We start from the raw sequence: 229627 nt of genomic DNA on the forward strand, positions 1-229627 counted from the left end.
CGGCGAGCTGGTTGACCGAGGTCGGGTTGATGCGCGTGTCGATCGGTCCGCCCATCAGCGTCATCGAGGACGGCGACAGCGGATCGTCATTCGCTTCCATCAACGCCACGGCGGCGAGCACAGGAACGGCCGGCTGACAGACGGCGATCACATGGGTGTCGGGCCCGAGGAAATGCAGCATCTGGATGACGTAATCGATGTAGTCATCGAGATCGAAGGTGCCTTCGGCCAGCGGCACCACGCGAGCATCGATCCAGTCGGTGATATAGACATCCGATTGCGGCAACAGCGCTTCGACGGTGCCCCGCAGCAGCGTCGCATAGTGTCCGGACATCGGCGCGACGATCAGCACCCTGGGATCGGCCGTCCTGGTTTTCGGCACTGCGCGTTCGAAATGGATGAGGTTGCAGAAGGGCTCGCGCCAGACGATGCGCTCATTGACGGCAACGGACGTGCCGTCAACGATCGTTTCGGGCAGGCCGAATTCCGGCTTGCCGTAGCGACGGGTCGTTCGCTCGAAAACCTCGAGGCCAGCGGCGGCCATGCGGCCGAAATAGGTGTGGGCGATGGGATTGAGTGGATTGGCGTAGGCCAGCCGCATGGCATCCGCCGCGGCGCGCCAGGGGGCCATCATCGCATGATTGAACTCGTAAAGCTGGTAAAACATCGGAAGCGTTCTCCTTGTTACCGTAGACGACAACGCCGCTCCCAATCGGACGCAACCTTGCATTCTGTTCTTCGTGTCCGCGTGTCCGCAAGCGAGGCAAACAGTAACACTTTTCTTGTGCGACGCAATAAATATGCCTCGCTCCTTGCAGGTCAAGCCCATCACAACCGTGCGTGGAGGGCTTGATATTAGTTAAAGCCGCTTGCCCGACGCTGCCCTTCAGCATCAATCCCGTAGAAGCGCGCCGCGCTCGTGCAGAAAACAGCCTGGCGCGCGCTTTCGTCGAGGTCCCGCAGCAGTTCGTTTGCCGCCAGCCACCATTGTTCATAGTTTGCATCGAGATTAACAACCGGCCAGTCGCTACCGAACATGACGCGCTGCGGTCCGAAAACCTCGACCAGATAGCCGGCATAAGGTTTCAGCTTGTCGACGGTCCAACCACTGCCCGCTTCGGTCACCAGTCCGGAGAGCTTGACGCAGACATTCGGCCGCCGGGCGAGCGCTGCCATGTCAGCGCGCCAGGGCTCGAGGATTCCCTTGCCAATGAAAGGTTTTGCTCCGTGATCAATGACGATCCGCAGAGAGGGCAAGCGGTCAGCGAGTGCCGATATCACCGGCAGATGGCGCGGTTGGATAAGCGCCTCGAAGCGCAGGCCAAGGTCCGGCAGCATCTCGAGCGTGCGGATCGCCTCGGGCTGAAGGATACAAAACGTATCCTCGATGCCCTGCAGCATCGGACGGATTCCCCGGAACTTCGGATGGCGCTTGAACCGCTCCAAATCGGAACGCGCTGTCGGCGACCACACGTCCACCCAGCCAACGACGGCGGCGACGGTTTCTTCACGCTCCGCCAGTTCAAGCAGGAACTCGGTCTCCGCCAGATTGGGTGCGGCCTGGACGAGCACGGTCTTCGTCACACCTGCGGCCGCCAGATGCGGCCTCAGATCATCCGGCGTGAAATCCCGATAAATCGCCGCAAGTTCCGGCGGCGGCCAGTCGTTGTGGCCAAGGCCCAGCGTCCAATAGTGCTGATGCGCGTCGATGCGCGTCATGGCGACACCTTCACCACGGCCTTAATCAATCCGGCCTTCTCATGTGCCCAGCGCGGCAGGTCCTTCACCACATCATCCAGCGTCGTGCGATGCGTGATCAGCGCTTCGACCGGCACGCGGCCGGCGCGGATCGAGGCGGCGACATGCTCGAAATCCTGTCGCGTCGCGTTGCGGCTGCCGACCAGCGTCATTTCACGCTTGTGGAACTCAGGATCCGAGAACCGGATGTCGTCTTTGACGACGCTGACGAAGACCAGGCAGCCACCATGGGCGACGAAGGTGAAGGATTTTTCCATTGAACCACCAAAACCGGTGGCATCAAAGACGACATCGAAGCCATCGCCGCCGGTCGCCGCAAGCACCGCATCCAATGCCCCGTCACCGGCAAGAATGCCGTGCGCAAATCCAAGCCGATCCGCCGCCATGTCCAGCCGTTCGGCACTGGCATCGAGAAGCGCCACTTCGTGGCCGGCGATACGCGAAAACAGCGCCGTGCCAAGGCCGATGGGGCCGGCTCCGATGACCAGCGCCCGCGACCCGGCCGGAGCAAGCGAACGGCGCACGGCATGGGCGCCGATCGCCAGAAACTCGACGGTTGCCGCTGCCTCTAGCGAAAGGTCGCCAGCCGGATAAAGATTTTCCTCCGGCGCCAGGATTTCCTCGCAGAAAGCGCCGTCGGTATGAACGCCCAGCACCTTGATCGCCGTGCAGCAATTCGGCTTGTCCTTGCGGCAGGCGACACAGGTCCCGCAGGAAAGATAGGGATTGACGATAACCTGCGTTCCCGGTGCCAGCGAAACTCCTTCGCCGGACTCGATGACTGTCGCCGAGATCTCGTGGCCCATGACGCGCGGATATTCGAGGTAGGGATGTTTGCCTTCGAAGATATGATAATCGGTTCCGCAGATGCCGACATGGCTGACCGCAAGCCGTGCCCAGCCCTTCGGCGGCACCGGCAATACCGGTCTGTCAATGATGTCGAGGCGCCCGGGCTCCAGGCAGATCGCCGCTTTCATGGCAGGCAGTTCCTTGCAATCTTTCACAACAGGTGCGGTTTTGAGGGCATCCGGCCGACTGGAGCAGCCGGCCGGATGTGGGAGGACCGTCAACGCGAGCCGCGGCGGCGCAACTGGTCGAAATAGACGATGACGATGATCAGCACGCCGGTGATGATGCGCTGCCAGAACGAATTGACGTTCAGGAGATTGGCGCCGTTGTTGATCGTCGCCAGGATGAAGGCGCCAAGCAGCGGTCCCTGCACCGAACCGACCGCGCCGAACAGGCTGGTGCCGCCGATAACCGAGGAGGCGATCGCCTGCAGTTCCCAGCCTTCTGCCTGGGTTGCGTTGCCGATGCCGATGCGCGAGGCAAGCAAGAGGCCAACGAAGGCGGCGCAGGTGGAGGACAGGATGTAGGCGAGATAGATCGTCCGGTTGACATTGACGCCGGACAGGCGCGCCGCTTCGCTGTTGGAACCGACGGCGAAGAGATAACGGCCCCAGCGGCTCAACTGAAGGAAGACATAGGCCGGGATTGCGACGACGAGAACCATCCAGAACAGGCTGGGAATACCGAGGAAATCGGCCCGCGAAAAATTCGTGAAAGCCTCGTTGCTGATCGAGATCGTCGAACCGTTGGTGATCAAAAGGCCAATGCCACGCAGCGACGTCAAGGTCGCCAGCGTGATGATGAACGCCGGAAGTCCCATACGGACAATGCCGAAAGCATGGAACGAGCCGATCAGCACGCCGATCAGCAGCGTGATGATCATGGCCAGCCACAGCGGCACACCGGCGGCGAGCAGCCAGGCAACCGCGACACTGGCGAAGCCGACCACAGCGCCGACGGAAAGATCGATACCGGCGGTGATGATGACGAAGGTCTGCCCCACCGCCAGGATCGCCGTCATCGCACCCTGGCGCAAGAGGTTGCTGATGTTGTTTGATGTCCAGAAACTGTTGGTCGAAAGACCGAGAAGCAGCCAGAGGAACAGCAGAAGCCCGAGCAGGGTGAGCCCGAAAAGAATGTTCATTCCCCGTTTCGGCACCGGTGCCGCTTCTGTCGTCGCTTCAACGCTCATGATTTTCCTCCACGCATATTTTCTTCTGGTCTTTTCACGATTTCACACGCCAATCGCCTGGGTCAGCACGTCCTCGTGCGAGCCGCCGCGATAGCTGTGACTGGCCACGAGTTTCCCCTGTCTGAACACATGCAACCGGTCGGCAAGCTCGTAGACCTCCGGCAGATAGGACGAGATCAGGATGATGCCTGCCCCCTGCTCCAGTAGCCGGGCAAACAATCGGTAGATTTCCGCCTTGGTGCCGACATCGACGCCAACCGTCGGCTCATCGAAAATGAAAAGCTTGGCGCCGTGACTGAGCCACTTGCCGATGACGATCTTCTGCTGATTGCCGCCGGACATGGCGGACGCCAGCACCCGGCGCGTCGGCGTCTTGATCTTCAGGTCCCTGATCTGGCGGTCGGCATTTTCGACCTCGCGGCGGCGGTTGATGGTGAAACCGCTGGTCAGCCGGTCGAACACCGGCAGATTGATGTTGAGGCCGATCGGCAGGTTGAGGCAGAGCCCCTGGTCGCGGCGGCTTTCCGGCGCCAGCGCAATGCCAAGGTCCATCGCCTGGCGTTCATTCCTGATCTCGACCTTCTTGCCCTGCCAGTAGATTTCGCCCGATGTGACCGGCTGGCGGCCATAGAGCCCGAGCGCGAATTCGCTTCGGCCTGCGCCGATCAGGCCGTAAAGGCCGACGATTTCGCCGGCGCGCACGGACAGCGAGACATCCTCGAAACCCGGACCGGTGAGACCGCGCGTTTCGACGATGGTGGCGCCGATTGGCAGGGTTTCCTTGTGATAGATCTGCTCGATGGTGCGATTGATCATCAACGCGATCAGCTCGGCATCGTTGGTCTCGCTGATCTTGCGGGTGCCGACATGGGTGCCGTCGCGCAGGACCGAAACGCGGTCGGCGAGTTCGAAGACTTCCTCCATGCGATGGCTGATATAGACGATGGTCACGCCTTCAGCCTGAAGCCGGCGAATGAGCCGAAACAGCTGCGCCGATTCCTGGCGGGTCAGATAGGCGGTCGGCTCGTCGAAAATGAGGAACTGCGTGCCGCGCATCGCCGCGCGTGCCGTTGCAACAAGCTGCTGCTGGCCAATCGTCAGGCTCGAAAGAGTGGCCGCCGCCGGAAGGTTGAAGCCGAGATCGTTGAGCACGGCCTGCGCCGCAGCGGTCATGGCGCGCTTGCGCATAAGCCCGTTCTTGTCCATCTCGTCACCGAGGAACATATTGGCGGCGACGCTCAGATGCGGGCAAAGCACGACTTCCTGATGCACGGCATTGATGCCGCGCGAAATCGCCTCCGTCGGATTTGAGAGCTGAACGGGTTCGCCGCACCAGAACACCTCGCCGGAAGTTCTCCGGATAACGCCGGTCAAAAGCTTGATCAGCGTCGACTTGCCGGCGCCGTTTTCGCCGACGATGGCGTGGATTTCGCCGCACAGGAACGTCAAGTTGGCCGGCTTCAAGGCCTCGACGGCACCGTATTTCTTCTGCAGGCCGCGCAGTTCCAGGATCGGCTGCCCCTTCGGAACGGGATGCCTGGCAACCGTCGCCGCACCCTCCTCGTGCCGGTGGCTGACGTCGTAAAGTCCTGTCATGGCGGCTTTCCTCCCTATCCGGAAACCTGCCTCAAACCGATGTTTCGGCCTGAAGCAGGTCAAGATCGCATTGTGCAGCAGGCGGCAGGACAGTTGGCCTAAACGGGTATTGTCCTGCCGCTCTGTCTTGGATCAGTTGACCTTCGGGTTCAGAAGGGCGTCGATCTTCGGATCGGCCATGTTGGCCTTGGTCACCAGGTTGGCGCCGGTATCGACGTTGGCCTCGACCTTTTCCTTCTTGGAAGCGGCGAGAGCGGTTTTGACGCCGTCATAGCCCATGCGGTAGGGATCCTGGACGACGAGGCCGGCGAGCACGCCTTCCTTGAGGAAGCCGACCGTCTTTTCGTCGCTGTCGAAGCCGATAACCTTGATCTTGTCGCCGAGCTTATTTTCAGCAATGGCCTGGCCAACACCCTGCGCCATGATCAGGTTGGAGGCAAAGACACCGACGAGGTTCGGGTTGGCGGTGATCAGGTCGGTCATCATGTTGAGGCCGGTGGTTGCCTGGCCGTCGGCGTACTTGTCGGCCACGACCTTCAGACCCGGATATTTCGCGGCGATGACTTCGACGAAACCTTCATGGCGCTGATCGAGCGAGCCGACGCCCGGCAGGCTGGTGATGATGGCGATTTCGCCCTCTTCCTTGCCGGTTGCTTCCTTGATCGCGGCGGCAAGACCATCAGCGGCGATACGGCCGCCCTGGGTGTTGTCGGTGGTCAGGAACGAGGTGAAAGCCGTGGAGTCTGCGCCGGAATCGATGCCGATGATCGGCACGGACTTCGCGGCTTCGTCAATCGGCTTGCCGAGTGCCTTGAATTCGGTCGGGGAGATGACGACAGCAGCGGGGGCGCCGGCTACGGCGTTTTCAAGAATGCTGATCTGGCCGTTGATGTCGGACTCGGACTGCGCGCCGAGTTCCGGCACATTGACGCCAAGATCCTTGCCGGCGGCGCGCGCGCCAGCCAGAACGATCTGCCAGTAGAAGGACGTCGTGTCCTTGACGATGATCGGGATGGTGACGTCCTGGGCAAACGTGGTCATCGGCATCATGGTGGCGAACACGGCAGCACCAGCAAGACTGGTGAAGGCGCGGCGCGACAGGATATGCTTCATAAGGGTCATGGTGTTGTTCTCCTCCAACAGCGTCTTGTTGAGTTCTCCTCGGATCGAGCCGCAAGACGCGAACAGTTCGACCTTTTATCGATAAAAAACATTTCACGCTGGCAAGCTATCTCAGCAATTTCGAAATTGCAAGCGGCGGGCTCTGTCCTTGCGCATTGATTTCCTCCCAACGCCAAGCCACTGTTTTTCATCACGAAGATGATCCGGCCCATCTCCCTTCGGCCGGGCATTCCGGGCTCCTATACCCGGTAAAGTTCCTGCGGATGCACGACACCCTTTTTCAGGATGATATTTCCATAAAGCCGAAACTCCGTGGTCGCGACGATATAGGCGGCCTTGCGCGAGCGTTCGTAGAAAGCGAAGCGCTCGATCGGCACGACCTTGAAATCACCGGCGAGTTTATGGACCAGCTTCTGGAATTCGACGCAGATTTCCGGTTCGGCCGCCGGATCGCCGACGACTTCCATGCGCCAGGCGGATTCGGCGGCGAAGGTGTCGAGCGGCATGTGCGCAAGGATCGCCTCCGTGATGCTCAAGGCGTCGACCCCATCGGCGCGCACAACCTTCGGCCCCATGGTGCTGGCAGGAAAATTGGCGTCGCCGATGACGATCTCATCGCCATGGCCCATGATGCGGATTGCATGTAGCAGATCCGGCCCGAGCAATGGATGTATTCCCTTCAGCATTCCGCTTTCCTTTTCGTGATCCGGCTAAACGCGGACGGCTTCCGGTCCCAATTCCGGCGCCACCAGCGTATGCGCGTCGTAGGCCGTGAAATCTTGTCGCTGCAAACGCCGCTCCGTCAGTTCCATGTTGCGCATCAGGCTCGACGGTTTTGCAGTCCCGAGCAGCACAGAGGCAACCATCGGGTTGTGCAACGGAAACTGGATCGCGGGCGCCGCAAGCGGCAGCCCTTGCGACCCTGCGATCCTCTCCATCGAACCCACCTTGTCCAGAACCTCCCGATTTGCCGGCATATAGTCGAAATGCGATCCCTCCACCGGACCCGTCGCCAGAATACCCGAATTGAAAACGCCGCCAACCACCAGCGAGGTTTTCTTTTTTTCGCACAGCGGCAGCAGTTCGGCGGTGGCGGTGCGGTCAAGAAGCGTATAGCGCCCGGCAAGCAGGATGCAGTCGAGATCCGCCTGTCGCATCACATCCAGGCAGACGGGTACTTCATTGACACCAAGACCATAGGCGGAAATGGCGCCGCTCGATTTCAATTGCTCCAGCGCCTTGAGGCCGCCGTCGAGCAGTTGGCGCAGATAGACACGGTTGCGCTCGGCGCCATGCGTGTAGACCCCGATATCGTGAACGAAGAGGATATCGATGCGGTTAAGACCGAGGCGGGCATAGCTGAACTCGACCGATCGCATGATCCCGTCATAGGAATAATCGTAGTCTGTATCGAAAGGCAGCGGATCGACGAAACCGTAGCTCGGCACCTTGTCGTCCGCGACCGGGCGCTGCAATCGGCCGACCTTGGTCGACAGCACATAGCTGCCCTTGGGCTTGTCGCGCAGGAAATCCCCGACCCGTCTTTCGGCCAGGCCGAAACCGTACCAGGGTGCCGTATCGAAAAACCGCAGGCCCGCATCCCAGGCGGCACCAAGCGTTTCCATTGCCGCGTCCCGCGGGCAGGCGCGATACATGCCGCCTAAAGGCGCGGTGCCGAAACTGTATTCGGTAACGGACAGCTCGGTCCGCCCGATCTTCCTTGTCTGCATCAACCCTCTCCTCCCTCAGACGGCTGCTTTCCGTCAGAGCGTCGCGCCCAGGTGCCAGGGCACGAATTCGTTGTCGCCGTAGCCGAAAAGCTCGCTCTTGGTCTTCTTTCCGGATGCGGTATCGATGATCAGGTCGAAGATCTCGCGGCCCTTGCCGGCGATCGTCGCATCGCCCGTGGCGATGGTGCCGCAATCGATGTCCATGTCCTCTTCCATGGCACGATAGAGCGCCGTGTTGCTCGTCAGCTTGATGGAAGGACAGGGGCGGGAGCCGAAACAGCTGCCGCGGCCCGTCGTGAAGGCTATCACATTGGCGCCGCCGGCGACCTGCCCCGTGGCCGACACGGGGTCGTAGCCGGGCGTATCCATAAAGACGAGACCGTGTTCGGTCACCCGCTCGGCATAATGATAGACCGCCGTCAGCGGCGAGCGGCCGCCCTTGGCGACGGCGCCAAGCGACTTTTCGAGGATCGTGGTCAAGCCGCCGCGCTTGTTGCCCGGCGAAGGATTGTTGTCGAGCGAGGCACCATGCATGTCGACATAGCTCTCCCACCAGGAAATCAGTCCGTCGAGCTTCTGCGCCACACCCTCGCTTACCGCGCGGCTGCGCAGCAGATGCTCTGCGCCATAGATTTCCGAGGTTTCCGACAGGATCGCCGTACCGCCGGCACCGGCCAGGATATCGACCGCCGCGCCGAGAGCCGGATTGGCGGTAATGCCGGACAGCCCGTCCGAACCACCGCATTGCAGGCCGACGATGATTTCGCCGACCGGGATCGGAGTACGTCTAGCCGTGCCGACCTCCTGGGCGATCTCCTCGAGTACGCCGATCGCCCGGGCGACGGCGCGGCGCGAACCGCCGGCGTCCTGAATGTTGAAATGGCGTTTTCCGGCCCCGGAACCGCTCTGGCCGTACAGCGTCAGCTGGTTGACCTCGCAGCCGAGGCCGACCATCAGCACGCCGCCGAAATTCACATGGCGGGTGTAGCCGGCGAGCGTGCGGTGCAGGTTCTTCATCCCGTCGCCGGTCGAACTCATGCCGCAGCCCTGATCGTGGACGATCGGCACGAAACCGTCGATGCCGTCATAGCGCGGCAGGATGGTGTTGTTAGCCTCCTCGGCAATGGCGCGACAGACCGTGGTGGAACAGTTGACACTGGCGATGATGCCGATGAAATTGCGGGTCGCGGCGCGCCCGTCAGCGCGGCGATAGCCCATGAAGGTGCGCGCCTTGTCGGCAGCACTTGCCGCTTCCGGCGGCACTGGCGCGCCGATCGACAGGCGGTCCTGGTCGAAGGCCAGATTGTGCGAATGGACGTGGTCGCCTGGCGCGATATCGACCGTCGCGCGGCCGATCGCCTGACCGTACTTCACCACCGGCTCACCGGCATGAACCGGATGAATCGCCACCTTATGGCCTGGATCGATCCTCGCAGCGGCGCGCACGCCATCCGGCAATTCACCGCCCGGCTCGATGGCGAGCGACGCGACGGCCACATTGTCTTCTGGCGACAAAACGATGAAGGAAGGTGCGGTCACCCTTGGTATCTCCCTTGACGGCTTTTTTGCTGAACGAGCGTACTCATTCACTTTTGTCTTTTATCTACAATAGACAGTTTGTCGTCAATGGGTATTATGCATCCGCCAGAACCACAGCAGAATGGTCGCAGCATAAAGGCAACGACCGCATCAAAAACAAAATCAGGGACCGAAACAACCATGAAACTTCGGATTTCAAGCCGAGACAGGACCAGGCGGACCGGATAGAGCAACCCTTAGAAACCGAACCGGCAACCCACGGTTCGATAACCAGAAACCCCTATCCGGCCGGCAAAATCATGGCGAAACAGAACACCGTCTTCAAGGACGCCTTCAACCGCTGTCTCAAGCTGCTTGCGGAAACCTCCGCCCTGCCATCCGAGCCGGAGCTTGGCGCGACGCTCGGTGTCAGCCGCACGACCATTCGGGCGATCCTCACGCGCATGGAAGAACTGCAGCTGATCGCGTGGGACAAGCGGGCAAAGATGGTTCTGCGACAACCGAAGGCCGATGATTATTACCCGGCCGAGGAAACCGATTCGCTGTCCGAAATCATCGAGCGCAGTTTCATGCGCCGGATTCTGGCAGGCGGCGCCGAGCCGGGCATGCAGATCAACGAGCTGGAGCTCGCCCGCGATATCGGCACCGGCACGACCAGCGTGCGCGAGTTCCTCATCCGCTTCAGCCGCTTCGGGCTGATCGAAAAACGGCCGAACAGCCACTGGATATTGAAAGGCTTTACGCGCGAATTCGCGCTGGAGCTGACGGAGGTGCGCGAAATGTTCGAGCTGCGCTCCGCCGCGAGTTTTGCGGCGCTCGCACCCGATCATCCGGCATGGCTGGAACTCGAACGGATCGAGGCGCTGCACCACGAAATCCTCGCCGACATCGACAACCGCTATCGCGAATTCTCCGAGCTGGACGAACGCTTCCACCTGCTCGTGCACAAGTCCTCGAGCAACCGCTTCATCGTCGATTTCTACGACATCATCGCCATCGTCTTTCACTATCACTACCAGTGGAACAAGGCGAATGCGCGTCAGCGCAACGCCCGGGCGCTGGAAGAACATCTCGCCTATATCGCGGCGCTGAAGACGCGCGATCTGGCGCAGGTCGAAGCGGCCTGCCGGCGGCATCTCAAGTCGGCGCGCGAGACACTGCTGCAATCCATTCAATAGCCGGATTCACGAGACATCATGACAACGCCGATCATCCAGTTTGGAACCAGCCGCTTTCTGCAGGCCCATGTCGATCTCTTCGTCAGCGAAGCGCTTGAGACAGGCGATGCGATCGGGAAAATCACGGTCGTTCAGACGACCGGATCCGCGGAACGTGTAGGCCGGCTGAATGCACTGGCGGCGCCGGAGGGATTTCCGGTGATTGTACGGGGGCTCGCCGATGGCGCCGAAATCGACCGGACGCAGCAGGTGACCAGCGTCGCGCGCGCCCTGTCGACGGCAGGCGATTGGCACGAGGTGAAACGGCTCATTGCGGAAGAGGCGGAGATCCTGGTCTCGAACACCGGCGATACGGGCTACAGTGTCCGAGACGACGATCTCGATGAGGAGGTTCCCGCTTCCTTTCCGGGAAAATTGCTCCGCCTGCTTCACACCCGCTTCCTCGCGGGCGGCAAACCGCTCACCGTCCTGCCGTGCGAGCTGATCAGCCGTAATGGCGACAGGCTCAAGGAGATAATTCTTCGCCTTCAGGCCGAGCGGATCAAAAACACCGATTTCGCGAGCTGGCTTTCGACGACCCTCGTCTGGGGCAATACGCTCGTCGACCGCATCGTCTCCGAGCCGCTGGAACCGGCCGGCGCCGTGGCAGAACCCTATGCGCTCTGGGCCATCGAAAACCAACCGGGACTGAAGGCGCCTTGTCGTCACCCGTGCGTGCTTCTGGTCGACGACCTGACGCCCTATGAGAAGCTCAAGCTGCATATTCTCAATCTCGGCCACACAGTGCTTGCCGATATCTGGCTGAAAACCGGCCGGCCTCAAGACGAGACGGTGAAGAACATACTGCGCGACGCGCATGTCGGCGCGGCATTGATGGAAATCTATGAGACCGAGGTCATCCCCGGCTTTGCCGCCAAGGGTCTCGGCCAGGAAGCGGCCGATTATGTGGTCCTGACGCTGGATCGCTTCCGCAATCCGTTTCTCGAACACCGGCTGAGCGACATCGCCAATCACCACGCCGAAAAGATCGTCCGACGGATCACCGATTTCCGGGCCTGGAGCCCGGATGTCCCCATGCCACGGCTGGCGGCGATCGCCGACAACCGGTGATCAGTAGCCGGCGACCGGCTTCGCGCCGCTTGTACCACCGGTCAGGAAATCCTCGCGCAGCTTCGTCGTGGCGCTGACAAGAAGCGTCACATCGGTTCCGATCGCCATGAAGTCCGCGCCCATGTCGCGATAGAGGCGCGCCTGATCAAGGTTGAGGGTCATGATGCCGCGGGCCTTGCCGGCTTTCCTGATCCGCTCGAACGCATCCTTGATGGCGGCGGTCACCTCCGGGTGGCCGGGCTGGCCGAGATACCCCATATCGGCGGCGAGATCGGATGGACCGATGAACAGCCCGTCGATCCCGTCGAGCGCGGCAATATCGTCAAGCGCGGCTAGGCCTGCCCGGCTCTCAATTTGGACGATGAGGCAAATTTCCTCATTCGCCGTCTCGAGATAATCGCCGATCCGGCTGAACTGCGATGCCCGGCCAAGAGCAGCGCCGACGCCGCGTACGCCATGCGGTGGATAACGCACCGCCCGCACCAGCGCCCGTGCCTGTTCAATACTCTCGACCATCGGGATCAGTAGCGTCTGCGCTCCGGTGTCGAGGATCTGCTTGATCATCCAGGTTTCGCCGACCGGTAGGCGCACGATCGGATGGCTGCCCGAGCGCGCCACCGCCTGCACCTGCGCCGACAGGAGCGGAACATCGTTCGGCCCATGTTCGCCATCGATCAGCAGCCAGTCATAGCCGCTGCCGGAGACCACTTCGGCCGCGTAGGGACTTGCGAGCGCAACCCACAAACCCAACTGGAAACGATCCTCACTTATCGCGGCTTTGAACGTGTTTTTTTGGGCGGGCATCGATGTCTCTCCTTGCGGCTTTGCACGCGTACTTAAAACGGTGACACACCAACTGTGAAGCGGTTTCCGTTCAGGCGCCCCCCCGAACTATGGACATGCGCGGAGAATCGAAAAAGGCCGGCAGGATGTCCCCTGCCGGCCTTTTGATTTCAGAGGTTTTCAGTTCACGCGATGCCGCCGAGGCAGACATATTTGATTTCGGTGAATTCCTCGATGCCGTATTTCGAGCCTTCGCGGCCGAGACCCGACAGCTTGACGCCGCCGAACGGCGCTTCCGCCGTCGAGATCAGGCCGGTATTTACGCCGACCATGCCGTATTCCAGCGCTTCGGCGACCCGGAACACGCGGGCGAGGTCCTTGGCGTAGAAATAGGAGGCGAGACCGAACTCGGTGTCGTTGGCCTGCTCGATCACATCCGCCTCATCCTTGAAGCGGAACAGCGGCGCCAGCGGTCCGAAGGTTTCTTCCTTGGCGACGGCCATGTCCTTGGTGACGTCGGCGAGGATCGTCGCCTCGAAGAAGGTGCCGCCGAGCGCATGTTTCTTGCCGCCCTGCAGGATGCGCGCGCCCTTGGCGGTGGCATCGGCGATATGTTCCTCGACCTTGGCAAGCGCCGCCTTGTCGATCAGCGGTCCCAAGATGACGCCTTCATCGAAGCCGTTGCCGGTCTTCAGCTTGCCGACGGCGGTCGCCAGCTTCTCAGCAAAGGCGTCGTAGACGCCGTCCTGCACATAGATGCGGTTGGCGCAGACGCAGGTCTGGCCATTGTTGCGGTATTTGGCGATCAGCGCGCCCTCGACCGCCGCGTCGAGATCGGCGTCGTCGAAGACGATGAACGGCGCATTGCCGCCGAGTTCCAGGCCGAGCTTCTTGATCGTCGGGGCGCTCTGCTTGTAGAGCTCGGTGCCGATTTCGGTCGAGCCGGTGAAGGTCAGCTTGCGCACCACCGGATTGGAGGTCATCTCGCCGCCGATCGCCACGGCCGAGCCGGTGATGACGCTGAACAGGCCCTTCGGCAGGCCGGCGCGTTCGGCGAGAACCGCGATGGCGATCGCCGAGAACGGTGTCTGCGACGCGGGCTTGAGGACCATGGCGCAGCCGGCGGCAAAGGCGGGACCCGCCTTGCGGGTGATCATCGCATTCGGAAAATTCCACGGCGTGATCGCGGCGACGACGCCGATCGGCTGTTTCATCACCAGGATGCGCTTGTCCGGCTGGTGGCCGGGGATCATGTCGCCATAAATGCGGCGGCCTTCCTCGGCAAACCACTCGATGAAGCTCGCGCCATAGACGATTTCACCGGTCGCCTCGGCCAGCGGCTTGCCCTGTTCCAGCGTCAGGATACGGCCGAGATCGTCCTTGTTGTCGATCATCAGATCGTACCATTTGCGAAGGATGGCGCAGCGCTCCTTGGCAGTCTTCGCCGCCCAGCCCTTCTGCGCGATCCGCGCCGCTTCGATCGCAGCCTTCGTCTCGGCCGCGCCCAGCTTCGGCACGCGGCCGATGATCTCGCCGGTCGCTGGATTGTTCACCTCGATCGCGTTGTTCGGGTCGGCATCGATCCAAGTCTCGCCGACAAGAGCGGCCTGACGAAACAGAGAAGGGTCTTTCAAGGTCACGGTCATCAGCGGCATTCCTTTGCTTCGGAAAAAATCTACAGAACTTATACAACTTTTTTCTGCCATTCGACAATGACCCTGAACGCCGTTTCTGCGTCCTCTTCCGTCATTTCGCTCAGCGCTTCATCGGCGCAGTTTGGCCCTTTGTCGTCACATTGGAAACGGTCCATCTCCAAACCGCTGCCTAGTGAGGATGCACTCAATCGCCATATACGGACTGCGTCCGTTTTTTATCGAACGCCGGCACCTCCAACTTCCGACCTCCCAAGACAGGAATTTGCAATGACAACCTCCAGCAACTACCGCCAGGCCGACTATCCGATCGAGCCGAGCTTTCTCAACCGTTGGTCGCCGCGTGCCTTCACCGGCGAGATCATCTCCGAAACCGAGCTCCTGACTATCCTCGAAGCTGGCCGCTGGGCGCCTTCCGCCTACAATTCGCAGCCGTGGCGTTTCGTATATGCCCTGCGGGAGACTGCGGAGTGGGACAAGCTTTTCCCGATCCTCAACGAATTCAATCAGGGTTGGGCCAGATCCGCTTCGGCTCTCGTTATCTTCATTTCGAAAACGCATTTTGTCGCGCCGGGCGCGACCGAAGCCGCGCTCTCGTATAGCCACAGCTTCGACACCGGTGCCGCCTGGGGTGCGATCGCCCATCAGGCGCAGCTGCTTGGTTTCCAGGCACACGGCATGACCGGGCTGCATTTCGACAAGGCCGTCGAAATTCTCGGCATTCCGGAGGGCTACCGGGTGGAGGCCGCCGCCGCCATCGGCAAGCTGGGCGACAAGTCGCAGCTGCCAGATTTCCTGCAGGCGCGCGAAACCCCAAGCCCCCGCCGCCCTCTCTCGGAAATCGCCTTCAACGGCTCCTTCGTCGCCGAGTAAGCTGTAAAAAGAAAACCACGCCTTCTTGCGGAGGCGTGGTTTTGACGTTCTCGAGCATTTCCGTTTTTCTTCGAGTCACGGAAACGCTCTATCTCTTTATTTTAAACGCAGTTCCGGACGGAAAACCGCTTCGCACTTTTCCTGGAATTGCTCTGGCAATGTGCCGCCCGGATCAGATATCCAGGTTGGCGACGCTCAGCGCGTTTTCCTGGATGAAATCACGGCGCGGCTCGACTTCGTCGCCCATCAAGCGCGAGAACAGGCCATCGGCATCTGTCGCGTCATTGACCCTGACCTGCAGCAGCGAGCGGACGTTCGGATCGAGCGTCGTTTCCCAGAGCTGCTCGGCATTCATCTCGCCCAGACCCTTGTAGCGCTGCATCGACAGGCCCTTGCGGCCGCTGGCGAAGATCGCATCGAGCAGCGCGCGCGGGCCGCTGATTTCCAGCGCACCGTCCTTGCGGCGCAGGATCGGCGGATGGCCATAAATCTCCTTCAGGCGCGGGGTCAGCTGGTCAATGTGGCGCGCGTCGGATGAACCGATCAGCGCCATGTCGAGCGAGGCCACTTCCTTAACGCCGCGCACCATGCGCTCGAAGCGCAGCCCGCCGTCGCCGCCGACCACGGCCGTCCAGCCGCGTTCCGTTTCTTCGGCGATCAGGTCGAGGCGCTTCGCGACCTCGGCTGCTGTTACTTCCGACTGCTCGGTATGTTGGTTCAGTTCCGGATTGAGCGCCCCGGCAATCGCCGCCTGCTCGACGACGGAACGGCTGTAGCGCGAATGCAGGCCTTCGACGAGAGAACGCAGGCGCAGCGCGTCGAGGATCACTTCGCGCAGATCCTGCCCAACCCGCACTTCGCCGGAGCCGAGCTCAAGTGCGGCGTCCTCGAGACCCATGGAGATCAGATATTCCTCCAGTGCCTTTTCGTCCTTCAGATATTGCGCCGACTTGCCGCGCGCCACCTTGTAGAGCGGCGGCTGGGCAATATAGAGATGGCCGCGCTCGATCAGTTCCGGCATCTGCCGGAAGAAGAAGGTGAGTAGCAGGGTGCGGATGTGGGCGCCGTCGACATCAGCATCGGTCATGATGATGATCTTGTGGTAGCGCAGCTTTTCCGGATTGAATTCGTCCTTGCCGATCGACGTCCCGAGCGCCGTGATCAGAGTGCCGATTTCCTGGCTCGACAGCATCTTGTCGAAGCGGGCGCGCTCGACGTTGAGGATCTTGCCGCGCAGCGGCAGGATCGCCTGGTTTTCGCGCGACCGGCCCTGCTTGGCCGAACCCCCTGCCGAGTCCCCTTCCACCAGGAAGAGTTCCGACTTGGCGGGATCCCGTTCTGAACAGTCGGCCAGTTTTCCCGGCAGCGAAGAAATATCCAGCGCGCCCTTACGACGCGTCAGCTCGCGCGCCTTGCGCGCCGCTTCGCGGGCCGCGGCCGCCTCGACCACCTTGCCGACGAGGATTTTCGCGTCGCCCGGATGTTCTTCCAGCCAGACGCTGAGCGCCTCGTTGACGAGGCTTTCGACGACCGGGCGGACTTCCGAGGAGACCAGCTTGTCCTTGGTCTGCGAAGAGAATTTCGGATCCGGCACCTTGACCGAGAGAACCGCCGTCAACCCTTCGCGGCAGTCGTCACCGGTCAGCGTGACCTTTTCCTTCTTCATGATGCCGGAACTGTCGGCGTAGGAGACGATCTGGCGGGTCAGCGCGCCGCGGAAACCGGCCATATGCGTGCCGCCGTCGCGCTGTGGAATGTTGTTGGTGAAGCAGAGCATGTTCTCGTGGTAGCTGTCGTTCCACCACATGGCGACTTCAACGGTGATGCCATCCTTTTCGCCGCGAATAGCAACAGGCTTCGAGACCAGCGGCTTCTTGGCGCGGTCGAGATAGGCGACGAAGGCTTCGAGACCGCCGTCATAGCTCATCTCGTCCTGGCGGATGTCGGAATGGCGCTTGTCGGTGAGCAGGATGTGGACGCCGGAATTCAGGAAGGCGAGTTCGCGCAGGCGGTGTTCGAGCGTGCCGTAGTCGAAGTCGATCATCGTGAAGGTTTCGGTGCTCGGCAGGAAGGTTACTTCCGTACCGGTCTCGCCATTGCTGTCGCCGACGACCGCCAGCGGCGCATCGGCGACGCCGTGCGTAAAGGACATCTCATGGATCTTGCCCTGGCGCTTGATCCGAAGCTTCAGCTTGACCGAAAGCGCATTGACCACCGAGACGCCGACGCCGTGCAGACCACCGGAGACCTTGTAGGAATTCTGGTCGAATTTGCCGCCGGCATGCAACTGCGTCATGATCACTTCGGCGGCAGAAATGCCTTCGCCGGTATGGATGTCCGTCGGGATGCCGCGGCCGTTGTCGGTGACGGTCACCGAGCCATCGGCATTCAGCGTCACCGTGACGATGTCCGCGTGACCGGCCAGCGCCTCGTCGATGGCATTGTCCACGACCTCATAGACCATGTGGTGCAGCCCCGAGCCGTCGTCGGTATCGCCGATATACATGCCCGGCCGCTTGCGGACAGCATCGAGACCCTTCAGGACCTTGATGGAATCGGCACCATATTCGGCGCTTGCGCCGGCTTCGGTTTCAGGCAAATCGGTCATTCGGCTATAAGTCTTTCCAGGTTTTGATGCCATGTCTTCGGAGATCGGATTCCGTGCGAATCACCCCTCGATGGCGCTCCCCGAATATAGGGATTTTGTCCAGAGTTCCAAATCCCGTGCAGCCTGAAAGCGGCAGAATTCAGGGGATCATCAGAGTTCCTTATCAGGAAACCGGCCTTTTTCCAAAACATCTTCCAGCATGTGGATGGTTTCGCCGGATAACCCACGAATACGGCCCGCGAGCCGGTTGGCAAAGGCTGTATGGGCGGGCGACAGGCCGGAGGTATCGAGCACGACTTTCGGATCGGAAAGTGCTGCCAGACCGAAAAGCTCGTCGGCATCATCCCAGATGACATTGAAATATCCGGCAACCCTCTGCAGGAATTCAAAGCTCGGCGCGCCACGCTTTCCGTGTTCCAGCGCCGAGAGATAGGCAGGCGAGACGCCGATCGCGGCTGCCATCTGTTTCTGCGAGACACCTTTCAGCCGCCGCAGCCGGTGCATCGCTTCGCCAAACGGCGTCACGGCGTCGAACCCCTCGGCTTCGACAGGCGGACATAGAGCGCGCCCTCGCCGCCGTGAGTGCGTGCTGCCGGCTCGTAGGAGGAAATCAGCATCCGGAATTCCGGCAGCGAAAACCACATCGGCACCGCCCGTTTCAACGCGCCGTCGCTGCCAAGCGACGTGCCCTTGCCGGTGATGACGAGCACGTGCCTCAGGCCCCGGTCATGGGCGCGCAGGAGAAAATGCAACAGGAACCCATGCGCCTCACTCTGGACCATGCCGTGCAGATCGACCCGCGCCTCGATCGGCAGATGGCCCTTCGCCAGTTTGCGCTTGACGGGTTTTTCGAGAGGGTGATGGACACGCGGGCGCTTTACAGCGTCCGCAGCGCCACCGAACGACTCCGCCAACGACTTGCCTTCCCTGATAACAGGTGCCGGCGGCTTTTCAGGTTCCGGCACCGGCTCGTCGAATTCATCGAGCTCATCCATGCGGCCGGGCAGCGGACGGGTCGTGCGGGCGACCTTGCCCCACAGTATCCGATCCTCGCTGGTGAGCTTCTTATCCCTGGCCATGGTCGTATCTTGCCGCCGCGGCCTTCGGAATGAAAATGAAAAAGTCTGCGTCGTTGCGCACGGCGCCAGCCAGGCGCCCGGCTTCATCACCGGATCCGGTGAAGATATCGCCGCGTGCGGGACCAACGATCGCCGATCCCGTATCCAGCGCCAGCATCAGCCGGCGAAACGGCCGGCCGCCATCGATCGACGTCAGGCTGTCGCTCGCGATGAAGAAGGGAACGCCGAAGGTATGAATGAGCCGGTCGACCGCAAGCGAGCGGCCGGGTTCCAGCGCCACCTTGGCCGCCGCCACCGGCCCGAGACCGGTATCATCGACCGCCGCCTCACGGAAAAAGATGAAGGATCGATTGTGCCAGAGCACCTCGTCTGCCTCATCCGGATGATCATCCAGCCATTGCCGGATCGACTGCATCGAGACGGTCGCCGCATCGATCTTGCCGCGCTCGATCAGCAGCTTCCCGGTCGCGGAGAAATAATGCCCGGTCTTCGCCGCATAAGTGACGCGCTTCATCGATCCGTCGGGAAAGACCAGCCGGGCCGCCCCTTGCACGTGAGCGAAGAAGACATCGACCCTGGATTTCGCATAGGCGATCTCCAGTCCGCGCCCGGCAAGAAAGCCCTGCTCGATCGCCTTGCGATCCGGATATTCGCCGATGGCGCCATCCTTAATCCGGCCGAAGGCAAAATACGGATCCAAACCATCCGGCCGATTGCTATCGTCGATCTCGATGAGATCATCCGGACGGCGGTAGAAGGGAAAGCGAAAAGTCTTGTCCGGCGCCGCGCTGACCAGGACCTCCGGTTCATAGAATGCCGTCACGAAACCCGGCTTGCCGTCCCTGCGGACGATCTTGAACGGGACAAACTGCTCTTCGAAGAAACGTCGCGCGCTGCTTTCATCGAGCGGCTCAGTTCTCAAAGCCGCCTCATAGGCTGGCATCAGGTCTGCGGAAGAGACACCGAGCGAACCCGTCTTGTGCGGTTTGACCGTCGCGACATGATAGCGACAGCGCTCGAAGGCGCCAAGCAACGGCAGCGGATTGTCACCGCGCCAACCGGGGAGGCCGGAAAAATCGACCCGCTGCAAATCGAAATCCATCTAGCGGTCCCGATCAGTTTTCGGATTCGGTGGCGATCAGCTTCCAGTTCGGATCGCGCGAGCGGATGTCGCGGGCAAAGGTCCAGAGGTCGTTGACTTCCGAGACGGCCTCAGAGTCTCCATCGATGATGGCACCGGATTTGTCGTAGGTCGCGGAAATCAGTTGGCTGATGATGCGAAGCGTGATGTTGGCTTCACTATCCTTGATCTCGGCATGCACCATGTCGGCCTTCTCGATGCCAACGAAGGTGGATTTGACCACTTCGCCCTTGCTTTCGCGCTCGGAAATCGCGGCATCGAAACCTTCATAGACCTCGCGGGACAGAAGACCCTTGAGCGTCTTGCGGTCGCCATCGGCAAACGCCATGACGATCATTTCGTAGGCCATCTTGGCGCCGTTGACGAACTCCAGCGGGTCGAAATTCGTATCGGCATCGTTCATGCGCCGTAGCGCATCGTTGAGCGGCGTTCCGGCCTTGGTGAAGGCATCGATATCGGCATAGCGTGAAATGTCGTCGCCGGTGCCGTCGCGGCGGGGAAGCTGCACGACCTTGCCGGATGCTTCCGGGCCCTGGGCGGCCTCGCGGGGCGAATAGGGATCAACGGGCGGACGTTCGTTACCGGTCCTCTTGCCCAGCACGTTGCGCAACTGGAGGAAGATGATCACCGCGGCGACCAGGAAAAACAATGTGATGAAGTCGAAAGAGCCCATTTCCACCCAGAACCGCTGTTAACATGCCGTGCAATCATCCCATATAGTCTGCATGGCACGATCATTCAAACGACTATATCACGTCTTTGCAATTGCCGGTCCAACGGGGACGGGCTGCTTTCACATTAAGTGGACACCATGCGCTCTCTGATCCTTCCGCTGCTTTTTCTTTTGATGCCGCTTGCGGAGATCGCGGCCTTCATTTTCGTCGGCCGCGAAGTCGGTGTCGGCATGACGTTGCTGCTGGTGCTGGCGAGTGCGATCGCCGGCGCCGTTCTCTTGCGCATCCAGGGCTTCGGCGTGTTGCGGAAAATTCATGAGGCCTCGCAGACCGGCACCGATCCTGGACGGCAGCTCGTGCATGGCGTGATGATCGTGATCGCCGCATTCCTGCTGATCATTCCCGGCTTCATCAGCGATATCATCGGGCTGCTCCTTTTCATTCCGGCTGTCAGGGATCTCGGCTGGTCGCTGATCAAGAACCGCCTGACGATCGTGACGACAGGTAGCATGGGCGGATTTTCGCGCGGACCGGACCCGGACCGCGGGTCGCCACCCCGATCCGGCCCGCAGGTCATCGACCTCGACGAAGACGAATTTTCGCGCACCAATGGCCGCGGCCGCACCGATCCGAACGAGCGCGACCGCCTGAAGTGAGAGGCGCTCCGGGTTGTAAGCCCTGGTGCGAAGTGCTAGATGGCCTCACCAAATTCATGTCCGAAGGAAAAGGCCTTATGACCGATACCGCATCCACCCCCAACGGCGGCGCCGCAGAGAGCCCGTCCCTGAACATTCTGGCGCAGTACATCAAGGACCTTTCGTTTGAAAATCCGGGTGCGCCGCGTTCGCTCCAGGCCCGTGACAAGGCCCCGTCGATCAACATCAATGTCAACGTCAACGCCAATCCGCTGTCGGATGCCGAGTTCGACGTCGTGCTGACGCTGAATGCCGAAGCCAAGGACGGCGACAAGATGCTGTTCAACGTCGAGCTCGCCTATGGCGGCGTGTTCCGCGTCACCGGCTTCCCGCAGGAGCACATGCTGCCCCTGCTCTTCATCGAATGCCCGCGCCTGCTCTTCCCGTTTGCCCGCCAGATCGTTTCCGATGCAACGCGCAACGGCGGCTTCCCGCCGCTGATGATCGACCCGATCGATTTCGCCCAGATGTTCACCCAGCGCATGGCTGAAGAAAAAGTCCGGGCACAGGTCTCCGCCAACACAAACTGATCCGGTTCTCGTAGAATATGATTTAAATGATGCCCGGTCTTCGACCGGGCATTTTCATGTGGCGGGTTCGTATTTTACCCAGATGGCCTTCGCACCCATTTTGGCGACGAGCGCGGCATGCGCTTCTATTTCCTCAATGCTCAAACGGGAGCCGAGCGGACGCGGCCTTTGCCCGGCGACGACAACGATATCGTCGATTTCGACGGCCTGGCCGCCGCGGCTCTCGCCGGAGAGCAGGCCAAGCGCCGCCTGCCGGCCGCCGATCATTTCGATATAGACTTCCGCCAGTAGCTCGGAGTCGAGCAGCGCACCGTGTTTGGTCCGGTGCGAATTGTCTATCCCATAACGCCGGCAGAGCGCATCGAGCGAGTTCGGGCCCATCGGGTGTTTGCGGCGGGCAAGCGCCAGCGTATCAGTCACCAGATCATTGGCAATCGCCGGCAGGCCGAGCCGGGCAAACTCGGCGTTCATGAAGCCCATGTCAAAGGTCGCGTTGTGGGCTACCCAGCGGGCGTCGCCGAAAAATTGCAGCAGTTCGGTTACGACGCCGGCAAAGTCCGGCTTGTCCTTGAGGAACTCGTCAGAGATACCATGGACCGCCAGAGCGTCGGGATGCACCTTCCGGTCGCCGGGATTGACATAGACGTGGAATGTTCGCCCTGTCGGAAAATGATTGTCGAGTTCGATGCCGCCGATTTCGATGACGCGGTCCTGCCTGTTGTCGAGACCCGTCGTTTCCGTATCGAAAATGATTTCGCGCATCATGGCCTCTTCTGGCTGGTCACCTGCCGGACGATGTCCGCGACTTGGGCGCGGGTCGAATCAAGCTCACCACTGGTATCGATGATGTAATCCGCTTTCGCACGTTTTTCTGCGTCGGGAACCTGGCGGGAGAGAATGAGGGCGAATTTTTCCTCCGTCATCCCCGGCCTTTTCATCACGCGGTCCTTCTGGATCGCCGGATCGCAGGTCACGACCACCACCGCATCGACCCGGTTTTCCGCCTTGGTCTCGAACAGCAGCGGGATGTCGAGCAGGACGAGCGAAGATTTTTCTGCACGGTGACGCGCGAGGAACGCCCGTTCCGCCTTGCGCACGAGCGGATGAACGATGGCTTCGAGCGTCTTGAACAGTGCCGGATTTTCAGACAGCTGCCGGGACAGCTCCTTCCTGTCAACCGCGCCCGCCACCGTCGCTCCTGGAAACGCCGCCTCGATCGGCGCGACCGCCTCGCCCTGATAGAGCGCATGCACCGCGGCGTCGGCGTCGTTCACGGGCACACCGAGATCCGCAAACATTTGCGCGGCGGTCGATTTGCCCATGCCGATCGATCCTGTCAGCCCGAGAATGATCATGCGCGTCGTGCCATATCGTCGATGATGATCTGCCGCAGCGTCGCATCGACCTGCGGTCTCTTGCCAAACCATTTTTCAAATCCGGGGGCCGCCTGGTGCAGGAGCATGCCGAGGCCATCGACGATCGCGAAACCCTGCACCTCCGCCTGGCGCAAGATCGGCGTCTTCAGCGGGACATAGACAATATCCGTTACGACGCTGCCAGGTCGCATCACCGTGAAGTCAATTTCGGGGGCGGCCGATCCGTCCATGCCGAGAGACGTGGTGTTGATGAAAAGGCCGGCGTCTTTCATCACCTCCGCCAGAGCCTCCATCGGCTGCGCATGAACCGCCGGGCCGAACCGGTCGGCCAGCTCCTGTGCCCGGGCTTGCGTGCGGTTGACCACATGGATGGTCTTGACGCCGCGATCGCGCACCGCCTGGATGACCGCCCGGCTGGCGCCGCCGGCGCCGAGGACGATCGCGGCGTCGCATCGATCCCAGCCCGCAGCGCGTTCATCGAGATTCGCCATGAAACCATGCCCGTCCGTATTGGTCGCATGCACCAGCCCATCCTCGACCCATAGGGTATTGGAAGCGCCGAGTTCGCTGCTCAATGCGTCCGGCCGATCGGCAAGGGCGAAGGCCATTTCCTTGTGCGGGATGGTGACATTGCCGCCGATGAAGCCGGACTGGCCGTCCCTTAGTGACGCGATGAAGGCAGGAAAATCTTCCGAGGCGACTTCATACGCCCGGTAGCTTCCTTCCAGGCCGAGCTGTTTCAGCCAATAGCTATGGATCAAGGGCGAGCGGGAATGCTTCACGGGATAGCCCGTGACGAAGGCATGGTTAACAAATGTTTCACGTGAATCACGCATCGATCACTCGCAAATCCCTGAGTTTCGCCAGAAGCGGCAGCATGGGCAGACCGAGGATCGTGAAATAGTCACCTTCGATTTTCTCGAAGAGTTGAATACCTTCGCCCTCGAGCTGGTAGGCGCCGACACTCGACAGGGCCTTTGCCCCGACGCGTTCGAGATACCGCTCGATGAAGCCAGTCTCCAGTTTCCGAACAGTCATCCGGGCGGAGGACACATGTTTCCAAAGGATGTCCCTGCCCAGCATTAGCACAATCGCGCTGTTCAGCTGGTGGGTCTGGCCGGACAGCGAAGCAAGGTGGTCGCGTGCCTCATCCATATCTCGCGGTTTGTGATAGACGCGCCGGCCGAGCGACATGGTCTGGTCCGAGCCTATTATAATGTCTTCAGGAAAAACCTCGCCGACATTTCTTGCTTTCGCCTCGGCAAGAATGAGCGCGACCTCCTCCGGTGAGGAATGCTGCTCCTCTACCTGATCTTCGATCGCGCGCTCGTCGATCTCGGCCGCCCTCGCCTGAAAGCGGATGCCGGCATTTTCCAAAAGCATGCGCCGAAAGGGGCTCGCCGAAGCGAGGACAAGAGAGCCTGCCATTGTCTTCATATCCTGATTGTCCGGGTTCGCCTTAGCGCAGCCGCGGTCTCAGGGCAACAATTGCCGCCGCCGTTTCCTCGATGGACCGGCGGGTCACGTCGATCATCGGCCAGTTGTTGCGGGTGCAGAGCGATCGCGCATACTTCAACTCCTCCGCGATGGACGCCCGGTCAACATATTCATCCGCCCGAAAATTGTGGGACGCGGTTCCAAGCACCCGGTTTTCCCGTACCTGAGAAATCCGGTCGACGGTGGCGATCAGTCCGACCACCAGTGGCTTGGTCGCCTCCATCAACCGATCCGGCAGCGGAACGCCGGGCACGATCGGGATATTGGCGGTCTTGATGCCACGATTGGCGAGGTAGATGCTGGTCGGCGTTTTCGAGGTCCGGCTGATGCCGACCAGCACGACATCGGCATCGTTGTAGTCTGCCGGCAGCTGGCCGTCATCATGATCCATCGTAAAATTCAGCGCGTCGATGCGGGCGAAATAGTCAGCATCCATCACATGCTGCGCGCCGGACCGCTGCCGCGATGTCGCGCCGAGATAGGACTGGAAGAGATCTATGATCGGGTCGAGCACCGAGACACACGGCAGCCCCATCTCCTTGCAGGTCGCATCGATGATGTCGGCCAATTCCCGATCGACGATCGTATAGAGCACGATCCCCGGCGCGCCATCGACCGCCGCCATCACCTGCATCAACTGCTTGCGGTTCCTGATCAGCGGATAGACATGCTCGAGCGCATGCGAGGACTGAAACTGCGCTGCCGCTGCCCTGCCCGCCGCGATCAGCGTCTCGCCGGTCGAATCGGAGATCAGATGCAGGTGGAAATAATTTTTATGGTTCTCCACGCTATTCTCCGGAGGTTGTTGATAAACCGGGACAGCGACAGCTAAGGGCCGCCGCGTTTCAAAGGCAAGGGGAAAACCGGCGAGTTATTCACAATCCGGATTCGTGGGAAGCCGATTTTCGGCCCTTGTGGACAAGACTCGTGGTTGGACAAAGTGTCACGTTCGTCCACCCTTTATCCACACCGAACCGCGCGCGGTGATCAAGGCCCAAGGAATTGAATCCTTGGCTGTTTTCTGGATCATCCCCATTTGCGAGGAAATGATCGTGAAAGCAATTCAGCCATCCCTTTGAACGAAACCAAATGTGGAAAGAGACCGGATGGCTTTTAATCCTTGATAGTCACCGACTCTAAGAAATAGAAACCTTAGATATATGATTTCTTTTATATTGGGAGAATGTCTCGGTGACTGCGAAAAGCCGCAAGGTGCTACAGGTGTTGAATGGTGAAACCCTGTCACCTCCCCCCGTCTGGTTGATGCGGCAAGCGGGCCGTTATCTTCCCGAATATCGCGTGACGCGTGCAACAGCCGGAAGCTTCCTTGATCTCTGTTATTCACCGGAGCTTGCCGTCGAAGTGACATTGCAGCCGATACGGCGGTATGCTTTTGACGCCGCCATTCTATTTTCCGACATCCTCGTCATCCCCGATGCGCTGAAGCGTAATGTGCGCTTCGAAGAAGGGCATGGACCGCGCATGGATCCGATCGACGCCGCGGATATTGCAAAGCTCGATGTCCAGCCCGTTTCGGATCATTTGAAACCGGTCATCGAAACGGTCCGGCGGCTGCGCGCTGAACTGCCGGAAGAAACGACACTGCTCGGCTTCTGCGGTGCGCCATGGACGGTGGCGACCTATATGATCGCCGGCCACGGAACGCCGGACCAGGCGCCGGCGCGTTTGTTTGCCTATCGCTATCCCGAAGCCTTCGACCAGTTGCTTGCAACGCTTGCCGATGTCTCGGCCGATTATCTTGTCGCGCAGATCGATGCCGGCGCCGACGCGGTGCAGATTTTCGATTCCTGGGCAGGCGTTCTCGGTGAGGATGAATTTCGTCGGTACGCCGTTAAACCTGTTCGCCGGATGATCGACAGTGTTCGCGCCCGCCGGCCGGATGCAAAGATCATCGCCTTTGCGAAAGGTGCGGGCATTCTTCTCAAGGATTACCGGCAAGGAACGGATGCGGATGCGATCGGTCTCGACTGGTCGGTTCCGCTTTCCTTTGCGGCCGAGCTTCAGAAGGATGGTCCGGTACAGGGCAATCTCGACCCGATGCGGGTCGTTGCCGGCGGCCGGGCCTTGGATGAAGGCATCGACGCTATACTTCAGGTCCTTGGCAATGGCCCGCTGATCTTCAATCTCGGACATGGCATTACGCCGCAGGCTGATCCGGAAAACGTCTCCCGTCTCGTCTCCCGGGTACGCGGAGCAAGGCAATGACCGAACGGCAAACCGACGCGCGCCCGGGGAACAAGGCCCGGGCGCGCGCCTTCGTCGCCATCGCCCTGTTCCTGGCACTGCTCGCCGTGTTGTTCCTCTGGCAGCCCGACAATCTCTATCTCTGGATCAAGGCCCTGCACCTCATTGCCGTAATCTCCTGGATGGCCGCCTTGCTCTATATGCCGCGGCTGTTCATCTATCACACCGATGCAACTCCGGGTTCGCAACAATCCGAGACTTTCAAGATGATGGAACAGCGGCTGTTGAAGGTCATCATGAACCCGGCGATGATGATCACGTGGGTGCTCGGCCTCTATCTCGCCTGGAGCGTCTATGGATTTCAGGGCAGGTGGCTGCACGTGAAGCTCTTGCTTGTCGTTATGCTGACTGGCCTCCATGTCCTGTTTGCCCGCGCGGTGCGCGCTTTTGCGCGGGACGAAAATACCCGCAGCGCCCGGTACTGGCGGCTGATGAACGAAGCGCCGACCGTTTTGATGATCCTCATCGTCATCATGGCGGTGGTGAAACCTTTTTGATTCATGAGCGTTGAAGAGGAAACTTCCGGTAATTTCTCCAGACCCCTTGCGGCGCATCGAGTGAATCGCTATTTTCCCGCCACCTCCTCTTTCGTGGCATATGTAAACGTTACGAGTCTGCCCCTTCCCGCTGCAGCTCCCCTTACATCAGACACGCCGATTTTCCTTTCGAATTCCAAGTGTGGTCCCCTTCATGGCTGAAATGAAGCTACAAGAACTAAAAAACAAAACTGCGACGGACCTTCTGGCCTTTGCTGAATCGCTCGAAGTCGAGAACGCCAGCGTCATGCGCAAGCAGGAACTGATGTTCGCGATCCTGAAAATGCTTGCGAGCCAAGACATCGAGATCATCGGTGAAGGGGTCGTCGAAGTGTTGCAGGATGGCTTCGGCTTCCTGCGTTCCGCCAATGCCAACTATCTGCCGGGTCCGGACGACATCTACATCTCCCCCTCGCAGATCCGCCGTTTCTCGCTGAAGACCGGCGATACCGTCGAGGGCCCGATCCGAGGGCCGAAGGAAGGCGAACGGTATTTCGCCCTGCTCAAGGTCAATACGATCAACTTCGAGGATCCGGAAAAAATCCGGCACAAGGTCCATTTCGACAACCTGACGCCGCTCTATCCGAATGAGCGCTTCAAGATGGAACTTGAGGTCCCGACCTCGAAGGACCTTTCCGCCCGCGTCATCGACCTGATCGCGCCGCTCGGCAAGGGCCAGCGTGGCCTGATCGTCGCGCCACCGCGCACGGGTAAAACGGTTCTTTTGCAGAACATCGCCCATTCGATCACCGCCAATCATCCGGAATGCTACCTCATCGTTCTCCTGATCGACGAGCGGCCGGAAGAAGTGACGGACATGCAGCGTTCGGTAAAGGGCGAAGTCGTGTCTTCGACCTTCGACGAGCCGGCAACGCGCCACGTCCAGGTGGCCGAGATGGTCATCGAAAAGGCCAAGCGGCTTGTCGAACACAGCCGCGACGTTGTCATCCTGCTCGATTCGATCACCCGTCTCGGCCGCGCCTACAACACCGTCGTGCCGTCATCGGGCAAGGTGCTGACCGGCGGTGTCGATGCCAACGCGCTGCAGCGGCCGAAGCGCTTCTTCGGTGCTGCCCGTAACATCGAGGAAGGCGGCTCGCTGACCATTATCGCGACGGCCCTGATTGATACCGGCAGCCGTATGGACGAAGTCATTTTCGAAGAATTCAAGGGTACCGGTAACTCGGAAATCGTGCTGGATCGCAAGGTGGCCGACAAGCGCATCTTTCCCGCGATGGATATCCTCAAGTCCGGTACGCGCAAGGAAGACCTTCTCGTGCCGCGCCAGGACCTGCAGAAGATTTTCGTGCTTCGCCGTATCCTTGCACCGATGGGAACCACGGACGCGATCGAGTTCCTGATCGACAAGCTGAAGCAGACGAAGACCAATGGCGATTTCTTCGATTCGATGAATACCTGATCGAATCGATGGATGTCGGGACAAAGCCCAGGTTCAGCCTGGGCTTTCGTGTTTTCAGCCCAGCTATACTTAGCCGGATTCCCTCATCGGAGTCACAGCTGTGAGACGCGCGGTGAAACGCTATATGGCATATAATCACGTTGGGTATCGGGTCCGAACGAGGATGTTTAGGCGGTGAACCATCAACACGATGAGATAGTGGCAGGCACGATCTATGCCTTGTCATCCGGCGGGCTTCCGTCTGGCGTTGCTGTGATCCGTATCAGTGGTCCGCAAACGCGGTCGGCGCTCGAACGGCTGTGTGGATCGGCGCCTAGTCCAAGACAGGCGACGCTGCGGTCGATTCGCAATCGAAACAATGACGTCCTGGACCAGGGCTTGGTGCTCTATTTCCCCGCGCCCGCTTCTTTCACAGGAGAGGACTGTGCGGAGCTCCAGGTTCATGGCGGGCGTGCCGTGGTCGATGCCATCCTGACCGAACTTTCCGTTGTTCCAGGATTGAAACATGCGGAGCCGGGAGAATTTTCGCGGCGCGCCTTTCACAATGGCAAGCTCGACCTTGTGGAGATTGAGGGCCTGGCTGATCTGATTGCCGCGGAAACCGAGATGCAGCGGCGCCTAGCACAGGAGCATTCGAGCGGACATCTCTCGGCGCTTTATCAGGGCTGGGCGCGCCGGCTCATCCATGCAAGGGCAATGATCGAAGCCGAGCTTGATTTCGCCGATGAGGATGACGTTCCGGGCTCGGTGGCGGAGTCCATCTGGGTCGATATGCAGGCCCTGCGCAAGGCGATCGATGAGCATTTGGCTGGCGCCGGTACGGCGGAAATCATCCGCGACGGGCTGAAAATCGTCATTGCTGGCGAACCGAACGCGGGAAAATCGAGCCTGCTCAACTACCTCGCCCGCCGGGATGTTGCGATCGTCACCGATATAGCCGGGACCACCAGAGACGTGCTGTCAATTGATCTTTCCTTAGCCGGATTCTCCGTTCGCCTCTTTGACACCGCCGGGCTTCGGCCCACCGTCGACGTGGTCGAGAAAGAGGGTGTCCGGCGTGCCTATATGACGCTCGAGCAGGCAGACGTAATCCTGTTGCTGGCTGACACCCCGGGTGGATTTCCGGAAATGGGGGGGCCTAACGCGTCCAAGCCGGTTATTCGCATCGGCACCAAGATTGATCGCAATGCCGTTTTGTGGGATAAGGCTGACTTCGATGTCCTGATATCGACGACGACGGGCGCCGGGATTGACCGGCTTATCGAACAACTGAAAAGCCACCTACCCGACGTGTCGGGCAACACGGCGTTGTCATTGCCGTCCCGGAAGAGGCACGTCAATTGTCTTGAACAGGCCCGCGACGCAATCGATATGAGTTTGGCGCAATCTAATCGCGGCCTCGATATTCAGGCGGAATATCTCCGGCAGGCGGGCGATGCGCTTGGCCGAATTACCGGACGGGTGGATGTGGAAGATCTCCTGGATGTGATTTTCTCCGAGTTCTGTATCGGCAAATGAGTTGCAGCCGACAATACAACGTGCGCGAGTCTCTCTGGATGTTTCACGTGAAACGATTCGGGCCCGATTTGATACCGTGATGGAGACGGTTGGTATGATTGATTACGATGTCATTGTCATTGGCGGCGGCCATGCGGGCTGCGAAGCCGCAAGTGCTGCTGTTCGTTTGGGCGCGCGAACCGCACTTGTCACCCACAAGCGGGACACGATCGGGGTGATGTCGTGCAATCCCGCGATTGGTGGCCTGGGCAAGGGCCACCTTGTCCGCGAGATCGATGCGATGGATGGGCTAATGGGCCGGGTCGCTGACGCTGCTGGCATACAGTTCCGTCTACTCAATCGCCGTAAAGGCCCTGCCGTTCGTGGCCCGCGCACGCAAGCTGATCGAAAACTCTACCGGCTCGCAATGCAGGCTGAGATCCGATCCATCAACCTAGATGTCATCGAGGGCGACGCCTTTGATCTCCGGCTCCAGGACGGCCGGGTAAGCGGCGTTGTTCTCGCCGTCGGACGTTTGCTGAGTTGTGGCGCGGCGGTTTTGACGACAGGAACGTTCCTGCGGGGCCTCATCCATATCGGCAACCGGAAAATTCCCGCCGGTCGCGTTGGAGAGGCGCCTTCTGTGGGCCTGTCCGCCACGCTTGAAGGCTTCGGTCTGCGACTCGGCCGCTTGAAGACTGGTACGCCGGCACGGTTGGACGGAAAGACGATTGATTGGCAGTCCATCGGTAGTCAAAGCGCGGACGAGGACCCCGTGCCGTTCTCGTTTATGACCGACCGGATTGCCAATCGACAGATCGATTGCGGCGTCACGCGAACCACGGCGGCAACGCATCAGATCATCGCCGATAACCTCAATAAATCCGCGATGTATTCCGGCCAGATTGAAGGCGTCGGACCGCGCTATTGCCCATCGATCGAAGACAAGATCGTCAAGTTCGGCGAACGCGACGGCCATCAGATTTTCCTGGAGCCCGAAGGCCTGGATGACGATACCGTTTATCCCAATGGCATTTCGACTTCGCTGCCCGAAGATGTTCAGGACGCTTTCATTCGCACCATTCCCGGTTTGGAGCGGGTCTCAATCCTGCAGGCGGGCTATGCGATCGAATATGACCACGTCGATCCCCGTGAGCTCTCGGCTTCGCTGGAAGTGAGGAAGATCCCCGGCCTGTTCCTGGCGGGCCAGATCAATGGCACGACCGGCTATGAAGAAGCCGGTGCTCAAGGGCTGGTGGCCGGACTTAACGCCGCGCTCCTCTGCGGCGGAAGCGCCGCCTATCAATTCAGCCGGACGAACTCCTATATTGGCGTGATGATCGACGACCTCACGTCGCGGGGTGTCGCCGAGCCCTATCGTATGTTTACGTCTCGCGCGGAGTACAGGTTGTCCTTGCGAGCCGACAACGCCGATGTCCGACTGACACCCGAAGCGATATCCCTTGGCTGCGTTTCGACGGAACGCGCGGCGAAGTTCGAAGCCTGGCTTGCGGCGTTCGAGTCCAGCCGTCAGATGCTGCAGTCTCTGACTGTGACGCCGACCGAAGGTCGCGCTCACGGTCTCAAGCTCAATCTCGACGGTCAGCGCCGTTCCGCGTTTGAACTCCTGTCCTATGCTGAACATAGCGTCCAGTCACTCAGCGCGGTATGGCCGGAACTTGCCGAGCTCGATCCCAAGCTGGCTGAAGCGCTTGAGATCGACGCGACCTACGCGGTTTATATGGATCGTCAAGCCGCGGATATCGCCGGTGTTCAACGGGAAGAAAGCCGGGTTATTCCGGAGGAATTTGATTTTCAGTCGCTATCGGGTCTTTCCAACGAGTTGAAGCAGAAACTCATCGCGGCAATGCCGCGCAATCTTGCCCAAGCGATGAAGGTCGACGGCATCACACCATCTGCCATCTCCCTGATTCTTGCGCATATTCGCAAGAGTGAACCGGCGTCAGTTGCATATTCCAGGCAGGCGATTCAATGACTGCGAGTCCTTCCCGTGACCTGAACGGATTGCGTGTTTCACGTGAAACGTCCGAGAAACTTGAGAATTTTTCGGTGCTTTTCCAGAAATGGGCAAAGTCAATTAACCTGGTCGCACCGTCGACCCTGTCCGATTTCTGGCAACGCCACATCGCGGACAGCGCGCAAATCTTTCAGCTATTTCCGGGTCCGAAACGATGGGTAGACCTCGGTAGCGGCGGTGGATTCCCCGGCATCATCACGGCGATCTTTCTCGCGGAACTGGGAGACGGATGGGTTCACTTGGTTGAAAGCAACAATAAGAAGGCGGCTTTTCTTCGTGTTGCGTTGCATGAGACCGGTGCGCGCGGTTCCGTGCATCCGATTCGCATCGCGGACGCCGCCAAGGTTATCCCGGAATGCGATGCTATCTCTGCCAGGGCGCTCGCGGATCTGCCTCAGTTGCTGGATTATTGTACGCCATGGATGATGACCGACAGAAAACCGCATGCATTCTTCCACAAAGGCCGGGATTATCAGCAGGAAGTCGACAAAGCCGTTGGCCGCTTTCAATTTGATCTGGTAAAACACAGAAGCGTTGTCGAACCGGATTCTGTGGTACTCGAAATCGCAAATCTTTCGCGGAAAAATCAATAACGGCGGACTGTGGGCATGACAGGCGAAAAGAACCGGATCATCACCATCGCCAATCAGAAGGGCGGTGTTGGCAAAACCACAACTGCCATCAATCTCGCGACGGCTTTGGCAGCGATTGGCGAAAAGGTTCTGATTGTCGATCTCGACCCGCAAGGCAATGCCAGCACAGGCTTGGGTATTCAGCGACGCGACCGCAAGCTTTCATCCTACGAACTGATGATCGGTTCGCATGGGATCGATGAGATCGTGCAGGAGACCGTCGTTCCCAACCTGTTTATCATCCCTTCCACGATGGACTTGCTTGGCGTCGAGATGGAGATTTCGCGCGAGAGCGACCGGGTCTTCCGGCTCCGCAAGGCGCTCGCATCGCCCGAAGCGCTTGCATATTCCTATGTTCTCGTCGACTGCCCCCCGTCGTTCAACCTTCTGACGATGAATGCAATGGCGGCAGCTCATTCGGTGCTGGTGCCGCTCCAATGCGAGTTTTTCGCGCTCGAGGGATTGAGCCAGCTCCTGGAAACCGTCGATCAGGTTCGCCGGTCCGTCAATCCGGCGCTCGACATCCAGGGCATCGTGTTGACGATGTTTGATTCCCGCAACAATTTGGCCCAGCAGGTCGTCAACGATGTGCGCACCCATTTGGGTGAGAAGGTCTATCATACGCTGATCCCGCGCAATGTTCGGGTTTCCGAGGCTCCGTCCTATGGTAAACCGGCGATCCTTTACGACCTGAAATGCGCCGGCAGCCAAGCTTACCTCCAATTGGCATCCGAAGTGATTCAGCGCGAAAGGCAGCGGAAGGCCGCCTGACAGCGATCGATTCGACATCGTAACGATAAGTGTGAGTGCAAACGATGAATGACGACAGTTCGAGAAGAAGACTTGGCCGCGGTCTTGCGGCCTTGATTGGCGAAATGGACCAGCCTCTGCAGGTCACTGGTCCAGCTGCACCCGTCAATGCCGACCGGCGTATTCCGATCGAATTTGTCGCCCGTAACCCGCGCAACCCGCGCCGCTCCTTCGATGAGGCGGAACTGCAGGATCTGGCGAGCTCGATCCGCCAGCATGGCATCGTCCAGCCGGTCGTCGTGCGCACGATTGCCGATGAACGCTATGAAATTATTGCTGGCGAACGCCGCTGGCGCGCGGCCCAGCTTGCCGGCTTTACCGATATCCCGGTGATCGTCCGCGACGTGGATGACCGGACGGCGCTCGAGATCGCGATTGTCGAAAACGTTCAGCGATCGGATCTCAATCCTCTGGAAGAGGCGCTCGGCTACGACCAGCTGATCGCCGAGCACGGTTATACCCAGAATGATCTTGGCGAAATCATCGGCAAGAGCCGTAGCCATGTCGCCAACAGTCTTCGTTTGCTGAAGCTGCCGGAACCTGTCCGCGATATGCTGTCTTCCGGCACCCTTTCGGCCGGCCACGCTCGGGCCCTCATCCCGACGTCCGACCCGGTCGGCTTGGCGCGTTCGATTGTAGCGAAAGGCATGTCCGTGCGCGATGCGGAACGCCTGGCGCAGAACGATATCCGCGCCCAGAACGACCCCAACTATGGCAAGCCTTCGCATAAGGAGGAAAAGGACGCCGACACCCTGGCGCTGGAGAGAACGCTCTCCGATAGCCTTGGGCTCGACGTGACCGTCAATCACAAAGCAACCGGCGGCCAGTTGCGCATTTCCTATAAAACGCTCGATCAGCTTGAAGAAATCTGCCGGCTGCTCGAGCGGCGGTAGTATCATTTCGGATACGAAACGCTTAGAAATTCAGATTATATATCAACCTGATAAGAAAACTATCGCCGCGCCGACTGCAAGGTGATGGCCAACAGTGTCTGCATGGCGATGCTTTCTTCCAGGCTTTGCCGGGCGCGGCTCTGGAAAATCGCCGTTTGCAGGCGGCCGAGTTCCCGCCGGATCGCGGGTAAAGTCCAGGTCTTCAGCGCTTCCTCGATGAGCGGCTTGCGGCGGAAATGGATGTGACGGCCCAGCGTCGCGACAACCTGGGCGGGCTGCTGGCGCTTGTCGTCCATCTCCGCCCGCATCAGGTCGAGAAGCTGAAACTGCCTCAGGCAGGCCTGCAGGACGAGGAAGATTGCTGTCCTGGAGGCCGTTATCTTGCGAATGGCATGCTGGAGACCGTCGACGTCGCCCTTGAGGACCGCATCGATCGCATCATCGACCGAAATGCCGCTGGCGTCGCCCACGATCTCGGACACGTGGTCCTCCTCGATCGTGCCCAAGCCGCGGCAGTAGAGTGCCAGCTTGCGGATCTCGTTGCGGGAGGCAATGCGATCGCCGCCCAGCGCCTCGTTCAGCCGCTCCCGCGCGGCGGGCGTAATCCGCAGGCCTTCCTGGCCAAGTTCCTGGTCGATCAGGCTATTCAATGCGCGCGCGTCATCGCTGTAACAGGCAACGGAGATGACCGAACGAGCGGTTTCGCCGATCTTTCGGACGCCAGTCCCCTTTTTGAGGTCGCCAGCCTCGATGATCACATAACTGCCGCCGGGGGGCTGCTGCGCCAATGCGGAGAAACTGTCGACAAGCGTTTTTTCAGTGCCCGACGCACGGATCCAGACGAGTTTTTCGCCGCCGAAAAGACCGATCGTATTGACCTCGTCCAGCAAGCGGCCAGGGCTTTGCTGCAGGTCGGAGCCGTCGAGCTTGATCAGGGAGAACGGGTCGTCGAGCGCCACGCCGCTCTTTGCTGCGATCTGGCCGGCACGTTCGGAAACAAGGCCGCGATCCGGTCCGTAGACGAGATAGAGCCTGTTGTCCTTGAGCGGCCGCTGGAGAAACCCATCGAACTCATGCGACTTGATTTCGGTCATGCCGCCACCCTGCTCAGCGGCCGAGCGCCGCCGCTATGTCCGCCCGGATGATTTCGGCCAGTTCCTTGGCCGCGCGCTTTTCCGCGTCGCGCGTGGCGCGAACCTTGGCGAATTCCTGTTCGGGGAAGTCGACGGGTGCGACGGCACTGCGATTTCCGGAACGGACAGTTTCGCCGCTATCTGCGCGCGTCAGGTTGTAGTCGGCCCTGACGACGACACGGCCCGCGCCGGCGGTGTCGGATTCCTGGTCGTACAGCACACCCATAACCTCACTGGTGACGTTGAGCGCCATCCTGTACTCCGGATTGGCCGGCTCACCGGCACCACCCGATGTCAGAAACACAAGCGCGTTGCGGACTTCCTGCTCGACGCGGTCGTCGGCATCGGAAATCTCGATCGAGGCGAGCGCCTTTGCCGGCTTTCCCTGCGGTCCCTCCGAATAGAGCGGCTTCACCTGGCAGCCCGCGAGGGCTACGATGGTGCCAATTGCCAGAAGTTGCGTGTATCTTTGAGCTTTTTCAGACAACGACATTCACAATCCTCTGGGGCACGACGATGATTTTCTTCGGGCTTTGGCCATTCAGCGCGGCCTTGACGGGATCGAGGGCGAGCACGGCGCTCTCGATCGCAGTCTGATCTGCGTCGCGCGCAATTGTCAAATCGCCGCGCTTCTTGCCGTTGATCTGGACCGGCATCGTCACATCGTTCTCGGCAACCAGCGCCTCGCTGTAGGCCGGCCACGCTGTCTGCGCCACCAGACCCGTACCACTGATTTCCTGCCAGCACTGCTCGGCAAGATGCGGCGTCATCGGCGCGACCAGACTGATCAGGATCGCGGTCGCGTCCTTGACGGCAGCGATCGTCTCAGCGTCGGCGGTCCCTTCGGCTACCTGCGTCAGCGGATTTGCGAGGGTATTGACGAGTTCATAAAGCCGCGCCACGGCCTTGTTGAAGGCCAGCTTGTCATAGTCCGCCTGGACAGCCTTGAGCGTCTTGTGGGCGAACTGTGAGATCGCCAATGCAGGACCGCTGGAAGCGGGCTTTGCCTCGATGGCCTTCAGCGCGCCGGATGCTTCCGAGACCAGCCGCCACAGGCGCTGCACGAAGCGGTGCGCGCCTTCGACGCCGGCTTCCGACCAGATGACGTCGCGATCCGGCGGAGAATCGGAGAGAACGAAGAAGCGCGCTGTGTCGGCGCCGTAGGAGGCGATGATGTCGTCGGGATCGACGACATTCTTCTTCGATTTCGACATCTTCTCGATCGAGCCGATGGTGATCGGTTCGCCGGTTTCGATCAACGTTGCCTGGCGTTTGCCGTCGACTTCCTCGATCTGGATTTCGGCCGGTGTGATCCACTCGCGCTGAGCGCCCTCGCCGCGGCTATAGGTCTCGTGCACGACCATACCTTGGGTAAAGAGGCCCTTGAACGGCTCGTCGAGGCCGGCATGGCCGGTCGCCTTCATCGCCCGGGTAAAGAACCGCGAATAAAGCAGATGCAAAATCGCGTGCTCGATGCCGCCGATATACTGGTCGACCGGCAGCCAGCGGTCGACGACGGCCGGATTAGTCGGATTGTCCTCCCACGGCGCGGTAAAGCGGGCGAAATACCAGGAGGAATCGACGAAGGTATCCATCGTGTCGGTTTCGCGCCGCGCATCCTTGCCGCATTGCGGGCAAGCCACATGGCGCCATGTCGGATGGCGGTCGAGCGGATTGCCCGGCTTGTCGAAGGTCACATCGTCAGGCAGTTTCACCGGCAGATCGGCCTTCGGCACGGGCAGCACGCCGCAGTCGTCGCAATGGATGACCGGGATCGGGCAGCCCCAGTAGCGCTGGCGCGAGATACCCCAGTCGCGCAGACGGAAATTGACCTTGCGCTCGGCCTGCGGTTCGCCAGCGAACTTCGTGTTCTCCAGCGTCGAGGTGACCTTCTCGAAGGCTTCCTCGATCGACAGGCCATCGAGGAAGCGCGAATTGATCATCACGCCGTCGCCGCCATACGCCTCGTCTTCAATCGTGAAACTCGCCGCGTCGCCATCCTTCGGCATCACCACGGCAACGACCGGCAGGCCGTATTTGCGGGCGAAGTCGAGGTCGCGCTGGTCGCCGGAGGGGCAGCCGAAGATGGCGCCGGTGCCGTAGTCCATCAGGACGAAATTGGCAACGTAGACCGGCAGCTCCCAGCTCGGATCAAGCGGATGCTTGACCCGGATGCCGGTGTCCATGCCCTTCTTCTCAGCCGTTTCAAGCGCGGCCAGCGACGTGCCCGCGCGGCGGCATTCGTCGCAGAAAGCCGCGATCTCGGCGTTCGCGGCAGCGGCCTGCTGGGCCAGCGGGTGATCGGCGGCAATTGCCAGGAAGGAGGCGCCAAACAGCGTGTCCGGCCGCGTCGTGTAGACCGTCACCTCAGATGCGTCAGCGCCTGTACCTGGAACAATTTCCCAGCGGATCGTCAAGCCTTCGGAACGGCCGATCCAGTTCTTCTGCATCAGCCGAACCTTCTCCGGCCACTGGTCGAGCGTGTCCAGCGAATCAAGCAGATCCTGGCTGAAATCGGTGATGCGGAAGAACCACTGCGTCAGTTCGCGTTGCTCCACCAGCGCGCCGGAGCGCCAGCCGCGGCCGTCGATGACCTGCTCGTTGGCGAGAACAGTGTTGTCGACCGGATCCCAATTGACCTTCGATTGCTTGCGGTAGACGAGACCTTTTTCCAGGAAATCCAGGAACAGGTGTTGTTGTCGCTGGTAATAATCGACATCGCAGGTGGCGAACTCACGCGACCAGTCGAGCGACAGGCCCATGACCTTCAGCTGCGCCTTCATCGAAGCGATGTTCTGATAGGTCCAGGACGCCGGGTGCACGCCGCGTTCCATCGCCGCGTTTTCGGCCGGCATGCCGAAGGCGTCCCAGCCCATCGGATGCAGCACGTTGTACCCACGGGCGCGCTTGTAGCGGGCAACGACGTCGCCCATCGCATAGTTGCGCACATGGCCCATATGGATGCGGCCCGACGGATAGGGAAACATCTCGAGCACGTAATATTTTTCGCGCGGATCGTCGTTGTTGGTGGTGAAGACGTCTTTCTGGTCCCATTCCTGTTGCCAGCGGGGTTCAGCATCGCGCGGATTGTAACGTTCGGTAGCCATATGATCGATGTTCCGGAAATTGGGCGAGGGGAAATCATCCCCTCCGATATTTGGCGTGACCTTCACCATGAAACAAGCGTAGCGTCAAGTTTTGGAAGGCTTTGCGGGCAAAACTTTGGGCCATTCGGCCATGCGCCGGCGATAACGGCTTGGCATCTGCGCCATGTTTGACTATTGCGCCAAAAGACTGTCTTCCCGAAGCACGGAAGACCGGCGCGTTAGAAGAATTTTGGTGGAGACGGTGGTGATGAGCGTGGAAGAACGGTTGAACGATGTCCTGAGCCGGATTCGCGACGCAGAGCTTAGCGCCAATCGGCTTGCCGGCTCCGTCTCCCTGGTTGCCGTTTCGAAGACGTTCGACGCTGAGGCGATCCGCCCGGTGATTGAGGCCGGACAGCGGGTCTTTGGCGAAAACCGGGTGCAGGAAGCGCAGGGCAAATGGCCGGAGCTTCGCGCGGAGACCCCCGGCATCCAACTCCATCTGATCGGCCCGCTGCAGTCCAACAAGGCCGCGGACGCCGTTGCCCTCTTCGACGTCATCGAAACCATTGACCGCGAGAAGATCGCAAGAGCCGTCGCGGCCGAGATCGCCCGCCAAAGCAAGCCGGTTCGTCTCTATGTCCAGGTCAACACCGGCTTGGAGCCGCAAAAAGCCGGCATTGCGCCGGATGATACCGTTGCCTTCGTCACGCTTTGCCGTGAAACGATCGGCATTCCGATCGACGGCCTGATGTGCATTCCGCCGGCGGATGAGAATCCCGGGCCGCATTTCGCGCTGCTGGCCAAACTTGCCGCGCGCTGTGGGCTCAAAAAGCTGTCCATGGGCATGTCCGGCGATTTCGATGTGGCCGTCCAGTTCGGCGCGACCAGCGTGCGCGTCGGCTCCGCGATCTTCGGCACCCGTTGATCTAGCGCTTTCGTCTGGCTTCTCGCCGCTTCCGCAATCTCTTAATGTTTCATCCTGGAGGCCGGTTGATCCCGGTTTGGGAGTGGAGGAGACGGATATGGCGAGCAGCTATTCCGACGTGTACGACGCATGGAAGCAGGATCCGGAATCATTCTGGGCCAGGGCAGCAGAGGATATCGACTGGCTCCGGTGGCCGGAGCGCGGTTTCGATCCCGACCGGGGCGTTTACGGCCATTGGTTTACCGGCGGCGAAACGAATACCTGCTTCAACTGTCTGGATCGCCAGGTCGCATCGGGCCGCGCTGATCAGCCGGCCTTGATCTACGATAGTCCCGTTACCGGTACGGTCGAACATTGGACCTATGGAGCCATACTCGAGGAGGTCGTTGCGCTTGCGGCTGTCTATCGTGACCTCGGCGTAGAAAAGGGTGACCGGATCATCATTTATATGCCGATGATTCCGCAGGCGGCGTTTGCCATGTTGGCAGCCGCGCGCATTGGTGCCGTGCACTCCGTCGTCTTCGGCGGTTTCGCGGCAAACGAGCTTGCCACGCGCATTAGCGATAGTGCGGCAAAGCTGATTGTTTCCGCCAGTTGCGGCATCGAAGGCGGCCGCGCCATTGCCTACAAACCTCTCCTCGACGCCGCGATCGATATCAGCGCGCACAAACCGGATCGCTGCCTCGTCTACCAGCGGAAGGAACTCCAGGCAGAGCTCAATCCGGATCGGGATATCGATTTCGCATCCGCGGTCGGCGAGGCGAAGCGGAGTGGAAACGATGTGGCCTGCACGCCGGTTCTCGCGACCGATCCGCTCTATATTCTCTACACCTCCGGAACGACCGGGCAGCCCAAGGGCGTGGTGCGCGACAATGGCGGCCATATGGTCGCGCTCCGCTGGTCGATGCAGTATTTCTTCGGCCTGAAGCCGGGCGAAGTTTTCTGGGCTGCGTCCGATATCGGCTGGGTCGTCGGCCATTCCTATATCGTCTATGGACCGCTCCTCAACGGCAGCACGTCCGTGCTCTACGAAGGCAAGCCCGTGGGCACGCCCGATGCGGGCGCTTACTGGCGGGTCATCGAACGGCACGGTGTCACCAGGCTGTTCACCGCGCCGACGGCTTTCCGTGCCATCCGCAAGGAGGACCCGCAGGGAGAACTGATCCGCCGGCATGATATTTCATCCCTGCAAGCCCTCTTTCTTGCCGGCGAGCGCGCCGATCCGGATACCGTTGCCTGGGCGGAGGCGAAGCTCAGGGTCCCCGTCATCGACAATTGGTGGCAGACGGAAACCGGTTGGCCGGTGGCCGGAAATCCGATCGGCCTCGGTCTCCTGCCGGTCAAATATGGGTCCGCGGCGGTGCCCCTGCCCGGTTATCACGTCCAGATCCTGGACGACGCCGGACATTCGGTCAGCGTCGGAACCCTCGGCAATGTCGTGATCAAGCTGCCGTTGCCTCCTGGCTGCCTGTCGACGTTCTGGAATGCGGACGAGCGTTTTCGCGAGAACTGCCTATCCGAATTCCCGGGGTACTACCGCACGGCGGATGCCGGCTATATCGATGACGACGGCTACATCTTCATCATGTCGCGCACCGACGATATCATCAATGTGGCCGGCCACCGCCTGTCCACGGGGTCGATGGAAGAGATCTGCGCCAGCCACACGGATGTCGCCGAATGCGCGGTGATCGGCGTCGCCGATGCGATCAAGGGCCAGATCCCGGCCGGCTTCCTCGTCATCAACGCCAATGTTTCCCGTGAAACAGCCGAAATCGAGAGGGAAGTCGTTGCCCTCGTGCGGGAACGTCTCGGCCCCGTCGCTGCGTTCAAGACGGCAATCTGCGTCAAACGCCTTCCGAAAACCCGCTCGGGAAAAATCCTGCGTGGCACGATGCAGAAGATCGCCGATAGCGAAAGCTGGAAGATGCCGGCGACGATCGACGACCCGGCCGTGCTGGAAGAGATTTCGGCGGCGCTGAAGTCACGCGGCTACTGCATAATTCCTTAAATCGTAATCGATTTAAGGACAAAATTATGCAGCAGATCAAAGTGTTACAGCGCCCTTAGCGCGTCTTAAAAAGACGCGCGGCGCTGTAGGTGGTTAGCCGGATTCGCGGAAACGTCCGGCAAGACCGCAAAACCAGTCCCGGAATTTGACGGCGGCGGCGCTGGCCGGCCTCGCGGTGACCAGAAAATAGCTTTCGTCCGTCAAGGTCTCGATATCGGAGAGAATGACGAGATCGCCATTGTCGAGTTCACGGCGAAATACCTCCGTCGGGCAGAGCGCAATGCCGTGTCCGGCGATCACGGCTGTGGCCAGCAGATTGAAGTCCTGGAACACCGGGCCGCGCAACGGACCGTCCGGATGCAATCCTGCCGTCCTGCACCAGTTCAGCCAGCGATCCGGCGTCTCGTCATGCAGGAGATCGGCGGCGGCGATCGCCTCGGCAGTGTCGGGCATGCCCCGCTGCGCGAGATAGGCCGGGCTGACAACGGGCCGGTTGGCGCGGGAGAACAGCCAGGTGCTTTCTCGCGTCTCGCTCCGGTCTTCGCCCAGCGTGATCAGGACGTCGCAATCCCCTTCACGAAACCGTTGCTCGCCCATTGCATAGACGACGCGCAGGTTGATGTCTGGATTGGCGCTGAGGAATTCCGGAAGCGCCGGGATGAGCCAGCGCGTGGCGATCGAGGCGATGCAGGCGACGGTAAGCTCGCCCGTCGCCTTCATGCGGAAGGCGCGTGTTTCCGCTTCTATTCGCGCCAGTGATACCGAGAGCGTCTGTGCCAGAACTGTCGCGTCGGGCACGAGCCGGACGGTGCGCTTTTCCCGTAGGAAAAGCGGCCGGCCGAACCAGTCTTCCAGCAGGCGGATCTGATGGCTGACCGCAGCATGGGTGACATGCAGCTCGTCGGCGGCGCGGGAAAAGCTGTTGAGCCGCGCGGCGGCCTCGAAGACGCGCAGTGCGCTGAGCGAAGGCATCATAGTCAAGTTTTCCTCACAGAAACGACGAGAAAGCATCATTTGTCGTGAGAGAAAATGCAAGCGATACAGGACATCAGAGAAGGATATCGAACCCCCATCAGGTCTCATCGTCAAATTTTGTTTAGGAAGGCAGAAGCATGTTCGTCCGCAATCTGAAGCAGATCGAGAAAACTCCGCATTTCGTCGAATGGGGAAGCGGCACCAGTCACCGCCTTTTGACCGAGCGCGACGGCATGGGCTTCACGGTCTGTCACACGGTGGTCCGCGCCAACACCACCTCGTTGCTCGAATATCGAAACCATCTCGAGGCCTGCTATTGCATTGCCGGCACCGGAGAGGTCGAGGACATGGCCGGCAATATCTTTCCGATCGCGCCGGGGGATATCTACGTGCTCGACAAGAACGACAAACATTATCTGCGCGGCGGCCGCGACGAAGACCTGATCCTCGTCAGCATCTTCAATCCGCCGCTCAAGGGCACGGAGCGACACCGCCTGGATGGGAGCGAAGGTTCGGCCTACTGATTGTCTTCCAAAGCCACGCAATAAAAAACCCGGATCAGGCGATCCGGGTTTTTCGTTCGGAACGATGCGTTCCAATCAATAGTGGTCGTCGTCTTCGTCCTTGCGGTCGGATTTGAGCGACTTGAGCTTGGCGAAAACGGCGTCGGCGTCCATTTCCTTCTCTTCTTCGCGCTCATAGGAGAACGGCAGCTTTTCCGTTTCCTTCGATGCTTCCAGCGTTGCGCCAAGTTCGGCGGCGGTTGGCAGCGGGCGGCCCTTCGAGGCGCGTTCGACTTCGAGGTCGAGATCGATCTGGGTGCAGAGGCCGAGCGTGACTGGGTCCATTGCCGTCAGGTTGGTCGAGTTCCAGTGGGTGCGGTCGCGAATCTGCTCGATCGTCGACTTGGTCGTGCCGACGAGGCGCGAGATCTGGGCGTCCTTCAGTTCCGGATGGTTGCGCACCAGCCAGAGAATGGCGTTCGGGCGGTCCTGGCGCTTGGAAACCGGGGTGTAGCGCGGGCCCTTGCGCTTGCTGTCCGGTACACGCACCTTCGGTTCGGAAAGTTTCAGCTTGTGGTTCGGGTTGCCTTCGGCGCGGGCGATTTCGTCGCGCGACAGCTGGCCGGTCGAAATCGGGTCGAGGCCCTTGATGCCCTGCGCCGATTCACCGTCCGCGATCGCCTTCACTTCCAGCGGGTGCAGCTTGCAGAACTGGGCGATCTGTTCGAACGACAGGGCAGTGTTGTCAACAAGCCATACGGCCGTCGCTTTGGGCATAAGCAGTTGTTGAGCCATGGGTATAGTCCTTCTGTCCGTCCGCGCCGGTGTCGCGGGCCGTGGGGTGTAACCACTTAATTTCCGGGAAATTAGCGCCTCTATACCCTCGTCGTCGCATAAATGCAATTCTTCTCGCAGAAATGACCTTTTGTCTAATTGCCGCCGTGTCTTGACCTGATATGAATGGCGGCCGGAGAGGACGCGCACGAGGAGATGTGCCGTCCAGAAATGCCTGCGCAGGGAGGAAAATCTGCATGTCCGTCAAAACCTATCCAGTCCTCAAACCGGCAAAGCAACGCGCGCTGATCGATGACGCGACCTATCTTAAATGGTACAAGCAGAGCGTCGCCGATCCGGATGGATTCTGGGGCGAACATGGCAAGCGCATCGATTGGTTCAAGCCCTATACCAAGGTCAAGAACACGAGCTTCGAAGGCAAGGTGTCGATCAAGTGGTTCGAGGATGGCCTCACCAACGTCTCGTACAACTGCATCGACCGGCATCTGGAAAAGCGCGGCGATCAGGTGGCGATCATCTGGGAGGGCGACAATCCCTATGACGACAAGAAGATCACCTATCGCGAGCTTTACGACCATGTCTGCCGCCTCGCCAATGTGCTGAAGGCAAACGGCGTCAGACAAGGCGACCGCGTCACCATCTACATGCCGATGATCCCGGAAGCGGCCTATGCGATGCTCGCCTGCGCGCGTATCGGTGCCATTCATTCCATCGTCTTCGGCGGTTTCTCCCCGGATGCGTTGGCCGGTCGCATCGTCGACTGCGAATCCACCTTCGTCATTACCGCCGACGAAGGCCTGCGCGGCGGCAGGCCGATCCCGCTGAAAACCAACACCGACCACGCGATCGAGATCGCCAGCCGGAACGGCGTCGAGGTCAAGTCCGTCGTCGTCGTCCGCCGCACCGGCGGCAAGATCAGCTGGTTTTCCGAACGCGATATCTGGTATCACAATGCCATCGCGGCCGTGAAAGCCGATTGTCCGCCGGCGAAGATGAAGGCCGAGGACCCGCTCTTCATCCTCTATACCTCTGGCTCGACCGGCAAGCCGAAGGGCGTATTGCACACGACGGGTGGCTACCTCGTCTACGCCGCGCTGACCCATCAATATGTCTTCGATTATCATGACGGCGATATCTACTGGTGCACGGCGGATGTCGGCTGGGTCACCGGCCATTCCTACATCGTCTACGGCCCGCTCGCCAATGGCGCGACGACGCTGATGTTCGAGGGCGTGCCGACCTATCCGGATGCCGGCCGTCTCTGGGATGTCGTCGACAAGCACAAGGTCAACATCGTCTACACCGCGCCGACGGCGATCCGTGCGCTGATGGGCCAGGGCGATGCGTTTGTCACGCGCTCCTCGCGCAAATCGCTGCGCACGCTGGGCACTGTCGGCGAGCCGATCAACCCGGAGGCCTGGGAATGGTACTATCATGTGGTCGGCGAAGACCGCTGCCCGGTCGTCGATACCTGGTGGCAGACCGAAACCGGCGGCATCCTGATCACCCCGCTGCCCGGCGCGACGGCATTGAAGCCCGGATCGGCCACGCGTCCCTTCTTCGGCGTGCAGCCGCAACTCGTCGATGGCGAAGGCAAGGTGATCGACGGCGCGGCAGACGGCAACCTCTGCATCACCGACAGCTGGCCAGGGCAGATGCGCACCGTCTATGGCGACCACGAGCGCTTCATCCAGACCTATTTCTCCACCTACAAGGGCAAATATTTCACCGGCGACGGCTGCCGCCGCGACGAGGACGGCTATTACTGGATCACCGGCCGCGTCGACGACGTCTTGAACGTCTCCGGCCACCGCATGGGCACGGCCGAGGTCGAATCGGCTCTTGTCAGCCATGATGCGGTCTCGGAAGCGGCCGTCGTCGGTTATCCGCACGACATCAAGGGCCAGGGTATCTATAGCTATGTCACCCTGATGATCGGCCAGCAAGGCTCGGAAGAGCTGCGCAAGGAGCTGATCTCCCATGTCCGCAAGGAGATCGGCGCGATCGCCTCGCCGGACAAGATTCAGTTCGCTCCCGGCCTGCCGAAGACCCGCTCCGGCAAGATCATGCGCCGCATCCTGCGCAAGATCGCCGAGGACGATTTCGGTTCACTCGGCGATACCTCGACGCTCGCCGATCCCGCAGTGGTCGATGATCTCATCGCTAACCGGCAGAACAGGAAGGCGTGATTTCCTGCCTGAGCCATTCCTTGACCCGGGATGGCTCAGGACCGATGCCTTTACCAAAGGGACGAACAGCTTTCCTTCTTGTGCCCACCGTCATAGGGTGCCACGTAACCGGCCGATAGCATTTCCTGAGCCGGATTCCGCCCATCGGAAAAACTGATATCGGCGACCACCCGGCCAAAATATTTGTCGCCGGAAATGCGCATCAGCTGGATGTCGTGTTGATCTCGGGTCAGGTCAGTCAAGGCGGCACGCGCCTGCCGGCCGGCATCGCGGGTCGCCGCACAGGATGATTTCAGCTCCGGCGCGTCGATGCCGCGCAATCGCACATAGACTTCCATGGTTTGCTGCGGCCAGGGCTTGGCCGCGACCAGGATCGTGTCTCCATCGATGACGCGGATGATCTGCGCGCTCACCGGTCCGGCTATCTCGATTCGTTTGCCGGATTCGAACGCATAAGCGTTAATGGCCAAGAGTGGCGCGATCGAAGCGGCGAGAAAGGAGGAGCGGGTGCGAAACATCATGATAGGAAAATATACCGATCACGAACGCTTCGCAACAGGAATTATTTCCTCAAAAATCGATCGCCCGGCCGTTAATCTCCCAATCGCCGAAACGGGCCGGTTCAGCCCCGCCGCGGCCGCCCAGTTCCTCCGGCAGATCCAGGGGCTTTTGCTGCTTCCTGCGTTCTTCCGCCTCCGCCAAGGCGCGTTGCGCCGCAGGAGAGAGCGGTCTGCGGGTTTCCACGGGTGAATTGTCATTGTCGTTTTGCATGCAAGACCCAAATTTCGGCGAAAATGTTGAAGAATGCGGCTGATGTCACCATCATATAGGAACCCTTCGTGCAAACGGAACCGTGATTCACGTGAAACGTTGCTGAACCTTGGAGATGGACCGATGAACCTCGTGCGCACCGCAATGCTTCTGGCCTTCATGACCGCATTGTTCATGGCGGTCGGTTTCCTGATCGGCGGCAAGGGCGGCATGATGATCGCGCTCCTGATCGCCGCCGGCATGAATTTCTTTTCCTATTGGAATTCAGACCGCATGGTGCTGCGCATGTACCGCGCGCAGGAGGTCGATGAGCGCACGGCGCCTGAATATTACCGCATCGTGCGTGATCTGGCGAAAAACGCCGGCCTGCCGATGCCGAAGGTCTATGTCATCGACAATCCGCAGCCGAATGCGTTTGCCACCGGCCGCAACCCGGAAAATGCGGCCGTTGCCGCCTCCACCGGGCTTCTGAACGCGCTGAGCTATGACGAGGTCGCAGGCGTCATGGCGCATGAACTCGCCCATGTGCAAAACCGCGACACGCTGACCATGACGCTGACGGCGACGCTTGCCGGTGCCATCTCGATGCTCGGCAATTTCGCCTTCTTCTTCGGCGGCAATCGCGAAAACAACAATCCGCTCGGCTTCATCGGCGTTCTCGTGGCGATGATCGTCGCGCCGCTCGCAGCCATGATCGTGCAGATGGCGATCAGCCGGACGCGCGAATATTCCGCCGACCGGCGCGGCGCCGAGATCTGCGGCAAGCCGCTGTCGCTCGCCTCGGCGCTCGCCAAGATCTCGAATTTTGTCCATCAGGTGCCGAATGATGAGGCCGAGCGCAATCCGGCGACGGCCCATATGTTCATCATCAATCCGCTGTCCGGCGAGCGCATGGACAACCTGTTTTCGACCCATCCGGCGACGGAAAACCGCATCGCTGCGCTTCAGCGGATGGCGCAGGAGATGTCTGCGGTCTCGACGCCGCCGGTCAGGGCTGATACTCCGGTGCGCAAATCGCGCTCCGTGCCGCCGACAGGCTGGGGTCGCGGTGGTTCCGAACCACCGAAAGGTCCCTGGTCTTGACGTCAGACGAAAATAAAACCGCTCCGCATCCGAAACGAAATAACCGCAAGCCGGGCTCCGTTCAGAAAGGCCAGGTAAATCCGGTCTTTGCGCACAGCGACAAGCCCGGTCTCAAGGCCCGGCAGGCGGCGGCAAAGATGCTGGCGGCCGTCGTCGATCGCAAGACCTCGCTGGATGGTATGCTCGATGCGGTCAACGGCAACCCCGTCTATCGCGAGCTCAATGAAGCCGATCGCGCCCTGGTGCGGGCTATCCTGAACTCGGCTTTGCGCCAGTTGCCCCGCATCGAGGCAATGATCGGCTCCCTGCTGCAGACGCCCCTGCCAGAGGGCGCCCGGGCGCTGGACCACGTCCTTGCTGTCGCGGCCGCACAAATCCTCTATCTCGATATTCCCGATCATTCCGCCGTCGACCTCGCCGTTGAACAGGCCAGGACCGACCCGCGCAACAAGCGCTTCGCCAGTCTGGTCAACGCCGTTCTGCGCCGCCTTTCGCGCGAAAAACAGGATCTGCTTGAGGCGATCGGTGAAAAGACCCCGGCAATTCCGGCCTGGTTCCATAAAAGGCTGGTCAGCTACTACGGCACTGATGAAGCCGCACGCATCGCGGATGCCCTGCTTACCCCTGCAGCCATCGATCTGACCGTCAAGTCGGACGCGGAAGGGTGGGCGGAGCGCCTGAACGGACGCGTCCTGCCGACCGGTTCCGTGCGTCTTGCCGGTTTTTCCGGTGCGGTGCCGGCGCTTGCTGGCTTCGATGATGGCGAATGGTGGGTGCAGGATGCCGCCGCAGCCCTTCCCGCAAAGCTGTTCGGCGCGCTTGCCGGCAAGCGTGTGGTCGATCTCTGTGCGGCACCCGGTGGAAAAACCGCGCAACTGGTTCTGGCCGGAGCGAACGTCACCGCACTCGACCAGTCGGCAAGCCGCCTGAAGCGTCTTCAAGGCAATCTCGCCCGTCTCGGGCTTGAGGCTGCGACGCAGGAAATCAACATGGCGGATTTCCAGGCAGTAGAGCTGTTCGATGCCGCCTTGCTCGATGCGCCCTGCTCCTCGACCGGCACGATCCGCCGCCATCCGGATGTTTTGTGGACCAAGGGGCCGGAAGACATCGAGAACCTGGCCCTGCTGCAGGAGAAGCTGCTGCGCCACGCATTGACCCTGGTAAAACCCGGCGGTCTTGTCGTCTTTTCCAACTGCTCGCTCGACAAGCGCGAAGGCGAGGACGTTGCTGAACGGATACTTGCCGAGGGCGGTTGCGACCGCGTCGCCATCGATCCGGCGGACTGGCCCGGATTGGAAGATGCGATTACGCCGCTCGGCGAATTCCGCACCACGCCTGCGATGATTCCGCCTCAGGATGGCTTTTCCGGCGGCCTTGACGGGTTTTATGCAGTGATCTTGCGTCGAAAAACATAATTTTGGCTGTCAACAGCCCGTTTTCGCGCGTCAATTGACGCATTGGGCGCGTTTGCCTAACAATGCCGGCACGATCCATAAAAGTTTAATGACTTTTTAGGCATGATCGTGGTCCTGGTAGTATCTGGTGCGGACAGCAATCATTCCGATTAGCGATGCGGTTTGAAGCCTGGTCCGGGAGTGGGGAGGCACGCGGACTCAACGATGCGGATTTCGGACCGGCAAAGGCTTCTCTATCTGTATCTGCGTGAAGGCTGGCGCCGCTTCTCGCGCCGCCTTGCCTTGGGCCGCAACTCCGCGTTTCGTTTCACCGGCACCACGCCGGATCGCCTGATCGTTGCGCCGACGGATCTGCGGGCTGTCGATCCCTTTGTCGCCGAAGAAATCCTGCAGGGGCGTTTTCCCCTGGCGGGCCGCGTGCTCGATACGGAAGGCGAATCGCCCTTCGAGATCGACCTGCCCTCGCGTGAATTTGCCGTCCGGCTGCATTCCTTCGGCTGGGTTCGCCATATGCGCGCAGTGAAGGAAGAGGAGGCTTTTGCCCAATTGCGCCATGTCGTCAATGACTGGATGACCACGCATGGCCGCTTTATCGACGGTATCGCCTGGGAACCGGATATCATTGCTCAGCGCCTGATCGCCTGGCTGTCGCATTCGCCGATCATCCTGCGCAATGCCGAACATGCCTTCTATCGCCGTTTCCTGAAAAATCTTGCCTTCCAGGTCCGCTATTTGCGCCATGTCGCTAACACCACCTGCGACGGTGAAGCGCGGCTGCGGGCGCGCATCGCCCTTGCCATGGCCTCCGTCGCCATGCCGGCGTCGGAATCGACGATCCGCAAAGCCGCCCGCAATCTCGATCTTGAGCTTGATCGGCAGATCCTGCCGGATGGCGGCCACAGTTCGCGCAACCCGCGCACCGGGCTCGAGTTGCTTCTTGATCTGCTGCCGCTGCGCCAGACCTATGTCAATCTCGGCCATGACGTCCCGGCCAAGCTGATCCCCTGCGTCGACCGCATGTATCCGGCTCTGCGCTTCTTTCGCCATCAGGGCGGCGAACTGGCGTTGTTCAACGGCGCTACGTCGACGCTTGCGAATGAGCTGATGGCTGTCCTGCGGTATGACGAGACGGCCGGCGCGCCATTCAAGGCCCTGCCGCATATCAATTATCAGCGTCTGGCTGCGAACAATGTCGTTGTCATCGTCGATACCGGATTGCCCCATTCGCCGGAATTGTCACGCACAGCCCATGCCGGCTGCCTGTCGTTCGAAATGTCGTCCGGCCGCCATCGGTTCATCATCAACTCGGGATCGCCAAAGTTTGCCGGCGAACGATACCGCCAATTGGCGCGGCTGACGGCGGCGCATTCGACCGTTACCGTCAACGATCGCTCGTCATCGCGCCTATCGGAATCGCGTTTCCTCGGTCCCATCGTCACCGGCGGCGTCTCCAAGGTTGTCCTGCGCCGGCAAGAGGGGGATGGCCAGCCGGATGCCGTCATCGCCAGCCATGATGGGTACGTCCAGGCTTTCGGCCTGATGCATGAGCGCGATATCAGCGTGAACAGTCTGGGAAATGTCGTGCGCGGCCGCGATCGGCTGTTCCAGCCGGATGGCACGGATCCGGCGGAAATCAATACGGCCATCGCCGTTGCCCGCTTTCATATTCATCCGGCGATCAGCCTGCGCCAGCATAGCCCGCACGAGGTCTATCTCACCGCCCCCGATGGAGAAACCTGGCTGTTCACCTGCCGCGACAGCGAGGTCGCGATCGAAGAGGATATTTTCTTCGCCGACCCTTCCGGCGTGCGCAAGTCGTCGCAGGTCACGGTGACCTTCGCTGCCGCCTCGCTGCCTGAAATCCAATGGATTCTGTCGCGCGAGGTGTGACGACCGGTGAAGCCGGCGCCTAAGCGAATCAAACGGTTTCTTCACGGGGAAAGCTGTGCTAACGGCAGGCGGACATTTGCCGGAGGATTTCCCCGATATCCGGCGCCCTAGAAGGAGCTTGATGATGGCTGTCGCCTCCAAGAAAATTCCCGCCCCCGATCAGGTGACCATCCGCACCGCTCTGCTCTCTGTTTCCGACAAGTCTGGCATTGTCGAGCTTGCCCGTTCGCTGCACCAGAAGGGCATCCATCTGGTCTCGACCGGCGGTACGCACAAGACGCTGACCGAAGCGGGCCTGCCGGTCACCGATGTATCCGACCTCACCGGCTTTCCGGAAGTCATGGATGGCCGGGTCAAGACGCTGCATCCGGGCGTTCACGGCGGCCTTCTGGCGATCCGCGACGACGAAGACCATGTCCAGGCGATGACGACGCATGGCATCACCGGCATCGATCTGGCGGTCATCAATCTCTATCCGTTCGAGGAAGTTCGCGCCAAGGGTGGCGACTACCCGACGACGGTCGAGAATATCGATATCGGCGGCCCGGCGATGATCCGCGCCTCGGCCAAGAACCACGCCTACGTCACCGTCATCACCGACGCTGCCGACTACGGGGCGCTCATCGCCGAGCTGGGTAACGATGCCGCGACGTCCTTCGCCTTCCGGCGTCAGATGGCTGCCAAGGCCTATGCCCGAACGGCAGCCTACGACACCGCCATTTCCGGATGGTTCGCCGAGGTCCTCGACACACCGATGCCGCTCCACCGCACCATCGGCGGCGTCTTGAAGGAGGAGATGCGCTACGGCGAGAATCCGCATCAGAAAGCCGGATTCTATCTGACCGGCGAAAACCGCCCGGGCGTCGCGACCGCAACCCTGCTGCAGGGCAAGCAGCTTTCCTACAACAATATCAACGATACCGACGCCGCCTTCGAGCTCGTCGCCGAGTTCCTGCCGGAAAAGGCGCCGGCCTGCGCCATCATCAAGCACGCCAACCCCTGCGGCGTCGCAACCGGCGCGACCCTGCTCGAAGCCTATGAGCGGGCGCTCGCCTGCGATTCCACCTCGGCCTTTGGCGGCATCATCGCGCTCAATCAGGAGCTCGACGGCGTCACCGCTGAAGAGATCGTCAAGCTGTTCACCGAAGTCATCATCGCTCCGTCCGTCAGCGATGTTGCCAAGGTCGTCATCGCCAGCAAGCCGAACCTGCGCCTTCTCGTCACCGGCGCCCTGCCCGATCCGCGCGTACCGGGCCTTGCCGCGAAAACCGTCGCCGGCGGTCTGCTCGTGCAGACCCGCGACAACGGCATGGTCGAGGACCTGGAACTGAAGGTCGTCACCAGGCGCGCACCGACCGCGCAGGAACTGGAAGACATGAAGTTCGCCTTCAAGGTGGCGAAGCACGTGAAGTCCAATGCCGTCGTCTATGCCAAGGACGGCCAGACCGTCGGCATCGGCGCCGGCCAGATGAGCCGCGTCGATTCGGCCCGCATCGCCGGCCTCAAAGCCGAGGAAGCGGCCAAGGCGCTTGGCCTACCCGCGCCCCTGACGCGCGGCTCGGCCGTTGCATCGGAAGCCTTCCTGCCCTTCGCTGACGGCCTGCTGTCAATGATCGCCGCCGGCGCCACCGCCGTTATCCAGCCGGGCGGGTCGATGCGCGATCCCGAAGTCATCGCCGCCGCCGACGAAGCCGGCGTCGCCATGGTCTTCACCGGAATGCGCCATTTCCGGCATTGAGACTGAACTGTTCGCCTGAGCCTTGTGGGTTCACTATGAGACTGCTGGCGAGGAGGGTTATGGTGTCTGGTGCCAAGCTCTCCCCCATCGTCATGGTCGGGCTCGACCCGACCATCCATGGGCGCCCCGGAAATGGATCCTCGGGTCAAGCCCGAGGATGACGCAGGAGACTAAAACCCTGGTTATCGCTGCTCAACAGCCGCTTTCCGCGCCACCCTGTTCGCCGGATAAGGAGTGCGCAGCAGGATCAGCAGCCCGACCGCCAGAAACGCCACCAGAGCCATCATGCCGATGCGAGCCGACCCTGTTGCAAGCGTGATGGTCGCGACGGAGGCCGGTGCGAGAAACGAGGTTGCACGTCCCGAGAGCGCATAGAGGCCGAAATAGCGCCCCGCCTCATCGGCACTGACGCTGCGGGCCAGATAGGAGCGCGACGAGGCCTGCACCGGGCCAAAGGCGATGCCGACCAGCAGGCCGAAGACGATATAGGCCTTTTCCGCGGCGGTGCCGAAAAGGCCGCCGGCGTCGGTGGTCGGCAGTTGCAGAAGCCCGAACAGCGTAAAACCGGGGCCGGTCGAGACGATGCCGAGCGTCGCAATCGTCAGGCAGATGAGGCTTGCAGTGACGATCACCTTCGAGCCCACCTTGGCGTCAAGACGGCTGGCATAGAGGCATCCACCGATCGCCACGACATTGAGAATGATGCCGTAAACGCCGAGTTCGACCGTCTGCCAGGCAAACATGCCGGCTGCGAACGTGCCGCCAAGTGCCAGCAGCCCATTGACGCCGTCCTGAAAGATCATTCGGGCAACCAGAAACCGCAGGATGCCCGAGCGTTCCCGCAATTCTCCGATCGTGTGCCGCAGCTCGGCAAGGCCGGTGCGCACCGCAACGGCCGCAGGCACCGACACCCTCTGCGCGTCCGGCGTGAACAGGAACATCGGCAGGATAAAGATCAGGTACCAGACGGCCGATATCGGTCCGGTAACGCGCGCATCGGCGCCGGTCGCCGGATCAAGCCCGAACAGCGGCTCCATTCCAAGAATTGTTTTGCCGGATTCAGGGCTTCCGGCCAGAAGCGCGACCACGGCAATCAGCACGATCATGCCGCCGAGATAACCCAATCCCCAGGCCATGTTGGAAACGCGGCCGATCTGGCTTTCGCTCACCAGCCGCGGCATCATCGAATCGTTGAAGACGATCGAAAATTCCGCAGCGATCGAGGCGAGAATGATAAAGACGAACGGATAGACTAGCGGCGATCCCGGCACCGCGAACCAGAGAAGCGCCAGCGACGCGATCTTGATCACGGCGAAGAAGGCGATCCAGGGTTTGCGCGTGCCGGTCGCATCGGCGATCGAGCCGAGCACCGGCGACAAGATGGCGATGATGAAGCCGGAGATGGTGATCGTGTACCCCCATATCGCCTGGCCATACACCGGATCGTCCGTAAGCCGCGAGACGAAATAGGGACCGAAGATGAAGGTGATGACCACGGTGAAGAAGGGCTGGGCCGCCCAGTCGAACAGCATCCAGCCCGCAAGGCCGGCGCGCGATACCCTTGGCTCGTCGCCAGCCCCTGCGGTGATGCTGCTCACTTGATTCTCCACTGTCTGCTCCGCCTGTTCGGCGCAGACAGTGTCACCTCACCCTGTTCTGCGCAAGATCGCTCAGCAGACCGGCGGCAACGGTGATCTTGGCCAGCGTCGTTTCACCCTTCTCCGTCAGTTGCGCCAACTGATCGGTGATGCGGTTGACCCTGCCGCGATCGCTGTCCTGCCAGGCGAGCACCGGGTTCTTCTCCGATTTCCGGTCGGCAAGGGCCGCGATAGTGATGTCGCGCCGGGCATTGGCGATATCGCTAATGCTGCGCGACAGGGCCATCGCCTCATATTGCTCCGTCGCCGAAACGCGTTCGGCTGCGGCCAGAAGCCGGGCTATGCGCAGGTTCTGGGTGACGCCGAAATAGCTCTGTGCGGTGCGCGCGAGCGTGACGCCGGTCTCGGCGGAAATCTGCATGATCTCCGGCACCAGCGTCAGCAGGAACAGCCCGGCCACCTCGTCGGCCAAGGCTTGCGGCACGCCGCGCTCGGCGAAATAGGCCGCCTTCTGGCGTGCCTCCTCGGCGGCATCCTCCGGAATGGAGGAATGCAGGCTGGGTTTCAGCTTTATGAGCGCCTGGCGCAGCTTGTCCACCGCCTCGCCGAGCGGCCCGGTGATTGCCCGTGTCCTCAGCGCCCGTTCGGTAACGATGGCGAAGATGCGCCCGGCTTCCTGGTAAAGCTCGTTCTGGACCCGGCCGCTGACAATGTTGTCGAGTCCATCGATCTCACCTTGAATGCGTGTCAGATCATAGCCGTCGCGCGCCAGCACCGCGGCTTTCACCACGTCGGCCGGCATGAAGCCCGTCTGGTCGATGAGGGTTGAGACGAAGGCCGGGCCGCCGCGATTGATCGTGTCATTGGCAAGCACCGTGGCGATGATTTCGCGGCGCAGCCGGTGTTCGTTGATGTCGCTGGCATGCGCCTTGTGCATCTTCGCCGGGAAGTAGTCCCGCAGCGTCGCCAGCAGATAGGGATCGTCCGGCAGATCGCTGGCGACGATCTCGTCGAACAGGACGATCTTGGCATAGGACAAGAGCACACCGATCTCGGCGCGGGTCAGCGCCTTGCCGCTCTGGTAGCGTTCGCTCAGCGCCACGTCGTTCGGCAGCACTTCCACCTTGCGGTTCAGATGCCCGTCGGCTTCCAGCCGCGTCATCAGCCGGGCAAGGGCCGTCCGGTTGCCGGCGCCGAGCATCTCGGTCAGCGAGATGGACAGCGACTGTTCGTAGTTGTTGCGCAGAACCAGCGTCGCGACTTCGTCGGTCATCGAGGCGAGCAGCGTATTGCGCTTGGCGCGCGTCAGGCGCCCGTCGCGCATGGCGGAAGCCAGCGCGATCTTGATGTTGACCTCGAAGTCGGAGGAGTTGACGCCGGCCGAATTGTCGATGGCGTCCGAATTGCAGCGTCCGCCCTTGAGACCGAAGGCGATGCGGCCGCGCTGGGTGACGCCGAGATTGGCGCCTTCGCCGATTACCTTGGCGCCCACCTCGTCGGCCGTGATGCGGATCGGATCGTTGGCGCGGTCGCCGACCTCGGCATCCGTTTCGCTTGGGCCGCGCACATAGGTGCCGATGCCGCCGAACCAGAGCAGATCGACCGGGCTCTTCAGGATCGCCGTCAAGATCTCGAACGGTGTTGCCTGTTGCTTGTCGATGCCGATCGCCGCCATCGCCTGCGGCGTCAGCGTCACGGATTTCTCCGTGCGCGGAATGATCATGCCGCCGGCCGAAAGCGTCGCGCGGTCGTAGTCCTGCCAGCTCGAACGCGGCAGGTTGAACATGCGCTTGCGCTCGGCAAAGGAGCGGTCGGTATCCGGGTCAGGATCGATGAAGATGTCGCGATGATCGAAGGCGGCGATCAGCCGGATTTTCTCTGACAGCAGCATGCCGTTGCCGAAAACGTCGCCTGACATGTCGCCGACGCCGGCGACGGTAAAGGGCGTCGTCTGAATGTCGATGTCCATTTCGCGGAAATGCCGCTTGACGGTTTCCCAGGCGCCGCGCGCGGTGATGCCCATCTTCTTGTGGTCGTAACCGGCCGAGCCGCCGGAAGCAAAGGCGTCGTCCAGCCAGAAGCCGGCTTCCTGGGCAAGCCCGTTGGCGGTGTCGGAGAAGGTCGCGGTGCCCTTGTCGGCGGCGACGACGAAATAGGGGTCGTCGCCATCGAGCCTCAGCGTGTCGGCCGGGGGCACGACGTCCTGCCCGGCAATGTTGTCGGTGATCGACAAAAGCGTGCGGATATAGGTCTTGTAGGCCTCGGTGCCGGCCTTGAAGATCTCGTCGCGGCTGCCGCCCACCGGCAGCTGCTTCGGAAAGAAGCCGCCCTTGGCGCCGACGGGCACGATCACGGCGTTCTTCACCTGCTGCGCCTTGACCAGGCCAAGCACCTCGGTGCGATAGTCCTGCGAGCGATCCGACCAGCGCAGGCCGCCTCGCGCCACCTTGCCGAAGCGCAGGTGTACGCCTTCGACCTCGGTGCCGTAGACGAAGATTTCGCGGAACGGGCGCGGCTCGGGCAGGCCGTCGAGGATCTTCGGATCGAGCTTGAAGGCGAGCATCGCCCTCGGATTGCCGTTTGTATCCCGCTGGAAATAGTTGGTGCGCAACGTCGCCTGCACGGCATTGACGTAGCGGCGCAGGATCTGGTCTTCGTCGAGGCTCGGGACCGCGTTCAGCGCCTGCTCGATGGCTGCCGAGAGCGCCGCCGTGCGCTTCGTCCGCGGCTTGTCCTCAAGCGTGGGGTCCATGCGGGTGACGAAGAGCTTGAAGATGTCGGCGGCGATAGTCGGATACTTGTTCAGCGTCTCGGCGAGATAGCCTTGAGAATAGGTGATGCCGGTCTGGCGCAGATAGCGCGCATAGGCGCGCAGCACGGTCACTTCGCGGGCCGTCAGGCCGGCAAGCAGGATCAGCCGGTTGAAGTTGTCATCCTCGATCAGGCCGTGCCAGGCCGCGAGGTAAGCCTCTTCCAGCATTGCGCCGCACTTGTCGAGATTGAGTATGTGCCCGTCGCGATGGATCAGCTCCATGTCGTGCAACACGACGAGGCGCTGCCCGCCGGCTGCGTCGGTTACACCGATATCATGCGTCTGTTCGCTGATCACGCGGAAGCCCAGGTTTTCGAGCAGCGGCACGCGATGGGAGAGCGACACCGGCTCGCCGGCGTGGAAGATCTTCAGCTCAAGAGCTCCCGGCCCCTTGTCGCGCTTCTGATAGAAGGCGATGCGGATTGGATCGGTCGGCAGGCAGGCGGCGATATCGTCGAGATCGGCATAGGCTTCGGCCGGCGTGAACGCCACCTGATAGGCTTCGTTGACGTTGATCGCGACACCCTCGTGGCGGGCCAGCAGATCGAACCGGTCGATCCAGCGCGTGACGATGTCGCGCACCGCCTCTTCCAGCTTCGCCTGCGGTACACGCGGTGTCTTGCCGGCGTAGCGCCCGATGATGAAATGGACGCGCGCCAGGCCGCCCTCCGGAAAGGCCGGATAGTAGGCGGAAACGCGGCCGTCATAGGTGGTTTTCAGGTAGTTGCCGATCTTTTCGCGGACATCGGAATCATATTGTTCGCGCGGCACATAGACGATCACGGAAACGAAACGATCGAAATGATCGATGCGCGGTAGAACCCGGATTCGCGGCCGGTCGGCGAGTTCGTTGATCTGTTCGCAGAAGCTTGCGAGCAGGCCGACATCGATCTGGAACAGGTCGTCGCGCGGATAGGATTCCAGCGTATTGGCCAGCATCTTGCCGGAATGGCTCTGCGGATCGTAGCCGAAATGATCGACGATTTTCTCCACCTTGAAGCGCAGCAAGGGAATGTCGGCTGCCGGCCGCGTATAGGCGCTGGAGGTGAAGAGGCCGACAATGCGCAATTCGCCGGTGACGTTGCCCGCCTCGTCGAAGCGCTTGACGCCGATATAGTCCATATAGGCACGGCGGTGGACGACCGATTTCACATTCGCCTTGGTGACGATCAGGAAATCAGGGCCGTTGAGGAAAGCGAGGATTTCCGGCGTCGTCAGCACCGCGTCCTTGCCCTGGCGCAGGACACGAACATCTGGATTGGAGAGAATGCCGAGCCCCCGGCCCTTGCCGCGCTCGACCACGGCGTTGTCACCCTTGCCGGAATAGGTGTATTCGCGCATGCCAAGGAAGGTGAAATTATTGTCGCGCAGCCAGCGCAGGAAGGCCAGCGTTTCTTCACGGTCGTTCTTCTTGCGCGACGGAGCGTGGTTTTCGAGCTCGTTCATTGCCTGGTCGAGCAGGGCCGTCATTTGCGTCCAGTCGCCAACTGCGTGATGCACTTGCGAAAGAACATTGCCGACCCGTGCTTTGAGGTCTTCCGCCTCCGTATCGCTGAGTTTGGAGAGATGAATCTGGATATGGCTGACCCGCGATGCCGGATCGCTCTTTTCTTCGGGATCGAAGATCTTAGCCGGCTTTCCAGCTTCGAGTACCAGGATGGGATGCACGGCAAGGTGAATGTCGCGGTGGGTGGCGGTGACCTCGCCCATGATCGAATCATAAAGGAACGGCATGTTGCGATCGGTGACGGACAGGATCGACACGTCTGTTCCGTCGGGCGTGACGCCATCGACGGATTCAACGGTGATGATCGGCCGGTCGTTTTCGCTCCGGCTCACTTCCTTCAGAGCATGCGCCGCGGTCAGCGCCAGCATCTCCGGCGTATATTCATCGAGATCGTCATGGCTTGCCCGGCGGAAAAGGATCCCCGGCGACAGAATTGTGCGCCCGAGCGCCTTGCCGGCTTCCCTCACAACGTCAAAATGCCGGTCTCGTTTTGGATTGTATTTGGCGCCCATGGCAGTCTCTCCCCCGCAATCACCATTTTGGCCGAACCTAACAGAAGAATGGCCGTTGGCGACTGTTTTTGTGGATGGTTTTCGCGCATTTCGAGCAAATTCGGAATGGATTCATGAAAATTTCAGAGAAAATACGCCGATTTTGAAATTAAATCGGTTGTATCCACTCTTCGATCCTGCTCATCCGTCGGACGGCGAAACGTGCTTTTTCATCTTTTCGTGGTCACAGTTGACAGCGGCATGACTGTCGGGCGATCTGAGGGGGTCGAAACAGCGGAAAATCATGAATGTCCGAGCCTGCACCCGGCGCCGTCATCGTCATTTCAAGCCACGTGATTCGGGGTTCCGTCGGCAATCGCGCCGCGGTCTTTGCGCTTGAGACGCTGGGTTATCCGGTCTGGGCCCTGCCGACGGTCATCCTGCCCTGGCATCCGGGCCATGGCCCCTCGACACGGGTGGCAGTGAGCGAGGACGATTTCAACAGCCTGATCGATGACCTCATCCGCGCGCCGTGGACGGGCGAAGTCCGCGCCGTTCTCTCCGGCTATCTCGGCGCCGCCTATCAAGCGGAAGGCGTCGCGCGACTCGTCGAGGCGCTGAGGGAGAAAAATCCCGACCTTTTCTATGCCTGCGACCCGGTCATGGGCGATGCCGGTGGCCTTTACGTGCCCGAGGCGACGGCGATCGCGATGCGCGACAGGCTTTTGCCGCTGGCTTCGCTTGCCACGCCCAACCGGTTCGAACTGTCCTGGCTCTGCGGTGTTCCGCTTGAAACCAACGCCGCCATTCTTGAGGCTGCCCTGTCACTCGGGCCGCCGCGCATGCTGGTTACCTCGGCAATCCCGATGATGCATGGCAGCACCGGCAATCTCTATCTCTCCGGCAATCATGCGCTGCTTGCCGAACATCGCCTGATCGACAATCCCCCCAGTGGCACGGGTGACCTGCTGGCGGCGCTGTTTGTCGCCCGGCTTCTGGAAGGGCTGAAGGAGGAACGGGCGCTGCAACTGGCGACGGCCAGCGTCTTCGAAATCATTGCCCGCACCGGCAAACGGGGCGCAGACGAACTGACGCTCGAGCGCGATGCCTCCAGCCTCGCGACCCCGATGGCGATGGTCCAGATGCGCCGGTTGATACATCCAAGCCAGAAGCGGCGCTCTTAATGCGGCGGCGCACATCGCTCTTGCCTCCCCCTGCCCTGACCGAATAAACCGGTTGGGCCTTACGCGAAACGATACGGAGATTTCACGGATGTCACCGGCGGCATGGGCTACCGGAAATTTGCATGTGCGCGGCGCACAAAGGCTGTGTCCCTCAGGCGGCAAGCGTGCAATGTACATCCTAATTGTCTTAAATAGTCGGAGTGATCGAGCACCATGCAGCGTTTTCCGGACCATTTGCTGAACGGCTACAACAATTTCATGAGCAGGCGCTTCAACGAGCAGCAGCAGCGCTACAAGGCCCTCGCCGAAACCGGGCAGCAGCCGCAAACCCTCGTCATTGCCTGTTGTGATAGCCGCGCAGCACCTGAGACCGTCTTCGACAGCGGCCCGGGAGAGCTTTTCGTCGTCCGCAACGTCGCCAACATGATGCCTCCCTATGAGCCAGACGGGCACTATCATTCGACCTCCGCCGCTCTGGAATTTGCCGTCCAGGTGCTGCGGGTCCGCGATATCGTCGTCATGGGTCACGGCCGTTGCGGCGGCATCAAGGCGGCGCTCGATCTCGATGCCGAACCGCTGTCGCCCGGCGATTTCATCGGCCGCTGGATGCACCTCCTGAAACCCGCCGCCGAGCAGATCCAGAGCAACGACATCATGACCGCTGCCGAGCGCCAGCGGGCTCTCGAGCGTGTCTCGATCCGCAATTCCATCGCCAACCTGCGCACTTTCCCTTGCGTCCAGATTCTCGAGCAGCGCGGCAAGCTGCATCTGCACGGCGCCTGGTTCGACATCTCGACCGGCGAGCTTTGGGTCATGGACGCCAAGACCGGCGACTTCGCCCGGCCGGGGATGTGACGGCGTCCGCACTTTTTCATTAGGTTTTTTTGGGCGGCACCCTCTTCCTCAGTCATCCTCGGCCTTGTGCCGGGGATACAGTCACGCGACGTCCGTCGCGTGGAAGACTTTTTTGCTCGCGTTGAAGGAGTTTTCTCGCCGCGCAGACGCGCGGCGGCTGGATCCCCGCCACAAGGGCGAGGATGACGGAGAATATGCTGCCCGTTTCCGGCTGTCGCGAAGCCCCCACGCACAAACAAAAAATCCGCAGTCTGATCTCCCAGACTGCGGATTTTCTCATTCCGGCAAAACAGATGTTTATCAGCCGCCGTCGATTTCCGCGCCGATGATGGCGATCGCCTGCTGGTAGACGCTGGCGGCGTTCCAGCCCTGGATCGCGCCGAAATTGCCTTCGCCCGGCTGGTAGCCGCCGCCGGCGCTCCAGCCGTGGCCGCGCAGGAAGTTGGCGGTCGAGAAAAGTGCGTCCGCCTTGGAGCGAACCATGTCGATATGGCCGTTGCCGTCGCCATCGACACCGAACTTCAGCACGTTGGCCGGCAAGAACTGCGTCTGGCCGATTTCACCGTGGGCGGCGCCGTGCGCATCCGGGCTCAAATCGCCCCGCTGCACGAGGTTGAGCGCCGCATAAAGCTGGTCGGTGAAATAGTCGGAGCGCCGGCAGTCATAAGCGAGCGTCGAGACGGCCGACAGCGTGTGTTCCTTGCCCATGAAGCCGCCGAAGCCGGTTTCCATGCCCCAGATGGCGATGATCGGGCCGGCCGGCACGCCGTAGCGGCTTTCGATCGAATCGAAGAGGGCAGCGTTCTGCGCCTTCATCTTCTTGCCGCGCGAAATGATCGCCTGGCCGCCGCGCTTCTGCATGAACTGGTTCAGCGACAGCTTGAAGCTCTTTTGGCCGCGGTCGGCGCGGATCGTCGCCTTGTTGTAGTTGACATTGGCGAAAGCCTTGTCGAGTACGGACCCGCTGATGCCCTGGCCTGCAGCCTCGCTCTTGAAATCCTGCACCCAGGCCTCGAAGCCGCCGGCATTGTTGCCGCATTGCGCGGCCGATGCCGTGGCAGGCAGGATTGCTGCCGCCATGATTGCCGTGAAACCTGCCAGTACGCACTTTGCCTTGTGCATGTAAAAACCCCGTGAGCGTCCGAATTCAAATTTGGTGTCCGCAAAATGTCAGTCTTTGCGGGCTCTGTCACGATCCTGGCGCAGTATAGAGGGGCCGTGTTTCACGTGAATCCTCTCAAAATAAAGCGCAATATCGTCGCAGACTGTCTTATCAAAGAAACCCCGCATCCCGTTAAACGGATCATGCGGGGCTTTTATTGGTTAAAACTTTATATTTCCTGATCAGGCAGCCTGCTTCTTCGCCTTGATCAGACCGCGATTGACGAGAAGCTCGGCGATCTGGATGGCGTTGAGGGCCGCACCCTTGCGCAGGTTGTCGGAAACCACCCAGATGTTGAGGCCGTTCTCGACGGTCGCGTCCTCGCGGATGCGCGAGATGTACGTCGCGTCTTCACCGGCGCTCTCGTAAGGCGTGATGTAGCCGCCGTTCTCGTGCTTGTCGATGACGAGGCAACCGGGCGCCTCGCGCAGGATGTCGCGGGCCTGGTCGGCGCTGATCTCGTTCTCGAATTCGATGTTGACCGATTCCGAATGGCCGATGAAGACCGGAACGCGCACGGCCGTGCAGGTTACCTTGATCTTCGGGTCGAGCATCTTCTTGGTCTCGGCCAGAACCTTCCATTCTTCCTTCGTGTAGCCGTCTTCCATGAAGCTATCGATGTGCGGAATGACGTTGAAGGCGATGCGCTTGGTAAACTTCTTGCTCTCGATCGGATCGGCGACGAAGACGGCGCGGGTCTGGTTGAAGAGTTCGTCCATGCCTTCCTTGCCGGCGCCGGAAACCGACTGATAGGTCGAGACGACGACGCGCTTGATCTTGGCGAAATCATGCAGCGGCTTCAGCGCGACGACGAGCTGGGCGGTCGAGCAATTCGGGTTGGCGATGATGTTGCGCTTGGAAAACTGGGTGATGGCGTCGGGGTTCACTTCCGGCACGATCAGCGGCACGTCCTGGTCGTAGCGCCAGGCGGACGAGTTATCGATGACAACGCAGCCCTGAGCGCCGATCTTCGGCGACCACTTGAGCGACACGGCGCCGCCGGCCGACATCAGGCAAATGTCGGTATCGGAGAAATCGTAGTTTTCGAGGTTCTTCACCTTCAGCGTCTTGTCGCCGAAGGAGACTTCCGTGCCTTGGCTGCGGGCGGAGGCCAGCGCCACGACTTCATCGACCGGGAAGCCGCGTTCGGAAAGGATGTTCAGCATTTCGCGGCCGACACTTCCGGTCGCGCCTGCTACGGCAATCTTGAAACCCATTGTCTTTGCTCTCTTTTCTGTCTCTCCGCGGGGCTTTGGGGGAGAAACCCGTCGGCCAAGGGCGCGGGCTTCGGGTCCCCGGCCTAACCGGGGAGAGAGCGGTGGGCCAGAGACGTCAGACGGTTTTCGTCGTCGTTTTGGCCGTTGTTTTGGAAAAAATCGAGAAGGAGCGAACCCGCCCGGCATAAAATGCCGGGGCGATCAGCGCAGCGATGGAAGTACCAAAACGGTGCATGGTGCGGTCCCTTTTCCGCTGTTGCTCATACTGGGTTTTGCCGCGGAGTCAACAGAAAGCTGAAAGTTCCGCGCATCTGCGCCCGCCCGCGTCATGCCGTCTCATTCGACTAAAGTCATAATCCCAAAGCCTCTCTGCCGCCTTCAGGGGTTTTCTGCCATTTTGTCCCCATGGCGCAATCCGCTTCGGATCAGGGAGGATCCGGACGCGACTGAGGATGCGCACCAGCCGTTTTTGAGTGGAGGACAAACGAAATGGCAGATATCGTAGCAGTGGGCAGAGCAAAGGCCGCCCCCATGACAGGCGAGCAGAAGAAGGTGATTTTCGCCTCTTCGCTCGGCACGATCTTCGAGTGGTACGACTTCTATCTCTACGGTTCGCTGGCTATCTACATCGGCGCAACCTTCTTTTCGCAGTATCCCGAAACCACCCGCAACATCTTCGCCCTGCTCGCCTTTGCGGCGGGCTTCCTGGTGCGTCCGTTCGGCGCGCTGGTGTTCGGCCGCCTCGGCGATCTCGTCGGCCGTAAATATACGTTTCTCGTCACCATCCTGATCATGGGTCTATCGACCTTCCTCGTCGGCGTCCTGCCCGGTGCCGCGTCCATCGGCATCGCCGCTCCGATCCTTCTGGTCGCGCTGCGCATGCTGCAGGGCCTGGCGCTCGGCGGCGAATATGGCGGTGCTGCGACCTATGTCGCCGAACACGCGCCGCAGGGCAAACGTGGTTATTTCACCTCGTGGATCCAGACGACGGCGACGCTCGGCCTGTTTCTGTCGCTGGTGGTCATCGTCACCGTGCAGATGATCCTCGGCAAGGAAGCCTTCGCAGCCTGGGGCTGGCGCATTCCGTTCCTGCTCTCCTGCATCCTGCTCGGCGTCTCCGTCTGGATTCGTCTGAAGATGAACGAATCGCCGGCCTTCAAGAAGATGAAGGAAGAAGGCAAGGGCTCCAAGGCGCCGCTGACCGAAGCCTTCGGCCAGTGGAGAAATGCCAAGATTGCGCTGCTTGCCCTGTTCGGCGCCGTCGTCGGCCAGGCCGTCGTCTGGTATTCCGGCCAGTTCTATGCGCTGTTCTTCCTGCAGAACATCCTGAAGGTCGACGGACAGTCGGCCAACCTGATGGTTGCGGCTTCGCTGCTCATCGGCACCGGCTTCTTTGTCTTCTTCGGCTGGCTGTCGGACAAGATCGGCCGCAAGCCGATCATCATGGCTGGCCTGCTGCTCGCCATGGTCACCTACTTCCCATTGTTCAAAACGCTGACGTGGGCCGGCAATCCGGCGCTGGCAGAGGCGCAGCAGAGCATCCGTGCAACTGTCACCGCCGCTCCGGGCGACTGCAAATTCCAGTTCAATCCCACGGGCACGGCGAAGTTCACGACATCCTGCGATATCGCGACCTCGTTCCTGACGCGCAATTCCGTGCCCTATGACGTCGTTGCCGGTCCGGCCGGCTCGGCTGCCACGGTCAAGATCGGCGACGCAACCATCAACAGCTACGATGCGGTTGCCGCAGGCGACAAGGCCAAGGCCATGGGCGGCGCTTTCGAAAAGCAGGTCAACATGGCGCTCCAGGCCAGCGGCTATCCGTTGGTTCGTGCCGCTGCCAAGGTTCCGGAAAGCAAGCTTGACGGCTTCGTTGCAGCCAATCCGGAGCTGGCGCTCGATGCCGCAGCCGTTCGCGGCGGCGAGAAGGCAATGATGACGGCTGAGCAGGTGGTCGCCGCCAAGCTTTTGACGGCGGAAGAAGCCGCCGGCGTCACCGAAATGCCGGTCTACACGGTCGCCAAGGGCGGCACCTTCGCCATGGTCGCCGATCCGGCACGTGTCAACTGGGTCACGATCATCGCGGTGCTCACCGTGCTCGTCATCTATGTGACGATGGTCTACGGCCCGATCGCAGCGCTTCTGGTCGAACTCTTCCCGACCCGCATCCGCTATACCGGCATGTCCCTGCCCTACCATATCGGCAACGGCTGGTTCGGTGGTCTCTTGCCGGCAACGGCGTTTGCGATGAGCGCTGCCCAGGGCGATATCTACTACGGTCTCTGGTACCCGATCGTGTTTGCGGGCATCACGCTGGTGATCGGCATGCTCTTCCTGCCCGAAACGAAGGATCGTGACATCCACGCGATGAACTGATCCAGTTCTCTCTCCGCCAACTGAGCCCGGCACGTCCCCTGTGCCGGGTTTTTTCGTTTCAGGTCGTTACCGGCGCGTCAGGACTGCTTTTGGGCCTTGGCCAGCCCTGCTCATCCAGCCGGAACAGCCAGTTCTTCTGCGCAAAAATGAAGGCGGTCATCAGCGCGACCCAGAGACCAAGCAGCAGCCCGGCCGCCACGTCGCTCGGATAATGGGCGCCGACAACGACACGGGTGATACCGATCGTCAGTGCCCCGAGCGCGAAAAGGATGCGCAGGCGAGGCGCCAGCATGGCAAAGGCGCCAAAGAAGGAGCCGACCGCCGTCGAATGGCCGGAGGGAAAACTCTCAAACAGCCCATTATGCGCAAAGGGCGTCAGGCTATAGGCGCCATACTCCAGAAAAAGCTCCGGCCGCGCCCGCCCGATCACGAATTTGAGCAGGTGAACCAGCGCGCTGGCGCTGCCGATCGTGACGAGGAAATACAGCGCCAGCCGCCACGCGGTCTTCGTCTTCGAGGAAAACCCGTCGCTACGGGAAACACGGTGCAGGATATAGGCGATGATCACGATCGATCCGGAACCGTAGATCATCCAGGCAAAGGTGCCGAAATCGGTGATCCGCTCATTGAAGGCAACGATCGCGGGCGGCAAGGCCTGCGCACGTTGGGAAATTGCGCCATCGAAAGGCACCAGCGCCGCGACCAGAACGATCGTTGCCAGCAAAAGCCAGAGGGATGAGGAAAGCGGTCGGTTCATGAATTGCCTTTCCCGAGGACCGGGTGTTTTACGCGGCGCTCTCCTCCTCTCCGTCATCCTCGCCCTTGTGGCGGGGATCCAGCAGCGGCGCGTCTGCGCCGCTAAAGACTCTTTCACGCGACAGACGTCGCGTGGCTGGATTCCTGTGACAAGCACAGGAATGACGGAGTTAGGGAAGCGTCTCCTGGAAGCTGTGGTTCTCTTGATGAATAATCAAGCCCAGCAAACAAAACGGCACCCGAACCTTCAGGATTCGGGTGCCGCTCCATACAGTTGATACTGACGGAAGCCTTACGCCGAAAGCGCCTTGAACTCCGCCAAAATCGCATCGCCCATCTCGACTGTCCCGACCTGGCGGGCGCCGTCGGCCATGATGTCGCCGGTGCGGATGCCCTTGTCGAGCACGTTGGCGATTGCCTTCTCCAGATTGTCGGCTTCCGTCACCAGGTTGAAGGAATAACGCAGGCACATGGCAAACGAGGCGATCATGGCAATCGGGTTGGCGATGCCCTTGCCGGCAATGTCCGGTGCCGAGCCGTGTACCGGCTCGTAGAGTGCCTTGCGCTTGCCGGTCTTGGCATCCGGTGCGCCGAGCGAGGCCGACGGCAGCATGCCGAGCGAGCCGGTGAGCATGGCGGCAACGTCCGACAGCATGTCGCCGAACAGGTTGTCGGTGACGATGACGTCGAACTGCTTCGGCGCACGAACCAGCTGCATGCCGCCGGCGTCTGCCAGCATGTGCTCCAGTTGCACGTCGGAATATTTGGCCTTGTGCGTCGCCGTCACCACCTGGTTCCAGAGCACGCCCGACTTCATGACGTTGCGCTTCTCCATCGAGCAGACGCGGTTCTGCCGTGTCCGTGCCAGTTCGAAGGCGACGCCGGCGATGCGCTCGATCTCGTAGGTGTCGTAGACCTGCGTATCGATGCCGCGCTTCTGGCCGTTGCCGAGGTCGATGATTTCCTTCGGCTCACCGAAATAGACGCCGCCAGTCAGCTCGCGCACGATCAGGATGTCGAGGCCCTCGACCAGCTCGGCCTTCAGCGAAGAAGCGTTGGCCAGCGCCGGATAGCAGATCGCCGGGCGCAGGTTGGCAAACAGTTCCATGTCCTTGCGCAGGCGAAGCAGGCCGGCTTCCGGGCGCACTTCGTAAGCAACCGCATCCCACTTCGGACCGCCGACGGCGCCAAAGAGAACGGCGTCCGCCGCCATCGCCTTTTCCATGTCCGCGTCCGAAATCGCCGCGCCATGGGCGTCGTAGGCGCAGCCGCCGACCAGACCTTCGTCCGTCGTGAAGCCGCCGGCCATTTCGGCGTTCATATAGGCGATGATTTTGCGGACTTCCGCCATGGCTTCCGGACCGATGCCGTCGCCGGGCAGAAGGAAAAGATTGCGCACTGTCATGGGGCATTCCTTTTAAGTCGAAGGGTGGGCTTGTCAGATGTTGGCGCGTTCTTAACGCAACTTTCGTTCAAGGAAAATGCGGTTTTGGAAAGAATTGTGCGCGAATTTCAGTTCCTGCCGGAACAGGCGCTGCTGGCTGGAGCGTGGGATTCTGACTTGCCGGGCATGTCTTCCGGTTCTGCCGATGGAAAAATCCATGTGCAAACTCATCCGACCCATTGCCGCAACCATGCGGGCAACACATGCTTCTCTTTTCCGGAAAATCCAAATCCTGAAATTTAGCAAACCCTGTTCCATCCGAAACAGCGCATGTGTCTGGCCCGTGGGATAGTCGGGTCATTGGATGAGGGAGGCTCATCCAAACAAGATCTCAAGGAGAGACCCGTATGCGCAAGTTCGTTTTGACCGCCGCTGTTGCCGCCATCACCGCCGTTTCCTTCGCCGCCCCGTCGCAGGCCGGCTACTACAGCGACGACTGCCAGCCCTATTGCTTCATCAAGAAGGTCAAGACCTACGACTACTACGGCAACGTGATCATCAAGAAGATCCGCGTCTGCGAATAAGCGCACCTGTTTCTGGCTTCCTCCCTGAAAACCCGGCTGTCCCTGCAGCCGGGTTTTTGGTTGGTCCAGCGCAAAGCCGGGCAGGTTTGCAGCTTGTCCCTCTTCTCCCCGCCGGGGAGAAGTGGGAAATTGTCGCAATCGCCTTCGATCCACATGCGACAGCCTCCCATACGCGACCCCCAAGTGATCCGATCACGTCTTGATGAACGCGAGAACGTCCGCGTTGAAGCGGTCCGGCTCGACCTGGGCAAGGCCATGGCCACTGCCTTTGTAGACCTTCAGCGTGCCATTCTTCACGATCTTCACGGCCTTCTCGGCAGCCGCAGCGATCGGCACGATCTGGTCGTCATCGCCATGGATGAAGAGTGTGGGAACATCGATCTTCTTCAGGTCCTCGGTGTAGTCGACCTCGGAGAATTCGTGGATGCAGTCATAGTGGCCCTTGATGCCGCCCATCATGCCCTGCAGCCAGAAGCTTTCGCGCAGGCCGGCATTGACCGTCGCGCCATCGCGATTGAAGCCGTAGAATGGCATGGTGAGATTGAGGAAGAAATTCGATCGATCCTCGGCCGTGCCCTTGCGGATGCCGTCGAAGGCCTCGATCGGCGTGCCTTCCGGGTTGGCGGTGGTCTTCAGCATCAGCGGCGGCACGGCGCCGACCAGCACGACCTTGGCAACACGGCTCGTGCCGTGGCGGCCGATATAGTGGGCGACTTCGCCGCCGCCGGTCGAATGGCCGATCATGATCAGGTCCTTGAGGTCGAGCTTTTCGATCAGCTCGGCCAGGTCATCGGCATACTGGTCCATATTGTTGCCGTCCCAGGGCTGGGAGGAACGGCCGTGGCCGCGGCGGTCATGGGCGATGACGCGGTAGCCGTTCTGACCGAAGAACAGCATCTGCGCTTCCCAGGCGTCGCCCGAAAGCGGCCATCCATGCGAAAACAGGATCGGCTGACCGCTGCCCCAGTCCTTGTAGAAGATTTCAGTTCCGTCCTTGGTGGTGATCGTAGCCATCTCTTGCGGTTCCTTCCTCATGCTGCGGGGAGGGCCACGCTCTGCGGCCCGGGGTGAAACGCGGATTGCCAAAAAATGTCTGCCGTCTCGAATTGCCTTTCGTCCACGCCGGCGAACAAGGCGGCGCCCCCGGCGGAGCAAAAATCACGCCGTTCTTGCGGGGTGCCGCTTCTGCCTCGTACCTTGGATCGGCATCGATTCAAGAATGAAATAATGAAGCACGTTCAAAGCATTACAGCGTCATGACACGTTGCGTTCGACGCTCTGGACGTGAGACACTTTAATCTGATCGACAGGCTTTTAAACCTGGCATTTCTTATAGTCCTCGAAGTAGCGCGCCATTATGTCGCCAGCGTGAACCACGCTCCTTTGACGCTTCTGGGCTGGAAATTTCATCCCCGCTGATCCCCGCCCGGAAAAGCCGTGTCATGATCATGGCGTCCTGTCACGGATACACCGCAAGACGTTTGCGGCGAGGCAGGGCTGGCGCTCCACGGGAAGCCTCGTGGCCTTCGATCAGGAGGCCGCGAACGTCAGGCGGACCGGAAGGAGAGCCCCCGGAAAATGGATCCCCTCCGTCCTTCTGGGGCGGGCGCATCTGTGGGATGCACATGTCGGGACAGGACACGTGACGTACCGGAACCGTGATGCTTAATGCCGGAACCGGAAGCCTGCGCCACGAAGTCGTCCCGAGGCAGAGGGTCCGAAGTCGGGGTCTGTAGGGAGGAAAGCTCCCGAGAACGCCAAACGGGGCGCTGGAAGGCGTCACCTATATTCATTCGCTAGAGACGGTTTCCAGTGCCCCGTCCGAATGAACTCTTGTCGAAACCACGGCGGCAACGCGCGGGGACGTTGTCGGCCGCCATGTTGCTCCCCAGCAAAGAAAGCGCAGCCATGTCCCATAGTCCGCCGCCCCTCAGTCCGGATCTCAAGGTGTTTTTCCGCGTAGCTGCCACAGCCTGGCTCAATCATGTCTTTTGTCGAGTGCGCCGCTGCCGCCGCGACGGTCAGTGTCTTGCAAGGCTGGCTGCAAACGGAGACGTTCAGTGCTTCCGTCAGATGAAAAATGCGGATGTCGACGAAATGATGAATTTTCTGGCCAATACCGTTGAACTTGCGACGCCTGATCGCTTGGAGGCCCGGCTTGCTCAAGCGAAAACGCAAGAGGAGCGGGAGATGATCGAATTCAGGCGCTGGCTGTTCCTTCGCTATCATGCGGAAATGGCAAAGGCGGGACTGAAATCCGTCAACCCCTGAAGGCGGTGACTTCGATCTCGATCAGCATTTCCGGGCGGATCAGGTCGCAGACCACCATCGTCGCCGCCGGACGGATGTCGCTGAATGTTTCGCCCAGAATCGGGAACACCACGTCGGCAAAGGCCGTGTCGGTGACGTAGTAATGATTGCGCACCACGTCCTGCAGCGAAAACCCGGCATCCGCCAGCGCCGCCGCGATCGTCTTCAGGCAGTTGCGGGTCTGCTCTTCCACCGTCTCCGGCATGGTCATGGTGGCATAGTCGTAGCCGGTCGTGCCGGAAACGAAGCACCAGTCGCCCTGGACCAGAGCGCGGGAATAGCCCGCCGTCCTTTCGAACGGCGAGCCGGAAGAGATCAGTTTGCGCTGGCTTGGCATCGGGCCTTAGGCCCAGGGATGCGAAGCGGCGTTAGCCTTCTCGAACGTGTCGATAGCCGTCGCCTTCTCCAGCGTCAGGCCGATATCGTCGAGGCCGTTCAGCATGCAGTGGCGCCTGAATTCATCGAGCTCGAAGGTGATCTTGCCGCCGTCCGGGCCGGTGATTTCGCAGGCTTCCAGATCGACCGTGAGGATGGCGTTGGAGCCGCGGCTGGCGTCGTCCATCAGCTTTTCCAGGTCTTCCGGAGAGACCACGACCGGCAGGATGCCGTTCTTGAAACAGTTGTTGTAGAAGATGTCGGCGAAAGAGGTCGAGATGACGCAGCGGATGCCGAAGTCGAGCAGTGCCCAGGGCGCATGTTCGCGCGAGGAGCCGCAGCCGAAATTGTCGCCGGCAACCAGGATCTTGGCGTTCTGGTAGGCGGGCTTGTTGAGGACGAAATCCTCGTTCGGCGTGCCGTCCTCGTTGTAGCGGGCTTCGGCAAACAGTCCCGTGCCAAGGCCGGTGCGCTTGATCGTCTTCAGGTAATCCTTCGGAATGATCATGTCCGTGTCGATATTGACGACGGGAAGGGGCGCGGCAACGCCGGTGAGCTTGACGAACTTGTCCATGGCAATGGCCTTCGATTTCAACGGGACGGAAAAATTTCCGCCCAGCGTTTAGAGCAATTTTGCGCCGAAATGAAGGAGAATCTCATGGCAGAGGGCTGGAAAGTCGGCTTTGCGCCCTTAGAGATCGATGATCGTGCCGCGTCCGTCGTTCCAGATGCGCGGTTCACGCTCCTGCCGTCCCGCTGTGCGGCCCGCGCGCACCGGCTTCGGCGAAAGCCGGGCGGAAATGGCGCTGCCGATAACGAGCACGGTCGCGATGCCGGCGAGCGCCAGGCCGAGCGAAGCCGTGAAGACCAGCGCCATCAGCGTAAACGCGATGCCGGCGGCCGTGAAGAGGAGAGAGCGAATGCTTTGCATGATCGTACCTTTCGTTACGTGAAATGTGGGCCTGCCCGCTCCGCTGTGCAAGACCTTGCCCTGCGCGATGACAGGTCTGGCTTGCGAAAAAGGCGAAAGCCGGGCACAAAAGTCGCATGAATTCAGTTGCCGATCGCCATCCCGTCCGCCTGCGCCGTTCGGTGCTCTGCGTGCCCGCCGACAATGCCCGCGCGCTTGCCAAGGTCGCCACCCTTGCCTGCGACGCGGTGATCTACGATCTCGAGGATGCCGTTTCCGTCGACAACAAGGCCGTCGCCCGCCGGACGCTTGCCGATCATCTCGCCCGCAAACGGCGCAGCGATATCGAAGTGATCGTCCGCATCAACGGCCTGAAAACCCCCTTCGGCGAAAAGGATCTGGCAGCGGTGCTTGCGCTTTCGCCCGATGCCATCCTGCTGCCCAAGGTGGAAAGTCCGCAGGATATCCAGGCGGTCGCAGACGTACTGTCGGAAAACGACGCGCAGGACGCCTTGCGGCTCTGGGCGATGATCGAGACCCCGCATGGGGTGCTCAATGCCGCGGCGATCGCCGAGACCGGCCGCACGCGCGGCGGCAGGCTCGATTGTTTCGTGCCCGGGCTGAACGATCTGCGCAAGGAAACCGGCGTGCCCGCTTTGCCCGGCCGCACCTATCTCGTGCCCTGGCTGATGCAGATCCTGCTCGCCGGCCGCAATTGCGGTCTCGATGTCATCGATGCCGTCTTCAACGATATCAGCGATACGGCCGGCTTCGCTGCGGAATGCGCGCAAGGCCGCGACATGGGTTTCGACGGCAAGATGCTGATCCACCCGGCCCAGATCGGCCCGGCAAACGATCATTTCGGTGTCGACGAAGCCGCCGTCACGGAAGCCAGGTCCATCATCGACGCCTTCGCGCTCCCCGAAAATCGCGACAAGGGCGTCATCAATCTCAATGGCCTGATGGTCGAGCGCCTGCATCTCGAGCAGGCCCTGCGCCTCGCCGCCAAGGCAGAGGCCATTCAGCATAAAGGACTTAAAGAATGAAACTCTACCGTTTCCTGACCGGCACTGACGATGCCGCTTTCTGCCACCGCGTCACCGATGCCCTCAACAAGGGCTGGTCGTTGCACGGCTCGCCGTCGCTGTCCTTCAACACGCAGACGGGCCAGCCCATGACCGGGCAGGCGATCGTCAAGGACGTCGAAGGCAAGGACTATCACCCCGACATGAAGCTGTCGGAACAGTGAAATGAAAAGCGCCGCGCATCGTTTGATACGCGGCGCTTTCAGCCTTTAATGGCTCTTGGACGGCTCAGCCGCCCACATGCTCGACGCTCGCCTCGATCCGCTCCATGTCGTCGTCGGACAGGCCGAAATGATGGCCGATCTCGTGGATCAGCACATGGGTGACGATGTCGCCCAGCGTCTCCTCGTTTTCCGCCCAGTAATCGAGGATCGGCCGGCGGTAGAGGATGATCCGGTTCGGCATCTCGCCGGTTTCCATGGTGAAGCGCTCGCCGATGCCGCGTCCTTCGAACAGGCCGAGCAGGTCAAAGGGTGTTTCCAGCGCCATGTCCTCGAAAACGTCCTCGCTCGGAAAGTCGTCGATCTCGATGGTGAGGTTGGTGGCAAGCGCCCGGAATTCCTCCGGCAGATGGCTGTAAGCCTCCAGTGCCAGGGATTCGAATGTGCTGATTGTCGGCGCATGGCGTTCACGCCAATCATCGGTCTGGTCTATGCGGGCCATGGGCACTCCTTACTGCCCCTTGATATAGCCATTTCATGAGCGTTTTTCGAGGGTTGAATTTGGACGTGCCCTGTCAAGGAATAAATTCTCATAAATTACCGTTGACTCTTCTTCGAAGCTCTGGAATCAATAGGAACATAACAGGAACATTATGAATTGGAGTGACGTCATGGTGCAGGCGCCCATGGCGCGTGAGCGGCTTTTTGCGCTCCGTGAAGAGATAGCAAGGCTCGAAGGCAAACCGGTCCCTGCCATGGCAGCGGCCAGACAGGAGGCTTTGGCTGAACGTGGCGGCGCGGGCAAGGAAAAGCATCGTCTGCCGCTCGGCGTGACGGCGCTGGATGAGGCCCTGGACGGCGGCTTGCCGCTTGATGGACTGTCGGAAATCCGCTCGCAATGTCTGCGCGATGCGACCGCCTCGGCCGGCTTTGCCCTGGCACTTTCCGCCCTCATTCAAAAACAGGCGGCGGATGATCTTGCTCCGATCCTCTGGATCACCGATAGGGTCACGTCGATGGAGGCAGGCGTGCCTTATGCGTTGGGGCTCAAGGATTTCGGCCTCGATCCGAAACGCTTCCTCCATGCGGCACCGCGCAAGCTGGACGAAGCCCTCTGGCTTGCCGAAACGGCGATGGAAAGCGGCGCCTTCGCCGTCACTCTGCTGGAGGTCAAGGGCAATCCGGCCCATTTCGGCCTGACCGAAAGCCGCCGGCTCGGCCTCAGGGCAAAGGCGGCGGGGCGGCCGCTTTTCCTGATGCGGCAATCGGGAGAAGAAGAGGCAAGCAGCGCTGCCCTTCGTTTTCTGGTGGAGCCCGCGCCCGCGGCAATCCGGCTTTTGCCGGACCGGTCGATGCTTGGCGGCAGCATCGGCAATCCGGTTTTCCGTCTCACCCTGGAGAAGAGCCGAAATCCGGCCCCCCTCTCCCTCATTCTGGAGTGGAACCCCCATGACCGTCAGTTTTCCCCTGCCCGCGAGCCAGAACATGCTCGGCCTCCGCTCAAGCGCGCAGCGCATTCTGGCCCTCGCCTTCCCGCATCTGCCAACCGACCGGATCGCTCGGCAGAAATGGGGCCTGTCCTGGCGTTCGATCAGGCGTCCTGAGGCCCAGCCCCTCGTCTGCTCCGGGCGGCTCAACAATGCCATGCGGCTGACGGCGCTTGACGAGGCCGCGGAAGCGATCGGCCTTAAGAAAAATCAGGGTGTTGCGGAAGCGCGGGCGATCTGTCCGGCTCTCGATGTCGTCGAGGAAGACTTGGGCGCCGATCGCCGCCTGCTTGATGGCATCGCCGACTGGTGCGACCGCTATACGCCCCTGGTGGCGCTCGACGGCCGGGACGGCCTGTTTCTCGATATCACCGGCTGCGCCCATCTTTTCGGCGGCGAAAAGGCGCTGCTCAAGGATATCCTGTCGCGCCTTTTCCAGATGGGGATCGATGCGCGTGGCGCCATCTCGTCGGCGCCGGGCCTCTCCTGGGCGATCTCCCGCTTCGGCAGCGGCGGCGTCATCGCGGACGAGGAGATGGAGCATGTGCTTTCGCCCCTGCCGGTCGTCTCGTTGCGGCTACAGGAGGAGACCGTCGCCGCGCTGCAGAAGCTTGGATTGAAACAGGTCGGCGATCTCCTCCTTGCGCCACGGGCGCCTCTGGCCCGCCGTTTCGGAGCGCACCTGCTCTTGCGGCTTGATCAGGCGCTTGGCCGTGACGAAGAGCCCGTTTCACCGCGGCGGGCCGTCGCCGGCCTTTCCGCCGAGCGCCGCCTCACTGACCCCATTCAGGCGGAAGAAGACATCCTGTATCTCACCGGGCAGATCGCCCTGTCGCTGAAAACCAGCCTGGAAGAGCGGGGCGCGGGAGGACGCGCTTTCGAGCTCGTGCTTTTCCGGGTCGATGGCCGGGTCTTTCGCATCGCGGCCGGCGCTTCGCAGCCGTTGCGGGATCCCAAGCGGATCGCCGCGCTCTTTTCCGAGCGTCTCCAGGCCGTTCATGACGACCTCGATGCCGGCTATGGCTTTGAAATCCTGCGGCTGAACGTCATGCGGCATGAAGCCTTCGATGCCGCGCAGGAGGATTTTGATGGCGACCGGCAAAAGGATGTTTCCCTTGCAAGCTTCGTCGATCGCGTTTCGGCCCGTCTCGGCGCCGATTGTCTGCAGAGTTTTCACCTGCGCGAAAGCCACGTGCCGGAACGGGCGGTGACGGCTGCTCCCGCCATCCGCACGCTGTCATCCGGCAAGAGGCCGGAGGCAAGCGGTTTCTCCTGGTCTCGCAGCGAACGGCCGCTCAGGCTTTTCTTGAGGCCGGAATCGGTGGAGGTCTCCTTGGCCGAAGTGCCCGAGGGGCCGCCCGAAAGCTTCCGCTGGCGGCGCATGCTGCATCGCATCTCCCGCAGTGAGGGGCCGGAGCGCCTCGCCATGGAATGGTGGATCGATGGCGCTGACGCCCGGGCACGGGATTATTTTCGCGTCGAAGACGACACCGGCCACCGGTTCTGGATCTTCCGCGAGGGTCTCTACGGCCAGATACCGCCGCCGCGCTGGTTCATGCATGGGGTTTTCGCATGAGCACCGCACCTCATTTTTTCGAGATCGGCGCCCGGACGAATTTCTCCTTCCTCGAAGGCGCGTCCAAGCCGGAGGAAATGGTGACGCAGGCAGCGGTTCTGAAGCTCGCCGGTCTCGGGATCGCCGACCGGAATTCGGTCGCCGGCGTTGTCAGGGCCCATGCGCGGATCAGGGCGCTGGAGGAAGACTATGAAAAGACCGTCGCAGATAACCAGGAGCGTCGCGAAAAGGGAGAAGCGGAAAAGGAACCTTTGAAGCCGGTTCCCTTTCAACCGGGCGCAAGGCTGGTCTTTTCCGATGGCACGCCGGATATCCTCGCCTTCCCGAAAAGCAGAAAGGGCTGGGCCCATCTCTGCCGCCTGCTGAGCGCCGGAAACCTCAGAACCCAAAAAGGGTCGTGCATCCTGAAGGAAGCGGACCTTGTCGAATGGGGAGACGAGATGATGCTCGCCCTTGTTGCCAATCCCGTTTTGCTCGGTGATGCCGGTGCGCAGAAAAAGCTGGAAGACTGCCTTGAGCGCCTGAAAAAACGCTTTCGCGAGAAAATTTATCTGGTGCTTTCCCCTTCCTATGATGGCCGGGATACCCAGGTTTTCGCCATGCTCTCGATGCTGGCGGCCCGCAACCGCATCCCGCTGATTGCCAGCAACCAGCCCCTCTATCATCACCCTTCCCGCCGCCCGCTGTCCGACATCGTCACCGCCATCCGCGAACATGTGTCGATTACGGAGGCCGGCTTCCGGCTGGCGCCCAATGCCGAGCGCTATCTCAAGCCCGGGCGCGAGATGACGCGCCTGTTCCGGGCCTACCCGAAGGCGATCGCCAATACGGAAAAGTTCTTCAAGAGCCTGTCCTTCTCGCTGGCTGAGCTCAGCCACAATTATCCGGACGAAGGCGTCGAAGGGGAAACGCCGTCGGAAACGCTTGCGCGCCTGACCTGGGAAGGGGCGCGAGACCGTTATCGGGAGGGCATTCCTGAGAAGGTCTCCAAGCAGATCGATTATGAGCTCGATCTCATCAAGCAGATGAAATACGAGCATTATTTTCTGACGGTGCGCAATATCGTCCATCATGCCCGCTACAAGCTGAAAATCCTCTGCCAGGGACGCGGGTCCGCCGCCAATTCCGTCATCTGTTTCTGCCTCGGCATCACGGAAGTCGATCCCACCATAACGACGCTTCTGTTCGAGCGGTTCATCTCGACCGAGCGCAACGAACCGCCGGATATCGACGTCGATTTCGAGCATGAGCGCCGCGAGGAGGTCATTCAGTTCATCTATGAAAAATACGGCATTGAGCATGCCGGTCTGACGGCGGCGGTGACGAGCTACCGGGCGCGATCCGCCGGCCGCGAGGTGGCCAAGGCGTTCGGCCTGTCGGAAGATGTGCAATCGGCCCTCGCCAGCACGGTCTGGGGCTGGTCGGCGGCGGATCTGACGGAACGCGAGGCGAAGGCCGCCGGCCTCGATCTTTCCGATCGGACGACGACAGATGTTCTCAAATACGCGACCGAGTTGATGAGCTTTCCGCGGCACCTCACCCAGCATGTCGGCGGCTTCGTCATCACGCGGGACCGGTTGGACGAGGTCATGCCGATCATGCCGACGGCCATGCCCAAGCGCTACATGGTCGAATGGGACAAGGACGATCTCGATACGATCGGCATCCTGAAGATCGACATCCTCGCTCTCGGCATGCTCACTTGCCTGAGGAAGGCCTTTGATCTCCTGGAATCGCACTATGATCGTCAGGTCACGCTTGGCGGCTTCGGTGACATGACCGACAAGGCGGTCTACGCGATGATCTGCCGGGCGGATACGATCGGCGTCTTCCAGGTCGAAAGCCGGGCCCAGATGAGCATGCTGCCGCGGCTCAGGCCCGAAAGATTCTACGATCTTGTCGTGGAAGTGGCGATCGTCCGGCCGGGTCCCATCCAGGGAAACATGGTCCATCCCTATCTCAAACGGCGGGAGGATCAGCGCAACAACAGGCCCATCGACTATCAGAAGCCGGAGCTCAAGGCGGTCCTGGAAAGAACCCTGGGCGTTCCGCTCTTTCAGGAGCAGGCGATGCAGATCGCCATTACCGCCGCAGGCTTTCCTCCCGCCAAGGCCGACAGGTTGCGGCGCTCGATGGCGACGTTCAAGCGGTCGGGACAGGTCAATTCCTTCAAGAAGGACATGATCGACGGCATGGTCGGCAACGGTTATCCCCGCGACTTTGCCGAACGCTGTTTCAGCCAGATCGAAGGTTTTGGCGAATACGGCTTTCCGGAAAGCCACGCGGCTTCCTTTGCCCTGCTTGTCTACGCCTCCTCCTGGGTCAAGGCCTATTACCCCGATGTTTTCTGCGCGACACTGCTGAATTCGCAGCCGATGGGATTTTATGCGCCGGCGCAGCTGGTTCGCGATGCGCGCGAGCACGGGGTCGAGATGCGCCCGGTCGATATCAATCATTCCGAATGGGATTGCCTCCTCGAGGATACCGCCTTCGACAGAGACGCGATCGACCAGCGCCACGTCTCGATGCGGCATATCATCAGGACGAAAAGGGCGGTGCGCCTTGGTTTCCGGCAGGTCAAGGGCCTTTCGGAACCGGATATGGACGAACTCGTCAAAAACCGTGGCCAGGGCTACATCTCCGTGCGCGATCTCTGGCTGCGGTCGGGCCTGCAGAAATCCGATATCGAGCGGCTGGCGGATGCCGATGCCTTCCGCTCCATCGGGCTTTCGCGGCGCGAAGCGCTCTGGGCCGTGCGGGCGCTGGACGCAAAGAGTGCTGCCGAAAAACTGCCCTTGTTCGATCGCGCGGACCGTGCCGATCTTCAGGTAGAGCCGGAAACCCGCCTGCCGGAAATGCTGCCGGGCGAGCAGGTGATCGAAGACTATCGCTATCTTTCTCTCTCCCTGAAGGCGCATCCGGCTTCCTTCCTGCGCGATGAATTCACGAAGAAGGGTATCCTCAGGAACAGGGACCTTCTGACGGTGCCGAACGGTGAGAAGGTCACCATCGCCGGGCTCGTGCTGGTGCGCCAGCGGCCGGGCTCCGCCAAGGGCGTGATCTTCATGACGCTGGAAGATGAAACGGGTGTTGCCAATGCCATCGTCTGGAACAAGATATTCGACCGGTACCGGTCCATCGTCATGGGCGCCCGGCTGGTGAAGATCAGGGGCAAGCTCCAGAGCGAAAGCGGGGTGATCCACGTCGTGGTCGACCATATTGAGGATATGACATCGATGCTCGGCCTGCTGCAACGCGAGGCCCGTCATTTTGGTGTGTCAGACCGGGCAGACGAAGCGCTGCGCCCGACCGCCGACCGTCGGCAGAAGAAGCGTTTGACTGTACCGGCGCATTCGGGGAGTGGCGATTTTGGGAAAACTGCTCGCACCGAGATCGTCGAGACAGCGAGCGTCATGCCGAAGGGGCGGAATTTTCATTAACCCAGACAGGAGGATCCACCCTGCGCAGTTATCGGCAAACTGGGGGCGTGCGAGACTGAGGCGCAGGTCAGAGCTCGCTTGTAACAAAATTTGTTCGGCATTTTTGCCGCTCAAGAAATTTTGAAGGCGATCGGGAAAGGCAGTCCTGCCTCTCCGGAGCAAGATTAAACCAATGAAAATTCGATATTTTTTATCACGTTTAGAATCAATCTAATATTTGAGGCGCAAAATATCGCTCAGACATTTTTGTTGACAGTAAATATCCGCTTTTGCTTTATGAAGAAATTCAGTGCGTTGCGTATCACGGGCAGGCGAGATGCTGGTTTGTAGCTGCAATTTCATCACCGACAAGGACATCGAGGACACCATCATCGGGCTCCTCGATGAGGACTGTTGGCAGCTGATCGTTCCTGCGAAGGTTTACCACGCGATGGAAAAGCGCGGCCGTTGCTGCGGCTGTTTCCCCAATGTTGTCGACATCATCATCCGCACCACCGAGCAATATCATGCCAGCCGCCCCTCGACGGATGACCAGATATTTGATTTCATGACCCGCCTCAAACAATTCCACGAAGAAAACAGGAGAGCGGATCTTGAAAGGCGACATAAAAGTCATCGAGCGGCTTAACGAAGCCCTTTTCCTCGAACTCGGTGCGGTCAATCAGTATTGGGTTCACTATCGCCTTCTTGAGGATTGGGGCTATACGCTTCTCGCCAAGAAGGAGCGGGCTGAATCGATCGAGGAAATGCACCACGCGGACAAGCTGATCGCCCGCATCATCTTCCTCGAAGGCCATCCCAACCTGCAGACGGTGGCGCCGCTGCGCATCGGCCAGAATGTCAAGGAAGTGCTGGAAGCCGACCTTGCCGGCGAATACGACGCCCGCACGGCCTACAAGAGTTCCCGCGATATCTGTCATGGCGCGGGCGACTATGTTTCCATGAGACTGTTCGAAGAGCTGCTTTCGGACGAGGAGAGCCACATCGACTTCCTCGAAACCCAGCTCGATCTCTTCAACAAGATCGGTGCCGAGAAATACGGCCAGCTCAACGCCGCGCCGGCAAACGAAGCCGAATAAGGTTCCGTCTCCAACAGCAACCCGCTTCGGTTCCCGGAGCGGGTCTTTTCATGCGTCAAGATCCAGGTTGGCGGCGCAGGCAGCAATGATACGGCTCATCGCCCAATTTCGGGGCGGCGGACCGCTGCCCTCATAACCGGCGTGGAAACCGAACGCCCGCGAATGCGCCGGGCGTTGGCCGCGTGACGGGAGCGCCAAAAATGATCACTGCGAACAACAAGATGCCCGCAAATATAATCAGCGATGCTGCCGCAACAGCGGGTTCCATCGCCGGGTTTTCAGTAGCCTCCGCTGCCGCCGCCGGACCCATAGCCGCTTCCGTCCGTTGGACGATTATCGTAGCTCGGTCCGCTCTGGCATCCGGAGATCGTCAAAACAGACAGCGCCACCGCGATCGCCATCATCAAGTATCTGAGGTTCATGGCAGTCTCCCGTCATGGAGGGCTTGGCCAAGTCGTTGAGGCCATTCGAGAGATTGTCCTCTCGTTGTTCATCGAAGGCAAGCTCAGCCCGACATCGCGACGCTACCCTGCCAAATGCTTGAAAGCCGCCACGACTTCCTCGTAGACCTTGCGCTTGAACGCCACGATCAGTCCCGGCAGCTCGTGCATCGGTTTCCATGCCCATTCGTCGAATTCCGGCTCGTGGCCGCCCGGGGGCGGGTTGATGGCGATTTCGGTCTCGTGGCCTTCGAAGCGGAAGGCGAACCAGCGCTGGGTCTGGCCGCGATATTTGCCCTTGAGGCCGATGCCGATCAGGTGGTCGGGCAGGTCGTAGTTGATCCAGTCCGGCGCTTCGGCAAGCAGCGAGACGGAGGTCATGCCGGTTTCCTCGTAGAGCTCGCGGTAGGCCGCCTTCAGCGGGTCCTCATTTTTGTCGATGCCGCCCTGCGGCATCTGCCAGAGCTGGGCGGAGCCGTCATATTCGGAGTTGCCGACCGGAATGCGCCGTCCGACCCAGACCAGACCGTCCCTGTTCAGAACCATGGTGCCGACGCAGGGGCGATAGGGAAGGTCTTCCGCCCTGATCGGTTTCGACTTGTCCTTGCTCATCCGAGTGTTCCTTGCTGATCATGTTTTCCCGCGCCGACGAAGCCCGGTGCGCGGTTTCGCCTGCATCGCAGGCTTACGCTATTGTTGCTGCGGGTCCTTGACGAGGGCCGAGACGCCGACGAATTCAATGCCGCGGGTGCCGGCCTCGTCGGCCCATTGGGAAATTGCCTCGACGCTCTCGTCGAAGGCCGAGGCGACGCCGATGGCGCTGCCGTTTCGGCGAGCGATGCGTTCAAGCTCGTCGAGCTTTTTCAGGATGGCGGTGCGGTCGAGCTCGCCGTCGACGACCATGTCGGCAAAGCCGTGCGGCACGCCGATCGTATCGGCGAGCGTGCCGGTCAGCGATTGCGCCGACGTGCCATCGTCAAGAAAGAGCAGGCCACGCCGGCCGATGTCGCGCATCACCGGTTCGAGCGCGTCGGCGTCAGACAGGAACCGGCCGCCGAGGAAATTCATGATGCCGGTATAATTGGTGATCCTGGCGAGCGACGCGCGCAGTTCGGACAGGTTCTTCCTGGCATCCTGCCCGACGCGCAGTGTATGCGGGCCGGGGTTGTTGTCGGGATAATCGAAAGGTTCGAACGGCACCTGCAGCAGGATTTCATGGCCGTTGCGGCGGGCTTCCTGCATCCAGCGCTGCAGGCTGTTGCCGCTGGCCGCAAAGGCCATGGTGATCTCGGACGGAAGCTGGCGCAGCGCGTTCTGCGTGCCGGTCTGGCTCAGTCCGAGGCCGCCGACGACGAGGGCAATGCGAGTGCCGCGCGCGCCTGACCACGGCCGCGCATATTGATCCATCGGCCGCAGGCCGTCCGGACCGATGATCGGCAAACGGCCTTCCGGCGTGTCCTCCAGCAGGGCATCGTTCGGAAAGGCGGCCATGCGCGGGTCCTGCCCCTTGGTGCGGCCGACCTCGATGAAGGCGGGGCCATCGCCGTTGCGTTGCCTGGGAGAGAATTTGGTGACGATCGAGCCGTCATCCGTCAGCGTCTCCTCGACATGGGCGCCGGAAAGGGCGCCGCTTGTCTGGGGCTTCATGAGTTTTTTTCCGTTCGCGGTCGTGTCCGCTCCCGGCTTTTCAGCCGTCTGCGCGGCGTCTGCTTCCGCTGCGGGCTTCGGTTCGATGAGGCCGGTCGGCCGCAGCACCGTCCATGCGGAGACGCCAATCAGCGCCGCAACGCCGACGCCAAGAAGGACGCGGCCGAAAGAAAAGACGGAATTTTGCGATTTGGGAGGGCGCGCCTTGCGGTTCTGACCAAGAGGAGCGTTGAGGTCTGTTCCCAAGAGGGTCTCTGTCGATCTGAGTTGCGAGGGGCGGAAAGCTTGGCAGGCCGCTGGTTCAAGAATCGAAACCGCCGCCCGGCCGGAGCCAGGCGGCGAGATGTTTATCGGGATCCGCGCAACACACGGACGATGCGGCTTACTGCTTCAGTTCGGCCTTTTCCGGATTGGCCGGGAAGGCCGGGTCCGACTTCTTGCCGCGCAGCAGGTCGAGCGCATAGTTCAGCTGCAGGTCGTCCTTGGCTTCCGGCGGCACGTAAGCGACGGAACCGGAGCCTTCCTCGTTTTCGTTCTGGCCCTTGATATGACCACGCAGGCTGGATTCGCTCGTCGTTTCGACCTTGCCGAGCAGTTCCGGCGGCAGCGGCTGTTCGACCTTGATATCCGGCGAGATGCCGGTGCCCTGGATCGACTTGCCGGACGGCGTGTAATAGAGCGCGGTCGTCAGGCGCAGCGCACCGGCGTCGCCGAGCGGGATGATCGTCTGGACCGAGCCCTTGCCGAAGGAGCGCGTGCCGAGAACGGTGGCGCGCTTCAGGTCCTGCAGGGCGCCGGCAACGATTTCCGAGGCCGAAGCCGAGCCGCCGTTGACGAGCACGATCACCGGCTTGCCATCGGTCAGGTCGCCTGCCGTCGCGTTGAAGCGGCGGGTCTCGTCCGGATTGCGGCCGCGGGTGGACACCACTTCGCCGCGCTCCAGGAAGGCGTCGGAGACGTTGATCGCCTGATCGAGCAGGCCGCCCGGGTTGAGGCGCAGGTCGAGCACATAGCCCTTCAGCTTGTCGGCCGGGACCTGGGCCTTGATCTTCTCGATGCCGGTCTTCAGGTCGTCATAGGTCTTCTCGGTGAAGGAGATCACGCGCAGGTAACCGACATCGCCCTCGACGCGGAACTTGACGGCGCGAACGGCGATGATGTCGCGAATGATCGTCAGTTCGATCGGCTTTTCAGCACCCTTGCGCAGGATGGTCAGCTTGATCGGCTTGCCGACGGCGCCGCGCATCTTGTCGACGGCTTCCTCGAGCTTCAGACCGCGCACGTCCTGGCCGTCGATCTTCGAAATGAAGTCGCCGGCAAGAACGCCTGCCTTGGCAGCCGGCGTATCGTCGATCGGGCTGGTCACCTTGACGAGGTCGTCTTCCATGGTGACTTCGATGCCGAGACCGCCAAATTCACCCTTGGTCTGGGTGCGCATGTCTTCGGCGTCGGTGGAATTCATGTAGCTGGAATGCGGATCGAGCGAGGAGAGCATGCCGTTGATGGCATTCTCGATCAGCTTGTCGTCCTGCGGCGGCGTCACGTACTGGGCGCGGACTCGCTCGAACACATCGCCGAAGATCGACAATTCGCGATAGGTGGATGCGTTGGCCGCGACGGCCGGGACGATGGAGGAATATACAACGCCCGTAGCCGCTGCACCCATGAGTGCCCCGACCAGAACAAGTGACGTTCTACGAATCATTGCGTGCCTTTCCGGTGTCTGCTGCGGTCCACCATGGTCGGGAATCAACCGGTTTTCCGTCTTTCCTGAATTCAATGTAAAGCGTTGGACGCTCGGTTTCCAGCGCCAATGCGGTCGCGCTGGCCACTCTTTTGTTACCCATGGTGCCGAGCGGCTCGCCGGCGACGACGAACTGCCCCTGCTGCACCGTGACGCCTTCGAGCCCGGACAGAACGATATGGTAACCGTCGCCGGGATTGAGGATGATCATCTGGCCGTAACTGCGAAACGTACCGGCAAAGACGATCCAGCCATCGGACGGCGCTGTTACCAAAGCCCCTGCATTGGTTTCGAGCATCATGCCCTGAAGCGAATGCCCAGTGCCATCGGCATCGCCGAACCGGCGCTGGACAGATCCGGCCACCGGCAATGCGAGCTTTTTCTGCAGGTCCGAAAATGCATATGCAGGCGCAATGCGGTTTTTGTCGGGCGTAACGCTGTTGGCCAGTTCGCGGGCTTGCGCCCGCTGCTCTTGCGACATCCGCCTGCGGTTTTCCTCTTCGGCCCTGGCCGCGGCCGCGGCATCGCGCACCGAGGCGATTTCGGTCTCGATCGAGCCGATCAGCCCTTCGAGGCTGGTTGCCTGCGCGGCCAGTTGCTCGGCCTTGCGGCGCTCGGCGGCAAGCTCGGTGGCGCTGCGCTGCTTCAGTTTCTGCTTTTCGGCAACCAGCATGTTCATGCGCCGCTCTTCCTCGAGCCGGGATGCCATGTCGTCGCCGAGCGCCTGTTTCTGGGCGGTGATTTCCTTGCGCAGACCGGAAAGAGCCTTCAAGTCGGCGACAAGGTTTTCCGTCTCATGGCGGATGCCGGGTACGACGGCACCGAGCAGGATGGCGCTGCGAACCGAGGCAAGCGCATCCTCGGGGGTCACGAGCAATGCGGGCGGCGGATTGCGCCCCATTCGCTGCAGTGCCGCCAGCACCTCGGCGAGCACGCCGCGCCGGGCGCGCAACGATTTTTGGACGGCATCTTCCTTTGTCCGCAGCGCGGTCAGCTTCTCTTCGCCGTCGACAATCTGTTGTTCCAGCGCCTTGCGCTTGTTCGCCGAATCGACGATCGCCGCTCTCAGTGACTCGCTGGTCTTTTCGAGCTCCGTAATGCTAGCCTGCAGTTCGGCTGCACGGTCGTTTGAAAGGGTAATGGTCTTCGACAGGGCATCCAACTCGCTGCGGGTGCTGTCGCGCCTGAGTGCGAGATCGGCGGTGGGATCAACCGGTGCCGGCGCTTCTCCGGTGGATGCCTGCGGATTCCGGTCGGTCGTTTCGGCGGTCTGGGCGGGTGCGTCCGCGGCAAGCAGGAGCCCCGCCGTCAACAGGCTCGCGCGGAGACCTGGCCACCCGGCATGTGCCGGCTGCCCTTTCCTCGTCCGCCTTATCAACCCTGTTGTCATTCCGCCATTCGCTGTCAGCCGTCCGTCCGGGCAAAACCCTACGCTGATTTGGCCATCGCCGCCAACAGCCATCCCCGGCAATTGCGGCATCCGCGTGGCGAGCGGGACGTGCGAAAAGAGCAATCTATCTGTGATCGACCTAGGCCGTGGTGACGATTTAACTATTTGAGCCAGATTGCGATGGCGGCGAGTTTGACGAAGCCCATGAAGTTTGCCAGCAATTTGTCGTATCGGGTTGCCACTCGTCGGAACTGTTTGAGTTTGCTGAAGAAGCGTTCGATACGGTTGCGTTCCTTGTAGAGGTCGGCGTTATAGGGATGCTGGATTTTGCGGTTTTGCTTTGGCGGGATGACGACTTCAGCACCCGCTTCGGCGATCTTGTCGCGTAAATGGTCTGCGTCATAGCCTTTGTCGGCGATTGCCGCATCCGTCTCGAAACCCTCGACCAACTGATGTGCAAGGGTGATGTCGTTGCGCTGTCCGGGACTGCCGATCAGGCGCACCGGAAGCCCCAGAGCCTCCGTCGCGGCATGGATCTTGGTGCTCAATCCGCCGCGAGACCGACCCAGGCCCTGGGCATCCGCCCCCCTTTTTCCTTGCGCGCTCCGGCGGCATGCTGGTGGGCTCGCACAATGGTGCTATCGATCATCAGCCATTCCAGGTCGGCTTCGCGGGCAAGGACGGCAAGCATGTCGTCGAGCACACCCATCTCGATCCAGCGATAATAGCGTCGCTTGACCGAGCGGTAATCGCCCAGCCGCTCAGGCAGGTCACGCCAGCGGCCACCAGAACGAGCCATCCATAGCAACGCATCCAGAAAAAGCCGGTTGTTGGTTCGCGGACCGCGTTTGCCCTTGGTCCCGCCGGGCACAATCGCCTTGATACGCTCCCACTGATCATCCCGAAGAGCATCGCAATCCATCACTGACCTCCAAAAGTCAGTGTTGAATCTGATTTGAAACCCTTTGGGAACCTTAAAACCTTAAATCGTCACCACGGCCTAGTGAGGGGGGGTTGCCCCGCCTGCTTTTCCCAAAGGTCGTGGTACAAGGGGTTGTCTCGAAGCAGGTCGTCGTGGGTTCCTACTGCAGAGATTCGTCCAGCGTCCAGAACGACAATTCTATCGAAATCTCTGATCGTAGACAGGCGGTGCGCAACAGCAATTACAGTAGTATTTTTCGAGATGGAAGCTATTGCCTGCTGGATGAGAGTTTCGCTGTTCGAGTCCAGCGCCGACGTCGCCTCATCGAGTATCAGGATCGGCCGTTTCTGCATGAATGCTCGCGCTAACAGTATGCGCTGTTGCTGCCCTCCCGACAGCTTTGCGCCGCGGTCTCCCACAATCACATGATAGCCGCTTTGCTTTCCATCTGAGGACAGTCCATCGATGAAGCTTTTTGCGTCTGACATACTTGCAGCGTTCACAACGTCTTGGAATGAGAACTCTGTTACGCCAAAAGCTATGTTGTCTTTGATAGAGCGATGAAAGAGTGAATCGCTCTGTGAAACGACGGCAAAGCTACTCCTTAACTTTGCCAGAGGTATCTCTTTTATATTCACGCCGTCGAACGTTATCTCGCCCGATGAGACGTCATAAAGCCGGAGCAGCAAGTCTATCAGTGTTGATTTTCCGGCGCCGGATGGGCCTACAATCCCGACTTTCTGCCCCGGTTGAATTTTTAGTTGAATATCACGAAGGATCGTGGGGCTTCCGTTCTCATAGGCGAAGGCAACTTTAGACAGCTCGATCACAGGAGGTTTCTCGAATCTCCCTGCATCATCGACCGGAGCAGTTATTTTCGGGCGAGGGTCGATCGTCGGCCGGGCATCTTTAATCGCCCCAAGGCTCTGGGTGAGCCCCTCCCATATGGACACGAACCATCCGGCATCCGCGGCCATGCCACTCGCCAATGTTACCCCCGCGACGAACTCACCCGGAGAAACGGATTGAGCGCTCAGGCCATAAATACCTAAAGCAAGGATAGCCGCGACTAACCCCGTGTTGAGCACCCGTATCGACAGACCGGTTATCGTTGTCAGCCGGTTGATTTGCATGCTGTTAAAATTCTGCTTCTCGATGGAGGCATAAACGAAGTCATTCTCTGCCCTATACACAAATGACGTTTTAATTGCTCTTATATTGGAAAAGTATTCTGTCACCGCTCCGTTAACGATACTGGCGGTTTCGGAAATTCTCTGCGCCTGAACATTGACTTTGGGAGCTAACCATACCGCAAATACGCCGTTTAATACTATCCAGACCAACACCGGAACAAGAAACAGCGGTGCCAAGTATGAGACCAAGACAGCTGACCCGATGAAGCGAATGAAGCCCATCGGAAAGCGGCCAGCCAGCAACTCTGCGCCAGATTGGACTGCCGTCGATATTTGGTTGATGCGTCCCGTTACCTGCCCGGCATGCATGGCATTGAAGTAGGACATATCGTGGCGAGCCGCAGCTTTATGGGACTGCCACAATGACGATGCCTTGGTTTGGCTCTTCAGCGACTGCATGCGTAGCATGTAGTTGACCAGCCAGATCAAAGGATCCAGGAGGGCATATGCAAGGATCAAGACACCAAATCTCCGCAGATTGTCAGGTGACAGCTCCATGGCTCGCGAATAGGCCACGACATCAACGAGATGCGACACTGCCCACAGTTTCGCGAGCTCGAAGCCGGTCAAAATCATGCCGGTGACGGCGGAAGCGACAATAACCCATTTGAACGGCTTCAAAAATGTCCAGAGAACACGAAAAGCGCCTGAGTCACTTTGCAGGTTCAGTTCATGATCTCGGATTGAGACGAGGCGCTCAAATCTTCCGAAAAGGTCTTTTATCATCTCGCTCGTTCAATTTGCGACAATTTCACCGACGACATCAGTGCTCTCAGGGCGTGTAAGACCTATTGAGAGTCCCTTTGCCAGTTCCTCCATAGAAACGCTTGAATGCGCTGGGTGATTAGCCCGACGGCAAAACAAGTTTATGCAAAAGAAAGTTGTAATTGTGGTTGAAATTAGTCAACTACACCCTGTGGTAGGGATGGCCGGAGAGAATTGTGACGGCGCGGTAGAGTTGTTCGGCGATCAGGATGCGCACCAGCTGGTGCGGCCAGGTCATCTTGCCGAGGCAGATGACGGCGTCCGCCTTGCTATGAAGCGAGGGGTCGAGCCCGTCGGCGCCGCCGATCGCCAGCATCAGGTCGCGTTTGCCGCTGTCGCGGAAGGAGCCGATGAGGGAGGCGAAACCTTCCGAATCCAGCGCCTTGCCGCGCTCGTCGAGCAGGATGAGAAGGCTGGCATCGGGGAGGGATTTTTCAAGCAGGGCCGCTTCTTCGCGCTTGCGCGTATCGGCGCTCGAGGCGCGGCTTTCGGGCACTTCGGTGACGCGGGACAATTCGAGGCCGATCGCCGGACCTGCCTTGGAAAAGCGATCGAGATAGCGGGCCGCAAGATCCTTCTCCGGGCCGGCCTTGAGACGCCCGACGGCAAAAAGACCCACCCGCATGTCGTTTCCTCGATTTTTCGGCGCACCAATAGCATACAGGCTTTTCCGCGATGGCCGCCTGAACACGCAGTCGATTTGTTCCGGCGAAATGCCGGTTCCGCTATTCCGTTCTGCTACTGGTCGCAGTCAGATGATTTCACCTGTGCGACCGTCACAGGATCCGAAATTTCCACTATCGTCCACCGCGTCCGTAAAGGACGCCCGGCGCCTAGTGCAAAGTGCCGTCTTCCATATCCGGCGCGGCCCACATCTTTTCGATGTTGTAGAACTCGCGGATTTCCGGACGGAACACGTGGATGATGATGTCACCGCTGTCGATCAGCACCCAGTCACCGGTTTCCATGCCTTCGACGCGGGCATTGCCATAGCCTTCGTCCTTCAGGTCGGTCATCAGGTGATCGGCGATCGCCATGACATGCCTGTTCGACCGCCCGGAGACAACGACCATGTAGTCTCCCAGCGCCGATTTTCCGGCAATGTTGATGGTGACAGTATCTTCTGCTTTTGAGTCCTCGAGACTGCTGAGGACCAGGTGAAGAGCACGGGCAGCGGCTTCGTCGCTGCGATCCGGGCTTTGCGGGAAAATGCGGCTGACATTTCCCTTCGCGTGTACTGTTGTCAGGGTCTTTCCTTTCCAGTTGAACAGAACAGGCACCACGATTCGATTGTCGGTCGAACCGCTACGCTAAATGTAGGCACCAATGCCTTAACGTTTCAAGACATGAGAAGTAAATGACGGTTAATCATTGTTCATGATTTCGCCCGAAGCGCCGTTGAACTGAGCGGCGAGCGCGGTCCGTGAATGAAGGTCCAGGCCGGGGCCTTGCGCCAGGCGAGGCTTGCGGCATGGGCTTCGTCGACACGTGCATAGTCGAAAGTCCTTGCCATCTTCGAGGAAAGATAGGAGAGCGTAGCACCTGGGCGGTCGATGACGGCGATGGGATAAGTACGGGCGATTTTCTGCCAGTCCTGCCAGAGATGGAAGTTTTTCAGGTTATCGGCGCCCATGATCCAGACGAAACGGATGTCGCGGTTTCGTTCGCGGATCTTCTCCAGCGTCCGTGCCGTGTAGCTTTGCCCAAGCGACTGCTCGAACGCGGTCACCTTGATGCGCGGATCGAAGGCGATCGCCTCGCTGAGCCTTATGCGCTCTGCAAGGGGTGCGAGATGGTTGCGGTTCTTCAAGGGATTGCCGGGCGTTACCATCCACCAGAGCTGATCGAGGCCAAGACGGCGGAGCGCGATATCGGCAACCAGCACATGGCCTTCATGGGGCGGATTGAAGGAGCCGCCGAACAGGCCGACCGTCATGCCGCGCTCCACATGCGGCATTTTCAGATAGAATCGATCGACGCCGTCCGGATGCCCTTGATGCACTTAAGTCCGTACCTGACCGGCGCCGCGCACCCTGTATTTGAACGAGGTGAGCTGTTCGACGCCGACGGGGCCGCGCGCATGCATCTTGCCGGTGGCGATGCCGATCTCACCGCCCATGCCGAACTCGCCACCATCGGCAAACTGGGTGGACGCATTGTGCAGGAGGATGGCCGAATCGACCTCGGCGAAGAAGCGTTCGACGACCGCCGGGTCCTCGGCAATCACCGCTTCGGTATGGGAGGACGACCAGGTGGCGATGTGGTCGATGGCGCCATCGATGCCATCGACGAGCGTCACCGAGATGATCGAGTCGAGATATTCCGTCGCCCAATCCTCTTCCGTCGCCGCAATCAGCCCCGGCACGATGGCGCGAATGTCGTCGCTGGCGCGGACTTCGCAACCGGCATCGCGAAGCGCGGCAATGAGGGGTGCGACGAACTTATCTTTCGCCTTGCGGTCGATCAGCAGGGTCTCGGCCGAGCCGCAAATGCCGGTGCGGCGCATCTTGGCGTTGACGACAATCTTCATCGCCATTTCCAGATCCGCCGAAGCATCGACATAGACGTGGCAAAGGCCTTCGAGATGGGCAAAGACAGGCACGCGTGCCTCGTTCTGGACGCGCGCCACAAGGCTCTTGCCGCCGCGCGGAACGATGACGTCGATCGTGCCGCCAAGACCCGTCAGCATGGCGCCGACGGCGGAGCGGTCGGCGACCGGCACCATCTGGATCGCATGCTCTGGAAGGCCGGCGTCCTTCAGTCCCTGCACCAGGCAGGAATGAACAGCCTGCGATGAATGCAGGCTGTCGGACCCGCCGCGCAGGATCACGGCGTTACCCGCCTTGAGGCAAAGCGCACCGGCGTCCGCCGTCACATTGGGGCGGCTTTCATAGATGACGCCAATGACGCCGAGCGGCGTGCGGACCCGCTCGATATGCAGGCCGTTCGGGCGGTCCCATTCGGCGATAATGTCGCCGACAGGGTCCGGAAGCTCGGCAATGGCACGGATGGCGTTGGCCATATCGAGCACGCGGCTTTCCGACAGCGTCAGGCGGTCCAGGAACGAGGCGGCGACGCCGGTTTCGCGGGCATGTTCCAGGTCGAGCGCGTTGGCGGCCAGGATGTCGTCCTTCCGGGCGACGATATTGCTCGCCATGCTGACAAGGGCGGCGTGCTTGCGTTCGGCGGAAGCGGTGGCGAGCGGGCGGCTGGCGGCGCGGGCCTGCCTGCCGATCACGGCCATGAGTTCCTGGATTTCCTTTTTCCTCACGTCGTCAAGCATGCGCGTCGCTCCTCACCGCATCCGTTCCCCGCTTTGCCGGTGCCGTCATCACCATGTCATCGCGATGCACCATCGCGGCGCGGCCTGCGTATCCCAGAATAACGGCGATTTCCGCCGATTTCTTGCCGGCGATCTGGCGCGCTTCGTCGGCGTCGTAACCGGCAAGCCCGCGGGCAATCTCGCGGCCTTCGGCGCCGATGATGGCAATCGTATCGCCGCGGCTGAAGGAGCCGGTGACCTGGCGGACGCCGGCAGGAAGCAGGCTCTTGCCCGAGCGAAGCGCCGCTTCGGCGCCGGCATCGATGGCAAGGGTACCAGCCGGCAGCAACTGCCCGGCAATCCAGGTCTTTCGCGCTGTCACCGGTGTTCGAGAGGGTGCGAACCAGGAGGAGCGGGCGCCGGCGCCGATCGCTGAGAGCGGATGATCGACCTTTCCTGACGCGATGATCATGGCGCAGCCGGCGCCGGTCGCGATCTTGCCGGCATCGATCTTGGTGCGCATGCCGCCGCGCGACAGTTCGGAGGCAGCCCCGCCCGCCATCGCCTCGATCTCCGGGGTGATTTCCGCGATGGTTTCGAGGAAACGGGCATTCGGATCGAGATGCGGCGGAGCGGTATAGAGCCCGTCGATGTCGGAGAGAAGGACAAGCAGGTCCGCACCGGTCATGGTGGCGACGCGGGCGGCGAGCCGATCGTTGTCGCCATAGCGGATTTCAGTGGTCGCGACCGTGTCGTTCTCGTTGATGATCGGCACGGCGCCCATCTTGAGGAGCTGGCTGATCGTCGCGCGGGCGTTGAGATAGCGGCGGCGCTCTTCGGTATCGCCCAGCGTCAGGAGGATCTGGCCGGCGACGATCTCGCCGGTCGAAAGGCTTTCCGACCAGGCGCGGGCGAGCGCGATCTGGCCGACGGCCGCCGCCGCCTGGCTTTCCTCGAGCTTCAGCACGCCAGAGGCGAGATCAAGCACCGAGCGGCCGAGCGCAATGGCACCGGAGGAGACGACCAGAACGTCGACACCCTTGGTCCTTAGTGCGGCGATATCGGCGCACATGGCGTTCAGCCATTGTTTCTTCAGGCCGGTCTTACGATCGACGAGCAGGGCCGAGCCGATCTTGATCACAATCCGGCGGTATTTTTCCAGCGGTTTGCGGGTCGTCGCCATATCAGTCGTCGTCCCCGTAGGTCTGAGCGCGGACGATGACGTCGCGCAGCGCCCGCAGCGTATCGGTCATGCCGGTGCCGACGACGGCCGACAGGAGCAGCGGCGTCTGGCCGCTCGCCTTGGCGAGTGCCTTCTGCTTCTTCTTCAGCTCGTCGGGATCAAGCACGTCGATCTGCGACAAGGCGACGATTTCCGGTTTGTCGGTGAGCTCGCCGCCGTAGGCTTCGAGCTCGTGTTTCACTGTCTTGTAGGCCTTGGCAACATTCTCTTCCTGCGCCGAGACGAGATGCAACAGGACGCGGGTGCGCTCGACATGGCCGAGGAAACGGTCGCCGAGGCCGACGCCGTCATGGGCGCCTTCGATCAGGCCCGGAATATCGGCAAGGATGAATTCGCGGCCGTCGATCGTCGCGACGCCGAGGTTCGGATGCAGCGTCGTGAACGGATAGTTGGCGATCTTCGGCCTGGCGCGTGTCGTCGTTGCGAGAAAGGTCGACTTGCCGGCATTGGGCAGGCCGACGAGGCCGGCATCGGCGATCAGCTTCAGCCTGAGCCAGATGGTCTTTTCCTCGCCCTCCAGGCCAGGATTGGCCCAGCTCGGCGCCTGGTTGGTCGCGGACTTGAAATGCGCGTTGCCGAAGCCGCCATTGCCGCCGGCGGCCAGCCGGAAACGTTGGCCCTCGACGATCATGTCGATGATCAGCGTCTCGCCGTCTTCCTCGAAAATCTGCGTGCCGACAGGCACCTTCAGCGTCACGTCGGCGCCGCCGGCGCCGGTGCGGTTGCGGCCCATGCCGTGAATGCCGGTGCCGCCCTTGAAATGCTGCTGGAAACGGAAATCGATCAGCGTGTTCAGGCCGTTGACGGCCTCGACCCAGACATCGCCGCCGCGGCCGCCGTCGCCGCCGTCCGGGCCGCCGAATTCGATGAATTTCTCGCGCCGGAACGACACCGCGCCAGCCCCGCCGTCGCCCGAGCGGATATAGACTTTTGCTTCGTCGAGAAATTTCATCGCACTGCCATCTGGTTTGTGTATTTGCCTGCCGTATTTGCCGCCATCGATATAGGCGCCTGCCCCGGAGGTCAAAGAATATCGTGAAGTTTTTGAGCTATAACATCCAGTACGGCGTCGGTCTCGACGGCCGTTTTGACCCCGAACGCGTTGCCAGAAGTCTTGAAGGCGCCGACGTCATCGCGCTGCAGGAAGTGACGCGGAATTTTCATCGCAACGGCAACGCTGACCTTGTCGCGATTTTCCGCGATCTCAAGCCGCAATACTTCTGCGCCTTCTGGCCAGCCTGCGAGGTAGACGCCGGGTCGGTGATCGAGAATGGCCGCGCCGTCGACAAGCGCTTCCAGTTCGGCAACATGATCCTGTCGCGCTTCCCGATCTTGTCCACACGGCTCATTCCCTTGCCGCGCACCCGCACGATCATCGCCGATGAACCTGCAGCGTGGCGCAACCGAGGCGCTGATCGATACGCCAACCGGCCCTCTGCGCGTCTATTCCGTGCATCTCGATCACGTCTCTCCCACTGAGCGCATCGCCCAGATCACCTATCTGAAGGACCGGGCGCTTTCCTATGCCATCGAAGGCGGGGCCACGACTGGCGGAGCCGATTTCGGCTTTGACGAGCTGCCGCATCCGGACGATTTCGTCCTGATGGGCGATTTCAACATGGTGCCGGAGGGGCCGGAATATTGTGCGATGGCCGGCGCGCGCGACGCCTTTTACGGACGCTCGCTGCGCCTTGAAAACCCGGTCGATGCCCTGGCGCATCTCGGCCGGCTGACGCCGGAAAGCTATAGCTGGATCGATCCCGCCGATCATAACAAGCGCATGCATCTCGACTATTGTTTCCTGAGCAGCGGACTGGTGCCGCGATTGAAGGATGCCTGGATCGACTTTGCTGCCGCGGGCTCCGATCACCTGCCGGTTGGCTTCGAGCTCGCATGAAAGCAATAAGCCCGCGGATATGACGCCGCGGGCTTTGCATTCGGTGTCACGGCGTGCGCAGATCGGCTGCCGTGATCCGGGTTTCGATATGGCTCACCATGCCATTGCGGGCCAGCGCATAAATCTGGGCGCAGCCGGTGATCTCGAAACCGAGCTTCTTCTGCAGCTTCAACGAGCCCGCATTGTCGGCAAACACGCCGGAATGCAGTACGGTGTCCGGCATGCGCCGGAAAAACCGCTCTATCGCCGCGTAGGCCGCCTCGCTGGCGTAGCCGCGGCCCCAGTAGTAGCGGTTCAGCCAGTAGCCGAGATGCCATTGTCCATGCATAAGCTCGATGCCGACGCAGCCGATATGGACATCATCGCCGGTGGTGATCGCCAGCGTCCAATCGCGGCCGAGTCCTGCCGTCTGGCGCATCAGCCAGTCGAGTGCATCCTGCCGGTGGTACGGCACGGGCACGCGCGCCAGCATGCGCGAGATCTGGTAGTCGCCAAGCGACTGAGCCACGGCATCCGCATCGGAGAGCCGGTGCGGACGCAGTGTCAGCCGCGCGGTTTCGATGACCGGGCAGGGGCCGGGATCGGGACGGGCCACGACCTTCGGCCGTTCAACAAGATGAGCGGTCATCGCAGACCTCCCCAGCTTCTGAGCGACATCCAGGTCTTGCGGTCGAGCCGGTACCATTCGACCGACATCATGCCGCCGAGCGCCAGGCTGTCGACCATACCGCTTCCCTGGAACTGGAAGCCGCATTTCTGGATGACCCGCCGCGAGGCGACGTTCATGACCCGGCAGCGCGCATCGATCTGGTCGATGTCGCGGGTGCGGAAGGCCATATCGGTCAGCGCCTGTGCGGCTTCGGTGGCATAACCCTTGTTCCAGTGCGGTTCGCCCAGCCAATAGCCGAGTTCCGCCGTCTTGCCGTCGGGATGCGGCTCGATACCGCAACAACCCAGGAATGCGCCATTATCCGCTTTGGTAATCGCATAGACGCACTTGCCAATCGCGCCCGTCTTCGTACGGCGTACGAAATCCGCGGCATCGGCAACCGTGTACGGGTGCGGCATGCGCGAGACCATGGTGGCGATATTGGCGTTGTTGGCAAGATGGGCAAGGGCGTCGATATCGTCTTCATGGGGCGCGCGCAAAACGAGCCTGGGCGATAACAATATCGGGCAATCGGTCCTTGACCGCTGAGGCCTTGGCCTCTCTTCGGGAGACCGCGATTGGCTCTCCCTCATCAATTCGCTCTGCATGGTCAGTCCTCCAAGACGTGAAAAAGGGGAGTTGGGTCTTGCCCCATCTCCCCTTTTGATCTTGGTCTGAACCAGGTGCGGTCAGCCGGGTCGATGAGACGCCGGCTGTTTTAGAGCGCTACCGGCTTATTCCGCTGCTTCGGCTTTCGGCATTACAGACACGTACACGCGGCCATTGGCCTTCGTACGGAAGTCCACGTTGCCCGCCGTAAGCGCAAAAATCGTGTGATCCTTGCCGAGGCCGACATTGGCGCCCGGATGCCACTGCGTGCCGCGCTGACGCACGATGATGTTGCCCGGAATGACGACTTCGCCGCCGAACTTCTTCACGCCAAGGCGCTTGGATTCGGAATCACGACCGTTACGCGATGAACCGCCAGCTTTTTTGTGTGCCATTGGTGTTCTCCTTTAAACCTTAGATCCGTTGTCTCAGTTTGCAGCTTCGGCGGCGGCTTCAGACGTCTTGGAAGCCTTCTTCGCCTTGCCGGCGGCAGCGATGTCCAGGATGCGGACAGTCGTCTGATGCTGGCGATGACCGCGCGAACGCTTCGAGTTCTGGCGACGGCGCTTCTTGAAGGCGATGACCTTCTTGGCGCGGCCCTGTTCCACAACTTCGGCGCTGACAACGGCACCTTCGACAAACGGAGCGCCGATGGTTGCGTCTGCGCCGACGCCGACCATCAGGATCTCGGTGAATTCAATCTTGTCGCCTGCGGCGCCGTCGAGCTTTTCGATCGTGACGACATCGTTGGCGGCCACGCGGTACTGCTTACCGCCGGTCTTGATGACTGCGAACATTTTTTATCCTTTCATGTTCGTTCCGGCTCTCCGCTTGAAGAAAGCGGGGCCGTCTTTTTGCCAGTCGGACATGACAAGGCCTCAGGACCTTGCCGGTGAACGGGCGCAATAGACACCCGGCGCGGTGAGGACATGCCACACCACTTCAATTGCGCGGATTAATGGAAGCTGCGAAAACTGTCAAGGCAGGCGTCACGAATTCGTCAAATATTCCTTGCCCCTACCCCTTGTCATCCCGCCAAACTGCCGCTATGAACCGCCTCGCGCTCAAAGGCGCCGACCAAAACATCCGGAGAGGTGGCAGAGTGGTCGAATGCACCGCACTCGAAATGCGGCATACCTGCAAGGGTATCGTGGGTTCAAATCCCACCCTCTCCGCCATTCGTTGGGTCACTCTTCCCCAATTACCCGCAAGCTCTTGGGTTTCCTCGCAAATTCCTGACCGATTGCCCTCAAAAGGGAAGTTCAGTCATGAATGTATCGCGCATTGTATCGCTCCATGTACAGTCCGATGTATCGCCGGACGCGGAAATGATTTCCGCGAAGAAACGGAATCGCAAGCTTAAAAAGCGATCGTCCGGGCTCTATCTGGTCAGAAGCGGCGGCATCTACCTTTTTCAGATCAGATTGCCGAAACGCATCGGCGGCGGCGCAGGCTCGCGACCGATACGCGTTAGCCTCGGTGCTCTGCCGCATCAGGAAGCAAGGGAGCTTGCCGATGCGCTGGCGGCATTGGCGCGAACAGTGTTCAAGGAGATCGAAAAGAGAATGGCTGGCTACGAGGGACCCGATCTGGCGCACATCGTGAGTGCCTTCGCTGACGATGATATTCCTGCCGACGACTGGCCATTCGAGTTCGCGACGCTGATTCTCAAAGGCGGACTGTTCGACTTGCGCGAGCCCGCGCGAGCCCCGACGCCGGAAGAGGCCAAAGGGCTCGATATGATGCGCGGGCTTGTGCGCATCGGTCGGGAGGTTTCGGCGAAGCAGTCCGGGCAGCCTCATGATGAGATGATTGCCGACAACGCAGACATGCTCGTCACACGGCATATCGCCAAATATGAAGAAATGGCCGGGCCTATTTCGATTCCCGAGCAGCTCTATTCATCTACCCAGATGCCCATGCCACCTGCACAGACCGCGATGCCAATTGCTCCTTCGATCAAGCGATCGAAGAAAGGGCCGATTTCACGTTTGGAAACGCCTGCGTTCAAGGCGGACCGTCGAACCGTCGAGCGCAAGCCGTCCACGAAACCTCTGTTCAGCCAGATCGCATCCGAATATCTGACGCTGCGTCAATCAGGCAAGTCCGGGAAAAGCACGGACCTCGACATCGCGGAATTCCGTCTCAATCTGTTCGTCGAGCTGATCGGCGACCATCCGATCGACACATACACGCCGACTGACTTACAAGCCTTCATCGACCTCATGAAATATTGGCCGGCTAAGCAGAAGGATCGGGATAGCAACCTGACACCACGCGAGATCATTGCCAGCAACCAGGATTTCCACCTGGAAACCTTGGCGCTCAAAACGTTGCAGGAAGGGTATGTCGCGGTTGTCAAAACGGTCTTTGGGTCCCGCACGACCACATATGACTATTCCAACCCGATTGCTGGCACGAAATTGGTTTATCCGGATTCCGCCAGGGACAGTGTTCCAACAGAACCTTTATCCAAAAAGAAGGTCGAGCTGCTGCTCAACACGGGTGTGCAGTCGGGTCTGTTGGACAATGCAATGCTGCCACTCCTCGGCCTGCTGACCGGAAGACGGCTCGGTTTGCTGGTGCATCTCCAAGGCATCGATTTCCGCGAAAAGTTCGAAGGCGTATGGGTAGCGCAGACTGGCGGCATCGTCTACGGCGACGGTGTCTGGCGACGAGTTCCGTACAAGACAAATGCCAGCGTCAGCTTTTTCGTTCTCCACAATTTCCTCGTTGAAATCGGGTTCCCGCAGTGGGCGAAAGAACAAGGTGGTGAGTATATTTTCCGAGAACTCATGAGACTGGCCGATCCAAGCAAGAGCGCTTCATCCTACATGACACGTCTGATGGCGGAGGCTGGAATCAAGGATGTTGCGCAGGAGAAATTTCACTCCCTAAGAGCAGGGTATATATCGGCCTCTGGTGATGAAGGTATCGAAGCCCGTGATCGCAAGCTGCAAGCGGGTCACGAACTCGGAGCCGATGAGCATGAGCTGTATGGCTTCAAGACGTTGACCGAGACGAAAGCTCGGCAGATTGCGTATATGCCGCTCCCCGACATCGATCTAACTCCGTACCGGGGCCTGGATTTCGATAAGCTTGCAAAGGCGAAGCGTAAGCGAGGACGCAAAACAAAACGCGGTTGAGCTTATGCGGCGGCCTACCCTGCTAAGGTTTGCAGCCAAGACCCAAAGGTCAGCACAGAGAGGCAGTAGGCCGAAATAACTTCCGCTTTGCGCCATGAGCGGTCATGCCCGCGCATCGAAGACGGTGCTGGATGCAGCACGTTGCGCCATGACTTGGCGAAGTCTATCGACACCGCTTGGTATCTGGCGAACTGGCATGGACGCATATCCAAAGATGAAGCCGGCACGTCGCTCCGCCGGATTAGCGAACAACCGCGAGACTGGATAGATTCCAATGCCGTTGTGCCGGGCGTTGTCCGCAATGCTTTGTTCGTCCCGACCGCCAAACTCATTGAACCAGACAACCACATGAAGACCCGCCGATGTCCCAATGATCTCGATCTTTTCCCCGAAGGCTGCGACCATGGCATCGAGAAAGATGCCCCGACGCTCGGCGTTAGCCCGTCGCATCTTTCGCACATGCCGCTCATAGCCACCGGACTCGATGAACATGGCGAGCGCCTCCTGCTCAAATAGGGAAGTGTGCCGGTCCATGATTTGCTTACACCGCACGAACGGCTCGATGAGTAACTCGGGCAAGACGAGATAGCCCAAGCGCAATGTCGGAGACAAAGTCTTCGAAGCCGTCCCGACATAGATCACCCGTCCGCGGCCCGAGAGATAGAGCGGTGGGATCGGGCGTACATCGTAACGGTATTCGCCGTCATAGTCGTCTTCGACGACAAATGCGTTTCCGGCCACGGCCCAGTCCACCAGTTGCCGCCGACGACCGACGGAAAGGACTCCCCCCAAGGGAAATTGATGGCTCGGCGTGACGCAGGCAAGCGCATAGCCAACAGGATCAGGCAGGCTGGACGTGTCCAACCCCTCTTCATCGCACTTGATGGCGGTCGGCATCGCTCCAAGGGTGACCAAGACGTTGCGGGCCATCGCATAGCAAGGCTCCTCGATCAGCACCTTGTCGCCCGGATCGACAAGGACCCTCGCACAGAGGTCCAACGCCTGCTGTGAACCGTTGACGATGACGATCTGCTCGGGTGTGCATCGAATGCCACGTGCCCGCCATAGATATCCCTGTAGCGCCTGCCGGAGCGCCGGACTGCCGGCCGGATTTCCATAGCTGAGGCGGTCCCGGTGGGCGAGAACCGCCGACCCCAATGCCTTCCTCCATGCCAGTTTCGGGAAGTCGCCGGGAGCGACATCCCCATACCGGAAGTCATAGTCGAGCGACCCTGTTGCGCCCGGGACATTGGAGGGTAGGTCCATGGCGCGAGCCGCATAGGCCGACAGTCTCACACTCGACCTGGGCCGTGTGACTTTGGACGTATCGCAACTCGCGACGACATTCCCGGCGACGATGGCCCTCGCGCCATGGCGCACGTGGACATAACCTTCCGAAGTGAGTTGCTCGAAGGCGGCCGTCACGGTCGTGCGGGAAACGCCGAGTTCCTCCGCCAATGCCCGCGTCGACGGCAGCCTGTCTCCGACAGCATAGACACCCGTTGCGATCTGGTCCCGCAATCCGAGATAGATGGCGCGCGAGGTCCCGATTTTTTCGCCGCCTTCGCCTAACTGGACCATGATTTTCGTCATGAACTGGCACTCCGTTTCATGCCAGTTGGATGCGATAACGGGGCCAAGTCAAGGGAGACCTTCATGTACACGCCTCCAGCATTCATCGTCGCCGACAGGTCCGAGCTCTATGAGATGATTCGCCAGTGTCATCTCGCCAACTTCATCACCGCAACTGCGACGGGGCCGATGGCCACGCCGTTGCCGATGTTTCTCGACGAAAGCGAGGGCGACATTGGGGTGCTCTATGCGCATCTCGCCCGGCCCAATCCGCAATGGCAAGCGAACGTGGTGGGAGATGGACTGGCGGTCTTTATGGGACCGGACGCCTATGTAACACCCTCGTGGTACGCAACGAAAGCTGAGCATGGAAAGGTCGTTCCAACGTGGAACTACGCCGCGGTTCACGCTTCCGGTCCGGTCGAGTTTTTCGACGATGCCGATCGGCTGCTCGACGTCGTCAGCCGTCTGACAAACATGCATGAATCTTCTCGCAAAGCGCCCTGGGCCGTAACGGACGCTCCGGAGAATTACATCAAGGCGCAATTGCGCGGGATCGTCGGCATTCGCATGCCGATCGTCAATCTGCAGGGAAAGCGGAAGATGAGCCAGAACCGCCCCGAAGAGGATCGCAAGGGCGTCAAGCGCGGCATCGAGGAACGTGGTGAGCGGCACGACATTGCCGTTGCCGCCATGGTTCCGACCTAAGTACTGGACTGGAGAGAACGCCAGATGTTCAAATTGCCCACAATCGACGACCGCATCGCGACTATAGCACCCGGCTTCAGGGCGATGAGCATCATCGTCGATGCGACCTCCGCCGCCGAAGGAAAACAGGATCACGATATTCTGAGCGACGCCTGCGCGTTCGTGACCACCGGAGGACCTTCATGGGCAGATGCCCACCTGGCGAGTTGGGCGGATGCCTATCAACGTTTCGGCGCGAAGCCAAACCGGACGCCTTGTTCGGCGCAGGCGCTGCGCAAGCGCGTTCTCAAGGACGGTCGAATGCCGCCGATCAACCCCGTTGTCGATCTCTACAATGCCGTCAGCCTCCGTTACGCCATTCCGGTCGGTGGCGAGAATGCGGATGCCTATGTCGGGCATCCTTTCCTGACCATCGCCGACGGCACCGAGGATTTCGACACGGTGATGAACGGAGAGGCCGTGCTCGAGCATCCGGAACTGGGAGAAGTCATCTGGCGCGACGATGCGGGCGTGACATGTCGGCGCTGGAATTGGCGTCAAGGCACGCGGACCCGTCTTGAGCATATAGGCGGTCGCATGTGGTTCGTCCTTGAAGCCATGGATACGATGCCGGAGAACGCACTGCTTGAAGCGACGTCGATGCTGGCCGACGGCCTCGCGACGCTCATGCCGGGGAGCATTGTCGGATCGACACGGATTCCGTTGCCTTGATCCGGCGCTTCGAGTTGAACCGACCCTGATGCACTAAAGCGCGGCGCTGGACGACCCGCGCCGACGACCCTAGCCGGGACGGTCTGACCCAATCTGGAGGACCGAAGGGCCCATTGGCCGGTTGCACGGCCCCATGTCCGTAATCACGAACCGCCGAAATATGATAACCTCTCGATGCTCAGGGGGGAGCGACATGGTGGGAGGCGCGGCGGAGGATATGTTATGGAATCCGATGTATCGCGTACCCGCCGCCCGTGGAACAAGGGCATTCTCGTAGGCCAAAAGCGACCACTACAGCCGAAAAACGTATGGTCAATTCGAGTGCGCCTGACAGGCAACCTCCGCGCTGTCCAAATCCTTCTTGGGCACACCAAACTCGAAAGCACCGTTCGGTACCTCTGGATCGAAATCGAAGACGCGTTGCGAATTGCCGAACAGATAGAGCTTTGAAACGATGACCATCGGCCGAGGCCGGTGGTCACCATCGCGGCAATAGGAGACATGGGCTTTGAGGCCTAACACTATTTCCGCTGTCTATGCCGGAAAGCATCTACGAACGCCGAGAAGGCTGGCGAAGGATTGCGCCGGCTCGGATAATAGAGATGGTAGCCCTGGAAGGTCGGACACCAGTCCGAAAGCACCTGCCGCAGCCGCCCACGTTCGACATGTCGCAAGACGAGGTCCGTGGGCACATAGGCAAGACCGATGCCGTCCAACGCAGCGTCTATCGCGGGAGCGATGTTGCTCAAGGTGAGCTGGCCCTCCACCCGCACGCTGAACTCACGGCCGTCGCGCTCGAATTCCCAGGCATAAAGCCCCCCGGACGTTGGAAGGCGAAGGTTGACGCAATTGTGGCCTGTTAGGTCCTGCGGGATTGACGGTGACCCGTGCCGTTCCAGATAGTCGGGCGAGGCAACAACGGAATACGACACGTCGGGTCCTATGCGTACGGCCACCATGTCACGGGCGACGGCCTCGCCAAGACGAACGCCTGCATCGAACTGTCGCTCGACAATGTTGGTGAATCCGTTGTCGACAATGATTTCTACCGTCACATCGGAGAAGTCCCGCAGAAATGCCGAGAGCCGGCGGCGGAACACAAGCTCGACTGCGTCGTCGGGGCAGACGATCCGGACCTCACCAGACGGCTTGTCGCGCAGCGCGCTGATGGCGCTGATGCCCACGGTGATGCTGTCGAAATGGGGCTGGATGCTCTCCATAAGACGTTCGCCGGCCGCCGTGGGTGCGACATCCCGGGTTGTGCGGGAAAGAAGCCGAATGCCCAGCCGCTCTTCCAGCGCGCTGACTGTGTGACTGAGGGCCGAGCGTGTGAGGCCAAGCTTGGCGGCAGCGCGCGTGAAGCTCCGCTCCTTGGCAACTTCCAAGAATGCTCTCATCTCGGTGAACTCGTCCCGCCGCATTGTTGAATCTCCTTCACCTCGACATGCAGATTATGCCTTCTAGTCCATCTAAACCCATTTGGCTATCTATTGCGGCAACCGCCCAGGAGAGTCAGGAATGACAATTGAGCTGACAGCGAATGACGCAATCCCGGCAGAAACCGTAGAAACCCCATGGGCGGCCGTGACCTGCCTGTCGCTCCTGACCTTTCTTCTGGTCGGATTGGAGTTCCTGCCGGTCAGCCTCCTGACTCCGATCGCCGGAGAACTATCGGTATCGGAAGGACAGGCCGGGATGGCCATCACCGTCTCGGGCGTCTTCGCTGTAATGACCAGCCTCTTCGGCAACGGCTTTCTGTCGAAATGGGACAGGAAGGCAGTCGTCCTGCTCTACACCGGGGTTCTAGTCCTCTCCAGTCTGACAGTCGCCCTCGCTCCCAACTTCGCCGTCTTTCTCGCGGGTCGGGCTCTTGTCGGCGTCGCGATCGGCGGTTTCTGGTCGCTGTCGACAGCCATCCTCGCACGCCTCGCTTTGAAGTCGGAGCTGCCGAAGGCCATCGCTCTGCTCCAGGGTGGCACCGCACTCGCCATCGTTGTCGCGGCTCCTCTCGGAAGCTTTCTCGGCGGGCTGATCGGCTGGCGCGGGACCTTCCTGATCACGGTTCCCATCGGTCTCGTCGCCCTGATCTGGCAATTTGCCGTTCTGCAGAAGATGCCTGCGACGGAAACCGTGTCGATCGGCCGGATGTTGCGCCTCTTGCGCAACCGCGCCTTCCTGATCGGAATGGCGGCGACGGGTCTCGTCTTCATGGGGATGAACGCGCTTTCGATCTATCTGCGTCCGTTTCTCGAAGGTGTCACCGGGGTGGAACTCAACACGCTCTCGCTGATGCTTCTGGGTGTCGGACTCGGCGGTTTGGCCGGGACTTCCCTGATTGGCTTCGTTCTGCGCCGACACCTGACCGCCGCGCTTATTGGTCTGCCGGGCACGGTCGCCCTGATCGCTCTCCTGCTGATCGGCTTCGGGTCTTCACCGTGGGCCACCGCGGTCCTTCTCGTGCTCTGGGGATTCTTCTCGACCCCGACCCCGGTGGCCTGGAACACTTGGATGGCGAGGCTGGTCCCCGGTGAACTGGAAGCGGCGGGCGGTATCCAGGTCGCTTTGATCCAGTTGGCCATTGCAGGCGGGGCGTTTGCAGGCGGCGTTCTTTTCGACATCGCAGGCTGGTGGAGCGCTTTCCTTCTGGCCGCCCTCCTTCTTGCGGGCTCCGCCGCGTTCGGAGCGCTCGCCGGCCGCCGCGTTTGACCTCTCAACAATCTCGAACAGGAGAACATCATGACTCAAGGAATCGAAAATAAAGTCGTCGTCATCACCGGCGCGAGCAGCGGACTGGGAGAAGCTACGGCACGGCATCTCGCCGAGCGAGGTGCCACCGTGGTGCTCGGTGCCCGGCGGCGCGACCGCATCGATGCACTGGCCGACGAACTCACCGCAAAGGGCTATAAGGCCAGGGCGGTCCAAACAGATGTCACGGACAGGCAGCAGGTTAGCAACCTGGTGGACACGGCGGTGAGCGAATTCGGCCTCATCGACGTCATGCTGAACAATGCGGGCCTGATGCCGCTTGCCCCGCTCGAACGTCTCAAGGTGGACGAGTGGGACCGCATGATCGACGTCAACATCAAGGGGGTGCTCTACGGCATCGCCGCCGCGCTGCCGCATATGAAGGCGCGAAAGTCCGGCCACATCATCAATGTCTCGTCGGTTTATGGGCATGTCGTCGATCCCGGTGCTGCCGTCTATTGCGCCACCAAGTTCGCCGTCCGCGCGCTCTCCGAAGGACTGCGCAAGGAAGTCAAGCCCTACAATATCCGGACGACCATCATCTCGCCCGGAGCCGTCAGCACCGAGCTTCTCGATCATATCAGCGAGAAGGATATCCAGGCAGGCACGAAGGATTTCGTGAGCAAGATCGCCGTGGGTGCGGACACCTTCGCCCGGACGATCGCCTTCGCGGTAAACGAGCCAGACGATGTCGACATCAACGAAATCCTGTTCCGGCCCACGGCGCAACCAGTTTAACAGGACCCGCATCATGACGACGAACACCTTGGCTATGACCCGGCGGGGGATCATAGGTGGAGCTCTGGCCGCCGCGGCTTTGCCCTTTGCGGTACGTGGGCAGGACGGCCGCGATCCCACCAGCCAGGAGCCGACCGACGTCAAGATCAGAATGACCTTCAACGACCTGTCGCTGACGGCCACGCTCTACGACAATCCGTCAGCGCGCGATCTGGCTTCTATGCTTCCCCTCGAGCTAAGGATCGAGGACTTTGGCACCAACGAAAAGATCGTCCATCTGCCGCGCAAGCTCACCGAGGACGGTAGCGGTCCGTTCACAAACGAGCGGCCCGGCGACCTCTGCTACTTCAAGCCATGGGGCAATCTTGCCCTGTTCTACGATGACTACCGCTGGGACGGGCTGATCCGTCTCGGCCGTTTCGACGGAGGTTTCGAGCCTCTATTCGTTCGCGGCGCATACCCCGTGCGCATCGTACGGATTTGAACCATCCTCGCTACCATTCGAAAAAGGAACAACCGCATGAAAAACTTCAAGATCGCGCTCTTGGCGCTGGCGCTGGCCGCATCCTCTCCCGCCTTCGCAGATGACAGCATGTCCCCGATAACAGGAACTTGGCGCATGACATCGTTGAAGGTGACCGGCGCAAGCGGCAAGCAGACGGAAATCCCCTATTCCGGCCAGGTAATCTTCTCCCAAGGCGGAACGCTCTCCGTCCAGGCAATGAACCCGGACGCCGCTGCGAAGCCGACGCCCTACACGGCAAACGGCTACGAGGCCTACTATGGCCCCGTCGAAGTCGACGAAACCAAAAAGACGTTCGCCATCACCGTGGAGTCGTCACTTGTCCGCAGTCTCGTCGGTCAGCGCATGGAGCGCAGGTTCGAGGTCGATGCCGACCAGCTCACGATCACTCCCGCCGATCCCAAGGAAGGCTGGCGCGTGACCTACGAACGGCTCTGAGGAGAGGGGCCCACTGAGAGGAAGCTGGAAACGGAAGGAGGCGCTCGACCCGAACGGGGAGCGCCTCCTTCTTTAACCCGGACGACGTCGAACGTGCCAGCAATGCAGCTTGCCACAGGATGTCATCGAAACGGGGGTGATACGCGATAGATGGAGATTGTCTTGCTCCTGTTCAAGATGCGTCTAAATATGACATCACGACGGTGCAATCTGCATTCAACATACTCGATAAACGAGTTGCTCGATCGAGCGCGCTAGCGGTTAACCTCAATGGATGACCGCAATGGGGCCGACAGCGGAAATCACGCATACGTTAAATTTGATGTCAGCCGCATATCTCCGCAGCGGGAACGCGGAAATTATTTCCGCTTTCGCCTCCGTATACGCGGGAAAGGATTATTCTTCGACGAAGAAATCCTCGTCCAGTCGCTTCACCTCCACCGTCCGGGCGACACGGACGCCTACCCCATGCTCGATCATCAGGTCGGCCAGGCGGTCGCCGTCGATGAGGACGATGCGCTGCGGCAGGTGGCGGACGAAGTCGGTGGCCGGGGCTGAAAAGCTGGATGTCGTGACGAAGACACCCTTGGCTGCGCCGACGCCGACAAGGCTGCCGAGAAAGCCCTGCACCTCAGGTCGGCCGACGCTGACATGAGACGCATAGCGCTTGGCCTGCACGTAGATGCGATCGAGGCCGAGGCGGTCCTCATCGATCACGCCGTCGATCCCGCCGTCGCCGGATTTGCCGAGCCGGCGAGCGGCGTTCTCATGGTTGCCGCCATAGCCCATGCCCACGAGCAAATCGACGATGGCGCGTTCGAAGAAGGCGGGGCTCTGTGCCAGGATGCGTTGGAGCAGGTCTGCCTTTAAGGCCTGATGCAGCACGGCTTGCGCGGCATCGATCTGTTCCTCAGGCGTCGCGGATGTGGTGGCATCGATGGATTCGCCGGCACCGGCTGAAGCCGTATCCATGCTTCCGGCACCCGACGTGCTGGAGGCATAGAATTCGGCAAAGGCCGGATAGGTTTTCAGGGTGTCCACATTGATGAAGGCGGGATTGGTGGCCAGCAACGCCTTGCCCGCTTGGCTTGCCACGAAACGGCCGCGCGCCGGACTGTCGATCAGGCCCGCCTTGGTCATGTAGAATTTTGCCCAGTGGATGCGATTGTGGAAAATGCGCTGACGGCCGCTCGGCAGCATTTCCTCCCGCTCCGCGACGGACAGACCAAGCTGATCCGCCAGCTTTTCCGCCGCATCGGGCACACGCGTTTCGCCTTCAGCGGCAAGCAGCAGAACCGGAAGCATCAGGGATTGGTAATCGGGGATTGTCATCAGTTGCTGGCCCATTCTGTAGGTAAAGTGGGCCATCCAAGTTTGTTCAACTCGTCCTGCGGCAGTCTACCGTGCCGCTCTAGGGCAATTTGAAGCCGCTCGGTCAACCATTGCTGCCCCTGCAAAGAGAGCTGGACGGCCGCTAGTTGTCTGTAGGCCTTGTACGGGTTCGTGTTGCCCTGGCCTATCGCATGATTTCTCTGCGTCGAGATGAACGCGTCGTGGCTGAGCGCATCCATGAGGGCATTCAAGGAAACACCATTTGCCATAGTGCCGGCAACAAACTCGGCGTGATGCACCCGGATGTATCGCGGCCATGTGTCCTTCCATTCCCGTACATTAATTTCGTCGGCAGATGCATCGTCTCGCCTCGGTACGTATTTCATGCCGATGGCGCGGCCGAATATGATGATGTCTCGCGGGTCACGGGTCAGGCGACCAACGAACATCAATGCCCCATCCGTGACACTGGTCGGTCGCTTGTTGGCCGGGTATGTCAAAGCCCAGTGGCAGAGAGCACTCTCGACCTCATCGCGCACCGGAAATGATAACGAAACTCGGTTGTCGCCTTCACCAAGAAATTTTACATACGCTTGCTCACCATTGATGACACCAGTGGGCAGTGGAGAGCTAAACACATCAGCGCCGGTTACCCCGAAATCTGGCAGGCTTTCCGCGGAACCATGGGGCGCTCCCCTAGCCAAATGATTTACGACCGCTCGCTCCCATTCATCCAATTGTTGAGTGGTCAAATCTGCACCGCCGCATGCCCAGAGCTTTTCAAAGTAGTCCTTGGATGCAGAGATGATTTTCGGTTCATCCGACACTAGCCCGAACTCGTGATTTCTCGTCAACGCCGCCTCCGTGAGATTGGCGGACGTGACAATGGCTCGCCGTATGCCAAAGACATAGACCTTGGCGTGGAGGTTCTTGATCCCGCGGACCGTCGCTCCAGCGACAAGCAGTGCTCTCAGCGCTCCGATGTCGCTTACACCATCAGCAAAATCTGAGAGACTGAACCTGGTAATGACACGCATTGACTTGGGCGCGTGTGACAAAATCCGCTTGGCGGCACGATGCTTGATAAACGGAGATATGACGCAAAGGTTGTGAGACTCGAGCGCAAGGCCTTCGTCGAATTCCTTCGTCCATCCTGCATCCACAAGACGTGAATTCATCCTACTGTTCCTCGATCCCACGCACTAGGTTCAGCAGTCGCCGGAAGTCTTCGTTATCAGCATCGCCCTTCCAGAAATTGATGAACTGGCAGACGACCTGAAGATTACCGTCCTCGTAGTGGCCGTTGCTATCGATCCGGTCGAGGGACGGCAGGAGGTTCTTGTCATCATGCTGACCTTGAAACTGGAATGGGATGCCGGTCAGTGCGCACCTATTATCCTGTTGTGTCAGAAGCTGACGGATCAAGGTCTCGAGCTGCTGCGACGTCATCCGCAGCTCTTTGTTTTTCAGGGTTCGCTGAACAAGTTGCCCGTTCGAATTCTTGACTGTGTTCTCGACGTTCTGACGCATATCGACGATCGAACGGTCCATTGCACCCAGTACCCGTCCGTCATCCTTCGAACCCACAGCGGGCATCAAATCGCCCTCAGCCTCCATTTCGATCAGTGTCGAAAATATCCAGCAGAACGAATGCGCGTCGATGAGGCGAACAGACTTCATGCCTGCTTCCTGCTCGATCAGGGGCCTCATCTGCTGAAGCAGGTCGAGGAAGGCACTATAGTTTTCCCAGCTGCACTGGCGCAGTGTAGAGAAATTAATGCCCATTTCCTTGAACAAGCGATCAAAGCCGGTCGGCTGGATCGGCATGAATCGATCGATGTCCTTCAGGAAATACAGGTAGGCCAGCAGAGGATACTTCCCGCCCGTGATGACGCTCAGCTCCTCGAAGAGCTCGCCCTCGTCTCCGTCACCGACGTAAAGCGCGTACAGCAGTCGCTCAACTTCGTTGCGGAGCTTGGGGTTGATTTGCGCCTCGATGAAGACCCGGTGATTGCGGTTAGTGTGGCCATACCGGTTCTGCCAGAAGACAAGATTGTTCGTCAGGTTGCGGCGGCTGTCTTGGATTTCAATCGCATCGATCACATGACGGAGGATTTTGCCAGAACCGATAGTGGCTTCCGACCAGGTGTCCGGAGCCAGAATTGTCAGGGCGTGGTCACGTAGCTTTGGCTTGTAATCTTCCCAGCTCGCCGCCAGTCCCTCCTCAAAATTGGTGAAGGCATGTCCTTTGGTTCGAGCGGTGACAAGCCGCTGGAAGCGCTGGAACAGGGCCGTGAAGTTCGCAGGGAATTTCGATCCACTCGCAGCACCGGATGACTGCGACGACATTGTGGCGGAAGCCGCGTACCAGTCGAGGAAGCGGTTCAGCGCTCCCTCCGTCGTGATCTCGGCGCGCAAGGTGGATGGAGTGGACAGCGGAGCGAGCAGACCATTGAGGTTAGAGTTCTTTGCGTAGGCGATCAGTCGGACCCCGTCCATTTCAGGCGGTGCCGGCGGCTCAAACCATAGGGTCAACTCCGCAAGTGTGCGATGAAGCGCCAGAACCCGGCCCCGCGGCGTCTTGAAACCGATCACATACTCCGTCGGCGTCTTTGCCGGCGCTCCAAATCTGGTGCGGAGGTTTTGCTCAGCCGTCGCTATTGGCACACTCATTCCGCCGCCTCCTGCAGCGCCTCGGTATCGACAGGGGCCAGCGCCTCGGCCAGCAGCGCGTCGAGCAGTTTTTTCCGCGTCTCGTCGGCGCTCGTCAGGCTTGATTCCAGCTGGTCGCACAGCGCCATGAGTTCATCGACCTGGGCGACGATGCGGTGTTGCTCGGCCAGCGGTGGGAGAAAGAAGATAGCTGCTTCAACCTGCTTCGAAGAAATATGGGGAACGCCGTTGCTCCTTCCCGGATCGATCTGCTCCGTAAAATGTGGCGAATTGATCCAAAGATAAAGGAAATCCGAGCGGAGGTTTGACGAGAGCACGAACCGCCCTACTCGTTGCAGCAAAAGGGCGGGCAAATCACTCGAAGATATGCGCGCTACCTTCGTGCCTGTGACGATGAAAGGTCGATCCAGCGAAACTACGACATCACCCTCGCATAAACGGAATCGCTCAAATTCCGGTACCATGCTCTCTGGAAGGCAAACTGTTTCGGCCCAGTTCAGTGTGCCGTGCCCCACATTGGCGTTTCTAACTAGGCGGGTACCAGATTTGGTAAACCACTCGCTTTTGAACGCATAACCATTTTGTAGGGTCGCGACGTCGCCAACTCGAACCGGACTGTCAACCCAATCATCATGGACGGATAGCTTTCCGCGGACGGCGAGGTTGAGGATGGTCTGGCGTAGCGTCTTGATCTGGTCCGGCCGCGCGGTGAGTGCCGGCAGAGCATCCAGGGCGAAGCGGGCGTCGTCGCGGAAAGTCTCCGGATCGGGTGTGTTGAGGCGGGCAAGGCTTGCCGCCGCCAGCCGGTCCCGCTTCGCCTCCCGCTCAGTTCGCGCCGCTTCCAGCGCGTCGCACAGCGCCATGAGTTCATCGGCCTTGGCGACGATGCGGTGTTGTTCGGCGAGCGGCGGGAGAGGGAAGCGATAACCGCTCAAACCTTTACCCGTGAAGTGCTTGATGCCGGTCCCGGTAAACGATTCGGCCAGTCGACCATCGTTCGCGCTAGCCTTGAGCGCATAAACGAAAAAAGTGGAATCAACCAATGACGTGAAACGGACCCGGTGAATGGCCTTTTGAAAGTAGACGCCTTGCGCCCTTTCGTCCCAAACAGCTGCGCGCCCAGGCTCGCCCCCTTCGCAAATAAGAACGTCGCCCGCGCGTAGCGTAAACTCAGCCAGCTCTGTGTCCTCGAACGGCATTTCTTGAAGATCAGAAAGATCAAAGTCGAACCATCGGACATTGATATTGCGGAGATAGGTCCGCGGTACCCCTTTGTTCTTCGCCTTGTCGAGCATCTTGCCCAATCGGGCGTCAGCGACAGCTGCAACGTCAATCCACGCCCACAACGCCGGAAGGGGAAATGCTCCGTCAGGCAAGACACGGGCGTTTATTCGCCGGAGAACCATCGACGCCGGCTCATCCGCCGGGTCTTGCGGCACGAGCTTGCCCCGCACTGCCAGGTCGAGAATGAACCGCCGCAGCCGGGCGATCGCATCCGGCGCATCGGCAATCTGTTCATAATGCAGCAACAGGCGCTCGGCGTTCATCGGGCAAGCGCCTCTGCCAGAATGGATTTTAGCTGGTCGCGGAGGCGGGCCGCACTGGTTTCAGCACCCATCAGCTCTTCCAGCAGGACCTCCGGGTCGCCATGGTCATCGGCCACGGTGTGCGGGTTCTTGACATCCAGATTGTAGCCACGCGCCTTCACCTCTTCCAAGGTGACGCGCCAGGCTTGCGGGCCTTCTTCGCGTCTCTCTCGCGCCTTGCCGCCCCACCAGTCCACGCAATCCTGCAAATGCTCCTGACGGATCGGCTTTGTCATGGAATAGGCCTTCTGGCCCTCCGGCACGCGGTGTTCCCAGTACCAGATGTCCCTGGTCGGCGTGCCCTTTTCGAAGAACAGCAGGTTGGTGCCGATCGAGGCATAGGGCTTGAAGACGGAATTGGGCAGGCGCACGATGGTGTGGAGGTTGCACTCCTCCAGGAGATGCTCCTTCAGTCGCGTCTTGATGCCTTCGCCGAACAGCGAGCCATCCGGCAGGACGACGGCGGCGCGACCGCCGTCTTTCAATAGGCGCACGATCAGCGCCAGGAACAGGTCCGCCGTCTCCTTGGTGCGGAAGGTCGGAAAGTTGTTTTCGATGCCGTCTTCCTCACGTCCGCCGAAGGGCGGGTTGGTCAGCACGATATCGACGCGCTCATCCTTGCCCCAGGAAATCAGCGGGCGGGCCAGCGTGTTGTCGTGGCGCACGAAGCTCGGGTCCTCTATGCCATGCAGCAGCATGTTGGTGACACAGAGCATATGCGGCAGCGGCTTCTTCTCCACGGCGCGCAAGCCTGCTTGCATCTTTTCCCGCTGGTCCGGCGTGCGCACATGGTTTTTTTCCATGTGGCGGATGGCACAGGTCAGAAAGCCGCCCGTGCCGCAGGCGGGATCAAACAGCGTTTCGCCCGGTGTGGGATCGATACGGTCGACCATGAAGGCGGTCAGCGCGCGCGGGGTATAATATTCGCCTGCATTGCCGGCCGATTGCAGGTCGTTCAAAATCTGTTCGTAGATTTCGCCAAAATGCTGGCGCTCCGTCAGGCTGTTGAAATCGACGTCGCTGATCTTGTTGACCACCTGGCGGATCAGCTGGCCGGATTTCATGTAGTTGTAGGCATCCTCGAACAGATCGCGCACCACGCGGCGGCGGTCCCCCGGCTGTGCCGAGACCGGCACCATCTTCAGCGCCGGGAACAGCTCGCCATTGACGAAGTTCAGAAGCGCCTCACCGGTGATGCCTTCCGGGTCTGCCGCCCAGTTGCGCCACTGGAATTTCTCCGGGATCGGCGAGACATAATTGTCGTGGGTCAGCTCCAGTTCCTGGTCCTGATCGTCCATGATCTTCAGGAAAAACATCCAGCACAGCTGGCTGATGCGCTGGGCATCGCCATCGACAACTGCAAGGTTTCCAAATTTATTCCCATTTTGAGACGGAAATTGTTCAATGAATCCGGGGCACATTTTTTCTCAAATTATTTTCAATACAGTAACATTAATGCACGACATAGTTGCCGTCGGCGTTCTTGAGTACGGCGCTGACGCCTCCGCTAACAGGCAGCGCGTCTCAAATGCCGTGTTCGCGATTTGATCGCGAGACCCTTTCATCGACAACGACTAAGCAACCTGTTTTTTCACCGCTGCTTCGGAAAGTCCGGTCCATCCCAGCACGCACGGAATAACTTTTTGGAGCCATCAAGATCGGTCCACACACCGTCTTGCCTCCAATCGAGGACGATTTCCCTATCACGCCCAATCAACTGAAGCTTCGGAGCAGGGCGAATACCGACTACCCGCCAGCCTGTCGTCCGATCCGCTGGCACCTCTTGCGAATGAGAAACAGGAGGTTCGCCCCGAAGTCTCGATGAAAGGACGGATAGCGCCTTGTCTCCTCCAACGCCTCTTCGAGGTTTGAGGCAACCCTGTCGGAGAGCTCCCGTACCCGTCTTGTGACGACAGCAGGGCTGAGGCCGACGGCCGACGCGAATTGCCGCCAGTCATTGCCGTTAAGTTCGTTGGCATTGCTCTTTGTCGCGATCTGTTGTGGAAGCGACTGGTCAACCTGCTTATACACTGCCGCGCACATCAGGTCGTAGAGCGGCGCGAGTTTGGCTGTTCCGGCGGCACCGACGAGAACGGAATAGTTCTTGGCGTGGGAGTCGGAGTTGCAAATCAGGATGTTGAAAATGACGGCGTCGAGCAGCTTCAGTCTTTCGGCGGGGGAAACGTAACGCGCCAGCGCGTCAAACATCTGTACGAGCGATGCACCGCCCCGCTGGCCAAGTCCAGTCCGCTCGTATTTTTCCGCCGGGAACAGGCCGAGCAGCTGGCAGAAATCTTCCTGATGAATCCGGCGGATCGTCCCTTGAGCGTCGGCAATGCGATCATAGCGCTTGACCAGCAGATAGTCTCGCTTGCCCGCCCGACCTGTCGTCACTTCGGCTGTCTCCAGTCCACAGAGCTTGGCGAGGGTCATGCAGAAGGCTTCATTCTGAACACTGCCGGTCAGGCGTCTGATGTCGGGTTTCAGAATATGTGTTGATGGGGTGCCATCGACGGGAATGGCGATGTTGCCATCGTCACCAATGTAGACGGGTAGCTTGTCCTGCACGCCCGCCAAAGACATCGACACGCCCTGCTCTCCAATCAGGAAGGGGCGCTCGGGCAGCTCATTCAAAATCCGCTCAAGCGCTGCCTCGTCCGGCACGACGCGGAAATTATTTCCGTCTCGGCGCGGTTCGCCGATCGAAAAGGCTCCGGCGGTATCACGACCGAGGCGCGTGAGAAGACCGACAATGTCCTGAGGCGAGACCTTCAGCTGCTGACCGATCTCGGAGAGGTGTGTTTCCGGCAGAAGATTGGCAAGCCAGGGCATAACCCGTCCAGCGCCGTAGGTGCCGGACCGCAAAGGCATGGTCAGCGAGATCGGGAAGGCCGTGGCGCGTTGCTCCCAGCTTGGCTCATAGGCGAGCGAAATCCCATCACGGTCGATGAGATGGGCAACGGGCCAGGTCTCGTAAAAAATCGTGGTCACGGCGACGCCTGCTCAGGAGAAACGGGGCAGGTAGCCGAGGTCGTCATCGGCTTCCGGGGCAGCCGGCTGTGCTGCGGTTTTCAGGTCGCCGAGATCAATGCCGACCGTTCGGGCCGCGATGAGGGATTTCTCGAGTTGGCAGCTGGGCTTGCCGTTCTCCAGGTCGACGATGAAGCGTTCACCGGTCCCGCAACGCTCCGCAAGCTGGGTTTGCGTCCATCCCTGCTTTTTCCTGTTTTCTCGAACAAGTGCGCCGAATTCCGCGGCCGAACGGATCATGATACGCTCTCCCTATGTTGAGCTTACCGTACAGGAAGAATTTTAAAGAATCCATGAAAACTTACCGAAGAGGAAGGAATCACGTCCATCTGGGAAATCATCCCGATCGGGAAGGCTCAAATCCTGGACTTGATCACCACTGAACTTTTGTTAAGCTGAGCGTGGATGGAGGCGAGACGATTTGCTCGCCTGGAGTTTTACACGAACTCGTCAGCGAAATGTCAAATAGGCACTCGTACCGTTCAAAGACTGCGGAGTGACGTAGATTTACGTCGTCTTGTGCGAGGAACATCCTCCCAACTGAGGGGTGGCCGCTTTCACGGCCATTGCACGTCCGCTTCAGCAATGAAGCAAAGGACGTGGACTCATGCCATCAAAAAACAAACTGAAGAATCTGAGAAAGCAGGCTACGCAGCGCCAGGGCGGGCGATGCTTCTATTGTGAACGGCCGATGTGGGACACCAACCCACAGGAGTTCATCGTGCACTATGGAATTTCGCCAGGTCTGGCAAAGCGGTTTCAATGCACCGCCGAGCATGTTGAGGCGAGAAGAGATGGTGGCAAGGACGTCGCACCGAACATCGTCGCGGCCTGCCTCTTCTGCAACACAACGCGGCATAAGGCGAAGCACCCCGTGGACGCGGCCGAACACGCGTCCCTAGTCCGTTCAAGGCTGGCAAAGGGCAGGTGGCACCCGCCGCAGATCGAGGCCGCTTTCAGCAAACGACCAGGGCCACCGGTCTGAGCCGGATAGGCTCCACGATCATCCCGATCGTGAGATCAAGCAGCTCAGATGACGCCCGAAAAACGTCGACTTGCAAAAATGTATCGCGCAATGTATCGCTCGAAGTATCGTAAACGGGCTTTTCCGTCAGAGAGTTGGCGGAAACCCCTGGAAATGCGCTAATTGGGGAAGAGTCCCACCCTCTCCGCCATAAACGCCCTGAAATTTCATTCGGATAGGCGAGCTCCGCCGATTCACCAAGTTAGGCATTTGGCTGCTGGTATGCTAACGGGGCAGCCAAGACCATGCCCGCGGCGCTTCCGCTAGAAGCTAGTGACAGGACGAGGCGCTGCGAAGCCTCACATTGGGAGAGGTCACATTAACTTTGGGTTCAGTCGGCTGCCCGGCGCATTTCAGCCGAAGCTCTTGACTGCCTTCTCTATCCCGGGGCGGGCCCTCTCCAGGTCATCGCCGTTCATGACCGCCTTGAACTCAACCGCGGCATCAAAGGCAAGGAACCATGGCTCGGCAACGGCCGGCATCTCCGAGGTGTCCTTCATCTCGAAGAAAATCAGGCCTGTTCTTTTCCCGTCGAATTCAGTGAAGTAGGCCGCTTCGGGTTTGAGATCGGCAAGGATCGATTGAATCTTGGTGACGAGGCTGCCATCCTTGATTGCTGCGTTTGCCTTCTCCACGGGAAGCGAAACCTTGAGCATCATTCGCATTTCTATCCTCCCTTTCCTGCATAACGGGCATTTGGCGGATGAAATCCAACGACGCTGTCATGCCGACGAACCGCGCGGCCTCGAGGCCAACTCGCGGTATCGTTCGCTCGATCGTAGTGCTGGCGGTCGTTTGAAACTCTTTCATACGCCAAAAATCACCGTATGACTCTGAACCTGATTTCCACAACAAACAAGTTTCATTGTTTCAAAAGCGTTTGATAGCGCTATCGCTTGTGCCGGGATTGTCCTTGGCACCTCCTTCAGGGGCAGGCGAAAATGTCGTTGCGCTGATCTTCGGTTTTCGACCTTCCAACGCGCTCCAGCGCCGTCGTAACGCGACTGCACAAATTCCTTCCCAACCGCTCTATTTTTCTCCGAACCCCGCCACATATGGCAGTTTATGCCCCGACGGATGTCGGGTAGCCGTGGGAGAAATTGTGAACGGTTTCAAGGGAGAGGTATCGTGGGTCTTAACACAAAACTTGTCGGGGCCGCGTTTGCGGTGCTCGTTTCCGCCGCCGCGGCACATGCTCAGGTGGTCGTCGGTTCCAAGATCGATACCGAAGGCGGCGTGCTGGGTAATATCATTCTCGCCGTTCTGAATGCCAACAACGTTCAGACGACCGATCGCGTGCAGCTTGGGGCGACGCCCGTGGTGCGCAAGGCGATCATCGCGGGCGAGATCGATATCTATCCGGAATATACCGGCAACGCCGCCTTCTTCTTCGAGAAGGCCGACGATCCGCTCTGGAAGGATGCGGCCAAGGGCTACGAGCAGGCGAAAAAGCTTGACTACGACGCCAACAAGATCGTCTGGCTGACGCCGTCGCCGGCCAACAATACCTGGGCGGTCGCGGTCCGCAAGGATCTGGCCGATGCCAACACTATCAAGACCTTCAGCGACTTCGGCAAATATGTCTCCGGCGGTGGCTCGGTGGTGCTTGCGGCTTCCTCGGAATTCGTCAATTCGGCGGCGGCACTTCCGGCGTTCCAGACGGCCTATGGCTTTACGCTGAAATCGGAGCAGCTGATCACGCTTTCGGGCGGCGATACGGCGGCGACGATCGCGGCGGCGGCAAACCAGACCAATGGCGCCAATGCCGCCATGGTCTATGGCACGGATGGCGGCATCGCGCCGTCCGGCCTCGTCGTCCTGCAAGACGACAAATCCGTCCAGCCCGTCTATCAGCCGACGCCGATCATTCGCGAGGCGGTGCTGAAGGAGCATCCGGAAATCGAAACGCTGCTGAAGCCGGTCTTCGAAAAGCTCGACCTTGTGACGCTGCAGGATCTGAACGGGCGCGTCCAGGTCGGCGGCGAGCCGGCCAAGGCGGTCGCGGAGGATTTCCTGAAGAAGAACGGCTTTCTGAAATAAGCTGCCGCGAAAGGGCCGGTTCCTTCTGGACCCGGCCGCAGCCGGGATGACGGGGATGGCCGTTTGAACATTCGCTTCGATAAACTGGGCGTGGTCATCGCGCTTCTCGTCGCCTATGGCACGCTTGTCGCACCGTTCGCGACGTTTCGCGCCAATCGCATCGTGCCGGGTGAGGCGAAATCGATCCTTGCGGCGCTGCCCGGCGGGGCGGGCGTTGTCCTCATCGGGCTCATGGTTCTCGCCGCCGCGGTCATCCTTCTGAAAACGCCGGCGCTGCTGCGGCTTGTCACCGCCGCGGTTGCGCTCGCCGCCATTGCGCTTTTCGTCGGCATGGCGGCGACGCATCTGACCCCGCCGGAAAACACGTATGCACGCGTATCGCCGGCATCCGGCTTTTGGATCCTGCTGTTTGCCTATGCGCTGCTGGCCGCCGATTCGATTACGCGGTTGAGGCCGCTACCGGTCGTGCGGGTTTTGCTCCTGCTGGTGACGCTCGGTGGCGCAGCCGTGATCTTGACGTCGGGGCTCTGGGACGGCCTGTCGATCCTCAAGGAATATGCGGGCCGCGCCGACGTTTTCTGGCTGGAGGCGGGCAGGCATGTGGCGCTGGCGCTCGGGTCGCTGTTTGCCGCGGTTGTCGCCGGCCTGCCGCTCGGCATTCTCTGCCACCGGGTCGAACCCCTGCGTGCCGGTGTGCTCAACACGCTGAACCTCATCCAGACGATCCCGTCGATCGCGCTGTTCGGCATCCTCATCGCGCCGCTCGGCTGGATCGCCGTCCATGTGCCGGGGGCTGCCGCGATCGGCATTCGCGGCATCGGTGCGGCGCCCGCCTTCGTCGCCTTGTTCCTCTATTCGCTGCTGCCGGTGGTGGCGAATACCGTGGTCGGGCTTGCCGGCGTGCCGCGCGAGGCCAATGAGGCGGCGCGCGGCATCGGCATGACGGACCGGCAGAGGCTTTTCGGCATCGAGTTGCCGCTCGCGATGCCGGTCATTCTCACCGGCATCCGCATCGTGCTCGTCCAGAACATCGGGCTTGCGACCATTGCGGCGCTGATCGGCGGCGGCGGCTTCGGTGTGTTCGTGTTCCAGGGGATCGGCCAGACGGCGATGGACCTGGTGCTTCTCGGCGCGGTGCCGACGGTGGTGCTCGCCTTTGCCGCCGCGATCGTGCTCGACGCCATCATTGAAATGACGACGCCGTCGAAAAACCAAGGCAGGACCGCATGATCGAGATCGACGGCATCACCAAGCGCTACGACGGCATCGCGGTCGTCGACAATGTGACGATGACGATTGCGCCGCGCACGGTGACGGTCATTGTTGGCACCTCCGGTTCCGGCAAGACGACGCTTCTGCGCATGATCAACCGGCTGGTCGAGCCGACCGCAGGTGCGATCCGTCTCGATGGTGAAGACAATCGCGCCATGCCGGGCTTCGAGCTGCGCCGACGGATCGGCTATGCGATCCAGGGGCACGGGCTTTTCCCGCATCGCACCGTCGCGCAGAACATCGCCACCGTGCCGGTGCTGCTCGGTTGGGACAAGGCGCGCATCGATGCCAAGGTGGCGGAGCTGTTGGCGTTGTTCCAGCTCGATCCCGCCGTCTTCGCCGCGCGGTTTCCACATGAGCTGTCCGGCGGCCAGCAGCAGCGGGTGGGGGTTGCGCGGGCGCTGGCGGCGGAGCCGAAGGTGCTTTTGATGGACGAGCCCTTCGGGGCGCTCGATCCGATCATCCGGGCAAAGGCGCAGGCCGATCTTCTCGATATCCAGAAACTTTTGAAAACGACGATCGTGCTGGTGACGCACGACATGGACGAAGCGTTTCATCTCGCCAACAAGATCGCCGTCATGGACAAGGGCGAACTCGTTCAATACGGCACGCCCGCCGAACTGGTCACAAATCCGGCGACGGAGTTCGTCCAGACGCTGATCGGCGCAAGCGAGCGGCCGTTCCGGCTCTTGTCGATCGAGACGGCTGGGCAGGCGGTGGAACCCGGGACTGCCGAGGGAACGCCTATTGGCGCGGAAACGAGCCAGCGGGATGTGCTTTCCGAATTGCTCTGGACCGGCCGAGATGCGTTGCCGGTGGCGGCGGCTGACGGCACGCTGCTTGGAAAGGTGACTTTGGAAGGGCTCGCCAGGCGCGCAGCAAAGCCTCAATGACGGCCTGGGTACCCTCTCTTCTGCGCGTTGTGCTGCTGGCGATCCTGCTTGCATTCCTGGTTTCGCCCGGCTGGTTCGAGCCGCTGTTGAAGCCGCTGGTGCAGGACAATGCGCCGGCGATCTATAATCAGGGCAGCTTGCTGACGCTGACGCTTCTGCATCTGCGCACCGTCGCGATCGCCACGATCGGCGCCATCATCGTCGCCGTGACGCTCGCCATTCTCGTCACGCGGTCCTTCGGGGCGGAATTCCTGCCGTTGTCGCGCAGCCTGGTGAATGTCGGGCAGACATTTCCGCCGGTGGCGGTGCTGGCGCTCGCCGTTCCAGCCCTCGGCTTCGGCGAGAAGCCGACGCTGGTGGCGCTGTTTCTCTATGGCCTCTTGCCGATCTTCGAGAATACGCTGACGGGTCTCACGACCCTTTCGCCCCCCGTGATGGAGGCGGCGCGCGGCGCCGGCATGACGGATCGCCAGCGTCTCTTCAAGGTGGAGCTGCCGCTGGCGATGCCGGTGATCCTGGCAGGCATTCGGTTGTCGGTGGTGATCAGCCTGGCCACCGCGACGATCGGCTCGACGGTGGCGGCAAAAACGCTCGGCGAAGTCATCATCGCCGGGCTGCAATCCAACAATATCGCCTTCGTTCTACAGGGCGGCCTGATCGTCGGGGCGCTGGCGGTGCTGATCTATGACGGGTTGTCGGCCATCGAGCGCGTTATGGCCCGCCGGGCGGGCCTGTAGATCACGTCAGTTGGTCGACTCGGCAATAACGCCGCGCGTTTGGCTGTTGTCCGCGTAAAATGGCTTACATGGGCTGGAGAAATACAGTTTGCCTCTTATTTCAGGGAGAAAACGGGAAACGAAGAGCGAAAGGACCCGCGTAATGGCAAAGAACACCATCTGCCTATGGTACGACAAGGACGCTGAGGCTGCCGCCCGATTCTACGCCGAAACCTTCCCCGACAGCGCAGTGGGTGCTGTCATTCGTGCACCTGGAAACTATCCATCAGGTAAGCAGGGCGACGTGTTGGTTGTTGAATTCACCGTCGCCGGTATTCCTTGTATCGGCTTGAATGGCGGTTCCGCGTTCAAACACAATGAAGCCTTTTCATTTCAGATCGCGACTGACGATCAGGAAGAAACCGACCGTTACTGGAACGCCATTGTCGGCAACGGCGGCCAGGAAAGTGACTGCGGCTGGTGCAAAGACAAATGGGGTGTGTCCTGGCAGATCACACCGCGCGCACTGACCGAAGCGCTTGCGGCAGGCGGTGATCAAGCAAAGCGTGCTTTTGATGCGATGATGACGATGAGGAAGATCGACGTTGGGGCGATCGAAGCTGCTCGGCGTGGTTGAGGCACCATCGCGCCGGAGTGTCCGCAACTGGCGGCGCAAAGCGGGCATCTGCCCGCCTTGAAGTTTGGGCTGGTGACAAATTGCAGCGGTTTATGTTGGGGTACCGGACCATCGCTCGAGATGTCATCCCTCCATAAGGCGCTGTCTTCCCGTCATCCTGGGCTCGACCCGAGGATGGTGAGAGGGAAACAGCTGCCTCGGTGATCTCGTAGAAATCTGGCGGACCCGATCAAACCTCGCGTGTCGATGCCGCTGTCACTGTCAGCGTCGTAAATCCGCTGATGGCGATTGCCGCCCGTTCGGGCACCGGGATGGCGCCGCAGAGGCTGCCGGTGGTGATGATCCGGCCCTTGGCAACGGTGTCCGTCAATGCGTTGGCAAAGGTGAGAAAAGGAGCCACCGGATCGCCGTTCGGGTGTTTTCCCGGACCGGGAAAGACGGTGTCGCCGTTTATCGTGACCGTCAGGGGCAGGGCTGCACCCGGCTCGAACACGGTCTCGCTCAGTTCTTCGCCAAGTACGTAGCCGGCATTGCCGAGGCGATCTGCGAGAAACAGCAGCGCCGGCGAGCGGCCGCCTTCGTCCAGTCGGTGGCCGAGGAATTCGACGCCGGAATAGATACCGCTCACGTATCCGAGAAGCGTTTCACGGGTATAGAGCTTGGCGCCCGGCGGCGGCAGGTCCTTGCCGAGGACGAAGCAGATTTCCACCTCCAGCGCATCGACGGCCGGTCGCTCGAAGCCGGCGTTGCCCGATGCGCTGGCATAGGTGACATGTGCCATGGGCGCGGAAACGGAGCTTCCGTCCGGGCGGATGGCGACCTTGTAGCCGGCTGTCAGCCAGCCGTTCAAAGCCAGCGTCTCGCTCTGCACGGCAAAGGCTTCGGCCGGGGTGCCGGGTTCTGCGAGCGTCGCCGAGGCCAGCCGAAGACCCCCTTTGTCGGCGTCCGACAGTTGGCGGGCAAGCATTGTCGTGGCGGAACTGGCGGGCATCTTTGTCTCCTGAACAAGCGGCGGTGCGCTGTTCTTTTCGATCATACCCGGCACAAAAGGAAAACCCCGGAATTGTTGTTCCGGGGTTTCCTCGTCGCGCAACCGGGAGAAAGAGTTACGCGGCCTGGACCTTCTTTGCGATCCGGGCCCATTCCGGGATCCACTGGCCGTGGGCGGCCAGCAGGTCGTCGGTGAGCGACCAGATCTGGTCGAGATCGAGCTCGGCGGCCGTGTGCGGGTCCATCATCGCGGCATGATAGAGGTGCTCGCGGTTCTCCGTCATCATCGCGGCGACAGTCAGCTCCTGCACATTGATATTGGTGCGGATGAGCGCCGTCAGCTGCGGCGGCAGGTCGCCGATGAAGGTCGGCTGGATGCCGTTCTCATCGACGAGGCACGGCACTTCGGCAGCGCAATTGTCCGGCAGCGACGTGATGCAGCCATTGTTGCGCAGGTTGCCGTAGATCACCGAGGGCTCGCCGGTCCACACCGAGTTCATGATCGAGGAGGCGTATTCCTTCGACTGAGCGACCTCGATCTTGTCGGCCGAGCGATAGGCTGCGGCCTGACCCTTCCACTTCTCGACCTGCTCGATGCAGCGCTTCGGATATTCGTCGAGCGGAATGCCGAATTTCTCGATCAGGTCCTCGCGGCCCTCCTTGATGAAATAGGGCGTGTATTCGGCGAAGTGCTCCGAGCTTTCGGTGACGAAATAGCCGAGGCGGGTCAGCATCTCGTAGCGAACCTTGTTCGGGCAGCGCGGGTTCCAGGTCGGTTTTGGCGCACGGCCTTCACGGTAGCCGCGGACGAGATCCGGATAGAGGTTGCGGTAGGAACCGTCCGGCTGGCGATGCTCGAACTTCAGGAAGAAGGCCATGTGGTTGATGCCGGCCGAACGGTAGCGGATTTCCTCGTAGGGAATGTCGAGATCTTCCGCCAGCTCCATCGCCGTGCCCTGCACCGAATGGCAGAGGCCAACCTGCTTGATCGTGGGGTATTTCTCGGCGATCGCCCAGGTGTTGATCGCCATCGGGTTGACGTATTGCAAAAGGATCGCCTCGGGGCAGACCTGCATCATGTCTTCGCAGATGCTCCAGAGATGCGGCACGGTGCGCAGGCCGCGCATGATGCCGCCGACGCCGAGCGTATCGGCGATGGTCTGGCGCAGGCCGTATTTCTTCGGCACTTCGAAATCGGTGACCGTGCAGGGCTCGTAGCCGCCGATCTGGAAGGCGACGACGACGAAATCGGCGCCGTCGAGGGCCTTGCGCTGGTTGGAATGCAGCTCGATGGTTGCCTTGGCGCCGAGCGTCGAGATCAGTTTTCTGACGACGACCTCGCTTTCTTCGAGCCGCTGCGGGTTGATGTCCATCAGCGCGATTTTCGCTCCCGAAAGAGCTGGGCGCTGCAGCACGTCGCCGACGATGTTCTTCATGAAGACGGTCGAGCCGGCGCCGATGAAGGTGATTTTGGGTTGTCTCGTCATGGAATAAGCCTCTTGTCTAGCGGATTATGCGGCCACTTCGAAGGCGGCTCTGACGAGCCGTTCGGTGTAGGCGGTCTTGGGATGGGATAGAACGTCTTCAACCGGGCCCTCTTCAACGATCTTGCCGTGCTGCATCACCACCACGCGGTGGCAGAGGGCGCGCACGACCTTCAGATCGTGGGAGATGAAGAGGTAGCTCAGTCCCTTCTCGTCCTGCAGCTTGCGCAGCAGTTCGATGATCTGCGCCTGCACCGAGAGATCGAGCGCCGAGGTCGGCTCGTCGAGCAGGATGAATTCCGGTTCCAGCGCGATGGCGCGGGCAATGGCGATGCGCTGGCGCTGGCCGCCGGAGAATTCGTGCGGGAAGCGCGACAGGATGTTGCTCGGCAGGCCGGCATTGTTCAGCGCCTCCTTCACCCGCTCCAGCCGCTCGTTGCGGGTCGCGCCGAGCTTGTTGACGATCAGTCCCTCCTCGATGATCTGGCCGACCGACATGCGCGGATTGAGCGAGGAGAAGGGGTCCTGGAAGACGATCTGCATGCGCGAACGCAGCGGCCGCATCTCGTCGCGCGTCTTGTTCTGGATCGGCTGGCCATCGAACAGGATTTCTCCGCCTTCCGCCGTCAGGAGCTTGACCAGAGCCTGGCCGAAGGTCGTCTTCCCTGAGCCGGATTCGCCGACGAGGCCGAGCGTTTCGTGGCGGTGAAGCTTGAGGCTGAGGCTGTCGACGGCGACGAGCTCCTTCAGCTGCGGCCTGAAGAAGCCGCCGGCCTTCAGCATGAAGGAAACGCGGACATTGCGGCCTTCGAGGATGGCGGCGGAATCGACCGGCATCGGATTGGCCATGCCCTTCGGCTCGGAGTTGAGCAGGTGGCGGGTATAGGGGTGCTGCGGGTTCTGGAAGAGCGCCGCGGTGGTGTTGTGTTCCTTCACCTCGCCGTTCTGCATGACGTAGACATAGTCGGAGAACTGGCGCACGACGGTCAGATCATGGGTGATCAGGATCACCGCCATGCCGAGCGTCTTCTGCAGGTCGCGGATGAGGTTGAGGATCTGGGCCTGGACGGTGACGTCGAGCGCTGTCGTCGGCTCGTCGGCTATCAGCACGTCCGGATTGTTGGCCAGCGCCATGGCGATCATGATGCGCTGGCGCTGACCGCCGGAAAGCTGGTGCGGATATTGGTTGAGGCGAGCCTCGGGGTCGGGAATCTGCACCTGGCGCAGCAGCTCCAGCGTCCGCTCCATCGCCTGTTTGCGGCTCATCTTCTGGTGAACGCGGATCGCCTCGATGATCTGGGCGCCGATCGTATAGACCGGGTTCAGCGAGCTCATCGGCTCCTGGAAGATCATCGAGATGCGGTTGCCGCGCAGCGCCCGGCGCTGGCGATCGGAGAATTTCAGGACGTTCCTGCCGTCATAGGCGATGCTGGATCGGTCCGACACCGTGGCGCGCTTGGTGAGCAGGCCCATGACGGTGCGGGCCGTCACCGATTTTCCTGAGCCGGATTCGCCGACGACCGCGATCGTCTCGCCGCGATAGAGCTGGAAGGAGACGTCCTTGACGGCATCGACCAAACCGCCCTCGACCTTGAATTTCACCGCCACGTGGCGTGCGTCGATGATCGGTGAGCCGACGGCGGCGGCATGGTCGTGCCGTTGTTCGGGTGCGAGTATGCTCAAATCCACGAGTGCCATGGGTCGTCTCCTCAGTACGGGTCGACGGCGTCGCGCAGGCCATCGCCAAGCGCATTGAACGCAAAGACGGTGACAAGCACGAAGGCCACGGGGGAAAGGATCCAGGGATAGGATCCGATGACGGAATAGGTGGCGGTGTCCTGCAGCATCAGTCCCCAGGACATCAGCGGCGGTTTCACTGCGAAACCAAGGAAGCCGAGGAAGGATTCCAGCAGAACGACATTGGGGATCGCCAGCGTCACGGCGACGATCACGTGGCTCATGACGTTGGGGAAGATATGCTGGAAGATGATGCGCCGGTCGGTGGCACCGATCGCCATTGCCGCCCGAACATAGTCGATGCGGGCCAGAGCCAGCGTCTTGCCGCGTACCTCGCGTGACATCTGCGCCCAGCCCAGCGCCGACATGACGACGATGACGAAGGCGAGGAAGACGTTGGTCGGCGCCGTTACCGGGATCAGCGAGGTGAGCGCCAGGTAGAGCGGCAATTGCGGGAAGGCCAGCACGAGTTCGACGAAGCGCTGCATCCAGTTGTCGAAGCGGCCGCCGAAATAGCCCGAGACCATGCCGACCGTGGTGCCGACGACGGTGACGATGAAGACCACCGTCAGCGCGATCATCAGCGAGACGCGGGAGCCGTAGAAAATACGGGACAAGACGTCGCGGCCGAATTTGTCGGTGCCGAGGAAATTGACCGGCGTACCGTCGACAGCGCCGAAGAAATGCCGGTCGGTGGGGACCAGGCCGAGAAGACGGTAGCTGAAGCCCTTGACGAAGAAGCCGAGGTTTTTCGGATTGGCGTAATCCGGCCCGATGATCGGCTGGAAGGTGATCGGGTCGAGCTCCGTGCCCTCGCCGACCTGATAGGTGCGCGGCCAGACGAGAATGCCCTCCTGATCGGTGATGCTGATCGTCTGCGGCGGGGCGAAGCCAACGCCTGTCAGCTTCGGATCAACCGGCGAAAAGAACTCGGCGAAAATCGTCATGATCATCAGCAGGCAGACGAGGATCAGGCCGATCATGCCGGTCCAGGACCGCTTCAGGCGGCGCCAGACGAGGGCCCGATACGTTTCGTTTCCGTGATGCGGTGCCGGCACCGGCACGGTGATGGCTTTTTCAACGTCGGCTTTCATGCGTGTGCTCCTCCACCAAGGCGAACCCGAGGATCGAGCATGGCCAAAAGCATGTCGGCGATAATGTTGCCGATGATGAGTGTTGCGGACAGGACCAGCATGAAGGTGGCGGTGACATAGACGTCGCCCACCCACATGGAGCCGACGATGGCAGGGCCGACGGTCGGCAGCGCGAAGATGATCGCTGTCTCGATCTCGCCGGTCAGCATGTAGGGCAGGACGACGCCCTGATACATGACCAGCGGATGCAACGCGTTCGGCACGGCATGGCGCAGGATGACGGCGCGTTCGGAAAGGCCCTTGGCCCGCGCGGTCTCGACATATTGGGCGTTCAGGGTGTCGAGCAGATTGCCGCGCATCACCCGCATATTGTAGGCGAGGCCGCCGAAGGTGGCGATGGCGATGACCGGCCAGACATGTTTCAGAAGATCGACGAACTTGTCCCAGGACCAGGGCGCACCGCCGTAGCGGGCCGAGTGGAAGCTGTTGATCTCGGTCACGTTGAAATGGAACACCATGATGTAGACGATGACCAGCGCCATCAGGAAGCGCGGCACCGTCATGCCGAGGAAGGAAATGCCGGATAGCAGGCTATCGACCCAGGAATATTGGCGGGTGGCGGCGAGAACGCCGAAGGTGATGCCGATCACCGAGGCGAGGATATGGCAGACGAGCGCCAGCGCTAGCGTTCGGGGCAGGCGTTCGCCGACAACGTCGGCCACCGGCTTGTTGTAGAAGAGGCTATGGCCGAAATCGCCGCGCGTCAGGATGCCGGTGATCCAGTTGACGTATTGCACGGGCAGGGGCTTATCCAGGCCGTTGGCGACCCTGTAGGCCTGCGCCTGGGCGTCGGCTTCCTCGAAGGATGCGCCGCCCTGGTTGATCATTTGCGAGCGGATATAGTCGCTGTAATCGCCCGGCGGTGCCTGGATGATCGCGAAGGTCACGACGCTCAGCACGATGAGCACGGGGATGGCGGATGCGATGCGCACAAGCAGAAATCGGAACATGGCTGTTGGGTTCTCTTGTGTGTTCAGGGGTCTGCCCCGGCCGCAATCAGTGGCGGCCGGCGCAAGCTCAACGAGGGATCAATTGATCGGGCCGCTTTCGCCCGGCTTGCCCGGCAGCTGCTGCGGGAACAGTTCGTAATCTCCCTGCTTGTCGGCAGCGACGGAGACCCGTTCGCGGATAATCGTATCCTCGGCCCAGTTGAACATGAAGATCGGGGCGCCGACCGGAATGTTCGCGAAGCGCTTGTTGATGATCAGTGCGCCCGGATATTCGGTGAGGCCAACCGTATCGACATTTTCCGTTGCGACCTTCTGATATTGCTTCATCAGTTCGGTGCGCTCGGTATTGTCGTTCGAGGCGATGAACTTGTTGACGATGTCGACGAGTTCCTTCTCATAGGGCAGGAGGTCGACCGTGCCGTCCGTGCCGGCGCGATGATGCCAGCTGGTGCGAGGCCCCATCGGAGCGAGCTGGGTGGTGTTCTGCACCACAGATGTCAGTTCCGGATCGTTGCGGCGGATTGTCCAGTCGAACTGACCGGCATTGTGCGCGTTGTCCTTCTTGGTGCCGTCGAGCGCGTTGAGCGTCACCTTCAAACCGAACTGCTCCATCTGGCCGATCACGCCTTCCGCAAGGTTGCGGTCGGTGCCGTAGTCGCCATTGCTCAGCAGCACGATCTGAACGTCTTGACCGCCTTCCGTTGCGGCTGGGAAGTTGACGAAACCGTTGCCGTCCGTGTCCTTCAGACCGGCCTTTTCGAGAAGCGCCTTTGCGCCTTCGAGATCGAAGGGATAGTAGACCGTCGATTGGCGGTCGTAGAAACTCGTGCCCGACGACAGGCCGCCGGGATAGATCGCCGTGAACGGGCCCTTGACGAGCGATTCCCCGATCTTCTTGCGGTCGAGCGCCATGGTGACCGCCTTGCGGAAGTCCTCGTTGCGATTGAGCTCGCGCACGGCCCCGCCGCGGGCATCTGGTTCACCCCAGCCGTTTGCGGAGAGATTCATGCGCAGATTGTAGCCGATCAGGCGGGCGCCGAAGGCAAGGCGTGCCGGGGCCACGTCGGACGCAGCGCGCTTGAGCGATTCAACGAAGTTTTCCGGTTGCTCGAGGTTGGAGAAGTCACCGGAACCGGCGATCGCCTGCACGTCGCGGTCTGCCCAGGTCGAGAGCTTGTAGTGCATCTCGTTGAGGTAGGGCAACTGATGGCCTTCCTCGTCGACCTTCCAGTAATAGGGATTCCGGCGCAGGACGATGATGTCGTCCGGCCGGTATGAGACCGGGACCCAGGCGCCCATGACGGGAATGTTCATGTATTCGGCCGGGAAGCCGTTCTTGTACTGGTCGTACGTCACATCCTTATTGTATTTGGGATGCTTGGTCTTCAGGATATGCGCCGGACCGGGGCAGAACGTGCCGTAAGCCATGGCATAGAGATATTGGCGGGGGAAGGCTTCCTTGAAGGTCCATTCGACGGTGTTGGCGTCAACGGCTTTCAGCGTCGTGCCTTCGCCGAAGGTTTCCGGGGTCGCTCCATTGAGCGGCGACACATTGGGATCGACGACATTGTCTTCCCAGTAGAACATCACGTCTTCAGAGCTGAACGGCACGCCGTCCGACCATTTGGCGCCTTCGACCAGATGCATGGTCAGCTTGTGGCCGTCTTCGGACCAGTCCCAGCTCTTGGCCAGGTTGGGCAGCGGCTCCACGTCGCTGGCTTCGACCTGATAGAGCGGCGCGGTGCGTGTCAGGCATTCGGATATGCCGATATCGATGCCGCCCCAGCCTTGCGTCTGGCCGGCCGAATAGTTCCACCCTTCCGGGCGGCCGCCGATGACATGGCGCATCGTGTCGCCATAGACGCCGATGCCGTCGGGCATGTTGCCGGTCTTGAAGACCATCGGCTCCTTCGGCAGGCGCTCGGCAACCGGCGGCAGCTTGCCGGTCTTGACGAATTTCTCGGTGACCCAATCCGGCTCTTTGTATTCCGGCAGCGCCTTGAATTCGAGGATCGAATCGCGCGGCACATAGGTGATCTTGCCCTGCGCCGGGAATGGCGGCTGCTCGGGCACGACCGTCGGCTCGGACGCCCAGGCCGTCACGGCGAATGCCGACACGCCCAATAGAAGCGCGGTGGTGGTTTTCAGATGGCGAAAGCGTTTCATTGTCGTTGTTTCTCCCTCATGCTTCAGGCCGGCCCGGTATGGGCGGCTCTCCTCCTAAAAGCACCCGGCGGGACGGCGTCATGCCGCCTGCCGGACGAGAGCGGGCAACGGATTGCCCACTCCCAGACCTGCCTCCTCCTCAGGAAAACGGGCCTCGCATATCTTGCTGAAACCTTTCAGCTCGCCGCTTTCAGTTTCGTTGCTTCCTTTTCGGCGCGCAGCTCCTCGACCGAACGGACCTCGCGGCGGGCAACGCCCTTCCAGTCTCGGGTCTTGACCGTGGCCTTGCTAAGCCGCTCCCTGGCGGCCGGGACGGCATGGGCATATTGCGGTAGCCATTCAGCCTGGGCGACCACCATTTCGTCGACCATCTGCCAGACCTCTTCCGGCGTGCAGATGGCGCCGACCAGCGGATCGTGCAGCACGGCGAGCTTCAGAAGATCGATATCGCCCGAGACGGCGGCATGGACCGACATGCGCTGGACGTTGATCGAGGAAATGCAGGTGGCGGCGCAGGCTTCCGGAAGCGTGACGCCGGCAACCATGTTGATGCCGAAGCGATCAACGAAGCCGGGCGATTCGATGATCGCGTCCGACGGCAGGTTGGTGATGACGCCGTTGTTCCTGACATTGAAATGGCCGCGATAGACGCGTCCGGTTTCCAGCGCTTCGAGAATGTGGCTGGCATGTTCGTTGGAGCGGCGGGCCGGGTCGATCGGCTTTTCAGCATCCTTGAGGAACTGCGGAAATTCGGTCTCGAACCAGTTGCGGGTTTCGGTCGAATAGCGCAGATAGCCGCCGGTTTCGCCATGGATCCAGTCGGACATATCGATCCAGCGGGTAATTTCCTCCGGCCGTTTGCGGTACCAGGGCAGGTATTCCGACAGGTGGCCGTTACTTTCGGTCGAATAGACGCCGAAACGCCTCAGAACGTCGATACGCAGTTTTTCCTGCTGAGAGAAAACCGGATGCGCTTCGAAGGCGGCGACCAGCTCGTCCTTGCCTATTCTGCGGCCCTTGACGCGCACATCGACGAACCAGGTCTGGTGGTTGATACCCGAGCAGATATAGTCAAGCTCGCCATCCTTGGCGCCGAGGATCTCCGCGATCTGTTCGCCGCCGTGCTGGACGCCATGGCAGAGGCCGATCGTGTCGACCTTGCCATATTCAAGCGCTGCCCAGGTGTTCATCGCCATCGGGTTGGCATAGTTGAGGAACTTCGCACCGGGTTCGGCAAGCTCGCGGATGTCCTTGCAGAAATCGAGGATCACCGGGATGTTGCGCTGGCCATAGAGAATGCCGCCGGCGCAGATCGTATCGCCAACGCATTGGTCGACGCCGTATTTCAAGGGGATGCGGATATCGTCGGCGTAAGCTGCGAGGCCACCGACGCGCACGCAGCTGATAATGTAGCGCGCACCCTCGATCGCCTTGCGGCGGTCGGTCGATGCGGTCACCTTGGCCGGCAGGTTGTTGGCCGCGACGATCTTGTCGAGGATCGATTTGATCATGCCGAGATTGTGCTCGCTCAAATCGGTGAGTGCGAACTCGACATCGCGGAACTCCGGCACGCAGAGAATATCGGTGAAGAGTTTCTTGGTGAAGCCGACGCTGCCGGCGCCGATAATGGCAATCTTGAAGCTGCTCATGCTGTCCTCGTGGCTGGTCATTCGGCCGGGAAAAACGGACAGGTAAAATCAATGCACGGGAAATGACGCGCTCTGGCGCTTTTCTCCTCCCAGCTCTCCCTGTCGATGCCGCTCCAACCCGGTCATCTTGCTTTGTTGAGGGTCATTATGCGTATTATATTCTTCACCGCCAGAGAGGTATTGTGCTTTCATGGGTAATTCTATGCTGAAACAGTTGATCGAGAATGGCCCCGTCATGCGGACGGTTTCGCTGCCGCGCGGACGCCACAGCCTGCACACCATGCCGACCAGCACGGGCTACGAGATCCGCACGGATTCAAGCTATGACTGGGATGGCCGAAAACGCGGCCAGACGCCGTTCACCGTGCTGCAGCACACGATCGGGGGCGCGGGCAATCTTCGCTACGAGAGCCGCAACTACCGGGTTCGCGAGGGCGAGACATTGCTCGTGCTCGTGCCGCACAACCATCGCTACTGGCTTGAACAGAACGGCCGCTGGGAGTTTTTCTGGATTTCGATGAACGGCGAGGAAGCCCTGCGCATCCACAAGGCCATTCTCTCGACGACCGGGCCGATCCTGAACCTCAAGCCGGATACGATCGATCACCTTGCCGATTGCAGCCTGAGACTGATTTCCGGCGGTGCCGACGCGCCGGGCAGTGCGTCGGCCATCGCCTACGAGGCGGCGATGGCGCTTTATGACGACGTGTTCGGGGCGCACCCGGTGTTCAGCCAGGAATACCGGACGATGCAGCATGTCATCGATCACATCATGGCCAATCTGGAGCATCCGCTTCCGGTTGAGAAACTGGCGGATGTTTCTGGCCTCAGTCGGGCGCACTTCTCCCGGGTCTTTGCGGCGAGCGAGGGCATGCCCCCGGCCGAGTTCGTGCTGCGCAAGCGGCTGCAGCGGGCGACCAAGCTCCTGACCAAGGCGGCGGATCTATCGGTAAAGGAAGTGGCGATCATGTCCGGCTTCGAGGATCCGAACTATTTTGCCAAGGTGTTTCGCCGCTATTTCGGCGCTAGCCCGACGGAGTTCCGCACAACGGGCATGTATTCCAGCGTTGCCACCAACGGCCGGGCGCCTGCGTCGTCAGCCGCTGAATAAGTCCGTTGGCACGGCGGGCCTTGGGTCAGAAATCAGTAAAAGAGATGCCAGGGCGTAAGGAAGGCGCGGCTCAATTCCTGATCGCGTTCCTGTTCGACCTCGACGGCTTCCTCCCGGTTCTTCCGCGACGATGTCTCGGCGCGAGCAGTCTTTTCCGGCTTGGCCGGAGGCGTCAGATAACCGAGCGTCATTCCACCGTGATAAAACATTCAGTTCTCCGCTGTTCCCTTGGATTTATTAACGGTTGTTAACACAATCCTGCCACGTTTGGTGAGACTGTCAATAGTCTATGAAAATTATGTCTTATTGCGACTTGCCGCATTCGGCAGCATGCAACTATCGCAAAATCCCTCGATCGCCGGAAAATAATATAATCTATAAATTTAATGATGATTGAAAATTCGATCCGACTTCGCCAGCAGGGACGGGCGTTCGTTGCTTGAGGCAAATGTGTCTTTCATGCGTAAATTCCGCTCCATGGACGAAACGGCAGAAGAGTGGACGCGCATGAACCTTGCCTTGCGAAATTCGATCAACCGGATCGCCCCGACACAGGGACAGACATTCGTGCATGTGGCTGATCAGGAGGCGCTGAAATCGGCCATGCGGCGGATGTCGGGTGGTGTGTCCGTCATTACCGCCGGCGTCGGCGACGAGCGCACCGGGGCGACCGTGACGTCCGCCACGGCCCTTTCCGTCGATCCGCCGACGATGATCGTCAGTATCAACCGCAGCTCTTCCAGCTGGCCGGTCATCAGCCGCTATCGCCATTTCTGCGTCAATATCCTCTCCGCCGAGCAGCAGGACGTTGCCGAGCGGTTTGCCGGAAAGGGTGGATTGAAGGGCACCGAGCGGTATGACGGGGCCGAATGGTTCACGCTCGCCAGCGGCGCTTCGGTCTTGCGCAGCGCGCTGGCCGGCATCGATTGCGAGGTCGACGAGGTGATCGAGCGGCACAGCCATGCCATTATTCTCGGCCGTGTCGTCTCGATCGTTGCCGGCGATGGCCCCTCGCTCGTCTACAGCAATGGCCGTTACGGCCGTTTTTCTCTGTAGCAACGGTAAGTGTGTTGCCGATGAGGGAATGTCCGTTCGCGGCCTCCCGCTACTGCATAATTCCTTAAATCGAAATCGATTTAAGGATAAAATTATGCAGCAGATTTTAAGTGTTACAGCGTCCTTTGCGCGTCATGTTTGACGCGCGGCGCTGTAAGCCTTGAAGCGTCGTGGATTAAACTTTAGCGGATCGACGACCTCAGCCTCGAAGCCTTTCGGCTGCGGTTCGCCGGTCAGCAGGTTTGCCGCGAGTGCCCCGAGCGCCGGAGAGGTCAGAATACCGTAGCCGCCTTGACCGGCCAGCCAGAAGAAATCGGGATGCTCCGGGGCAAAGCCGATGACCGGCAGCTTGTCGGGGGAGAAGCTGCGCATTCCGGCCCAGCTCTTGGCGATGCGGCGGACCGGAATAATGGTCGCCTCCTCGACGTAGTGTGCCGCCCAGGCGATATCGAGCTCTTCCGACTGCACGTCGCCCGGCGTGCACGGTGTGGCATCGGCCGGCGAGGCGAGCAACCGGCCCGCGTCGGGCTTCATGTAGAAATCCTCGTCGATCTCGCTGATCTCCGGCAGGCTCGACGCGTCGATGCCCTCGGGCAGGTCGACGGTGATTGCCGTGCGGCGGTGCGGAACGATGCCGAGCGCCTTCACACCGAAGATCTCCGCCATCGGATCGGCCCAGCCGCCTGCCGCGTTGACGGCAATTTTTGCCCGCACGGTGCCCGAAGAGGTCTCGATGATCCAAGCGCTCCCGTCATGCCGTGCCGAAACGACATCGTGGCGCTCCCGGATTTCCGTACCACAGCGCCGCGCACCTTTGACATAGCCCTGCAGCAGGCTTTCGACCTCGATATCCCAGAAGTTCGGATCGTAGAAGGCGGCCGCCGCATAGCCGGGTTTCAGGATCGGCGCCCGCTGCAGCAATTCCTCCTCTTCCAGCGGTTCGAGTTCTGGCGTGAAGGCCAGCTCGGCGCGAAAAACCTCTGCCAGCCGCGCGGCCTTTTCCGCATTGGCGATCATCACGCCACCGCGCTGCTTCAAAAGCGGGATGTCGGAGAATCCATCCGGCGGGTTGTCGAAGAAATCCTTGGCGATCGTCGCCAGCGCACAGACTTCATCCGCGTTATAGCGCAGCACGAATTCCGCAGCGGAGCGGCCGGTGCTGTGATAGCCGAGCGCCGTTTCCCGCTCCAGAACGACGACCGAACGGTGCGGGCTTAGGAAATAGGCAAGCGAGAGGCCGGCTATGCCGCCGCCGATGACCGCCACGTCGAAAGTCTGCATGGATGTGCTCCGCCCCTTGATCGGCGCGGCTCTCCGGAAGAATTCTCTGCCGGCTCCTGTTTTGCGCCTTTTTGTGCGAGGACTTTATGGATCTCTTTACCTCTGTTCAAATTTATAGTCGCAAAGGCGACTATAAGATTCATTGATGTTACGCGCCATGATCCAGCGGCTCGACGTCCTCGACAAGTTTGAGAAAAGCCGCCTCAGCCGGGTTAAGAATGGCATTGGGATTCGAAATGCGGAAAATATCCGTGGACGGCAGAAGGTCGTAGGGCGGCAATTGCCAGAGCTCGCCGGCCGCCAACCCCGGCGCCGCCAGATGGCAGGGCAGCATGCCGATGCCGATATTGGCCGCGATCAGGCGGATAACCTCTTCGACATTGCAGGAGACGGCGCGAACTTGCTGGCCAAAGGAGCCCATGGCACGCACGGCCGTTATGGCGTTCATGTGCTGCCCGCCGAGAACGTCTGCTATGAAGGCGATAAAAGGGTCACCACGAAGGTCGTTCAGCGCAGCATCCTTGACGCCGAACAACCTGTGGCCGCGGCCGCAATAAAGCGCATATTGCTCGCGGATGTGGAAAGCCTTGGTCAGGCCCTCGGGAATATTGCCGTCGCTGAGGCCGATGGTAGCGATGTTGCGCTCGACGGCGCTGATGACGCTGACCGTGGTTTCAACGGTGATGCTGATCGTCACCTTCGGGTGCAGGCGAAAGAAACGTTCGAGCCGCAGGTCCCAGGCGGGATTGTGCGCATGGCTGACCGAATGAATGCTGACATGGCCCGTCACGTCCTCGCCAGCCGTCTCGAGCGCGTTGGGCAGCCGCACGACGGCAGCGAAGATATCCTTGCATTGGCGATGCAGCTTCTCGCCGGCTTCCGTCAGGTCGAAGCGCCCGGGACGGCGGTCGATCAGCTTCTGCCCGACGGTCTGTTCCAGCCGTTTCAGCGCCATGCTGACCGCCGGCTGCTGCAAGAGCAGCCGGTTGGCGGCGGCGGTAATGCTGCCCTCCTCGACCACGACGACGAAAGTGCGCAGCAGGTTCCAGTCGAGATTGTGGGCGAAGCGTTCGAGGCGATTGTCTGGCATGGAGATCCCGCATGGCGTTTCGTTACGATATTCAGGATGGTGACCCCGGTGGCAAGCCGGCTTGTCCAGCATTCCCGGGGCGCATGAGGCAGTGCCGTATTTTCGTTTGTGTCGTTCCGCCCGGCTTGCCATAACCGTTTCAAGAAGGAAAGCGACGGGAGGAAGACATGGTTGCCAGACAGGAATTCCAGTGGGACGATCCCTTTCTTCTGGAGGACCAGCTTTCCGAAGACGAGCGGATGATCCGCGACACGGCGCGTGCCTATGCGCAGGAAAAGCTGCAGCCTCGGGTGATCGAAGCCTATCGAAACGAGACGACCGATCCATCGATCTTCCGCGAGATGGGTGAACTCGGGCTGCTCGGCGTCACGGTGCCGGATACCTATGGTGGCGTCGGTGCCTCCTATGTAGCCTATGGTCTCGTTGCCCGCGAAGTCGAGCGCGTCGATTCCGGTTACCGATCGATGATGAGCGTGCAGTCCTCGCTGGTGATCTACCCGATCTTCGCCTATGGCTCCGAGGAGCAGCGTCAAAAGTATCTGCCGAAGCTGATCAGCGGCGAGTGGATTGGCTGCTTCGGCCTGACCGAGCCGGATGCCGGCTCCGATCCGGGCGGGATGAAGACGCGGGCGGTGAAGACTGAGGGCGGTTATCGGCTGACCGGTTCGAAGATGTGGATCTCCAACGCGCCGATCGCCGACGTCTTCGTCGTCTGGGCGAAATCCGAAGCGCATGGCAATGCGATCCGCGGTTTCGTGCTGGAAAAGGGCATGAAGGGCCTCTCCGCACCGAAGATTGGCGGCAAACTGTCGCTGCGTGCGTCGATCACCGGAGAAATCGTGCTCGACAATGTCGAGGTTGCCGAGGACGCGTTGCTGCCGAATGTCGAGGGCTTGAAGGGCCCGTTCGGCTGCCTCAACCGCGCCCGTTACGGCATTTCCTGGGGAGCGCTGGGCGCGGCGGAATTCTGCTGGCATGCGGCCCGGCAATACGGCCTCGACCGCAAGCAGTTCGGAAAGCCGCTCGCACAAACGCAGCTATTCCAGAAGAAGCTTGCCGACATGCAGACGGAAATCGCCCTTGGACTGCAGGCGTCGCTTCGGGTCGGCCAGCTGATGGATGCCGGCCGCATGGCGCCGGAGATGATCTCGATCGTCAAGCGCAACAATTGCGGCAAGGCGCTGGACATCGCCCGCGCGGCCCGCGACATGCATGGCGGCAACGGCATTTCCGAGGACTACCAGGTGATGCGCCACATGGTGAACCTCGAAACCGTCAATACCTACGAAGGCACCCACGACGTGCATGCCCTGATCCTCGGCCGCGCCCAGACCGGGCTGCAGGCCTTCTTCTGAGCGCGGCGATGGAAACGCCGCTCAAGGGCCTGAAGGTTCTCGAACTGGCCCGCATCCTTGCCGGGCCCTGGATCGGCCAGACGCTCGCCGATCTTGGCGCCGACGTCATCAAGGTGGAGAGCCCGGCCGGAGACGACACGCGGACCTGGGGCCCTCCCTTTGTCGAGGGCGAGGGTGGCGAACATCTGGACGCCGCCTATTTTCATGCCTGCAACCGCGGCAAACGGTCGGTCGTTCTCGACTTCACCACCGAGGAGGGGCAGGAGGCGGTGCGACGCCTAGCGGCGCAGTCGGATGTGCTTCTGGAGAATTTCAAGGTCGGCGGGCTGGCGAAATACGGTCTCGATTATGAAAGTCTGAAGACGGTCAATCCGCGCCTGATTTACTGCTCGGTCACCGGCTTCGGCCAGGACGGTCCCTATGCCCACCGCGCCGGCTATGACTACATCATCCAGGGCATGAGCGGCATCATGGACCTGACCGGCGATCCGGGAGGCGAGCCGCAGAAGATCGGCGTCGCCTTCGCCGATATTTTCACCGGGCTCTATGGCGTCATTGCCGTGCAGGCGGCGCTTCATATGCGCGAACGCACCGGCGAGGGCCAGCAGATCGATATGGCGCTGTTCGACAGCATGACCGGGGTACTGGCCAACCAGGCGCTGAACTTCCTCGTCTCCGGAAAATCCCCGCGCCGGCTCGGCAATGCGCATCCGAATATCGCGCCCTATCAGGTCTTTCCCGTCTCCGACGGCCACCTGATCGTCGCCGTCGGCAACGACCGGCAGTTCGTCAAGTTCTGTGCGCTGCTCGGGCTGAACGATCTGGCGACGGACCCGCGCTACCTGACCAATGCAGCCCGGGTGAAACATCGCGACAGTCTGACGCCGCAGCTGGCCGCGCGGACGGCAACGTTCAGTCGCGACACGCTGCTCGCCATGTTGGAGGCAGCCGGTGTACCCGGCGGGCCGATCAACACGGTGGCGGACGTTTTCGCCGATCCGCAGATTGTCCATCGCGGCATGCAGATCGATACGCCGCACACCGGGTCAGCTTCGGGAACGGCGCCGGGCGTGCGCACGCCGATTTCGTTTTCAGATTCGGAACTGGCGCTGGAACGCGGTGCGCCGCGGCTTGGCGAACACACGGAGGAGGTTTTGGCCGAGATCGGGATGAGGCAGGGGGTATCCAACTAGGGATTGTTCCGTGGTAAACTATGTCTCTTTTTGGGGGATTGATTTATGCGGATTACAGTCGTTCTGGACGATGAAATGTTTGCCAAAGCGCAGGCCTTTACAGGACTTACGAAGAAATCGGCAGTCATCCGGCACGCGTTGTAATCCCTCATACATAGTGAGGTCTCAAAAAGGCTGGCGGAGCTTGGCGGCAGTCAGCCGGATTTGGAATATATTCCAAGGCGACGCCCTTGGACCGACGAGGATGCTTGATTGCGACCACCCCCAAGTGGTCGCCTCAAATATTCCCCATGCAGAGATATTTCATTTCCAGATAGTCCTCCGCGCCATGGCGGGAGCCTTCGCGGCCGATGCCGGATTGTTTGAGGCCGCCGAAGGGGGCGGCTTCGGAGGACATGCGGCCGGTATTGATGCCGATCATGCCGTATTCCAGCGCTTCTGCCACGCGCCAGACCTTTTTCAGTTCGGTCGCGTAGAAATAGGCGGCAAGGCCATAGATCGTGTCGTTGGCCTGCAGGATGACGTCTTCCATCGTTTCGAAGCGGATGATCGGCGCCACTGGACCGAAGGTCTCGTCGCAGGCGACCAGCATGCTCTTGTCGACGTTGGAGAGCACGGTCGGCTCGAAGAAGGCACCGGAGACGCGGTTTCCGCCGCAAAGAAGGGTCGCGCCTTTTGCGGTGGCGTCGTTCACATGCGCCTCGACCTTCCGGATCGCCCGGTCATCGATCAGCGGCCCGATCGTGACGCCGGGCGAAAAGCCGTCGCCAACCGAAAGCTTGCCGACCTGCGCGGCCAGCTTTCGGGCGAACTCGTCGTGGACGCCGCTCTGCACGTAAATGCGGTTTGCCGAGGTGCAGGTCTGGCCGGCATTGCGGTATTTCGCCTGGATGGCGCCGTCGACGGCCGCATCGATGTCGGCGTCGTCGAAGACGATGAAGGGCGCGCTGCCGCCGAGCTCGAGGCTGATTTTCTTGATCTGGTCGGAACATTGCCGCATCAGGATGCGGCCGACTTCGGTCGAGCCGGTGAAGCTGATCTTGCGCACCTTGGGATTGGCGCAAAGTTCGCGGCCGATCGCATCGCCTTGCGAGGCGAGGATGAGATTGAAGACACCCTTCGGAAAACCGGCGCGGATCGCCAGCGCATGCATGGCAAAGGCCACCAGCGGCGTCTGTTCGGCGGGCTTGAGGATGACGGTGCAGCCGACGGCGAGCGCTGGCGAAATTTTTCGCGCGACCATGGATGCCGGGAAGTTCCAGGGCGTGATCGTCCCGACGACACCGACCGGCTGCTTGATCACCAGCATGCGTCGGTCTGTCGAAGGCGCGGGAATGGTCTCGCCATAGACGCGTTTGGCTTCTTCCGCATACCATTCGATATAGGCTGCTGCGTGCTGGAGTTCGGAGCGGGCCTCGGAGAGCGGCTTGCCCATTTCCGCAGTCAGGATCGCTGCGAGATCATCGATGTGGGTGATGACGAGGTCATGCCAGCGGCGAAGAATGGCGCTGCGGTCGCCGGCAGGGCGTTCGGCCCAGGGAAACTGGGCCGCGTAGGCGTCGTCTATGGCCGTTCGTGTTTCCGCCACGCCCATATCGGGCAAGGTCGCGAGCAATGTTCCGTTCGAAGGATTGCGGACATCGAACGTGCTGGCTGCAGCCGCTCCGGTTGCATTGACCAGCCCGAGCAGGCGCGGCTCCTTCACATGGGCGATCAGCGTCTCGGTAAAGATCATCGGTGATCCTTTCTGGCGGTCCACGCATCGAGGGGCGCGGGGCGGCACGTGTCGCCGCGGGACGATGCCGATAGCCGATAAACACGGCCGGGTCCATCAGGCAGCAGCAGAACGGCTGCCCGATGTGATTTTCAATAACGTCCAGTCCGCCTCAGGCTCGCGCTTCCATGATCGACGCTTCGAGAATGTCGAGCGCTTCGGCGAAGACCTCGTCCTGGATGGTGATCGGCGCGAGGAAGCGGATGACATTGCCGTGCACCCCGCAGGTCAAGAGGATGAGCCCCTTTTCAAGAGCGATCAGGCGCACGCGGTTGGCGAAATCGGCGCTCGGCAGATTGGTCGTCACGTCGTTGAACTCGACGGCGTTCATGAAGCCAGGACCGCGGATATCGACGATTTCCGGTGCCTGTTCGCGAATGGCGGCGAGGCGCTGCTTGAGGCGGCTGCCCAGCTGTTCGGCGCGTTCGCAAAGCTTTTCGTCCTTGATGATGTCGAGAACGGCGTGGGCAGCGGCGATGCCGATCGGACTGCCGCCATAAGTGCCGCCGAGGCCGCCCGGTGCCGGCGCGTCCATGATTTCCGCACGGCCGGTGACGGCGGCGAGCGGGAAGCCGCCGGCAAGGCTTTTCGCCATGGTCATCAGATCGGCTGCCACGTCGTGGTGTTCCATGGCAAACAGCTTGCCGGTGCGGGCAAAGCCGGTCTGCACCTCGTCGGCGATCAGCAGAATGCCGTGCTGGTCGCAGATTTCGCGCAGGGCGCGCATGAAGGATGCGGGCGCCGGATAGAAGCCGCCTTCGCCCTGCACGGGCTCGAGGATGATGGCGGCGACACGGGCCGGATCGACATCGGCGGCGAACAGCTTCTTCAGGGCGGCGATCGACTGCTCGACGCTGATGCCATGCAGTTCGATCGGGAAGGGGGCGTGGAAAACGTCGCCCGGCATCGCGCCGAAGCCGACCTTGTAGGGGACAACCTTGCCCGTCAGCGCCATGCCCATGAAGGTGCGGCCATGGAAGCCGCCGCCGAAGGCAACGATGGCCTGGCGGCCGGTTGCGGCGCGGGCGATCTTCACCGCATTTTCAACGGCTTCGGCACCCGTGGTGACGAAGATCGTCTTCTTGGCGAAATTGCCCGGCGCCAGCGCATTGAGGCGCTCGGCGAGATGGACATAGCTTTCGTAAGGCACGACCTGGTGGCAGGTGTGGGTGAAGCGATCGATCTGCGCCTTGACAGCCTCGATGATGCGGGGATGGCGGTGGCCGGTGTTGACCACGGCGATGCCGGCGGCAAAATCGATGTAGCGATTGCCTTGCTTGTCCCAGATTTCGGAATTTTCCGCCCGGTCTGCATAGATCTGCGTGGTCATGCCCACGCCGCGGGAAATGGCTGCATTCTTGCGATCGGTCAAACTGGTCACGGTGGTCATCCTGAGGTGCGAGGAACATAATTTTGCAAATCCTATATTTTTTCTGTAGGTTTGCAAATTAATTATAGTGATCGAGAATACAGCATTTGTGATGCTTTTTCTTGTCACCCGACCGCATGTGTGGCTACATTGATGCCGCGAGCATTGAACGAATATTTTTCTAACACTTCGAGCACTTAGGATTTTCGCGGCGATGCTGGACAGGCCCATTTCCGGGTCGGCGTCGTATCATTGTAACGCGTAGCAAGAGGAGAATGATGCCATGACTGCAGATGCCATTATCCGTGCCCGCATCGATTCCGCAACAAAACAGAAAGCCATTGCGGCGCTGGACGCCATGGGGCTTTCGGTTTCCGACGCTATCCGCCTCTTGATGCTGCGCATTGCCGAAGAAAAGCGCCTGCCCTTCGAACTGAAGGTGCCGGACGGCGCCCCCGTGCTTCCCGGAGATCGCGGTCCGCGCCATCTGGACAGCGGCGAAGACCTGTTTCACGATCTGGAACATTGACGGCATGAGAATTTCGTGTGGTGGCCCATGAGCGATGCCATCCCAGTTCGGTACAAGGTCGCGGAGGCGGCCCGGCTGGCCGGCGTCTCGGCATCGACCTTGCGGCTCTGGGAGACGCAGGGGCTCGTCGTGCCGGAGCGCTCCGCTACCGGACACCGGCAATACAGCGAGAGCGACGTCGCCCAGTTGAAGCGCGTCTCCTGGTTCCGCGCCGAGCGCGGCCTCAATCCGGCAGCCATTCGTGAAGCGCTCGAGGCAGAAGCCGGCGAGCCGGACGACGCCACTGCCGCCGCAGATACAAGTCCGGCATCGCAGGTCGGACGCAAGCTCAGGAGCCTGCGTCACGCGGCAGGCAAGACGCTCGAGCAGGTGGCCGGCGATATCGGCATTGCAGCTTCCGTTCTCTCGACGCTGGAGCGCACCTCGCAGGGCGTCTCCGTCGCGGTGCTGCACAATCTCGCCGAATATTTCGGGACAACCGTTTCCAGCCTTTCCGGTGAGGACGAACCCGATATCCGCGCTCTTGTCCGATCCGGCGAGTGGCGGACCTGGCCGCGCACGACGCCGGGCGTGACGGTTCAGCTGCTGGCCGAAGGCCGCAACCAGATGGATTGCCACCGGTTCGTGCTCGAACCCGGTGCCTCCAGCGAAGGTGCATACAAGCATGAAGGCGAGGAATTCGTCTATGTGCTGTCGGGACGGGTGGAGTTCGTGCTTGATTCCGATCAGTTTTATGATCTGAGCGCCGGCGACTCGCTCTATTTCGAGAGCCGCCGCCATCATGCCTGGTCGAACCGGCATGACGGCGAGACGGTGCTTTTGTGGATCAACACGCCGCCGACATTCTGACACGTCTCAACTGGTCTTTTGCGCCCAAGACAATCAAGCCGGTTTATACCGGCTATTGTCATTATCTATTTCGTTTATGTGCCCGCCAAGCTTACAGTTTCCGGGAAGTACCGAAAAACGGTGCGCAACAAGGGGAACTGAAAGATGAGACAGATGATCATCGCACTGGCGCTCGCCTGTGCCGCCACTTTTTCCGTGGCACCGGCGAATGCAGCCGAAAAGTTGAAGATCGGCACGGAGGGCGCCTATCCTCCGTTCAATTTCGTCGATTCCGCCGGCAAGATCGGTGGCTTCGACGTCGATATCGGCCTTGCGCTTTGCGCCAAGATGCAGGTCGAATGCGAGGTGGTGGCACAGGATTGGGACGGCATCATTCCCGGCCTGATCGCCAAGAAATACGACCTGATCATCGCCTCGATGTTCATCACTGAGGAACGCAAGAAACAAGTGTCCTTCACCGACCCCTATTACCTCGCCGCCATGACCCATGTGGTGCCGAAAGGCTCGGGCATCACCGAATTCACCAACGAGGCGCTGAAGGGCAAGGTGATTGGCGCGCAGTCCGGCACGACGCAGGCCGACTTTATCGCCGCAGCCTATCCAGATACCGAGATCAAGCTCTATCCGACGCAGGACGAAGCCAATCTCGACATGGTCAACGGCCGCCTCGACATGCAGGTCGGCGACATGCTGCCGATGCTCGATTGGGTTACCAAGAATGATGACGGCAAATGCTGCGAACTGATCGGCACACCGATCACCGACCCGAAATTCGTCGGTGAAGGCGTCGGTATCGCCGTGCGCCAGGATGACAGTGATCTGCGTGAAAAGCTGAACAAGGCGTTGGCCGACATTCGCGCCGATGGCGCCTACAAGACGATCAACGACAAGTATTTCACCATCGACGTCTACACGATGAAGTAAGCGATCGGTCCCCGGAAACGGGCTGGCCGGAAGTGTCGTGCGCAGGCAGCCGATCGCGCCGCAAATGCGTTCAGCTCATTGTCAGTTTCGACGGCCACTCCCCTGATGTCGAAATCATCAGGAGATGGGCAACCAGCGCGAGGCTAACGCGCCACGTCGATGACGACGCGGCCGCGGATCGTGCCGGCGACGATGGCGTCTGCCCGTTGTGGCAGGTTCGACAGTGGCTCGACCGTCGTCATCGTCGCCAGAAGCGCGCGATCGAGGCTCTCTGCCAGGATCGTCCAGGCCTTGTCGCGTTCCGCATGCGGCGCAGTCACCGAATTGATACCGGGCAGGGCAACGCCGCGCAGGATATGCGGCATCACGGTTGTCGGCAGGTCGGCGCCGCCGGCAAGGCTGCAGGCGGCGACCGCGCCGTTCTGGACGGTCTGCGCCAGCACATTGGCGAGCGTGGTCGAGCCGACGGAATCGATGGCGCCGGCCCAGCGCTCCTTCTGCAGGGCGCCGCCCTTCTCCGCCAGTTTCGGCGCGATCGACAAAGCCGGTTGCACCGAGCTGCGGAATTTTGTCGGCGGACAGTGGTTGCTGGCTTCTAAATAACCCATTGAATCGACAGGTGATTATCGGCACTATTGCGAGAATATAGGGTGCGGTTTTACTTGCGAAATTACGTATAAAGGTAATCTGAATTTGCATTTTATCTGCCATGCTTGCCGCGCAAGGCAGGTTTGCCCTTCCCTCTCTGGTGAAATACATGAAGAGCTGCTATCAGACGCTCGCAACAATCCTATGGAGCTTATCATGTTTTCGCAGCGCAAGCTGTCGAACCCGTCTGATCGCGGTTTTGTCCAGATGATCTGGAACGCGATCCTTCTCGTTCAGACCCGTGAAACGTCCTCTTTGATGACGGGTCGCGACCGCTAGGCAGAAGCAGCGGCCGGAAACGTCACCGAGGCTTTCAGCCCCTTGCCATCCGGCCCTTCGCCCAGCGTGAGATGTCCGCCGAACAGTCCGGCGATTTCTTCGACGATCGGAAGTCCCAACCCCATTCCCGGTGCTTCGCCGCGTCCGCCGCGCGCGAAACGCTGGCGCACGACCTGCCGGTTCTGCGGCGGAATACCCGGGCCGTTGTCTTCCACCTCGAGTCGGACGGCGCTGTCTTCATTTTCCACCCGAACGGTCACTTCCGCGCCCTTGCCGGCATAGGCGATGGCGTTTTCGATCAGGTTTCGCAGAAGTTCGCCAATCAGGAGGGGTTCGGCGCGGATCAGCGCCTTGCCCTTGCCCTCGAAGCCGAGATCGACGCCCGCGTCGCCGGCGCCGGGCACGCGATCGCCGGTGACCTGCTGCGCCAATGACATCAGGTCGATGATCTCGAGCGGTGGTGGCTCCGTCGAGCCGGCGGCGTCGATCTTTGCCATCAGGAGCAGTTGCGCGAGGATGCGTTCGGCATGCGCGACGGCCTCATCGCCCTTGCGCGCCGCGGCCTGCGCTTCCTCCAGCGTCGTAGCGCGGGCGGAAAGGGCAAGCTGGGTGCGGATGATCGCAAGCGGCGTGCGCAGCTGATGGCTGGCATTGCCGGAGAAATGCCGGAGTGCATCGAGTGCCGATTGTAGCCGCACCATGAAGGAATTGACCGTCTCGACCAGCCCCTCGACTTCGCTCGGCACCGATTGTTCGATCGGGTGCAGATCATCGGGGCTGCGCTCGGCAATGGCGTCTCCCAGACGATAGAGCGGCCGCAGCGAGAAGGTCACTGCGATCCAGACGATCGCTGCGGCGCCGAGGATCATCACCAGCAAGCGCAGAGCCGAACGCAAGAGAATGGCCTGCGTCAGTTGCCGCCGCGCGATCGTCGTCTCGGCGACGGTGACGACGAAGGGTACCGAGTTGATGCCGGTGGAGGCCGAGCGCTCCAGCGCCGCGACCCGGATCGGCTCGCCGCGGAACTGCGCATCGGCATAGACCGCGGACTGGCCCTTCATGTCGGTGATCGAGGGCAGGTTCTGATAGCCGGTGATGAACTGGCCGGGCGGCCCGTCGACCCGGTAGAAGACACGGTCCTGCGCCGCCGAGGTCAGCATTTCCAGCGCGACATAGGGGATGTCCACTTCGAGCGAACCGTCTTCCGCAACCACGACCCTCTCGGCAATCGCCAGCGCCGAGCCGGCAAGCACACGGTCAGAGACGACATTCGCCGTCTTCACCGCCTCGCGATAGGTGTCGATCAACGCCAGGCAACCAATGACGACGGTCGAGATCAGCAGCCAGGCAAGCAGCCTGCGGCGCAGCGAATAGCCGGCCCGCGCCATCAGCCGTCCGCCATCTTGTCGAGATAATAGCCGATGCCGCGCGCTGTCCTGACCGTCAGCCCGTGCGGTGCCAGCCGCTTGCGCAGCCGGCTGACATATTGCTCGATGGCATTGGCGCTCAGATCGTCGTCGAAGGCGGTCAGCGACTGGATGATTGCCTCCTTGGCAACGACCTTTCCGGCGCGCATGAACAGGATTTCCAACAGGCCAAGCTCGCGGGCCGGAATATCGACGGTGATGCCGCCGGCGGAAAAGGTGCGGGAATTGAGGTCGAAGGAAACCTTGCCGTAGCTGACGAGGGAGGAGCGAAGCCCTGCCTGCCGGCGCAGCAGCACCCGGACACGGGCCTCGAATTCGCTGACGTCGAAGGGCTTGATCATATAGTCGTCGGCGCCGAGATCGAGGCCGCGGATTTTCTCCTCCTGCGTCCCCCGCGCCGTCAGGATCAGTACCGCCGCCTTGTTTTGCCGTGCCCGCATCGAGCGCAGCACATCGAGCCCGTCCATTTCCGGCAGGGTCAGGTCGAGGATGACGAGATCGAAATTTTCGGTCGCGATCACCGCATCGGCCGATGCGCCGTCGCTGACGACATCGACCGCATAACCGCTGCCGCGCAGGATGGCGACAAGCCCTTCCGAAAGCGCCGTATTGTCTTCGACCAGTAGTATCCGCAAATCCGCTGTCTCCCTGAGGGCACTCTAACGGGCGGAGTTCGGCTTGTGAACGGCTCGGGGCTGCGGCAATATCGTTTTATGCGTTTCCTTCTCTGTCTCAGCTTTCTCTGTGGAATCTCCCTGCCCGCCGCCGCCGAGCCGGTCGTTTTTCCGGCGCTCTCGGGCAATGCGGCTGCCCCGACCGTCGTCGTTTATTCCTCGCTCGATGAACCACTTGCCAGGCCGATGATCGTTGGCTTCCAGGCGGCCAATCCGGATGTGGCGGTGCGCTACGAGGATATGCTGACCGGTGAGATCTACGACCGGATCGTCAAGGAGACCGATGCGGGCGAAAAGACCGCGGACTTCGCCTTTTCTTCGGCGATGGATCTGCAGGTCAAGCTCAGCAATGACGGCTACGCCCAGCGCAGCGATCTGCCGATGAGCGCCCGCTGGCCCGACTGGGCCAATTGGCGCAACACGGCCTATGCGCTGACTTTCGAGCCGGCCGTCTTCGTCTATCACAAGCCAAGCTTCACAAAGGAAAAGCCGCCCTCGACGCGGGCCGAGTTCGTCGATTATCTCAAGCGTCAGGGAAGCGCGGTCTATGGAAAGATCGGCACCTACGATATCGAGCGGTCCGGAGTCGGTTTCCTGTTCATGGCGCGCGACCAGGAGCAGTTCGGCGACATCTGGTCGGTGATCCAGACGATGGGTGCTGCAGGCGTCAAGCTTTATTCCACCAGTTCGGCCATTCTTGAGCGGGTCTCCGACGGCCGCTTCGTTCTCGGCTACAATATCCTCGGCTCCTATGCCGCCGATTGGGCCTCGCGCCACCCGGATGTCGGCATCGTGCTGCCGCGGGATTACACCGTCGTCATGTCGCGCATCGGGCTGGTGCCGCAGGCGGCCGCCTCGCCCGATCTCGGCCGGCGCTATCTGGAATTCTTCATGTCGAAAGAAGGCCAGACGATCATGGCGCGCGAATTGCAGATCCCCGCCGTCAGCCCGGATGTCGCCGGCGTCAATACTGCCAATACGATGCGGGAGATGCTCGGCGCGCAGTTGCGGCCGGTTCCGGTCAGTCCCGGCCTGATGGTTTACCTCGATCAGGTCAAGCGGGCGCGGCTGATCGCCCGCTGGAACGAAGTTTTGCGCCTCCAGTAGACGAAGAAGCAAAATTAGCGGAGATTAATCTGGCAAGGTTCCGTTCGATGTCAGGTAGATGACAGCTTTCTGTGGTGCCTTGCAGTTCTTCATCGTCCGTGGAGGCGGATGATCGAGGCGAATGGGAGGAGTTTCACCAGACCCGGCGTCGTTCAGCTCAGGAAGCGAACGCGTCCGATTCAGAGTGAACCAACCCCGTCCGCAAAGATGAACACTGCGCGCCAGATAACGAGCGCGCCTGACGGAGGACTAATCTTGAAACAGTTTTTTCTGGCATCCATTCTCGCCGGCGCTCTCGCCCTGCCGGCCTTCGCCGCTGACTACACCATCATCGCGCCTGCGAACCCCGGCGGTGGCTGGGACCAGACCGCACGCTCGATCCAGACCGTGATGCAGCAGGAAGGCATTTCCGGCAACGTTCAGGTGCAGAACGTGCCGGGCGCCGGCGGTACCATCGGCCTTGCGCAATTCGCCAGCCAGTCGAACGGCAACCCGAACGCCCTGATCGTCGGCGGCTACGTCATGGTCGGCGCCATCCTCACCAACAAGTCGCCGGTAACGCTGGATGATGTCACCCCGATTGCACGCCTGACCGGCGAGTACGAAGCGATCGTCGTTCCGGCGGATTCGCCGCTGAAGACGTTCGGCGATCTGGTCGACGCGCTGAAGAAGGATCCGGGCGCGGTGTCCTGGGGCGGCGGCTCGGCAGGCGGCGTTGACCATATCGCCGTCGGCCTCATCGCCAAGGCTGCTGGCGTCGATCCGACCAAGATCAACTACATCGCCTTCTCCGGCGGCGGCGAAGCGCTTGCCGCCATTCTGGGCAGCCAGGTGACGGCCGGTATTTCCGGTTATGGTGAGTTCGAAGCGCAGGTGAAGGCAGGTACCCTTCGTCTGCTGGCCGTTTCGAGCGCCGAGCGCATCGCCGGCGTCGATGCGCCGACCGTCAAGGAAAGCGGTCTCGACGTGGTCGTGCAGAACTGGCGCATGGTTGCCGCGGCTCCCGGCCTGACGGACGAGCAGAAGGCTGCCGTTTCGACCGATATCGAAAAGTTGGTCAAGTCCGCCAGCTGGCAGGAAACCCTGAAGACCAAGGGCTGGCAGGATACCTACCTCGCCGGTGATGCCTTCAAGGAGCAACTCGCCAAGGAAATTTCGTCAACCGAAACCGTCCTCAAGGACATTGGTCTGGTAAAATGAGCAAGGGCCACACCCCTTCGACGGAAACGCGCCGCCCTGACAGGGCGGCGCTTGCCATCGCCGTCTTCCTCGCGGCCCTCGGCGGCCTGATCTTCTGGGATGCATCGCGGCTTGCGAGCACGGGAGGCTATTCCGGCATCGGCCCCGCCACTATCCCGTTTGTGATCGCCGGCGGATTGCTGATCTTGGCGGTGTGGACCGTCTTTGAAGCGCTGCGCGGCGATTTTCCGGCGCGCGACCGCCAGGAATTCGGCCCTGTCGTCTGGATCGTCGGCGGCCTTGCCGCGCAGATGCTGCTTTTGAAAACGCTCGGCTTTTCGATCGCGACCGGCCTGCTCTTTGCCGCAACGGCAGCAGCCTTCGGCAAGCGCAAGCTGTGGATGACGATTCCGGTTGGCATCCTGCTCTGTCTCGGCGTCTGGCTGATCTTTGCCGGGTTGCTGCAACTGTCGCTGCCCGCCGGTCCGCTCGAACACCTGTTTTGGTAAGGCCCTGACATGAATACATTCGATTTCCTGTTGCAGGGCGTCCTCGTCGCCGCCCAGCCGATGAACCTTCTCTACGCGCTGATCGGCGTGACGCTCGGCACCGCTGTCGGCGTATTGCCCGGCATCGGCCCGGCGCTCACTGTGGCGCTGCTCCTGCCCGTGACCTACAAGCTCGATCCGGGCGGTTCGCTCATCATGTTCGCCGGCATCTATTATGGCGGCATGTATGGCGGTTCGACCACTTCGATCCTTCTGAACACGCCGGGCGAAAGCGCGTCCATCGTCACCGCGCTCGAGGGCAACAAGATGGCCCGGGCCGGGCGCGGCGGACCGGCATTGGCCACCGCGGCGATCGGCTCTTTCGTGGCCGGATTGATCGCGACCATGGCGCTTGCCTTCATCGCACCTTTCGTCGTCAAGCTGGCGCTGGTTTTCGGCCCACGCGAATACTTCGCGCTGATGGTGCTTGCCTTCGTCACTGTCTCCTCGGCTTTCGGCGATTCGACGCTGCGCGGGCTGACCTCGCTGTTCATCGGCTTTGCACTCGCCATCATCGGCATCGACCAGCTGACCGGCCAGACGCGTATGAGCTTCGGCGTTCCCGATCTGCTCGACGGGATCGAGGTGACGACGCTGGCGGTGGCGATGTTCGCCATCGGCGAATCGCTCTATATCGCCGCGCAGGGGGATCTCGGCCCCGACAAGGTCGAAGCGGTCAAGGGATCCGTCTGGATGAACGCCCAGGATTGGGGGCGCTCCTGGAAGGCGTGGCTGCGCGGAACGGCAATCGGTTTCCCGATCGGCGCGATGCCGGCGGGCGGCGCTGAAATCGGCACGTTCCTCTCCTATGCCACCGAAAAGCGGCTGACCAAGTATCCGGAAGAATTCGGCAACGGCGCCATCGAGGGTGTCGCCGGTCCGGAAGCGGCCAACAACGCCTCGGCTGCCGGCACGCTGGTGCCGCTGCTGACGCTCGGCCTGCCGACCACGGCGACCGCGGCAATCATGCTCGCCGGTTTCCAGCAATACGGCCTGCAGCCCGGCCCGCTGTTGTTTGCGACCAATCCGCAGCTCGTCTGGGGCCTGATCGCCAGCCTGCTGATCGCCAACTTCATGCTCCTGGTGCTGAATCTGCCGCTGGTCGGGCTCTGGGTGAAGCTTCTGACGATTCCGAAGCCGTGGCTCTATGCGGGCATCCTGCTGTTTGCAACGCTCGGTACCATCGGCGCCAACCCGTCGGTGTTCGAACTCGGCATGCTGCTCGCCTTCGGCCTGCTCGGTTATGTCATGCGCATCTTCGGCTATCCGATCGCACCGGTCGTCGTCGGCCTGATCCTTGGGCCGCTCGCCGAGCAGCAGCTTCGCCGGGCGCTGTCGATCAGCCAGGGTGATGTCACGGTGCTGTTTACCTCGCCGATCGCCGCCGTGCTTCTGGTGATCGCCGCCGCAGCCCTGATCATTCCCTTGATCCTGCGGGCGCGCGGGCGTGGCGAGGTACTCGCCCAACTCGCCGCAAGCGAAGATTGACGCTCCTCCCAAGACCGTCACAGGGAAAGGCCCGGTTAGCTGATGTTAACCGGGCCTTTCCTATTTGCATGGCTGGGATGAATTCCTGTGCATTGTAAAGCACTGCCCAAAGGATCATCTTCCACTCATCGAATGAAACACGATCAACCAAACTGGAAAGTGAGCAAAAGAGATGTCCGCCCTTCGTAAACCTGCCCGAGGCTTCTTCGGTAATGCCATCGCCATCTTTGGCGCGGCCACGGCCGCAGCCGCGGCTGTCGAGGGCCACCGCCGTCCGCTGGACCGCGACCTCTACACGCTCGGCATCGATCCGAAGAACTTCAATTCCGTGAAGCGCGGCTAATTGTGGACCCGGCGCGCTGCTGTAGCGCGCCACAGGTTCCATTGGCTAAAATTGGTTCTGTCCATTTAAAAACCCGCCAATCGCATGATTGGCGGGTTTTTTCGTTAAGCCAACCAGAAGCGCTATGCTCCGGCGTGGGTCTGTTCGCGGTGGCCGGCATCTTCGCGCCTGTTGTGGCGGATCGAGGACCACAGCGAGATGCCGATCAGGGCCGCCCCACCGAGACCGGTGATGACTTCCGGGATATGCACCAGCGTCTGGCAATACATGATCACCGACAGGATTAGGATCGCGTAGAAGGCGCCGTGTTCCAGGTACCGATATTCGGCGAGCGTACCCTTCTCCACCAGCATGATCGTCATCGAACGCACATACATGGCGCCGATGCCGAGGCCGATGGCGATGACGAAGAGGTTCTGCGTCAGGGCGAAGGCACCGATCACACCGTCGAAGGAGAAACTGGCGTCCAGCACTTCGAGGTAGATGAAGGCGCCGAGGCCACCCTTGGCCGCGGCACTCATCGTCTGCTGCTGTGCGTCCAGAATGCCGCCGACCACTTCGACCGCCAGGAACGTCAACAGGCCGTAGATGGAGCAATAGACGAAGGTGGTCGCCTCCTCGCCGTGAAGGAAGGATGAGAACACCAGGATCAGCATGAGCACGAAGGCGATTTCGACGCCCTTGATCGTTGCGAAGCGCGACATGCCGCGTTCCAGTGACGCAATCCAGTGGATGTCCTTCTCGTGGTCGAAGAAGAATTTCAGGCCGACCATCATCAGGAATGTCCCCCCGAACGCGGCGATCGGTAGATGCGCCTCGTTCATGATGCGGGCGTATTCCTCGGGGCGCGAGGCGGCCAGCACCAAGGCATCAATCGGCCCGATGTTGGCTGCGATGACGACGATGAGAAGCGGGAAGACGATGCGCATGCCGAAGACGGCTATCACGATGCCCCAGGTCAGGAACCGGTGTTGCCAGACTGGCGTCATTTCCTTGAGCTTGTTGGCGTTGACGATGGCGTTGTCGAAGGAGAGGGAAATTTCCAGCACGGCAAGCACCGTGCAGATGAAGAAGACGGTGGCCATGCCGCCCAAGGTACCGGTCGTGGTCCAGCCGAGCCACGCGCCGAGCGCGAGCCCTGCCGCAGTCGTGATGAAGGCCCATTTGAAATAGCCGAGCGTCGACGGTTGCGAGGCGGGCTTCATGGGCGCACCTCCGATCCGTCAATGCTTGGAGCACGGGTTGAATAAATGGAGAAATCCCGCATGCCACGATCGGCATGCGAAGAACGCATGAGATGGATTGTCATGTGCTTAAGTCCGCCGGCTTATTTGCGGGTGATACCGACATCACGAGAGCGCCGTAGAATCTCGTCAGAGGGGCCCGGTATCAGGTTGGCTCCGCAGGCGTGTGTAGAATGCCCTGCACTGCGGAGATGTCTCCTACTTAGCAAGGATGTGGCCAAGGTCAAGGCCGGGCCATGAGCCTGTCGCCTTTTACCGTAAGTTTGAGGTGCGTTCTCTGCGTGCGGGCGTCGCGACGGAGAATTTCGATCGGCGCGTCCGGTCCGCACAGCAGATTGATCTCCCGCAGGACGAGCGCGTGGGCGATGCCGAACAGCCTGGCAAAGGTGCGGCTGTCATCGGCGATCCCTTCGGAAATGGCAGCGATGATGCCCGCACCCAGCGGCGAAAGCTTGGCGTCCTGGCTGCGGATCGCCTCGACGAGGGCAAGGAAATCGACTTCGGACGGGCTATCCGGCATCAGGCCGCATCTGCATCAGTGGCTTTGGTGCGGAAGGATACCAGCACCGATTTTGACGTCGGCGTATCGCTCTCATCTCCGGCGCTCGACAAGGGCACGAGCACGTTGAGTTCCGGATAGTAGCCGGCGACGCAGCCGCGCGGGATATCATAGGGCACGAGGCGGAAATTGGTTGCGATGCGGGAAACCCCATCACCGTGCCGGCCGATCACATCGGCGCGGTCACCGGCCTCAGCGCCGAGGCCGGCGAGGTCGACCGGGTTGATGAAGACGACGTTTCGCTCGCCATAGACGCCACGATAGCGATCGTTCATGCCATAGATCGTCGTGTTGTATTGATCGTGCGACCTGAAAGTCTGCAGCACGAAGACGCCGTCCTGGCCGCGGGCGACCTGATGTTCGATGGCATCGGGAAGCGGGCCGGTCCAGAATGTGGCGCGACCTTCCGGTGTTTCCCACTCGCGATTGGCGGCGGCATTGCGCAGATGGAAGCCGCGCGGCTTGCGGACGCGTTCGTTGTAGCTTTCAAAACCGGGAATGACATTGGCGATGTGATCGCGAATCAGGTCGTAGTCATCGGCAAGTGCTGCCCAGTTCACCTTTGCCGAACCGACGGTCGCCGCAGCGATACCGGCGATGATCTGCACTTCGGAGCGCAGTTCTGGCGATGCCGGCTTGTTGATGCCGCCGGAGCCGTGCACCATGCTCATCGAATCCTCGACGGTGACGATCTGGCTGACGCCCTTTGAATTCCGGTCGATTTCGGTGCGGCCGAGGCAGGGCAGGATGAAGCTCACTTCGCCCGGCATCAGGTGCGAGTGGTTGAGCTTGGTGGCGATGTTGACCGTCAGCTTCTGCGAGGCCAGCGCCCTTTCGATGATCGGGCTGTCCGGCGTTGCGCGCGCGAAATTGCCGCCGAGGCCGATGAATGCCTTTGCCGAGCCGTCCAGCATCGCGCCGATGGCAGCGAGTACATTGTGGCCCTCGTGGCGCGGCGCCTTGAAATCGAATTCCTGTTCCAGCGCATCGAGGAAGGCGGCCGGCGGCTTCTCGTTGATGCCGACGGTGCGGTCGCCCTGGACGTTGGAATGGCCGCGCACCGGGCAGAGGCCGGCGCCCGGCTTGCCGATATTGCCGCGCAGCAGCATGAAACTGGCGATCTCGCGAATGGTGATCACCGAATGGCGGTGCTGGGTGACGCCCATCGCCCAGGTGCAGATCACCCGCTCGGCGCCAAGATAGATCGCCGCCGCCCGCTCGATTTCGGCGCGCGTCAAACCGGACTGGTCCTCGATCTGTGCCCACGTGGTCGCATCAACAGCGGCGCGATAGGCGTCGAAATCCGCAGTGTGCCGGTTGATGAAATCGAGGTCCAGAACAGAGGCCTCGCCCGCCGCAAGCGCTGCGTCGTCCGCCGCGAAGACAGCCTTGGCCATGCCGCGAACGGCGGCCATGTCGCCGCCGAGGCGTGGCTGGAAATAGTCGCTGGCGATCTCGGTCGAGCCGCCGCGCAGCATTTCCAGCTTGTCCTGCGGGTCGGCGAAACGTTCCAGGCCGCGCTCGCGGACCGGATTGAAGACCGCGATCTTCGCACCGCGTTCGGCCGCGCGGCGGAGATCGCCGAGCATGCGCGGATGGTTGGTACCGGGGTTCTGGCCGATGACGAAGATGGCATCGGCCTTCTCGAAATCCTCCAGCAGCACCGTGCCTTTGCCGACGCCGACCGCCTGCTTCATCGCGATGCCGCTTGCCTCATGGCACATGTTGGAGCAATCCGGAAAATTGTTGGTGCCGTAGAGCCGGACGAAGAGTTGATAGAGGAATGCGGCTTCGTTGGAGGCGCGGCCGGAGGTGTAGAATTCTGCCCGGTCCGGCGTGTCGAAGCCATTGAGGATAGCGCCGATCTCGGCGAAGGCGGCGTCCCAGGTGACGCGGACATAGGTGTCCGTCGCGCGGTCGTAGCGCATGGGATGGGTAAGCCGGCCCTGCTGTTCCAGCGCGTAGTCGCTCCAGGTCTTCAGCTCGGAGACGGTATGGGCCGCGAAAAAGTCGGGCGGCGTGCGCTTGTCGGTCGCTTCCCAGGAAACGGCCTTGACGCCGTTCTCGCAGAATTCGAACGAGGAACCATGTTCCGGATCACCCCAGGCGCAACCGGGGCAGTCGAAGCCATCGGGCTGGTTGGCCTTCAGCAAGGCGCGGGCACCCGAAAGCGGCGAGCCGCTTTCCAGAAGGCGCTTGCCGCAGCTTTTCAGCGCCCCCCAGCCGCCTGCCGCGCTGGAACGCTTGCCGATGAAAACAGTCTTGCCCATGAACGAAGCGATCCCTGCGCGCGGTCGATAGAAGAAACATGATCAAAAAGTTCGGTTACACAGGCTTGTGGTCGAATTTCGGTGTTCTTTCAATGGCCTATTTCGCATACGCTAATAGAATATTTCTATCGTGCTGCGATGCAAAATCAAAGGGATGGAACTGGCCGAGCGCGGCTTGCATTCCGATTGTTCATCGACCCATCGATTTTCGTGGATGGATTGAGGCGCGGGAATATGCGAGTGGCAGGGCGTCTTTCCCGGAACCGATGCCATGACAGCCGCAACAGCCTCCATTGCCCATACTTCGAACGCGGCCCGTACCGGCGTTCTCTTCATGCTGCTTGGCATGCTGATGTTCTCGCTGAACGACACCATGGGGAAATGGCTCGTCTCGACCTATTCCGTCAGCCAGCTGATGACGATCCGCAGTCTGGCGGCGCTGGTGGTGCTTATTCCCTTCTTCATCAAGCGCGGGTGGCGCAGCCTGCTGATCGTCGACCGCCCGTGGCTGCAGGGTCTGCGGTCGCTGCTTTTTGCGGTCGATGCGTCCGCCTTCTATTTCGCCGTCGCTTACATGCCGCTTGCCGATACGATGACCTATTGGCTGGCGGCGCCGATCTATGTTGCCGCGGCTTCTCCGTTCCTGCTCGGTGAGCACGTGGGGTGGCGGCGGTGGACGGCAATCCTGATCGGCTTCGCCGGTGTCGTCATCGCGCTCGAGCCGTCAAGCGAGAGTTTCTCGCTGCCGGCACTGATCGCGCTCGTTGGCAGCGCGGCCTACGCCTTTGCGCTCCTTCTCGGCCGAACCCTGCGGGCAACGCCGGATACGACGCTGATCTTCTGGCAATTGAGCGGCGCCCTGATCTTCTCGCTGGTCGGTGTCGGCGCCAATCCCGCGGGCTGGGCGCCGATGGACCTGCAGGCGCTGGCGTGCCTCAGCCTTCTCGGCATCGTCGCCATGCTCGCCCATATTCTCGTCACCCGCTCGCTGAAACTGGCGGATGCGGCGACGGTGGTGCCGCTGCAATATACGCTGCTCTTCTGGGCGGTGGTCTTCGGCTGGATCTTCTTCGACGATACGCCGCGCTGGACCGTGATCCTCGGCTCCGGCCTGATCGTTGCATCCGGCCTGTTCATCTTCTTCCGCGAACAGCAGTTGAAACGAAGGCAACCGCAGCAGCCGGGCCCGGCTGTCGAAGCCGGGCTCGGAGAAATCACGCGGTAAAGGCGGCGCTCATCAGGGTCTGGGTGTAGCTCTCGCGCGGTGCCTCGAAGATCGTCTCGGTCTCGCCTTCCTCGACGATCTTGCCGTTCTTCATCACCACCACGTAATCCGACATCGCCTTAATCACCGACAGGTCGTGGCTGATGAAGATGTAGGAGAGGCCATTTGCCTTCTGCAGATCGCGCAGAAGGTCGATGACCTGGCCTTGCACCGAACGGTCGAGCGCCGAGGTCGGTTCGTCGAGAATGACGACCTTTGGTTTGAGGATGATGGCGCGGGCAATGGCGATGCGCTGGCGCTGGCCGCCGGAAAACTCATGCGGATAGCGGTTGCGGGCTGCCGGATCGAGGCCGACTTCCTTGAGTGCTTCGATCGCCCGCCTGTCACGCTCGGCGCGGCTGAGCTGCGGCTCGTGGACATAAAGCCCCTCGGTGATGATTTCGCCTACAGTCAGGCGCGGCGAGAGCGATCCGTACGGATCCTGAAACACCAGCTGCAGCTCACGGCGCAGCGGCCGCATGGCGGCGCGGCCGAAATCGGAGATATTGGTCCCGCGGAACTGGTAGCGCCCGCTGCTCGGGATCAACCGCAGCAGCGCGCGGCCGAGCGTCGATTTGCCCGATCCAGATTCGCCGACGACGCCGATGGTCTGGCCCTCTCTCAGCCGGATGCTGACGCCATCGACGGCGCGAAACACCCCGGCCGAACTGCCGAACAGGCCGCCGCCGGTGGCATAGTCGACCGCTACGTTCGTTCCTTCGAGGACGATCGGGGCGTTGCCGCCGGGAGCTGCCTTGTGGCCGCGCGGCTCGGCAGCCAGCAGCATCCTGGTGTAGTCCGCCTGCGGCCGCTCGAAGATGTCGGCAGTGGTTCCCGTCTCGACCACCTCGCCGCGGCGCATGACGGCAACACGGGTTGCGAAATGGCGGACGATGCCGAGATCGTGGGTGATCAGCACGACGGCCATGCCGAACTTGACCTGCAGCGAGCGCAGGAGTTCGAGGATCTGCGCCTGGATGGTGACGTCGAGCGCCGTCGTCGGCTCGTCGGCAATCAGGATGTCCGGATCATTGGCGAGCGCCATGGCGATCATCACGCGCTGGCGCTGGCCGCCGGAGAGCTCGTGCGGGTAGCTATCGATCCGCCGCTGCGGTTCGGGAATGCCAACCAGCTCCAGCAGTTCCAGCACCCGGGTACGCGCCTGTTTGAAGCTGCCGCCGCGGTGGTGGACGATCGGCTCGGCGATCTGCCGGCCGATCGTGTAGAGCGGATCGAGCGAGGTCATCGGCTCCTGGAAGATCATGGTGATCTTGGCGCCGCGCACATGGTTCAGCGCTTTCAGAGGCAGGCCGATGAGTTCCTGGCCGCGATATTTCGCCGAGCCGGAGACTTTACCGTTGCCGGCAAGCAGCCCCATGATGCCCATCATGGTCTGGCTCTTGCCGGAACCCGATTCGCCGACGACGGCAATCGTTTCGCCGGCCTTGACGTCGAGATCGATGCCCTTGACCGCTTCCACCGTTCCGTCCGGGGTCGAAAAGCTGACCTTGAGGTTTCGGACGGCGAGAATTGTTTCCCGTGAATCAGTCATGTCAGCGGTCCTTCGGGTCGAGCGCATCGCGCAGGCCGTCGCCGGCGAAATTCAGCGAGAAGAGGGTGAGGACGAAGAAGATCGCCGGGAAGATCAGAAGCCATGGCGCCGACTGGATGTTGTTGGCACCTTCGGCGATCAGCGCGCCCCAGCTCGTCAGCGGCGCCTGGACGCCGAGACCGAGGAAGGAGAGGAAGCTTTCGAGCAGGATCACCTTCGGCACGACGACGGTGACGAAGACGACGACCGGCCCGATCGTGTTGGGGATGATGTGGCGGCGGATGATCTGCCAGTCGGTGAGGCCGAGCGCCTGCGCCGCGCCGATGAATTCGCGTCGCTTCAAGGCCAGCGTCTGGCCGCGCACGATGCGGGCCATGTCCAGCCATTCCACCGCGCCGATGACGAGGAAGATCAGGATGAACGAGCGGCCGAAGAACACGACGAGCACGACGACGAGGAAGACGAAGGGCAGCGAATAGAGGATTTCGACGAAGCGCATCATGACGTTGTCGATGCGGCCGCCGATATAGCCTGATGTCGCACCGTAAAGCACACCGATGCTAAGCGAGACGAGGCTCGCCAGCAGGCCGACGGCGATCGAGATCTGGCCGCCAAGCATGACGCGGGCCATCAGGTCGCGGCCATTGGAATCGGTGCCGAACAGGAAATATTCTCGGGCGACGCGGCCGGTGAGCTTTAGCGTCTTTCCATCGTTTTCGGTCGTCACCACTTCGGTGTCGTCAAATTCGTTGGCCCGGTCGAAATAGCGCGTGGCGCGGGGATCGATCGGTTGATCGGATGTCACTGTCGCAGTGAAGGTCTGGCCTTCGACGGCAAACTCCTTCAGATCGACGCGTGCCCGCGCCGCCACGTCTTCCATGACCTCCTGAAGGTTTGATGCGTCCGGCCGTGGTTCGAAGCTCGGCGGGATCGAAACATAGGACGGAAAGACCTGATCATAGGTATGGCTGATGAAATGGGGACCGAGAAACGAAAACAGCGCGATCAGCGCCAGCATGACACAGCCGGCCATGGCGGCGCGGTTGCGGCGGAAGCGCATCGTCGCGAGCTGGAACAGGCTTCGGCTTGCGGTTTCGGGCGGGAGCGGGGCGGTGACGATATCAGTCATGGCGGACCCTCGGATCGAGAAGGCCGTAGAGAATATCGACCAGAAGATTGAAGACGATGACGAAGATGGCGATCAGCACCACGGTTCCCATCACCAGCGTGTAATCGCGGTTGATCGCGCCGAGCACGAAATAGCGGCCGACACCGGGAATGGTGAAGATCGTCTCGACGACGGCCGAGCCGGTGAGCAGCGCTGCGGCGGCGGGGGCAAGATAGGAAACGACCGGCAACATCGCGGCGCGCATCGCATGCGTGACGACGACAACGCGCGACGGCAGGCCATAGGCGCGCGCCGTGCGGATATGATCGGTGTGCAGCGCCTCGATCATCGAGCCGCGCGTCAGCCGGGCAAAGACTGCAAGCTGCGGCAAGGCAAGGGCGATCATCGGCAGGATCAGGAAGCGCAGCGAGCCATCACCCCAGCTTCCGGCCGGCAGCCAGGCGAGCGTGATGGCGAAGACAAGCGTCAGCACCGGGCCGACGACGAAGTTCGGCACAGTGACGCCGACGGTCGAGACCGACATGATCAGGAAATCGAGGAAACTGTTCTGCCGAAGCGCCGCCAGCGTGCCGGCGAGAACGCCGCCGACCAGTGCCAGCAGCAGCGCATAGGAGCCGAGTTCGATTGAGAACGGCAAGCCCTTGCCGATCAGTTCGGCGACGGTGTTGTCCTTGTAGATGTAGCTCGGCCCGAAATCGCCGGTGACGGCATTGCCGATGTAGGTGAGGTACTGGCTCCAGAGCGGCTGGTCCAGATGGTACGTCCGCATCATGTTTTCCATGGTCTGGGGCGGTAGCGGACGTTCGAGATTGAAGGGGCCGCCGGGGGCGAACCGCATCAGGAAGAAGGAAATCGTGACGACGATAAACAGGGTCGGCACGGCGCTCGCGAGGCGGCGCAGGACAAAGGAGATCATGGTTTTGCTCTCTGACCGTGACGCGCGGCAGCGTACAAACCGCCGCGCGTCAAAAATCCGTTATTCGGAAACGCTCAGGAAGCGGCTGAGATGCGCGTTGACGGCGTTATCCTGCCAACCCTTCACCTTGTCGGACACCAGCCAGAGGTCGGCCTGGGTCAGGAACGGCGCGATCGGCTGTTCCTTCATCAGAAGCGCCTCGGCTTCATGAAGCGTCTTTGAACGGACGGTCGGATCGACCTCCTCGTAGGACTTCTTCATCAGCGCGTCGAACTCTGGGTTCTCGAAGTGGCCGTAGTTGAAGGTCTTGTTCGAGGAGAGGCTGAGCGCCAGGAAGTTTTCGGCATCGGCATAGTCAGCTACCCAGCCGGCGCGGGCGACGTTGAACTTGCCGCCTTCCTGCAGGTAGGCGTAGTGCGAGGAGACGTCGAGATTGACCATCGAGACCTTGGCGCCGAACGTGTTCTTCCACATGTCGGCGACAGCCGTCGCGACGCGCTCGTGGTTCGGATTGGTGTTGTAGCGGATCTCGATGTTAAGCGGCTTGCCGCCTTCGCCGTAACCGGCTTCCTTCATCAGCTTGAGCGCTTCATCCTCGCGGTCGAGCTGCGACTTCTCGGAGAAGTCGGCCTTTGCCGGATCGCCGTAGCTCGCCATGCCCGGAGGCACCATGGAATAGGACGGCAGCTGCGAACCGCTGTAGATTTCCTTGGCAAGGAAGTCGCGATCGACAGCCATGGACAGCGCCCGGCGGACGCGCACGTCGCTATAGGGCTCCTGGCGCGTGTCGAAGGCATAGTAATAGGTCGCGAGCGTCGGCGAAACATGGACCTGCTCGCCATAGGACTTGCGCAGGCGGTCCAGCTGGTCGGCCGAGAAATTGTAGGCGAGGTCCATTTCCTTGGCCTCAAACCGGCGGACAGACGCGGCCTGGTCATCGATCGGGTAGAAGATCACCTTGTCGATCTTGACGTTGGCCGCATCCCAGTGGGACGGGTTCTTTTCGGTGGTCAGGCTGTCGTTCGGGGTATGGGCGACGAGCTTGTAGGCACCGTTCGAGACCATGACGCCCGGCTTGACGAAATCGGCGCCGTTCTTTTCGACGCTTGCCTTGGAGACCGGCAGAGCGGTCTGGTGCGCCAGCAGTTCCAAGAAGAAGGGAGTTGGGCGTTCCAGGGTGACTTCAAGCGTCTTGTCGTCGATCGCCTTGATGCCGAGCTGATCGACCGGCACTTCGCCCTTGTTGACCTTTTCGGCGTTCTTGATCGGGAAGAGAATGTTGGCGTAGCCGGCCGCGGTCTTCGGGTCCTCGACACGCTGGATGGAGAAGACGAAGTCGGCGGCGGTCACCGGCGAGCCGTCAGACCACTTGGCGTCGGCGCGCAGCTTGAAGGTGTAAACGAGGCCGTCGTCAGAGAGATCCCAGGTTTCGGCTGCACCCGGAACGACCTTGCCGGCCGCATCGTAAATGGTCAGGCCTTCATAGAGATCCTTGAGGATGAACTCTTCGATGTTGATCGAGGTGTGAGCCTGGTCGAGCGTCTGCGGCTCGCCGGCATTGCCACGATGCAGAACGGTCTCTGCGAGCACCGGGCTCGCGCCAATGAGAATCGATCCCAGCAGGATCGCTGTGCGGAGGTTGATTTTTGCCAATGTCATTTTTGTTTTCCTTCCCCTCTTTTTAGGTTGTGAAGCGGCGAGAGAATGCCAATTTTTTCGCAAAGGCAAGGCCATCTGCCGTGGCTCAAACGCCGCGATGTCGCTGACAGGCATGTATCTATAGCGCGGCGGTTGCATTTCAATCGCGGCATTTTTCGATGGATTTGCGCCCGGTAAACTGCTCCACCACCGATGATCCACAAAGGTCTTGCGCAAGTCTGAGTATTATTTCCGGCAGTTTACGTAATATGTATTCTTAAGTCGCCTCTTGATGGAAACGATCATGCAATTCGCCCATCCATGGTGGACGACGGCTGCTCACCGGTCCTCGCCAAAGACGGCGCCGCGCACATTGATGGATTTCAACCGGGGATTGCCAGGGCTGATGTGGCAAAAAATGCACGATAATTTGTCCACAGAGCCCCATCTGCAACGTTTCCGCTCGCCCAAGCCCATCATTTCAGTCGCGGCAGCGGTTGCCAAACCCGGATCATCAATTATGGTGCGGTCAAATCCGCCCGCATTTCGCCAGGAGGCCTGGTCTTGATACCAGTTGGCATCTGTGGCGGGTACTTCTGCTCAAGCGGAGAATATGGGCGCCGATAATGATCGGGAATGATGGCGCCAGCACAATGGGAGACTTTTGAATGGCCTTGATCACCTTGCGGCAGCTGCTGGACCACGCCGCTGAAAACAATTACGCGCTGCCCGCCTTCAACGTGAATAATCTGGAATATATCCAGGCGGTGATGCGCGCGGCCGATGCCACGGATTCGCCCGTCATCCTGCAGGCCAGCCGCGGCGCCCGCGCCTATGCCGGCGATGCGTTCCTGCGCCACCTCATCCTGGGTGCTGCCGAAGAATATCCGCATATTCCGGTTTGCCTGCATCTCGACCACGGCGACCAGCCCTCGACCTGCATTTCGGCGATCACCAACGGCTTCACGTCGGTAATGATGGATGGTTCGCTTCTTGCCGACGGCAAGACGATCGCGAGCTATGACTACAATGTCGGCGTCACGGCGGAAGTCGTGAAGATCGCCCATGCGGCCGGCGTCTCGGTCGAAGGTGAACTTGGCTGTCTCGGCAATCTCGAGACCGGTGCCGGCGAAAAGGAGGACGGCCATGGCTTTGAAGGCAAACTGTCGCGTGAGGAACTTCTGACCGATCCGGAACAGGCCTTCGACTTCGTCGAGAAGACCGGCGTCGATGCGCTGGCCGTTGCGATCGGCACGAGCCACGGCGCCTACAAGTTCACCCGCGCGCCGGACGGCGAAATCCTCTCGATCGAAACGATCGCCAAGATCAACAAGCGTCTGCCGAACACGCATATGGTCATGCACGGCTCGTCGACGGTGCCACAGGACCTGCAGGACCTGTTCAACGAATTCGGCGGTAGGATGAAGCAGACCTGGGGTGTTCCGGTCGCCGAAATCCAGAAGGCCATCCCGCTCGGCGTCCGCAAGGTCAATATCGACACCGACCTTCGCCTCGCCTTCACCGGCGAGATCCGCAAGCATCATCTGCAGCATCCCGACAATTTCGATCCGCGCAACTATCTGAAGCCCGCCACCGCCCGCATGGTCGAGGTCTGCAAGGAGCGCTTCATTGCCTTCAACGCGGCCGGCCAGGCATCGAAAATCCGCGTGACGCGCCTGCCGGACATGGCAAGGGCCTATTCAAAGGCCGCCTGAGCACGCAGTGGCGGGACAATCCCGCCACAACCTCTCTCGGGGGCGGCAGGACTTCTGTCAGCCAGCGCGTCCTGATCGCACTGCAAGATTTGCCCACCCGCTGATACGGCCCGATCGGCAAAAGCGCTTTACAACGCTGCCCGCCTTTGATTTGTCAGGCGGCACGACAGTCTGTGTTTTAAGGGAAGAGAAAACATGAAACTTCTGCGGTACGGACCCCTTGGGTCGGAAAAGCCGGGCGTTCTCGACAAGGACGGCCAGATCAGGGACCTGAGCGGCGTGATCGCCGATGTCGGCGGCGACGCGATCAGCGATATGGGCTGGGCCAAGGGGCTCGATATCGACAGCCTGCCGGTCGTCGGCGGCAGCCCGCGCCTCGGCGCCTGCGTGGCCGGAACCGGCAAGTTCATCTGCATCGGGCTGAACTATGCCGATCACGCCGCAGAAACCGGCGCGACGGTGCCGCCCGAGCCGGTGATCTTCATGAAGGCGACGTCCGCCATCGTCGGCCCGAACGACGACGTCGTCATCCCACGCGGCTCGGAAGCCACTGACTGGGAGGTCGAGCTCGGCGTGGTGATTGGCAGACAAGCCAAGTACGTGTCGGAAGCCGACGCGCTGGAACACGTCGCCGGCTACTGCGTCATCAACGACGTCTCCGAGCGCGATTTCCAGACCAAGCGCTCCGGACAGTGGACCAAGGGCAAGTCCTGTGACACCTTTGGCCCGACCGGCCCCTGGCTGGTAACGCGCGATGAGGTTGCCGATCCGCAGAAGCTGAAGATGTGGCTGACCGTCAACGGCGTCACCAAGCAGGACGGCTCGTCGAAGACCATGGTTTATGGCGTTGCGAATGTCGTCAGCTATTTGAGCCAGTTCATGACGCTGCATTCCGGCGACATCATCTCGACCGGCACGCCGCCCGGCGTCGGCATGGGCTTCAAGCCGCCGCAGTATCTGAAGGCCGGCGACGTCGTCGAGCTTGGTATCGAGGGTCTGGGCACGCAGAAGCAAACCTTCGTCGCCGACCTCTGATTGCTGCAATGGAATTGAAGAGGGCGCGTGCCACCGCATCGCGCCCTTTTTCGTGGCCTCAGGTTTCGATCTTCAGCTTGACGCGATCGGCGGCGAAGCGGGTACGGGCGAACTGCACCGGCACGCCATCCGGATCGGCGTTGATGGCGGTTGCCTCGATGACGATGGCACCGGGCGAAAGGCGAAGCAGGGACAGTTCGTCGGCATCGGCGTGGCGGGCGACAAGCTCCGTCGAGATGCGGACATAATCCGGCAGCCCCTCGGCGGCGAAGGCCTTGGTGATCGAACCCAGCTTTTCGACTTGCTCTGCCATATGCGGGAAGCGATCAATCGGAAAGAAATTGGTGGAGCAGGACACAGGCCGTCCGTCGGCGCTGCGCATCAGGTCCAACTGGATGCAGTCCGCTCCGGGAACGATTTTCAATCCGGCCGCAACCTCTCCCGCCGCCGGAAGGGTGGTTTGGGCCAGCAGTTTTGCTTCCGTCTCACGCGCTTGGTCGCCCAGCCCCTGCGAGAAGCGCGTGCGCCTCGAAATCGGAAAGCTCAGCCGTTCTTTCCGCTGAATCATCGTGCCTCGCCCCTGGATGGCCTGCACCAAACCTTCCTCCGCGAGTGCGGCAAGGGCGCTGCGCACCGTGTGGCGGTTGACACCGAACTGGCTTGCCAGGACAATTTCCGGCGGTATCATGCCGGTCTGGTCGTAGTCGCCGTTGCTGATCGATAGCCGGATCAGATCGGCGATCTGCCGCCAGAGGGCGACGCCTGTCTGTCGCTCGACCGCCTTTTTCGCATTCATGTCACAAGCTCGTCATGTTGGGATTCTAGAAACACATTATCAGATGTATAGTTGTCTATATTATTAGACATTTCGGACGAAAGCAATGGACGCGATGAAACAAAAGAGCGGCGCGGCGGTGAATGAGCGCAAGCGGGCGATGGAGTTGCTGGCCAAGGCCTCGATTGCAGAGCTCAAGGCTGGCTGGCAGGCGATCGAGCCGAAGCCCGAGGTCCATGCGGTGCGCGGGCCGGAAAGCGGGCTCGTCATGGTGCGCGGCCGCATCGGCGGTGGCGGTGACGCCTTCAATCTCGGCGAGGCGACGGTCAGCCGCGCCACCGTGCGTCTCGGCTCGGGCGAGATCGGCCATGGCCAGCTGCTCGGCAATGACCGCGAGAAGGCGCGTCTTGCCGCTGTTTTCGATGCGCTTCATCAGCGACCAGAACATCGGCAGGCCGTCGATTCACTGATCGACGCGGTCGAAAGCCGCGTTGAGGCTGAAGACCGCAAACAGGCCGAACAGACCGCGGCGACACGGGTCGATTTCTTCACAATGGTCCGGGGAGACAACTGATGGGCGCTCAGACCGAAATCCACGCCAGCGCCTATGCCGGCGCCTTCACGGAGCCTGTCTTCCAGTCGCAGGCCGTGTTCCGGGCCTTGATGGATGCCATGGCACGCCCCGGCACAATCGCGCCGCTTGGCGCATCGGCAAGTCCACCGGCGCCGCTTGGTGCCGGTGCCGGAGCGATTGCGCTGACCCTGTGCGACGACGGAACCCCCGTCTGGCTGAGCCCTGCCCTTGCCAATTCATCGGTGCCGGCCTGGCTGTCCTTCCACACCGGCGCGCCGCTGACGGATGTCAAGCCTGAAGCCCGGTTCATCTTCGTCGACGCTGGGGGGATCGTTCCGGGTTTCGACCAGTTCGCGCTTGGCACGCAGGAATATCCGGATCGCTCCGCAACGCTGGTGCTTGAAATCGCGTCGCTCGAAGGCGGCGCGGAATTGGTCGCCACCGGCCCCGGAATCAAGCACGAGACCATCATTTCGCCGGTCGGCCTGCCGGGCATTTTCCTCACCCTCTCAGCGGAAAATCGCGCGCTGTTTCCAAGGGGTGTCGATCTGATCCTGGTTGCCGGCACGAACATTCTTTGCCTGCCGCGCACCACCAGGCTTCGCCGCAGGGAGATCTGATCATGTATGTTGCAGTCAAGGGTGGCGAGGCAGCCATCGCCAATGCGCACCAGCTTCTCGCTGACCGCCGTCGCGGCGACCGGTCGCTGCCTGCGATCTCGATCGACCAGATCGTCGCCCAGCTTGGCCTTGCGGTCGATCGTGTCATGGCGGAAGCCTCGCTTTACGACCGCGAACTGGCGGCCCTTGCCGTCCGGCAGGCACGCGGCGACATGATCGAGGCGATCTTCATCCTGCGCGCCTACCGCACGACGCTGCCGCGGTTCGGCATGTCGGAGCCGGTCGACACGGCAAGCATGAAGATCGAGCGCCGCGTCTCGGCAACTTACAAGGACCTGCCCGGCGGCCAGCTTCTGGGTCCGACCTTCGACTATACCCATCGCCTGCTTGATCCGTCGCTGCTGACGGACGAGCCGGTCGCCGATCCCGTTCGCCGCGGTGCTGACGAAAGCCCGGTGATGCGCGTCTCCGATATTCTCGCCGGCGAAGGCCTGATCGAGGGTGACGGCAAGCTGCCGGAGGATCATATGCCCGGCGACCTGACGCGCGAGCCCTTGGAATTTCCATTGAACCGCGACCTGCGCCTGCAGGCGCTGGCGCGTGGCGACGAGGGGTTTCTGCTGGCGCTCGCCTATTCGACCCAGCGCGGCTATGCCCGGACCCATCCTTTCGTCGGCGAAGTCCGCATCGGCGAAGTCGAGGTCGAACTCGATGTTCCCGAACTCGGCTTCGCCGTCTCGCTCGGCCGCATCCAGGTGACCGAATGCCAGATGGTCAACCAGTTCCAGGGGTCGGCCAGGAACCCTCCGCAGTTCACCCGCGGCTATGGCCTCGTCTTCGGTCAGAGCGAGCGCAAGGCCATGGCCATGTCGCTGGTCGATCGGGCGCTTCGTGCCGAGGAATTCGGCGAGGATATCGTCGCACCGGCGCAGGACGAGGAATTTGTCATTTCGCATTCCGACAACGTCCAGGCGACCGGCTTCGTCGAACACCTGAAGCTGCCGCATTATGTCGATTTCCAAGCCGAGCTCGATCTCGTGCGCCGCATGCGCGCCGAATACGACGCAAAGTCCGGCGCTGACAAGAATGGTAGTATCCGGGAGGCGGCCGAATGATTGAAAACCTTTCCCGCATCACATTTGTCGTCAGCAATCTCCAGCGCATGACGGAGATTCTCGAAACGGTCTTCGGCGCAACGCAGGTTCATGCGGGAGGCGAGAAGAAGCATTCGCTCGAGAAACTGTTCACGATCGGGGATCTGCGGATTGCGATTGTGAAAGGCAAGGGCCTAAGCGAGCACGCCTACAACCACGTCGCCTTCAATATCCGCGATGAAGACATGGAGATCTATCTCGAACGCATCCGCTCGCTCGGGCTCGATGTCATGGTGCCGCGGCTGGATGCCGAAGGCGAGGGACGGTCGATCTACTTCGACGATGCCGATCATCATCTCTTCGAGTTGCACAGTGACGCGCTGACCGCAAGATCGCAAACCCGTTCCCTCCTGGAGGGGCCGCCTTGTGAGACATCGACTGTCGTGCCGCGGATCAATCGCCTCCTCCACCATCTCCACCGCAATCCCCGCCGGCATCTCCATCGCTGCCTGCATAGACGCTGCCGTCTCCTCCCGATCCCGCCGCGTGGCTCTTTCTCTTCTTCGCAGCGCGGTCTCCCATCAGGACCACAGCCAAAATGACAAGGCCCGCCAGAATGATTGGCAATCCGCCAAAGGCGCTCGGTTCGGCTTCCATTCCGGATCTTTCTCCCGTGGTCCCCTGCACCTCAAGGTAATCGACAATGCCTGACCTTGCCACATACAACTTCGCCTATCTCGACGAGCAGACCAAGCGGATGATCCGCCGCGCCATCCTCAAGGCGATCGCGATACCCGGCTATCAGGTTCCCTTCGCCTCCCGCGAAATGCCGATGCCCTATGGCTGGGGCACCGGCGGCGTGCAGGTGACGGCGGCGATCCTGGGTCCGGACGATGTGCTGAAGGTCATCGACCAGGGCGCCGATGACACGACCAACGCCGTTTCGATCCGTGCCTTCTTCCAGAAGGTCGCCAATGTCGCGGTAACAACGAAGACGCGCGAAGCGACGATCATCCAGACGCGCCACCGCATTCCGGAGGAAGCGCTGAAGGCCGGGCAGACGCTGGTCTATCAGGTGCCGATCCCCGAACCCCTGCGTTTCCTCGAGCCGCGCGAGACCGAGACCCGCAAGATGCATGCGTTGGAGGAATACGGCCTCATGCATGTGAAGCTCTACGAGGACATCGCCCGCAACGGCCATATCGCCACGACCTATGCCTATCCGGTCAAGGTCGAAGGGCGCTACGTGATGGACCCGTCGCCGACGCCGAAGTTCGACAATCCGAAGATGCATATGTCGGAAGCGCTGCAATTGTTCGGCGCCGGCCGCGAAAAGCGCATCTATGCCGTGCCACCCTATACTGACGTCGTCAGCCTCGATTTCGAGGACCATCCCTTCGAGATCCAGCATTTCGACAAGCCGTGTGCGCTTTGCGGCGCAGAACACGTCTACCTCGATGAAGTGGTGCTCGACGACAAGGGCGGACGCATGTTCGTCTGCTCCGATACCGACCATTGTGAGGACCGCCGCGAACACGGCCATGCCGGCGAGATGCTGGGGCGGCAAGAGGCTGCGGAATGAATACCGTCGCAGCCATCAGTTTGCCGAGGCTTTACCCCCCTCTATCACTTCGTGACATCTCCCCCTCAAGGGGGGAGATCGGGCCGCTGAACCCTCGTCCGTCAAACATGATTTTTGGGGCGCGGCAAATGCCGATGGCCGATAGGCCCGAATGGTGCGCCCAGCCGATCTCCCCCCTTGAGGGGGAGATGTCCGGCAGGACAGAGGGGGGTAACCCTCGGCACGGCATGAAGGAGATGCAGAAATGACGACACCCCCCCTTCTCAAGGTCAGCGACATCTCGAAATTCTACGGCGGCCGTGTCGGCTGCCGCAATGTCTCGTTCGAGCTCTGGCCCGGCGAGGTGCTGGCCATCGTCGGCGAATCCGGTTCCGGCAAGACGACGCTTCTTTCGTGCCTGTCTACCCGGCTGATGCCGACCTCCGGCGTCGTTGAATATCACATGCGCGACGGTCAGTACCGTGATCTTGCCCGCATGGGCGAGGCCGAGCGCCGTTTCCTGATGCGCACCGACTGGGGCTTTGTTCATCAGAACCCGGCCGATGGTCTGCGCATGACGGTGTCGGCCGGCGCCAATGTCGGCGAGCGGTTAATGGCGGTCGGCGACCGGCATTACGGGCAAATCCGGGCGACCGCCACCGACTGGCTGCGTCGGGTCGAGATCGAAGAAGACCGCATCGACGATCAGCCGCGCGCCTTTTCCGGCGGCATGCGCCAACGCCTGCAGATCGCCCGCAATCTCGTCACCTCCCCGCGTCTCGTCTTCATGGACGAGCCGACCGGCGGCCTCGACGTCTCGGTTCAGGCGCGCCTGCTCGACCTGGTGCGCGGTCTCGTCCACGATCTCGGCCTGTCGGCGATCATCGTCACGCATGACCTCGCCGTCGCCCGCCTTCTCTCCCACCGCATGATGGTGATGAAGGATGGCGTGGTGATCGAGCAGGGTCTCACCGACCGGGTGCTTGACGATCCGCGCGAGCCCTACACCCAGCTACTCGTTTCCTCGATCCTGCAGGTCTGAGCATGGTTACGAAAAGTGGGACCCGGTTTTCGGCCAGAACCATGCTCAAACAGGAGAACTGACAATGGCCACTCCGCTTGTTGTTTCCGAAGTCGCCAAGAGCTTCACCATGCATCTGCGTGACGGCATCACCCTGCCTGTCGTCGCCGGCGTTTCCTTCTCCGTCAAAAGGGGCGAATGCGTCGTGCTTGGCGGTCCGTCCGGCGTCGGCAAGAGTTCGATCCTGAAGATGCTCTATGGCAATTACGCCGTCGATGCCGGACAGATCCTGATCGAGCATCACGGCCAGCTGGTAGATCTCGCCAGCGCGGCACCCCGCGCCGTTCTGGAAGTCCGCCGCGACACGCTCGGTTATGTGAGCCAGTTCCTGCGAGTCGTTCCGCGTGTTTCGGCGCTGGGCGTTGTTGCCGAACCGCTTCTAGCGCGCGGAGCTTCGCAGGCCGACGCGCGCGAAAAGGCGTCCGATCTGCTGGCCAAGCTCAACCTGCCGCGCGAACTCTGGCAATTGCCGCCGGCGACCTTCTCCGGCGGCGAGCAGCAGCGCGTCAATATCGCCCGCGGTTTCATCACCGATCATGCGATCCTTCTGCTCGACGAGCCGACGGCCTCGCTCGATGCGAAGAACCGCCGCGTCGTCGTCGAGATGATCGCCGCCAAGAAGGCCGAAGGTGTCGCACTTCTCGGTATCTTCCATGACGAGGAAGTGCGCGACGCCGTTGCCGACCGCATCCTCGACGTCTCCGCCTTTTCGCCGCGAAAGGCTGCCGCATGACCATCAAGCTGTCGGAAAAGCCGCTCATCCACGAGACGGCGCGGGTGACCGATTGCACGGTCGGCCGCTACACCGAAATCGCCGAGCGCTGCCGTATTTCTGAAACGGAAATCGGCGATTATTCCTACATCATGGAAGACGGCTCGGTGTGGTGCGCGACGATCGGCAAATTCGCCAATATCGCCTCCTCGGTGCGCATCAACGCGACCAACCATCCGGTCTGGCGGGCGACGCTGCACCATTTTACTTACCGGGCTAAGGATTATTGGCCGGATGCGGACATGGACCAGGATTTCTTCGCCTGGCGCCGGGAAAACTGCGTCATCATCGGCCATGATGTCTGGATCGGCCACGGCGCGACGGTGCTGCCGGGCGTCAAGGTTGGCAATGGCGCGGTGATCGGCGCGGGCGCCGTCGTCTCGAAGGACGTCGCGCCCTACACCATCGTCGGCGGCGTTCCGGCAAAGCTGATCCGCGAGCGCTTCGGCAGGGAGATCGCCGGGCGCTTCGAAAAGCTCGCCTGGTGGGACTGGGATCACGGCAGGCTGCGCGATGCCCTGAACGACTTCCGAATGCTGGACGCAGATGCATTCCTCGCCCGTCACAATGCGTGACTTTTTGCTTCACAACCCCTGCCTGCGCGGGGATTGTGGACTGTAACAAAACCTACATCAATCTGACATTCCTGCTTCATCAAGCGCCGTTATGGCAAGGATCGTGCCGATGATCGGTACCACTGCCAAGAGGACGAGTGCCCATGTTCCAGTTGAAGAATGTAACGCGACAGTTCGGCAAGAAGATTGCCGTCAATTCGGTTACCTTCGACATTCCGCAGGGCCAGATGGTCGGCATCATCGGCCGGTCGGGCGCCGGCAAGTCGACGCTGCTTCGAATGATCAATCGGCTCAACGACGTCTCGTCCGGCTCCATCCATTTCGGCGATCTCGAAGTCTCCTCGCTGCGCGGTGCAGCGCTGCGCAACTGGCAGCGCGATTGTGCGATGATCTTCCAGCAGTTCAATCTGGTGCCGCGCCTCGATGTGCTCACCAACGTGCTGCTTGGCCGTCTCAATCACCGTTCGACGGTGCTCAGCATTCTCAACATGTTCACCCGCGAAGAGCGCATCATGGCAATCGGCGCGCTGGAGCGGCTCGGCATCGAGCAGACGGCGCTGCAGCCGGCAGGCACGCTTTCCGGCGGCCAGCAGCAGCGCGTCGCCATCGCCCGCGCTCTGATGCAGCAGCCGAAGATGCTGCTTGCCGACGAGCCGATCGCCTCGCTCGATCCGCTCAATGCCAAGATCGTCATGGACGCGCTGCGCGACATCAACGAGCGCGAGGGCATCACCGTCGTCACCAACCTGCACACGCTGGATACGGCGCGCAATTACTGCGAGCGCATCATCGGCATGGCGCATGGCCGCGTCGTCTTCGACGGTCAGCCCAACAATCTGACGGCCGCCGCCGTCGCCGAAATCTACGGCGGCGACACGCAAATCGAGGAATCGCTGACCTCGACCAGCATCAATATTCCTGCAGCGCAGGACAATCAGAAATCCGCCAGCCTCAGGCCGCTGGCACTGGCCGGACTGTAAAGCGTGATGCCGAAAAGTGCGCAGCGGTTTTCGGATGACATCACGCTTAGACAAATAGTTACCCGCCACGATCGAGAGCCCGCGTCAAGGGCAGGACCTTGCAACCGAATGTGAACCGGCGCGGCCGGGAAAACAGGAGATGACCCTTATGTTGAAGAAAGCACTTCTGAGCGCCGTTGCGCTCTTTGCCCTCGTCGGCCACGTTCAGGCTGAAGACCTCAAGGAATTCCGCGTCGGCATCATCGGCGGCGAAAACGAAGCCGACCGCCTGCGCAACTTCCAGTGCCTTGGCGACCACCTGAAGACCGCGCTCAACGTCGAGAAAGTATCGTTCTTCCCGGCGGCAGACTATGACGGCGTCATCCAGGGTCTGCTGGGAGGCACGCTCGATTTTGCCGAACTCGGCGCTTCCGGCTACGCCAAGATCTACCTCGCCAAGGCTGACGCCGTCGAGCCGATCCTGACCACCGAACAGACCGACGGTTCGACCGGCTATTATTCGATCATGGTTGCTCGCAAGGATTCGGGCATCACCAAGGTCGAGGACCTCAAGGGCAAGAAGCTCGGCTTCGCTGATCCGGACTCCACCTCGGGCTACCTGATCCCGAACGTCACCCTGCCGGAAACGATCGGCATGCCGGTCAAGGAATTCTTCGCCGAGACCGGTTTCGGTGGCGGCCATGAAAACCTCGTGCTCGAAGTGCTGAAGGGCACCTTCGACGCAGGCACGACCTTCGGCTCGGGTATCGGCGAGTTCAAGGAAGGTTACACCTCCGGCAACCTGCGCAAGATGGTCGACAAGGGTATCCTCGACATGAACGACCTGGTCGAACTGTGGCGCTCGCCGCTGATCCCGAACGGCCCGACCGTCGTCCGTTCGTCACTCAGCGCCGACGTCAAGGCCAAGTTCAAGCAGTTCATGATGGACCTGCCGAAGACCGATGCGGCCTGCTTCGCGGCAGTCGAGGGCGGCGAATACAAGGGCTTCGTCGAAGTCAACTCCGACTTCTACAAGCCGATCATCGATGCTCGCAAGTCGACCATCGGCGGCTGATATCGCTGAATTTAAAGCGCTGGCCGGTCCTGCCGGCCAGCGTTTCCTCGTCTGGACAGGCTTCATGAGCGTGATGCCCGCTGAAGCCGCCACGTTTTTGCCGGAGACTCCATGGCCACGTCAGCGCTTTCCCCGACCTTGAGCGACAACGGCGCTCTGGTCGAACGCCATTGGCAGGCGCTCAATCTCCGCCGCCGGACCTACACTTTCATAGGTCTCGCATTGCTTGCCATGGCTCTTTCCGGGTCTCTCTGGTTTGCCAACGAGACCAACGCCGGCAAGTTCTTCGACCGGTTGCCCTATTTCTTTGATTTCGTCGGCGATCTCGTGCCGCGCGACGGCGCTGAAATCGGCAGCGCTTTGTTCGATCTTCCCTCGCCCTATGACGATGGCAGCTTCAAGTACAATTATCCCGAAGGCCGCTTGTATCTGACGGACACGATCTACGTGCCCGAATATTTCTATAAGATGCTGGAAACGCTGAATATCGCAATCTTCTCCACCATCTTCGGCATGTTCTTCGGTTTTCTCCTCTGCTTCTTTGCGGCCCGCAACCTGATGCCGAACCCTTGGATACGCGGTCTTGTGCGCCGCTTCATGGAAATATTGCGCGCCTTTCCGGAGGTCGTCATCGCCGGCTTCTTTCTCGCCGTCCTGTCGCTCGGGCCGATCCCGGCCATGATCGCCGTATCGATCCATACGATCGGTGCGCTCGGCAAGCTGTTCTTCGAAGTCGTCGAAAATGCCGACATGAAGCCGGATGAGGGTTTAAGAGCCGCCGGCGGCAATTGGATCGAGCGCGTCTGGTTCGGCATCGTGCCACAGGTTCTGCCGAACTTCGTGAGCTATTTCCTGCTGCGCCTGGAGATCAACGTGCGCGCCTCGACCATCATCGGTGCCGTCGGCGGCGGCGGTATCGGCGAGCCGCTGCGCCTGTCGATCGGCCAGGGTCATGAGGCAAAGACGCTGGCGATCATCCTCCTCCTGTTCTCGACGATCATCGCCGTCGATCAGTTTTCCGCATGGCTGCGCCGCCATCTCGTCGGCGACCAGGCCTTCCAGCTTGCGCAATAGGAGCGGACCATGACCGTTAACACCATGATGAACGCCGCTGAGAGGGAAGCGATCGCAGCCCGCCATCCGCATCTGATCCACGGTTCGTCGCGCAAGCGCATTCGCTCGGCCATGATCTTTGCCGGCATCGCGTTCTACATGATCTATAGCTGGTGGTTCTTCTCGATCGGCCAGGTCCTCGTGAACGCCAATTGGGGCATTGCCGGCACCTATCTGGCCGACTGGGTCTCTTACGAAGTTCGCCCGGATATCAGGATCGCCGCCGACGGTGCAATGCAGATCGTCTACCCGCGCTTTTCGCCGCTCGGACCGGATGCCAAGCCGGATTGGGTCAAGATCAAGACGAAGATGGTGGAGCGCACCATCGATGCTCCGGCCGTCGCCCAGCAGGCTGCGCCCAGGAAGGGATCGAGCTTCATGGCACCGAATTCGGTGGTCGGCAGCAGCGCGCAGGCCGAAGCTCAACCCGAGATCCGCACCGAAGAGATCGTTAGCCGCGCAACGATCAGCTACAACCGCACGACCAGCATCGATGTCGCCGATCGCAAGGTGACCGCCACGCACAACGGCGAAACGCTGCTGATCGACCTCGATCCCGTCCGTGGCGTGCAGCCGGAAGGGGCGCTGCCGAAGTGGGCAACACAGAAGCGGCCAGGCGAGAAGATCACGCTCGCCTTCGGCATGACCGGCTGGGCTGATGTCGACGGGGAGAAGATCAGCATCCACAATCGCTTCCCCGGCTGGGCCAATTTCATTTTCGATACCAACTCGCCGTTCTTCAACAAGTCCTTCGGCGAAGTGGCGAGCCTGATCCTTAGCGGCGAGCGCCTTGATCCGAGCCGCTCCAACCTGTCGCTCGCCTGGAGCAACATCCTCTACAATGCCGAATGGCAGCATCTCGACGTCTGGACCAAGCTGTTGCAGACCATCGTCATGGCCTTCGTCGGCACCCTGTTTGCCTCGATCGTCGCCTTCCCGCTCTGCTTCCTTGCGGCACGCAACATCACCCGCAACGGTGTGCTGAACCAGGTCACCAAGCGATTCTTCGATTTCCTGCGGTCCGTCGACATGCTGATCTGGGCGCTGTTTTTCACCCGTGCCTTCGGTCCCGGGCCGCTGGCCGGCATGTCGGCGATCTTTTTCACCGATACCGGCACGCTCGGAAAACTCTATTCGGAAGCGCTGGAGAATATCGACGACAAGCAGCGCGAGGGCGTGAAATCGGTCGGAGCCGCGCCGCTTACCGTGCAGCGGTTTGGTGTCCTGCCGCAGGTCCTGCCGGTTTTTACCAGCCAGGCGCTCTATTTCTGGGAATCCAACACCCGGTCGGCAACTATCATCGGAGCGGTCGGTGCGGGCGGTATCGGCCTCAAACTCTGGGAAGCGATACGGACGAATTCCGACTGGGAAAACGTCTGTTACATGGTTATCCTGATTCTCGTCGTCGTCTTCTTATTCGACAGCGTCTCCAATCTTCTGCGCTCGCGTCTGATGGGCCAGAAAGCACATTGAAAAACGTGCCGGTTCATCGCCGGCCATCACGATAATGTCACGAAAAGCGCGTAGCGACGGCGTCTCATCGGCCCGTCCGATCGACGCTCCCGTGACATCCTTGATAGGGAATGGACCGTGCGCTACGCATTCTATATCACGCCGGATGAAGACCACCCGCTGACGATTGCGGCGGCGAACTGGCTCGGAAGCAACCCCTTCACCGGCGAAACCAGACGGCTTGAAGCCGCCGGCGATTTCGATGCGGTTGAACTGACGGCACTGACCGCCGATCCACGCCGCTACGGCTTTCATGGCACGCTGAAGGCGCCTTTCCCGCTTGCTCCAGTGAGAAACGAAGCGCAGCTGCTCGCCGCCTTCGATAGTTTTTCCCAGGAATGCGCCCCCTTCGAGATACCGGAAATGGCGCTGGGGCAGCTCGGACCGTTTTTCGCGCTGGTGCCCGCGGGCGACTGTCCGGAGCTGCAGGCGCTTGCCGATGAGACGGTGCGGCGTTTCGAACCCTTTCGGGCGCCTCTCTCGGCGGTGGATTTGTCGCGGCGCACGCCGGATTCGCTGACCGACGTGCATCGCAGCAATCTGCTCTCCTGGGGGTATCCCTATGTGTTCGAGAGCTTCCAGTTCCACATGACGCTGACCGGCCCGGTGCCGGTGGAGCGGCAGCCGTCGATGAGGGCCCTGCTGGAGCAGACCTTCGTGCAGTTCATCGGCAAGCCGCTTGCCGTCACATCACTGGCACTGTTTACCGAACACGCGCGCGGCGCGCCTTTCACCGTTCACTCGCTTTTGCCGCTTGGCGGCACGTCCAAACGAAAGATGGCATGACATGACCGCTGAAACCGTTCTCTCCAACGCCCGCATCGTCCTCGAGGACCAGATCCTCACCGGCTCGGTGCTCATCCGCGACGGCAAGATTGCCGACATCTCCGAAGGCACCAGCCGCACCGGTGAGGATTTCGAAGGCGATTACCTGATCCCCGGTCTGGTCGAGCTGCACACCGACCACCTGGAAGCGCATTATTCGCCGCGCCCCGGCGTCCGCTGGCTGAAGATGGCAGCGATCCAGGCGCATGACGCGCAGGTCGTGACGTCCGGCATCACCACGGTTTTCGACTGCCTGCGCATGGGCTCCGACGAGGATGGCGGCTTCGAGCAGGGCGAGATGCGGGAAATGGCGGACGCTTTGGCGCAGGCCGCCCAGGAAAATCGCTTGCGGGCAGACCACCGCATCCACCTGCGCTGCGAGGTCTCTACCGACAACGTGCTCGCCCATTTCCTGGAATTCGAGAACGACCCGCAGGTCGGCCTCGTTTCGCTGATGGACCATGCGCCGGGCCAGCGGCAGTTCCAGACGATGGATCAGTACACGCTCTACTACAAGAACAAGCGCGGCATGACGGACGAGGCCTTCGCCGAATTCTGCGCCCGCCAGCAGGCGCTTTCCGCCCAATACGCCGCGCCACATCGCACAGAGATCGCCAAGGCCTGCGCCGAGCGCGGCATCACCATTGCGAGCCACGACGACGCGACCATCGCCCATGTCGAGGAATCGGTCGGTTTCGGTATCCGCCTTGCGGAATTTCCGACGAGCTTCGAAGCCGCGGAAGCCTCGCATGCCGCGGGCCTGAGCGTGCTGATGGGCGCGCCGAACATCGTGCGGGGCAAGTCGCATTCGGGTAATATCGCTGCGCGCGATCTCGCCGAGCGCGGCGTGCTCGACGTGCTCTCCTCCGACTATGTGCCGTTCAGCCTGATCCATGCGCCCTTCGTGCTTTCGGACGAGGTGGAAAGCGTCAGCCTGCCGCAGGCGCTCGCCATGGTCACCGCAACACCGGCCCGCACGGTTGGTCTCACCGATCGCGGCCGGATCGCCACCGGCCTGCGCGCCGATATCGTCAGGGTCCAGCGTCACGAGGGCATCCCGGTTGTCCGTTCCGTCTGGCGCGAAGGCCGGCGGGTCGCGTGATGCACGGCTATCCATCGGATCATCGGTCGGGTGCGATCATCGTGGTCGTTGGGCCAAGCGGCGCCGGCAAGGACAGCGTCATCGGTTTCGCCGCGCAGCATTTCGCCAGTCGCGCCGAGATCGACTTCGTTCGCAGGGTGATTACCCGTCCCTCCGATGCCGGAGGTGAGGATCACGAGAGCGTTTCCGAAGGTGACTTCGACGCCCGGTTTGAAGCTGGCGATTTTGCTGTCGCCTGGCAGGCACATGGGCTGAAATATGGTATTCCCCGCGAGGCGCTCGATCGCGTGCGTGCTGGGCGGATCCTGATCGCCAATGGCAGTCGCGGGGCGCTTGCGCAGTTCCGGGAAGTCTTTCCGAAGGTCGTGGTCGTCAACATCACGGCATCGCCGCAGGTTCTCGCCAAACGCCTCGTCGCCCGCGGGCGCGAGACCGAGGCGGACATCCTGAAGCGCCTGCAGCGGCAGGCGCCGGATATTCTCGACGACGCGGATGTGATCACGATCGACAATAGCGGACCGCTCGATATCGCCGGTTCGCGTTTCGTGGCGCTGGTCGCCGAGTTGTGCGGGATGACGCTGGCTGCAAGCTAGCCGTCAAAGGGCGTTGTCGAGAAAATACCACTGGTCGAGATGGTCGCGAATGACCGGCTCGATGACCGAATTCAGAAGAAGGACGTCTTCCATCATCTGCGCGTCCGAGGCGTTGCCCTCTGGTAGCTCGATAGGCGGCAGGGCGTAAAATCGGAACCGCGCGCTGTCGCCGCTGCGGATGGTATAGACAGGGCATATGCTTGCGTGCGTGTGCCGGGCAAGGCGGGCGACAAGCGCCAGATTGCCGTCGAGATGCGGAGGGCGCCCGAAAAACGGCCCGCGAATTTTCCCCTTGTAGCCCTCATCGCAGAAGACGCTGACCACGCCGCCGTCGCGAAGCCGCTTCAGCATGGGGCGGGCACCGGTCCGGCCCGGCGGCAGAAGGTTGCTGCCCGCCTGCAGGCGTACCCGGTCCGCAATCCAGCGACGTGCCCTTCCGCGAGGCGGCTCGTAGCTGATGCCTGGTATAATCCCGAGACCGGTGACGATCGAGGTGATGAGTTCCCAGTTCCCAAGATGCAGGCCAACGAGGATCACAGGTCCTTTGCTCGCGGCATCGGCCAGATGCTGTGTCCCGATGCGTTCGACGCGACGATGATCGGCAGCCATGCGCATAACGACGGAAAACTCGGTCATCAATCGACCCTGGTTCTTCCAGTTCCGCTTCATCAGCGATTCGCGCTCGCCCTCCGGCGTACTGGGCAGAAGCCGGGCCAGATTGGAGCGTGCCTTTTTGATCGCCCCCTTGTGCCAGCGCGGCATCGCAAATAGCCCAAGCCGAGCGCCGAGCGCCGAGCACATATCGGCAGTCAACAGCTTCATGCCGTAAAACAGGGTCAGATCGACGCCGTTCTGGATATTTTCGATCACCCAGTATTGCAGGAAGGCCTTGCGTTCTGTGCGCCCACTCCAGAGCGCCTTGAGGCCGGGTGTGGTCCGGCTATCGTAAGCTGCGGTCTTGATCGTTGGCCTGTTCGTCGAATTCTCTTTCATGCCGGTGGTCTCAGCGCCGATGCAGCGTCACGGGCAGGCCGCCGCGCGGGCGCAGCGTCAGGCGGCATTGCGGCTCCACCTTGGCGCCCTCCGACACCCGGACCCGGAAGCGTTGGGCAAGGATCGCCAGGCACAGGATCGCCTCATTGAGACCGAATTGCAGACCCGGGCAGACCCTTGGTCCGCTGGCGAAGGGGATGTAGCTGTAGGGTATGGGTTTCTGGCCATTCAGGAAGCGTTCGGGCTTGAACAGGTTCGCGTCCTTGAAGAAGGCCTCCGTCCGATGCAGCAGCCACGGCACGATCAGGATCAGCGAGGCCGGCTTGACGTCGATATCACCGATGCGGTCGGCTTCGTTTGCCTGGCGCGCAAGGATCGGCACCGGCGGATAGAGCCGCAGCGTCTCCTCGATGACGGCGCGGCACCATTCGAGCTGCGGGATGTCGTCGAGTGTCGGCACGCGGTTGCCGCAGACGCGGGCGATCTCCTCATGCAGGGATTTTTCCACCCACCCGGCCCGCGACAGGAGGTACCAGGCCCAGGTCAGCGTCGCCGCCGTCGTCTCGTGGCCGGCCATGAAGATCGTCGCTGCCTCGTTGCGCAGCGCTACCACGTCGAGCTTCAGCTCCGGATTGCGTTTCTGCCGGCGCACCAGAAGCTCGACCATCGAATTGTCGTCGCCGCGCCCGGCCAGATGGTCCTCGACCACCTTGTCGATGATCTGGTGGATGCGGGACACGGACCGGCGCAGCTTCGGCGTCCGCAACACCGGCAGGCCTTCGTCGAAGCCGAGAAAATAGCCGATGTTGACGGAATCGATCAGCGACTGGTAGCTCTCGAACCCCTCGCTGACGGCATTCGCAGCTTCTTCGCCGAGATCGTTGCCGAAAACGGCGCGGGAAATGATCTCGGCCGTCAGTCCAGCCATCTCGAAGAGCGCGTTGACGGGGGCGCCGTCCGGTAGGGACTCCCAGCGCTGGACAAGCTCGCTTGCCGTGGTCTCCATGATCTTACCGAAAGCCGGCACACGGTTCTTGTGGACGATATCGTTGACCAGCGGACGGCGCTGCTTCCAGGTTTCACCATCGGAAATGAACAGGCCGTCGCCGAGCAGGAATTCCAGCGCGCGCCGCATCTGCGGGGTCTTGCGCTCGAAATTCTCGTGCCGTTTGGCGACGACGTAGCGGATGGCATCCGGCGAATTGACGACGACAATCTGGCGTCCGAAGATCTTCGCGGCAGTGACGCTGTCGGTATAGTCGCTTTTGCGCCAGATCGACAGGAAGTCGTGGCGCGCCTTGAGGATGAGGTTCAGCGGCCGTCCGGGTTTGCCCTTGTAGTAGTCGGAATGCGCGGGCTCGAACGATGTCTTCCTGAGTTTTTCAATGATATCCGTCGATTGCCGTAAACTGGAGAACATGCTCCGGCTGCCCCTGTCTGTATCCGGTCACGGCGCGTGGCGCCCTCATCGTTGCAGCTTACCCGATAGCAGCAATTTTCTGCGGCGCAAAATCCTTTCGGTGTCCCCGCGGGCACGAGGGTAGAAGGATATTCACGGCCGCTGGCAAGGTCGCGGCCGTGAAGGGTTATTCAGCGCAAGGCAGCGCAGGCTTTGGCGATGCGCTCCAGCGCCGCGCGCAGTTCCGTTTCCGAAGTGGCGTAGGAGATGCGGAAGAACGGTGAAAGGCCGAAGGCGGAACCCGGCACGACCGCGACATGGGCGTCTTCGAGCAGATAGGCACAGAAGTCCGTGTCCGTCTGGATCGGCTTGCCGCCCGGTGTCGTCTTGCCCAGCAGGCGGCCACAGCCGGAGAAGGTGTAGAAAGCGCCTTCCGGGACGCGGCATTCGACGCCTTCGATGGCGTTCAGTGCAGCGACGACGAGATCGCGGCGGCGCTGGAAGCTCGCGGTGCGTTCCTTCAGGAAATCCTGAGGTCCGGTCAAGGCTTCGACCGCAGCCGCCTGGCTGATCGAGGACGGGCAGGAGGTCGACTGGCTCTGGACCACAGCCATCGCCTTGATCAGGTCACGCGGTCCGCCGGCATAGCCGATGCGCCAGCCGGTCATGGCATAGGCCTTGGAGACGCCGTTCACGGTCAGCGTTCGATTTTTGAGGCGCGGCTCAAGCGCAGCCGGCGTGACGAAACGGAATCCATCGTAGACGATGTGTTCGTACATGTCGTCGACCAGCAGCCAGACATGCGGATGTTTCAGGAGCACGTCGAGCAGCGGGCGATAGTCTTCGGCGCTATAGGCGGCACCCGATGGGTTGGACGGCGAATTCAGCATCACCCAGCGGGTCTTCGGCGTGATCGCTGCTTCGAGCTGCTGGGCCTGGAGCCGGAATCCGGCTTCGGCAGTGCAGGCGATCAGGACCGGCTTGCCCTCGGCGATCTCAACGATGTCCGAATAGGAGGTCCAGTACGGTGTCGGGATGATCACCTCGTCGCCCGGGTTGAGCGTCGCCATCATGGCGTTGAAGAGCACCTGCTTGGCGCCGGTCGCGACGGTGATTTCGTCCTGTTCGTAGGCGAGATCGTTTTCGCGCGCGAATTTCTTGCGGATCGCGGCCTTCAGTTCCGGCGTTCCGTCGAGCGCCGTATATTTGGTCTCGCCTCGCAGCATGGCGGCGGTTGCCGCCCGCTTGATGTGGTCCGGCGTGTCGAAATCCGGCTCGCCGGCGCCCAGAATGATCACCGGCTTGCCGTCGCGTTTCATGGCTTGCGCGCGGGCGCCGATCTTCAGGATTTCCGAAACGCCGATCGTGGAAATCCGCGAGGCGGGCGAAAAGCCCGCCTCCTCAACCTTCGTGTTGATGGTCATGTCAGATCCTATTCGATGTCGCCGATATTATTCGATGTCGAACGAGACGCCCTGAGCCAGCGGCAGGGCCTTCGAATAGTTGATGGTGTTGGTGGCGCGGCGCATATACGCCTTCCACGCGTCCGAGCCGGATTCGCGGCCGCCGCCGGTTTCCTTCTCGCCGCCGAACGCGCCACCGATTTCAGCACCCGAGGTGCCGATGTTGACGTTGGCGATGCCGCAGTCGGAACCGTCGGGCGACAGGAAGCGCTCTGCTTCCTGCAGGTCGAGCGTGAAGATCGACGAGGAAAGGCCGGCGCCGACGGCGTTGTGATCGGCAACGGCCGCGTCGAAATCGCTGTACTTCATCACGTAGAGGATCGGCGCGAAGGTCTCCTCGAGGACCGGACCGGCATGCTTCGGCATTTCAACCAGCGCCGGCTTGACGTAGTAGCTGTTGGCATGGCCGAGATCGACGCGTTCGCCGCCGGTGATCGTGCCGCCATGGGCTTTCGCTTCGGCAAGGGCCTTCTGCATGTTGTCGAAAGCCGGCTTGTCGACCAGTGGGCCGACGAGGGCGGTCGATTCCAGCGGGTTGCCGACCGATACGCTCTGGTAAGCCTTCTTCAGGCGCGGAACGAGTTGGTCATAGACGCTTTCATGGACGAAGAGGCGGCGCAGCGTCGTGCAGCGCTGGCCGGCCGTGCCCATCGCACCGAAGGCGATGGCGCGCAGCGCCATGTCGAGATCGGCCGACGGGCAGACGATGCCGCCATTGTTGCCGCCGAGTTCGAGGATGGCGCGGGCGAAGCGCTTGGCAAGGCGCGGACCGACGTCGCGGCCCATGCGGGTCGAGCCGGTCGCCGAAACCAGCGGCACCTTCGGGTGGTCGACCAGCACTTCGCCGATGGCGCGATCGCCGATCAGCACCTGTGCGAGGCCTTCCGGTGCATCGCCGAAGCGGGCGATGGCGCGGTCAAGGATAGCCTGCGATGCAAGTGCGGTCAGTGGTGTCTTTTCCGACGGCTTCCAGACGACGGCATTGCCGCAGACGATCGCGAGCGCCGCGTTCCATGCCCAGACGGCAACCGGGAAGTTGAAGGCGGAGATGACGCCGATGACGCCGAGCGGGTGCCAGGTTTCCATCATGCGGTGGCCGGGGCGCTCGGTGGCGATCGTCAGGCCGTAAAGCTGACGGGAGAGACCGACGGCGAAATCACAGATGTCGATCATTTCCTGCACTTCGCCGAGACCTTCCGACGGGATCTTGCCGGCTTCGATCGAAACGAGACGGCCGAGATCGGCCTTGTGGGCGCGCAGTTCCTCGCCGAGCAGGCGGATCAGTTCGCCGCGCTTCGGCGCCGGCACGAGACGCCAGGCGCGAAACGCTGCGTCAGCCTTTTCGATCTTTTCGGCGGCCTCAGTGGCCGAAACCGTCTTCAGGCTGGCGATCTGCTCGCCGGTCACGGGCGAGAAGGAGGCCATGTCGCCACCGGTATAGAGATCCTTGGCGACGCCGAGCTTCTCCAGAAGTGCGGCCGTTTCCTGAACGACGTTCACCGTCTTTGTTGCAATGTTCATGATAAGCAAACTCCCGTTTCTTGTCTCGAAGGACTATCCGAAGCTGACCGTGCCGAGGTCTCCCGGCGAGGTGATGGCTTTGAGGCCTCTGGCCATGTCCTTGATCTTCTGTTGCGTATAAAGGTCGTAGTAGGCCTGGTTTTTCCGGCCGATGGCATGTTCGGCGCTGAAGCTGCCGTTGAAATCCTGAACGGCGATCGCAAACACCCGGTCGCGCAGCCGCCGCTCGAAATCCTTGTCCGTCGCCGAGGAACTGTCCTTCGGCACGACGAGATTGAAATGCACGCCGCCATCGCCGATATGGCCGAAATCGCAGATCGTCACCTCCGGAAAGGTTTGCGGCATCTCGTCCTTCATACGATCGCAGAAGGCCATGATATCACCTCGGCGGAAGGAAAGATCGAAAGCGATCAGTTTTCCGGAGTGCTTGACCCCCTCGGAAAGCGCATGGCGCAGCGCCCACATTTCATGTGCCGGGCCGACGAAGGCATCGGCGAGCGGCGCGTCCTCACTTTCCCAGATCTCGGCCAGCACCGTCTCCAGAACGGCATCGAGCGGCTGTTCACCCTCGCGCGGTTCCCAGGTCCGGGAGATTTCGGCGAGGATGACATAGTCCGGGACGTTGCCGCCCTGGAACGGGTTTTTCAGCGACGGCACATGATCGAGCGCTGCCGCGACCGCATTCTTCGACATGCCTTCAAACGCCGAAAGATAGGCGCCAAGCCTGTCTTCCATGGCCCGCAGCAGCGGCATCACATGGGCGCCGCTTGCCGGCACCAGATAGGCGGTCGCAACCTGTTTTGGAAGAGGCTCGAGGTTCAGCACGCATTCGGTGATGATTCCGAAGGAGCCGGAGGTGCCGATGAAGATCTGCTTCCAGTCGATGCCGGTATTGTTCTTGCGCAGATCGGAGGTGAGATCGAGGATGGTGCCCTCTTCATCTGCCAGCACGACCTTGATGCCGAGCGTGTTGCGGCGCACGTCGCCATATTTCAGGAAGCGCGAGCCGCCGGTGTTGGTGGCCAGCATGCCGCCCAGACGCGGGTCGGCGCCGAGGTCGATCGGGAAGAACAGTCCGTGTTTTTCGAGCTTCTGGTTGACGTCCGAAAGCCGGAACCCGGCCCCGGCCCGCAGCGAGCGGTTGTCGAGATCGAGTTCGAAGCGCTGCGTCATCCGGTCGAGGCTGAGCACGGCCTGCGCTCCGGTCGCGTCCGGCGTCGAACCGGAAACGAGGCCGGTATTGCCGGACTGCGGAATGAGCGGAATGGCGTTCTTCACGCAATAGGCGACTGCCGCTGAAACCTCTTCGGTTGTCTGCGGCCGCAAGACGAGGGCGGCCCGGCCTTCGTCATAGCGGGCGCCGGTCTCATAGGCCGCCATGTCGCCAGGCTCGGTGACAATGCCCTTGTCGCCGAGAATGCCGGTCAGTGCCGCAATGTGCCGTTGGTCGATCATCGCTTCAGTTCTACTCCGCGGCCTCAGCGGAGGAAAGCATCTGGCGGCAATCGGCGATGGAGGCCTGCTCGATACCGGCATAGTGATCGAACTCGTTCCGCACCTTGGCGCCGAGATCGAGCTCGAAGCGCTGCTGGTTCGGGCTCGCCACGAATTCCTGGGCGGCATCGTCGCCGAGGTTGGACTGGAAGATACCGGCGGCACTGACGGGCAGAAAATCCTCGTAGACGATCGGATCGAACTGGACGAGGCCTTCAGCGATCAGGCTGTCGAGGCTCTTCGAAGCATCGACCTTTGCCTGACGACCTTTGGCCGTCAGCGAATAGGCGAAGTAGCCGAGGCCTTCGGCGCGGATGCCGGCCCATGTGTCGGGGAAGGGGATGAAGGCGTCCGCAAGTGCCTTTTCATACTCCGCCGCATTCGAGCCGTCGGCAGCCGGGCGCACGATCCTGCGGGAGGCATTCAGCAGTTCGTCGTAAAGCGCGCGGCCCTTCGGGGTCAGTGCGATGCCACGCTGTTCGATTTCGCCGAAGCGGGCGGTGTGCGAGCCCTGATGCCAGCTTCCATCGGCAGCCTGGAAGGAAACGGGCTCTTCGAGCGCCTTGAACGAGGTCTGGCGCAGCAGGATGGCGCATTTGCGGGTCGGCGGACCTTCGACGATCGCCTTCGGGGCGATGCCGTAGTCAGACATGCGGGCCTGGACTGCATCGATATCGAGCGTGCGCGGCGTCAGGTGGTTGATGTGCGGGCCCTTGAACGAGACGACGTCGGCGATCAGCCGGTGAGCGTCGTGCAGGCGGTGATACATGTCCGGGCTGACATTGGCCTTGTCGTGCCAGCGGAAGGTTTCGAGCGCCTCCGCGACGAAACGTGCGGCATCGGCCTTGTCGAGGCCGCCCTCCTTCTCGGCTTTCTCGGTCAGCGCAATGGCGCCAGCCGTGAAGATTTCGCGCTTGGACAGGATCTGTTCGGCTTCAGCACGCAGGGTCTCGTCATTAATCAGGTCGAGCCGCAGCAGCGAGGTAAAAACGCGGAAGGGGTTCTTCTTCAGGCTGGCGTCGCCGACCGGGCGGAAGGCGGTCGCATGGACCGGCACGCCGGCAGTCGAGAGGTCATAGTAGCCGACCGGATGCATGCCCATGATAGCAAAGACGCGGCGCATCATCGACAGTTCGGCAGGCGTGCCGAGGCGGATCGCGCCATGGCGCTCTTCGGAGATGCGCTCCAGCGAATCGGTATCCTCGAGCCGGGCCTGCAGGTCGGGGTCGGCGGCGAGCGTTTGCGCGTTCACCTGTCCCACCAGTTCCATCAGCGTGCCGTAAGCAGGCACTTCGGTGCGGTACATAGCCGACATCGCAGCGGAAAAGGCGACACGGATATCGTCGGTGGATACGAAACTATTCTCTTTCACGGCAGCGCGCCTCGCAGTATTGAACAGATAGGGTCATCATTCTCATTTCGTATCATATACCGGTCGAATGGGCATTGATTGCGACAGTTCTGACTATGATCATGCGAGGCCGGAATGAAGTTGAGTAGAAGACTGGTTCCTGACGTCACCACGCTGCAGGCCTTCGAATGCGCCGCGCGCCACGGCAGCTTCACCCAGGCCGCAGCGGAACTGAACCTGACGCAGAGCGCCGTCAGCCGCCAGATCAAGGACCTCGAAAGCCAGATCGGCGTGCTCCTGTTCGAACGCGTCCGCCAGCGGGTCATCCTCTCCGATGCCGGGCAGAAATTCCTGCCGGAGGTGCGCCGGCTGCTGACGCAATCGGAGGAACTGATGGTCCGCGCCATGGCCTCGGCGCGCTCGGAATCGACCCTCTCCATCGCCTCGCTGCCGACTTTCGGCAGCCGCTGGCTGACGCCGCGCTTGCCGGATTTCCTGAAGCAGCATCCGGGCACGGTGATCAATATCGCCTCGCGCTCCCAGCCCTTTGACTTTGAAGAGCAGAATTTCGACCTCGCCATTCACTATGGCCAGCCGGTCTGGGCGCACGCGACCTGCAGCTATCTCTGCAGCGAGATCATCGTGCCCGTGGCAAGTCCCGCCCTTTATGAACAGCATCCGATGAAGGAGCCGGGCGAACTGGAAAACAAACCGCTCCTGCATCTCGCTACCCGCCCGAAGATGTGGGCTCAGTGGTTCGAGAGCAATGGCGGCGAGATGAAGTCCGCTTATCGCGGCAATCGATTTGACCAGTTTTCCATGGTGATCGAGGCCGCTGCCGCCGGCCTCGGCTTTGCGCTCCTGCCGCGGTACCTGATTGAACAGGAGCTGGCGACCGACCGTTTGCGTGTCGTCTTCGACCGGCCGATGCAGACCGAAAACAGCTATTATCTGGTCGTGCCGGAAGGAAAGCTCGAAAATCCTGTCAGCCAGGCCTTTCGCGCCTGGATCACGGCGCAGGTAGGGTGAGACCTTTGCTGCGTCGCAATATGAAAATACGGAACCTTTCCGCGCATTGCGCGTTCCGGGCTGGATGAACAGTGTCGAAGAGACGGTCTTAGGGGATTTCATGTCATTTGCTGCAAAGAACTCCCGCGACAGCGGTCCTTCTTTGGTGCGGCAGCATGGAATTCGTCCCGAGAATAGGCCCCGCTTCTTGCAACACATTGGCACTACGGCTAAAAAATGCCCATTTCTTGCATCACGCAGCCCTGACAGCGAAGCGACTGCCGCCTTCACGACCTCAAAGGCCCTTCCGGGCTGTGCCAAAGCCCACGGTTTCCCGCTTGCGCGAGACCTGACGGCTGACGGCAGAACACAGACGAGTGTCTAGGGTCGTGTCGGCGCAGAGCCAAACATCAGGGCTGCAGCCCATCCGGCACGACGACCACAGCCGGACCCTTCAACACCGCCTGGATCCAGAACCCGTACCTATGAACCTTCAAAATACGCATTCCACGCCTCCGCGCGAAGCTGAAATCAAACCGATCGATTACAACGACTCGATCCGGTCGACCTATTTCACAATCGATGAGCTTCATGAATGCGGTGCCGCCTTGGCCCGCGATGGCGTAGCAAGCCTTCCAGGTTTTTTCCCATTCGAGTTCCGTCCGCGTCATCGCGAAAACGAACACGAGATTTTCCGCGTCTACAAGGTGACGGCTGCCGACGTCGAAGCCGGCGCCTCGATCACGCCCGCCGCGGAATGGCTGCTTGACAATCATTATCTGGTTGAAGAGTCGATTCAGGAAGTCCGGCGCGATTTTCCGCGCAAGTTCTATCGCCAACTGCCGACGCTGTCCGTCGCCGGCACGACAATCCCGCGCACCATGGCGCTTGCCTGGCTCTACGTCGCCCACACCCACAGCACGGTGTCGCGCGAAAGCCTGACGGCGATGGTCGCCGGTTTCCAGAATCACGAGACCTTCAAGATCGGCGAGCTCTGGGCGTTGCCGTCCATTCTCCGCTTCGTGCTGATCGAGAACCTGCGCCGCATCGCCATCCGCGTCGACCGTTCGCGTGGCATGCGCAAGAAGGCAAACGACGTCGCCGATCAGATTGTCCGCCTGGGCGAACCCGAGAGGTTCAGGTCGGTTCTCGCGGACGCCCAGCCGCTGACCGCCGACAATACCTTCGTGACGCAGCTTCTCTACCGCCTGCGCGATGGATCGCAGACATCGGGTTACGTGATCACCTGGCTCGAAGAGCAGCTGGAAAAACGTGGCAGCAATGTCGAGGAAGCTCTGGTCGCCGAGCAGAACCGGCTGTCGTCCGGCAATGCGACGATGAGCAACATCATCCGCAGCCTGCGCGAAATCGACGACAACGATTGGGCCGTCTGGTTCGAAAGCGTCAGCAAGCTCGACGATGCCCTGCGTGCACGCTCGGATTACTCGTCGCTCGATTTCGGTTCGCGCAACAAATATCGCAATACCATCGAGAAACTGGCTCGCCGCTCCGGCTACGCGGAACTGGAAGTCACCCAGATCGCGCTAGATCTGGTCAAGGAGCAGGCGGCCGCTCCGGACGAAACCCCGCATGAGCCGAATGTCGGCGGGTTCCTCGTCGGCAAGCAGCGCCGGCATCTGGAGCAGCGGATCGGCTACCGTCCGACCATCCTGCAAAGCATCATCCGCATGAGCCGCAAGCTCGACTGGCTGGCGATCGCCGGCCCCAACATCATCCTGACGATCCTTGCGATGATCGCGGTCTATGTCTTCGTCAGCCCGATGGATATCCCGACCGGTGCAAAGCTGATCATGCTGCTCCTGTTCGCGCTTCCGGCCTCGGAAGGTGCTGCCGGTCTCTTCAACACGCTGGTCACGCTCGGCGTGACGCCGTCACGCCTGGTTGGATATGAATTTCTCAACGGCATCCCGCAAGACGCGCGGACTCTCGTCGTTGTCCCCTGCCTGATCTCCAGGCGCGATCATGTCGATGAACTCGTGCGCAACATCGAAGTGCACTATCTCGCCAATCCGAAGGGCGAGGTCTATTTCGCGCTTCTGAGCGACTGGGCCGACAGCAAGGAGGAGGAAACCGTCGCCGATCTTGACGTGCTCGACTACGCCAAGCGCGAAATCGCGATTTTGAGCGAGCGCTACGCCCATGACGGCCGCACCCGCTTCTACCTCCTGCATCGCCGCCGCCTCTACAACGAGGCGGAGGGCGTCTGGATGGGTTGGGAGCGCAAGCGCGGCAAGCTGCATGAGATGAACCTGCTTCTGCGCGGTGACAGCGACACGAGCTTCCTCGCCGGCGCCAATATCGTCCCGGAAAACGTGCAATATGTCATGACGCTTGATTCCGACACGCGCCTGATGCGCGACGCGGTGACCAAGCTGGTCGGCAAGCTCTACCACCCGATCAACCGCCCGGTCGTCGATCCGGTGACGCAGAAGGTGACTGCAGGCTACGGTATCCTGCAGCCGCGCGTGACGCCGTCACTGACCACCGGCAACGAAGCTTCGGCGTTCCAGCGCATCTTTTCGGTCAACCGCGGCATCGATCCTTACGTCTTCACCGTCTCCGACGTCTATCAGGACATCGCCGGCGAAGGCACGTTCACCGGCAAGGGCCTCTACCATGTCGACGCCTTCGAGGCAGCGCTGAAGGGCAAGATCGAGGAAAACGCGGTTCTCAGCCATGACCTCCTGGAAGGCTCGCTTGCCAAATGCGCGCTGGTGACCGATGTCGAACTGGTCGAGGATTTCCCGATCCGCTACGAAGTCGAGATGTCGCGCCAGCATCGCTGGGCGCGCGGCGACTGGCAGCTCCTGCCTTACATGTTCGATCTTTCCAACGGCGTCAGCATGCTCGGCCGCTGGAAGATGTACGACAATCTGCGCCGCTCGCTGATCCCCTGCGCCTGGCTCGTCGCGTCGGTCATGGGTTGGTATTACATGGAGCCGACACAGGCGCTGGTCTGGCAGTTCGTGCTGATCTTCAGCTTGTTCGTCGCGCCGACCCTGTCGCTCATTTCCGGTATCATGCCGCGCCGCAACGATATCGTCGCCCGCGCCCATCTGCATGCGGTTCTCTCAGAAATCCAGGCTGCCAACGCGCAGGTCGCGCTGCGCATTGTCTTCATCGCCCATTCGGCCGCAATGATGGCCGATGCCATCGTGCGCTCCCTCTATCGAACCTTCGTCAGCGGCAAGCTGATGCTCGAATGGCGCACCGCAGCGCAGGTGCAGAGTTCGGCCAGCGGTACCATCTGGGACTACTACCGTTCGATGTGGATCGCGCCGGCTCTGTCGGTGATTTCGCTGCTGCTTGCGGCCGTCTCCGAGAGCGGCCTTCCCTTCATCGGCATTCCGTTTGCCCTGCTCTGGGCGCTGTCCCCGGCCATCGCCTGGTTCGTCAGCCAATCCGCCGAGACCGAAGACCAGTTGGTCGTGCCGGAAAACGTCGTCGAGGAACTGCGCAAGATCGCTCGTCGGACCTGGCTCTATTTCGAGACCTTCGTTACCGCCGAGCAGAACTTCCTGCCGCCGGACAATTTCCAGGAAATCCCGCATCCGGTTCTGGCCGAGCGGACCTCGCCGACGAATATCGGCGTCTACCTGTTATCGGTCATGTCGGCCCGCGATTTCGGCTGGATCGGTTTCGAGGAAACCGTCCGGCGCCTGGAGGAGACGGTTTCCACGATCGACCGCATGCCGAAATACCGGGGGCATCTGTTCAACTGGTACGCGACGAACCCGCTCGAGACGATGGAACCGAGGTATGTTTCGGCCGTCGACAGCGGCAACCTCGCCGGCCATCTGATCGCCGTCTCCTCGATGTGCCGCGAATGGGCTGAAGCGCCGTCCGCGCATATCCAGGGCAATCTGGACGGTATCGGCGATGTCGCCTCCATCCTGTCCGAAGTGCTGGCTGAGCTGCCGGATGACCGCAAGACCGTGCGGCCGCTGCGGCGGCTGATGGAGGAGCGGATCGTCGGCTTCCACAATGGGCTGCAGGCGGTCAAACGCGAACATGAGTTTGCCTCGATCCGGGTTATCAACCTGGCGGTTCTGGCGCGCGACATCCAGAAGCTCACCGCCAACCTCGACCACGAGGTCCGGAGCGCCCAGAGCGGCGAAGTGACGAAGTGGGCGACCGTCCTGGTCAACACCTGCGAATCCCACATTGCCGACGGCGTTTTCGACCTCGGTGCCATCGAGGCATTACGCCAGCGCCTGATCGTCGTGCGCGATCGGGCGCGCGATATCGCGTTCTCGATGGACTTCAGCTTCCTGTTCCGTCCGGAACGGCGGCTTCTGTCGATCGGCTACCGCGTCAATTCGAACGAGCTTGACGAAGCCTGCTACGACCTTCTCGCGTCGGAAGCGCGCCTCACCAGCCTGTTCGCCATCGCCAAGGGGGACCTGCCGACGGAACACTGGTACAAGCTCGGCCGTCCGATCGTGCCGATCGGCGCCCGCGGCGCGCTCGTCTCCTGGTCGGGCTCGATGTTCGAATATCTGATGCCGCCGCTGGTCATGCAGGAGCGTCAGGGGGGCATCCTCAACCAGACCAACAATCTGATCGTCAGGGAGCAGATGAACCACGGCCGCCGCCTCGGCACGCCATGGGGCATTTCGGAAGCGGCGTTCAATGCCCGCGACCATGAACTGACGTATCAGTACACCAATTTCGGTGTGCCGACGCTCGGCCTGAAGCGCGGTCTCGGCCAGAATGCCGTCATCGCGCCCTATGCCTCGATCCTCGCCAGCATGTACGATCCGAAGGCGGCGCTCGCCAATCTGGAGCGGCTGCGCGGCGTCGGCGCGCTCGGCGCCTACGGTTTCCATGATGCCGTCGACTTCACGCCGACGCGCGTGCCGGAAGGCAAGAGCTGCGCGGTGGTGCGCAACTATTATGCCCACCACCACGGCATGTCGATCGCGGCCGTCGCCAACGTCGTCTTCAATGGCCGTCTGCGCGAGTGGTTCCACGCCGATCCGGTTATTGAAGCCGCTGAACTCCTGCTGCAGGAAAAGGCGCCGCGTGATATCCCGATCATCAACACCAAGAAGGAACCGGAATCGGTCGGCAAGGGCCAGGAAGACCTGCTTCGTCCGGAAGTCCGGATCGTCAACAATCCGCTGATCAAGGATCGCGAGACAGTCTTCCTGTCGAATGGCCACTACTCCGTCATGCTGACGGCGACCGGCAGCGGCTATTCCCGCTGGAACGGCCAGACCGTTGCCCGCTGGAATGCCGATCCGAGCGAAGACCGGTCCGGCACCTTCATCTTCCTGCGCGATACCGCGACCGGCGACTGGTGGTCGGCAACCGCCGAACCGCGCCGGGCGGAAGGCGAAAAAGCCATGATCCGCTTCGGCGACGACAAGGCAGAATTCGTCAAGACCGTCGGCGAACTCACCAGCGAAGTCGAATGCATCGTCGCCACCGAGCATGATGCCGAAGGTCGCCGGGTGATCCTTCTCAACAGGGGCACGGAGGATCGCTTCATCGAAGTAACCTCCTATGCCGAGCCGGTGCTGACGACCGACGATACCGACAGCGCCCATCCGCTTTTTGCCAAGATGTTCCTGCGCACCGAAATCGATCCGAAGGGCGACGTGATCCGCGTCACGCGCAACAAGCGCAGCCCCGGCGACCCGGACATGCAGGTGGCTCACCTGATCGCCGACAATGCCGGCAGCAGCCGTCATACGGAAGCCGAGACGGACAGGCGCCGGTTCATCGGAACAGGCCGGACGCTCGCCGAAGCGCAAGCCTTCGATGCCGAAGCCAAGCTTTCGGGCACGGACGGCTATACGCTCGACCCGATCGTTTCGCTCCGCCGCACCGTGCGTGTGCCGGCGGGCAAGAAGGTCAGCGTGATCTTCTGGACCATCGCCGCTCCCGGACGCGAGCAGATCGACAAGGCCGTCGATCGCTATCGCCATCCGGACAGCTTCAATCACGAAATGATCCACGCCTGGACCCGCAGCCAGGTGCAGATGCGCCATGTCGGCGTGACCTCGCAGGAGGCGGCAAGCTTCCAGACGCTTGGCCGTTACCTCACCTATCCCGACATGCAATTGCGCGCCGATATCGCGACGGTGCAGGCAGGTCTCGCACCGCAATCGTCCCTGTGGCCGCTATCGATTTCGGGTGACTTCCCGATCTTTTCCGTCCGCATCAACGATGACATTGACCTCGGCATCGCGCGCGAAGCCCTGAAGGCGCAGGAGTACCTGCGCTCGCGCGGCGTCACCGCCGATCTCGTCATCATCAACGAACGGGCCTCGTCCTACGCGCAGGACATGCAGCACACGCTCGATGCGATGTGCGAAAACCTGCGCCTGCGCCTGTCCGATGGCGCCCGCCAGCATATCTTCGCGGTCCGCCGCGATATCATGGAGCCGCAGACATGGGCGGCACTGCTGTCCGCGTCGCGTGCCGTCTTCCATGCCCGCAACGGCAAGATCTCGGACCAGATTTCCCGTGCGGAAGCGCTGTTCTCGACGCCTGTCGGCAAGAGGAAAAAGATTGTCCTGCCGTTGCTCGCAGCACCCGCTGGAGACCATGACGAAGTGCCTGCCGAGATCAATGGCGATAGGCTTGACTTCTGGAATGGCTATGGCGGTTTTTCCAAGGACGGCCGTGAATACGTGACGCGCCTGCGCGGCGGCGAAGCGACGCCACAGCCATGGATCAACGTCATTTCCAACGAAAGCTTCGGTTTCCATGTGGCGGCGGAAGGCGCAGCCTTCACCTGGGGCCGCAATTCGCGCGACTACCAGCTGACGCCCTGGACCAACGATCCGGTCATCAACCGGCCGGGTGAAGCGATCTTCGTCAGAGACATGGACAGTGGTACGGTGATGTCGCCCTATGCCGCCTTGTCCCGGCGCAAGTCCGTGCTCTTCGAAACCCGGCATGGTCTCGGCTATTCGGTGTTCAAAAGCGTGCAGGACGAGTTGGAGATCGAGGTCAGCCAGGCCGTCCATCGCAAGGCGCCGGTGAAATATTGGCGGATGCGGTTGAAAAACCTCTCCGGCGAGGCCCGAAGCCTGAAGGTCTACGGCTATGCCGAATGGGTGCTAGGCAACAATCGCGGCAAGACGGCGCCCTTCATCCTGTCGCATCTTGACGAGGCGAGCGGCGCGGTGCTGGCCACCAACCCGTACAGCATCGATTATTCCGGCCGCACCGCTTTCCTGGCGGCGAGCGAAACGCCGGTGGGCTTCACGGCGAGCCGCCGCGAATTCATCGGGCTCGCCGGCAGCATTCACGCGCCGAAGGCGGTGCTTGACGGCAACTCCCTGTCAGGCGCGATCGATGCGGATGGCGATCCCTGCGCAGCGCTTGTTATCGACGTGGTGCTGGAGCCGGGCGAGAGCCGCGATCTGACCTTCTACATGGGTGACGCCGACAATGCGGATCAGGCGCTCGAACATCTCGAGACGGCGCGCAGCACGCCATTCGAGACCGTTCTTAAGGCGTCGAACAGCTTCTGGCAGGATTTCACCGGCATTCTCCAGGTCGACACGCCCGACAAGGCGTTCAACAACATGGTCAATGCCTGGCTGCCCTATCAGAGCCTCGGTTGCCGCATCCTGGCGCGGTCGGCCTTCTATCAGGCAAGCGGTGCCTTCGGCTTCCGCGACCAGTTGCAGGATACGCTCGCCTTCATCGTGCACCGTCCGGAACTTGCGAGGGGCCAGATTCTCAACGCCGCGGCGCGGCAGTTCCCGGAGGGCGATGTCCTGCATTGGTGGCTGCCGGGCAACGGCTCAGGCGTCCGCACCCTGATCTCCGACGACGTGGTATGGCTCGGCCACGCGGTGCAATATTATTGCAACGTGACCGGCACCAGGGACATTCTCGACGAGCAGATTGCCTTTATCGAGGGCGCACCCCTTGAACCCGGCCAGCACGATAGCTTCTTCCAGCCACTGGTTTCCGAGCGGCGTGCATCTCTCTTTGAGCATTGCGCGCTGGGACTCGATCTGGCGATTGCCCGCAAGGGAGAAAACGGCTTGCCGTTGATCCTCGGCGGCGACTGGAACGACGGCATGAACCGCGTCGGCATTGAAGGACGCGGCACCAGCGTCTGGCTCGGCTGGTTCCTCGCGGCCACCCTGCGCTCCTTCATCGCGATCGCCCGCGAACGTGGCGACGCCAAGCGGGTTGCCGCCTGGGAGACGCATCTTTCCAGCCTCAAGCAGGCACTTGAGACTGCCGGCTGGGATGGGGGATACTATCGCCGTGGCTACTACGACGACGGGACGGCGCTCGGCTCCGCCAATAGCAGCGAATGCCGCATCGATTCCATCGCCCAGTCCTGGAGCGTTCTGTCGGGCGAAGGCGATCCGGCTCGCTCGGCACAGGCCATGGATGCCGTGCTTTCGGAACTGGCCGATGCCGATCACCGGGTCATCCGTCTGTTCACGCCGCCGCTTTCCGGAACCGCACAGGACCCGGGCTACATCAAGGCCTATCCGCCGGGTGTGCGCGAAAATGGCGGGCAATATACCCATGCGGCAACCTGGGTGGTGCTGGCGCTTGCGGCGCAGAACCGCACGGAAGACGCCTGGCGCGCTTTCGAAATGCTCAATCCGGTCAATCAATCCAGGGATCGTGACAGCGCCGATCGCTATCGCGTCGAACCCTATGTGGTCGCCGCCGATATCTATGGCGACGGCGATCTGACCGGACGCGGTGGCTGGACCTGGTACACCGGTTCGGCCGCCTGGCTCTACCGCGCAGCGGTCGAAGGCATCCTCGGCATTCGCAGGCAGGGCGGGACGCTGACCGTTCGACCGGTCCTGCCGAAAGCCTGGGATGGTTTCTCGGCGACGCTGACTATCGACGGCAGGGCGCATGTAATTTCTGTGACGAAAGATGCGGAAAGCGGCGAGCCAATCGTCAGCGTCAATAAAACTGTCACAAAAAACGCGCATGAAGGCGTTTTGGTGTAGCTGCCGGCGCTTCGTCAGGCGTGAAGCCGGCTTTGTAGCAAAGGTTGCAAAGTCGGCTTCATTCTGATTGCCGGCAGTCTTATCGCGTCAAGGGGGCAGGGGGCACTGAACTCGGACGAGAACATTCTGAATGCTTCAAAAACTGCAATTCGAACCGTCTGCCGATGACGGACAGACCGGAACGAAGCGATCCATCCCTCCCGAGCGTGACACCCGGCTTGACGTGTTTCGCGCGCTTTGCCTCATCACCATCTTCGTCAATCATGTGCCGGGGCAATATCTCGAATATCTGACGACGAAGAACTTCGGCTTCTCCGATTCCGCCGAAGCCTTTGTGCTGATCTCGGGGCTCTCGGCCGGGCTTGCCTATGGGCGGAAATTCAAACTCGGCAATCGCCTCGCGCTCAGCCTGAAGATCTGGCGCCGGGCGTTCACACTCTACGTCGCGCATATCATGACCAGTATCACCACGCTGGCGATCTTCGCCGGTGGGGCGCTCTATTTCGGCCGGCAGGACCTGATCAGCGAGATCAACATCCGCCCGCTGGTCGATCACACCGAACAGGGCTTCGTCGCCATGGTTCTGCTGGGTCACCAGTTGGGCTACAACAACATCCTGTCGATGTATGCGGTCGTCTTCCTGCTTTTGCCGGGCATGCTCTGGCTCCATGGCCGCAGCCCGTTGCTGTTGTTCGTCGCATCCGCCGCGCTATGGCTCGCCGCCGGCATCTTCATGATCGTGCCGATCAATTTCCTCGATGAAGGCTACTGGTTCCTCAATCCATGGTCCTGGCAGTTCCTCTTCGTCATCGGCATGATCTGCATGATGCGCTCGCGTGCCGGAAAGCCGCTGCCGCGCCACCCGCTGCTGATCGCCCTTTCCGCCGGCTACGTCGCGCTATCGTTCTTCTGGGTGGTGTTCTCGTGGTGGAACATCGATTTCTCCTACGGCCTGCCTGCCGTGCTGACGGGCTTTGACAAGACCTTCCTCTCGCTGACGCGGCTGCTGCACGTGCTGGCGCTTGCCTATCTGCTGGCGGTCTTTCCGGTTTTTAGCCGGATGGCGCGGCTGCGCCTCGATCATCCGTTGGTGATGATCGGGCGCCATTCGCTACCGGTCTTCATTCTCGGCACGATCCTTGCCATGGCGGGCCAGGTGCTTCTGTTCGTCACGGGGCGCGATCCGCTCTGGGGCTCGCTGTTCGTCATCGTCGGTATAGGCCTCCATTTCGCCTATGCGCGTTATCTCGATTGGCTCGGCGGCCTGTCCCGGCCCGAGGCCGTCAGGGCCTGACAGGCCCGCGCCTTGCCGTCACTTGCGATCACCACAGAAATCTTCGGCCGGGCGAGTTGGCACGTTTCGTCCTCCTGACGGTTGCCGCGGCTGGAACGTGGCGACGCGCAGTGCATCCATGATTGTCTCGTAGATTTGCATCCACATGGCCGTATCTCCCTTGCGGCCATTCCATCCTTCTTGCCGATCAGGTTCAAACGAGCTTATCGTCAGGGTCGGATGACTTGAGGTTATGCATGAAACGAGGACGTCTCCCCTTGACCGCCTTGCGGAGCTTCGAGGTGGCCGGCAGGCTGCAGAGTTTCACGCTGGCCGCGGCCGAGCTTTATATTTCCCAGGCCGCTGTGAGCCGGCAGGTTCGTGAACTGGAAACCATTCTGGGGCTGGCGCTTTTCGAGCGGCGGCATCGCCGCGTCAGCCTGACCTCTGCCGGCGAGACATTGCTGGCGAACCTGACAGCAGCTTTCGACGACATCGGCGATTGTCTTGCTGGACTGCAGCGCCGGGACGCGATCTCCGTCGTCTCGGTCAGCGCGGAGCCCTCCTTCGCGTCATGCTGGCTGGTGTTCCATCTTGCCGATTTTCAGAAAGATCACCCGCATATCGACATTCAACTCGACGCAGAGCCTCGTTTGATCGAGTTTCGAAGCAACCAAGCAGCCCTTGCTATCCGGCATAGCGTCCAATCGACAAGTTGGCCGAGAACTGAAAGCCGGCACCTTACCGATGTAAGGCTCACGCCGGCTTTCGCGCCCGGGCTGCTGACGCCGGGAACAGCGGTGACCTCGCCAGAAGACCTTCTCCGGTTTCCTCTGCTCCACGAGGAAAATCGCGACCCATGGCGTCACTGGTTCGAAACTGCGGGCGTTGCTGCTGATGTAGAGCGCGGGCCGGTCTATGCGGATGGCGGCCTGATTTTGCAGGCGGTGCTGAGCGGGCAGGGAGTAGCCCTCGTCGATGAGGCTTTCTCTGAGGAGTACGTGGCGGCGGGCAGGCTGGTTCGGCCTTTCGACATATCCCTGTCCTGGGGTGCCTACTGGCTGGTGGCGCGCCGCTTCGACAGCCTTCCGGATGCCGCCTCGGCTTTTGTTGGCTGGCTGACGGCAAGCCTGGCCGCATCCACGGATGGCGCGCTGGGAGCGGGCGGATCGATCTCCGCATAAAAAATCCCCCCATGGCAGCGCCATGAGGGGAGATATGGAAGAGCATGTTGCCCGTCGGTCAGGCCGCAGCGTGGCTCTTGCGGACGTCCTCGTCCGTGAGGATGCCGCTGGCGCGCAACAGCGATGCAAATCGGCCGTTGCTCTGGCTGAGTTCGTTGAAACCGCCCATCTCGACGATCCGGCCGTGATCCATGAAGATCACCAGATCGGCCTCGCGCACCGTCGACAGGCGGTGAGCGATGATGAAGGTGGTGCGATCCTTGCGCAGGTTATCGATCGCGGCCTTGACACGGTTCTCCGTCTCGACGTCGAGCGCGCTGGTCGCCTCGTCGAGCACGAGGATCGGCGCATTCTTGAGGATTGCGCGAGCAATGGCGATGCGCTGGCGTTCGCCTCCGGAGAGCCGGTTGCCGCGTTCGCCGACTTTGGTGTCGTAGCCACCCTGGCGGCCTTCGATGAAGTCGGCTGCTGCTGCCGCTTCGGCCGCTTCCATGATTTCGATCAGCGATGCGTCTTCACGGCCAAGGCGGATGTTCTCGCAGATCGACCGGTTGAGCAGGCCTGCATCCTGGAACACGGTGGCGATCGAGCGGCGCAGCGACTTGCGTGTCACCGTCGAGATGTCGACGCCGTCGACCAGGATCTTGCCGCTTGCCGGTTCATGCACGCGCTGCAAGAGGTTGACCAGCGTTGTCTTGCCGGCGCCGGTCGGGCCGACGATGGCGATCGTCTGGCCGGCCTTGGCGGTGAAAGATACATCGCGCAGGCCTTCGTTCGAGTTGGCGAAGTTGAAGGACACATCGCGGAATTCGACCTCGCCGCGGACATGGTTCAACTCGCCGGCGTCGACAGGCTCTTCGCGCTCGCGGACCGAATCCTCCAGCGTGAAGAAGTCCTCGAGCTTGGCGCGGGCTTCGAAAATCTGCGTCACGAAGGCCTTCATCTGGTCGAGGCGGCCGATCAGCAGGCCGGCAAAGCCGATGAAAGCGATCACGTCGCCGATGCCGAGTTCGCCCTTCTGGACAAGGAAGGTACCGATGACGAGGATCGCCATCATCGAGATGGTCGATGCCATGCGGTTCAGCGCACTGGCAAGCGCCCACCAGTCGAGCACTGGCAGCTGGGCCGAGATCAGCTTCTGGGTGAAGTTCTTCAGCTCGCGGGTCTCTGCCTCGATGCGGTTGTAGCTGTGTACGACCGAGACGTTGCTGATCGAGTCGGAGACGTGCGAAAAGACGGTGTGATAGTGGTCCTCGACAGAGGCCTGGCCTTCCTTGGTGCGTGTCATCACGATCTTGCCGATCACGACGTAGAGAACGCCGAGCACGACGAGAACCAGCGACAGGCGCGCATCCATGGCAAAGGCTGTCGGAACGAGCAGGACCAGCGCCACGGCTGTCGAAAGATGCTGGCGCATGAATTCGAGCCAAAGGCCGAACAGCGTTTCGCAGGCGCGCAGCAGCGTGTGCAGGGCGTTCGAGGTGCCGCGCTGGCTGTGCCAGGAAAGAGGCATCGAGATGATGCGACCAAAGGCTTCCGTGATCAGCGTCGAGCGGCGCGTATGCGCCAGCCGGTCGGCCTCGCGAGCGACCAGCACGAAGGCGATCGTGTTGAAGACGCCGAGACCGGCCCACATCAGGAGCATCGGTGTTACGGCCTGCTTGGAGGAGATCGCGTCGATGATGCGGCCGAACAAAATGGGTTCTGCAATCGTGATGATCGCCAGGACGACGTTGGCGATGACGATTGCGGAGACGCGAAGTTTGTGAACGGCAAGATACTGAAGCGCTCTTGCATAGACATGGAACAATGACACTGTCTTATCCCTCTTGGGCAGTTGGATTGCGACGCAATGAAAAACTCAGCGTCTGTATCGCGGGAAAACGGTTGAAAAAGAAAAGAAAAGCCTGGAAAAAGTATTCATTCCCCCATCTGGGGATTGTGGAATGAAAATTCCAAAGCGGATCTTCCCTCATCCTTCCGTCCTATTCTTTTCACCGAAATTCATCTTTTGGCTTCGCCGAGCAAACTTGGTTATGATAAACCTTCAAGGTGAGTGGATGAGTCCGGACGCCTCGAAGTCGATCATTCATAGCTTGCTATTTTTCGCGCCTTGCGGCTCACCGGCGACGCGGTGTTAGGTGGTTTTACGACTGACGCTGGGGATTATTGCGATTGCAACATGAATGGGTGCTGAACAGGACATTCATGTTGCGCTGCGGTGGGCCCGGTCACAGGCCGGAATGGATTTTTTGAAGGGGCATTCATGAATATTACGTTGCTCGTGCAGTTTCTGGCGCTCATAGACGAGATGAAGAGCAGGGACGAAATCGTTCAGGAGTTCGAGCGGGTTCTGGACCGCTACGGCTTTGACTATTACGGCGTCGTCCGCCAGCCGAAGCCGAACGAAAATCCCCTGAGCCTGCTGCTTGCCGGACGCTGGCCCGATGGCTGGCCGCAGATCTACATCAAGAAGAAATACGTCATCATCGACCCGACGATCCGCTTTCTCGGCCATGCGCAGCGCGGCTTCCGCTGGCGCGAGACGCTGGTTGCCTTCCGCTCCGATCCGCACCGCAAGCGCATGGAGCGCATGATGGTCGAGGCGCGCGGCCACGGCCTCTACGACGGGTACATTTTTCCCGTCCACGGGCGCCGCGGACTGCTCGGCAATTTGACACTCGGCGGCCGCGTGGTCGATCTCAGCCCGGTGGAAATGAGCCTGTTCGACGGCATTGCCAAGAAGGTCTTCTGGCGGCTTCTGGAACTGACGGATCCGGCAGTCCTCGCCGAAATGGTCTCCAGCGTCGATGTGCAGATGACCCGCCGCGAAATGGAGGCCTTGAACTACCTGGCCGACGGGATGACGTCGAACGAGATCAGCCGGATCCTCGAGATTTCCAACCACACGGTCGACTGGTACATGAACGGCATCCAGGAAAAACTGCGGGCGAAAAACCGGCACCACGCCGTTGCCCTGTCGTTTCGTCTGGGGCTGATTTCCTGACGGAAATGAACGCCCTCATGCCGACTCTGAAATTGAACTTCCTGTCATGAACCGCTAATAATCTTTTTCGCGGTGCAGCATGACCGCGTTCAAGTCTTGAGGAGTCCGACTTGCCCATCTCGAAAATCCTTGTCGCCAACCGTTCTGAAATTGCCATCCGCGTGTTTCGCGCCGCAAACGAACTGGGAATAAAAACGGTTGCGATATGGGCGGAGGAGGACAAGCTCGCGCTCCATCGTTTCAAGGCGGACGAGAGCTATCAGATCGGTCGCGGGCCGCATCTTGCCCGCGACATGGGGCCGATCGAAAGCTATCTGTCGATTGAGGAAATCATTCGGGTCGCCAAGCTGTCCGGTGCCGATGCCATCCATCCGGGGTATGGCCTTTTGTCGGAAAGTCCGGAATTCGTCGATGCCTGCAAGGCGGCCGGTATCATTTTCATTGGCCCGACGGGCGACACGATGCGGCGTCTTGGCAACAAGGTCGCTGCCCGCAATCTTGCCATCGAGATCGGCGTGCCGGTCGTTCCGGCGACCGAGCCGCTGCCGGACGATATGAATGTCGTGGCAAAGATGGCCGAGGAGATCGGCTACCCGGTGATGCTGAAGGCGTCCTGGGGTGGCGGCGGCCGCGGCATGCGGGCAATCCGCGATCCGAAGGACCTGTCGCGCGAAGTGACGGAAGCCAAGCGCGAAGCGATGGCTGCCTTCGGCAAGGACGAGGTCTATCTGGAAAAGCTGGTCGAGCGTGCCCGTCACGTCGAAAGCCAGGTGCTCGGCGACACGCACGGCAACGTCGTGCATCTGTTCGAGCGCGATTGTTCGGTCCAGCGCCGCAACCAGAAAGTCGTCGAGCGCGCTCCGGCCCCCTATCTGAGCGAAGAGCAGCGCCAGGAACTGGCGAACTATTCCACCCGGATCGCCCAGGCGACGAACTATGTCGGTGCCGGTACCGTCGAGTACCTGATGGATATGGACACCGGCAAATTCTATTTCATCGAAGTCAATCCGCGCATCCAGGTCGAGCATACTGTCACCGAAGTCGTCACCGGCATCGATATCGTCAAGGCGCAGATCCACATCCTCGACGGCTTTGCCATCGGAACGCCGGAATCGGGGGTTCCGAAACAGGAAGATATCCGTCTCAACGGCCACGCGCTGCAGTGCCGTATCACCACCGAAGATCCGGAACAGAATTTTATCCCGGATTACGGCCGCATCACTGGCTATCGTTCCGCTTCCGGCTTCGGCATTCGTCTCGACGGCGGCACGGCCTATCCGGGCGCTGTCATCACCCGCTTTTACGACCCGCTGCTTGTGAAAGTGACCGCCTGGGCGCCGAACCCCGCCGAAGCGATCGCCCGCATGGATCGCGCTTTGCGCGAATTCCGTATCCGCGGGGTGGCGACGAACCTCACCTTCCTCGAAGCGATCATCAGCCATTCGAAGTTCAAGGACAATTCCTACACCACCCGCTTCATCGATACGACGCCGGAACTGTTCCAGCAGGTCAAGCGCCAGGACCGGGCAACCAAGCTTCTGACCTATCTCGCCGACGTGACGGTGAATGGTCACCCGGAAGCCAAGGGCCGGCCGAAGCCGAGCGCGGATGCGGCAAAGCCGATCGTGCCGCACAGCAACGCCGCGATCGCCGACGGCACGAAGCAGAAGCTCGACGCGCTCGGCCCGCAGAAATTCGCCGAATGGGTGCGCGCCGAAAAGCGCGTGCTGTTGACCGACACGACCATGCGCGACGGCCACCAGTCGCTGCTCGCCACCCGCGTGCGCACCTATGACATCGCCCGTGTCGCCGGTACCTATGCCCGCGCCCTGCCGAACCTGTTCTCGCTCGAATGCTGGGGCGGCGCCACCTTCGACGTCTCCATGCGCTTCCTGACGGAAGATCCGTGGGAGCGTCTCGCCAAGGTGCGCGAGGATGCGCCGAACCTGCTCTTGCAGATGCTGCTGCGCGGCGCCAATGGCGTCGGCTACAAGAACTATCCCGACAATGTCGTCAAATACTTCGTCCGCCAGGCGGCCAGGGGCGGCATCGACGTGTTCCGCGTGTTCGACTGCCTCAACTGGGTCGACAATATGCGCGTCTCGATGGATGCGGTCGCGGAAGAAAACAGGATCTGCGAGGCGGCGATCTGCTATACCGGCGACATCCTCAACTCGGCCCGTCCGAAATATGACCTGAAATATTACACTGCACTGGCTGCCGAACTGGAGCGGGCCGGCGCGCACATGATCGCGCTGAAGGACATGGCCGGTCTGCTGAAGCCGGCCGCCGCGACGGTGCTGTTCAAGGCGCTGCGCGAGGCAACCGACCTGCCGATCCATTTCCATACGCACGACACCTCGGGTATTGCGGCCGCAACGGTTCTGGCTGCCGTCGATGCCGGCGTCGATGTCGTCGACGCGGCGATGGACGCTTTCTCCGGCAATACGTCGCAGCCCTGTCTCGGCTCGATCGTCGAGGCGCTGCGCGGCTCCGAGCGCGATCCGGGCCTCGATCCGGAATGGATCCGCCGCATCTCCTTCTATTGGGAGGCCGTGCGCAACCAGTATGCCGCCTTCGAAAGCGATCTCAAGGGACCGGCGTCGGAAGTCTACCTGCACGAAATGCCGGGCGGCCAGTTCACCAACCTCAAGGAACAGGCGCGTTCGCTCGGGCTTGAGACCCGCTGGCACCAGGTGGCGCAGGCCTATGCCGATGCCAACCAGATGTTCGGCGATATCGTCAAGGTGACGCCGTCCTCCAAGGTCGTCGGCGACATGGCGCTGATGATGGTCTCCCAGGACCTGACGGTCGCCGATGTCGAGAACCCGGCCAAGGACGTCTCCTTCCCGGATTCGGTCGTCTCGATGCTCAAGGGCGATCTCGGCCAGCCTCCGGGCGGATGGCCGAAGAAACTGCAGGCAAAGGCGCTGAAGGGAGAAAAGCCCTATACGGCGCGTCCGGGCTCGCTGCTGGTGGATGCCGACCTTGGCGCCGAGCGCAAGGCGATCGAGACCAAGTTGGAGCGCAAGGTCACGGACTTCGAATTTGCCTCCTATCTGATGTATCCGAAGGTCTTCACCGACTACGCACTGGCCGCCGACACCTACGGCCCTGTCTCCGTTCTGCCGACGCCCGCCTATTTCTACGGGCTTTCGGCCGGCGAGGAACTGCTGCCGGAACTCGAAAAGGGCGTCTCGCTGGTCATCCTGCACCAGGCGAAGAGCGAGCCGGACGAGCAGGCGATGGTCAAGGTGTTCTTCGAACTCAACGGCCAGCCGCGCCTGATCAAGGTTCCGGACCGCAACCGCTCGGCCTCCAGCGCCGCCCGTCGCAAGGCCGATCTCGGCAACGCCGCCCATCTCGGCGCACCGATGCCGGGCGTCATCTCGACGGTCTCCGTTTCGGCCGGCCAGACGGTCAAATCGGGTGACGTGCTCTTGTCGATCGAGGCTATGAAGATGGAAACCGCGCTGCACGCGGAAAAGGACGGCACCATCGCCGAGGTCCTGGTGCGCACCGGCGACCAGATCGACGCCAAGGATTTGCTGATCGTCTACGGCGGCTGATGCGGTTGGTGTGAGCAGGCCATCGCAGCGGCTCCTCAAGGCATGGGGAGCCGCGCACGGCGTTTCGCCAAGATGGTCTCTCCACCTTTATCGCGTTCCGGCTTGCCGGCGGGACAGACTGAGGTGCAAATGAGAGAAGTATTCGACGGCGGCTGTCAATGCGGGTACTGCCGCTACCGCGTCAGAGGTAAATCGCTGTCATTGTTTGCTTGCCATTGTCGCGAATGCCAAAAGCAATCCGGAAGCGCCTTTGGCATGGCTCTATGGATCACGTCTTCGCAAATCGAACTTTGCTCGGGCACACTGTCTTCATGGACACGAAAGACGCCGAGCGGCCGTCGCATGATCTGCGAGTTTTGCCCCGAATGCGGCACGCGCCTGTTCCACAGGCAGGAGAACCGGCCTGATATGATCAGCATCAAGCCCGGCACGCTCGACGATACCTCATCCTTGGCGCCGGTCGCCCATATCTGGCTCGACAGCGCGCAGCGCTGGAGCCGGGCAAGTGACGAGTGCCTGCAGTATCCGGGCAATCCGGAGGACTTTGCGCCGCTGTTGGCGCGTTGGGACGAGCGTCGCGAGGCGGAGGGCTTGGAAATATCGCCGGAAAAGGCCTGAATTCCGCGACTTTGCCTTTTGGCGCCAAGGGGCGTCTGGGCCGCGGCTGTCGGCCGTTTCGAGCGTTCGCCTCCGCTCCCCGATGGCCTAACCCTACGACCACTGGGTCAAATCTGGTAGTCGTTTCCCGGCACTCAGAGACGAAATGAACTTCTTCGTGCGCGCCCGTTCCGGCGTCTGGAAAATATTCCAAGGCGCGCCGCTCTCGACGATCAGGCCGCCGTCGAGGAAGAGCACCTGGTCGGCGACTTTCTAGGCAAGGCGCGGGTCGTGAGTTGCCATGATCATCGTCGTGCCTTCGGCGGCAAGGCGGCTCAAGACCTCGACCACTTCCTCGGCCAGTTCCGGGGCGAGCGCCAAGGTCGGCTCGTCGCAGAGAAGAACCACGCCGGATGTCGGGATTTCCAAGAGGTTGTCGCAGCGAAGCAGCGTGCTCTTGCCACCGCCGGAGGGGCCGACCAAAGCGGTTACGGTGCCTTCGGCTATGGTGACGCTGATGTCCTTCAGGACGACGTTGTCGCCGGCGCTGATTTTAGCGGCACGTTTCCCGAAAATCATACAAATCGGTTGAACTCGGAAATCTGTTCGAGTATGCATGTTTATGCCGAGTTATCTTTAATTATGCACGATGTGGTCGAAACATGCAGACGGAATTGCTCCTTCAACAACGCCAACGGCTGATTCAGGATCGTCTACGCTTGTCCGGCCGGGTGCTGGCAGTCGATCTCGCGCAGGAATTCAACGTCTCCGAGGATACCATCCGCCGCGATCTGCGCGAGCTTGCCGCCGCAGGGCTCTGCGAACGGGTCTATGGCGGCGCGCTGCCGGTGGCACCCGGCGGGACGACCCTTTCCCAACGTGTCGGCGAGGCGCCGGAGCGGAAAGCAGCACTCGCCGCCGCCGCTCTTTCGTTCATCAAACCGGGCAGCACCGTGTTCTTCGATGCCGGCTCCACCAATCTTGCCATCGCCCAGGCTCTTCCGAACGATCTGGAACTGACGGCCGTGACCAACACCCCGCTGATCGCCGCGGCATTGCTAGACAAACCGGCGATCGATCTCATCGTCATCGGCGGCAAGATCGATACGCGTGTGGGTGCCGCCATCGGCGCCAAGGCGCAGCGCGATGTCGAGACGTTGCGACCGGATCTCTGCATTCTTGGCGCCTGCGGCGCCGATATCGAAGCCGGGTTGACGGTTTTCGAATATGAGGACGCCGAGTTCAAGCGACTGGTGGCTCTAAGCAGCGCATCCGTACTGGCCGCGATCACCAACGATAAATTCGGCACATCGGCGCCGCATACGGTCATCGCGGCAGCCAGGTGCTCGGCGCTGATCGTCGAACACGACGCGCCGGCGGATGCCGTCCGTCTCTACGAAGCGGCCGGCATCGCCATCGCGCATGCGCGAAAGGTCAAGGCATGAAGATCGCCCACGTCGCCCTCTGGACAGCCGACCTCGACGGCCTCTGCCGTTTCTGGGCCGAGACTTTTGGCGCGGTCGTCGGTGATCTCTATGAAAGCGCCCGGCGGCCCGGCTTTTGCTCGCGCTTCCTGACTCTGAAGGGCGGCCCCTCGATCGAGGTCATGCAAGGTCCCTGGATCACACGAGAGGTGCCGGAAGAGCGGCAGGGTTACGCCCATCTCGCCCTGTCGCTCGGCAGCCGCGAGGCCGTGGATGTGATGGCGGAGCGGGCGGTGACCACGGGCATTCTCGTTTCTCCCGCCCGCCTGACGGGCGACGGCTTCTACGAGGCGGTTCTCAGGGACCCTGACGGCAATCTCATTGAAATCACGGTTTGAGTCCGAACACGGGATCGCACAGGAAAAGACCATGGATCAACATAGCATCATCCGGCCGCAAGCCGCCGTCCGCTCGGGCTATATGCCGAAAACCCGTCTCGCCGTGTCGCTGCTGTTTCTGATGAACGGCTTCGTCACCGGCAGCTGGGCGCCGAAGATTCCGGAGTTCAAGGAGAAGCTCGGCATCGGCGAGAGCGTGCTCGGCCTGCTGATCCTCGTCTTCGGCATTGGTTCGCTGGTGCTGATGCCAATCGCCGGCGGCTTTATCGCCCGGCTCGGCTCGCAGAAGGTCGTCAAGGTCACGGCCATCATCCTGTCGCCGCTCCTCCTGCTCCTGACGCTTTTGCCAAATGTCTGGACGGCGGTGATCGGCATGTTCCTGCTCGGCGGCTTCGTCGGCGCCATGGATGTGGCGATGAATGCCAATGCGGTCGAGGTGGAGAAGTCGATGCGCCGGGCGATCATGTCGTCCTGCCATGCCTATTGGAGCCTCGGCGGCCTCATCGGCTCGGCAAGCGGCGGTGTGGTCATGGCGCAGTTCGGCGTGCTACCGCATGCCATTCTCGTCACGCTATTCTGTCTCACGGTGCTCGCTATCGCCTGGCCGATGATCCTTCACGACCGGCCGCATCCTGACGTCGCCAAGCAGAAGTTGCGGCTGCCGATGACGCCCCTGCCATGGCTGATCGGCCTCGTGGCGTTGTTTTCCATGGTGCCGGAAGGAACGGTTCTGGATTGGGGTGCGCTATACCTGCGCAACGAACTCGGCGCCTCGGTCGCGATGTCCGGCTTCGGCTTTGCTGCCTTTTCCGCGACCATGGCGATCATGCGTTTTGCCGGCGATCACGTCCGCGACCGGTTCGGCGGCGTGACGACGCTGCGCGTCTGCACCCTGACGGCACTTGTCGGCCTTGTGCTGGCCGGTCTGGCCCCGAATGCGCCGCTGGCGATCCTCGGCTTTGCGCTTGCCGGCGTCGGCATTTCCAACATGGTGCCGATCGCCTTTTCCGCAGCCGGCAATATGCCTGGCCTGGCGCCGGGGATCGGGCTCTCGGTCGCCACCTTCATGGGTTATTCGGGCATGCTGTTTGCACCGTCGCTGATCGGCTTCATCGCCGAGCATACCGGCTTCTCGATCATTTTCACCTGTGTGCCGGCCCTGTTCATCGTTGTTCTGCTGCTCTCGCATCACGCGGCGCATGCCGACCCGAAGGGACATGACTAAGGCGAACCAGCGGCTTCGCGGCCATCAATTCGCCGTCAATCCATGATGTTGCCGTTGACAAGGCGGCTTTCCTCATCCACCTCAAGGGAAATCGCCGCAACAGCACGTGCAAGGGGCTTTCATGTCTTCCGCCTTCGATTTTGATCCGCAGCCGCGCCGCGCCTCCGTTGCCGTCGATGTCGGCGGGGTGATCGTCGGGGGTGCAGCACCCGTCGTCGTGCAGTCGATGACCAATACCGATACGGCCGACGTCGATGCGACCGTCGCGCAGGTCGCAGCACTTCACAGCGCCGGCTCCGAACTGGTGCGCATCACAGTCGATCGCGACGAGAGCGCTAGCGCCGTGCCGAAGATCCGCGAGCGGCTCGAGCGGCTCGGCCTCGACGTGCCTTTGATCGGCGATTTCCATTATATCGGCCACAAGCTGCTCGCCGATCATCCGGCCTGCGCCGAGGCGCTGGCAAAATACCGCATCAATCCCGGCAATGTCGGTTTCAAGGACAAGAAAGACAAGCAGTTCGCCGCCATCATCGAGCGTGCCATCGAGTTCAACAAACCGGTGCGCATCGGCGTCAACTGGGGTTCGCTCGACCAGGAACTGCTGACGCGGCTGATGGACGGCAACCAAGCCAAGGGCTTTCCGCTGACGGCAAGCCAAGTCATGCGCGAAACCATCGTCCAGTCGGCGCTGATCTCGGCGGAACTGGCGGAAGAAATCGGCCTGCCGCGCAACCGCATCATCCTGTCGGCCAAGGTCTCGAACGTGCAGGACCTGATCGCCGTCTATGCGATGCTGGCCACCCGCTCCGACCATGCGCTGCATCTCGGCCTTACAGAAGCCGGCATGGGCTCGAAGGGCATCGTCGCCTCCGCCGCCTCGCTCGGCATCCTGATGCAGCAGGGCATCGGCGATACGATCCGCATTTCGCTCACTCCCGAGCCCGGCGGCGACCGCACCCGCGAGGTGCAGGTGGCGCAGGAACTGCTGCAGGTCATGGGCTTTCGCCAGTTCATCCCGGTCGTTGCGGCCTGTCCCGGCTGTGGCCGGACGACGTCGACGGTGTTCCAGGAGCTTGCCCGCAAGATCGAGGACGATATCCGCCGCAACATGCCGGTCTGGCGCGAAAAATATCCGGGCGTCGAAGGCCTGAAGGTCGCGGTCATGGGCTGCATCGTCAATGGCCCGGGCGAAAGCAAACATGCCGATATCGGCATCTCGCTGCCCGGCACCGGCGAGCTTCCGGCAGCCCCCGTCTATATCGACGGCAAGAAGGCGATGACGATCCGCGGCACCAATATCGCCGGCGATTTCGAGGCGCTCGTCACCGATTATATCGAGAAGCGTTTCGGGCAGGGGCAGGCCGCGGCCGAATAGGCTACAGCTTGGCCGTCAGCAGTCTCAGTCCGGCAAAGGCGAAGAAACCGGCCATCGCCCCCTCGATAAAGCGGCGCGCCTTGCGGTAGACTCGGGTCACGGGCCCGAGCGAAAACAGCAGTGCAAAGCCGGTAAACACCGCGACGCCCAGCACCATGCAACCGGCGATCATCGCCGCAACGACGCTGATCGGTGCGTCCTTCGGCATGCCCAGCGAGACAAGCATGATCCAGTTGAAAATGGCCTTCGGATTGGTCAGGTGGATGCCCAATCCTTTGAGATAGAGCCGGCGCAGGGACGGCGTGACGCCGTTCTCGGCGATGTCTTTCGGCGGCTCCTTTCGCAGCGCCGCCTTCACGGCATTGAAGGCAAGCCAGAGAAGATAGAGGCCTCCCGCGATCTTCAGAATGATCAGGGCTTGCCCGTAGGAGCGGATCAAGGCGGAAAGTCCTGCGGCCGTCAGCATTGCCCAGACGTAGGAGCCTGTCAGCACGCCGAGCGCCAGCGCCAAGCCCGAGCTTCGCCCGCGGCTGATCGACGTGCCGATGATGGCAAGCACCGCCGGTCCCGGCGAGGCGGTGGCGACAAGGTAGGCGCCCCAGACGACGAGGAGTTGCGGCAGGTGGGGCAATAGGTACGACATGTGCAAATCTCCAATGCTGCGTCCTTGAGAACGGGAGGGCGCCATCATGCCGAGAGAGCGTTGAAAGAGAATGCGCAATCTTGTTGTGGTGACAATTTTGCCTTGCAGGACGGGCTGGGTGCCAGGTCTGCGCTGCCCCTCATCCGCCCTGTCGGGCACCTTCTCCCCGTGAACGGGGAGAAGGAACAAGTGGTAGCCTCCGTCGTTCCCCTCTCCGTCTATGGGGGAGAGGGTTAGGGTGAGGGGGCAAGCCCCGCAGCGCCGCTTAGTGACTGCGATTGGCGACGAAACGGGCCGTTTCGTTGAGAATGTCCGCCCGATCGCCGAAGGGCTGGAGTAACGCGGCAGCTTCCTGCACCAGCCGGGCAAGCTGGGTCTGGGTCCAGTCCTTCCCATGCAGGGCAACAAGCGTGCCCTTGCCGCGGGCGGCGTCCTTGCCGGTCGCCTTGCCCATGGTCTCGGCATCGGCCGTCAGGTCGAGAAGGTCGTCGGCCAGCTGGAAGGCAAGCCCGATCTTTTCTCCGTATTGCCGCATCAGCTGCCGCTCCGCATCAGCGCTTCCGGCGATGATGGCACCAGCCTCGCAGGCGAAGCGGATCAGTGCTCCGGTCTTCATCGCCTGCAGCGTCGTAATGCCCGCCTCGTCGAGCGTTGAGCCTTCCGCGGCAAGATCGAGCGCCTGGCCGCCGGCCATGCCACCGATGCCGGAGGCGCGTGCCAGTGAGAGGACCAGCTCGGTCTTCTGCCGGTCCGCAAGCCGTGTTTCCGGCGCGGCGATGATGTCGAAGGCGAGTGTCAGCAGGCTGTCGCCGGCAAGGATCGCATTCGCCTCTCCATGCGCGATGTGCACGGTCGGCTGGCCACGGCGGAGATCGTCGTCGTCCATGGCCGGAAGATCGTCATGGACAAGCGAATAGCTGTGAACACATTCCAATGCCGCACCGACGCGTAACGCGGCAGCCGGATCGCCGCCGAGAAGTGCAGCACTCTCCATGACCAGGAACGGGCGCAGGCGCTTGCCGCCATTCAGCAGGCCATGCCGCATGGCAGCGAGCAGCGGTTGCGGCCGGGTGATTTCATCGGGTTGCGCCTGGTCGCCAAGAATGCCGACAAGGCAGGCCTCGACGGCTGCGGCATTGTTCCTCAGTCGGGCTTCAAAGGATGCGGAGTTTTCGCTCATGCGGCGCTCTTTGGCATGACTGCGATCCCGCGGCAACGGGATTTTACCATATCGGCAGGCATCGGCCCGGCCTGTGGTGCAAAGCCGAGAAAACCGTTCAATTTTGCCCGTTCTTGTTCTATGAGAACCTTATGGATTATCAGGCGGGCGTTTCAGGGGTGGACATCGTACCGGAAACTCGGGAAGAGGACGAGGACGTGTCTTCCAGCCGTTCGCGTGGATGGGGTCAGGCGCTGCGCCAACGCTGGCGCCGGTTGCTGATGATCGCGGTCGGCCTCGTCCTCCTGCCCTATGTTTTGATTATTCTCTATATGCCGAGCTTCATTCACCCGATTTCGACGCTGATGCTGCGTGATCTCGTGCTTCTGCGCGGCTATGACCGCCAATGGGTCTCCTTCGACGATATCGCGCCCAATCTCGTGCAGTCGGTCATGATGTCGGAAGACGGCCAGTTCTGTATCCATGACGGTGTCGATTGGGTGCAGATGCGCGGCGTCGTCACTGATGCGCTGGACGGAGAGGCGACGCGCGGCGCCTCGACGATTCCGATGCAGACGGTGAAGAATCTGTTTCTCTGGAACGGGCGCTCCTTCCTCCGCAAGGCCATGGAGCTACCCCTGGCGCTGGTGGCCGATTTCGTCTGGAGCAAGCGGCGGATGATGGAGCTTTACCTGAATGTCGCGGAGTGGGGACCCGGAATCTACGGTGCGGAAGCCGCCGCCCAGCACCATTTCGGCGTTTCGGCAGCCAAACTCACGCGTCGCCAAGCTGCTCTTCTGGCGGTCGCGCTTCCCAATCCGTTCGAGCGCAACGCCGGCAAGCCCGGTCGTGGCCTGCGGCGGCTGGCCTCCGTGATCGAGCGCCGCGCCGGCCGGTCGGGCGAATATATCAAATGCCTTTATGAATGAGATCAGGCCTTTTCATTGGCGCTGAACTCGGCTTTCCCGTTATAGCAGAGCCTCATTCACAAGGATCGGAGAAGACCGGTGACCAAGCTCACGCTCTATGTCGGTAACAAGAACTATTCCTCCTGGTCGCTGAGGCCATGGCTGGCGCTGGAAGGTTGCGGCGTGCCGTTCGAGGATGTCGTCATCCCCTTTGACTTTCCGGCCGGGAACCCGAAGTTTAAGGACATTTCGCCGACGGGGCGGGTTCCGGTTCTGCATCACGGCGAAGTCCGCGTCTGGGAATCGCTGGCGATCATCGAATATGTTGCGGAACTTTTCCCGCAAGCAGGGCTCTGGCCGGAAGATCCGGCCGAAAGGGCTGTCGCACGCAGTTATTGCATGGAAATGCTCTCGGGGTTCCGGGCGCTCCGTGGCGCCTGCCCGATGAACATTCGGCGTAAAAAGCGGGCGATCAACCTGCCGGACGGCGTCATGGACGATGTCGAGCGGATCGAGACGATCTGGCGCGAGGCCGTGGCCCGCTCGGGTGGCCCGTTCCTGTTCGGACGCTTCACCGCGGCTGACGCCATGTTTGCACCGGTGGTCAGCCGGTTCGAGGTCTACGACCTCACCCGCAATCCCGGCTCGCTCGAATATATGGATGCGGTGAAGACCCATCCGGCTTTCCGGAAATGGCAGGAGGCAGCGCTCAAGGAAACCTGGATCGTACCGGAAGACGAGGCTTGATCCGTCTCCGGCCGGCGATCGCGAAAAAATGGCTGCGGGGACTGGTCAAACGCCTGTGAGGCATGTATAAGCCCGGCAAATTCCGAGATTGACATCTGTTTGTCCCGGCCAACGGTCTGGCCGCTCAACAGAGTTTTGCCCGATAAGTGGAGTATGAAATGGCTGTACCGAAAAGAAAAACAAGCCCGTCCAAGCGCGGTATGCGCCGTTCCGCTGACGCGCTGAAGGCTCCGACCTATGTCGAAGACAAGAACTCCGGCGAACTGCGCCGTCCGCACCACATCGACCTGAAGACCGGCATGTATCGCGGTCGCCAGGTTCTGACCCCGAAGGCATCCGCTTAATCAGCGTTGCCGTCAGGCTTGATTTCTAAAGGGCTGGCTTTTGCCGGCCCTTTTCTGTTGTTTGCTCGCGGGCAGGTCCGACCTTCGGGGTCGTTTCCCGGATCGTCGCCCTATCGGCGTGGGGCGGTCATGTTCTTGACCGTAACGGTGCTGTAAGGAAATATCGATCGATGCCGGGCCCGAGGAGGCCCGGTGCGATAAACTGGGAGCCATTGCCGATGATTGCCGCCATTCCATTGCTGATCCTGCCCTTCATTCTCTACAATCTTGGAATGGTTGGCGTCTTGGGAAGCGGCGGTGTCGCGGTCTTCGAAGAGACGATCCTGTCGCTGACCATGCTGTCGGGCGCAGTCTGGACGATGAGCGTTGGCGATCTCCTGATCGTCATCGCGCTCGTCCTGCTTTTCGTCGAAATCATCAAGGCGACCCGCGTCAGCTCGAAGGCGCTGATGGATCATCTGTTGTCGATGGTTCTGTTCATCGTCTTCCTGGTGGAGTTCCTGCTGGTCGCCAATGCGGCGACGCACACGTTCTTCATCCTGATGACGATCAGCTTCATCGATGTGATTGCCGGCTTCTCGGTGTCGATGCGCACAGCCGGGCGGGACGTGTCGATCGGCCTTTGATGTCGCTTTCGCCAAGCTGGGCTTCATGAGGAGCCCTCCTCTGTCAGCAAAGCCGACAGAGGAGGTCGGTGCGGCATGCCCGATCACGCTCTTACCCCAGGTTTTCCAGTTTTGTCTGCAGCGCGCGAAGCTGTTCCTTCAGTTCATCAATGTCCTTGGCCTCGGCCTTGCGCGGCTCCTTGGCCTGAGGTGTCGCGGCCATGAAGGGCGAGAACATCTGCATGGCCTGATGAAACAGCTCTGTATTGCGCCGGACCTGCTCTTCCACCAGTTGCAAGGGGACGGCGAGGTTCTTGCCGAGCGGCGTTTCCCCGAAGGCCTTGTTGATCTGTTCGCGCATCTGCACCTGCTGGTCGGTGAAAGCCTGCATCGAATGTTCGAGGTAGCTCGGCACCACCATCTGCATCTGGTCGCCGTAGAAAGAAATCAGCTGACGCAGGAAGGAAATCGGCAAAAGCGTGTTGCCGGTCTTGGATTCCTGCTCGAAAATGATCTGCGTCAACACCTGATGCGTGATGTCCTCGCCTGACTTCGCGTCCTGAACGGTGAATTCCTCCCCCTTCTTCACCATGACCGCGAGATCGTCGAGTGTGACGTATGTGCTGGTTCCGGTATTGTAGAGCCTCCGGTTGGCGTATTTCTTGATAACGATCTGGCCGTCGTGTTTTGCCATCAGGGTCTCCTCCCCATGCTCCCGTCTTTATTGAGTTTTTCAGAGTATCCGTAAAAAACCTGTTCTGACAATCTCTTTGTGCAATGCGACGACGCAGGTGCAAAATTTCTTTTCGCGTCTGGATTGTGGACTGAAAAGACGGCGAGTGCATTATGACGTTTGACTTGCGCGTCGACCTTTGCCAGTCTTTGGCCGTTGCGAAAAAAATGAACGAGGAAATATCTGATGAGCACTCCCTCTATCGTCATCGCCAGCGCCGGCCGCACCGCCGTCGGGTCTTTCAACGGTTCCTTTGCCAATACAGTTGCGCACGAACTGGGCGCCGCGGTCATCAAGGGTGTGCTTGAGCGCGCCGGCGTCGATGCAGGCGAAGTGGACGAGGTGATCCTCGGTCAGGTCTTGTCGGCTGGCGAAGGCCAGAACCCGGCTCGCCAGGCGGCCATGAAGGCTGGCATTCCGCAGGAAGCGACCGCTTGGGGCATGAACCAGCTCTGCGGTTCCGGCCTGCGTGCGGTTGCACTCGGCATGCAGCAGATTGCCACAGGTGACGCCAGGATCATCGTGGCCGGCGGCATGGAGTCCATGTCGATGGCACCGCACTGCGCGCACCTGCGCGGCGGCGTCAAGATGGGCGACTTCAAGATGGTCGACACCATGATCAAGGACGGCCTGACCGACGCCTTCTACGGCTATCACATGGGCACAACAGCCGAAAACGTTGCCCGCAAATGGCAGTTGTCGCGCGATGAACAGGATCAGTTCGCACTCGCCTCGCAGAACAAGGCCGAGGCAGCCCAGAAGGCTGGCCGGTTCGCCGACGAAATCATTCCCTTCATCGTCAAGGGCCGCAAGGGTGACGTCACCGTCGATCAGGACGAATATATCCGCCACGGCGCCACGCTCGACTCCATCGCAAAGCTCCGCCCGGCCTTCGACAAAGAAGGCACCGTCACCGCCGGCAATGCCTCCGGGCTCAACGATGGCGCGGCCGCAACGTTGCTGATGACCGAGGCAGAAGCCGGACGCCGGGGTATCCAGCCGCTGGCTCGGATCGTCTCCTGGGCGACCGCCGGCGTTGATCCGCAGATCATGGGCACAGGCCCGATCCCGGCTTCGCGCAAGGCATTGGAAAAAGCCGGCTGGTCGGTTGCCGATGTCGAGCTTGTCGAAGCCAACGAAGCCTTTGCGGCGCAGGCCTGCGCGGTCAACAAGGATCTCGGCTGGGATACGTCGATCGTCAACGTCAATGGCGGTGCCATCGCCATCGGTCACCCGATCGGCGCTTCCGGCGCGCGCGTTCTCAACACGCTCCTGTTCGAAATGAAGCGCCGCGGCGTGTCCAAGGGGCTCGCAACGCTCTGCATCGGCGGCGGCATGGGTGTCGCCATGTGTGTCGAACGGCTGTGACAATCATCCGTTAGGCATTCGCTCCGGCCCCGCGGCCGGAGCAGACTTCACGGCAACAGCCGGAAGAATAGTGCTTGCGCCCGCGGGCGCGGCATCGAGCCAAGAACGAAGATAACAGGGAGAGACGGATGAGCAGAGTAGCATTGGTCACTGGCGGATCACGCGGCATCGGCGCGGCCATATCCATCGCCTTGAAGGGCGCAGGTTACAAGGTCGCGGCAAACTACGCCGGCAATGACGAGAAGGCGCAGGCCTTTACCGCCGAAACCGGTATCCCGACCTATAAATGGGACGTTTCCGACTACGCGGCTTGCGCCGCAGGCATCGCCAAGGTCGAGGCCGATCTCGGTCCCGTCGAAATCCTCGTCAACAATGCCGGTATCACCCGCGACGCCATGTTCCACAAGATGACCCCGGACCAGTGGAAAGCCGTCATCGACACCAATCTTACCGGTCTCTTCAACATGACCCACCCGGTCTGGACCGGCATGCGTGACCGCAATTTCGGCCGTGTGATCAATATCTCCTCGATCAACGGACAGAAGGGCCAGATGGGCCAGGCCAACTATTCGGCGTCCAAGGCCGGCGATCTCGGCTTCACCAAGGCACTCGCGCAGGAAGGTGCTGCCAAGGGCATCACCGTCAACGCCATCTGCCCCGGCTATATCGGCACGGAAATGGTGCGCGCGATCCCTGAAAAGGTTCTGGCGGAACGCATCATCCCGCAGATCCCTGTCGGTCGGCTCGGCGAGCCGGATGAGATCGCCCGTATCGCCGTGTTCCTGGCTTCCGACGATGCCGGCTTCATCACCGGTTCCACGATCTCCGCCAATGGCGGCCAGTTCTTCGTCTGATCGAATTGATTCTTGCTGTTGCGAGCGGCGCCCTTGTGGCGCCGTTCTGCGTTATCGGAGATTAACACTCCGGGACGCCCCGATTTTCGACGGCATGCGGCTGCTTTTTCGCCTCCCCTCTGCTTCTGTTACCAGTGCACGCCTGCGATAGGAGTCGTCCGCTTCGGAGATGAAAATACTAACGAGCCAACAGGAATCTGGCAAAAGACTCAACTTTGCCTATGGTCAAATATCCGTTATTCATACCATATCTTGTCGGGAACAAATCGGGAAATCCCCTGCGTCTCGATTCGTCGCCGATTCGTTCCGCCTTTGGCCACAGGATCGGCAATCGATGCACCCACGGCGAACCGATTGACGATCATGGTTAAATTTTTCTGAATTTTCAGTTATTTGGATTCTGAATCTCATGAAATTCGGGATGTTGCCAAGGTCAACATCCGCGGGCGTTTTCGCCTGAAAATAGCGATTCAGCATCTGGTGCGAATCCGGCTCAGAAAATCAATATCTAGCGGTGAACAAAAGATGAATCAGAGGGAGTCAGCGATTCGTCGCCGATTCGTTCCATGGCTGTTCCGATTCCGGGACATGCGGGTGGAAAAACGCGTCGCCAGCCCCATTTGCACTGTTTCGTGCCCTTGCACCCTTGCGTTTGTGCTGCCGCGTGGGCATGTGTGCTGCGCCGGTTGAACGGCTTTACCGCCGTAAATGGCCTTCGCAGACTGAAAGTGCGCAGGATCGAGACAGTGCCTGACCAACCCATGATCTTGAGCGGCCGCGGTGTGATCGCGGTCCTCGGCCCCACCAATACCGGCAAGACGCATTATGCGATCGAGCGCATGGTCGCGCATGAATCCGGCGTGATCGGATTGCCGCTCCGGCTGCTTGCCCGCGAGGTCTATACCCGTGTCGTCGACAAGGTCGGCGCCCACAATGTGGCGCTGATCACCGGCGAGGAAAAGATCACGCCGCATATGGCGCGCTTCTCGGTCTGCACCGTCGAGGCCATGCCGCGCGAGACCAAGGCGGCCTTCGTCGCGATCGACGAGGTGCAGCTCGCCGGCGATCTCGAGCGCGGCCATATCTTCACCGACCGGTTGATGCATCTGCGCGGCAGAAGCGAAACCCTGCTTCTCGGTGCAGCGACCATGCGGCCGATCCTCGAGAACCTGCTACCGGGCATTACCGTCGTCGAGCGGCCGCGACTGTCGCAGCTTCTCTATGCCGGCTCGAAGAAGATCACCCGGTTGCCGCAGCGCACGGCGATCGTCGCCTTCTCGGCGGAAGAGGTCTATGCGATCGCCGAACTGATCCGCCGCCAAAGGGGTGGCGCCGCCGTTGTGCTCGGAGCCCTGTCGCCCCGCACGCGCAATGCGCAGGTTGCACTCTACCAGGCGGGCGACGTCGAATACCTGGTCGCCACCGACGCGATCGGCATGGGACTGAATCTCGATGTCGATCACGTCGCCTTTGCCCAGGATCGGAAGTATGACGGCTATCAGTTTCGCAATCTCAACCCGGGCGAACTGGCGCAGGTCGCGGGCCGCGCCGGACGCCACCTCCGCGATGGTACCTTCGGCGTCACCTCGCGAGTGGAACCGTTCGATAACGAACTCGTCCACCGCATCGAATCGCACCAGTTCGACCCCGTGCGGGTGTTGCAATGGCGCTCGAAGGCGCTCAACTTCGCCTCGCTTGAGGCTTTGAAGAAAAGCCTCGATGCCGCGCCCAGCGTAAACGGCCTGACGCGGGCTTTGCCGGCCGTCGACCAGCAGGCGCTGGATTATCTTTCGCGGTATCCGGAAATCGCCGGTGTCGCAACGACACCGGAGCGTGTAGAAAAACTCTGGGAGGTCTGTGCGCTTCCTGACTATCGCCGTATAACGCCGGCGCAACACGCCGATCTGATCTCGACGATCTATGCCGATCTCGTCCGGCGTGGCACAGTGAACGAAGATTTCATGGCCGAACAGGTTCGCCGCGCGGACCAAACGGATGGTGAAATCGACACATTGTCCGCGAGAATTGCACAAATCAGGACATGGACCTATGTATCCAACCGTCCGGGGTGGCTTGCCGATCCGACACACTGGCAAGAAAAGACGCGGGAAATCGAAGATCGATTGTCTGACGCGTTACATGAAAGGTTGACGAAACGCTTTGTTGATCGCAGGACATCTGTGCTCATGAAGCGCCTGAGAGAGAATGCGATGCTGGAAGCTGAAATCAGTGTAAATGGCGATGTCTTCATTGAAGGACATCATGTGGGACAATTGGCCGGGTTCCGTTTCACGCTGGCGGCAGTGTCCGACGGTCTCGACGCGCGCGCGGTGCAGGGTGCCGCACAGAAGGCGCTGGCGCTGGAATTCGAAGCGCGGGCAGCGCGCCTGCATGCGGCGGGCAATGCCGATCTGGCGCTTGCTTCCGATGGTCTCGTGCGCTGGCTCGGCGATCCCGTCGCGCGACTGGCAGCGAGCGAGCATGTCATGCGCCCGCGTGTGCTTTTGCTGGCTGATGAGCAGCTTCAGGGCAACGCCCGCGACCATGTGCTTGCCCGCATCGAGCGTTTCGTGAACCACCATATCTCGACGGTGCTGAAGCCGCTCGACGACCTGTCGCGCGCCGAAGATCTCGAAGGCCTTGCCAAGGGCCTGGCGTTCCAGCTCGTCGAAAATCTCGGTGTGATGTTCCGCCGCGACGTCGCCGACGATGTCAAGTCGCTGGATCAGGAGGCACGCGCCTCGATCCGCCGCCACGGCATCCGCTTCGGCGCCTATCACATCTTCATGCCGGCTCTCTTGAAGCCTGCTCCGGCTGAACTCATCACGCTGCTCTGGGCCTTGAAGAATGACGGCCTGGACAAGCCCGGCTATGGCGACCTCATCCCGATTCTGGCTGCTGGCCGTACCTCGGTCGTCACCGATCCGTCTTTCGAGCGCACTTTCTACAAGCTGGCCGGCTTCCGTTTCCTCGGCAAGCGCGCCGTCCGCATCGATATTCTCGAGCGGCTCGCCGACCTCATCCGGCCGCTCTTGCAGTGGAAGCCGGGCACGACGCCGCGTCCGGACGGCGCCTATGACGGTCGCCGCTTTACCGCGACGACGGCCATGCTGTCCATTCTCGGTGCGACGCCCGACGATATGGAAGAGATCCTCAAGGGCCTCGGTTATCGCGCCGACAGCGTGAAGGCCGAAGAAGCTACCGCGTTCCTGTCCGCGCAGGCGGGCAATGCAACCACGCCGGCGGACTCGACCGCTGTCGAAACGCCGGCCGAGACGGTCGACCATGACGACGCGGATGCGCCAAGCGAAGAGGCCCAGGCTACTGAGCCGGCACCGGAACAGGCAGCGCCCGCTGCAACTGCTCCGGAGGCAGAAGTTGCCGTGGCTGAACCGGCTGGCGAACCCGCAGAACCGGTCGAGGCCAAGCCGGTTCTCCTGTGGCGCCCCGGCGGCCGCAGCGACAACCAGCGCTCGGGAGGGCGTCCGCACGGCAATCACCGCGGCGCCAACAACCGGGCGCATCAGGGTGAAGCCCGCCGCGATGGTGGTGAACAGCGCCGCGACGGCGATGGTCGCCGCGAAGCGCGTGGCGACGACAATCGCAAGAATGGTGGTGGCCGGCCGGATCGCAATCGCGGCCGCGACGGCGGCAAGCCGCAGGGTGGCCAGCGTCATGAAAAAGGCGAGCGCCAGGATCGTCCCGATCGCAACGACCGCGGCACTAAGCCGCAGGCAGCCAAGTTCGAGGCGCGTCCTCCGCGCAAGGAAAAGCCGATCGATCCGGATTCACCCTTCGCCAAGCTCGCTGCCCTGAAGGAGCAGATGAAAAAATAAAGCCATGACCGAAAAGCAGCCCCAGTCCCTGCCGGTTCTCCGCCAGCGTCTCGACAAATGGCTGTTTTTCACGCGGCTGCAAAAGTCCCGCTCGATCGCCCAGAAGGCGATCGAGGCCGGTCACGTCCGGGTCAACGAGACCCGCATCACCCAGCCTTCCTTTGCCGTGAAAACCGGGGATGTCGTCATTATTTCGCTCGATCGGCGCGATATGACAGTGCGCGTCCTGCAGCCCGGCAATCGACGCGGCCCTTACGAGGAAGCGCGGCTTCTCTACGAGGATCTGACCCCGCCGCCGGTGCCGGGCGAAAAGCCGAATGCTTTCGAACAGGCGACGCGTGAGCGCGGCAGCGGCCGGCCGACCAAGAAGGATCGCCGCGAGGTAGACCGGCTGCGGCCGGGCTGGCAGAAGGATTAGAAAACTGTCTCGCCAGGCGGCGCTTTGGCGCATGGATTATTCTTGCAAAGCCCAGGCAAAGCCTTTACCTGACGGGATAAATGAGCAGTCCTATTGCGCCGTTAGGGGCGCTGGCGGGCTGATATCCCGAACGGATGCGGACAAGCGAACTTCGCTCTCGGTTGCTGTCTGCCATCGAATGTGAGAAATCGCTGGAGTACCTCATGACGTATGTCGTGACCGACAATTGCATACGCTGCAAATATACCGATTGCGTGGAAGTGTGCCCGGTGGACTGCTTCTACGAAGGCGAGAATTTCCTGGTCATTCATCCCGACGAGTGCATCGACTGCGGTGTTTGCGAACCGGAATGTCCTGCCGGGGCCATCAAACCCGATACCGAGCCGGGTCTCGACACGTGGCTGAAAGTCAATGCCGAATTCGCGACCCAGTGGCCGAACATCACCGTCAAGAAAGACGAGATGCCGGGCGCCAAGGAAATGGACGGCGTGGAAGGCAAGTACGAGAAATATTTTTCGCCCGAGCCCGGCAAGGGCGACTGACCTTCAAAGGGCTTTATGCGACCGGTTCAGGGTTTGATTTTCCGGTCGCAAAAAGTGGCGAAATTTGGAGAATTGTGGCTTAACCATGTCCTTGACGGACGGGTTGACCTTGCGTGCCGTTGTAAAGCAAATTATTGATTTCCGCAGTTTTTTATGATAGGGTCGAAAAACTGATCCACATCAGGGCACGAACGTGTGCCTGAAAACCATCACGAAAGCAAAAGAGTCCCACGGCGCGGCTGACCCCAAATACGCAACGTCTGTTGCTTGTGTGTGATCGCTCCGCAGAAGATCGATTTGGTGACCGTTGGCTCGGATCAGCATGGAGTCACCCGACGGTGCCCCCGTCCATCCCGGGCCTGACTGACCCGGCCCCGGCTTGCAGCCGGGAGCGTAACAGGGAGTTTTTGAAACGAATGACGACCCAGCAGAAAAAATCTTCAACACGCCATGGCTTCAAGACCGGTGAATCGATCGTTTACCCGGCCCATGGTGTCGGACAAATCGTGGCAATCGAAGAGCAGGTGGTTGCGGGCATGTCGCTCGAACTGTTTGTGATCGATTTCGAAAAGGACAAGATGCGTCTCAAGGTGCCGGTTGCAAAGGCCGTCAGCATCGGCATGCGCAAGCTGTCCGAAACCGATTTCGTCGAGCGTGCATTGAAGGTTGTCCAGGGCAGGGCGCGCGTCAAACGGACCATGTGGTCCCGCCGTGCGCAGGAATATGATGCCAAGATCAATTCCGGCGACCTGATCTCGATCGCCGAAGTCGTACGCGACCTCTACCGTGCTGAAAACCAGCCGGAGCAGTCCTATTCCGAACGTCAGCTTTACGAAGCTGCGCTTGACCGCATGGCGCGCGAGATCGCAGCCGTGAACAAGATGTCGGAAACGGAAGCTGTCCGTCTCGTCGAAGCCAACCTCAGCAAGGGTCCGAAGCGCGGCAAGGCCCTCGAAGAAGAAGAAGCGCAGGAAGAAGCAGCGTAAGCACGCTTACAACGGCGCCTGCATTCAAAAAGCCCTGTCAGCAGTGACGGGGCTTTTTTTGTACGCGCCACGCCCTTGGCTATGCCATATCTGTCTGTCGCAGATCGTTGTATTCTGGCTGCATGGCGACGCTGTTGCGTCATCCCTCTATAGGCCGGAATGTCCCATGAGCTACACGTTCGCAATCGGCGATATCCATGGCTGCCGCGAACCCCTGCGCAAGCTTCAGGCCATGATCGAGGCTCGCTGGGCTTCGGGAACCATCGTGTATATCGGAGACTATATCGATCGGGGCCCTGATAGCCGGGGCGTGATCGATCTGCTCAAGGCCGGCCCGGCAAAACCAGGCTGGCAATGGATCATGCTCAAGGGCAATCATGAGGACATGATGGTTGGCGCCTATGCGGGCCGCTATGATCGGGATTGGTGGCTCGACAATGGCGGGCTGGAGACCGAACTGTCCTACGATGGCAGGGTGCCGACTGAGGTTTTGGCATGGGCCGACCGGTTGCCGCTCATGCACCTGGACGCACACCGCATCTTCGTCCATGCGGGCGTCAATCCCGAGGTCCCGCTCGAGAAACAATCACCACAGGACCTGCTCTGGCTGCGGCCGCAAAATTCAGCGTACTACTGGGGCAAACATCTCTGCCATGGACATACGCCGTCCAGAATCAATCCCCGCACCATCGGCAACAGAACGAATATAGATAGCGGCTGTGTCTTCGGCGGCAAGCTGACCTGTGCGGTCTTCGACGATGATGTGGCTGGCGGCCCGCTTGAGTTCCTCAAAGCGGCGTGGTGAGCGCTCCACGGACCTCGTGAACACGGGCGACTCCTTGCGCCATCGTGCTATGCTGTCGGCGAGGCGTCCTGTTGCGATCTGCCGGCGCGGCAGGGCGAAACCATGACCGGCACTGGAGGAGAAAATGACAGGTACCGTTTCTCTACATCCGCTACTCGACAAGGGCTTGCCCACGGGCTCGCCGGGCTTCGCAGGCGGGATTCTCGTCTGCGAATGCACGGACAGCCCCGTCAAGGTCAAGGTAGAAGGCGACGTCGCCCACAATCATGCCTGCGGCTGCACCAAATGCTGGAAATCGGCCGGTGCGACGTTTTCGATCGTCGCGGTCGTCCCGCATGACAAGATCACCGTTCTTGAAAACGGCGACAAGCTCGAAGTGGTCGATAAATCGGCGCTGATCCAGCGGCACGCCTGCCAGGGCTGCGGTGTGCACATGTACGGCCCGGTGGTGCGCGACCATGCTTTCAAGGGGCTGGATTTCATACACCCTGAACGCTTCGACACGGATGGCTGGGCACCGCCCGGATTCGCGGCCTTCGTCTCGTCCATCATCGAATCCGGCACCGACCCGGCCGATATGAGCGCTATCCGCCAGCGCCTCAGCGACCTCGGTCTACCTCCTTACGATTGCCTCAATCCGGTGTTGATGGACGCTATCGCCACCTGGACGGCTAAGAAGAGCGGCGTGCTGAAGTCCTGATGACCTGATGGATGGCACGTGAGAAATGAAAGAGGGCGCCGCGATCTCCATCGCAGCGCCCACTTTCCTGTTCAGCGTGAAGCTGCCGCTTATGCAGCGCCGCGCGACTTTTCGAAACGCTTGCGGTCGTTGCTATCGAGATACATCTTGCGCAGGCGGATGTTCTTCGGCGTCACTTCGACCAGTTCGTCGTCCTGGATCCAGGAGAGCGCGCGGTCGAGCGTCATGCGGATCGGCGGCGTCAGCTTGACGGCTTCGTCCTTGCCGGAGGCGCGCATGTTGGTGAGCTTCTTGCCCTTCAGCACGTTGACTTCCAGGTCGTTGTCGCGCGTGTGGATGCCGATGATCATGCCGGCATAGACCTTCTCGCCGACGTCGATGATCATCGGGCCGCGGTCTTCCAGGTTGAACATGGCATAAGCGACGGATTCGCCGGCATCGTTGGAGAGCAGCACGCCCTGAACGCGACCGCCGATATCGCCCTTGTAGGGCTGATATTCGTGAAACAGGCGGTTCATGATTGCCGTGCCGCGCGTGTCGGTCATCAGTTCCGACTGGTAGCCGATCAGGCCGCGGGTCGGTGCGAAGAACTTCAAGCGAACGCGGTTGCCGCCGGACGGACGCAGCTCGGCCATTTCAGCCTTGCGCTCGGACATCTTCTGGACGACGACGCCGGAATATTCCTCATCGACGTCGATGACGACTTCTTCGACCGGTTCCAGCATCTGGCCGGTTGCTTCATCCTTGTGCATGACGACGCGCGGACGCGATACGGCAAGCTCGAAGCCTTCGCGGCGCATGGTTTCGATCAAAACGGCCAGCTGCAATTCGCCACGGCCGGAGACGTAGAACGAATCCTTGCCTTCGGCTTCTTCAATCTTCAGCGCTACGTTGCCTTCGGCTTCCTTGAACAGGCGGTCACGAATGACACGCGAGGTAACCTTGTCGCCTTCGGTGCCGGCAAGCGGGCTATCGTTGACGATGAAGGACATGGTGACGGTCGGCGGGTCGATCGGCTGGGCATGCAGCGCCTCGGTGACCGAGGGATCGCAGAACGTGTCGGCGACCGTGCCCTTGGACAGGCCGGCGATCGCGACGATGTCGCCCGCATGCGCTTCGTCGATCGGCGTACGCTCGATGCCGCGGAAAGCGAGGATCTTGGAGATGCGGCCGTTCTCGATGAGCTTGCCGTCCTGGCCGAGAACCTTGACGGCCTGGTTCGGCTTGATCGAACCGGAATGGATGCGGCCGGTGATGATGCGGCCGAGGAAGGGGTTGGCTTCCAGAATCGTACCGATCATGCGGAACGCGCCGTCTTCGTCGCCGACGCTC

General features: G+C 61.1%; 203 protein-coding genes, 1 tRNA gene and 2 pseudogenes (2 of these 206 running past the window's edge). 105 read left to right on the plus strand and 101 right to left on the minus strand.

Annotation, left to right across the window (positions count from 1 at the left end; all coding sequences use genetic code 11):
• From phaZ to ACSQ3F_RS06435, 9 genes are all read right to left on the minus strand, one after another.
• Positions 1-667 carry the 5' portion of a polyhydroxyalkanoate depolymerase gene (gene phaZ, locus ACSQ3F_RS06395; RefSeq protein WP_436099447.1) on the minus strand. Its footprint begins 611 nt before the window's first position, so only the first 667 of its 1278 coding nucleotides appear in the window; its start codon is at positions 665-667; the stop codon falls past the left edge of the window.
• 188 nt (positions 668-855) lie between these two features.
• The gene (locus ACSQ3F_RS06400) at positions 856-1719 is read right to left on the minus strand and encodes an amidohydrolase family protein (protein WP_436099448.1); all 864 of its coding nucleotides are present in this window, start codon (positions 1717-1719) and stop codon (positions 856-858) included.
• Positions 1716-2735, minus strand: a complete 1020-nt coding sequence (locus tag ACSQ3F_RS06405) for a zinc-binding alcohol dehydrogenase family protein (protein WP_436099449.1) — start codon at positions 2733-2735, stop codon at positions 1716-1718. The genes ACSQ3F_RS06400 and ACSQ3F_RS06405 overlap by 4 nt, the downstream gene beginning before the upstream one ends.
• Before the next feature lie 89 nt (positions 2736-2824).
• Positions 2825-3799: an ABC transporter permease gene (locus tag ACSQ3F_RS06410; RefSeq protein ID WP_436099450.1), complete on the minus strand. Its 975-nt coding sequence runs from the start codon at positions 3797-3799 to the stop codon at positions 2825-2827.
• A gap of 42 nt (positions 3800-3841) precedes the next feature.
• On the minus strand, positions 3842-5395 hold the full coding sequence (locus tag ACSQ3F_RS06415; protein ID WP_436099451.1) for a sugar ABC transporter ATP-binding protein: 1554 nt from the start codon (positions 5393-5395) through the stop codon (positions 3842-3844).
• A gap of 132 nt (positions 5396-5527) precedes the next feature.
• Positions 5528-6517, minus strand: coding sequence for an ABC transporter substrate-binding protein (locus ACSQ3F_RS06420; RefSeq protein WP_436099452.1), 990 nt, complete (start codon positions 6515-6517; stop codon positions 5528-5530).
• 239 nt (positions 6518-6756) lie between these two features.
• Positions 6757-7203, minus strand: a complete 447-nt coding sequence (locus tag ACSQ3F_RS06425) for an RbsD/FucU family protein (RefSeq protein WP_436099453.1) — start codon at positions 7201-7203, stop codon at positions 6757-6759.
• Positions 7204-7227: 24 nt separating this feature from the next.
• On the minus strand, positions 7228-8247 hold the full coding sequence (locus tag ACSQ3F_RS06430) for an aldo/keto reductase (RefSeq protein WP_436099454.1): 1020 nt from the start codon (positions 8245-8247) through the stop codon (positions 7228-7230).
• A gap of 33 nt (positions 8248-8280) precedes the next feature.
• On the minus strand, positions 8281-9786 hold the full coding sequence (locus ACSQ3F_RS06435) for a UxaA family hydrolase (RefSeq protein ID WP_436099455.1): 1506 nt from the start codon (positions 9784-9786) through the stop codon (positions 8281-8283).
• Positions 9787-10085: 299 nt separating this feature from the next.
• On the opposite strand from ACSQ3F_RS06435, the gene ACSQ3F_RS06440 reads away from it, so the two are divergent.
• Together ACSQ3F_RS06440 and ACSQ3F_RS06445 are read left to right on the plus strand one after the other, a co-directional pair.
• On the plus strand, positions 10086-10964 hold the full coding sequence (locus ACSQ3F_RS06440) for an FCD domain-containing protein (RefSeq protein ID WP_436099456.1): 879 nt from the start codon (positions 10086-10088) through the stop codon (positions 10962-10964).
• A gap of 18 nt (positions 10965-10982) precedes the next feature.
• On the plus strand, positions 10983-12074 hold the full coding sequence (locus ACSQ3F_RS06445; RefSeq protein WP_436099457.1) for a mannitol dehydrogenase family protein: 1092 nt from the start codon (positions 10983-10985) through the stop codon (positions 12072-12074).
• On the opposite strand, the gene hpaI is transcribed toward ACSQ3F_RS06445, so the two are convergent.
• Both hpaI and gabD read right to left on the minus strand, forming a co-directional pair.
• Complete coding sequence (gene hpaI, locus ACSQ3F_RS06450) at positions 12075-12878, minus strand: 4-hydroxy-2-oxoheptanedioate aldolase (protein WP_436099458.1); 804 nt, start codon at positions 12876-12878, stop codon at positions 12075-12077. It abuts the gene before it with no gap.
• Between the two features lie 164 nt (positions 12879-13042).
• Positions 13043-14497: an NADP-dependent succinate-semialdehyde dehydrogenase gene (gabD, locus tag ACSQ3F_RS06455; RefSeq protein ID WP_436102059.1), complete on the minus strand. Its 1455-nt coding sequence runs from the start codon at positions 14495-14497 to the stop codon at positions 13043-13045.
• Between the two features lie 282 nt (positions 14498-14779).
• Here gabD and ACSQ3F_RS06460 point away from each other — a divergent pair, with 282 nt between their 5' ends.
• Entirely contained in the window at positions 14780-15382 is a 603-nt protein-coding gene (locus tag ACSQ3F_RS06460; protein ID WP_436099459.1) for a nitroreductase family protein, read from the plus strand.
• Between the two features lie 172 nt (positions 15383-15554).
• On the opposite strand, the gene gyrB is transcribed toward ACSQ3F_RS06460, so the two are convergent.
• From gyrB to ACSQ3F_RS06485, 5 genes are all read right to left on the minus strand, one after another.
• Complete coding sequence (gene gyrB / locus ACSQ3F_RS06465; RefSeq protein ID WP_436099460.1) at positions 15555-17990, minus strand: DNA topoisomerase (ATP-hydrolyzing) subunit B; 2436 nt, start codon at positions 17988-17990, stop codon at positions 15555-15557.
• A 150-nt stretch (positions 17991-18140) separates the two neighbouring features.
• Entirely contained in the window at positions 18141-18515 is a 375-nt protein-coding gene (locus tag ACSQ3F_RS06470; RefSeq protein ID WP_436099461.1) for a helix-turn-helix domain-containing protein, read from the minus strand.
• Positions 18512-19069, minus strand: a complete 558-nt coding sequence (locus ACSQ3F_RS06475) for a Smr/MutS family protein (RefSeq protein ID WP_436099462.1) — start codon at positions 19067-19069, stop codon at positions 18512-18514. The genes ACSQ3F_RS06470 and ACSQ3F_RS06475 overlap by 4 nt, the downstream gene beginning before the upstream one ends.
• The gene (gene mltA / locus ACSQ3F_RS06480; protein ID WP_436099463.1) at positions 19056-20171 is read right to left on the minus strand and encodes a murein transglycosylase A; all 1116 of its coding nucleotides are present in this window, start codon (positions 20169-20171) and stop codon (positions 19056-19058) included. Before mltA ends, ACSQ3F_RS06475 begins: the two co-directional genes overlap by 14 nt.
• A 13-nt stretch (positions 20172-20184) precedes the next feature.
• Positions 20185-20883, minus strand: a complete 699-nt coding sequence (locus tag ACSQ3F_RS06485) for a Tim44/TimA family putative adaptor protein (RefSeq protein ID WP_436099464.1) — start codon at positions 20881-20883, stop codon at positions 20185-20187.
• 138 nt (positions 20884-21021) lie between these two features.
• Between ACSQ3F_RS06485 and ACSQ3F_RS06490 the strand changes: the two genes are divergently transcribed.
• Together ACSQ3F_RS06490 and secB are read left to right on the plus strand one after the other, a co-directional pair.
• On the plus strand, positions 21022-21540 hold the full coding sequence (locus ACSQ3F_RS06490; protein ID WP_436099465.1) for an FxsA family protein: 519 nt from the start codon (positions 21022-21024) through the stop codon (positions 21538-21540).
• Between the two features lie 77 nt (positions 21541-21617).
• On the plus strand, positions 21618-22109 hold the full coding sequence (secB, locus tag ACSQ3F_RS06495; RefSeq protein ID WP_436099466.1) for a protein-export chaperone SecB: 492 nt from the start codon (positions 21618-21620) through the stop codon (positions 22107-22109).
• 54 nt (positions 22110-22163) lie between these two features.
• Here the strand turns inward: secB and dnaQ are convergent, their stop codons facing one another.
• Genes dnaQ through ACSQ3F_RS06520 form a run of 5 tightly spaced genes read right to left on the minus strand, consistent with a single transcriptional unit; the run spans position 22164 to position 25769 of the window.
• Positions 22164-22871, minus strand: a complete 708-nt coding sequence (gene dnaQ / locus ACSQ3F_RS06500) for a DNA polymerase III subunit epsilon (protein ID WP_436102060.1) — start codon at positions 22869-22871, stop codon at positions 22164-22166.
• Positions 22871-23464 carry a dephospho-CoA kinase gene (gene coaE / locus ACSQ3F_RS06505; RefSeq protein WP_436099467.1) on the minus strand — a complete coding sequence of 198 codons (594 nt, stop codon included), beginning with the start codon at positions 23462-23464 and terminating at the stop codon, positions 22871-22873. The genes dnaQ and coaE overlap by 1 nt, the downstream gene beginning before the upstream one ends.
• A complete protein-coding gene (locus ACSQ3F_RS06510) occupies positions 23461-24321 on the minus strand; it encodes a shikimate dehydrogenase (protein WP_436099468.1) in 861 nt (286 codons plus the stop codon). The genes coaE and ACSQ3F_RS06510 overlap by 4 nt, the downstream gene beginning before the upstream one ends.
• Positions 24314-24913: a Maf-like protein gene (locus tag ACSQ3F_RS06515; protein ID WP_436099469.1), complete on the minus strand. Its 600-nt coding sequence runs from the start codon at positions 24911-24913 to the stop codon at positions 24314-24316. The genes ACSQ3F_RS06510 and ACSQ3F_RS06515 overlap by 8 nt, the downstream gene beginning before the upstream one ends.
• A gap of 31 nt (positions 24914-24944) precedes the next feature.
• A complete protein-coding gene (locus ACSQ3F_RS06520; protein ID WP_436099470.1) occupies positions 24945-25769 on the minus strand; it encodes a pyruvate, water dikinase regulatory protein in 825 nt (274 codons plus the stop codon).
• A gap of 404 nt (positions 25770-26173) precedes the next feature.
• Between ACSQ3F_RS06520 and hemE the strand changes: the two genes are divergently transcribed.
• The 8 genes from hemE (at position 26174) to ACSQ3F_RS06560 (ending at position 35073) form a co-directional block, all read left to right on the plus strand.
• Positions 26174-27208, plus strand: a complete 1035-nt coding sequence (gene hemE, locus ACSQ3F_RS06525) for a uroporphyrinogen decarboxylase (RefSeq protein WP_436099471.1) — start codon at positions 26174-26176, stop codon at positions 27206-27208.
• Positions 27205-27744: a protoporphyrinogen oxidase HemJ gene (hemJ, locus tag ACSQ3F_RS06530; RefSeq protein WP_436099472.1), complete on the plus strand. Its 540-nt coding sequence runs from the start codon at positions 27205-27207 to the stop codon at positions 27742-27744. Before hemE ends, hemJ begins: the two co-directional genes overlap by 4 nt.
• Before the next feature lie 193 nt (positions 27745-27937).
• A complete protein-coding gene (gene rho, locus ACSQ3F_RS06535) occupies positions 27938-29203 on the plus strand; it encodes a transcription termination factor Rho (protein ID WP_436099473.1) in 1266 nt (421 codons plus the stop codon).
• 195 nt (positions 29204-29398) lie between these two features.
• Positions 29399-30721 (plus strand): tRNA uridine-5-carboxymethylaminomethyl(34) synthesis GTPase MnmE, encoded by a 1323-nt coding sequence (gene mnmE, locus ACSQ3F_RS06540; protein ID WP_436102061.1) that lies wholly within the window; start codon positions 29399-29401, stop codon positions 30719-30721.
• A gap of 94 nt (positions 30722-30815) precedes the next feature.
• Positions 30816-32696, plus strand: coding sequence for a tRNA uridine-5-carboxymethylaminomethyl(34) synthesis enzyme MnmG (mnmG, locus tag ACSQ3F_RS06545; protein ID WP_436102062.1), 1881 nt, complete (start codon positions 30816-30818; stop codon positions 32694-32696).
• Positions 32693-33331 carry a 16S rRNA (guanine(527)-N(7))-methyltransferase RsmG gene (gene rsmG / locus ACSQ3F_RS06550; RefSeq protein ID WP_436099474.1) on the plus strand — a complete coding sequence of 213 codons (639 nt, stop codon included), beginning with the start codon at positions 32693-32695 and terminating at the stop codon, positions 33329-33331. Before mnmG ends, rsmG begins: the two co-directional genes overlap by 4 nt.
• A 15-nt stretch (positions 33332-33346) precedes the next feature.
• A complete protein-coding gene (locus ACSQ3F_RS06555; RefSeq protein WP_436099475.1) occupies positions 33347-34141 on the plus strand; it encodes a ParA family protein in 795 nt (264 codons plus the stop codon).
• Between the two features lie 44 nt (positions 34142-34185).
• Entirely contained in the window at positions 34186-35073 is an 888-nt protein-coding gene (locus ACSQ3F_RS06560; RefSeq protein WP_436102063.1) for a ParB/RepB/Spo0J family partition protein, read from the plus strand.
• A 59-nt stretch (positions 35074-35132) separates the two neighbouring features.
• Here ACSQ3F_RS06560 and holA read toward each other — a convergent pair whose 3' ends face one another.
• The 3 genes from holA to leuS are packed head-to-tail and all read right to left on the minus strand — an operon-like array spanning position 35133 to position 39313.
• Positions 35133-36167, minus strand: a complete 1035-nt coding sequence (holA, locus tag ACSQ3F_RS06565) for a DNA polymerase III subunit delta (protein ID WP_436099476.1) — start codon at positions 36165-36167, stop codon at positions 35133-35135.
• Between the two features lie 13 nt (positions 36168-36180).
• The gene (gene lptE, locus ACSQ3F_RS06570) at positions 36181-36699 is read right to left on the minus strand and encodes an LPS assembly lipoprotein LptE (protein ID WP_436099477.1); all 519 of its coding nucleotides are present in this window, start codon (positions 36697-36699) and stop codon (positions 36181-36183) included.
• Positions 36686-39313 carry a leucine--tRNA ligase gene (gene leuS / locus ACSQ3F_RS06575; protein WP_436099478.1) on the minus strand — a complete coding sequence of 876 codons (2628 nt, stop codon included), beginning with the start codon at positions 39311-39313 and terminating at the stop codon, positions 36686-36688. Before leuS ends, lptE begins: the two co-directional genes overlap by 14 nt.
• Positions 39314-39560: 247 nt before the next feature.
• Between leuS and ACSQ3F_RS06580 the strand changes: the two genes are divergently transcribed.
• On the plus strand, positions 39561-40220 hold the full coding sequence (locus ACSQ3F_RS06580) for a YggS family pyridoxal phosphate-dependent enzyme (protein ID WP_436099479.1): 660 nt from the start codon (positions 39561-39563) through the stop codon (positions 40218-40220).
• A 97-nt stretch (positions 40221-40317) separates the two neighbouring features.
• Positions 40318-42231 carry an AMP-binding protein gene (locus ACSQ3F_RS06585; protein ID WP_436099480.1) on the plus strand — a complete coding sequence of 638 codons (1914 nt, stop codon included), beginning with the start codon at positions 40318-40320 and terminating at the stop codon, positions 42229-42231.
• Between the two features lie 93 nt (positions 42232-42324).
• Here the strand turns inward: ACSQ3F_RS06585 and ACSQ3F_RS06590 are convergent, their stop codons facing one another.
• Complete coding sequence (locus ACSQ3F_RS06590) at positions 42325-43206, minus strand: LysR substrate-binding domain-containing protein (RefSeq protein ID WP_436099481.1); 882 nt, start codon at positions 43204-43206, stop codon at positions 42325-42327.
• 137 nt (positions 43207-43343) lie between these two features.
• On the opposite strand from ACSQ3F_RS06590, the gene ACSQ3F_RS06595 reads away from it, so the two are divergent.
• Complete coding sequence (locus ACSQ3F_RS06595; protein ID WP_436099482.1) at positions 43344-43730, plus strand: ectoine synthase; 387 nt, start codon at positions 43344-43346, stop codon at positions 43728-43730.
• A gap of 75 nt (positions 43731-43805) precedes the next feature.
• Here the strand turns inward: ACSQ3F_RS06595 and ACSQ3F_RS06600 are convergent, their stop codons facing one another.
• Entirely contained in the window at positions 43806-44504 is a 699-nt protein-coding gene (locus tag ACSQ3F_RS06600) for a DUF1013 domain-containing protein (RefSeq protein WP_436099483.1), read from the minus strand.
• Positions 44505-44740: 236 nt separating this feature from the next.
• On the opposite strand from ACSQ3F_RS06600, the gene acs reads away from it, so the two are divergent.
• The gene (gene acs, locus ACSQ3F_RS06605) at positions 44741-46693 is read left to right on the plus strand and encodes an acetate--CoA ligase (RefSeq protein ID WP_436099484.1); all 1953 of its coding nucleotides are present in this window, start codon (positions 44741-44743) and stop codon (positions 46691-46693) included.
• A gap of 50 nt (positions 46694-46743) precedes the next feature.
• On the opposite strand, the gene ACSQ3F_RS06610 is transcribed toward acs, so the two are convergent.
• On the minus strand, positions 46744-47214 hold the full coding sequence (locus tag ACSQ3F_RS06610) for a thermonuclease family protein (protein ID WP_436099485.1): 471 nt from the start codon (positions 47212-47214) through the stop codon (positions 46744-46746).
• A 49-nt stretch (positions 47215-47263) separates the two neighbouring features.
• Positions 47264-47464 (minus strand): DUF1674 domain-containing protein, encoded by a 201-nt coding sequence (locus ACSQ3F_RS06615; RefSeq protein WP_436099486.1) that lies wholly within the window; start codon positions 47462-47464, stop codon positions 47264-47266.
• A 123-nt stretch (positions 47465-47587) separates the two neighbouring features.
• Between ACSQ3F_RS06615 and htpX the strand changes: the two genes are divergently transcribed.
• The 4 genes from htpX (at position 47588) to purH (ending at position 53590) form a co-directional block, all read left to right on the plus strand.
• Positions 47588-48547, plus strand: coding sequence for a zinc metalloprotease HtpX (gene htpX / locus ACSQ3F_RS06620; RefSeq protein ID WP_436099487.1), 960 nt, complete (start codon positions 47588-47590; stop codon positions 48545-48547).
• Positions 48544-49962: an RsmB/NOP family class I SAM-dependent RNA methyltransferase gene (locus tag ACSQ3F_RS06625; protein ID WP_436099488.1), complete on the plus strand. Its 1419-nt coding sequence runs from the start codon at positions 48544-48546 to the stop codon at positions 49960-49962. Before htpX ends, ACSQ3F_RS06625 begins: the two co-directional genes overlap by 4 nt.
• Positions 49963-50166: 204 nt before the next feature.
• Positions 50167-51852: a heparinase II/III family protein gene (locus ACSQ3F_RS06630; protein WP_436099489.1), complete on the plus strand. Its 1686-nt coding sequence runs from the start codon at positions 50167-50169 to the stop codon at positions 51850-51852.
• A 124-nt stretch (positions 51853-51976) separates the two neighbouring features.
• Positions 51977-53590, plus strand: a complete 1614-nt coding sequence (gene purH, locus ACSQ3F_RS06635; RefSeq protein WP_436099490.1) for a bifunctional phosphoribosylaminoimidazolecarboxamide formyltransferase/IMP cyclohydrolase — start codon at positions 51977-51979, stop codon at positions 53588-53590.
• Between the two features lie 182 nt (positions 53591-53772).
• On the opposite strand, the gene ACSQ3F_RS06640 is transcribed toward purH, so the two are convergent.
• On the minus strand, positions 53773-55188 hold the full coding sequence (locus ACSQ3F_RS06640; protein ID WP_436099491.1) for an MFS transporter: 1416 nt from the start codon (positions 55186-55188) through the stop codon (positions 53773-53775).
• 43 nt (positions 55189-55231) lie between these two features.
• Positions 55232-60019, minus strand: coding sequence for an NAD-glutamate dehydrogenase (locus ACSQ3F_RS06645; protein WP_436099492.1), 4788 nt, complete (start codon positions 60017-60019; stop codon positions 55232-55234).
• A gap of 287 nt (positions 60020-60306) precedes the next feature.
• Here ACSQ3F_RS06645 and pdxY point away from each other — a divergent pair, with 287 nt between their 5' ends.
• Positions 60307-61182, plus strand: a complete 876-nt coding sequence (gene pdxY / locus ACSQ3F_RS06650; protein ID WP_436099493.1) for a pyridoxal kinase PdxY — start codon at positions 60307-60309, stop codon at positions 61180-61182.
• A gap of 213 nt (positions 61183-61395) precedes the next feature.
• Entirely contained in the window at positions 61396-62037 is a 642-nt protein-coding gene (locus ACSQ3F_RS06655) for a carbonic anhydrase (RefSeq protein WP_436099494.1), read from the plus strand.
• Between the two features lie 300 nt (positions 62038-62337).
• On the opposite strand, the gene ACSQ3F_RS06660 is transcribed toward ACSQ3F_RS06655, so the two are convergent.
• Together ACSQ3F_RS06660 and ACSQ3F_RS06665 are read right to left on the minus strand one after the other, a co-directional pair.
• Positions 62338-63159 (minus strand): lytic murein transglycosylase, encoded by an 822-nt coding sequence (locus tag ACSQ3F_RS06660; RefSeq protein ID WP_436099495.1) that lies wholly within the window; start codon positions 63157-63159, stop codon positions 62338-62340.
• A gap of 222 nt (positions 63160-63381) precedes the next feature.
• Positions 63382-64416 carry an aspartate-semialdehyde dehydrogenase gene (locus tag ACSQ3F_RS06665; RefSeq protein WP_436099496.1) on the minus strand — a complete coding sequence of 345 codons (1035 nt, stop codon included), beginning with the start codon at positions 64414-64416 and terminating at the stop codon, positions 63382-63384.
• A 489-nt stretch (positions 64417-64905) separates the two neighbouring features.
• Here ACSQ3F_RS06665 and ACSQ3F_RS06670 point away from each other — a divergent pair, with 489 nt between their 5' ends.
• On the plus strand, positions 64906-66792 hold the full coding sequence (locus ACSQ3F_RS06670) for an MFS transporter (protein WP_436099497.1): 1887 nt from the start codon (positions 64906-64908) through the stop codon (positions 66790-66792).
• 58 nt (positions 66793-66850) lie between these two features.
• On the opposite strand, the gene ACSQ3F_RS06675 is transcribed toward ACSQ3F_RS06670, so the two are convergent.
• Both ACSQ3F_RS06675 and leuB read right to left on the minus strand, forming a co-directional pair.
• A complete protein-coding gene (locus tag ACSQ3F_RS06675) occupies positions 66851-67549 on the minus strand; it encodes a phosphatase PAP2 family protein (protein WP_436099498.1) in 699 nt (232 codons plus the stop codon).
• 291 nt (positions 67550-67840) lie between these two features.
• Positions 67841-68953, minus strand: a complete 1113-nt coding sequence (gene leuB, locus ACSQ3F_RS06680) for a 3-isopropylmalate dehydrogenase (protein WP_436099499.1) — start codon at positions 68951-68953, stop codon at positions 67841-67843.
• A gap of 30 nt (positions 68954-68983) precedes the next feature.
• Here leuB and ACSQ3F_RS06685 point away from each other — a divergent pair, with 30 nt between their 5' ends.
• Both ACSQ3F_RS06685 and ACSQ3F_RS06690 read left to right on the plus strand, forming a co-directional pair.
• A complete protein-coding gene (locus ACSQ3F_RS06685; RefSeq protein WP_436099500.1) occupies positions 68984-69235 on the plus strand; it encodes a hypothetical protein in 252 nt (83 codons plus the stop codon).
• A 104-nt stretch (positions 69236-69339) separates the two neighbouring features.
• Entirely contained in the window at positions 69340-69516 is a 177-nt protein-coding gene (locus tag ACSQ3F_RS06690) for a hypothetical protein (protein ID WP_018328377.1), read from the plus strand.
• Positions 69517-69708: 192 nt separating this feature from the next.
• On the opposite strand, the gene ACSQ3F_RS06695 is transcribed toward ACSQ3F_RS06690, so the two are convergent.
• Positions 69709-70530 carry an alpha/beta fold hydrolase gene (locus ACSQ3F_RS06695; RefSeq protein WP_436099501.1) on the minus strand — a complete coding sequence of 274 codons (822 nt, stop codon included), beginning with the start codon at positions 70528-70530 and terminating at the stop codon, positions 69709-69711.
• A gap of 894 nt (positions 70531-71424) precedes the next feature.
• On the opposite strand from ACSQ3F_RS06695, the gene ACSQ3F_RS06700 reads away from it, so the two are divergent.
• Positions 71425-71787, plus strand: coding sequence for a hypothetical protein (locus tag ACSQ3F_RS06700; protein ID WP_436099502.1), 363 nt, complete (start codon positions 71425-71427; stop codon positions 71785-71787).
• Here the strand turns inward: ACSQ3F_RS06700 and ACSQ3F_RS06705 are convergent.
• From ACSQ3F_RS06705 to ACSQ3F_RS06715, 3 genes are all read right to left on the minus strand, one after another.
• Positions 71777-72163, minus strand: coding sequence for a RidA family protein (locus tag ACSQ3F_RS06705; RefSeq protein ID WP_436099503.1), 387 nt, complete (start codon positions 72161-72163; stop codon positions 71777-71779). The genes ACSQ3F_RS06700 and ACSQ3F_RS06705 overlap by 11 nt on opposite strands.
• 6 nt (positions 72164-72169) lie before the next feature.
• Entirely contained in the window at positions 72170-72775 is a 606-nt protein-coding gene (gene leuD / locus ACSQ3F_RS06710) for a 3-isopropylmalate dehydratase small subunit (RefSeq protein WP_436099504.1), read from the minus strand.
• 117 nt (positions 72776-72892) lie between these two features.
• Positions 72893-73132, minus strand: a complete 240-nt coding sequence (locus ACSQ3F_RS06715; protein ID WP_436099505.1) for a hypothetical protein — start codon at positions 73130-73132, stop codon at positions 72893-72895.
• A gap of 116 nt (positions 73133-73248) precedes the next feature.
• Here ACSQ3F_RS06715 and ACSQ3F_RS06720 point away from each other — a divergent pair, with 116 nt between their 5' ends.
• Together ACSQ3F_RS06720 and ACSQ3F_RS06725 are read left to right on the plus strand one after the other, a co-directional pair.
• Complete coding sequence (locus ACSQ3F_RS06720) at positions 73249-74157, plus strand: HpcH/HpaI aldolase/citrate lyase family protein (RefSeq protein ID WP_436099506.1); 909 nt, start codon at positions 73249-73251, stop codon at positions 74155-74157.
• On the plus strand, positions 74154-74360 hold the full coding sequence (locus ACSQ3F_RS06725) for a DUF1737 domain-containing protein (protein WP_436099507.1): 207 nt from the start codon (positions 74154-74156) through the stop codon (positions 74358-74360). Before ACSQ3F_RS06720 ends, ACSQ3F_RS06725 begins: the two co-directional genes overlap by 4 nt.
• Positions 74361-74424: 64 nt before the next feature.
• Here ACSQ3F_RS06725 and ACSQ3F_RS06730 read toward each other — a convergent pair whose 3' ends face one another.
• Positions 74425-74859 carry a metallopeptidase family protein gene (locus tag ACSQ3F_RS06730; RefSeq protein WP_436085909.1) on the minus strand — a complete coding sequence of 145 codons (435 nt, stop codon included), beginning with the start codon at positions 74857-74859 and terminating at the stop codon, positions 74425-74427.
• 169 nt (positions 74860-75028) lie between these two features.
• Between ACSQ3F_RS06730 and ACSQ3F_RS06735 the strand changes: the two genes are divergently transcribed.
• From ACSQ3F_RS06735 to bfr, 5 genes are all read left to right on the plus strand, one after another.
• Entirely contained in the window at positions 75029-75961 is a 933-nt protein-coding gene (locus ACSQ3F_RS06735) for an ImuA family protein (protein WP_436099508.1), read from the plus strand.
• Between the two features lie 40 nt (positions 75962-76001).
• Positions 76002-77420, plus strand: coding sequence for a Y-family DNA polymerase (locus ACSQ3F_RS06740; RefSeq protein WP_436102064.1), 1419 nt, complete (start codon positions 76002-76004; stop codon positions 77418-77420).
• The gene (locus ACSQ3F_RS06745) at positions 77417-80860 is read left to right on the plus strand and encodes an error-prone DNA polymerase (protein ID WP_436099509.1); all 3444 of its coding nucleotides are present in this window, start codon (positions 77417-77419) and stop codon (positions 80858-80860) included. The genes ACSQ3F_RS06740 and ACSQ3F_RS06745 overlap by 4 nt, the downstream gene beginning before the upstream one ends.
• A gap of 316 nt (positions 80861-81176) precedes the next feature.
• On the plus strand, positions 81177-81488 hold the full coding sequence (locus ACSQ3F_RS06750) for a (2Fe-2S)-binding protein (RefSeq protein ID WP_349436433.1): 312 nt from the start codon (positions 81177-81179) through the stop codon (positions 81486-81488).
• On the plus strand, positions 81454-81939 hold the full coding sequence (gene bfr, locus ACSQ3F_RS06755) for a bacterioferritin (protein ID WP_349436432.1): 486 nt from the start codon (positions 81454-81456) through the stop codon (positions 81937-81939). Before ACSQ3F_RS06750 ends, bfr begins: the two co-directional genes overlap by 35 nt.
• A 278-nt stretch (positions 81940-82217) precedes the next feature.
• Here the strand turns inward: bfr and ACSQ3F_RS06760 are convergent, their stop codons facing one another.
• From ACSQ3F_RS06760 to obgE, 13 genes are all read right to left on the minus strand, one after another.
• The gene (locus ACSQ3F_RS06760) at positions 82218-82361 is read right to left on the minus strand and encodes a hypothetical protein (RefSeq protein ID WP_436099510.1); all 144 of its coding nucleotides are present in this window, start codon (positions 82359-82361) and stop codon (positions 82218-82220) included.
• A 102-nt stretch (positions 82362-82463) separates the two neighbouring features.
• Positions 82464-82991: an RNA pyrophosphohydrolase gene (locus tag ACSQ3F_RS06765; RefSeq protein WP_436099511.1), complete on the minus strand. Its 528-nt coding sequence runs from the start codon at positions 82989-82991 to the stop codon at positions 82464-82466.
• A gap of 78 nt (positions 82992-83069) precedes the next feature.
• Complete coding sequence (locus tag ACSQ3F_RS06770) at positions 83070-84272, minus strand: divergent polysaccharide deacetylase family protein (RefSeq protein WP_436099512.1); 1203 nt, start codon at positions 84270-84272, stop codon at positions 83070-83072.
• Between the two features lie 136 nt (positions 84273-84408).
• On the minus strand, positions 84409-85731 hold the full coding sequence (locus tag ACSQ3F_RS06775) for a S41 family peptidase (RefSeq protein ID WP_436099513.1): 1323 nt from the start codon (positions 85729-85731) through the stop codon (positions 84409-84411).
• Positions 85721-87160, minus strand: a complete 1440-nt coding sequence (locus tag ACSQ3F_RS06780) for a murein hydrolase activator EnvC family protein (protein WP_436099514.1) — start codon at positions 87158-87160, stop codon at positions 85721-85723. The genes ACSQ3F_RS06775 and ACSQ3F_RS06780 overlap by 11 nt, the downstream gene beginning before the upstream one ends.
• A 161-nt stretch (positions 87161-87321) precedes the next feature.
• A protein-coding gene (locus ACSQ3F_RS06785) for an IS5 family transposase (RefSeq protein WP_436099515.1) occupies positions 87322-88082 on the minus strand; the annotation gives its coding sequence in 2 pieces (ribosomal slippage) (positions 87322-87743 and positions 87743-88082; 762 coding nt in all).
• Between the two features lie 68 nt (positions 88083-88150).
• A complete protein-coding gene (locus ACSQ3F_RS06790; RefSeq protein WP_436099516.1) occupies positions 88151-90001 on the minus strand; it encodes an ABC transporter ATP-binding protein in 1851 nt (616 codons plus the stop codon).
• Between the two features lie 181 nt (positions 90002-90182).
• The gene (gene rlmH, locus ACSQ3F_RS06795) at positions 90183-90665 is read right to left on the minus strand and encodes a 23S rRNA (pseudouridine(1915)-N(3))-methyltransferase RlmH (RefSeq protein ID WP_436099517.1); all 483 of its coding nucleotides are present in this window, start codon (positions 90663-90665) and stop codon (positions 90183-90185) included.
• Between the two features lie 208 nt (positions 90666-90873).
• Positions 90874-91320 (minus strand): ribosome silencing factor, encoded by a 447-nt coding sequence (gene rsfS, locus ACSQ3F_RS06800; protein WP_436099518.1) that lies wholly within the window; start codon positions 91318-91320, stop codon positions 90874-90876.
• A 95-nt stretch (positions 91321-91415) separates the two neighbouring features.
• Positions 91416-91997 (minus strand): nicotinate-nucleotide adenylyltransferase, encoded by a 582-nt coding sequence (locus tag ACSQ3F_RS06805; RefSeq protein ID WP_436102065.1) that lies wholly within the window; start codon positions 91995-91997, stop codon positions 91416-91418.
• 45 nt (positions 91998-92042) lie between these two features.
• Positions 92043-93323: a glutamate-5-semialdehyde dehydrogenase gene (locus tag ACSQ3F_RS06810; RefSeq protein ID WP_436099519.1), complete on the minus strand. Its 1281-nt coding sequence runs from the start codon at positions 93321-93323 to the stop codon at positions 92043-92045.
• Positions 93316-94485, minus strand: coding sequence for a glutamate 5-kinase (gene proB, locus ACSQ3F_RS06815; protein WP_436099520.1), 1170 nt, complete (start codon positions 94483-94485; stop codon positions 93316-93318). The genes ACSQ3F_RS06810 and proB overlap by 8 nt, the downstream gene beginning before the upstream one ends.
• Before the next feature lies 1 nt (position 94486).
• A complete protein-coding gene (obgE, locus tag ACSQ3F_RS06820) occupies positions 94487-95497 on the minus strand; it encodes a GTPase ObgE (protein ID WP_436099521.1) in 1011 nt (336 codons plus the stop codon).
• Positions 95498-95580: 83 nt separating this feature from the next.
• On the opposite strand from obgE, the pseudogene ACSQ3F_RS06825 reads away from it, so the two are divergent.
• A pseudogene (locus ACSQ3F_RS06825) lies at positions 95581-96442 on the plus strand (endonuclease/exonuclease/phosphatase family protein).
• A gap of 46 nt (positions 96443-96488) precedes the next feature.
• Here ACSQ3F_RS06825 and ACSQ3F_RS06830 read toward each other — a convergent pair.
• The 4 genes from ACSQ3F_RS06830 to rplU all read right to left on the minus strand — a co-directional run bounded on the left by ACSQ3F_RS06830 (position 96489) and on the right by rplU (position 98497).
• The gene (locus ACSQ3F_RS06830) at positions 96489-97070 is read right to left on the minus strand and encodes a GNAT family N-acetyltransferase (RefSeq protein WP_436099522.1); all 582 of its coding nucleotides are present in this window, start codon (positions 97068-97070) and stop codon (positions 96489-96491) included.
• A complete protein-coding gene (locus ACSQ3F_RS06835; protein WP_436099523.1) occupies positions 97067-97699 on the minus strand; it encodes a GNAT family N-acetyltransferase in 633 nt (210 codons plus the stop codon). Before ACSQ3F_RS06835 ends, ACSQ3F_RS06830 begins: the two co-directional genes overlap by 4 nt.
• Positions 97700-97825: 126 nt before the next feature.
• Positions 97826-98095: a 50S ribosomal protein L27 gene (gene rpmA, locus ACSQ3F_RS06840; protein ID WP_037128768.1), complete on the minus strand. Its 270-nt coding sequence runs from the start codon at positions 98093-98095 to the stop codon at positions 97826-97828.
• A 33-nt stretch (positions 98096-98128) separates the two neighbouring features.
• Positions 98129-98497: a 50S ribosomal protein L21 gene (gene rplU, locus ACSQ3F_RS06845; protein WP_436099524.1), complete on the minus strand. Its 369-nt coding sequence runs from the start codon at positions 98495-98497 to the stop codon at positions 98129-98131.
• A gap of 291 nt (positions 98498-98788) precedes the next feature.
• Between rplU and ACSQ3F_RS06850 the strand changes: the two genes are divergently transcribed.
• Positions 98789-98878: transfer RNA gene (locus tag ACSQ3F_RS06850), tRNA-Ser, on the plus strand.
• Between the two features lie 90 nt (positions 98879-98968).
• Entirely contained in the window at positions 98969-100846 is a 1878-nt protein-coding gene (locus ACSQ3F_RS06855; protein WP_436099525.1) for a hypothetical protein, read from the plus strand.
• Between the two features lie 102 nt (positions 100847-100948).
• Here ACSQ3F_RS06855 and ACSQ3F_RS06860 read toward each other — a convergent pair whose 3' ends face one another.
• Positions 100949-102427, minus strand: coding sequence for a PLP-dependent aminotransferase family protein (locus tag ACSQ3F_RS06860; protein ID WP_436102066.1), 1479 nt, complete (start codon positions 102425-102427; stop codon positions 100949-100951).
• Between the two features lie 75 nt (positions 102428-102502).
• On the opposite strand from ACSQ3F_RS06860, the gene ACSQ3F_RS06865 reads away from it, so the two are divergent.
• Positions 102503-103126, plus strand: a complete 624-nt coding sequence (locus ACSQ3F_RS06865) for an FMN-binding negative transcriptional regulator (RefSeq protein WP_436099526.1) — start codon at positions 102503-102505, stop codon at positions 103124-103126.
• A 24-nt stretch (positions 103127-103150) separates the two neighbouring features.
• Positions 103151-103837 (plus strand): B3/B4 domain-containing protein, encoded by a 687-nt coding sequence (locus ACSQ3F_RS06870; protein WP_436099527.1) that lies wholly within the window; start codon positions 103151-103153, stop codon positions 103835-103837.
• Positions 103838-104358: 521 nt separating this feature from the next.
• Here ACSQ3F_RS06870 and ACSQ3F_RS06875 read toward each other — a convergent pair.
• On the minus strand, positions 104359-105258 hold the full coding sequence (locus ACSQ3F_RS06875) for a LysR family transcriptional regulator (protein ID WP_436099528.1): 900 nt from the start codon (positions 105256-105258) through the stop codon (positions 104359-104361).
• Positions 105259-105355: 97 nt separating this feature from the next.
• Here ACSQ3F_RS06875 and ACSQ3F_RS06880 point away from each other — a divergent pair, with 97 nt between their 5' ends.
• The 4 genes from ACSQ3F_RS06880 to ACSQ3F_RS06895 are packed head-to-tail and all read left to right on the plus strand — an operon-like array spanning position 105356 to position 108281.
• The gene (locus tag ACSQ3F_RS06880) at positions 105356-106543 is read left to right on the plus strand and encodes an MFS transporter (protein WP_436099529.1); all 1188 of its coding nucleotides are present in this window, start codon (positions 105356-105358) and stop codon (positions 106541-106543) included.
• Between the two features lie 30 nt (positions 106544-106573).
• Complete coding sequence (locus ACSQ3F_RS06885; protein ID WP_436099530.1) at positions 106574-107320, plus strand: SDR family oxidoreductase; 747 nt, start codon at positions 106574-106576, stop codon at positions 107318-107320.
• A gap of 13 nt (positions 107321-107333) precedes the next feature.
• Entirely contained in the window at positions 107334-107804 is a 471-nt protein-coding gene (locus tag ACSQ3F_RS06890) for a cyclophilin-like fold protein (RefSeq protein ID WP_436099531.1), read from the plus strand.
• 36 nt (positions 107805-107840) lie between these two features.
• Positions 107841-108281, plus strand: coding sequence for a lipocalin-like domain-containing protein (locus ACSQ3F_RS06895; protein ID WP_436099532.1), 441 nt, complete (start codon positions 107841-107843; stop codon positions 108279-108281).
• A gap of 396 nt (positions 108282-108677) precedes the next feature.
• Here the strand turns inward: ACSQ3F_RS06895 and ACSQ3F_RS06900 are convergent, their stop codons facing one another.
• The 7 genes from ACSQ3F_RS06900 to ACSQ3F_RS06930 form a co-directional block, all read right to left on the minus strand.
• The gene (locus ACSQ3F_RS06900; RefSeq protein WP_436099533.1) at positions 108678-109613 is read right to left on the minus strand and encodes a restriction endonuclease; all 936 of its coding nucleotides are present in this window, start codon (positions 109611-109613) and stop codon (positions 108678-108680) included.
• Positions 109613-110791, minus strand: a complete 1179-nt coding sequence (locus tag ACSQ3F_RS06905) for a phospholipase D family protein (RefSeq protein ID WP_436099534.1) — start codon at positions 110789-110791, stop codon at positions 109613-109615. The genes ACSQ3F_RS06900 and ACSQ3F_RS06905 overlap by 1 nt, the downstream gene beginning before the upstream one ends.
• A 1-nt stretch (position 110792) precedes the next feature.
• On the minus strand, positions 110793-112286 hold the full coding sequence (locus ACSQ3F_RS06910) for a hypothetical protein (protein WP_436099535.1): 1494 nt from the start codon (positions 112284-112286) through the stop codon (positions 110793-110795).
• The gene (locus ACSQ3F_RS06915) at positions 112283-113833 is read right to left on the minus strand and encodes a restriction endonuclease subunit S (protein WP_436099536.1); all 1551 of its coding nucleotides are present in this window, start codon (positions 113831-113833) and stop codon (positions 112283-112285) included. Before ACSQ3F_RS06915 ends, ACSQ3F_RS06910 begins: the two co-directional genes overlap by 4 nt.
• Entirely contained in the window at positions 113830-115293 is a 1464-nt protein-coding gene (locus ACSQ3F_RS06920; protein WP_436099537.1) for an N-6 DNA methylase, read from the minus strand. Before ACSQ3F_RS06920 ends, ACSQ3F_RS06915 begins: the two co-directional genes overlap by 4 nt.
• A 325-nt stretch (positions 115294-115618) precedes the next feature.
• On the minus strand, positions 115619-116863 hold the full coding sequence (locus tag ACSQ3F_RS06925; protein ID WP_436099538.1) for a type II toxin-antitoxin system HipA family toxin: 1245 nt from the start codon (positions 116861-116863) through the stop codon (positions 115619-115621).
• Positions 116864-116875: 12 nt separating this feature from the next.
• On the minus strand, positions 116876-117142 hold the full coding sequence (locus ACSQ3F_RS06930; protein WP_436099539.1) for a helix-turn-helix domain-containing protein: 267 nt from the start codon (positions 117140-117142) through the stop codon (positions 116876-116878).
• 451 nt (positions 117143-117593) lie between these two features.
• Here ACSQ3F_RS06930 and ACSQ3F_RS06935 point away from each other — a divergent pair, with 451 nt between their 5' ends.
• Complete coding sequence (locus tag ACSQ3F_RS06935) at positions 117594-117887, plus strand: HNH endonuclease (protein WP_436102067.1); 294 nt, start codon at positions 117594-117596, stop codon at positions 117885-117887.
• 392 nt (positions 117888-118279) lie between these two features.
• On the opposite strand, the gene ACSQ3F_RS06940 is transcribed toward ACSQ3F_RS06935, so the two are convergent.
• Positions 118280-118585: a hypothetical protein gene (locus ACSQ3F_RS06940; protein ID WP_436099540.1), complete on the minus strand. Its 306-nt coding sequence runs from the start codon at positions 118583-118585 to the stop codon at positions 118280-118282.
• A 418-nt stretch (positions 118586-119003) separates the two neighbouring features.
• Here ACSQ3F_RS06940 and osmF point away from each other — a divergent pair, with 418 nt between their 5' ends.
• The 5 genes from osmF to ACSQ3F_RS06965 all read left to right on the plus strand — a co-directional run bounded on the left by osmF (position 119004) and on the right by ACSQ3F_RS06965 (position 123484).
• On the plus strand, positions 119004-119966 hold the full coding sequence (osmF, locus tag ACSQ3F_RS06945) for a glycine betaine ABC transporter substrate-binding protein OsmF (RefSeq protein ID WP_436099541.1): 963 nt from the start codon (positions 119004-119006) through the stop codon (positions 119964-119966).
• A gap of 63 nt (positions 119967-120029) precedes the next feature.
• A complete protein-coding gene (locus ACSQ3F_RS06950; protein ID WP_436099542.1) occupies positions 120030-121196 on the plus strand; it encodes an ABC transporter permease in 1167 nt (388 codons plus the stop codon).
• The gene (locus tag ACSQ3F_RS06955) at positions 121193-122131 is read left to right on the plus strand and encodes an ABC transporter ATP-binding protein (protein ID WP_436099543.1); all 939 of its coding nucleotides are present in this window, start codon (positions 121193-121195) and stop codon (positions 122129-122131) included. Before ACSQ3F_RS06950 ends, ACSQ3F_RS06955 begins: the two co-directional genes overlap by 4 nt.
• Positions 122128-122868: an ABC transporter permease gene (locus tag ACSQ3F_RS06960; protein ID WP_436099544.1), complete on the plus strand. Its 741-nt coding sequence runs from the start codon at positions 122128-122130 to the stop codon at positions 122866-122868. The genes ACSQ3F_RS06955 and ACSQ3F_RS06960 overlap by 4 nt, the downstream gene beginning before the upstream one ends.
• Before the next feature lie 142 nt (positions 122869-123010).
• On the plus strand, positions 123011-123484 hold the full coding sequence (locus ACSQ3F_RS06965; protein ID WP_436099545.1) for a VOC family protein: 474 nt from the start codon (positions 123011-123013) through the stop codon (positions 123482-123484).
• Between the two features lie 229 nt (positions 123485-123713).
• Here the strand turns inward: ACSQ3F_RS06965 and ACSQ3F_RS06970 are convergent, their stop codons facing one another.
• The 7 genes from ACSQ3F_RS06970 to ACSQ3F_RS07000 all read right to left on the minus strand — a co-directional run bounded on the left by ACSQ3F_RS06970 (position 123714) and on the right by ACSQ3F_RS07000 (position 133614).
• Entirely contained in the window at positions 123714-124475 is a 762-nt protein-coding gene (locus tag ACSQ3F_RS06970) for a hypothetical protein (protein WP_436099546.1), read from the minus strand.
• 115 nt (positions 124476-124590) lie between these two features.
• Positions 124591-125961 (minus strand): alpha-glucosidase/alpha-galactosidase, encoded by a 1371-nt coding sequence (locus ACSQ3F_RS06975; protein WP_436099547.1) that lies wholly within the window; start codon positions 125959-125961, stop codon positions 124591-124593.
• Between the two features lie 24 nt (positions 125962-125985).
• Positions 125986-127656: an ABC transporter ATP-binding protein gene (locus ACSQ3F_RS06980; protein WP_436099548.1), complete on the minus strand. Its 1671-nt coding sequence runs from the start codon at positions 127654-127656 to the stop codon at positions 125986-125988.
• An 11-nt stretch (positions 127657-127667) separates the two neighbouring features.
• A complete protein-coding gene (locus ACSQ3F_RS06985; RefSeq protein WP_436099549.1) occupies positions 127668-128789 on the minus strand; it encodes an ABC transporter permease in 1122 nt (373 codons plus the stop codon).
• On the minus strand, positions 128786-129799 hold the full coding sequence (locus ACSQ3F_RS06990) for an ABC transporter permease (RefSeq protein WP_436099550.1): 1014 nt from the start codon (positions 129797-129799) through the stop codon (positions 128786-128788). The genes ACSQ3F_RS06985 and ACSQ3F_RS06990 overlap by 4 nt, the downstream gene beginning before the upstream one ends.
• A 78-nt stretch (positions 129800-129877) precedes the next feature.
• Entirely contained in the window at positions 129878-131965 is a 2088-nt protein-coding gene (locus ACSQ3F_RS06995; protein ID WP_436099551.1) for an ABC transporter substrate-binding protein, read from the minus strand.
• A gap of 176 nt (positions 131966-132141) precedes the next feature.
• Entirely contained in the window at positions 132142-133614 is a 1473-nt protein-coding gene (locus ACSQ3F_RS07000; RefSeq protein WP_436099552.1) for an alpha-glucosidase/alpha-galactosidase, read from the minus strand.
• 190 nt (positions 133615-133804) lie between these two features.
• Between ACSQ3F_RS07000 and ACSQ3F_RS07005 the strand changes: the two genes are divergently transcribed.
• On the plus strand, positions 133805-134725 hold the full coding sequence (locus ACSQ3F_RS07005) for a helix-turn-helix domain-containing protein (RefSeq protein ID WP_436099553.1): 921 nt from the start codon (positions 133805-133807) through the stop codon (positions 134723-134725).
• Between the two features lie 32 nt (positions 134726-134757).
• On the opposite strand, the gene ACSQ3F_RS07010 is transcribed toward ACSQ3F_RS07005, so the two are convergent.
• Positions 134758-134934: a hypothetical protein gene (locus ACSQ3F_RS07010; RefSeq protein WP_436099554.1), complete on the minus strand. Its 177-nt coding sequence runs from the start codon at positions 134932-134934 to the stop codon at positions 134758-134760.
• A 298-nt stretch (positions 134935-135232) separates the two neighbouring features.
• Between ACSQ3F_RS07010 and ACSQ3F_RS07015 the strand changes: the two genes are divergently transcribed.
• Positions 135233-135781 (plus strand): flavin reductase family protein, encoded by a 549-nt coding sequence (locus ACSQ3F_RS07015; protein ID WP_436102068.1) that lies wholly within the window; start codon positions 135233-135235, stop codon positions 135779-135781.
• A gap of 132 nt (positions 135782-135913) precedes the next feature.
• Here ACSQ3F_RS07015 and ACSQ3F_RS07020 read toward each other — a convergent pair whose 3' ends face one another.
• Positions 135914-137062, minus strand: a complete 1149-nt coding sequence (locus ACSQ3F_RS07020; RefSeq protein WP_436099555.1) for an NAD(P)/FAD-dependent oxidoreductase — start codon at positions 137060-137062, stop codon at positions 135914-135916.
• Between the two features lie 148 nt (positions 137063-137210).
• Positions 137211-138152 (minus strand): LysR family transcriptional regulator, encoded by a 942-nt coding sequence (locus tag ACSQ3F_RS07025; protein WP_436099556.1) that lies wholly within the window; start codon positions 138150-138152, stop codon positions 137211-137213.
• A gap of 167 nt (positions 138153-138319) precedes the next feature.
• Between ACSQ3F_RS07025 and ACSQ3F_RS07030 the strand changes: the two genes are divergently transcribed.
• From ACSQ3F_RS07030 to ACSQ3F_RS07040, 3 genes are read left to right on the plus strand one after another with little or no spacing between them, the layout of a single operon-like run.
• Positions 138320-139507: an acyl-CoA dehydrogenase gene (locus tag ACSQ3F_RS07030; protein WP_436099557.1), complete on the plus strand. Its 1188-nt coding sequence runs from the start codon at positions 138320-138322 to the stop codon at positions 139505-139507.
• 8 nt (positions 139508-139515) lie between these two features.
• Positions 139516-140700: a CaiB/BaiF CoA transferase family protein gene (locus ACSQ3F_RS07035; protein WP_436099558.1), complete on the plus strand. Its 1185-nt coding sequence runs from the start codon at positions 139516-139518 to the stop codon at positions 140698-140700.
• Positions 140701-140745: 45 nt separating this feature from the next.
• Positions 140746-140844, plus strand: a complete 99-nt coding sequence (locus ACSQ3F_RS07040) for a type II toxin-antitoxin system VapB family antitoxin (protein ID WP_436099559.1) — start codon at positions 140746-140748, stop codon at positions 140842-140844.
• Between the two features lie 133 nt (positions 140845-140977).
• On the opposite strand, the gene ACSQ3F_RS07045 is transcribed toward ACSQ3F_RS07040, so the two are convergent.
• Positions 140978-142435 carry an NAD-dependent succinate-semialdehyde dehydrogenase gene (locus tag ACSQ3F_RS07045; protein WP_436099560.1) on the minus strand — a complete coding sequence of 486 codons (1458 nt, stop codon included), beginning with the start codon at positions 142433-142435 and terminating at the stop codon, positions 140978-140980.
• A 151-nt stretch (positions 142436-142586) separates the two neighbouring features.
• Positions 142587-143855 (minus strand): 4-aminobutyrate--2-oxoglutarate transaminase, encoded by a 1269-nt coding sequence (locus tag ACSQ3F_RS07050; protein ID WP_436099561.1) that lies wholly within the window; start codon positions 143853-143855, stop codon positions 142587-142589.
• Positions 143856-144126: 271 nt separating this feature from the next.
• Between ACSQ3F_RS07050 and ACSQ3F_RS07055 the strand changes: the two genes are divergently transcribed.
• The 3 genes from ACSQ3F_RS07055 (at position 144127) to ACSQ3F_RS07065 (ending at position 146145) form a co-directional block, all read left to right on the plus strand.
• Positions 144127-144372, plus strand: a complete 246-nt coding sequence (locus ACSQ3F_RS07055; RefSeq protein ID WP_436099562.1) for a type II toxin-antitoxin system RelB/DinJ family antitoxin — start codon at positions 144127-144129, stop codon at positions 144370-144372.
• 27 nt (positions 144373-144399) lie between these two features.
• Positions 144400-145221 carry a MerR family transcriptional regulator gene (locus ACSQ3F_RS07060; RefSeq protein ID WP_436099563.1) on the plus strand — a complete coding sequence of 274 codons (822 nt, stop codon included), beginning with the start codon at positions 144400-144402 and terminating at the stop codon, positions 145219-145221.
• 144 nt (positions 145222-145365) lie between these two features.
• Positions 145366-146145 carry an ABC transporter substrate-binding protein gene (locus tag ACSQ3F_RS07065; RefSeq protein WP_436099564.1) on the plus strand — a complete coding sequence of 260 codons (780 nt, stop codon included), beginning with the start codon at positions 145366-145368 and terminating at the stop codon, positions 146143-146145.
• Between the two features lie 143 nt (positions 146146-146288).
• Here the strand turns inward: ACSQ3F_RS07065 and ACSQ3F_RS07070 are convergent, their stop codons facing one another.
• Entirely contained in the window at positions 146289-146687 is a 399-nt protein-coding gene (locus ACSQ3F_RS07070) for a hypothetical protein (protein WP_436099565.1), read from the minus strand.
• Positions 146688-146949: 262 nt separating this feature from the next.
• On the opposite strand from ACSQ3F_RS07070, the gene ACSQ3F_RS07075 reads away from it, so the two are divergent.
• The gene (locus tag ACSQ3F_RS07075; protein ID WP_436099566.1) at positions 146950-147072 is read left to right on the plus strand and encodes a hypothetical protein; all 123 of its coding nucleotides are present in this window, start codon (positions 146950-146952) and stop codon (positions 147070-147072) included.
• Here ACSQ3F_RS07075 and ACSQ3F_RS07080 read toward each other — a convergent pair.
• Both ACSQ3F_RS07080 and ACSQ3F_RS07085 read right to left on the minus strand, forming a co-directional pair.
• A complete protein-coding gene (locus tag ACSQ3F_RS07080; protein ID WP_436099567.1) occupies positions 147069-148460 on the minus strand; it encodes a sensor histidine kinase in 1392 nt (463 codons plus the stop codon). The two genes, ACSQ3F_RS07075 and ACSQ3F_RS07080, sit on opposite strands and share 4 nt — an antisense overlap.
• Positions 148460-149134 carry a response regulator gene (locus tag ACSQ3F_RS07085; protein ID WP_436099568.1) on the minus strand — a complete coding sequence of 225 codons (675 nt, stop codon included), beginning with the start codon at positions 149132-149134 and terminating at the stop codon, positions 148460-148462. The genes ACSQ3F_RS07080 and ACSQ3F_RS07085 overlap by 1 nt, the downstream gene beginning before the upstream one ends.
• A 78-nt stretch (positions 149135-149212) precedes the next feature.
• Here ACSQ3F_RS07085 and ACSQ3F_RS07090 point away from each other — a divergent pair, with 78 nt between their 5' ends.
• The 5 genes from ACSQ3F_RS07090 (at position 149213) to ACSQ3F_RS07110 (ending at position 153838) form a co-directional block, all read left to right on the plus strand.
• Positions 149213-150280, plus strand: a complete 1068-nt coding sequence (locus ACSQ3F_RS07090) for an ABC transporter substrate-binding protein (RefSeq protein ID WP_436099569.1) — start codon at positions 149213-149215, stop codon at positions 150278-150280.
• Positions 150281-150535: 255 nt separating this feature from the next.
• Positions 150536-151480: a Bug family tripartite tricarboxylate transporter substrate binding protein gene (locus ACSQ3F_RS07095; RefSeq protein WP_436099570.1), complete on the plus strand. Its 945-nt coding sequence runs from the start codon at positions 150536-150538 to the stop codon at positions 151478-151480.
• Complete coding sequence (locus tag ACSQ3F_RS07100; RefSeq protein WP_436099571.1) at positions 151477-151968, plus strand: tripartite tricarboxylate transporter TctB family protein; 492 nt, start codon at positions 151477-151479, stop codon at positions 151966-151968. The genes ACSQ3F_RS07095 and ACSQ3F_RS07100 overlap by 4 nt, the downstream gene beginning before the upstream one ends.
• Before the next feature lie 9 nt (positions 151969-151977).
• The gene (locus ACSQ3F_RS07105; RefSeq protein WP_436099572.1) at positions 151978-153495 is read left to right on the plus strand and encodes a tripartite tricarboxylate transporter permease; all 1518 of its coding nucleotides are present in this window, start codon (positions 151978-151980) and stop codon (positions 153493-153495) included.
• A gap of 172 nt (positions 153496-153667) precedes the next feature.
• A complete protein-coding gene (locus tag ACSQ3F_RS07110) occupies positions 153668-153838 on the plus strand; it encodes a hypothetical protein (protein ID WP_436099573.1) in 171 nt (56 codons plus the stop codon).
• A gap of 122 nt (positions 153839-153960) precedes the next feature.
• Here ACSQ3F_RS07110 and ACSQ3F_RS07115 read toward each other — a convergent pair whose 3' ends face one another.
• From ACSQ3F_RS07115 to ACSQ3F_RS07125, 3 genes are all read right to left on the minus strand, one after another.
• Complete coding sequence (locus tag ACSQ3F_RS07115; protein ID WP_436099574.1) at positions 153961-155043, minus strand: DUF475 domain-containing protein; 1083 nt, start codon at positions 155041-155043, stop codon at positions 153961-153963.
• Between the two features lie 262 nt (positions 155044-155305).
• Positions 155306-155602, minus strand: a complete 297-nt coding sequence (locus ACSQ3F_RS07120) for a hypothetical protein (protein WP_436099575.1) — start codon at positions 155600-155602, stop codon at positions 155306-155308.
• A complete protein-coding gene (locus ACSQ3F_RS07125) occupies positions 155602-157911 on the minus strand; it encodes an FdhF/YdeP family oxidoreductase (protein WP_436099576.1) in 2310 nt (769 codons plus the stop codon). Before ACSQ3F_RS07125 ends, ACSQ3F_RS07120 begins: the two co-directional genes overlap by 1 nt.
• Positions 157912-158182: 271 nt before the next feature.
• On the opposite strand from ACSQ3F_RS07125, the gene ACSQ3F_RS07130 reads away from it, so the two are divergent.
• Positions 158183-159136, plus strand: a complete 954-nt coding sequence (locus ACSQ3F_RS07130) for a DMT family transporter (RefSeq protein ID WP_436099577.1) — start codon at positions 158183-158185, stop codon at positions 159134-159136.
• Here the strand turns inward: ACSQ3F_RS07130 and ACSQ3F_RS07135 are convergent.
• From ACSQ3F_RS07135 to ACSQ3F_RS07150, 4 genes are read right to left on the minus strand one after another with little or no spacing between them, the layout of a single operon-like run.
• Positions 159126-160727 carry an ABC transporter ATP-binding protein gene (locus ACSQ3F_RS07135; protein ID WP_436099578.1) on the minus strand — a complete coding sequence of 534 codons (1602 nt, stop codon included), beginning with the start codon at positions 160725-160727 and terminating at the stop codon, positions 159126-159128. The genes ACSQ3F_RS07130 and ACSQ3F_RS07135 overlap by 11 nt on opposite strands.
• A gap of 1 nt (position 160728) precedes the next feature.
• Entirely contained in the window at positions 160729-161856 is a 1128-nt protein-coding gene (locus ACSQ3F_RS07140) for an ABC transporter permease (protein ID WP_436099579.1), read from the minus strand.
• Positions 161849-162772 carry an oligopeptide ABC transporter permease OppB gene (oppB, locus tag ACSQ3F_RS07145; protein WP_436099580.1) on the minus strand — a complete coding sequence of 308 codons (924 nt, stop codon included), beginning with the start codon at positions 162770-162772 and terminating at the stop codon, positions 161849-161851. The genes ACSQ3F_RS07140 and oppB overlap by 8 nt, the downstream gene beginning before the upstream one ends.
• 60 nt (positions 162773-162832) lie before the next feature.
• Complete coding sequence (locus tag ACSQ3F_RS07150) at positions 162833-164431, minus strand: peptide ABC transporter substrate-binding protein (protein WP_436099581.1); 1599 nt, start codon at positions 164429-164431, stop codon at positions 162833-162835.
• A 283-nt stretch (positions 164432-164714) separates the two neighbouring features.
• On the opposite strand from ACSQ3F_RS07150, the gene ACSQ3F_RS07155 reads away from it, so the two are divergent.
• The 3 genes from ACSQ3F_RS07155 (at position 164715) to ACSQ3F_RS07165 (ending at position 167160) form a co-directional block, all read left to right on the plus strand.
• Positions 164715-164978: a hypothetical protein gene (locus ACSQ3F_RS07155; protein ID WP_436099582.1), complete on the plus strand. Its 264-nt coding sequence runs from the start codon at positions 164715-164717 to the stop codon at positions 164976-164978.
• A gap of 100 nt (positions 164979-165078) precedes the next feature.
• A complete protein-coding gene (gene fba, locus ACSQ3F_RS07160) occupies positions 165079-166125 on the plus strand; it encodes a class II fructose-bisphosphate aldolase (RefSeq protein WP_436099583.1) in 1047 nt (348 codons plus the stop codon).
• A 195-nt stretch (positions 166126-166320) separates the two neighbouring features.
• Complete coding sequence (locus ACSQ3F_RS07165) at positions 166321-167160, plus strand: fumarylacetoacetate hydrolase family protein (protein WP_436099584.1); 840 nt, start codon at positions 166321-166323, stop codon at positions 167158-167160.
• A gap of 58 nt (positions 167161-167218) precedes the next feature.
• Here ACSQ3F_RS07165 and phnF read toward each other — a convergent pair whose 3' ends face one another.
• Complete coding sequence (phnF, locus tag ACSQ3F_RS07170; protein WP_436099585.1) at positions 167219-167956, minus strand: phosphonate metabolism transcriptional regulator PhnF; 738 nt, start codon at positions 167954-167956, stop codon at positions 167219-167221.
• Positions 167957-168041: 85 nt separating this feature from the next.
• Here phnF and phnG point away from each other — a divergent pair, with 85 nt between their 5' ends.
• The 15 genes from phnG to phnN all read left to right on the plus strand — a co-directional run bounded on the left by phnG (position 168042) and on the right by phnN (position 181391).
• The gene (phnG, locus tag ACSQ3F_RS07175; protein ID WP_436099586.1) at positions 168042-168509 is read left to right on the plus strand and encodes a phosphonate C-P lyase system protein PhnG; all 468 of its coding nucleotides are present in this window, start codon (positions 168042-168044) and stop codon (positions 168507-168509) included.
• Positions 168509-169129, plus strand: a complete 621-nt coding sequence (gene phnH, locus ACSQ3F_RS07180) for a phosphonate C-P lyase system protein PhnH (protein WP_436099587.1) — start codon at positions 168509-168511, stop codon at positions 169127-169129. The genes phnG and phnH overlap by 1 nt, the downstream gene beginning before the upstream one ends.
• A gap of 2 nt (positions 169130-169131) precedes the next feature.
• Positions 169132-170244, plus strand: a complete 1113-nt coding sequence (locus tag ACSQ3F_RS07185) for a carbon-phosphorus lyase complex subunit PhnI (protein ID WP_436099588.1) — start codon at positions 169132-169134, stop codon at positions 170242-170244.
• Positions 170241-170825: a VOC family protein gene (locus ACSQ3F_RS07190; protein ID WP_436099589.1), complete on the plus strand. Its 585-nt coding sequence runs from the start codon at positions 170241-170243 to the stop codon at positions 170823-170825. Before ACSQ3F_RS07185 ends, ACSQ3F_RS07190 begins: the two co-directional genes overlap by 4 nt.
• A 101-nt stretch (positions 170826-170926) precedes the next feature.
• Positions 170927-171805 carry an alpha-D-ribose 1-methylphosphonate 5-phosphate C-P-lyase PhnJ gene (locus ACSQ3F_RS07195; RefSeq protein WP_436099590.1) on the plus strand — a complete coding sequence of 293 codons (879 nt, stop codon included), beginning with the start codon at positions 170927-170929 and terminating at the stop codon, positions 171803-171805.
• Between the two features lie 244 nt (positions 171806-172049).
• Positions 172050-172826 (plus strand): phosphonate C-P lyase system protein PhnK, encoded by a 777-nt coding sequence (gene phnK / locus ACSQ3F_RS07200; RefSeq protein WP_436099591.1) that lies wholly within the window; start codon positions 172050-172052, stop codon positions 172824-172826.
• A 64-nt stretch (positions 172827-172890) separates the two neighbouring features.
• The gene (gene phnL / locus ACSQ3F_RS07205; protein ID WP_436099592.1) at positions 172891-173598 is read left to right on the plus strand and encodes a phosphonate C-P lyase system protein PhnL; all 708 of its coding nucleotides are present in this window, start codon (positions 172891-172893) and stop codon (positions 173596-173598) included.
• Positions 173595-174212 (plus strand): DapH/DapD/GlmU-related protein, encoded by a 618-nt coding sequence (locus ACSQ3F_RS07210; protein ID WP_436099593.1) that lies wholly within the window; start codon positions 173595-173597, stop codon positions 174210-174212. The genes phnL and ACSQ3F_RS07210 overlap by 4 nt, the downstream gene beginning before the upstream one ends.
• 143 nt (positions 174213-174355) lie before the next feature.
• Complete coding sequence (phnC, locus tag ACSQ3F_RS07215; protein ID WP_436099594.1) at positions 174356-175192, plus strand: phosphonate ABC transporter ATP-binding protein; 837 nt, start codon at positions 174356-174358, stop codon at positions 175190-175192.
• 148 nt (positions 175193-175340) lie between these two features.
• Positions 175341-176246 (plus strand): phosphonate ABC transporter substrate-binding protein, encoded by a 906-nt coding sequence (gene phnD / locus ACSQ3F_RS07220; RefSeq protein ID WP_436099595.1) that lies wholly within the window; start codon positions 175341-175343, stop codon positions 176244-176246.
• A gap of 111 nt (positions 176247-176357) precedes the next feature.
• Positions 176358-177320 (plus strand): phosphonate ABC transporter, permease protein PhnE, encoded by a 963-nt coding sequence (gene phnE, locus ACSQ3F_RS07225; RefSeq protein ID WP_436099596.1) that lies wholly within the window; start codon positions 176358-176360, stop codon positions 177318-177320.
• A 9-nt stretch (positions 177321-177329) separates the two neighbouring features.
• Positions 177330-178832: a phosphonate ABC transporter, permease protein PhnE gene (gene phnE, locus ACSQ3F_RS07230; protein ID WP_436099597.1), complete on the plus strand. Its 1503-nt coding sequence runs from the start codon at positions 177330-177332 to the stop codon at positions 178830-178832.
• Between the two features lie 117 nt (positions 178833-178949).
• Positions 178950-179657, plus strand: coding sequence for a DUF1045 domain-containing protein (locus ACSQ3F_RS07235; RefSeq protein ID WP_436099598.1), 708 nt, complete (start codon positions 178950-178952; stop codon positions 179655-179657).
• A 1-nt stretch (position 179658) separates the two neighbouring features.
• Positions 179659-180798 (plus strand): alpha-D-ribose 1-methylphosphonate 5-triphosphate diphosphatase, encoded by a 1140-nt coding sequence (locus ACSQ3F_RS07240; RefSeq protein WP_436099599.1) that lies wholly within the window; start codon positions 179659-179661, stop codon positions 180796-180798.
• Positions 180798-181391, plus strand: a complete 594-nt coding sequence (gene phnN / locus ACSQ3F_RS07245; RefSeq protein WP_436099600.1) for a phosphonate metabolism protein/1,5-bisphosphokinase (PRPP-forming) PhnN — start codon at positions 180798-180800, stop codon at positions 181389-181391. The genes ACSQ3F_RS07240 and phnN overlap by 1 nt, the downstream gene beginning before the upstream one ends.
• Before the next feature lie 3 nt (positions 181392-181394).
• On the opposite strand, the gene ACSQ3F_RS07250 is transcribed toward phnN, so the two are convergent.
• The 6 genes from ACSQ3F_RS07250 to hglS all read right to left on the minus strand — a co-directional run bounded on the left by ACSQ3F_RS07250 (position 181395) and on the right by hglS (position 189633).
• On the minus strand, positions 181395-182384 hold the full coding sequence (locus ACSQ3F_RS07250; RefSeq protein ID WP_436099601.1) for a lysophospholipid acyltransferase family protein: 990 nt from the start codon (positions 182382-182384) through the stop codon (positions 181395-181397).
• 10 nt (positions 182385-182394) lie between these two features.
• The gene (locus ACSQ3F_RS07255) at positions 182395-183804 is read right to left on the minus strand and encodes a cytochrome P450 (RefSeq protein ID WP_436099602.1); all 1410 of its coding nucleotides are present in this window, start codon (positions 183802-183804) and stop codon (positions 182395-182397) included.
• A gap of 170 nt (positions 183805-183974) precedes the next feature.
• Entirely contained in the window at positions 183975-185207 is a 1233-nt protein-coding gene (locus ACSQ3F_RS07260) for a pyridoxal phosphate-dependent aminotransferase (protein WP_436099603.1), read from the minus strand.
• Between the two features lie 27 nt (positions 185208-185234).
• On the minus strand, positions 185235-186767 hold the full coding sequence (gene amaB / locus ACSQ3F_RS07265) for an L-piperidine-6-carboxylate dehydrogenase (RefSeq protein WP_436099604.1): 1533 nt from the start codon (positions 186765-186767) through the stop codon (positions 185235-185237).
• Between the two features lie 33 nt (positions 186768-186800).
• Entirely contained in the window at positions 186801-188222 is a 1422-nt protein-coding gene (locus tag ACSQ3F_RS07270; RefSeq protein WP_436099605.1) for an FAD-binding oxidoreductase, read from the minus strand.
• Positions 188223-188232: 10 nt separating this feature from the next.
• Positions 188233-189633, minus strand: a complete 1401-nt coding sequence (hglS, locus tag ACSQ3F_RS07275; protein ID WP_436099606.1) for a 2-oxoadipate dioxygenase/decarboxylase HglS — start codon at positions 189631-189633, stop codon at positions 188233-188235.
• Between the two features lie 114 nt (positions 189634-189747).
• On the opposite strand from hglS, the gene ACSQ3F_RS07280 reads away from it, so the two are divergent.
• The 4 genes from ACSQ3F_RS07280 (at position 189748) to ACSQ3F_RS07295 (ending at position 202052) form a co-directional block, all read left to right on the plus strand.
• The gene (locus ACSQ3F_RS07280; protein ID WP_436099607.1) at positions 189748-190641 is read left to right on the plus strand and encodes a LysR family transcriptional regulator; all 894 of its coding nucleotides are present in this window, start codon (positions 189748-189750) and stop codon (positions 190639-190641) included.
• 464 nt (positions 190642-191105) lie between these two features.
• Positions 191106-199595, plus strand: coding sequence for a GH36-type glycosyl hydrolase domain-containing protein (locus ACSQ3F_RS07285; protein WP_436099608.1), 8490 nt, complete (start codon positions 191106-191108; stop codon positions 199593-199595).
• A gap of 130 nt (positions 199596-199725) precedes the next feature.
• A complete protein-coding gene (locus ACSQ3F_RS07290) occupies positions 199726-200889 on the plus strand; it encodes an OpgC family protein (protein WP_436099609.1) in 1164 nt (387 codons plus the stop codon).
• 236 nt (positions 200890-201125) lie between these two features.
• Positions 201126-202052 (plus strand): LysR substrate-binding domain-containing protein, encoded by a 927-nt coding sequence (locus ACSQ3F_RS07295; protein ID WP_436099610.1) that lies wholly within the window; start codon positions 201126-201128, stop codon positions 202050-202052.
• 58 nt (positions 202053-202110) lie between these two features.
• Here the strand turns inward: ACSQ3F_RS07295 and ACSQ3F_RS07300 are convergent, their stop codons facing one another.
• A complete protein-coding gene (locus ACSQ3F_RS07300) occupies positions 202111-203868 on the minus strand; it encodes a glucan ABC transporter ATP-binding protein/ permease (protein ID WP_436099611.1) in 1758 nt (585 codons plus the stop codon).
• Between the two features lie 450 nt (positions 203869-204318).
• On the opposite strand from ACSQ3F_RS07300, the gene ACSQ3F_RS07305 reads away from it, so the two are divergent.
• The 3 genes from ACSQ3F_RS07305 (at position 204319) to ACSQ3F_RS07315 (ending at position 209246) form a co-directional block, all read left to right on the plus strand.
• On the plus strand, positions 204319-205059 hold the full coding sequence (locus ACSQ3F_RS07305; protein ID WP_436099612.1) for a helix-turn-helix transcriptional regulator: 741 nt from the start codon (positions 204319-204321) through the stop codon (positions 205057-205059).
• Between the two features lie 110 nt (positions 205060-205169).
• On the plus strand, positions 205170-208628 hold the full coding sequence (gene pyc / locus ACSQ3F_RS07310) for a pyruvate carboxylase (protein ID WP_436099613.1): 3459 nt from the start codon (positions 205170-205172) through the stop codon (positions 208626-208628).
• Between the two features lie 129 nt (positions 208629-208757).
• Positions 208758-209246 carry a GFA family protein gene (locus tag ACSQ3F_RS07315; protein ID WP_436102069.1) on the plus strand — a complete coding sequence of 163 codons (489 nt, stop codon included), beginning with the start codon at positions 208758-208760 and terminating at the stop codon, positions 209244-209246.
• A gap of 93 nt (positions 209247-209339) precedes the next feature.
• On the opposite strand, the pseudogene ACSQ3F_RS07320 reads toward ACSQ3F_RS07315, so the two are convergent.
• Positions 209340-209804 (minus strand): annotated as a pseudogene (locus tag ACSQ3F_RS07320) (ATP-binding cassette domain-containing protein).
• Between the two features lie 83 nt (positions 209805-209887).
• On the opposite strand from ACSQ3F_RS07320, the gene ACSQ3F_RS07325 reads away from it, so the two are divergent.
• The 4 genes from ACSQ3F_RS07325 to ispG all read left to right on the plus strand — a co-directional run bounded on the left by ACSQ3F_RS07325 (position 209888) and on the right by ispG (position 213647).
• Complete coding sequence (locus tag ACSQ3F_RS07325) at positions 209888-210670, plus strand: DeoR/GlpR family DNA-binding transcription regulator (RefSeq protein WP_436099614.1); 783 nt, start codon at positions 209888-209890, stop codon at positions 210668-210670.
• Positions 210667-211047 carry a VOC family protein gene (locus ACSQ3F_RS07330; RefSeq protein WP_436099615.1) on the plus strand — a complete coding sequence of 127 codons (381 nt, stop codon included), beginning with the start codon at positions 210667-210669 and terminating at the stop codon, positions 211045-211047. The genes ACSQ3F_RS07325 and ACSQ3F_RS07330 overlap by 4 nt, the downstream gene beginning before the upstream one ends.
• A gap of 31 nt (positions 211048-211078) precedes the next feature.
• Complete coding sequence (locus tag ACSQ3F_RS07335; protein WP_436099616.1) at positions 211079-212272, plus strand: MFS transporter; 1194 nt, start codon at positions 211079-211081, stop codon at positions 212270-212272.
• A gap of 121 nt (positions 212273-212393) precedes the next feature.
• Positions 212394-213647: a flavodoxin-dependent (E)-4-hydroxy-3-methylbut-2-enyl-diphosphate synthase gene (gene ispG / locus ACSQ3F_RS07340; RefSeq protein ID WP_436099617.1), complete on the plus strand. Its 1254-nt coding sequence runs from the start codon at positions 212394-212396 to the stop codon at positions 213645-213647.
• Between the two features lies 1 nt (position 213648).
• On the opposite strand, the gene ACSQ3F_RS07345 is transcribed toward ispG, so the two are convergent.
• Positions 213649-214290 carry a LysE family translocator gene (locus ACSQ3F_RS07345; RefSeq protein WP_436099618.1) on the minus strand — a complete coding sequence of 214 codons (642 nt, stop codon included), beginning with the start codon at positions 214288-214290 and terminating at the stop codon, positions 213649-213651.
• A 265-nt stretch (positions 214291-214555) separates the two neighbouring features.
• Positions 214556-215470 carry a polyprenyl synthetase family protein gene (locus ACSQ3F_RS07350; RefSeq protein WP_436099619.1) on the minus strand — a complete coding sequence of 305 codons (915 nt, stop codon included), beginning with the start codon at positions 215468-215470 and terminating at the stop codon, positions 214556-214558.
• A gap of 131 nt (positions 215471-215601) precedes the next feature.
• Between ACSQ3F_RS07350 and mtgA the strand changes: the two genes are divergently transcribed.
• The 4 genes from mtgA (at position 215602) to ACSQ3F_RS07370 (ending at position 218074) form a co-directional block, all read left to right on the plus strand.
• Positions 215602-216378, plus strand: coding sequence for a monofunctional biosynthetic peptidoglycan transglycosylase (gene mtgA / locus ACSQ3F_RS07355; RefSeq protein ID WP_436099620.1), 777 nt, complete (start codon positions 215602-215604; stop codon positions 216376-216378).
• A gap of 78 nt (positions 216379-216456) precedes the next feature.
• On the plus strand, positions 216457-217104 hold the full coding sequence (locus tag ACSQ3F_RS07360; protein ID WP_436099621.1) for a glutathione S-transferase family protein: 648 nt from the start codon (positions 216457-216459) through the stop codon (positions 217102-217104).
• Between the two features lie 158 nt (positions 217105-217262).
• The gene (rpmF, locus tag ACSQ3F_RS07365; RefSeq protein WP_026203804.1) at positions 217263-217448 is read left to right on the plus strand and encodes a 50S ribosomal protein L32; all 186 of its coding nucleotides are present in this window, start codon (positions 217263-217265) and stop codon (positions 217446-217448) included.
• A gap of 218 nt (positions 217449-217666) precedes the next feature.
• The gene (locus ACSQ3F_RS07370) at positions 217667-218074 is read left to right on the plus strand and encodes a hypothetical protein (protein ID WP_436099622.1); all 408 of its coding nucleotides are present in this window, start codon (positions 217667-217669) and stop codon (positions 218072-218074) included.
• Positions 218075-218165: 91 nt separating this feature from the next.
• Here ACSQ3F_RS07370 and phaR read toward each other — a convergent pair whose 3' ends face one another.
• Positions 218166-218747, minus strand: a complete 582-nt coding sequence (gene phaR, locus ACSQ3F_RS07375) for a polyhydroxyalkanoate synthesis repressor PhaR (RefSeq protein WP_436085808.1) — start codon at positions 218745-218747, stop codon at positions 218166-218168.
• A 225-nt stretch (positions 218748-218972) separates the two neighbouring features.
• On the opposite strand from phaR, the gene ACSQ3F_RS07380 reads away from it, so the two are divergent.
• The 8 genes from ACSQ3F_RS07380 to gfa all read left to right on the plus strand — a co-directional run bounded on the left by ACSQ3F_RS07380 (position 218973) and on the right by gfa (position 228295).
• Entirely contained in the window at positions 218973-220154 is a 1182-nt protein-coding gene (locus ACSQ3F_RS07380) for an acetyl-CoA C-acetyltransferase (RefSeq protein ID WP_436099623.1), read from the plus strand.
• Positions 220155-220282: 128 nt separating this feature from the next.
• Positions 220283-221008: a beta-ketoacyl-ACP reductase gene (locus tag ACSQ3F_RS07385; protein ID WP_436099624.1), complete on the plus strand. Its 726-nt coding sequence runs from the start codon at positions 220283-220285 to the stop codon at positions 221006-221008.
• A gap of 761 nt (positions 221009-221769) precedes the next feature.
• Positions 221770-224844 carry a helicase-related protein gene (locus ACSQ3F_RS07390; protein ID WP_436102070.1) on the plus strand — a complete coding sequence of 1025 codons (3075 nt, stop codon included), beginning with the start codon at positions 221770-221772 and terminating at the stop codon, positions 224842-224844.
• Positions 224845-224848: 4 nt separating this feature from the next.
• Complete coding sequence (locus ACSQ3F_RS07395; protein WP_436099625.1) at positions 224849-225262, plus strand: RNA-binding S4 domain-containing protein; 414 nt, start codon at positions 224849-224851, stop codon at positions 225260-225262.
• Between the two features lie 203 nt (positions 225263-225465).
• Positions 225466-225804, plus strand: coding sequence for a ferredoxin FdxA (gene fdxA / locus ACSQ3F_RS07400; RefSeq protein ID WP_436099626.1), 339 nt, complete (start codon positions 225466-225468; stop codon positions 225802-225804).
• Positions 225805-226220: 416 nt separating this feature from the next.
• The gene (locus ACSQ3F_RS07405) at positions 226221-226790 is read left to right on the plus strand and encodes a CarD family transcriptional regulator (RefSeq protein ID WP_436099627.1); all 570 of its coding nucleotides are present in this window, start codon (positions 226221-226223) and stop codon (positions 226788-226790) included.
• A 166-nt stretch (positions 226791-226956) separates the two neighbouring features.
• On the plus strand, positions 226957-227595 hold the full coding sequence (locus ACSQ3F_RS07410; RefSeq protein WP_436099628.1) for a metallophosphoesterase family protein: 639 nt from the start codon (positions 226957-226959) through the stop codon (positions 227593-227595).
• 124 nt (positions 227596-227719) lie between these two features.
• Positions 227720-228295, plus strand: coding sequence for an S-(hydroxymethyl)glutathione synthase (gene gfa, locus ACSQ3F_RS07415; RefSeq protein WP_436099629.1), 576 nt, complete (start codon positions 227720-227722; stop codon positions 228293-228295).
• An 89-nt stretch (positions 228296-228384) separates the two neighbouring features.
• Here the strand turns inward: gfa and typA are convergent, their stop codons facing one another.
• A protein-coding gene (gene typA, locus ACSQ3F_RS07420) for a translational GTPase TypA (RefSeq protein ID WP_436099630.1) crosses the window boundary here: on the minus strand, positions 228385-229627 show its 3' portion. 587 nt of this gene lie beyond the right edge of the window; 1243 of the gene's 1830 nt are visible here — the last part of the coding sequence; its start codon lies off the right edge, out of view; the stop codon is at positions 228385-228387.

The sequence above is a fragment of the Pararhizobium sp. LjRoot238 genome (genome assembly GCF_964252955.1).
Classification (GTDB): Bacteria; Pseudomonadota; Alphaproteobacteria; order Rhizobiales; family Rhizobiaceae; genus Pararhizobium.

Bases quoted from the DNA above. Each gene is read 5' to 3' on its own strand.
- ACSQ3F_RS06400 (WP_436099448.1), bottom strand. From the start codon at position 1,719: ATGACGCGCATCGACGCGCATCAGCACTATTGGACGCTGGGCCTTGGC.
- ACSQ3F_RS06405 (WP_436099449.1), bottom strand. From the start codon at position 2,735: ATGAAAGCGGCGATCTGCCTGGAGCCCGGGCGCCTCGACATCATTGAC.
- ACSQ3F_RS06410 (WP_436099450.1), bottom strand. From the start codon at position 3,799: ATGAGCGTTGAAGCGACGACAGAAGCGGCACCGGTGCCGAAACGGGGA.
- ACSQ3F_RS06415 (WP_436099451.1), bottom strand. From the start codon at position 5,395: ATGACAGGACTTTACGACGTCAGCCACCGGCACGAGGAGGGTGCGGCG.
- ACSQ3F_RS06420 (WP_436099452.1), bottom strand. From the start codon at position 6,517: ATGACCCTTATGAAGCATATCCTGTCGCGCCGCGCCTTCACCAGTCTT.
- ACSQ3F_RS06425 (WP_436099453.1), bottom strand. From the start codon at position 7,203: ATGCTGAAGGGAATACATCCATTGCTCGGGCCGGATCTGCTACATGCA.
- ACSQ3F_RS06430 (WP_436099454.1), bottom strand. From the start codon at position 8,247: ATGCAGACAAGGAAGATCGGGCGGACCGAGCTGTCCGTTACCGAATAC.
- ACSQ3F_RS06440 (WP_436099456.1), top strand. From the start codon at position 10,086: ATGGCGAAACAGAACACCGTCTTCAAGGACGCCTTCAACCGCTGTCTC.
- ACSQ3F_RS06445 (WP_436099457.1), top strand. From the start codon at position 10,983: ATGACAACGCCGATCATCCAGTTTGGAACCAGCCGCTTTCTGCAGGCC.
- hpaI (WP_436099458.1), bottom strand. From the start codon at position 12,878: ATGCCCGCCCAAAAAAACACGTTCAAAGCCGCGATAAGTGAGGATCGT.
- ACSQ3F_RS06460 (WP_436099459.1), top strand. From the start codon at position 14,780: ATGACAACCTCCAGCAACTACCGCCAGGCCGACTATCCGATCGAGCCG.
- gyrB (WP_436099460.1), bottom strand. From the start codon at position 17,990: ATGACCGATTTGCCTGAAACCGAAGCCGGCGCAAGCGCCGAATATGGT.
- ACSQ3F_RS06475 (WP_436099462.1), bottom strand. From the start codon at position 19,069: ATGGCCAGGGATAAGAAGCTCACCAGCGAGGATCGGATACTGTGGGGC.
- mltA (WP_436099463.1), bottom strand. From the start codon at position 20,171: ATGGATTTCGATTTGCAGCGGGTCGATTTTTCCGGCCTCCCCGGTTGG.
- ACSQ3F_RS06485 (WP_436099464.1), bottom strand. From the start codon at position 20,883: ATGGGCTCTTTCGACTTCATCACATTGTTTTTCCTGGTCGCCGCGGTG.
- ACSQ3F_RS06490 (WP_436099465.1), top strand. From the start codon at position 21,022: ATGCGCTCTCTGATCCTTCCGCTGCTTTTTCTTTTGATGCCGCTTGCG.
- secB (WP_436099466.1), top strand. From the start codon at position 21,618: ATGACCGATACCGCATCCACCCCCAACGGCGGCGCCGCAGAGAGCCCG.
- dnaQ (WP_436102060.1), bottom strand. From the start codon at position 22,871: ATGCGCGAAATCATTTTCGATACGGAAACGACGGGTCTCGACAACAGG.
- coaE (WP_436099467.1), bottom strand. From the start codon at position 23,464: ATGATCATTCTCGGGCTGACAGGATCGATCGGCATGGGCAAATCGACC.
- ACSQ3F_RS06510 (WP_436099468.1), bottom strand. From the start codon at position 24,321: ATGCGTGATTCACGTGAAACATTTGTTAACCATGCCTTCGTCACGGGC.
- ACSQ3F_RS06515 (WP_436099469.1), bottom strand. From the start codon at position 24,913: ATGGCAGGCTCTCTTGTCCTCGCTTCGGCGAGCCCCTTTCGGCGCATG.
- hemJ (WP_436099472.1), top strand. From the start codon at position 27,205: ATGACCGAACGGCAAACCGACGCGCGCCCGGGGAACAAGGCCCGGGCG.
- rho (WP_436099473.1), top strand. From the start codon at position 27,938: ATGGCTGAAATGAAGCTACAAGAACTAAAAAACAAAACTGCGACGGAC.
- mnmG (WP_436102062.1), top strand. From the start codon at position 30,816: ATGATTGATTACGATGTCATTGTCATTGGCGGCGGCCATGCGGGCTGC.
- rsmG (WP_436099474.1), top strand. From the start codon at position 32,693: ATGACTGCGAGTCCTTCCCGTGACCTGAACGGATTGCGTGTTTCACGT.
- ACSQ3F_RS06555 (WP_436099475.1), top strand. From the start codon at position 33,347: ATGACAGGCGAAAAGAACCGGATCATCACCATCGCCAATCAGAAGGGC.
- ACSQ3F_RS06560 (WP_436102063.1), top strand. From the start codon at position 34,186: ATGAATGACGACAGTTCGAGAAGAAGACTTGGCCGCGGTCTTGCGGCC.
- holA (WP_436099476.1), bottom strand. From the start codon at position 36,167: ATGACCGAAATCAAGTCGCATGAGTTCGATGGGTTTCTCCAGCGGCCG.
- lptE (WP_436099477.1), bottom strand. From the start codon at position 36,699: ATGTCGTTGTCTGAAAAAGCTCAAAGATACACGCAACTTCTGGCAATT.
- leuS (WP_436099478.1), bottom strand. From the start codon at position 39,313: ATGGCTACCGAACGTTACAATCCGCGCGATGCTGAACCCCGCTGGCAA.
- ACSQ3F_RS06580 (WP_436099479.1), top strand. From the start codon at position 39,561: ATGAGCGTGGAAGAACGGTTGAACGATGTCCTGAGCCGGATTCGCGAC.
- ACSQ3F_RS06585 (WP_436099480.1), top strand. From the start codon at position 40,318: ATGGCGAGCAGCTATTCCGACGTGTACGACGCATGGAAGCAGGATCCG.
- ACSQ3F_RS06590 (WP_436099481.1), bottom strand. From the start codon at position 43,206: ATGATGCCTTCGCTCAGCGCACTGCGCGTCTTCGAGGCCGCCGCGCGG.
- ACSQ3F_RS06595 (WP_436099482.1), top strand. From the start codon at position 43,344: ATGTTCGTCCGCAATCTGAAGCAGATCGAGAAAACTCCGCATTTCGTC.
- ACSQ3F_RS06600 (WP_436099483.1), bottom strand. From the start codon at position 44,504: ATGGCTCAACAACTGCTTATGCCCAAAGCGACGGCCGTATGGCTTGTT.
- acs (WP_436099484.1), top strand. From the start codon at position 44,741: ATGTCCGTCAAAACCTATCCAGTCCTCAAACCGGCAAAGCAACGCGCG.
- ACSQ3F_RS06610 (WP_436099485.1), bottom strand. From the start codon at position 47,214: ATGATGTTTCGCACCCGCTCCTCCTTTCTCGCCGCTTCGATCGCGCCA.
- ACSQ3F_RS06615 (WP_436099486.1), bottom strand. From the start codon at position 47,464: ATGCAAAACGACAATGACAATTCACCCGTGGAAACCCGCAGACCGCTC.
- htpX (WP_436099487.1), top strand. From the start codon at position 47,588: ATGAACCTCGTGCGCACCGCAATGCTTCTGGCCTTCATGACCGCATTG.
- ACSQ3F_RS06630 (WP_436099489.1), top strand. From the start codon at position 50,167: ATGCGGATTTCGGACCGGCAAAGGCTTCTCTATCTGTATCTGCGTGAA.
- purH (WP_436099490.1), top strand. From the start codon at position 51,977: ATGGCTGTCGCCTCCAAGAAAATTCCCGCCCCCGATCAGGTGACCATC.
- ACSQ3F_RS06645 (WP_436099492.1), bottom strand. From the start codon at position 60,019: ATGGGCGCCAAATACAATCCAAAACGAGACCGGCATTTTGACGTTGTG.
- pdxY (WP_436099493.1), top strand. From the start codon at position 60,307: ATGTCCGAGCCTGCACCCGGCGCCGTCATCGTCATTTCAAGCCACGTG.
- ACSQ3F_RS06655 (WP_436099494.1), top strand. From the start codon at position 61,396: ATGCAGCGTTTTCCGGACCATTTGCTGAACGGCTACAACAATTTCATG.
- ACSQ3F_RS06660 (WP_436099495.1), bottom strand. From the start codon at position 63,159: ATGCACAAGGCAAAGTGCGTACTGGCAGGTTTCACGGCAATCATGGCG.
- ACSQ3F_RS06665 (WP_436099496.1), bottom strand. From the start codon at position 64,416: ATGGGTTTCAAGATTGCCGTAGCAGGCGCGACCGGAAGTGTCGGCCGC.
- ACSQ3F_RS06670 (WP_436099497.1), top strand. From the start codon at position 64,906: ATGGCAGATATCGTAGCAGTGGGCAGAGCAAAGGCCGCCCCCATGACA.
- ACSQ3F_RS06675 (WP_436099498.1), bottom strand. From the start codon at position 67,549: ATGAACCGACCGCTTTCCTCATCCCTCTGGCTTTTGCTGGCAACGATC.
- leuB (WP_436099499.1), bottom strand. From the start codon at position 68,953: ATGACAGTGCGCAATCTTTTCCTTCTGCCCGGCGACGGCATCGGTCCG.
- ACSQ3F_RS06690 (WP_018328377.1), top strand. From the start codon at position 69,340: ATGCGCAAGTTCGTTTTGACCGCCGCTGTTGCCGCCATCACCGCCGTT.
- ACSQ3F_RS06695 (WP_436099501.1), bottom strand. From the start codon at position 70,530: ATGGCTACGATCACCACCAAGGACGGAACTGAAATCTTCTACAAGGAC.
- ACSQ3F_RS06700 (WP_436099502.1), top strand. From the start codon at position 71,425: ATGTCCCATAGTCCGCCGCCCCTCAGTCCGGATCTCAAGGTGTTTTTC.
- ACSQ3F_RS06705 (WP_436099503.1), bottom strand. From the start codon at position 72,163: ATGCCAAGCCAGCGCAAACTGATCTCTTCCGGCTCGCCGTTCGAAAGG.
- leuD (WP_436099504.1), bottom strand. From the start codon at position 72,775: ATGGACAAGTTCGTCAAGCTCACCGGCGTTGCCGCGCCCCTTCCCGTC.
- ACSQ3F_RS06715 (WP_436099505.1), bottom strand. From the start codon at position 73,132: ATGCAAAGCATTCGCTCTCTCCTCTTCACGGCCGCCGGCATCGCGTTT.
- ACSQ3F_RS06720 (WP_436099506.1), top strand. From the start codon at position 73,249: ATGAATTCAGTTGCCGATCGCCATCCCGTCCGCCTGCGCCGTTCGGTG.
- ACSQ3F_RS06725 (WP_436099507.1), top strand. From the start codon at position 74,154: ATGAAACTCTACCGTTTCCTGACCGGCACTGACGATGCCGCTTTCTGC.
- ACSQ3F_RS06730 (WP_436085909.1), bottom strand. From the start codon at position 74,859: ATGGCCCGCATAGACCAGACCGATGATTGGCGTGAACGCCATGCGCCG.
- ACSQ3F_RS06735 (WP_436099508.1), top strand. From the start codon at position 75,029: ATGGTGCAGGCGCCCATGGCGCGTGAGCGGCTTTTTGCGCTCCGTGAA.
- ACSQ3F_RS06740 (WP_436102064.1), top strand. From the start codon at position 76,002: ATGCGGCTGACGGCGCTTGACGAGGCCGCGGAAGCGATCGGCCTTAAG.
- ACSQ3F_RS06745 (WP_436099509.1), top strand. From the start codon at position 77,417: ATGAGCACCGCACCTCATTTTTTCGAGATCGGCGCCCGGACGAATTTC.
- ACSQ3F_RS06750 (WP_349436433.1), top strand. From the start codon at position 81,177: ATGCTGGTTTGTAGCTGCAATTTCATCACCGACAAGGACATCGAGGAC.
- ACSQ3F_RS06760 (WP_436099510.1), bottom strand. From the start codon at position 82,361: ATGAACCTCAGATACTTGATGATGGCGATCGCGGTGGCGCTGTCTGTT.
- ACSQ3F_RS06765 (WP_436099511.1), bottom strand. From the start codon at position 82,991: ATGAGCAAGGACAAGTCGAAACCGATCAGGGCGGAAGACCTTCCCTAT.
- ACSQ3F_RS06775 (WP_436099513.1), bottom strand. From the start codon at position 85,731: ATGATTCGTAGAACGTCACTTGTTCTGGTCGGGGCACTCATGGGTGCA.
- ACSQ3F_RS06780 (WP_436099514.1), bottom strand. From the start codon at position 87,160: ATGACAACAGGGTTGATAAGGCGGACGAGGAAAGGGCAGCCGGCACAT.
- ACSQ3F_RS06790 (WP_436099516.1), bottom strand. From the start codon at position 90,001: ATGATAAAAGACCTTTTCGGAAGATTTGAGCGCCTCGTCTCAATCCGA.
- rlmH (WP_436099517.1), bottom strand. From the start codon at position 90,665: ATGCGGGTGGGTCTTTTTGCCGTCGGGCGTCTCAAGGCCGGCCCGGAG.
- ACSQ3F_RS06805 (WP_436102065.1), bottom strand. From the start codon at position 91,997: ATGCCGCATGTGGAGCGCGGCATGACGGTCGGCCTGTTCGGCGGCTCC.
- ACSQ3F_RS06810 (WP_436099519.1), bottom strand. From the start codon at position 93,323: ATGCTTGACGACGTGAGGAAAAAGGAAATCCAGGAACTCATGGCCGTG.
- proB (WP_436099520.1), bottom strand. From the start codon at position 94,485: ATGGCGACGACCCGCAAACCGCTGGAAAAATACCGCCGGATTGTGATC.
- obgE (WP_436099521.1), bottom strand. From the start codon at position 95,497: ATGAAATTTCTCGACGAAGCAAAAGTCTATATCCGCTCGGGCGACGGC.
- ACSQ3F_RS06830 (WP_436099522.1), bottom strand. From the start codon at position 97,070: ATGACCGCTCATCTTGTTGAACGGCCGAAGGTCGTGGCCCGTCCCGAT.
- ACSQ3F_RS06835 (WP_436099523.1), bottom strand. From the start codon at position 97,699: ATGCAGAGCGAATTGATGAGGGAGAGCCAATCGCGGTCTCCCGAAGAG.
- rpmA (WP_037128768.1), bottom strand. From the start codon at position 98,095: ATGGCACACAAAAAAGCTGGCGGTTCATCGCGTAACGGTCGTGATTCC.
- rplU (WP_436099524.1), bottom strand. From the start codon at position 98,497: ATGTTCGCAGTCATCAAGACCGGCGGTAAGCAGTACCGCGTGGCCGCC.
- ACSQ3F_RS06855 (WP_436099525.1), top strand. From the start codon at position 98,969: ATGAATGTATCGCGCATTGTATCGCTCCATGTACAGTCCGATGTATCG.
- ACSQ3F_RS06860 (WP_436102066.1), bottom strand. From the start codon at position 102,427: ATGGTCCAGTTAGGCGAAGGCGGCGAAAAAATCGGGACCTCGCGCGCC.
- ACSQ3F_RS06865 (WP_436099526.1), top strand. From the start codon at position 102,503: ATGTACACGCCTCCAGCATTCATCGTCGCCGACAGGTCCGAGCTCTAT.
- ACSQ3F_RS06870 (WP_436099527.1), top strand. From the start codon at position 103,151: ATGTTCAAATTGCCCACAATCGACGACCGCATCGCGACTATAGCACCC.
- ACSQ3F_RS06875 (WP_436099528.1), bottom strand. From the start codon at position 105,258: ATGCGGCGGGACGAGTTCACCGAGATGAGAGCATTCTTGGAAGTTGCC.
- ACSQ3F_RS06880 (WP_436099529.1), top strand. From the start codon at position 105,356: ATGACAATTGAGCTGACAGCGAATGACGCAATCCCGGCAGAAACCGTA.
- ACSQ3F_RS06885 (WP_436099530.1), top strand. From the start codon at position 106,574: ATGACTCAAGGAATCGAAAATAAAGTCGTCGTCATCACCGGCGCGAGC.
- ACSQ3F_RS06890 (WP_436099531.1), top strand. From the start codon at position 107,334: ATGACGACGAACACCTTGGCTATGACCCGGCGGGGGATCATAGGTGGA.
- ACSQ3F_RS06895 (WP_436099532.1), top strand. From the start codon at position 107,841: ATGAAAAACTTCAAGATCGCGCTCTTGGCGCTGGCGCTGGCCGCATCC.
- ACSQ3F_RS06900 (WP_436099533.1), bottom strand. From the start codon at position 109,613: ATGACAATCCCCGATTACCAATCCCTGATGCTTCCGGTTCTGCTGCTT.
- ACSQ3F_RS06905 (WP_436099534.1), bottom strand. From the start codon at position 110,791: ATGAATTCACGTCTTGTGGATGCAGGATGGACGAAGGAATTCGACGAA.
- ACSQ3F_RS06910 (WP_436099535.1), bottom strand. From the start codon at position 112,286: ATGAGTGTGCCAATAGCGACGGCTGAGCAAAACCTCCGCACCAGATTT.
- ACSQ3F_RS06915 (WP_436099536.1), bottom strand. From the start codon at position 113,833: ATGAACGCCGAGCGCCTGTTGCTGCATTATGAACAGATTGCCGATGCG.
- ACSQ3F_RS06920 (WP_436099537.1), bottom strand. From the start codon at position 115,293: ATGTGCCCCGGATTCATTGAACAATTTCCGTCTCAAAATGGGAATAAA.
- ACSQ3F_RS06930 (WP_436099539.1), bottom strand. From the start codon at position 117,142: ATGATCCGTTCGGCCGCGGAATTCGGCGCACTTGTTCGAGAAAACAGG.
- ACSQ3F_RS06935 (WP_436102067.1), top strand. From the start codon at position 117,594: ATGTGGGACACCAACCCACAGGAGTTCATCGTGCACTATGGAATTTCG.
- ACSQ3F_RS06940 (WP_436099540.1), bottom strand. From the start codon at position 118,585: ATGATGCTCAAGGTTTCGCTTCCCGTGGAGAAGGCAAACGCAGCAATC.
- osmF (WP_436099541.1), top strand. From the start codon at position 119,004: ATGTCGGGTAGCCGTGGGAGAAATTGTGAACGGTTTCAAGGGAGAGGT.
- ACSQ3F_RS06955 (WP_436099543.1), top strand. From the start codon at position 121,193: ATGATCGAGATCGACGGCATCACCAAGCGCTACGACGGCATCGCGGTC.
- ACSQ3F_RS06960 (WP_436099544.1), top strand. From the start codon at position 122,128: ATGACGGCCTGGGTACCCTCTCTTCTGCGCGTTGTGCTGCTGGCGATC.
- ACSQ3F_RS06965 (WP_436099545.1), top strand. From the start codon at position 123,011: ATGGCAAAGAACACCATCTGCCTATGGTACGACAAGGACGCTGAGGCT.
- ACSQ3F_RS06970 (WP_436099546.1), bottom strand. From the start codon at position 124,475: ATGCCCGCCAGTTCCGCCACGACAATGCTTGCCCGCCAACTGTCGGAC.
- ACSQ3F_RS06975 (WP_436099547.1), bottom strand. From the start codon at position 125,961: ATGACGAGACAACCCAAAATCACCTTCATCGGCGCCGGCTCGACCGTC.
- ACSQ3F_RS06980 (WP_436099548.1), bottom strand. From the start codon at position 127,656: ATGGCACTCGTGGATTTGAGCATACTCGCACCCGAACAACGGCACGAC.
- ACSQ3F_RS06985 (WP_436099549.1), bottom strand. From the start codon at position 128,789: ATGAAAGCCGACGTTGAAAAAGCCATCACCGTGCCGGTGCCGGCACCG.
- ACSQ3F_RS06990 (WP_436099550.1), bottom strand. From the start codon at position 129,799: ATGTTCCGATTTCTGCTTGTGCGCATCGCATCCGCCATCCCCGTGCTC.
- ACSQ3F_RS06995 (WP_436099551.1), bottom strand. From the start codon at position 131,965: ATGAAACGCTTTCGCCATCTGAAAACCACCACCGCGCTTCTATTGGGC.
- ACSQ3F_RS07000 (WP_436099552.1), bottom strand. From the start codon at position 133,614: ATGAGCAGCTTCAAGATTGCCATTATCGGCGCCGGCAGCGTCGGCTTC.
- ACSQ3F_RS07005 (WP_436099553.1), top strand. From the start codon at position 133,805: ATGGGTAATTCTATGCTGAAACAGTTGATCGAGAATGGCCCCGTCATG.
- ACSQ3F_RS07010 (WP_436099554.1), bottom strand. From the start codon at position 134,934: ATGTTTTATCACGGTGGAATGACGCTCGGTTATCTGACGCCTCCGGCC.
- ACSQ3F_RS07015 (WP_436102068.1), top strand. From the start codon at position 135,233: ATGAACCTTGCCTTGCGAAATTCGATCAACCGGATCGCCCCGACACAG.
- ACSQ3F_RS07020 (WP_436099555.1), bottom strand. From the start codon at position 137,062: ATGCAGACTTTCGACGTGGCGGTCATCGGCGGCGGCATAGCCGGCCTC.
- ACSQ3F_RS07025 (WP_436099556.1), bottom strand. From the start codon at position 138,152: ATGCCAGACAATCGCCTCGAACGCTTCGCCCACAATCTCGACTGGAAC.
- ACSQ3F_RS07030 (WP_436099557.1), top strand. From the start codon at position 138,320: ATGGTTGCCAGACAGGAATTCCAGTGGGACGATCCCTTTCTTCTGGAG.
- ACSQ3F_RS07035 (WP_436099558.1), top strand. From the start codon at position 139,516: ATGGAAACGCCGCTCAAGGGCCTGAAGGTTCTCGAACTGGCCCGCATC.
- ACSQ3F_RS07040 (WP_436099559.1), top strand. From the start codon at position 140,746: ATGCGGATTACAGTCGTTCTGGACGATGAAATGTTTGCCAAAGCGCAG.
- ACSQ3F_RS07045 (WP_436099560.1), bottom strand. From the start codon at position 142,435: ATGATCTTTACCGAGACGCTGATCGCCCATGTGAAGGAGCCGCGCCTG.
- ACSQ3F_RS07055 (WP_436099562.1), top strand. From the start codon at position 144,127: ATGACTGCAGATGCCATTATCCGTGCCCGCATCGATTCCGCAACAAAA.
- ACSQ3F_RS07060 (WP_436099563.1), top strand. From the start codon at position 144,400: ATGAGCGATGCCATCCCAGTTCGGTACAAGGTCGCGGAGGCGGCCCGG.
- ACSQ3F_RS07065 (WP_436099564.1), top strand. From the start codon at position 145,366: ATGAGACAGATGATCATCGCACTGGCGCTCGCCTGTGCCGCCACTTTT.
- ACSQ3F_RS07075 (WP_436099566.1), top strand. From the start codon at position 146,950: ATGTTTTCGCAGCGCAAGCTGTCGAACCCGTCTGATCGCGGTTTTGTC.
- ACSQ3F_RS07080 (WP_436099567.1), bottom strand. From the start codon at position 148,460: ATGGCGCGGGCCGGCTATTCGCTGCGCCGCAGGCTGCTTGCCTGGCTG.
- ACSQ3F_RS07090 (WP_436099569.1), top strand. From the start codon at position 149,213: ATGCGTTTCCTTCTCTGTCTCAGCTTTCTCTGTGGAATCTCCCTGCCC.
- ACSQ3F_RS07100 (WP_436099571.1), top strand. From the start codon at position 151,477: ATGAGCAAGGGCCACACCCCTTCGACGGAAACGCGCCGCCCTGACAGG.
- ACSQ3F_RS07105 (WP_436099572.1), top strand. From the start codon at position 151,978: ATGAATACATTCGATTTCCTGTTGCAGGGCGTCCTCGTCGCCGCCCAG.
- ACSQ3F_RS07110 (WP_436099573.1), top strand. From the start codon at position 153,668: ATGTCCGCCCTTCGTAAACCTGCCCGAGGCTTCTTCGGTAATGCCATC.
- ACSQ3F_RS07115 (WP_436099574.1), bottom strand. From the start codon at position 155,043: ATGAAGCCCGCCTCGCAACCGTCGACGCTCGGCTATTTCAAATGGGCC.
- ACSQ3F_RS07120 (WP_436099575.1), bottom strand. From the start codon at position 155,602: ATGCCGGATAGCCCGTCCGAAGTCGATTTCCTTGCCCTCGTCGAGGCG.
- ACSQ3F_RS07125 (WP_436099576.1), bottom strand. From the start codon at position 157,911: ATGGGCAAGACTGTTTTCATCGGCAAGCGTTCCAGCGCGGCAGGCGGC.
- ACSQ3F_RS07130 (WP_436099577.1), top strand. From the start codon at position 158,183: ATGACAGCCGCAACAGCCTCCATTGCCCATACTTCGAACGCGGCCCGT.
- ACSQ3F_RS07135 (WP_436099578.1), bottom strand. From the start codon at position 160,727: ATGACTGATTCACGGGAAACAATTCTCGCCGTCCGAAACCTCAAGGTC.
- ACSQ3F_RS07140 (WP_436099579.1), bottom strand. From the start codon at position 161,856: ATGACTGATATCGTCACCGCCCCGCTCCCGCCCGAAACCGCAAGCCGA.
- oppB (WP_436099580.1), bottom strand. From the start codon at position 162,772: ATGATCTCCTTTGTCCTGCGCCGCCTCGCGAGCGCCGTGCCGACCCTG.
- ACSQ3F_RS07150 (WP_436099581.1), bottom strand. From the start codon at position 164,431: ATGACATTGGCAAAAATCAACCTCCGCACAGCGATCCTGCTGGGATCG.
- ACSQ3F_RS07155 (WP_436099582.1), top strand. From the start codon at position 164,715: ATGCAATTCGCCCATCCATGGTGGACGACGGCTGCTCACCGGTCCTCG.
- fba (WP_436099583.1), top strand. From the start codon at position 165,079: ATGGCCTTGATCACCTTGCGGCAGCTGCTGGACCACGCCGCTGAAAAC.
- ACSQ3F_RS07165 (WP_436099584.1), top strand. From the start codon at position 166,321: ATGAAACTTCTGCGGTACGGACCCCTTGGGTCGGAAAAGCCGGGCGTT.
- phnF (WP_436099585.1), bottom strand. From the start codon at position 167,956: ATGAATGCGAAAAAGGCGGTCGAGCGACAGACAGGCGTCGCCCTCTGG.
- phnG (WP_436099586.1), top strand. From the start codon at position 168,042: ATGGACGCGATGAAACAAAAGAGCGGCGCGGCGGTGAATGAGCGCAAG.
- phnH (WP_436099587.1), top strand. From the start codon at position 168,509: ATGGGCGCTCAGACCGAAATCCACGCCAGCGCCTATGCCGGCGCCTTC.
- ACSQ3F_RS07185 (WP_436099588.1), top strand. From the start codon at position 169,132: ATGTATGTTGCAGTCAAGGGTGGCGAGGCAGCCATCGCCAATGCGCAC.
- ACSQ3F_RS07190 (WP_436099589.1), top strand. From the start codon at position 170,241: ATGATTGAAAACCTTTCCCGCATCACATTTGTCGTCAGCAATCTCCAG.
- ACSQ3F_RS07195 (WP_436099590.1), top strand. From the start codon at position 170,927: ATGCCTGACCTTGCCACATACAACTTCGCCTATCTCGACGAGCAGACC.
- phnK (WP_436099591.1), top strand. From the start codon at position 172,050: ATGACGACACCCCCCCTTCTCAAGGTCAGCGACATCTCGAAATTCTAC.
- phnL (WP_436099592.1), top strand. From the start codon at position 172,891: ATGGCCACTCCGCTTGTTGTTTCCGAAGTCGCCAAGAGCTTCACCATG.
- ACSQ3F_RS07210 (WP_436099593.1), top strand. From the start codon at position 173,595: ATGACCATCAAGCTGTCGGAAAAGCCGCTCATCCACGAGACGGCGCGG.
- phnC (WP_436099594.1), top strand. From the start codon at position 174,356: ATGTTCCAGTTGAAGAATGTAACGCGACAGTTCGGCAAGAAGATTGCC.
- phnD (WP_436099595.1), top strand. From the start codon at position 175,341: ATGTTGAAGAAAGCACTTCTGAGCGCCGTTGCGCTCTTTGCCCTCGTC.
- phnE (WP_436099596.1), top strand. From the start codon at position 176,358: ATGGCCACGTCAGCGCTTTCCCCGACCTTGAGCGACAACGGCGCTCTG.
- phnE (WP_436099597.1), top strand. From the start codon at position 177,330: ATGACCGTTAACACCATGATGAACGCCGCTGAGAGGGAAGCGATCGCA.
- ACSQ3F_RS07240 (WP_436099599.1), top strand. From the start codon at position 179,659: ATGACCGCTGAAACCGTTCTCTCCAACGCCCGCATCGTCCTCGAGGAC.
- phnN (WP_436099600.1), top strand. From the start codon at position 180,798: ATGCACGGCTATCCATCGGATCATCGGTCGGGTGCGATCATCGTGGTC.
- ACSQ3F_RS07250 (WP_436099601.1), bottom strand. From the start codon at position 182,384: ATGAAAGAGAATTCGACGAACAGGCCAACGATCAAGACCGCAGCTTAC.
- ACSQ3F_RS07255 (WP_436099602.1), bottom strand. From the start codon at position 183,804: ATGTTCTCCAGTTTACGGCAATCGACGGATATCATTGAAAAACTCAGG.
- ACSQ3F_RS07260 (WP_436099603.1), bottom strand. From the start codon at position 185,207: ATGACCATCAACACGAAGGTTGAGGAGGCGGGCTTTTCGCCCGCCTCG.
- amaB (WP_436099604.1), bottom strand. From the start codon at position 186,767: ATGAACATTGCAACAAAGACGGTGAACGTCGTTCAGGAAACGGCCGCA.
- ACSQ3F_RS07270 (WP_436099605.1), bottom strand. From the start codon at position 188,222: ATGATCGACCAACGGCACATTGCGGCACTGACCGGCATTCTCGGCGAC.
- ACSQ3F_RS07280 (WP_436099607.1), top strand. From the start codon at position 189,748: ATGAAGTTGAGTAGAAGACTGGTTCCTGACGTCACCACGCTGCAGGCC.
- ACSQ3F_RS07285 (WP_436099608.1), top strand. From the start codon at position 191,106: ATGAACCTTCAAAATACGCATTCCACGCCTCCGCGCGAAGCTGAAATC.
- ACSQ3F_RS07290 (WP_436099609.1), top strand. From the start codon at position 199,726: ATGCTTCAAAAACTGCAATTCGAACCGTCTGCCGATGACGGACAGACC.
- ACSQ3F_RS07295 (WP_436099610.1), top strand. From the start codon at position 201,126: ATGAAACGAGGACGTCTCCCCTTGACCGCCTTGCGGAGCTTCGAGGTG.
- ACSQ3F_RS07305 (WP_436099612.1), top strand. From the start codon at position 204,319: ATGAATATTACGTTGCTCGTGCAGTTTCTGGCGCTCATAGACGAGATG.
- ACSQ3F_RS07315 (WP_436102069.1), top strand. From the start codon at position 208,758: ATGAGAGAAGTATTCGACGGCGGCTGTCAATGCGGGTACTGCCGCTAC.
- ACSQ3F_RS07325 (WP_436099614.1), top strand. From the start codon at position 209,888: ATGCAGACGGAATTGCTCCTTCAACAACGCCAACGGCTGATTCAGGAT.
- ACSQ3F_RS07330 (WP_436099615.1), top strand. From the start codon at position 210,667: ATGAAGATCGCCCACGTCGCCCTCTGGACAGCCGACCTCGACGGCCTC.
- ACSQ3F_RS07335 (WP_436099616.1), top strand. From the start codon at position 211,079: ATGGATCAACATAGCATCATCCGGCCGCAAGCCGCCGTCCGCTCGGGC.
- ispG (WP_436099617.1), top strand. From the start codon at position 212,394: ATGTCTTCCGCCTTCGATTTTGATCCGCAGCCGCGCCGCGCCTCCGTT.
- ACSQ3F_RS07345 (WP_436099618.1), bottom strand. From the start codon at position 214,290: ATGTCGTACCTATTGCCCCACCTGCCGCAACTCCTCGTCGTCTGGGGC.
- ACSQ3F_RS07350 (WP_436099619.1), bottom strand. From the start codon at position 215,470: ATGAGCGAAAACTCCGCATCCTTTGAAGCCCGACTGAGGAACAATGCC.
- mtgA (WP_436099620.1), top strand. From the start codon at position 215,602: ATGGATTATCAGGCGGGCGTTTCAGGGGTGGACATCGTACCGGAAACT.
- rpmF (WP_026203804.1), top strand. From the start codon at position 217,263: ATGGCTGTACCGAAAAGAAAAACAAGCCCGTCCAAGCGCGGTATGCGC.
- ACSQ3F_RS07370 (WP_436099622.1), top strand. From the start codon at position 217,667: ATGATTGCCGCCATTCCATTGCTGATCCTGCCCTTCATTCTCTACAAT.
- phaR (WP_436085808.1), bottom strand. From the start codon at position 218,747: ATGGCAAAACACGACGGCCAGATCGTTATCAAGAAATACGCCAACCGG.
- ACSQ3F_RS07380 (WP_436099623.1), top strand. From the start codon at position 218,973: ATGAGCACTCCCTCTATCGTCATCGCCAGCGCCGGCCGCACCGCCGTC.
- ACSQ3F_RS07385 (WP_436099624.1), top strand. From the start codon at position 220,283: ATGAGCAGAGTAGCATTGGTCACTGGCGGATCACGCGGCATCGGCGCG.
- ACSQ3F_RS07390 (WP_436102070.1), top strand. From the start codon at position 221,770: ATGATCTTGAGCGGCCGCGGTGTGATCGCGGTCCTCGGCCCCACCAAT.
- ACSQ3F_RS07395 (WP_436099625.1), top strand. From the start codon at position 224,849: ATGACCGAAAAGCAGCCCCAGTCCCTGCCGGTTCTCCGCCAGCGTCTC.
- fdxA (WP_436099626.1), top strand. From the start codon at position 225,466: ATGACGTATGTCGTGACCGACAATTGCATACGCTGCAAATATACCGAT.
- ACSQ3F_RS07405 (WP_436099627.1), top strand. From the start codon at position 226,221: ATGACGACCCAGCAGAAAAAATCTTCAACACGCCATGGCTTCAAGACC.
- ACSQ3F_RS07410 (WP_436099628.1), top strand. From the start codon at position 226,957: ATGAGCTACACGTTCGCAATCGGCGATATCCATGGCTGCCGCGAACCC.
- gfa (WP_436099629.1), top strand. From the start codon at position 227,720: ATGACAGGTACCGTTTCTCTACATCCGCTACTCGACAAGGGCTTGCCC.